The following is a 230,686-nucleotide window of genomic DNA, read 5'->3' on the forward strand; positions in this document are numbered from 1 at the left end:
GAGTCGCTGCAGGACGCGTTGCTCGCCGAGCGTGCCGCCGATCTGCGTGACATCGGCCGTCGAGTGCTGGCGCAATTGTGTGGCGTGCAAACCGCGAGCGAACCTGAGCAACCGTACATTCTGGTGATGGACGAAGTCGGCCCGTCCGATGTCGCGCGCCTGGATCCTGCGCGGGTTGCGGGGATTCTCACCGCGCGCGGCGGCGCTACCGCGCACAGCGCCATCGTTGCCCGTGCCCTCGGGATTCCAGCGTTGGTCGGTGCGGGGGCGGCAGTGCTGTTGCTCGAGCCGGGCACGCCGCTGTTGCTCGACGGTCAGCGTGGCCGTCTGCATGTCGACGCCGATGCCGCAACCCTCAAGCGTGCCGCCGAAGAACGAGACACCCGCGAGCAACGCCTGAAGATCGCCGCCGAACAGCGCCATCAACCAGCGCACACCACTGACGGCCACGCCGTTGAAGTGTTCGCTAACATCGGCGAAAGCGCTGGGGTGACCAGCGCGGTGGAGCAGGGCGCCGAAGGCATTGGCCTGCTGCGCACCGAACTGATTTTCATGGCCCACCCGCAGGCACCGGACGAGGCAACCCAGGAAGCCGAATACCGTCGCGTCCTCGATGGTCTGGCCGGGCGGCCGCTGGTGGTGCGCACGCTCGACGTCGGCGGCGACAAACCGCTGCCGTATTGGCCGATCGCCAAGGAAGAAAACCCGTTCCTCGGCGTGCGCGGCATTCGCCTGACCCTGCAGCGGCCGCAGATCATGGAAGCGCAACTGCGCGCCTTGCTGCGTTCGGCCGACAACCGTCCGCTGCGGATCATGTTCCCGATGGTTGGCAGCGTCGAAGAGTGGCGCCAGGCCCGCGACATGACCGAACGCTTGCGTTTGGAAATTCCAGTCGCCGACCTGCAACTGGGGATCATGATCGAGGTGCCGTCCGCCGCATTGCTTGCGCCAGTGCTGGCCAAGGAAGTGGATTTCTTCAGCGTCGGCACCAACGACCTGACCCAATACACCCTGGCCATCGACCGTGGTCACCCGACCCTGTCTGCACAAGCGGATGGCTTGCACCCGGCGGTCCTGCAACTGATCGACATCACCGTGCGTGCCGCCCATGCCCATGGCAAATGGGTGGGTGTCTGCGGCGAGCTGGCGGCGGATCCGCTGGCGGTGCCGGTGCTGGTTGGCCTCGGTGTCGACGAGCTCAGCGTGTCCGGGCGCAGCATTGCCGAAGTCAAGGCGCGCATCCGTGAACTCAGCCTGCCCCAGGCGCAAACCCTCGCTCAACAGGCCCTGGCCGTGGGCAGCGCGAATGAAGTACGCGCATTAGTGGAGGCCCTGTAATGGCCAAAATTCTCACCCTGACACTCAATCCGGCACTCGACCTCACCGTCGAGCTGTCACGGCTGGATGCCGGTCAGGTCAATCGCAGTGAGGAGATGCACACCCACGCTGCGGGCAAAGGCGTCAACGTCGCCCAGGTGCTGGCGGATCTCGGCCATCAGGTCACCGTCAGCGGCTTTCTCGGCGAAGACAATCAGCAAGCGTTCGAAACCCTGTTCGCCAAACGCGGTTTTGTCGATACGTTCATCCGCGTGCCGGGCGAGACGCGCAGCAACATCAAGGTTGCCGAACAGGATGGGCGCATCACCGACATCAACGGTCCGGGGCCAATGGTCGACGCAACGGCGCAGCAAGCCTTGCTTGATCGCTTGCTGCAGATCGCACCGGGGCACGATGCGGTGGTGGTCGCCGGCAGTCTGCCGCGTGGCGTCACTGCGCAATGGTTGCGCGAGCTGATTGAACGGCTGAACGCGCTCGGCTTGAAAGTCGCCCTCGATTCCAGTGGTGAAGCCTTGCGCGTCGCGTTGCAGGCCAGCCCCTGGCTGATCAAACCGAACACCGAAGAATTGGCCCACGCACTCGGCTGCGAAGTGGTCTCGCCGATCGCCGAAGCACAAGCCGCCGCACGTTTGCATGCGCAAGGCATCGAGCACGTGGTGATCTCTCACGGCGCTGACGGGGTCAACTGGTTCAGTGTCGGCTCGGCCCTGCATGCCTCGCCGCCGAAAGTCAGCGTGGCCAGCACGGTCGGTGCCGGCGATTCATTGCTGGCTGGCATGCTCCACGGTCTGCTCAGTGCTGATACGCCGGAGCAAACCCTGCGCACCGCCACCGCGATTGCGGCAATGGCGGTGACCCAGATCGGTTTTGGCATCAACGACGCTGCGCAACTGGCGCAGCTCGAACAGGGCGTGCGCGTGCGCCCCCTGACAGAACAATAAGAGGGTTTGTGATGAAGTTAGCCATTGTTACGGCTTGCCCGAACGGCATGGTCACCAGTGTGCTGTGCGCGCGCCTGCTCGATGCAGCGGCGCAGCGCCAGGGCTGGAGCACCAGCGTTGAAGTGGTCGATCCGGCACACCCGGAACGCGAATTGTCGGCGGCGACCATCGAAGCCGCCGAGTGGGTGTTGCTGGTCACCACTGGTGCGGTGGACATGAGCCGGTTTGTCGGCAAGCGCGTGTTCCAGATCGCTCCGGCGCAGGCCTTGCAGGATGTCGAAGCGGTGCTGCGTCGCGGTGCTGAAGAAGCCGAAGTCTACGTGGCCAGCGCAGTCGAACCGGCGATTGATGCGCCACGTGCGCCGCGCATCGTCGCCATCACGGCCTGCCCGACCGGCGTCGCCCACACCTTCATGGCCGCCGAAGCGTTGCAGCAGACCGCCAAGCGTCTGGGCTATGAATTGCAGGTCGAAACCCAAGGCTCGGTCGGCGCGAAAACCCCGCTCAGCGCAACGGCCATCGCCGAGGCTGACGTGGTGCTGCTGGCGGCGGATATCGAGGTCGCCACCGAGCGTTTCGCCGGCAAGAAAATCTATCGCTGCGGCACGGGCGTTGCGCTGAAGCAGTCTGAAGCGACTTTGAAAAAAGCCTTGGCCGAAGGCGCTGTCGAAAGTGCGGCAAGCGACGGCAAGGCCCCGGCCAAGTCCGAGAAAACCGGCGTCTACAAGCACCTGCTCACGGGTGTGTCGTACATGCTGCCGATGGTGGTGGCGGGTGGTTTGCTGATCGCATTGTCGTTCGTGTTTGGCATCACCGCTTACAAGGAAGAAGGCACGCTGGCGGCGGCGTTGATGCAGATCGGCGGCGAAACCGCGTTCAAGCTGATGGTGCCGCTGTTGGCCGGTTACATCGCCTACTCGATTGCCGACCGCCCGGGCCTTGCGCCGGGGATGATCGGCGGTTTGCTGGCGGGCACTCTGGGCGCCGGATTCATCGGCGGGATCATTGCTGGTTTCATTGCCGGTTACGCCGCCAAAGCCATCGCCCGCTATGTGAAATTGCCGCAGAGTCTGGAAGCGCTGAAGCCGATTCTGATCATTCCGTTGCTGGCCAGTCTGGTCACCGGTCTGGTGATGATTTACGTGGTCGGCAAACCGGTCGCCGGCATGCTCGCCGCGCTCACCCAGTTCCTCGACAGCATGGGCACCACCAACGCGATTCTGCTCGGCGTATTGCTCGGCGGCATGATGTGCGTCGACCTCGGCGGGCCGATCAACAAGGCTGCCTATGCGTTTTCGGTGGGGCTGCTGGCCTCGCAGAGTTACGCACCGATGGCCGCGACCATGGCCGCCGGCATGGTGCCGCCGATTGGCTTGGGCATCGCCACCTTCATTGCCCGGCGCAAGTTCGCCCAGACCGAGCGCGAGGCCGGCAAAGCAGCGTTCGTGCTCGGTTTGTGCTTCATCTCCGAAGGGGCTATTCCGTTCGCTGCGAAAGATCCGCTGCGGGTGATCCCGGCGAGCATCGCTGGCGGTGCGCTGACCGGCGCCTTGTCGATGTACTTCGGCTGCAAACTGATGGCGCCGCACGGCGGCTTGTTCGTGCTGGCGATCCCCAATGCGATCAACCATGCGCTGCTGTATCTGCTGGCGATTGTCGCGGGGAGCCTGGTCACGGCGGTGGTGTATGCGCTGCTCAAACGGCCGGAGGCTGTCGAACTGGCAGTCGAACCCGTCAACGCCTGACCGACAACACCAAATCCCTGTGGGAGCGAGCAGGCTCGCTCCCACAGGAGTCTGCATTGTCATAGCCGGTTCATACACCCGTGCTTAAGTTTTCCCTTTTGCAGGGAGAACACCATGAGCGATTTCAATCTCGGTCGGCGTCGCGTCATGCAAGCGGTTGGCGCCGGGCTGTTGCTGCCGGGGCTGGCGCCGGCGGTGATTGCCTCGGTCAAGGATCGTCCGCAGCTCACCGACGGCGTGCAGTCCGGCGACCTGCTCGGCGACCGCGCGATGATCTGGAGTCGCAGCGATCGGCCGGCGCGCATGGTGGTCGAGTGGGACACCGGCAGCCTGTTCGGCAACCCGCGCAAATTCGTCTCGCCACTGGCCGATGCGCGCAGCGATTTCACCGCCCGCGTCGAACTCACCGGCCTGCCGGCCAACCAGGCGATCTTTTATCGCGTGCACTTCGAAGATGCCCAGAGCGGGGTCGCCAGCGAGCCGTGGTTCGGCCATCTGCGCAGCGTGCCGACGGCCAGGCGCGACATCCGTTTTGTCTGGAGCGGTGACACCGTCGGCCAGGGCTTCGGGATCAACCCGGACATCGGCGGCATGCGCATTTACGAAGCCATGCGCCTGCGCCTGCCGGACTTCTTTATTCACAGCGGCGACACCATCTACGCCGACGGCCCGGTGCCCGCGCAACTGACCACGGAAAGCGGGCGCATCTGGCGCAATGTCACCACCGAAGCTAAAAGCAAAGTCGCGCAGACCCTCGACGATTATCGCGGCAACTATCGCTACAACCTGGTGGACGAAAACATCCGCCGCTTCAACGCCGAAGTGCCGCAGATCTGGCAGTGGGACGACCACGAAGTGGTCAACAACTGGTCGCCGGGCAAGCAACTGGATGAGCGTTATCAGGAGAAAGATATCCACAAGCTGGTCGGCCGTGCGCGGCAGGCTTGGCTCGAATATGCGCCGATGCGTTTGCAAGCGGCGGACGGCGGCGGGCGCATTTATCGCAAGCTCAGTTACGGGCCGATGCTCGACGTATTCGTGCTGGATATGCGCAGCTATCGCGAAGCCAACGACGACAACCTGGGCGCGGCAAAACCGTTTCTCGGCCGCGAGCAGCTGGACTGGCTCAAGCGTGAACTGCAGGCATCGAAGGCACAGTGGAAAGTCATCGCCGCCGACATGCCCATCGGCCTTGGCGTGCCGGACGGCGAGGTCAGTCCGGGCGTTGCGCGTTGGGAAGCCGTGGCCAACGGCGACCCCGGCCCGGCGCAGGGGCGAGAGCTGGAAATCGCCGAGCTGCTCGGATTCCTGCGCGCGCAGCAGGTGCGCAATTTCGTGTTTCTGACGGCGGACGTGCACTACTGCGCGGCGCATCACTATCATCCGGACCGCGCGGCGTTTCAGGATTTCGAACCGTTCTGGGAATTTGTCGCCGGACCGTTGAACGCCGGCAGTTTCGGGCCGAATCCACTGGACAAGACGTTTGGCCCGGAGGTGGTTTTCGAAAAGGCGCCGCCCGCACAGAACACCTCGCCGTTCGCCGGGTTTCAGTTTTTTGGCGAGGTGAATATCGAAGGGCAGAGCGGCGAGATGAGCGTGGTGTTGCGGGATCTGGATGGGGTAGCAGTGTTTGAGCAGAAATTGCAGCCGATTTGATCTCTGTAGGAGCTGCCGAAGGCCGCGATCTTTTGACTTTGATTTTTTGAAAACAAGATCAACAGATCGCAGCCTTCGGCAGCTCCTACAAAGCAACGGGTTTTTCAGTAAACATCCCGGCGATAGCGGCCCTGTTCGATCAGACGTTCGACTTCGGCGCTGCCGAGGATATCGTTGAGCGCCTGGTCTACGCCTGAGGCCATCCCTTGAAGGCTGCCGCAGATATAAATGACGGCACCATCAGCCAACCACTTCTTCAGTTCATCCGCCGACTCACGCAAGCGATCCTGCACATAAACCTTCTCAGCCTGATCCCGCGAAAACGCCAGATCCAGCCGCGCCAGATCACCATTGACCACCCATTCCTCGAGCTCGGCGCGGCAGAGGAAGTCGTGCTCGCGGTTGCGCTCGCCGAACAGCAGCCACTGCCGTTGCTGACCATCGGCAATGCGTGCCTTGAGCAGGCTGCGCAGGCCGGCGAGACCTGTGCCGTTGCCCAGCAGGATCATCGGCACGGGTTCGTTCGGCAGGTGGAAACCGCTGTTGCGCCGCACGCGCAGGCTGATGCTGCCGCCCACAGGCGCATGCTCGGTGAGCCAGCCGGAGCCTATGCCGAGGCTGCCGTCGTTGTGCTGTTCCTGACGCACGATCAGCTCCAGCACGCCGTCAGCGGCAATCGAGGCGATGGAGTATTCGCGCATGGCCAGCGGCACCATCGCGTCGACCAGCGACTGCGCATGCAGGCCGACCAGATGCGCGCGGTGTTCGGGCAGTTGGCGTGAGGCGAGGGCCACTTCCAGTGGTTCGTCGATGCCGTTGACCTTCACCGGTGTTTCGCCACGGATGCCGAGGCCGTCGAGGAAATGCTCGATGGCCCACGGGCAATTGCGTGGCAACACTTCGACCAGGTCACCAGCCAGCCAGCTGCGGGTGTCCGGGGCTTTGAGGCCGAGCAGAAAGACCGGCGCGCCGCTGCTGTCGGGGTTCATCAGTTCGCGCCGCACCAGCGTCCAGTTGTCGTAGCTGGGTGCTTGCCAGGTTTCGCTCGGCGCCTGTCCGGTGAGCTGGCCGAGTTGCGTTTGCCAGTGACGCAGCGCGTAGGGATCGGCGCTGTCGACCTCCACCGGGGCGAACAGCGTCTTGCCGCCGTGCTCGCCGAGCCATTGATGCAAGCGTTTGGCGAAGCCACAGAAGTGCGCGTACTGCCGATCGCCGAGGCCGAGCACGGCGTAGTTGAGCCCATCGAGTGTCGAGGCTTTGGCCAGCACTTTGCGTTCGAAACCACGGGCGCTGTCCGGCGCTTCGCCGTCGCCGAAGGTGCTGACCACGAACAACGCGTTATTGGAATCCCGCAGATCCTGTTCGCTGAGATTGGCCAGCGGCTGCACGTTGACCGGCAGCCCGGCGGCCTGCAATTGCCCGGCGGTCTGCCACGCCAATTGTTCGGCGAAACCACTTTGACTGGCGAAACCGATCAGCCAGGCCGAAGCCTCGGCGGACGGTTGCGCGAGGCCTTGGCGGGCATCCTTGATCTGCTTTTTCTTGCGCCGACGGTCCACATACAGCAGCCAGCCAGTGATGAAAAACAGCGGCATGCACACCGCCGCAATCGTCACGATGATGCGCCCGACGAGGCCAAAATAGCTGCCCACGTGCAGCGCATAAATGCTCGTCAGCAGTTGGGCCTTGAAGCTTTTGTCGGCATAGCGGTCGACGCGTTTGACCACTCCGGTGGCCGGATCGAGGGTGATCTGATTCAGCGCGCGGTCATGGGGCGAGCTGTCGAGCAGGTAGAACACCGTCGCCGGCTGGCCGGCCACCGCCGGCATGCGAATGTTGTACGCGGCCAGACCCGGGCCGGCAGCGCTGTAGATGCTGCTCCACATCGCTGCGTAGTCGGCGGTCGGTGCCGGGCCTTCCGGCGCCGGGCCGCGACCGCCGCGCACGCGTTCGTTTTGCGGCGCGTCGGAAAGCAGTCGGGTCAGGCCCTTGTTGTACCACTCGTACGACCATGACAAGCCGGTCAACGCCAGCAGCAGATAGACCAAAAGGCACCAGGTACCGGCCACCGAGTGCAGATCCCAATTGAACGCGCGGCCTTTCTTTTTCCAGTCCAGGGTCAACCACACGCGCCAGCTGTTCCACTGGCGTGGCCAGCGCAGATAAAGGCCGGAGAGGCAGAAGAACAGCAGCATCAAGGTACAGGCGCCTGTAATGTTGCGCCCGGTGTCGCCCATGGCGAGGAAGCGGTGCAGTTGCAGCATCAGGCCGAAGAAGTCCTGACCGGTGGCGTCGCCCTTGAACTCGGCGGTGTACGGGTCGAAGTAGCGCATTTCGCCACGTCGTTCGCCCTTGGGCGGGGTGAAGAACACCCGTGCGGCGTGACCGCTGTCGGTCTCGACCCAGAGCATCGCGACTTTCTTGCCGGACGCAGCTTCGATGCGCTCCACCAGTTCCACTGGCGGCAGCACGCCGGCGACCTGTTTTTCCACCTGCAGAACGGACGGATTGAGCGCGCGCAGGATCTCGTCCTGAAACGAATAGGCCGCGCCGGTGATGCCCATCAGGGCCAGCACCAGCCCTGCGGTGATGCCAAAAAACCAGTGCAACTGGAACAGGGTTTTCTTCAACACTTCACTCGCCGTCCGTTCGGAAATTGTCATCACGGCGCGCATTATGCCGTGGGTTATCAAGAAGCGTTTTGCGTAACACACGAAAGCCCCGTTCAACTGAATGAACGGGGCCGAGCCTCGCGGCGCATTCCCTGTGGGAGCGAGCCTGCTCGCGAAAGCGGTGTGTCAGTCAGCATCGATGTTGCTGAAAGATTGCCTTCGCGAGCAGGCTCGCTCCCACAGGTATTCACATCGGTCAGAAGTGGAAATTGGTGCTCAACAGCGCCGTGCGTCCCGCCGCCTGATTGGCGAAGTGGGTCGAGAAGGCTTTGTCGTAATAGGTTTCGTCGGTCAGGTTCTGCACGTTGAGTTGCAGGTCGACGTTCTTGGTCAGCTTGTAGGCCGCCATCGCGTCGTAACGCACGTACGAATCGACCATCGTCGTGTTGGCGACACTGCCGTAGACGTCGTCGACGTAGAACGCGCCACCACCGATCGTCAGCTTTGGCGTGACCTGGTACGTGGTCCACAGGCTGGCGCTGTTTTTCGGTGTGTTCGGCAGATCGTTGCCGTCGTTGGCACGACCCAGCGGGCCGCCATCAACCTGTTCGCTGTCCATGAAGGCGTAACCGGCGAACACCTGCCACTTGTCGGTGATCTTGCCGCTGGCCGACAGTTCGAAGCCTTGTACGCGGGTCTTGCCGGCGTTCTCGTAGGAGCTGGTATCGACTTGCACGCGAGCGTTTTCCTTCTCGGTGCGGAAGATGTCGGCGGTCAGCGACAGGCGATCATTGAGCAGATCCCACTTGGTGCCGATCTCGTAGTTCTTGGTGGTTTCCGGCTCCATGTCGCTGCTCAGCAGGTTGCCGCTGCGATCCGGTGTGCCGCCCAGCGGGTTGCCTTCCTGACCTTCGCCCAAGGTGTTGCCCGGCGGTGTCGCCGAGGTCGCATAAGAGGCGTAGATGCTGCCGTTTTCCGCCGGCTTGTAGACCACGCCGAACTGACCGGTGACGAATTCGCTGGTGTCATCGCCCTTGGAGGTGGTGCGGCCAGCGGCGTTGTAAGTTTTGTAATCGGTGTCGAAGTGGTCATAGCGCAGGCCCATGTTCACCAGCCATTGCTCGGACAATTCCAGCGTGTCGAACACGTACAGCGCGTAGGTGTCGGCCTGGGTGTCGGTACCGGCGTAGTTACGCGAGATCGCGCCGTTCCACGGATCGTTCGGGTTCGGGTTCGACAGCGAGGTGCAGTTGTAACCGCTGGCGGCGCCGATCAGGCCCGGGTTGCAATTGGTGGTGACGGCGCTGGTGCGCGGGGTGGTGTCGGTGTTGACGTTGTACGAGGATTTCTCGCTCTGCTCACGGGTGTATTCGACGCCGGTGGAGAAGCTGTTCTTGAAACCGCCCACGTAGAAGGTGCCGAACAGATCGGTCTGGTTGGTGGTGGTTTCGGTGTTGCTCACCCGCGTGTTGGCCCGACGCCAGACGCTGCCGTTGTTGACGTTGCCCTTGCTGTCGTCCGGCTGGGTGAGGATGTAATCCTGCATGCTGCTGCCGTGGCGCAGGGTGTTCTTGATGGTCAGCGCATCATTGAGGTCGTGCTCGATGGCGAAGGTCGCGGTGTCGGTGCGGCCCTTGCGGAAGTCACGATCCAGACCGTAGAAATTGTCGTGATCGCCACCGGCGTACGGCTTGTCCGGGTTGGACTTGGTGCGTGCGGCCGAACCACCGGTGGGAATGGTGTACGGGATGCCCGAGTCCGGGGTGTCGTTGCTTTCCAGATGGTAGTAGTCGAGGTTGACGCGGGTGTCAGTGCCCAGGCCGAAGGCCAGCGACGGCGCGATACCCCAGCGGTCGTAATCGACCTTGTCGCGACCGGCGACGTTGCTTTCGTGGCTCATCAGGTTGAGACGGCCGGCAGCGCTGTCGCTGAACTGGTAGTTGCCGTCGAGGGTGTAGCGCTGGGTCTGGTCGGAGCCGTAGGTGAAGCCTCCGTCGAACGAGTTGCCCAGATGCGCTTTCTTGCTCACCAGGTTGATGCTGCCGCCGGCGGCGCCACGACCGCCAATCGCCGAGTTCGGGCCTTTGCTGACTTCGATGTTTTCAACAGCGAAGATTTCGCGGCTCTGCGAACCGGTGTCGCGCACGCCGTCCAGGTAAGTGTCACCCTGAGCATCGAAGCCGCGAATGAATGGACGGTCGCCCTGCGGGTTGCCGCCTTCACCAGCACCGAAGGTAATGCCCGGCACGGTACGCAAGGCGTCCTGCATATTCAGCGCACCGGTGTCCTTGAGCACTTGTTGCGGGATGACGGTGACCGAGCGCGGCGTGTCGACCAGCGGTGCGGTGTACTTGGGCGAGGAGGCTTTTTCGACCTGGTAGGAGGTCGAGTCCTGGGCTTCGCCGGTGATGGCGGTGGCGTCCAGGGCAATGGCGTTGCCGGAAGTTTTGCTCTCGGTTTTTTCCGCCGCGAAGACCATCTGCCCAGCGGAGCCGGCGGTGATTGCGACACCGATTGCCGAGGCGAGCAGACGTGGTGAACTGACCGGTAATTGTGCGTGTTGACGTGCCATTTTTATTCCCCTCCCCAAGGATTTGAGGCGGCGGAATATAGGGTAAACAGGTATTCGTATCAATTGCGAAACATTGTTATTCGCATTGAATTTACATTCTTTACAATTTGCCCTTACGGTTTCTGCCTGTTCGTTCGTCTCGGGGGTTTTACACAGTCAATAAGAATCAATACCATTGCCGCCTTCTTGCCATCAGGTGACATCGCCATGCTGCTGCACATTCCCGGGCTGTTCGCAAAAGACGAAGTGCAGCGCATCCGGCAGGCGCTGGAGCAGGCGGATTGGGCCGACGGCAAGATCACCGCCGGCTTCCAGTCGGCCAAGGCCAAGCACAATCTGCAACTGCCCGAAGGCCACCCGCTGGCCAAGGAAATCGGCGCGGCGATGCTCGAGCGGCTGTGGAAGAATCCGCTGTTCATGTCTGCCGCACTGCCGCACAAAGTCTTCCCACCGCTAGTGAACTGCTACACGGCCGGCGGCAGTTTCGATTTTCACATCGACAACGCCGTGCGCCAGCCCAAGGGCAGCATCGAGCGGGTGCGCACCGATTTGTCGGCGACGCTGTTCTTCAGCGAGCCGGAAGATTACGACGGCGGCGAACTGGAGATTCAGGACACCTACGGCACCCAGCGCGTGAAGCTGCCGGCCGGCGACATGGTGTTGTATCCGGGCACCAGTTTGCACAAGGTCAATGCGGTCACACGTGGTGCGCGCTATGCGTCGTTTTTCTGGACGCAAAGCCTGGTGCGCGAAGACAGCCAGCGCGCATTGCTGTTTGAAATGGACGGGGCGATTCAGCAGCTGACCCAGGACGTTCCCGATCACCCTTCGCTGATCCGCCTCACCGGCACTTATCACAACTTGCTGCGGCGCTGGGTCGAGGTATGAGTTTCCAGTTGCGCCGCGAGGAAGTCCTCGATGCGGCCGGGTTGGCGGCGATGCTTGAAGAAAGCCCGGCCCGCGCTGCGCAGGCAATTTTGCTGGCGGCGGGCGAGGGCGAGGTTGAAGCGCAGGCGCTGCTTGGGCAGATCCTGCTGGACGGTCAGGGCATCGCGCAGGATCAACCGCTTGCATTGCGCTGGTTCGGCATCGCCGCCGGGCGCGGGCATCTGATGGCGCGCAACATGCTCGGGCGTTGTCATGAGCATGGTTGGGGTTGTGCGGCGGATGCCTCGGTCGCGGCGCAGCATTATCGGATCGCTGCCGAGGCGGGGCTGGACTGGGCGATGTACAACCTGGCCAATCTACTGGCCACCGGGCGCGGGGTGACGGTTGATCATCAGCAGGCGCTGGCGTTGTACCGGCGTGCAGCTGAGTTGGGCCATGCGAAATCGATGAACCTGCTGGGGCGCTATCTGGAGGAAGGGCAGGTGTGTCAGGCGGATCCAATTGCTGCACGCGAGTGGTATCGGCGTTCGGCCGAGGGTGGGGATTTTCGTGGGCAGTTCAGTTATGCAGCGGTGTTGGCGGCTGAGGGGCAGGTTGATGAAGCGGTCGATTGGCTTGAGAAAGCCTTGGCCGCCGGCAATCTGAATTTCCTGCGGGTGGCGAGCCAGACGCTGGCGGGCGCTACGGATCCCAGAATCCAGGCCATGGCCAATCAATATTCCCAACGCTACGCGCAATCCCTGTAGGAGCTGCCGCAGGCTGCGATCTTTTGCCTTTGATTTTTTGAAAGCCAGATCAAAAGATCGCAGCCTGCGGCAGCTCCTACATGAGATTTGCGGACACAAAAAAGCCCATGACACGTCATGGGCTTTTCTCTTGCAGCTTGCAGCTTGCAGCTTGCAGCTCAAAACTTGCAGCTGCTCCTTAAACGTAAAACGACTTCAGCGGCGGAAAGCCATTGAACTCGACCGCGCTGTAGCTGGTGGTGTACGCACCGGTCGACAACCAGTACAAACGATCACCAATCGCCAGGTTCAGCGGCAGGCCATACTTGTAGTTCTCATACATGATGTCGGCGCTGTCGCAGGTCGGGCCGGCGATGACGACTTCTTCCATCTCGCCTTTCTTCTCGGTCCAGATCGGGAACTTGATCGCTTCGTCCATGGTTTCGATCAGGCCGGAGAACTTGCCCACATCGGTATACACCCAACGCTCGACAGCGGTGCGCGATTTGCGCGCAACCAGCACCACTTCGCTGACCAGAATACCGGCGTTGGCGATCAGCGAACGGCCCGGCTCGAGGATGATTTCCGGCAGGTCGTCACCGAAATCTTCCTTGAGGAAGCGAATAATCTCTTCGGCGTAGGTTTCCAGGCTGTTGGTGCGGGTGATGTAGTTGGCCGGGAAGCCGCCGCCCATGTTGATCAGCTTCAGGTGAATGCCGTCTTCTTCTTTCAGACGCTCGAAAATTACTTTGACCTTGGCGATCGCCGCGTCCCAGACGCTGATGTCGCGCTGTTGCGAACCGACGTGGAACGAGATGCCGTACGGCACCAGACCGAGGTCGCGGGCGAGGATCAGCAAGTCCATGGCCATGTCGGTCTGGCAGCCGAACTTGCGCGACAGCGGCCAGTCAGCAGTGGTCGAGCCTTCAGTGAGGATGCGCACATAGACTTTCGAACCCGGTGCAGCCTTGGCGATGTTGCGCAGGTCGGCTTCCGAGTCGGTGGAGAACAGACGCACGCCCTTCTCGTAGAAGTAGCGGATGTCCTTGGATTTCTTGATGGTGTTGCCGTAGCTGATACGGTCCGGGCTGACGCCGCGATCCATGACTTTGTCCAGCTCGTAGATCGAGGCGATGTCGAAGCTCGAGCCCTTGTCTTTGAGCAGGTCGATGATCTCGACGGCCGGGTTGGCCTTGACCGCGTAGTAGACCTTGGCGAATTCGAAACCGGCGCGCAGGTCATCGTAGGCCTGGGCGATCATCGCGGTGTCGATCACCACGAACGGGGTTTCCTGTTTGTCGGCGAACGCCTTCATTTTGTCGAATGTAGCGCGCGCGAAATAGTCTTCGACCTGGATCGACATGCTGGGGACTCCTGCTGGCAAACTAAGTTAATCAATGGGTGCATGAACGCCCTCCGTATCCCCACTTTGGTTCGCCTACTTCCCAAGGCATGTCGCCGAAAGCAAAAAGGCCTGGGGATGTGCAGCTGTCCCTTGGCCTCGCTGTCTCGTCGTCAGTACTTGAGCCGGATGGATCGTTTCCAGCATGGACGTTCGGCGCGAACTTTAGGGCGTGAGGGGCGCGAGATCAACTAAAAATGTCGCGTTTTTGCACGCTTCTGACGTGCGTCGCGTTCATCACTCCTTCTACCCGACCGAGATGACGGGCAGATGTTCCCGGCGAATTTTCGAGTGTTAAAAATACCTGCACGTTCGTGGCTTTTGTCGGCTAGATCACAGGTAAGTGTGATAGCGGCAACATCGGCGACGTTGGCGTCGAGAGAGAGTGTCGAAGGGGGATTTGGACCTTGAAGAAGCTGAATTGACGACGCTCTTGCAGGAGAGGCTGTTGAGATTCTTTGTCACCCAGTGAAGATCAACAAAATTAAGTAGATCCTGTGGGAGCGAGCCTGCTCGCGAAGGCATTTTCACAGCCGCCATCAGCGTCGACTGATATTGCGCTTTCGCGAGCAGGCTCGCTCCCACAGGGATCGGGTTTCAACCACGCAGACGGATTATGCGACCACGGTCTCAGCCGGCGAGACGATACTGGTCTTCATCCCCCGCGAACGCCCCGAACTCAGATAAGCCGCAATCGACTCCTGCGTCACCTCACCGAGGAATACCCGTTCGGCGTCCATTACCGGCAGCCAGGCGCGGTTGAACTCGTACATGCGCGACAACAGGATGCGCAGGTGCTCGTCGTACGCTGCGGTGGCGTTGAACTCGCGCAGGAATTGCGCGCAGGTGCCGGTCTGGCGATGCAGGTCGCGACGGCGCACGTACCCCAGCGCCTTGTTCTCGGCGCAGGTGACCACCACGTAGCGACGGTCGTGCTCGTCCATCAATTCCAGCGCATCGGCCACTGGCGTCTCCGGACTTACCGACGGCGCGTTGTCCGCCGCGTCTTCGGCTTTCACCAACAGCAGGCGTTTGAGCGTGCTGTCCTGACCGACGAAATTGCTGACGAAATCATCCGCCGGATGCGCGAGCAGGGTGTCCGGGTGGTCGATCTGCAGCAGTTTGCCGGCGCGGAAAATGGCGATCTTGTCGCCCAGCTTGATCGCTTCGTCGATGTCGTGGCTGACCATGATCACGGTCTTGTTCAGCGCGCGCTGCATTTCGAAGAATTCGTTCTGGATCATCTCGCGGTTGATCGGGTCGACCGCGCCAAACGGCTCGTCCATCAACAGCAGCGGCGCATCAGCGGCCAAGGCGCGGATCACGCCGATACGCTGTTGCTGACCACCGGACAGTTCACGCGGGTAGCGATGCAGATACTGCTTGGGCTCAAGCTTGATCATGCTCATCAGTTCGCGGGCGCGGTCGTGGCATTTCTGTTTGTCCCAGCCGAGCAGTTTCGGCACCACGACGATGTTCTCTTCGATGGTCATGTTCGGGAACAAGCCGATCTGCTGGATCACGTAACCGATGTTACGGCGCAGGGTCACCTCGTCGAGATCGGTGGTGTCTTCGCCGTTGATGAGGATCTTGCCCGAAGTCGGTTTGATCAGGCGGTTGATCATTTTCAGCGTGGTGCTTTTGCCGCAACCCGATGGCCCGAGGAACACACAGATTTCGCCTTCATTGACGGTCAGGCTCACCGAGTCCACGGCTTTGACATCTTTGCCGTTGCTTTGGAAAGTTTTGCTGAGGTTTTGAAGTTCGATCATTTGAGTAATCCTTTTGGAGTCAAAGAGCGTTGCAGCCACTGCAAAAACAGGTCGGCGAAGATCGCCAGAAGACTGACCAGCAGCGCGCCGACGATAAGCATCGACATGTCACTGCGGCTGATGGAAGCGAGGATCAACACACCGAGGCCGCCGGCGCCGATGGTGGCTGCGATGGTCATCACGCCGATGTTCATCACCACGGCGGTGCGCACGCCAGCGAGGATCACTGGCACCGCAATCGGCAGTTCGACCATGCGCAGGCGCTGGCCGAAGGTCATGCCGATGCCGCGCGCAGCTTCGCGGATGCCCGGTTCAACGCCGGTCAGGGCGAGGTAGGTGTTGCGCATGATCGGCAGCAGCGAATAAAGGAACACGGCGGTGATCGCCGGCAGCGGCCCCAGGCCCTGGCCGAACTTGGAATAGAACGGCAGCAGCAGACCGAACAGGGCGATCGACGGCACGGTCAGCAGCACCGTGGCGCTGGCTTGCAGCGGGCCGGCGAGGGTGGGGAAGCGTGTCATCAGGATGCCCAGCGGCACGCCGATGACGATCGCCAGGGTCACGGCGATGCCGACCAGAGTGATGTGCTGCCAGGTCAGGTGCATTACCTGCTGCCAGTCGAGATGGGAAAAGGCGTTCAGAAATTCCATGACTTCTCCTCTCTTAATTCAGTGGATGCTGGCGCAGGAAATCGGCGGCAACGGACGATGGGCTTTCATGATCGACATCGACCCGCGCGTTGAGTTGGCGCATGGTTTCGTCGTCGAACAGTTCGGCCAGCGGCTTGAGTTGTTCGGCCAGTTTCGGGTTGGCGTCCAGCGTGGCCTGACGCACCACGGGAGCGGCGGTGTAGTCGGGGAAGTAATGCTTTTCGTCTTCCAGCAATTTCAGGCCGAAGGCATTGAGCCGGCCATCGGTGGTATAGACCAGACCGGCAAACACCTGACCGTTACGCAGCGCGGTGTAGACCAGGCCGGCGTCCATCTGGCGGATGTTCTTGCGGGTCAGGTTCATGTCGTAGAGCTTGACCATGCCGTCGAGACCGTCGGAGCGGTTGGCGAACTCGGTATCCAGCGCCACCAGGTGGTTGGTCTTGGCCTCGGCGCGCAGCACTTTGTTGAGCTGGCTGATGTTGCCGATCTGCGGATATTGCTCGGCGATTTTTTTCGGCAGAGCGAGGGCGTAGGTGTTGCTGAATTTCGACGGCGTCAGCCAGATCAGGCCTTTTTTCGCGTCGAGCTCTTTGACCCGGGCGTAGGACTGCGCGCTGTCGAGTTTTTCCGTGACATGGTTGTAGGCCACCAGCGACACGCCGGTGTATTCCCAGAGCAGGTCCAATTGGCCGCTTTCGTGGGCGCTGCGCGCGAGGTTGCTGCCCAGACCGCCGGTGATCTGCGCGTCATAGCCTTTGCTGCGCAGGTATTGCGCGGTGATTTCGGCGAGCAGGGTCTGCTCGGTGAAGACCCGGGCGCCGAGGCGGATGACCGGTTTTTCAGCGGCTTGCGTGATTCCTGCGAACAGCAGGACGCAGCCTAAGATCAAGCTAAGTCGTTTCATAAATATTCCTTCGCAAAGCCTTAAGACGGGCGCAAACCGCGTTCCAGCCAGAGACGGCTGGCGAGGGTGACCACGCCATCGAGCAACAGCGCCAACAGCGCGGTGCACGCGGCGCCGAGCAGCAGTTGCGGCTGGTTGTTCAGGGCGATGCCAGGGAAGATCAGGCTGCCGAGGCTGTTGGCGCCGATCAGGAACGCCAGCGGCGCAGTGCCGACATTGATCGCCAGTGCGACACGCACGCCACCGACGATGATCGGCACGGCGTTGGGCAATTCGACTTTCCACAGCACTTGGCGCGGCGTCATGCCGATGCCGACAGCGGCTTCTTTCAGCGAGCCCTGCACATTTTTCAGGCCTTCATAGGTGTTGCGCACAATCGGCAACAGCGAGGCGAGGAACAGGGCGAAGATCGCCGGGCCACTGCCGATGCCGAGGATGCCCAGCGCAATCGCGAGCACGGCCAGCGGTGGCACGGTATTGCCAATATTGAAGATCTGCATGAAGCGTTCGGCGCGGCCGACCATGGTCGGGCGGCTGAGGAAGATACCGGCGGGAATGCCCACAACAAGGGCGGCCAGCATGGAAGCGAGGACGAGAATCAGATGAGCTTGCAGGTAAAACAACAAATCGTCGCGGTAGTGTTCGATCGTGTTGATGCCGATCCAGTGGACCAGCAGGGCCAGGAGCGCGATCACCACCGCACCTCCCATCAGCCCTTTGCCATAGCGGATAGCCACAGGCGGACTCCTTTTTTTGTAGTCGGCGAGCGCAGTCCCGTGTGGCATGCCAAGCCTTGGCTGCCGGGAGCGTCGTTCGCGAAAAGTAGCCGTTTTTCAGAGCCGGCAAAGCGGTCTGAAAGCGAGCCATGAGCGCAGCCTCGTCAGGCTAACTTGCTGATTTTTCAGCCCCTGACGAAAGTTCGTAACAGGGGATGGACGTCTCCGTGCTTTAAAAGGTTCCCACGTTAGACACTATTTGGCCACCCTGTTGGAGCTGCCGAAGGCTGCGATCTTTTGACTTTGCTGCTGAAAACAAGATCAAAAGATCGCAGCCTTCGGCAGCTCCTACGGGGTTTTGCGCGGCCGAGGGACGGTGGTTTGGCGATCACTTTTTAAGCTATACTCGCCGCCCTTTTTTGAATCACCGCCAGGCGATTTCCCATGACCCAACAGGCCGCCGAAGTCGCGAAACGCCGCACTTTCGCCATTATTTCCCACCCCGATGCCGGTAAAACCACAATCACCGAAAAGCTCCTGTTGATGGGCAAGGCGATTGCAGTGGCCGGTACGGTGAAATCCCGTAAATCCGATCGCCATGCGACATCCGACTGGATGGAGATGGAGAAGCAACGGGGTATTTCCATTACCACGTCGGTCATGCAGTTCCCGTATCGCGAACACATGATCAACCTGCTCGACACCCCGGGCCACGAAGACTTCTCCGAAGACACCTACCGCACCCTGACAGCGGTGGACTCGGCCTTGATGGTGCTCGACGGCGGTAAGGGCGTAGAGCCACGGACCATTGCGCTGATGGACGTCTGCCGTCTGCGTGACACGCCGATCGTCAGCTTCATCAACAAACTCGACCGTGACATTCGCGACCCGATCGAACTGCTCGACGAGATCGAAGCCGTTCTGAAGATCAAGGCTGCGCCGATCACCTGGCCGATCGGTTGCTACCGCGATTTCAAGGGCGTGTATCACCTGGCCGACGACTACATCATCGTTTACACCGCCGGTCATGGTCACGAGCGCACCGAAACCAAGATCATCGAAAAACTCGACTCCGACGAGGCGCGCGCGCACTTGGGCGACGAGTACGATCGTTTCATCGAGCAGCTGGAACTGGTGCAGGGCGCCTGTCACGAATTCAACCAGCAGGAATTCCTCGACGGCCAACTGACCCCGGTGTTCTTCGGTACGGCGCTGGGCAACTTCGGTGTCGACCACGTGCTCGATGCTGTCGTCGATTGGGCGCCGCGTCCGCTGGCCCGTGTGGCCAACGAGCGTACGGTCGAGCCGGTGGAAGAGAAGTTCTCGGGCTTCATCTTCAAGATCCAGGCGAACATGGACCCGAAACACCGCGACCGCATCGCCTTCATGCGTATCTGCTCCGGCAAGTACGAAAAAGGCATGAAGATGCGCCACGTGCGCACCGGCAAGGACGTGCGCATCGGCGACGCCCTGACGTTCTTCTCCTCCGAGCGTGAACAGCTCGAAGAAGCCTACGCTGGCGACATCATCGGTCTGCACAACCACGGTACGATCCAGATTGGCGACACCTTCAGCGAAGGCGAAGTCCTCGGTTTCACCGGTATTCCGCACTTCGCCCCGGAACTGTTCCGTCGCGTGCGTCTGCGCGATCCGCTGAAATCCAAGCAGTTGCGTCAGGGGCTGCAGCAGTTGGCGGAAGAGGGCGCGACGCAGGTGTTCTTCCCCGAGCGCAGCAACGACATCATTCTCGGCGCCGTCGGTGTGCTGCAGTTCGATGTGGTCGCCAGCCGTTTGAAAGAGGAATACAAGGTCGAGTGCTCGTATGAGCCGATCACTGTGTATTCGGCGCGCTGGATCGAGTGCGACGACAAGAAGAAGCTTGAGGAGTTTTCCAACAAGGCGGTGGAGAACCTCGCGCTGGATGGCGGTGGTCACCTGACTTACCTGGCGCCGACGCGGGTGAATCTGGCGTTGATGGAAGAGCGCTGGCCGGATGTGAAATTCCGCGCGACGCGGGAGCATCATTAAGGTTTGAGGTGTTTTTCTGAAAGCCCCTGAGGTGTAGGCCTTGGGGGCTTTTTTATGGGCTGCCGGTTTTGGTCTTGGCTTTTGGGCCGAGCATGGTCTTTCTTCATAACGTGCGCTGGGTTGGAGAACAATACGACGCTTGAAATCCATTTTGAAGACACGACATGCGCACATGTCGTCGTCAGCGACATGAGATCATGACGTGTCGTCAAAATCTCAAAAAAGCGACACGTAGAGCGCACATGTTTACACTGACGCCATAAGGGGGCGCATACAGGTGTCCTTACCTTAATGTTTATCCCAAGGATCAGGCCCGATTCACCCGTTTACCGATGGCAACGGCCGTACCGGACGAGTGCTCAATACTCTGTACCTCATTCAAGAAGGTTTGCTGAACCTGCCGATCCTTTACCTCAGCCGTTACATCATCGCGCACCGCGCCGAGTACTATCGATTGCTGCTCGATGTCACTCGCGAGCAAGCATGGGAACCCTGGCTGCTTTACATGCTCAGCGCTGTGGAGGAAACCGCCCGCTGGACCAGCGCCAAAATCGCCGCCATCCGCAGCCTGTCCGAGCACACCACCCAGTTTGTTCGAGAGCAACTACCAAAAACATATTCCCGCGAGCTGGTGGACGTCATTTTCGAGCAACCCTACTGCCGCATCAGCAACGTCGTTGATAAACAGATTGCCCAGCGTCAAGCCGCCTCCCGCTACCTCAAAGAGCTGGTCGCCATTGGCGTTCTGCAAGAAGTGCAGGTCGGTAAGGAAAAGCTGTTCATCCATCCCAGGCTGATGCAATTACTGATTCGCGACAGCAACGACTTCAGGGCCTATGCCTTGTAACATCGTTGCGTCTCCAGGCAGTTGCGTCAGGGTCTGCAGCAGTTGGCGGAAGAGGGCGCGACGCAGGGGTTCTTCCCGGAGCGCAGCAACGACATCATGCTCAGCGCCGCGTCTGTGCTGCAGTTCGATGTGGTCGCCAGCCGTTTGAAAGAGGAATACAAGGTCGAGTGCTCATATGAGCCGATCACTGTTTATTCCGCGCGACGTGTGAGCATCATTGAAAGCCCCTGAGGTGTAGGCCTTGGGGGCTTTTTTATGGGCTGCCGGTTTTGGTCTTGGCGGCCTTTGGGCCGACCAGGCTGTTGGGGTTTTGGGTGAATATCCGTTTTTTGCTTTGCTGCGGCTGGCGGTTTCGCCCTTACGGCGAGTCACCTTTTTCAAACGCCAAAAAGGTAACCGAAAAGGCTTGCTCCTGCGTTCGGCCCTCGCAGGCTCGGGTTCCTTCGCTCCGGGATCGATCCGGGCGCAGCGGCTCCGGTTTGCTTCGCTGCACCTCCTTCCGCTGTGTTCGACTTCGTCGAACGGTCGCTGCGCTCCCACGCCCGGATCAATCCCTCCACTCAGCCTTCCGACGTCGCCGGTGGATCAACAGCAAGATCAAAAGCACTCGAGCTTGCGCTCATTGTTGAGTGGGGCGGCTTTGCCGCGGGCAGCTGCGCTGCTTTGCTTTTGCTTTTGTGGGAGCGAGCCTGCTCGCGATGGCGGCCTGACAGTCGGCCCGTTTCTTGAGGTCGTCCCCAATCCAATTGTGGGAGCGAGCCTGCTCGCGAAGGCGATCTGCGAGCCGACGATTTTCTGTTTGATGCACTCAATCCAACTCTGCTGGTGGTGAGTGCGAGCTTGAAAAGCAAGGTCAAAAGTTCTCAGCCTGCGGCATGTCCTACAGCAGTTGTAGGGCGAATCCTTTTTTTCCTGGTATTGGTGTGCAGGTGTGCGACAACCGCCGTGTTGATCGTTAGTGTTTCAATCCCTGCAAGTCGTTCGAAGAGGTCAATGGAGTGACAAGTCGGCTGAATCCCCTGTTGCTTCTTGAAGGCTATTTCACCCCCATGGCCTGGGTCCTCGCGGCTCTGTTGTTCATCAACCGCCTCAGCGCCATGGTCAAGTTGTTCATGGCGCTGTACCTGCGTCAGGAATTGGGGCTGGCGATTGAAACCGTCGGCTGGTTGCTGTCGGCCTATGGCGCTGGGTTGCTGGTCGGTTCGATGCTCGGTGGCTGGCTCAGTGATCACGTGCGCACGGCGCGGCTGACGGCGGCGCTGTTTTTCGTTTCGGTGTGGGTGCTGATGCTGTTGGGGCTGGTGACGCAGGTGCCTTGGCTCGCCGGTTTGCTATTGCTTAGCGGTGTCATCGATGGGGCGATTCGGACGTTGCATCAGCGGCTGATCATGGAGTATTGCGAAGTCGCGCAACGCTCGCGTGCGCAGGCCCTGAGTCGGGTCGCGCGTAATCTGGGCATGGCCGCTGCCGGGGTGGCGGGTGGGGTGTTGGCGCAGGCGGATTTTCGTTGGGTGTTTTTTGCCAGTGCAGCGATGACGATGCTGGCGTTGCTGTGGTTCGTGCGCACAACGTGGCGGCGGCCGGTGCTGGTGGTTGGAGACGAATCCACCGATGGCTCGAGCGTGCCGCTTCGCGACAAGCCGTTCCTCTGGCTGCTGGCGGCGACGGCCGTGCTCGGCATTGCATTCGACACGGTCTACAGCACGCTGGGCAATTATCTGCGTGATTACTACCACCTGAGCACAGAGGCGATCGGCTGGCAGTTCGGGCTCAATGCGCTGTTGGTGATCGCGCTGCAGATCCCGCTGTCGCATTCGGTCGAACGCTGGGGCTCGCGTTGGCAGATGCTCGTTGGCAGTGTGCTGTTGGCCTGTGGATTGGGGATGTTGCCGTTTGGTTCCGGGTTGGCCTTTGTCTGTCTGTCGACGCTGATCTGGACGCTGGGCGAGGCGCTGTTCATGCCGCCATTGAATGTACTGGCGATGCAGTTTGCCCAGAGCGGCAAGAGCGGTCAGTACTTCGGGCTGTTCTTCATGAGCTGGAGCGCCAGCGCGTTGTTGTCGCCGGTGCTCAGCGGTCAACTCTACGGCCAGTTTGGCGGGCACAGTGTGTGGCTGATGAGTGCGCTGCTGGTGCTGCTCTCTATTCCGTTGACCTGGCAGGCCACGCGCGGCGCTTAGCTGTTTCGGTTATCGGGGTTATTCGAAAGCAATCTGTGTATCGATGGCATTTCTCCCCGCACCGCCGCGTCCTAAGTGGTGAGCCGGGCGGATCGCGACTAGATTTCACACGGAGCCAGTCCGGCAAGCATATCTTAGCGCAACAGGATGGAGTCGGCCATGAAAAGCAGATTGCTACGGGTTTTGATGTTGTTGAAAGTGATGGTGATGCTGTCCCTCGGCACGGCAACGGCCTGGGCCGAATGCGAGGATCACGAATCTCAGGCGTTTAACGGGCAGGCCGGGCATAGCGGGCTGATGCTGGCCAAATCCGAGTCGGAGCCGGGGGATATGAATCAGGGCGGCAGCGCCGAAGATGATGACTCGACGACCGACGAGCCGGACACCGATGATCCGGATGACGAAGGCGATAGCCAGACATAGATCGCCGGCCAAAGAAAAACCCCTTCTGCCTCGACTGATGCGCAATCGAGGTGGTGGGGGTTTGGTTAACTCTGGTTCAACGCCAATTCCCGGTAGGAGCTGCGGAACGCTGCGATCTTTTGATCTTGCTTCTGAAAATCAAAAGATCGCAGCCTCGTTGCACTCGTCAGCTCCTACGGGTTTTGCCGTGGCTTACGCCGCGCCGTCGAGAAACTGCTCGGCGTAGTGGCAAGCCACCTGCCGATTATCCAGCTCACGCAACAGCGGCTCTTCGGTGCTGCAGCGTTCGGTCGCGTACGGGCAGCGCTTGTGGAAAGCACAGCCCGGTGGCGGGTTCAGCGGGTTGGGCAGTTCGCCGACGATCTTGATTTTCGGCTTGTTCGGGTCCGGGTGGATGGTCGGGGTCGCCGACAGCAGCGCCTGGGTGTACGGGTGCAGCGGGCGTTCGTAGATGTCGTTTTTCGGACCCAATTCCACCGGGCGGCCGAGGTACATCACCATCACGTCATCGGCCACGTGCTGCACCACCGCGAGGTTGTGCGAGATGAACACGTAGGCGGTGTTGAACTCCTGCTGCAAATCCATGAACAGGTTCAGCACTTGGGCCTGAATCGATACGTCCAGCGCCGAAGTCGGTTCGTCCGCGACCAGCACTTTCGGTTGCAGCATCATTGCGCGCGCCAGAGCGATACGCTGGCGCTGACCGCCGGAGAACATGTGCGGATAGCGCTGGTAATGCTCGGGCCGCAAGCCGACCTGCTTCATCATCGCCTGGACTTTCTCGCGACGTTCGCTGGCCGACAGCTTGGTGTTGATCAGCAGCGGCTCGGCCAGTTGATCACCGATTTTCTGCCGTGGGTTCAACGACGCGTACGGGCTCTGGAACACCATCTGCACGTCTTTGCGCAGTTGCTTGCGCTCGGCCTTGTCGGCGCCGGCGACTTCCTGGCCGGCGATCTGCAGCGAACCCGACGACGGCTCTTCGATCAGCGTCAGCGCGCGGGCGAGGGTGGATTTGCCGCAGCCCGACTCACCCACTACGGCGAGGGTCTTGCCGGCTTCCAGTTCGAACGACACGCCGTTGAGCGCGCGCACGGTGGCGTGGCCCTTGAACAGGCCACGGGAGACTTCGTAGTGACGGGTCAGGTCGCGGGCGGTAAGTACGACGGCCATTACGCCACCTCCTGGTTCAGCGGGTAGAAGCAGCGGGCGAGGCTGTTGGCTTTCGGATCAAGGCCCGGACGCTGGGTGCGGCAGTTGTCCTGCACGTACGGGCAGCGCGGCGACAGCAGGCACCCCTGCGGACGGTCGTAGCGGCCCGGAACGATGCCCGGCAGGGTCGACAGGCGCGAGGCGCCGAGGCTGTGCTCGGGAATCGCCTTGAGCAGCGCTTCGCTGTACGGGTGCGCCGGGATGTCGAACAGTTGCGGCACCTGACCGACTTCCACGGCCTGGCCGGCATACATCACGCAGACGCGCTGGGCAGTTTCCGCCACGACGGCGAGGTCGTGGGTGATCAGCACCAGGCCCATGTTCTGCTCTTTCTGCAACGCCAGCAGCAGATCCATGATCTGCGCCTGAATCGTTACGTCCAGCGCCGTGGTCGGTTCGTCGGCGATCAACAGTTTCGGCTCGCCGGCAATCGCCATGGCGATCGCGACACGCTGGCTCATACCGCCAGACAGTTGATGCGGATAGGCGTCCATGCGGCTGGCGGCGCCCGGTATCTCGACTTTTTCCAGCAGTTCGATGGCACGCTTGCGCGCTTGCTTGCCGGACATTTTCAGGTGCAGGCGCAGCACTTCCTCGATCTGGAAACCGACGGTGTAGCTCGGGTTCAGTGCGGTCATCGGGTCCTGGAAGACCATCGACAGGTCTTTGCCGACGATCTGCCGACGCTGACGGTTGCTCAGTTTGAGCATGTCCTTGCCGTCGAAGCTGAGCGAGTCGGCGGTGACGATGCCGGGGTGCTCGATCAGGCCCATCAGCGCCATCATGGTCACGGATTTACCCGAACCCGACTCGCCAACGATGGCCAGCACTTCGCCTTTGTCGACTTTCAGGTCGAGGCCGTCGACCACCGGGGTCGCGGTCTTGTCGCCGAAGCGGACGTTGAGATTCTTGATTTCTAGCAGTGACATTTGAATCTCCTCAGGCGGCGTTCTTGAGTTTCGGATCCAGCGCATCGCGCAGGCCGTCGCCCATCAAGTTGATTGCCAGCACGCTGAGCAAAATGGTCAGACCAGGCAGGCTCACCACCCACCAGGCGCGTTCGATGTAGTCGCGGGCCGAGGCCAGCATGGTGCCCCACTCAGGGGTTGGCGGTTGTACGCCGAGGCCGAGGAAGCCCAGTGCGGCGGCATCGAGAATCGCCGAAGAGAAGCTCAGGGTTGCCTGCACGATCAGCGGCGCCATGCAGTTGGGCAGCACGGTGATGAACATCAGGCGCGGCAGACCGGCACCGGCCAGACGCGCGGCGGTGACGTAGTCGCGGTTCAGTTCGCCCATGACGGCGGCACGGGTCAGACGCACGTAGGACGGCAGGGAAACCACGGCAATCGCGATCACGGTGTTGATCAGGCCAGGGCCGAGGATGGCGACAATCGCCACGGCCAGCAGCAGCGACGGCAGGGCGAGCATGATGTCCATCAGACGCATGATGGTCGGGCCGACCACTTTCGGGAAGAAACCGGCAAACAGACCCAGCAGGATCCCCGGAATCAGCGACATCACCACCGACGACAAGCCGATCAGCAGCGACAGGCGCGAACCCTGGATCAGACGCGACAGCAGGTCACGGCCGAGTTCGTCGGTGCCGAGCAGGAACTGCATCTGCCCGCCTTCGAGCCACGCCGGCGGCGTCAGCAGGAAGTCACGGTATTGCTCGCTCGGGTTATGCGGCGCGACCCACGGCGCGAAGATCGCGCAGAAGATGATCAGCAGCATGAACAGCAGGCCGGCAACGGCGCCCTTGTTCTTCGAGAACGCTTGCCAGAATTCTTTGTACGGCGACGGGTACAGCAGGCTTTGATCCACGGCGGACGTGGCGGTGGCTACTGAGGATGTTGGAGTGCTCATGGGTATTGACCTCAGCGCTGATGACGGATGCGTGGGTTGGCAAAGCCGTAGAGGATGTCCACCACGAAGTTGACCAGAATCACCAGGCAGGCGATTAACAGGATGCCGTTTTGCACCACCGGATAGTCCCGGGCGCCGATGGCTTCGATCAGCCATTTACCGATGCCGGGCCAAGAGAAGATGGTTTCGGTCAGGACCGCACCGGCCAGCAAAGTACCGACTTGCAGACCTACAACCGTCAGCACCGGAATCAGTGCGTTGCGCAGACCATGCACGAACACCACGCGCGACGGCGACAGGCCTTTGGCCTTGGCGGTGCGGATGTAGTCTTCGCGCAGCACTTCGAGCATCGACGAACGGGTCATCCGCGCGATTACCGCCAGTGGAATGGTGCCGAGCACGATGGCCGGCAGGATCAGGTGATGGAGGGCGTCGAAGAACGCGCCGACGTCATCGGCCAGCAGCGTGTCGATCAGCATGAAGCCGGTCTTCGGCTCGATGTCATACAGCAGGTCGATGCGCCCGGACACCGGGGTCCAGCCCAGGCTCACCGAGAAGAACATGATCAGGATCAGGCCCCACCAGAAGATCGGCATCGAATAGCCCGCGAGGGAGATGCCCATCACCCCGTGGTCGAACAGCGATCCTCGTTTGAGTGCCGCGATCACCCCGGCCAGAAGCCCGAGGATGCCAGCGAACAGCAGGGCGGCCATGGACAGTTCCAGGGTCGCCGGGAAAAGAGAGGTGAACTCGGTCCACACACTTTCACGGGTACGCAACGACTCACCGAGATCGCCCTGGGCCAGTTTGCCGATGTAGTCCAGATACTGGGCATACAGCGGCTTGTTCAGCCCCAGGCGTTCCATTGCCTGAGCGTGCATTTCGGGGTCGACCCGACGTTCGCCCATCATCACTTCCACGGGGTCGCCCGGAATCATGCGAATCAACGCGAAAGTCAGCAAGGTGATGCCGAAAAACGTGGGGATCAACAACCCCAGTCGGCGGGCAATAAAACTAAACATCTTGTGTGGTACCTCATCAGCCGGTTAGGCGTGCCCGGTGTTCCATAGGTCAGGAGCACCGGGCGTTTCTTATCTACTTCACCTGGGTGGTGGCGAAGTTATTAGTGGTGAGAGGGCTGATGTGGTAGCCCTCTACATTGTTGCGCATTGCAGTGAACATCCGAGTATGGGCCATGCTGATCCATGGCTGGTCCTGATTAAACAGCACTTGGGCCTGTTCGTAGAGCGCGGCGCGTTCGGCCGGATCTACTTTAGCCCGCGCTTCATCCAGCAGTGCCTGGAATTTCTCGTTGCACCAGCGTGCGTAGTTTTCGCCGTTCTTGGCGGCCTCGCAACTGAGCATAGGCGTCAGGAAGTTATCCGGGTCGCCGTTGTCGCCCGCCCATCCGGCCGAGACCATGTCGTGCTCGCCGGCCTTGGCGCGCTTGAGCATCTCGCCCCATTCCATCACGCGGATGTCGATCTTGATCCCGACTTTCGCCAGGTCAGCCTGCATCATCTGCGCACCGAGCATCGGGTTGGGGTTGGTCGGACCGCCGCCGTTGCGGGTGAACAGGGTGAAGGTGGTGCCTTCCGGAACCCCGGCTTCCTTGAGCAGGGCGCGTGCCTTGTCGAGGTCGCGTGGCGGGTTCTTCAGGTCATGGTTGTAGCCGAGCAGGGTCGGCGGGTACGGGTTGACCGCCACCGACGCGTTACCCTTGCCGAACAGCGCGTTGACGTAGGCTTCCTTGTCGAACGCGATGTCGATGGCTTTGCGCACGCGTACGTCGCTCATGTACTTGTGCTGGGTGTTCATGGCGATGTACGAAACGGTCATCGCGTCCAGCTCGTCGACTTTCAGCTTGCTGTCTTTCTTGATGCTCGGAATGTCATCCGGTTTCGGATACAGCGCAACCTGGCACTCGTTGGCCTTGAGCTTTTGCAGGCGCACGTTGTTGTCGGTGGCGATCGCCAGGATCAACGCGTCGGCCGGCGGCTTGCCACGGAAGTAATCCGGGTTGGCCTTGAAGCGCACCTGCGCATCCTTGGCGTAACGCTGGAAGATGAACGGGCCGGTGCCGATCGGCTTGTTGTTCAGATCGCCAGTCTTGTTGGCCTTGAGCAACTGGTCGGCGTATTCGGCCGGGTAGATCGACGAGAAGGCCATGGCGATGTCGGCCAGGAACGGCGCTTCGCGGCGGGTCAGGGTGAACTTGACCGTGTTGTCGTCGACTTTCTCGACGCTTTTCAGCAGTTCCTTGAAGCCCATGCTTTCAAAGTACGGGAAGCCCACGCTCGACAGTTTGTGCCACGGGTGATTCGGGTCCAGCTGACGCTGGAAGCTCCAGACCACGTCGTCGGCGTTCATGTCGCGGGTCGGCTTGAAGTATTCGGTGGTGTGAAACTTGACGCCTTTGCGCAGGTGGAACGTGTAGGTCAGGCCGTCTTCGCTGATGTCCCAGGACTCGGCGAGTGCCGGGATCACCTCGGTGGTGCCGGGCTTGAAATCGGCCAGGCGATTGAAGATGGTTTCGGCCACAGCGTCCGCCGTGACTGCAGTTGTGTACTGGACCATATCGAAGCCTTCCGGGCTGGCTTCGGTGCAGACCACCAAGGGTTTGGCCGAGGCGCCGACAGCGACACTCAGCAACGCAGCCGCGATGGCCGCACGTAGGGGAAGCATTTTCATCGATAACCCTCTGCAATCGGTTGAAGACAGAAAACCGAACGGCCGACTCATCATGAGTCAGCCGTCGGTTGGCGTTTTTACAGAATGTTGAACGGGATGGTGGTCACGAGACGGAACTCGTTGATGCTGCCATCCAGCTGATTATCACTGGCACGGTGCGCAGTGTAGGTGGCGCGGATGGCCGTGGCTTTGAGCGGACCACTTTGAACCGCGTAAGCAGCACCGATTCCGTATTCGTAGTGGTGTTCGCCGTCCATCGCCAGCACGCTGTCATAAGCGCCGCCTTTATAGTGGGTACCGTCGATGCCCCAACCACGAGCGCTGTAGACGTTGAACTTCAAGCCAGGCACGCCATATTCAGCCATGTTCAGACCGTAAGCGACTTGGAAGGATTTCTCGTTCGGGCCGTTGAAGTCCGAGAGCAGGGAGTTGGCCAGGTAGATACCGTTGGTTTCGTGCAGGTAGTCGAAGTACTCGTTGCCGTTAATTTCCTGGTACGAGAACGTCAGGCTATGGGCCTGGTGAGTCAGACCCAGGGACAGCGAGTACGTATCGTTGTCGATGTCACCCAGCTTGGCTTTACCTTCATCCACGGTCTTGTAGTAGTTCAGGCCGGTGGTCAGGCTCAGAATCTGGCTGTCGCCCAGTTCGTGGGTGGCGCCGAAGTAGTACTGTTTCCACATGTCTTCAGCTTGGGTGGCCCACAAGCTGGTTTTCAGGCTGGCAAACGGCTGATAGGAAATACCAGCGGTGTTGACGTGATCAATTTCAATGATCGAATCAGCGTATTCGGAACGGAACTTGCGCTGGCTTTCTTCTGTACGCGGCGAGTTCTGATCGAACGTCGCGATGTCGAAGGTCAGGTTTTCCAGCTCTTCACTGTGCAGGCTGACGCCTTGAAAGCTCGAAGGCAGGGGACGGTTGCCGATCACGTCAACCATCGGGCTGCTGAAGTTCTGGCGGCCAGCGGTCAGGGTGGTATTGGAAACCCGAGCTTTGACGTTAGCCAAGCCCAGTTTGCTCCATTGGCCTTCAGCGTCACCGCCGTTACGGGTCAGAGTACGGTTGTTGCCTGGGCGCTCGAGACCGGCTTCCGGAGCGCCGCCGTTGCCGGATGCAAGGTTTTTGCGATCACGCTCCAGCGCAATGGCGTTGTACAGCGCAACTTCGGTGCTGATACCGACAGTACCTTCGGTGAACCCGGAGTTGTACTTGATGATGGTCCCCTGTACCCAGTTGATGCGGCGATCAGTGGTTTGCAGCGTGTCGTTATGTTTATAGCGGAATTTGGCGCCACGCTTGAGTTCTTCGTTGGCGTACCAGTTACGCGTCGATCCAGTAATCGACTGACCTTCCAGAAAGCCGGTGGCCTCAGCTTGGGCGCTTTTGGTGTTGACGGTCACCGGGGTGAACGCCTGGCTCTGGGTTTCCGCATAAGCCGTGGCGGTGATGCTGCTGATGGCCAGGGCCAGTATCGCGGTGCTGCTCAGTTTCATGGGTGAAGCTCCTTTACTTTCTTTTTATCCCGGCTTTTTTTGGTATGCCGGTTATTGGTTTAGAACTCGTTCACACATCGCAAACGTTTGCAAAAAGCCGGATTGGCGAATTTAGGCAAAGCGCTTGCGTGAGGGGAGTAGACGGCTCCCCTCAGCATTGCGGCTAATCGGTTGGTTCAATCGATACTGACACCCGAGAACACGTTGCGGCCGAACGGGCTGACTTTGAATCCTTCGACCCGGGTGCTTAACGGCTGGTTGACCGTCGAGTGGGCGACAGGCGTGATCGGCACTTGCTGTTTAAGCAATTGCTGGGCCTGTTTATAAAGCACGGTGCGCTGGTCGCGGTCGGTGACGACCTTGGCCTGTTTGATCAGCTTGTCGTAAGCCGGATCGCACCACATGGAGTAGTTGTTGCCGCCGATGGCGTCACAGCTGTACAGCGTGCCCAGCCAGTTGTCCGGATCCCCATTGTCACCGGTCCAGCCGATCAGGCTGACGTCGTGCTCGCCGTTCTTGGTGCGCTTGATGTACTCGCCCCATTCGTAACTGACGATCTTCACTTTCAGACCGATCTTGGCCCAGTCAGACTGGAGCATTTCGGCCATCAGTTTGGCGTTCGGGTTGTACGGACGCTGCACCGGCATCGCCCACAGGGTGATCTCGGTGCCTTCTTTCACGCCGGCAGCCTTGAGCAGTTCCTTGGCTTTTTCCGGGTTGTAGGCGGCGTCCTTGATGGTGTCGTCGTAGGACCACTGGGTTGGTGGCATGGCGTTGACGGCCAGTTGGCCGGCGCCTTGATAAACAGCGTTGAGAATTCCCTGTTTATTCACCGCCATGTCCAGCGCCTGACGCACTTCCAGTTGATCGAACGGCTTGTGGCGGACGTTGTAGGCGATGTAGCCGAGGTTGAAGCCCGGCTTGGAAATCAGTTGCAGTTTCGGGTCGGCCTTCAGCGCTTCAACATCGGCAGGACGCGGGTGCAGGGTGATCTGGCACTCGTTGGCCTTGAGCTTCTGCACGCGTACCGAGGCGTCGGTGTTGATCGCGAAAATCAGGTTCTTCAGCTTGACCCGGCTCGGATCCCAGTACTGCGGGTTGCCGGTATAGCGGATGTTCGAGTCTTTCTGGTAGCTCTTGAATACGAACGGCCCGGTGCCGATCGGCTTCTGGTTGATGTCGCTCGGCTTGCCGTCGGCCAGCAGCTTGTCGGCGTATTCGGCAGACAGAATGGCGGCGAAGCTCATGGCGATGTTCTGGATGAACGCGGCGTCAACACTGTTGAGCGTGAACTCCACGGTCAGCGGTCCGGTCTTCTCGACCTTGGCGATGTTCTTGTTCAGGCTCATCCCGTTGAAGTACGGAAACTCGGTGGGATAGGCCTTGCGGAACGGCTGTTGCGCATCGAGCATGCGATTGAACGTGAACAGCACGTCGTCGGCGTTGAAATCGCGGCTCGGCTTGAAGTAAGGGGTTGTGTGAAATTTCACGCCTTCACGCAGGTGAAAGGTGTATTTCAGGCCATCTTCGGAAATGTCCCACTTGGTTGCCAGACCGGGTACGACATTGGTCGCGCCTTTTTCGAACTCCACCAGGCGGTTGTACAGCGGCTCGGCGGCGTCGTTGTCGGTGGCCGTCGTGTATTGCGCGGTATCGAAACCCGCCGGACTGCCTTCCGAGCAGAACACCAGGCTGTCGCTGGCGGCGTAGCTTGCAGACGTGGCGGCCAACAGGCCGGCGCCCAACAGTGCGGAAAAAACCAAGGTATGGCGCATGACGCTCCCTCTTTTTTTAGTGTTATGCAATGCACCTGGATCCCGATCCCGGGACTTTCTGGTCGCATTGAGCTCAATCCAAATACGTACGGCAAAACCGGTGGCCCACGCAGACACTGGTCAGTACGCGACGGTAGGCACCGTGCCTCTGGCAGTAAATACGTAATTGCCTTAATGCTCGTAGGAAAAGTCGACGCGCCTATACCGAAGCAATCATCTGCGGCGGATTTGGGTGTAGGCCTTTTCCTTTTTTCCCGGTAGATAAAGCAACGGCGACGTCAGAAACGCCGCCGTTGCAATGTCTTACTTGCTGACGCTGACGCCGTAGAAGGAATTCAGGCCAAATGGGCTGATCTTGAAATCCTGCACGTTGGCGCGCATGGGTTGATACACCGTCGAGTGAGCGATAGGTGTCATTGGAACTGCATCTTTGAGGACGTGTTGCGCCTGTTTGTACAGTTCAGTGCGCTTGCCCTGGTCGGTAGTGCGTTTGGCTTCTTTCACCAGGCCGTCGAACTTCTTGTCGCACCACTTGGAGAAGTTGTTGCCGCTCAGCGAGTCGCAGCCGAACAGAACGTTGAGCCAGTTGTCCGGATCACCATTGTCACCGCTCCAGCCAATGATCATGGCCTGGTTCTCGCCACCTTTGGAGCGCTTGATGTACTCGCCCCATTCGTAGCTGGTGATCTTCACTTTCAAGCCGATCTTGGCCCAGTCGGACTGGAGCATTTCAGCCATCAGTTTGGCGTTCGGGTTGTACGGACGCTGCACCGGCATCGCCCACAGGACGATCTCGGTACCTTCCTTGACGCCGGCTTCCTTGAGCAGCTGTTTGGCTTTCTCAGGGTCGTACTTGGCATCCTTGATGGTGGTGTCGTAGGACCACTGGGTCGGCGGCATGGCGTTGACGGCCAGTTGGCCCGCGCCCTGGTAAACCGAATCGATGATCTGCGGCTTGTTCACGGCCATGTCCAGCGCCTGACGCACGCGCAGGTCAGCCAGCGGGTTGGCCTCGTTGCTGCCCTTGACCTTGTCCATCACGTTGTAGGCGATGTAGCCCAGGTTGAAGCCAGCCTGATCCGGCATTTTCAGCGACTTGTCTTCCTTCAGCGCTTTCAGATCGGCCGGACGCGGGAACAGGGTGACCTGGCACTCGTTCTTTTTCAGCTTCTGGATACGCACTGACGGGTCGGTGGTGATGGCGAAGATCAGGTTGTCGATCTTCACGTCTTCAGGTTTCCAGTAGTCCTTGTTGCCGGTGTAACGGATGTTCGAGTCTTTCTGGTAGCTCTTGAATACGAACGGGCCAGTGCCGATCGGCTTCTGGTTGATGTCGGCGGGTTTGCCTTCTTTCAACAGTTGCGCTGCGTATTCGGCGGACTGCACGGAAGCGAAGCTCATGGCCATGTTCTGGATGAACGCAGCGTCGACTTCTTTCAGAGTGAACTTGACGGTGTGGTCGTCGACTTTATCGATCTTGGTGATGTTGGTGTCCATCCCCATGTCGGTGAAGTACGGGAATTCGGTCGGGTACGCCTTACGGAACGGGTCGTCCTTGTTGATCATGCGGTTGAAGGTAAACAGCACGTCGTCGGCGTTGAATTCACGAGTCGGCTTGAAATACGGGGTGGTGTGGAACTTGACGCCTTCACGCAGGTGGAAGGTGTAGGTCAGGCCATCGTCGGAAATGTCCCACTTGGTCGCCAGGCCAGGAATCACGGCGGTGCCGCCGCGCTCGAACTGGGTCAGGCGGTTGAACATGGTTTCGGCTGAGGCGTCGAAGTCGGTTCCGGTGGTGTACTGGCCTGGATCAAAACCGGCCGGGCTCCCTTCGGAGCAGAACACCAGGTTAGTCGCAGCGGTGGCGAAAGGTGCGGAGGCTAACAAGCCTGCGCCGACTAGAAACGGAATGACCGCGTGTTTAAGCATGTTGGCCTCATGATTTGTTGTCATTTTTTAGTTGTGAGGTACGACCTCGTGAGTCGTGCCTGCGGATACTTATGCAGGCCCCATACCCAATGCAAAATCCAGAGCGGTCGGCGGCGTTAAACGGTGGCACGAACGTACCTTAATGTCGCATCCGTATAACTTTTGACGCATTTGACCGTTTGCGGGTGGTTTTTGCGGTGCATTCTGGGCACTGAAATGGTGCGCTGGAGGTGTCGGGTGCGCTTGGGTGGGGCTTGGTGTTACTTATTTATACCCTTGGGGATGGGCGGGGTTGAGGGGTTTTCGCGGTGGGCTTTGGTGGGGTGGATTGGGGCAGGGATTGGGGAGTTTTACTTGGTGCAACTGGGTGTTTCGATTGGTGGCACCTTGGCGGCCTTTGGGCCGACCAGGCGTTGGTTGGTTTGGGTGAATATCCGTTTTTTGCGGTGTGACGGCTGGCGGTTTCGCCCTTACGGCGAGTCACCTTTTTCAAACGCCAAAAAGGTAACCCAAAACGCTAGCTCCTGCGTTCGGCCCTCGCAGGCTCGGGGTCCCTTCGCTCCGGGACTGATCCGGGCGCAGCGGCTCCGGTTTGCTTCGCTGCACCTACACTCGCTGTGTACGACTGCGTCGTACGGTCGCTGCGCTCCCACACCCGGATCAATCCCTCCACTCAGCCTTCCGACGTCGCCGGTGGATCAAGATCAAAAGCGGTACTCGAGCTTGCGCTCATTGTTGAGTGGGGCGGCTTTGCCGCGGGCAGCTGCGCTGCTTTGCTTTTGCTTTTGTGGGAGCGAGCCTGCTCGCGAAGGCGGCCTGACAGCCGACCTGTTTCTTGAGGTTGTGCTCGATCCAATTGTAGGAGTGAGCCTGCTCGCGATGAGGCACCTCCTGGCTCCCGAGGGCGTGAGTTTGTTTAATTCCGATGCCAAATAACCCGAACCTTCCCAAAAGGTTTTCAGGTTGTCCGTCGGACGTGCGCTCTCTAGGCTTGGGTCGTCGCTGGTTGTTCAGCGATCGGGTGTGAGAACCCGACATTCATAGTCATTCAGTGCCCAGATCCCGCATAATTGCCGCCAGCAAGTTTGCTGCCTGCAAGTGCGTTATGGCGGCTCTGTGCGGGCGGGCTTATGTCCGGCCGGGTGCCTATGACCGGTTTTCTCACCCCGCACAAAGCTGCCACCTCTTCGTCGTGTGAGAAACGGCATCGAGATGGCTCAACCTCATAGGTGAAGCGCATGAGCAAACCAGTCCCGGACCCACCCGAAGAAACCTCAACCCCCTCGAAGCCGCGCTGCGTGCCGACGATCTCGCGAAGAACCGCGAAGCCATCAAGCGTGCCCTCGATTTCTATCTCTGCCCGCCACCCGGCAAACCCCATCCACCCAGCACGATGTTTCTGATCCGGCCCGACATCGACACCGAAAGCCTGCTGGCTCACGCCTGTGAGTCCCTTGCTTCAGCCAATACGCTGGCCAGCGATTTCGCCGATCAGCTTGGTAGGCCGCAGCGCAATACGGCGCTGGCGATTCAGCAGATCATCATGCTGGCGGAGCTGGCGGTGAATCGGGCGCTGGATCGGGTTGATCCGCACGCTTGAGATCGCGTCATCGTTCTTCGCGAGCAGGCTCGCTCCCACATGGAAATGCGTTCAACCTGTGGGAGCGAGCCTGCTCGCGATAGCGGTGGATCATTCACTACAAAACCCGGACACAAAAAAACCGGCAACCATTTGCTGATTGCCGGTCCTTCATTCAGCCAAGCTCAAATCACTGCATCAACACTTCAATCGAGCCATCAGCGGTCATGCTGACCTGGCTGGTGCCGGCTTCGACTTCCGGCGTGACTGGCGCGGAATCCATGGCTGCGGCTTTCATCATCATCGGCGCGCGCAGGTACGGTTGTGGGTAACCGTTGCTGTTGAGGTTCAGGTTGACGATTTTGTAGCCCTTGCCGCCCAGTGCATCGGTGGCCAGTTGGGCGCGGGTCTTGAAGGCGGTGACGGCTTCTTTGAGTAACTGGTCTTCGCTGGTCTTGCGTGTCGGGTCGGCGATGGCGAAGTCCATGCCGCCCATTTTCAGGTCGGTCAGCAACTCGCCGGTGAGTTTGGACAGAGCGGCGAAGTCGGTGCTTTCCAGGCGCAGTTCGGCGCGCTCGCGCCAGACGGTGATCTTCTGGCCTTTGGTGTCGTAGATCGGATAGCTGTTGCGGCTGCCCGTGCGCAGGGTGATGTCTTTGACTTGTTTGGCCTGGGCGGTGGCCTTGTTCATGGTGGTGCTGATGGCGGCGGCGAGTTTGGCCGGGTCGGTGTTCTGCTCTTCGGTGTAGAGCGTCACGATCATCTGGTCGCGGGCCACTTCCTGGCTGACTTCGGCGCGCAGGGAAATCTGGTTGTAGTGCAGCTCTTCGGCGGCCAGCGCCGGGAGGCTGGCGGCGCTGCCGACGGTCAGGGCGAGGAGGGCGGCGCTGCGGCGAAATGTGTGCATGAAGGCTCCTTGAATGAGGCGCAGGTGATGGGTCGCGGCCTGCGTGAATCATCAGACTCTAACTTCTATGATCCGGTTCGCCCAGTTACAACTTCTATACAGATACCTGCGCGAGCATTCGATGGCAACACGTCTAGACCTGTAATTTCTGACAGTGGACAAGTTGCTGGGCGTGATCAAGCATCAGTCGGGCAGGTGCCACAGTACCTGCTGTTTAAAATGATTGATCAAAAACCAATTATCGATAAAGGAATAACGACATGGCTAGTGAACAGGAAAAGCAAGATGCTAGAGCTGGTGGATACACGGTTTCGCTTGTTGGTAAAGGGACCTATGACACCTATGTTGTTTACCATCACGGAAGTGAAAAGGGAGAATTCGCGTTGCTGGAGGACGCCTGGAATCACGCGGTCTCCATGCGACAGGCGGAACTGTACAACCATTAATCAGGTTTTTTTATAACCATAGATCGCTCCTTCATCGCAAGTAGCGTGACCGATCCGAAACCGACCAATGCGTGAACGGTCGGTTTTCTTCAGTGAACAACTCTCCGATTTGTAACAGCCTGGTACATGTGGTCGTTTGCCGCACTTTCGCCTCTGAACCCCGCGGCTTGGTTATACTCCGTGCGATCCGCCTGGAGCGCTCATCAGGAGAGCTCATGCTCGCCCCCGTACAACTGACTTCCGCCACTCGCCAGAACCTCTGGCGGCTGACTTTCATCCGCACCCTGGTGCTCGCCGCGCAGGCCGGTTCCGTGGGCCTTGCCTACTGGCTGCAATTGTTGCCTTTGCCGTGGGTACAATTGGCGATGACCCTGGGCTGTTCGATTCTGCTCTGCGTGTTCACTGCCGTGCGCCTGCGCACGTCGTGGCCGGTGACCGAGCTTGAATACGCGCTGCAACTGGCCTGCGATCTGGTGATTCACAGTGCGCTGCTGTATTTCTCCGGCGGTTCGACCAACCCCTTCGTTTCCTATTATCTGGTGCCGTTGACCATAGCGGCCGTGACCTTGCCGTGGCGTTATTCGGTGATTCTGTCCGGTATCGCGCTGGCGCTGTACACGCTGATGCTGACGCGTTTCTATCCGCTGGAAACCCTGCCGGTCGCCCGTGAGAATCTGCAGATCTACGGCATGTGGCTGAGCTTTGCCCTGGCTGCTGCGGTCATCACGTTCTTCGCCGCGCGTATGGCTGAAGAGCTGCGCCGGCAGGAAGAGCTGCGGGCGATCCGCCGGGAGGAAGGGCTGCGTGATCAGCAGCTGCTCGCCGTTGCGACCCAGGCCGCCGGGGCCGCGCATGAGTTGGGTACGCCGCTGGCGACCATGAGCGTGTTGCTCAAGGAAATGCAGCAGGATCACCCCGATGCGTTGCTGCAGGACGATCTGAAAGTGCTGCAGGATCAGGTCAAGCTGTGCAAGGAAACCTTGCAGCAACTGGTTCGCGCCGCCGAGGCCAATCGGCGTCTGGCGGTCGAGATGCAGGACGTTACCGACTGGCTCGACGAAGCGCTGAACCGCTGGCACCTGATGCGCCCGGAAGCCAGTTATCGCTTCCAGCGTCTCGGTCAGGGGGCGGTGCCGCGCATGGCGCCGCCGCCGGATCTGACCCAGGCCTTGCTGAATTTGCTCAACAATGCAGCCGACGCCTGCCCGGAAAATCTCCAGGTGACCCTCGACTGGGACGCAGAGACTTTGACCATCAGCATTCGCGACCACGGCGCCGGTGTGCCGCTGGCCATCGCCGAGCAGATCGGCAAGCCGTTTTTTACCACCAAGGGCAAAGGTTTCGGCCTGGGCCTGTTTTTGAGCAAGGCCAGCGTGACACGCGCCGGCGGCTCAGTGAAACTCTATAGTCATGAGGAAGGCGGCACGCTCACCGAGCTGCGCCTGCCCCACGGCGCCCGAGGAGACCAACATGAGTGACGAAATCCAAGTCGAAGGCGAAGAACTGCCGCATCTGCTGCTGGTCGACGACGACGCGACCTTCACCCGCGTCATGGCCCGCGCCATGGCCCGTCGTGGCTTTCGCGTCAGCACTGCCGGTTCCGCTGAAGAAGGCCTGACCATCGCCCAGGCCGATCTGCCTGATTACGCTGCGCTGGACCTGAAAATGGACGGCGACTCCGGTCTGGTCCTGCTGCCCAAGCTGCTGGAACTCGATCCGGAAATGCGCGTGGTGATCCTCACCGGTTATTCGAGCATTGCCACCGCAGTGGAGGCGATCAAGCGTGGCGCCTGCAACTACCTGTGCAAGCCCGCCGATGCCGACGACGTGCTGGCCGCGCTGCTGTCCGAGCACGCCGATCTCGACAGTCTGGTGCCGGAAAACCCGATGTCGGTCGATCGTCTGCAATGGGAGCACATCCAGCGCGTGCTCACCGAGCACGAAGGCAATATTTCCGCCACGGCCCGCGCGCTGGGCATGCACCGCCGCACCTTGCAGCGCAAACTGCAGAAGCGCCCGGTGCGTCGCTGAACCTGCGCTGAACGACTATCGCCAGCCCTCGCGATAAAACGCGCCGATCATCTATGATCGGCGCGTGTCCGTTCTTTTTACTATCGAGCCTTATCCATGAATCAGAACGCTGAATATTCCGCGGTCAACGATGCTGTGCGCGGGCAGTTTTTTCGCAAAGTCTGGGCGATGACCACGCCTTACTGGCGCAGCGAAGAGAAGGGCAAGGCCTGGACGTTGCTGATTGCCGTAATAGCGCTGACGCTGTTCAGCGTGGCGATTTCGGTGTGGATCAACAGTTGGTACAAGGATTTCTACAACGCTTTGCAGAGAAAGGATGAAGCCGCGTTCTGGCAGTTGATCCTGTATTTCTGCGGCATCGCGACCGTGGCGATTCTCGGCGCGGTGTATCGGTTGTATCTGACGCAGATGCTGACGATCCGCTGGCGGGCGTGGCTGACCGAAAAACACTTCAAGCGCTGGCTGGACCACAAGAATTACTACCAGCTGGAGCAGGGCGGTTATACCGATAACCCCGACCAGCGGATTTCCGAAGACCTAAACACTTACACCGCCAATACCCTGAGCCTGGGCCTCGGACTGCTGCGCACGATTGTCAGTCTGGTGTCGTTCTCGATCATTTTGTGGGGCGTGTCGGGCAGTATCGAAGTGTTCGGCATCGAGATTCCCGGCTACATGTTCTGGTGCGCACTGTTGTACGCGGCGGTGGGCAGTTGGCTGACGCATTTGATCGGTCGCCGTCTGATCGGTCTGAACAACAAGCAACAACGCTTCGAAGCAGACCTGCGTTTTTCCATGGTCCGCGTGCGTGAGAACGCTGAAAGCATCGCTTTGTACAACGGCGAACCCAATGAAAACCGCCGCTTGAGTAATCGCTTCGGACTGGTCTGGCACAATTTCTGGGACATCATGCGCGTGTCCAAGCGCCTGACGTTCTTCACCTCCGGCTACGGTCAGATCGCAATCATTTTCCCGTTTGTCGTCGCCGCACCGCGCTATCTGTCCGGCAAGATCGAACTGGGCGAGCTGATGCAAATCAACTCGGCGTTTGGCAACGTGCAGGAGAATTTCAGCTGGTTCATCACCGCCTACTCGGATCTCGCCGCGTGGCGCGCCACCTGTGATCGTTTGCTGAGTTTCCGTCAGGCCATGAGCGACAACGAACAACGCACCCCGGCCATTGACGTGCAGAACCAGGGCAGTGAGTTGCAGGTGCACAACCTCGGCCTGGATCTGGCCGATGGTCGTCACCTGCTGACCGACGCTGACATGACCGTTGAACCGGGTGAGCGCGTGATGCTCAGCGGGCGGTCCGGCAGCGGCAAGTCGACACTGCTGCGAGCGATGGGGCATTTGTGGCCGGCGGGGCACGGCAATATTCGTTTGCCGGCGGCGCGTTATCTGTTCCTGCCGCAGAAGCCTTATCTGCCGATCGGCACATTGCGTGAAGCGTTGAGTTATCCACAACCGGGCGACACCTACGCGCCGGAACGTTATGCACAGGTGCTGGAAACCTGCCGTCTGCCACACCTGGTCGGGCGGCTGGATGAAGCCAATCACTGGCAGCGCATGCTTTCACCGGGCGAGCAACAACGCCTGGCCTTCGCCCGCGCGCTTCTCTACGCACCGCAATGGCTGTACATGGACGAGGCTACATCGGCGATGGATGAAGAGGACGAGGCGACCTTGTATCAGGCGTTGATCGATGAGATTCCGGGGCTGAGCATTGTCAGCGTCGGTCACCGAAGCAGTTTGAAACGATTCCATCCACGGCACGTGCGGATCGATAGCGGGCATTTGGTGGAGCAACCCGTGACTGCCTGACCCCACGGATCCCTTGTAGGAGCTGCCGAAGGCTGCGATCTTTTGATTTTTAAGATCTAGATCAAAAGATCGCAGCCTTCGGCAGCTCCTACATGGAGGTCGTGTTGACGGTGATCGTACAACCCGCTTGAGCTATGATGGCGCCAAGCCGAACTTTCGAGACAAGATGCAGACCATGGAAAAGCTGATCGACACCCCGCGCCTCCCCCGCAAGCGCCGCAGCCTCGCCCAGGAATTGGTGACGGTGTTGAGCGAGCAGATCCGCGATGGCCTGCTCAAGCGTGGCGACAAGTTGCCCACTGAGTCGGCGATCATGGAAGCCCATGGCGTCAGCCGCACCGTGGTCCGCGAGGCAATTTCCCGTCTGCAGGCCGCCGGCCAGGTAGAAACCCGCCATGGCATCGGCACCTTTGTTCTCGATACGCCGAGCCCGAGCGGTTTCCGCATTGATCCGGCCACCGTTGTCACCCTGCGTGACGTGCTGGCGATTCTCGAATTGCGCATCAGCCTCGAAGTCGAATCCGCCGGCCTTGCCGCGCAACGCCGCAGCCCCGAACAACTGGCAACCATGCGCGCCGCCCTCGACGCCTTGAACGAAAGCGCCTCCCATGCCAGCGATGCGGTGTCGTCGGACTTCGCTTTCCACCTGGAAATTGCCCTGTCCACCGGCAACCGCTACTTCACCGACATCATGACGCACCTGGGCACCAGCATCATTCCGCGTACCCGGCTGAACTCGGCGCGGCTGGCCCACGATGATCAACAGCACTACATGAGCCGCCTGAGCCGCGAGCACGAGGAAATCTACGACGCGATTGCCCGTCAGGACTCCGATGCCGCGCGTGCGGCGATGCGTCTGCACCTGACCAATAGCCGTGAAAGACTGCGCCAGGCTCATGAAGAGGCGCAGGCGCAGCGAAGCTGAGTCTTACGCCTCTATGCGCATTCGCAGCGGCAGCGAATACGGCTCCATGCTCGACTCATCGCGAAACTTGTAACGCAGATCCACCTCACGGTTCAGGTAAGGTTGCAGCGCCTCTTTGGGCAGCTGCACCTCGATGTCGAGCAGCTTTTCCATTTCATCCTCGGCGTCGTCCCAGGCGCCAGTGTCCACTTCATCACCTTCCCATTCGGGTTCTTCTCCATCGCTGCCGAGAATCGCGTAGACGCTCCAGTTCGCGGCGAAATCGCTGGAATCCGGGACCTGCACGGTGATGATGTCCGGCAATTGCGAGAGCTGAAGCGTCACGCAATCGTCTTGCGCAGGGGCGACGTGGGTGAGGGTGGGGGCGGCAAAATGCATCGACATAGCGGCTTCCTTTGAGTGGTCCGCCACGATCCTTCGTGGCAGTCGACGTACTTTACGAGCCGCAGGTCGCTACAGAATTAAACGAATCCAGACCAGATATTTCAGCCCTCGAACGCGTCAAGCACGAGCCTTGTAGCCATTTCATAAAGCGCAAAAGCCAATCTTGTCCGACAAAAAAGCTCTGCCAACGATGAAATGCAGTTGACGGTTATTTTTTAAGTTGTACGATGACCTACAACTTCGGCGAAGGCTGAACGGTCCACTCACAATAAAACGTTGCTACCAGGGTGTTCGAATAATGAATCCACAAGAACTGAAGTCCATCCTCTCTGCCGGCCTGCTGTCTTTCCCGGTAACCGATTTCAACGCGCAGGGCGATTTCAACCGCGCGGGCTACATCAAACGCCTGGAATGGCTGGCTCCGTATGGCGCTTCGGCTCTGTTCGCCGCCGGTGGCACCGGTGAGTTCTTCTCCCTGGCCGCCAGCGAATACTCGGAAATCATCAAGACTGCCGTCGACACCTGCGCAACCAGCGTGCCAATCCTCGCCGGCGTTGGTGGTTCGACCCGCCAGGCCATCGAATACGCTCAGGAGGCCGAGCGTCTGGGCGCCAAAGGTCTGCTGCTGCTGCCGCACTACCTGACCGAAGCGAGCCAGGACGGTGTTGCCGCCCACGTTGAAGCCGTGTGCAAATCGGTGAAGATCGGCGTGGTCGTCTACAACCGCAACGTTTGCCGTCTCACCGCGCCGCTGCTGGAACGTCTGGCCGAGCGCTGCCCGAACCTGATCGGCTACAAGGATGGCCTGGGCGATATCGAGTTGATGGTTTCGATCCGTCGCCGCCTCGGTGATCGCTTCAGCTACCTGGGTGGTCTGCCGACCGCTGAAGTCTACGCCGCTGCCTACAAGGCGTTGGGCGTGCCGGTGTACTCCTCGGCGGTGTTCAACTTCATCCCGAAAACCGCGATGGACTTCTACCACGCGATCGCTCGCGAAGATCACGCCACCGTCGGCAAGATCATCGACGACTTCTTCCTGCCGTACCTCGACATCCGCAACCGCAAGGCCGGTTACGCGGTGAGTATCGTCAAGGCAGGTGCAAAAATCGCCGGCTATGACGCAGGTCCGGTGCGTGCGCCGCTGACCGACCTGACCGGCGAAGAGTACGAAATGCTCGCCGCGCTGATCGACAAGCAAGGCGCGCAATAAGCGAGAGAAGCGAGGCCGCTGAGCAATCAGCGGCTTTTTGCGTGAAGGCTTTTAGAGTTGAGGGCTGCCCTGTGACAACTGCAAAACGCTACGACAACTACATCAATGGCGAATGGGTCGCCGGTGCCGATTACTCGGCCAACATCAACCCGTCCGAACTCAGCGACACCATCGGCGACTATGCCAAGGCTGACCTGACCCAGGTCAACGCCGCTATCGACGCAGCCCGCGCAGCGTTCCCGGCGTACTCCACTTCGGGCATCCAGGCTCGTCACGATTCGCTGGATAAAGTCGGCACGGAAATTCTCGCCCGTCGCGAGAGCTTGGCACCCTGCTGGCCCGTGAAGAAGGCAAGACCCTGCCGGAGGCGATCGGTGAAGTGACCCGCGCCGGCAACATTTTCAAGTTCTTCGCCGGTGAATGCCTGCGTCTGTCCGGTGACTACGTGCCGTCGGTACGCCCGGGCGTCAACGTCGAAGTCACTCGCGAAGCGCTGGGCGTGGTCGGTCTGATCACTCCGTGGAACTTCCCGATCGCCATCCCGGCGTGGAAAATTGCTCCGGCCCTGGCCTACGGCAACTGCGTCGTGCTCAAACCTGCCGATCTGGTGCCGGGCTGCGCCTGGGCGCTGGCCGAAATCATCTCCCGCGCGGGCTTCCCGGCCGGTGTGTTCAACCTGGTAATGGGCAGCGGTCGCGTGGTTGGCGAGGCGTTGGTCAACAGCCCGAAAGTCGACGGCATCAGCTTCACCGGTTCGGTGGGCGTTGGCCGCCAGATCGCCGTCAACTGCGTTTCGCGCCAGGCCAAGGTGCAGCTGGAAATGGGCGGCAAGAACCCGCAGATCATTCTCGACGACGCCGACCTCAAGCAAGCGGTCGAGCTGTCGGTGCAGAGCGCGTTCTACTCCACCGGCCAGCGCTGCACAGCGTCGAGCCGTCTGATCGTCACCGCCGGCATTCACGACAAGTTCGTTGAAGCGATGGCCGAGCGCATGAAGTCGATCAAGGTCGGCCACGCGCTGAAGGCCGGCACCGACATCGGTCCGGTGGTTTCCCAGGCGCAGCTTGAACAGGACATGAAGTACATCGACATCGGCCAGTCCGAAGGTGCACGTCTGGTCAGCGGCGGTGGTGTGGTGACCTGCGATACCGAAGGCTACTTCCTCGCACCAACCTTGTTTGCCGACAGTGAAGCGTCGATGCGCATCAGCCGCGAAGAAATTTTCGGCCCGGTGGCCAACATTGTTCGCGTGGCCGATTACGAAGCTGCGCTGGCAATGGCCAACGACACCGAATTCGGCTTGTCGGCCGGCATCGCCACCACCTCGCTGAAGTACGCCAACCACTTCAAGCGCCACTCCCAGGCCGGGATGGTGATGGTCAACCTGCCGACCGCCGGTGTGGATTACCACGTACCGTTCGGTGGCCGTAAAGGCTCGTCCTACGGCTCCCGTGAGCAGGGCCGCTATGCACAAGAGTTCTACACCGTGGTGAAAACCGCCTATGTAGGCTCCTGACACACGCAATACCCCTGTAGGAGCTGCCGAAGGCTGCGATCTTTTGATCTTTTTTTTCAAGATCAAGATCAAAAGATCGCAGCCTTCGGCAGCTCCTACAGGGAATAAATGCAAGACCAAAGAAGCTTCACCCCGCATAAAAATAATCAGTGGGAGTACATCTGCATGCAATCCTCCAAGCCGACTCACGTCCGCTATTTGATCCTGCTCATGCTGTTTCTGGTGACCACGATCAACTACGCCGACCGTGCCACGATCGCCATTGCCGGTTCCAGCCTGCAAAAGGACCTTGGCATTGACGCCGTCACCCTCGGCTACATCTTCTCCGCATTCGGTTGGGCTTACGTGGCCGGGCAAATTCCCGGTGGCTGGCTGCTCGATCGCTTCGGCTCGAAAAAAGTCTATGCCCTGAGCATTTTCACCTGGTCGCTGTTCACCGTGCTGCAAGGCTTTGTCGGTGAATTCGGCATGTCCACGGCAGTGGTTGCGCTGTTCATGCTGCGTTTCCTCGTGGGCCTGGCCGAAGCGCCATCGTTCCCTGGCAACGCGCGCATCGTGGCGGCGTGGTTCCCGACCGCTGAACGCGGCACCGCTTCGGCGATCTTCAACTCGGCGCAATACTTTGCCACCGTGCTGTTCGCGCCGTTGATGGGCTGGATCGTCTACAGCTTCGGCTGGGAGCACGTGTTCATCGTCATGGGTATCCTCGGTATCGTGTTCTCGCTGGTGTGGCTGAAAGTCATCTACAGCCCGCGCGAACACCCACGCGTCAATGAGGCCGAGTTCAAGCACATCGCTGACAACGGCGGCATGGTCGACATGGATCAGAAGGGCAAGAAGTCCGACGGTCCGAAGTGGGATTACATCCGTCAGTTGCTGACCAACCGCATGATGCTCGGCGTGTATCTGGGCCAGTACTGCATCAACGGCATCACCTATTTCTTCCTGACCTGGTTCCCGGTGTATCTGGTGCAAGAGCGTGGCATGACCATTCTCAAGGCCGGTTTCATCGCTTCGTTGCCGGCCATTTGCGGCTTTATCGGCGGCGTGCTCGGCGGGGTGATTTCCGACTACCTGCTGCGCAAGGGCCATTCGCTGACTTTCGCTCGCAAGGCGCCGATCATCGCCGGCCTGCTGGTGTCGAGCAGCATCGTCGCGTGCAACTATGTTGACGTGGAATGGATGGTGGTGGGCTTCATGGCGCTGGCATTCTTCGGCAAAGGCGTTGGCGCACTGGGTTGGGCGGTGGTTTCCGACACTTCGCCGAAACAGATCGCCGGTCTGAGCGGTGGCTTGTTCAACACCTTCGGCAACATCGCTTCGATCACCACGCCGATCGTCATCGGCTACATCATCAGCTCCACCGGCTCGTTCAAGTGGGCGCTGGTGTTTGTCGGTGCCAACGCACTGGTCGCGGTGTTCAGCTATCTGGTAATCGTCGGCCCGATCAAGCGTGTGGTCTTGAAAGAGCCGCCAGCCAAGGGCGGCAATGAAGCCACCGGCAATTTGTCTCAAGCGCATTCCTGAGGAGCGGCGTCATGCAGTTGATTGAACATTCCGACTCGCCGCGCTACATCCGCCTGCACGAGCGGGACAACGTTGTAGTGGTGGTCAACGATCAGGGCGTACCGGCCGGTACCGAGTTTGCCGATGGCCTGGTCACCTTGGATTTCGTACCGCAGAGCCACAAGGTCACCCTGGAGGATATTCCTGAAGGCGGCGCAGTGATTCGTTACGGGCAGATTATCGGCTATGCCTTGCAGCCGATCCGTCGCGGCAGTTGGGTCAAGGAGGATCAACTGCGCATGCCGACCGCGCCGCCGCTGGACAGCTTGCCGCTGTCCACCGATGTGCCGGACGCGCAGGCACCGCTGGAAGGCTTCACGTTCGAGGGTTATCGCAACGCCGACGGCACTGTCGGCACGCGCAACATTCTCGGCATCACCACCACCGTGCAGTGTGTCACCGGCGTGCTCGATCATGCGGTCAAGCGCATCAAGGAAGAGCTGCTGCCGAAGTACCCGCACGTCGATGACGTGGTGGCGCTGACCCACAGTTATGGCTGCGGTGTGGCGATTACCGCGACCGACGCCTACATCCCGATTCGTACCGTGCGCAATCTGGCGCGCAACCCGAACCTAGGGGGCGAGGCGCTGGTGATCGGTCTGGGCTGCGAGAAATTGCAGGCCGGGCAGGTGATGCACGAGGACGATGCCTCGGTGGATCTCAGCGATCCGTGGCTGTACCGCTTGCAGGATTCCAGTCACGGTTTTACCGAAATGATCGAGCAGATCATGGACCTGGCCGAAGTGCGTTTGAAGAAACTCGACCAGCGCCGCCGCGAAACCGTGCCGGCCTCCGAGCTGATTCTCGGTATGCAGTGCGGCGGCAGCGACGCGTTCTCCGGCATCACCGCCAACCCGGCGCTGGGTTATGCCTCGGACTTGCTGTTGCGTGCGGGGGCGACGGTGATGTTTTCCGAAGTCACCGAAGTGCGCGATGCGATCTACCTGCTCACCTCCCGCGCGCAAACGCAAACCGTCGCCGAAGAGCTGGTGCGCGAGATGGACTGGTACGACCGTTACCTGGCCAAGGGCGAGGCCGATCGCAGTGCCAACACCACGCCGGGCAACAAGAAGGGCGGGTTGTCGAACATTGTCGAGAAGTCGCTGGGCTCGATCGTCAAGTCCGGCAGCAGCGCGATCAATGGCGTGCTCGGCCCGGGCGAGCGCTTCAAGCACAAGGGCCTGATTTTCTGCGCGACGCCGGCCAGCGATTTTGTCTGCGGTACGTTGCAACTGGCAGCAGGGATGAACCTGCACGTGTTCACCACCGGTCGCGGCACGCCTTACGGGCTGGCCATGGCGCCGGTGGTCAAGGTTTCGACGCGGACTGAACTGGCGCAGCGCTGGCCGGACCTGATCGACATCGACGCCGGACGCATTGCCACCGGGCGCGCGACCATCGAAGAACTGGGCTGGGAGTTGTTTCACTATTACCTGGACGTTGCCAGTGGCAAGCAACAGACCTGGGCGGAGAAGCACAAGCTGCATAACGACATCACTTTGTTCAACCCGGCGCCGATTACCTGAGACCGCGTCATCGTTCTTCGCGAGAAGGCTCGCTCCCACAGGGAAATGCATTGCAAATGTGGGAGCGAGCCTGCTCGCGAAAGCGATCTGCCAGACGCCGAAGGACTTGCGGTGCCTGTGATCGTTCCCACGCAGAGCGTGGGAACGATCAGGGTGAAAGTGGCTTATCATTAGCCCCCTATCGACGCTCACCCAAGGCTCCCCGGCATGCTGGCAATCTTTCTTGAAACCCTGAACATCACCGCGCCGGTGTTTGCCATGCTGTTTCTCGGTGTGCTGCTCAAGCGCATCGACTGGATCAACGACAACTTCATCCACACCGCCTCGTCGCTGGTGTTCAACGTGACCATGCCGGCGCTGCTGTTTCTCGGCATCCTCCACGCTGACCTGCACGCCGCACTGCAACCCTCGCTACTCATCTACTTTTCCCTCGCCACCCTGGTGAGTTTCGCCGTGGCCTGGGGCTGGGCGATTTTCAAGTGTCCGCGGGAAGATCGCGGCATCTATACCCAGGGTGCGTTTCGCGGCAACAACGGCGTGATCGGTCTTGCACTCGCCGCGAGCATGTACGGCGATTACGGCATTTCCCTCGGGGCGATTCTGGCGGCGCTGGTGATCCTGTTCTACAACACCCTGTCGACCATCGTGCTGGCGGTGTACAGCCCGGTGATCAAGTCCGATCCGTGGAGCATCTGCAAAAGCGTGTTCAGCAACCCGCTGATCATCAGCGTGATTTCGGCAGCGCCGTTTGCCTATTTCAAGATCGGACTGCCGGGCTGGCTGGAGACCTCCGGCCAGTATCTGGCGCAGACTACTTTGCCACTGGCGCTGATTTGTATCGGCGGCACGCTGTCGCTGGCGGCGCTGCGCAAGAGCGGCAACATGGCGCTCAGTTCCAGCCTGGTGAAGATGATCGGTCTGCCGGTGCTGGCGACACTGGGGGCATGGCTGTGGGGCTTTCGCGGGGCGGAATTGGGGATTCTGTTTCTCTACTTCGGTAGCCCGACGGCGGCGGCAAGTTTCGTCATGGCCCGGGCGGCGCAGGGCAATCATGAGCTGGCAGCGGCGATTATCGTGATGACCACGTTGATGGCGGCTATTACCACCAATGTCGGGATCTTTGTGTTGCAGTGGGGTGGGTGGATCTGAAGGCAAGATCAAAAGATCGCAGCCTGCGGCAGCTCCTGCATGGAAATGCGGTCTCCTGTAGGAGCTGCCGAAGGCTGCGATCTTTTAGCTTTTCTGGTAGCTATCAATCACTTCCTGCGCCGCGCGAAACGCATCGATCGCCGCCGGTACGCCGGCATACACCGCGCAATGCAGCAGCGCTTCGCGAATCTCTTCCACCGTGCAGCCGTTGTTCAGGGCACCGCGCACGTGGCCCTTCAACTCCTGCGGACACTTCAACGCGGTCAGCGCGGCGAGGGTAATCAGGCTGCGGGTTTTCAGCGACAAACCTTCGCGATTCCACACGCCACCCCAGGCGTGTTCATTGACGAAATCCTGCAACGGCTGGGTGAACTCGGTGGCGTTGCCCAAGGCGCGATCAACGAACGCATCGCCCATGACCTGACGACGGATTTCAACCCCGGACTGCTTCGACTCGCTCATGGCACATCTCTCTTGTGGTGTTGGCGACGCCAGGCGCGGATCGACGTGAACAGCAGAAACGTCAGCAGCGCCGGCAGGACATAAAACAGCATCAAGCGCTCGAGTTTGCCGGCCAGCGGCATACCAGTGGTGAACGACACCACGTGCAGCCCGTAGACCAGATACAAGCCGAGCAGCAACAAGCCTTCAGCCCGGGTCACGCGGTAGCCCGAGTAAAACACTGGCAGACACAGCGCAGCGACGCCGAGCATCACTGGCAAGTCAAAATCCAGCGCGTTGGGGGAGACGGAGAGCGGCGTCGGTGCGAGCAGCGCGGTCAGCCCGAGTACCCCGAGCAGGTTGAACAGATTGGCGCCGATCACGTTGCCCACGGCAATGTCACGCTGCCCGCGCAACGCAGCGATCAGCGAGGTCGCCAGTTCCGGCAGCGAGGTGCCGACCGCGACCACGGTCAGGCCGATGACCCGTTCCGACAGGCCCAGGTCGGTGGCCACGACCACGGCGGCGCCGAGCAGCAAACGCCCGGCGAACACCAGCATGGCCAGGCCAGCGAGAATCATCAGCACACTGATCAACCAGGATTGCTGCGTCTCGGTTGGTCGCTCTGTATGAGGGCGCGTCGAATGTCGCGACTGACGCAACAGCAAGCCGAGGTACAGCGCCAGAGCGCCGAGCAGCAGGACGCCGTCGAAACGCCCGAGGTCTTTATTCCAGGCGAGGATGAATACCAGCAGGCTGGCACCGATCATCAACGGGATATCCAGACGCACCAGTTGCCGCGATACGCGCAGCGGGATGATCAGTGCCGAGAGGCCAAGGGTTACGAGGATATTGAAGATGCCGCTGCCGACCACGCTGCCGACGGCGATGTCCGGGTTGTCGGTCAACGCCGCTTGCAGGCTCACGGTCATCTGCGGCGCGCTGCTGCCGAGGGCGACGATGGTCAGGCCGATGATCAACGGACGCACATGCAGGCGCTCGGCCAGACGCACGGCGGCGCGCACCATCAGCTCGGCGCCGATGAGCAAAAGACACAGGCCGCTGAGCAGTTCGATGACGTTGATCAGCGGCAGATCGGCTAGTCCGAAAATGGTCGGCGCTCCATCAGTCGAGGGCCTGCACGCGAACCCGTGCGGTGCCGCTGCGCAGCATGCCGATCTCATCGGCGGCCTCGCGTGACAGATCGATCAGCCGGCCACGGGTGTGCGGGCCACGGTCATTGATGCGGACCACGACTGATTCATCGTTTTTCAGGTTGGTGACCTTCACCCGCGTGCCGAACGGCAACTGGCGGTGGGCGGCGGTCAGGGAATGCTGGTTGAACGCTTCGCCGCTGGCGGTGCGCTTACCGTGATGTTTGGCTCCGTAATAGGAGGCGACGCCGGTCTGGTCATAACCGTGCGGGTCGATGGTGTCGGTACTGGCGCAACCGGCCAGCAGAGAGAGCAGGGCGCTGCTCAGCAACAGACGCTTCATTCAAAGGTATCCCGGATCAAATGTAGGAGTGACCTGTGGCGAGGGGATTTATCCCCGTTGGACTGCGCAGCAGTCCCAAAACTGAGAACTCGGTTTATCTGGTGCAAATCAAGCTCAGCAATTGGGGCCGCTTCGCGGCCCAACGGGGATAAATCCCCTCGCCACAGGTCCCTTCCACAGGGGATGGAGCCAGGCTTTGGATCTGGCTCCATTGGTGGTCAGCCTTCGAGCTTGCTTTTCAGCAGTTCGTTCACCTGCTGCGGGTTGGCCTTGCCTTTCGAGGCTTTCATGGCCTGGCCGACGAAGAAGCCGAACATCTTGCCGCGTTTGGCTTCGTCTGCCGCGCGGTACTGTTCGACCTGTTCGGCGTTGGCCGCGAGCATTTCGTCGAGCACGGCCGAGATCGCGCCGGTGTCGGTGACTTGCTTGAGGCCGCGCTTCTCGATGATCTCGTCAGCACTGCCTTCACCATTGGCCATCGCTTCGAACACCACCTTGGCGATCTTGCCGGAGATGGTGTTGTCCTTGATGCGCTGCAGCATGCCGCCCAGTTGCTCGGCGGAGACTGGCGAATCCTCGATGTCCAGGCCCTGCTTGTTGAGCAGGCTGCCCAACTCGACCATCACCCAGTTCGCCGCCAGTTTCGCGTCGCCACCGATGGCTGCGACTTTCTCGAAGTAATCCGCCTGTTCACGGCTGGTGGCCAGCACGTTGGCGTCGTAGGCCGACAGACCGAACTGGCTCTGGAAGCGTTCGCGCTTTTGCGGTGGCAGTTCCGGCAGAGTGGCACGCACTTCACCGAGGAACGACTCTTCGATGACCACCGGCAGCAGGTCCGGATCAGGGAAGTAACGGTAGTCGTTGGCTTCCTCTTTCGAACGCATCGGACGGGTCTCGTCCTTGTTCGGATCGTACAGGCGGGTCTGCTGGATCACTTTGCCGCCGTCCTCGATCAGTTCGATCTGACGCTGGATCTCGGAGTTGATTGCCTTCTCGATGAAGCGGAACGAGTTGACGTTCTTGATCTCGCAGCGAGTGCCGAACTCGACCTGGCCTTTCGGGCGCACCGAGACGTTGCAGTCGCAACGCAGCGAGCCTTCGGCCATGTTGCCGTCGCAGATACCCAGGTAGCGCACCAGCGCGTGGATCGCCTTGACGTAAGCCACGGCTTCCTTGGCGCTGCGCATGTCCGGCTCGGAAACGATTTCCAGCAGCGGCGTGCCGGCACGGTTCAGGTCGATGCCGGTGGCACCGTTGAATTCTTCGTGCAGGCTCTTGCCGGCGTCTTCTTCAAGGTGCGCGCGGGTGATGCCGACGCGTTTGACCGTGCCATCCTCAAGGGCGATGTCCAGGTGGCCTTTGCCAACGATCGGCAATTCCATCTGGCTGATCTGGTAGCCCTTGGGCAGATCCGGGTAGAAATAGTTTTTCCGGGCGAACACGTTGTGCTGGCCGATCTCGGCGTCAATCGCCAGACCGAACATCACCGCCATGCGCACCGCTTCCTGGTTGAGCACCGGCAGCACGCCGGGCATGCCCAGGTCGATCAGGCTGGCCTGGGTGTTCGGCTCGGAACCGAATGTGGTGGAACTACCGGAAAAGATTTTCGACCGGGTGGTGAGCTGAGTGTGAATCTCCAGCCCGATCACGACTTCCCATTGCATGTGTGTCTCCTCAGAAGCCGGTTGGGGTGCGGGTGTGCCAGTCAGTGTTGAGCTGATACTGGTGGGCAACGTTCAACAGGCGGCCTTCCTGGAAGTACGGCGCGAGCAACTGCACGCCCACCGGCAGACCGTCGACAAAACCGGCCGGCATCGACAGGCCCGGCAGGCCGGCGAGGTTGGCGGTGATGGTGTAGACGTCTTCCAGATAGGCTGCGACCGGGTCGCTGTTCTTCGCGCCAAGCTTCCAGGCCGGGTTCGGCGTGGTCGGGCCGAGGATGATGTCGACTTCATTGAACGCAGCCATGAAATCGTTCTTCACCAGACGACGGATCTTCTGCGCTTTCAGGTAGTAGGCGTCGTAGTAACCGGCGGACAGCGCGTAGGCACCGACCATGATCCGGCGCTGTACTTCCGCGCCGAAGCCTTCGCCACGGGAGCGCTTGTACAGGTCGATGAGGTTTTCCGGGTTTTCGCAGCGGTGGCCGAAACGCACGCCGTCGAAACGCGACAGGTTGGAAGACGCTTCTGCCGGGGCGATCACGTAGTACGCAGGAATGGCGTGCTGCATGTTCGGCAGGCTGATTTCCTTGATCACCGCACCGAGCTTCTGCAACTGCTGGATGCTGTTCTGGATCAGCTCGGCAATGCGCGGGTCTAGACCGGCGCTGAAGTATTCCTTCGGCACGCCGATGCGCAGGCCTTGCAGCGAATCGCCCAGGCTGGCGGAGTAATCCGGAACCGGCTCATCGATGCTGGTGGAGTCGTTCGGGTCGAAGCCGGCCATGCCTTGCAGCAGAATCGCGCAGTCTTCGGCCGTGCGTGCCAACGGGCCGCCCTGATCGAGGCTGGAAGCGTAGGCAATCATGCCCCAGCGCGAAACGCGACCGTAGGTCGGCTTCAGGCCGGTGAGGTTGGTGAACGCCGCCGGCTGACGGATCGAGCCGCCGGTGTCAGTGGCCGTGGCCGCTGGCAACAGACGAGCAGCTACTGCCGCAGCCGAGCCACCGGACGAACCGCCCGGCACATGTTCCAGGTTCCACGGGTTTTTCACCGCGCCGTACCAGCTCGACTCGTTGGCCGAACCCATGGCGAATTCGTCCATGTTGGTCTTGCCCAGGGTCACGGCGCCGGCAGCTGCCAGTTTCGCGACTACGGTGGCGTCATACGGAGCTTTGAAGTTGTCGAGCATCTTCGAGCCGCAGCTGGTGCGGATGCCCAGGGTGCAGAACAGGTCCTTGTGGGCGATCGGCGCGCCGAGCAGGGCGCCGCTCTCACCGTTGGCCCGGCGTGCATCGGCGGCTTTCGCCTGCTCGATGGCCAGATCCTCGGTGAGGCTGATGAAACTGTTGAGCTGTGGGTCGAGCTGGGTAATACGCGCCAGCAGGACTTTGGTCAGCTCTTCGGAAGAAAACTTTTTATCGGCGAGACCGCGGGCGATCTCGGCCAGAGTCATTTGATGCATTGCAGGCTCTTTCCCTTTAGTCGATGACTTTCGGAACCAGATACAGGCCGTTTTCGACCGCTGGTGCGATGGACTGGTAGGCCTCGCGATTATTCGTCTCGGTCACCACGTCGGCGCGCAGGCGCTGACTGGCTTCCAGGGGGTGGGCCAGCGGCTCGATACCGTCGGTATCAACGGCCTGCATTTCGTCGACCAGCCCGAGAATGCTGTTGAGGGCGGAAGTAATGTGCGGAAGATCGGCATCGTTGAGGCCAAGGCAGGCCAGATGCGCGATTTTTTCCACGTCGGAGCGTTCTAGCGCCATCGGGATTCTCCAGTGGAAAACAGAACGGACGGCGTCCGTGTGTTAGATTGTCGGAACACTACCGCACTTCTACGGTCATAAGGCCGCGATTGTGGGGCTTGGTGCACAGAAAAGCGGCCAATTTAACATATTGGCGCCTTGCCCAAAATCCCTGTCGTTGTTAGAGTTTGCCGCACTTTTTTACCCACGCGTTGCCTAGGGTCCCTTTCCCATGTTCAAGAAACTGCGTGGCATGTTTTCCAGCGATCTTTCCATTGACCTGGGCACTGCCAACACCCTTATTTACGTGCGCGAGCGCGGTATCGTCCTGAATGAGCCATCGGTTGTGGCCATTCGGACACACGGTAACCAGAAAAGTGTCGTTGCTGTCGGCACCGAGGCCAAGCGCATGCTCGGCCGTACGCCGGGCAACATTGCTGCCATTCGTCCGATGAAGGATGGCGTGATCGCCGACTTCAGCGTCTGCGAAAAGATGCTGCAGTACTTTATCAACAAGGTTCACGAAAACAGTTTCCTGCAGCCCAGCCCTCGTGTGCTGATCTGCGTTCCATGCAAGTCCACCCAGGTCGAGCGTCGCGCCATCCGTGAATCGGCCCTTGGCGCCGGTGCCCGTGAAGTGTTCCTGATCGAAGAGCCGATGGCTGCTGCGATCGGTGCCGGTCTGCCGGTTGAAGAAGCGCGCGGTTCGATGGTCGTGGATATCGGTGGTGGTACCACCGAGATCGCCCTGATCTCCCTGAACGGTGTGGTTTACGCCGAATCCGTACGTGTCGGCGGCGACCGTTTCGACGAAGCGATCATCACCTACGTGCGCCGCAACTACGGCAGCCTGATCGGTGAATCCACCGCTGAGCGCATCAAGCAGGAAATCGGTACGGCCTACCCGGGCGGCGAAGTACGCGAAGTCGATGTTCGCGGTCGCAACCTGGCCGAAGGCGTTCCACGCGCATTCACCCTGAACTCCAACGAAGTGCTCGAGGCTCTGCAAGAGTCGCTGGCCACCATCGTTCAGGCGGTGAAAAGCGCGCTGGAGCAATCGCCGCCGGAACTGGCTTCCGACATCGCCGAGCGTGGCCTGGTGCTGACCGGTGGTGGCGCGCTGCTGCGTGACCTCGACAAGTTGCTGGCCCAGGAAACCGGTCTGCCGGTGATCGTTGCCGAAGATCCGCTGACTTGCGTTGCTCGCGGCGGTGGCCGTGCGCTGGAAATGATGGATAAGCACACCATGGATCTGCTTTCGAGCGAATAAGCTTCGAATGCAATACGTGGGTGAACGCACAGGCAGCACTTTGCAGTGCTGCCTGTTGGCGTTTATCTTCTGTCAGTCTTCATCCAGGCCGGTTTGATGCCGTATGAATAAACAGAACATTTGCCTGGGAGGAGCGGCTTATTAAACCGCTTTTCACCAAAGGCCCTTCGTTGGGCGTGCGCCTGTTGGTGCTGGCCGTGCTCGCGGTCGCGCTGATGGTGGTCGATGCACGTTTCGACCTGCTCAAGCCCGCGCGCAAGCAAGCGTCGCTGGTGCTCATGGATGCCTACTGGATCACTGACCTGCCCGGCCGCTTGTGGGAAGGGGTCGCCAGTCAGTTCGGCAGCCGCACCGAGCTCGTCGCCGAAAACGAAAAACTCAAGACCGAAAATCTGCTGTTGCAGGGGCGCATGCAAAAGCTCGCGGCCCTGACCGAGCAGAACGTTCGGCTGCGCGAGTTGCTCAACTCCTCCGCGCTGGTAAATGAAAAGGTCGAAGTGGCCGAGCTGATCGGCATGGATCCCAACCCCTTCACCCATCGCATCATCATCAACAAAGGTGAGCGCGACGGCGTGGTGCTCGGCCAACCGGTGCTCGATGCACGCGGGCTGATGGGCCAGGTGGTCGAATTGATGCCGTACACCTCGCGCGTTCTGCTGCTGACCGACACCACCCATAGCATTCCGGTGCAGGTGAATCGTAACGGTCTGCGCGCGATTGCCAGTGGCACCGGCAACCCTGAGCGCCTGGAATTGCGTCATGTCGCCGACACGGCGGACATCAAGGAAGGCGATCTGCTGGTCAGCTCCGGCCTCGGCCAGCGATTCCCCGCTGGTTATCCGGTGGCCACGGTCAAGGAAGTCATCCACGATTCCGGCCAGCCGTTTGCCATTGTCCGCGCCGTGCCGACTGCCGCCCTGAACCGCAGCCGCTACCTGCTGCTGGTGTTCAGCGACAGCCGCACTGCCGAGGAACGCGCCAATGACGCGGCCCAGGCGCAGGAACAGCTCGATGCCCACGGCGGCGGCCCGATGTTGCCGGCCAGCGTGCCGAAACCGTTGATCATGCCTGCCACGCCGTCGACCGCTACCGCAGCGCCGGCCGCTGAAGCAGCGGCGCCTGCCACCACGCCTGCCAAGCCTGCCGCGAGCAAACCGCCCGCTGCCGCTCCGGCCGCTGCCAAACCGCCCGCCGCGAGCAAACCACCGGCGAAACCGCCAGCGACTACCGGGGGACGAGAATAATGGTCGGCGCGAAAAAATCCGGAAACGGCTGGATGATCTGGCTGACGTTCTTCGTCGGTATCCTGCTCAGCGTTTCACCGTTGCCGATCTTCATGGAAATCCTTCGCCCGCTGTGGCTGGCCTTGCTCGTGACCTTCTGGGCGCTGTACATGCCGCACACGGTCGGCATGGTCACCGCCTTCTGTCTGGGACTGGCCGAAGATGTCCTGCAGGGCGACCTGCTCGGGCAGAACGCGCTGATCCTGACCCTGATTACTTTCCTCGTGTTGTCGTTGCAGCAGCGTCTGCGCATGTTCCCGATGTGGCAGCAGTGCCTGGTGATCCTGGTGATCTTCGGCCTCGCACAATTGGCGCAACTGTGGCTCAGCGCTCTGACTGGCAACCGTCAGCCAACCCTGGCCTTGGTCTTGCCGGCGCTGGTCAGTGCCTTGCTCTGGCCGTGGGTCAGCTTCGCCCTTCGCGGGATGTGCCGACGCTACAGAATCTATTGAGCCGGTGAAGCAGGGCACTGAACAGGGAGATGTTTTGATGAAACTGCTTTACCTCGCCTCCGGCTCACCGCGTCGCCGTGAATTGCTCACGCAGATCGGCGTGCAGTTCTCCGCCATCAGCGCGGACATCGACGAAACCCCGCTTCCTGAAGAATCCCCTTCGGCCTATGTCGAACGCCTTGCGCGTGGCAAGGCTGAGGCCGGTCGCCGTTCGGTCGTCTCTGATCAGCCGTTCTGCGTGCTTGGCGCCGACACCGCTGTGGTGCTCGACGGCAAAATTCTTGGCAAACCGGTGGACGAAGCCGATGCATGCGCCATGCTGATGATGTTGTCCGGCAACGAACACGAAGTGCTGACCGCCATCGCCGTGCTTGAAGGTGAGCGCTGCGAGTCGCGGGTGGTGCGCAGTCGGGTACGTTTCCGCAGCATCAGCCGCAATGAGGCCGCCGCCTACTGGGTCAGTGGCGAACCGCGCGACAAGGCCGGCGGCTATGGCATTCAGGGCCTGGGTGCGGTGTTTGTCGCCGGGCTCGAAGGCAGCTACTCGGCGGTGGTCGGCTTGCCGTTGTGCGAAACCTGCGAGGTGTTGGGCCATTTCGGCATACCCTGTTGGCAAAACCTGAACACGCCCTGAGCGTCGTACGAATCCAGATGCGGCCACTATCGTGAACATGCCTGAACGAGATCCTGCCATGAGTGAAGAGATTCTGATCAACATCACGCCGATGGAGTCGCGCGTGGCGGTGGTCGAAAACGGTGTGCTGCAAGAAGTCCACGTCGAGCGCACGCAGAAACGCGGGATCGTCGGCAACATCTATAAAGGCAAGATCGTTCGCGTCCTGCCGGGCATGCAGGCGGCATTTGTCGACATCGGCCTCGATCGTGCGGCTTTCATTCACGCCGCCGAAATCTCCCTGCGTGAAGGCCCGGCGGTGGAAAGCATCAGTTCGCTGGTGCACGAAGGCCAAAGTCTGGTGGTGCAAGTCACCAAAGACCCGATCGGCTCCAAAGGCGCACGCCTGACCACACAACTGTCGATTCCTTCGCGCTATCTGGTGTACATGCCGCGTACCGCTCATGTCGGCATTTCCCTGAAGATCGAAGACGAAGCCGAACGCGAGCGCCTCAAGCAGGTGGTCAGTGATTGCGTGGCCAAAGAAGGCATCAAGGAGGCCGGCGGTTTCATTCTGCGCACGGCCGCGGAAGGCGCGGGCGCTGATGAAATCCTCATGGACATCCGCTACCTGCGGCGCCTCTGGGACCAGATCAACGAGCAGATCAAGACCATCGCCTCGCCGAGCGTGATTTACGAAGACCTCGGCCTGGCCCTGCGCACCCTGCGTGACCTGGTCAATCCGAAAATCGAGAAGATCCGCATCGATTCCCGGGAAACCTTCCAGAAAACCACGCAGTTTGTCGCCGAACTGATGCCGGAAATCGCCGATCGTCTGGAACACTATCCGGGTGAACGACCGATCTTCGATCTGTACGGTGTCGAAGACGAAATCCAGCGCGCGCTGGAGCGCAAGGTGCCGCTGAAGTCTGGCGGCTATCTGGTGATCGATCCGGCGGAAGCCATGACCACCATCGACGTCAACACCGGGGCGTTCGTCGGTCATCGCAACCTCGAAGAAACCATTTTCAAGACCAATCTCGAAGCGGCCACGGCGATTGCCCGGCAGATGCGCCTGCGCAATCTCGGCGGGATCATCATCATCGACTTCATCGACATGGAAGATGAAGAGCACCAGCGTCAGGTCCTGCGCACTCTGGAGAAACAGCTGGAGCGCGATCACGCCAAGACCAACATCATCGGCATCACCGAGTTGGGCCTGGTGCAGATGACCCGCAAGCGCACCCGCGAAAGCCTTGAGCAGGTGCTGTGCGAACCGTGCAGCAGTTGTCAGGGACGCGGCAAACTGAAGACCGCCGAAACCATCTGTTACGAGATCTTCCGCGAGATTCTGCGCGAGGCGCGGGCCTATCAGGCCGAGGGTTACCGGGTGCTGGCCAACCAGAAGGTGGTCGATCGTCTGCTCGACGAAGAGTCCGGTAACGTCGCCGAACTTGAAGGTTTTATCGGTCGCACCATACGCTTCCAGGTGGAAACCATGTATTCCCAGGAACAATATGACGTGGTGCTGCTCTGAAACCCTGCATCACCCTTCATTCAACGCGGCTGGCCTCAGCTTTTCGCAGTTTTTTTGCCATGGGAGCCAACTGACATGGAGCGTCTGACACGCATTCTGGCCGCACTCACCCGCTGGGGGCTGGGCCTGTGCGCGTTGGTTCTGGTGTTGATGGCTTTGTACGTCAGCCTCGGCCGCGAGCTGACCCCTCTGGTGGCGGAATACCGCGCCGACATCGAAGACAAGGCCAGCGCCGCCCTCGGCATGCCTTTGCAAATCGGTGAGCTGGAAGGCAACTGGAGCGGTTTCGCACCGATCCTGCTGGCCCATGACGTGATGGTCGGCGACGGCGCCAACGCGCTGCGCCTCGACCGCGTGCGGGTAGTGCCGGATATGTGGGGCAGCTTGCTCGCCCGCGAAGTCCGTCTCGCGCATATCGAACTCAACGGTTTGAAGATCAGCCTCAAGGAAGCCGAAGACGGTACCTGGGCGCTGGAAGGCCTGCCGGTGCAGAAGGATCAACCGTTCGATGCGGTGCAAATGTTCCAGCGCTCGCAGATGATCAGGCAATTTTCAGTGCTCGACAGCCAGGTGACCCTGCAACCGCTCGATCACCCTCCCATGACGCTCACCTATGTCGGCCTCAATCTGCGTACCGGCGCCAGCCGCCAGCGTCTCGACGCGCGTCTGACCTTGCCCGATGGCCAGCCTGTCGCGCTGAGTCTGCGCAGCCAGCTTCGTCCCGATCAGTGGCAGAACAGCGCCATCGAGGGTTATGCCAGCCTGCCGCAGAGCGACTGGTCGAAATGGCTTCCCGAGCGCCTGACCCAGCAATGGAATTTTTCCGAGATCAAGGCCGGCGGCGAACTCTGGGTCGATTGGTCCGAAGGCGCTTTGCAAAGCGCCGCGTTGCGCCTGAATGCGCCGCAAGTGACCGGTGCCTACGCCGAGCGCAAGCCGATCCAGATCAACAATCTGGCGCTCAACGCCTATTACCGCAACACCGCCGAAGGGGTGAAAGTCACTCTTGATTCACTGGCGATGAGCTTCGGCGAAACCCGCTGGGAATCCCATGTGCAGGTGCAGCAGACCCGCGCCAGCGCCAAGGCTGAAGAGCTCTGGCATCTGCAGGCCGATCGCCTCGATCTGACCCCGATCACGCCGCTGCTCAATGCGCTGGGGCCGTTGCCACAAAGCTTCGCCACAGTGGTCGAGCGTTTGAAGGTAACCGGCGGCCTGCGTAATGTGCTGCTGGACTTCCGCCCGACCGCCACCGATGGCAACAAATTCGGCTTTGCCGCCAACCTCGACAACGTCGGTTTCGATGCCTACCACGGCGCTCCGGCGGCGCGCAATGTCAGTGGCAGCCTGAGTGTCAACCTCGACGGCGGCGAGTTGCGCCTCGACAGCAAGGATTTCGTCCTGCACCTCGATCCGATTTTCGCCAAGCCATGGCAATACCTGCAGGCCAATGCGCGGTTGACCTGGAAGCTCGACAAGGATGGCTTCACCCTGATTGCGCCATACCTCAAGGTATTGGGCGAGGAGGGCAAGATTGCCGGCGATTTCCTCATTCGCCTGCACTTCGACCATAGCCAGGAAGACTACATGGACCTGCGCGTCGGCCTGGTTGATGGCGACGGTCGCTACACCGCGAAATACCTGCCGGCGGTGTTGAGCCCGGCGCTTGATGAGTGGCTGCGCACAGCGATCCTCAAAGGCGCAGTGGACCAGGGTTTCTTCCAGTATCAGGGCTCGCTGAGCAAGAACGCCGGCGAGGCTGATCGCAGCATCAGCCTGTTCTTCAAGGTCCATGACGCCGAACTGGCCTTTCAGCCTGGCTGGCCCCATGTGAGCAAGGTCAGCGGCGATGTGTTCATCGAAGACAGCGGCGTGCGCATCTGGGCCAGCAAAGGCCAGTTGCTCGATACGCAAGTCAGCGATGTCTTCGTCAATATTCCTCATGTACCGGCCGGGCAGAACTCGCATTTGTTCCTGGATGGCGCATTTGCCGGTGGCCTCGGCGACGGCTTGAAGATTCTTCAGGATGCGCCGATCGGCACTGGCGAGACCTTTGCTGGTTGGGAGGGTGCGGGTGATCTGAATGGCAAGCTCAAGCTCGATATTCCGCTGGCCAAGGGCGAGGAACCTAAAATCCTCGTCGATTTCAAAACGGCCAACGCGCGGCTGAAACTGGCCGAACCGAAGCTCGAACTGAGCCAGCTCAAGGGCGATTTCCGCTTCGACAGCAATAAAGGCCTCAGCGGCCAGAACATCTCTGCACGGGCCTTCGACAAACCGGTCACTGCGCAGATCTTCGCTGATGGCAGCCCCAACCAGATCAAGACCCGGGTTGCGGCGTCGGGGCAGGTTGAAGTGAAAAAGCTCACCGATTGGCTGGGCGTGACCCAGCCGTTGCCGGTGTCCGGGACGATTCCTTATCAGTTGCAGCTGAATCTTTCCGGGGCCGACAGCCAGTTGCTGGTCAGCTCCAGCCTCAAAGGCGTGGCGGTGGATCTGCCGGCGCCGTTCGGCATGACCGCCGATGTCGGACGCGACACGGTATTCCGCATGACCTTGCAAGGGCAGGAGCGGCGGTACTGGTTCAATTATGATCAACTGGCCAATTTCACTTTTGCTGCGCCGCCGAGCAATTTCGCCGATGGCCGTGGCGAACTGTTTCTCGGTGCTGGCGAAGCGGTGTTGCCGGGCGCCAAGGGCCTGCGCATTCGCGGGGTGCTGTCGGAACTGGACGTCGCGCCGTGGCAGGATCTGGCCAGCAAGTACGCTGGCGGGGATCCGGGCGGCAGCGCCAAGCAACTGCTGAGCAGCGCTGACATCAAGGTCGGCAAATTGACCGCGTTCGGCACCACGCTGGATCAGGCTGCGGTGCAGATCAATCGCAAGCCAGGCGCGTGGAACCTGGCGCTGGATAGCCAACAGGCCAAGGGCAGCGCCAGCCTGCCGGATGCCAACGGCGTGCCGATTGCGGTGAATCTGCAATACGTGAAACTGCCGGCGCCGGACCCGGCGGTGCAGGCTGACGAGAACGCGCCTGATCCATTGGCGTCGGTCGACCCGACGAAAATCCCGGCGCTGGATATCACCCTCAATCAGTTGTTCCTCGGCCCCGATCTGGTCGGTGGCTGGTCGCTGAAAGTGCGGCCGACGGCCAAGGGCATCGCACTGAACAACCTCGACATGGGCCTCAAGGGTATCCTGCTGCAAGGCAACGGCGGCTGGGAAGGCGCGCCGGGGGCGACCAGCAGTTGGTACAAGGGCCGCATTGGCGGCAAGAATCTGGCCGACGTGCTCAAAGGCTGGGGCTTCGCGCCAAGCGTGACCAGCGAAGAATTCCATATGGATGTCGACGGCCGTTGGCCGGGCTCGCCGGCGTGGCTGGCGACCAAGCGCTTCTCCGGCACCCTCGATGCCTCGCTGAACAAAGGCCAGTTCGTTGAAGTGGAAGGCGGTGCTCAGGCGCTGCGGGTGTTCGGCCTGCTCAACTTCAACTCGATCGGCCGGCGCCTGCGTCTGGACTTCTCCGACCTGTTCGGCAAAGGCCTGAGCTACGATCGGGTCAAAGGCCTGCTGGTGGCGAACAATGGTGTCTACGTGACACGTGAGCCGATTCGCCTGACCGGGCCTTCGAGCAACCTGGAATTGGACGGCACGCTGGATCTGGTCGGTGACAAGGTCGATGCGAGATTGCTGGTGACCTTGCCAGTGACCAACAACCTGCCGATCGCCGCGTTGCTCGTCGGCGCACCGGCGGTCGGCGGCGCGCTGTTCCTCATCGACAAGCTGATCGGCGACCGCGTCGCGCGCTTCGCCAGCGTCAAGTACACCGTCAAAGGCCCATGGAAAGAGCCGAAAATCACCTTCGACAAGCCTTTTTAACTAGCAGACACTACCCCTGTAGGAGCTGCCGAAGGCTGCGATCTTTTGATCTGGCTCTTAAAAAAAATCAACAGATCGCAGCCTTCGGCAGCTCCTACACAGTCATATGCAAATCCCGAGGAGCGGCCATGTCTTTAGCGGTGATTCAAATGGTCAGCCAGAGCGACGTGCCGGTCAATCTGGCCCAGGCCCGACGCTTGCTCGAACAGGCCGCCGCCGGCGGGGCGAAACTCGCGGTGCTGCCGGAAAACTTCGCCGCCATGGGCCGTCGCGACGTCGCCGATATCGGCCGCGCCGAGGCCTTGGGCGAAGGGCCGATCCTGCCATGGTTGAAACAGACCGCCCGCGACCTCACCTTATGGATAGTCGCCGGCACGTTGCCGTTGCCACCGTTGGGTCAACCCACGGCCAAAGCCAATGCCTGCTCATTGCTGATCAACGAGCACGGCGAGGTGGTCGCGCGCTATGACAAGCTGCATCTGTTCGATGTCGATGTCGCCGACAATCGCGGCCGGTACCGTGAATCCGATGACTATGCTTATGGCGGTAATGTAGTGGTGGCGGATACGCCGGTGGGGCGAGTCGGTCTGAGCGTGTGTTACGACTTGCGTTTCCCGGAGCTGTACAGTGAATTGCGTGCCGCCGGTGCCGAATTGATTACCGCACCGTCGGCGTTTACGGCCGTAACCGGCGACGCGCACTGGGATGTACTGATCCGCGCGCGGGCCATCGAAACACAGTGTTATATCCTCGCGGCCGCGCAGGGCGGCAGCCATCCCGGACCGCGTGAAACCTTCGGGCATGCGGCGATTGTCGACCCGTGGGGGCGCGTGCTGGCCCAACAGGATCAAGGCGAGGCGGTGTTGCTGGCCGCCCGCGACAGCGATGAACAAGCGTCCATCCGGGCGCGCATGCCGGTGACGCGTCATCGGCGGTTTTTCTCGCAGGGCGCCCAGCGGCCTGCTTCAGAACACGAATTTAAGGCGTAAACCTATGAGCGAGTTGTTGTCCTCAGTCAGTGATCACCTGTTGGCACCCGGCGGTGTCACGATCGAGAGCCTGCAAGGCGTGCTCGGCGATCTGGCCGGGCCGGGCATCGATGCCGCCGACCTGTATTTCCAGGGCCAGATTTCCGAGTCATGGGCGCTGGAAGACGGCATCGTCAAGGAAGGCAGCTTCAACCTCGATCAGGGTGTCGGCGTGCGTGCACAGTCCGGTGAGAAAACCGGTTTTGCCTACAGCAACGCGATCACCCTTGAAGCTCTCGGCGCAGCGGCCCGCGCCGCGCGTTCGATCTCCCGCGCCGGACAGAACGGCACCGTGCAGGCGTTCACCAGCCAGGACGTCGCGCAGTTGTACGCGCCCGATAACCCGCTGGAAGTGCTCAGCCGCGCGGAAAAAGTCGAGTTGCTCAAACGCATCGACGTCGCCACCCGCGCACTCGACCCACGCATTCAGCAGGTCAGCGTGAGCATGGCCGGGGTCTGGGAGCGAATCCTTGTTGCGTCTACCGATGGCGGTCTCGCCGCCGACGTGCGCCCACTGGTGCGTTTCAACGTAAGCGTCATCGTCGAACAGAACGGCCGGCGCGAACGCGGCGGGCATGGCGGCGGCGGGCGTACCGATTACCGCTACTTCCTCGCCGAAGACCGCGCCATGGGTTATGCCCGCGAGGCGCTGCGCCAGGCACTGGTCAACCTTGAAGCAATTCCAGCGCCGGCCGGTACCTTGCCGGTGGTGCTGGGTTCCGGCTGGTCCGGGGTGCTGTTGCACGAAGCGGTCGGTCACGGTCTGGAAGGCGATTTCAACCGCAAGGGCAGCTCGGCCTATAGCGGGCGCATGGGTGAAATGGTTGCCTCCAAGCTATGCACCATCGTCGATGACGGCACCTTGAGCGGCCGTCGCGGTTCGCTGAGCGTCGATGACGAAGGCACGCCCACCGAGTGCACTACGCTGATCGAAAACGGCGTACTCAAGGGCTACATGCAAGACAAGCTCAATGCGCGCCTGATGGGCGTGGCGCGGACCGGTAACGGTCGTCGCGAATCCTATGCGCATCTGCCGATGCCACGGATGACCAACACCTACATGCTCGGTGGCGAAAGTGATCCGGCGGAAATCATCGCCTCGGTGAAGAAGGGCATCTACTGCGCCAACCTCGGCGGCGGTCAGGTCGATATCACCAGCGGCAAGTTCGTGTTCTCGACCAGCGAGGCTTATCTGATCGAGGACGGCAAAATCACCGCACCGGTCAAAGGCGCGACATTGATCGGCAACGGCCCCGAGGCGATGAGCCGGGTGTCGATGGTCGGTAACGATCTGGCGCTGGACAGCGGTGTGGGTACGTGCGGCAAGGATGGGCAGTCGGTGCCGGTGGGTGTCGGCCAGCCAACGCTGAAAATCGATGCGATTACCGTGGGTGGCACGGGCGCATAAGAGAGGCGGGGCTTTCGGGTGGCGCGCAGGGCGGCCACCCGGTGACGATTTTCAACGCAGGCCGCGTTGAGTCTCGTCCAGCTCCCGAATGTATTTGAAGATCTTGCGGCTCGAAGCAGGTGGTTTGTTTTGCGCAACCTCATGCTGGGCCTGACGGATCAGGGAACGCAATTGCTGGCGATCGGCGTCCGGGTACTCGATGACGAATTTCTCCAGCACGGCGTCATCGCCCGCGATCAGGCGGTCACGCCAGCGTTCCAGATTATGGAAACGCTCGTTGTACTGGCGAGTGGAGGCATCGAGTTGATCGAGCAGAGTCAGAATCGCGTCAGTGTCCTGGTCGCGCATCAGTTTGCCGATGAACTGCAAATGCCGTTTACGCGCGATATTCGCGGTGTGCTTGGGCGCATCGGCCAATGCCCGGCGCAAAGCGTCGGTCAACGGCAGTTTGGCGACCAGATCAGGCTTGAGTGTGGTCAGGCGCTCGCCGAGGTCAACCAGCGCATGCAACTCGCGTTTGACCTGAGATTTGCTTTTTTCTCCCGTATCGAGGGAGTCGTCGTAAGAATCAACCATGGGGGCAGTCCGCAAAGAAACGCCGCCATGATAACCAGTCGGGGGCCGCTTGTCCGGCCCGGTCGCTCGATGACCCCAGCCGAAAGCAGAATTTGAGTGGAGATGAGCATGAGTGCAGTTCAAAGCGTCGGCCCGCAGGCATTGCCGGCACTGCAAGAACAGGTCGAGCAGATCATCGCCGAAGCCAAGCGCCAGGGCGCCAGCGCCTGTGAAGTTGCGGTGTCGCTGGAGCAGGGGCTGTCGACCTCGGTGCGTCAGCGCGAGGTCGAAACCGTTGAATTCAACCGTGATCAGGGTTTTGGCATCACCCTGTACGTCGGCCAGCGCAAAGGCTCGGCCAGCACCTCCGCCACCGGGCCGGAGGCGATTCGTGAAACCGTAGCGGCGGCACTGGCCATCGCCAAACACACGTCCGAGGACGAAGCCTCGGGTCTGGCCGACGCTGCACTGATGGCCAGGGATGTGCAGGATTTCGACCTGTTCCACGAATGGGACATCACCCCGGAGCAGGCCATCGAGAAGGCTTTGCTCTGTGAGGCCGCGGCGTTCGATGCCGATGCGCGAATCAAGAACGCCGACGGCACCACCCTCAGCACCCATCAGGGCTGCCGGGTTTATGGCAACAGCCACGGTTTCATCGGCGGTTATGCGTCGACCCGGCACAGCCTGAGTTGCGTGATGATCGCTGAAGCCGATGGCCAGATGCAGCGTGATTACTGGTATGACGTCAATCGCCAGGGCAGTCTGCTCGCCGATCCGGTGAGCATCGGCCAGCGTGCCGCGCAACGGGCGGCGAGCCGTCTGGGCGCGCGGCCGGTGCCGACATGCGAGGTGCCGGTACTGTTTTCCGCCGAACTGGCGGGCGGTCTGTTCGGCAGTTTCCTCTCGGCCGTGTCGGGCGGCAGCCTGTATCGCAAATCGTCGTTTCTCGAAGGCACACTCGGGCAAAAGCTGTTCCCGGAATGGCTGACCATTGATGAGCGTCCGCATCTGATGCGTGCCATGGGCAGTGCTTCCTACGACGGTGATGGCCTGGCGACTTACGCGAAACCGTTCGTCGAAAAGGGCGAGTTGGTCTCCTACATCCTCGGCACCTATTCCGGGCGCAAACTGGGCATGCCGAGCACCGCCAACGCGGGCGGGGTGCACAACCTGTTCGTCACCCACGGTGATGAGGATCAGGCAGCACTGCTCAAGCGCATGGGCCGAGGACTGCTGGTCACCGAGTTGATGGGCCACGGCCTGAACATGGTCACCGGCGACTATTCGCGCGGCGCGGCGGGCTTCTGGGTGGAAAACGGCGAAATACAGTTCGCCGTGCAGGAAGTGACCATCGCCGGCAATATGCGCGACATGTTCAAGCAGATTGTTGCGGTGGGTAATGATCTGGAACTGCGCAGCAACATCCGCACCGGGTCAGTATTGATCGAGCGGATGACTGTCGCCGGCAGCTAAGCCGCGAATCCGCCAAGCCAAAAAGGCGCGCCATCCGTTGTGGATGGCGCGCCTTTTTTATTCGCTTCGCTACAAATCCCTTGTGGGAGCGAGCCTGCTCGCGAAAGCGGTGGATCAGTTGCAAATGTGCTGGCTGACACGGCGCATTCGCGAGCAGGCTCGCTCCCACAAATGAACAGCGCAAACTCGAACACTTGTTTTGGTTCTCATTATCATCTAATAATAAATCTCATTTCCGAATGAGTCACGGATCATGAGTTCTGCCTTGCACGAGCAGCCCTACCTCGAAAGCTGGCGCTGGATGAGTCGCCAGATCCGTTGCGCGCTAAAGCCTGCAAGGAAGGCCGCGCGGTGATCGACGTCGCCCTCGAACACACTGACCTGTCGCGCAGCCAGCTGGAAGAGTTGCTCAACTCCGAGCAGCTCACCGCCGGTGGCGTGTAAACCCCGCAACCGCTTTGGAGGCTCATCATGGAGCACTGGAAACGCACGATCGAACGGGCCAATCGCTGCTTCATGCTGGGCGAACTGATCGACGCCCGCGAGGCTTACCTGCAAGCCCTGGCCCTGGCGCAAGTGTTGTTCGAACGCTGGGCGGATGCCGACGAAGCGGTGGCGGCCTGCGTCGTCTCACATCACAACCTGGCTGACCTGCATCTGCGCCTGAACCAACCGGAGGAGAGCGCCGAATATCTCTGTGCCATCCATCAACGTTTGTTGAAGACCATGCAGGACGAGCGCTTGCGTCCGGCCCTGCGTGAGGCGGCGCTGCGCCAGAGCAGCAAGACCTATGTCGAACTGTTGAACTTCATTAGCGAGCACGGCGAATACCCACGCAACCAGCGCCTGCTGCATCCGGACACCGGCAATGCCCGCCGCGCCTCAAATCCCCATCAGTATGGAGTCCATTGAAATGGCTTTTACCTTGCCTGCCTTGCCTTACGCCTACGATGCCCTCGAGCCGCACATCGATGCGCAGACCATGGAAATCCATTACACCAAGCATCACCAGACCTACATCAACAACCTCAACGCCGCCGTGGAAGGCACCGAGTTTGCCGAGTGGCCGGTGGAGAAACTCGTCGCCAGCGTGCAGCAACTGCCGGAAAAACTTCGCGCGGCGGTGATCAATCAGGGCGGCGGCCACGCCAACCATTCGCTGTTCTGGGAAGTGATGGTGCCCAACGGTGGCGGCAAGCCCAGCGGCGCGCTGGCCAAGGCCATCGACGAGCAACTGGGCGGACTCGACAGTTTCAAGGAAGCGTTCACCAAAGCCGCGCTGACCCGTTTTGGCAGCGGCTGGGCGTGGCTGAGCGTGACAGCGGAGAAAAAACTGGTCGTGGAAAGCAGCGGCAACCAGGACAGCCCGTTGATGAACGGCAACACCCCGATCCTTGGCCTCGATGTCTGGGAGCACGCTTACTACCTGCGTTACCAGAACCGTCGCCCGGAATACATCAACGCGTTCTACAACGTGATCAACTGGCCGGAAGTTGCTGCGCGCTATCAGGCCGCACTGGTTTAAGCCTTCAATAAAAACAATCAGGGCTGACTATGGGCACGGAAACACTGGCAATTGGCAGCGGGCGCATGTTTCGTTACGCGGTGGGTTCGCTGTTGCTGTTGGCGGGTATGACTTTACTGGTCGCCCACGCTTTGCAATGGCTGAATCTGGAACCGAGGCTGTTACGTGCCTTGCAGGGCGGTGCCATCTGCGCCTTGGGCACGGCGCTTGGCGCGGTGCCGGTGCTGGTGATCCGGCGCATGCCGCAGGCACTCAGCGACACCTTGCTGGGATTTGGTGCGGGGGTGATGCTGGCGGCGACGGCGTTTTCGTTGATCGTGCCGGGCATAGCTGCAGCTGAGAGCCTTGGCCTGACGCCGTGGGCCGCCAGTGGCCTGATCTGCTTTGGCATCCTGCTCGGTGCGTTCGGTCTGTATCTGGTGGATCGGCGCATTTGCGGTGCCTCGCCGGAGATGCTCGTCGGCACGCTGGAGCATCCGGTGATTCCACCGCGAATCTGGCTGTTCGTGTTCGCCATCATCGCGCACAACATTCCGGAAGGCATGGCGGTTGGCGTATCTGCCGGAGGCGGGATGGCGGACGCCGACAGTCTGGCGATGGGCATTGCGTTGCAGGATGTGCCGGAAGGACTGGTGATTGCTCTGGTGCTCGCCGGGGCGGGAATGTCGCGGGTCAGAGCGTTTCTGATCGGCGCGGCGTCGGGGCTGGTCGAACCGATATTTGCGCTGCTGTGTGCGTGGCTCGTGAGTCTGGCTCAGGTGCTGTTGCCGTTGGGGCTGGCACTGGCGGCGGGGGCGATGTTGCTGGTGGTGACCCACGAAGTAATCCCGGAATCGCGCCGTCATGGGCATGACAAGCTGGCGAGTCTGGGTCTGTTGATCGGGTTTTGTCTGATGATGGTGATGGATACGGCGTTGGGGTGAATGGAGGCGAGGAACAGTGTCCCCGCCTCAAGGATTATTCACCTTCGTCGAAATACCTTTCGATCAGATCGACCAATGCGTCCATGGCTTCCTGAGCCTGTTCGCCTTCGGTGCTCAAATGGATCTTGGTGCCTTTACCCGCCGCGAGCATCATCATAGCCATGATGCTCTTGCCGTCCACAGTCGTTTCAGGTGTGCGTCCCACTCGGATCGTGCAGTCTGGATACTGACCCGCCACGCCGACAAATTTGGCCGATGCCCGGGCATGCAGGCCCAGCTTATTGATGATTTCGATTTCACGAGCAGGCATCGCGGTGTAAATCCTTTAGGTGAGGTCGCGGTGGCGAACCTGGACGTTCTTCAGGGTTTTCTGCAGGGCCTGACCCAGTCGTTCGGTCAGGTAGACGGAGCGGTGATGCCCGCCGGTGCAGCCAATGGCAATGGTGACGTAGGCGCGGTTGCTGGCGGCGAAGCGTGGTAGCCACTTGTTCAGGTAGGCGTAGATGTCCTGATACATTTCTTCGACATCCGGCTGCTGCGCCAGGTACTCGGCCACAGGGGCATCGAGGCCGGATTGCGCGCGCAGCTCCGGTTTCCAGTACGGATTGGGCAGGCAGCGCACGTCGAACACCAGGTCGGCGTCGACCGGCATGCCGCGCTTGAAGCCGAACGACTCGACCAGAAACGCCGTACCGGGCTCCGGTTGATTCAACAGGCGCAACTTGATGGTGTCGCGCAGTTGATACAGATTCAGACTGGTGGTGTTGATCTTCAGGTCGGCCAGATCGGCGATCGGACCAAGCAGGGCGGTTTCGTCGTGAATCGCCTCGGCCAGTGAGCGATTGGCGTTGCTCAGCGGGTGACGACGACGGGTCTCGGAAAAACGCTTGAGCAGGGTTTCTTCATCGGCGTCCAGGTACAGCACATCGCACTTGATATGCTTGGCACGCACGTCTTCGAGCAACTCAGGGAAACGTGACAGATGGCTGGGCAGGTTGCGCGCGTCGATCGACACGGCGACCAGCGGCTGCGCCAGTTCTGTGTGAATCAGCGCTCGCTCGGCCAGTTCCGGCAGCAAACCGGCCGGCAGATTGTCGATGCAGTAGTAGCCGTTGTCCTCAAGGACATTCAGGGCGGTACTTTTACCCGAGCCCGAACGGCCACTGACAATGATCAAACGCATGATTAGTGCCCGTTCTGCTCGTCCAGTACAACCTGGTACAAGGCTTCATTGCTCGGAGCGCTGCGCAATTTGTCGCGCACTTCCTTGCGGTCGAGCATGCTGGCGATCTGGCGCAACAACTCCAGATGCGCGTCGGTTGCGGCTTCCGGGACCAGCAGCACGAACAACAGGTCCACCGGAGCGCCGTCGATGGCGTCGAAATCGATCGGGGCTTCGAGGTGCAGCAGGGCGCTCACTGGCCCCGCGCAGCCCTTGAGGCGGCAGTGGGGAATGGCGATGCCGTTGCCAAAACCGGTGGAGCCGAGTTTTTCACGGGCGATCAGCGCCTCGAAGACATCCTGCATCGCCAGATCCGGCACTTCGCGGTGGATCAGGTTGGCAATCTGTTCGAGGGCTTTTTTCTTGCTGCCGCCCGGCGCGTTCACTTGGGAACGGCCGGGGGTCAGGATGGTTTCAAGTCGGATCATGGATAGGGGTGTTAACGACCGGTCGCGCCCTGGAGGAGGCTCTGGGTCTTTTCCTTATGCTTTTTGAGTTGGCGATCCAGCTTGTCGGTAAGTGAGTCGATCGCAGCGTACATGTCGGTATCTTCTGCGTTTGCGACCACTTCACTGCCGGGGATATGCAAGGTGGCTTCGATCTTCTGTTTCAGCTTTTCGACGCACATCGTGACCTGCACGTTGGTGATCTTGTCGAAATGTCGCTCCAGTCGCTGGAGTTTTTCCTCGATGTAGGAACGCAGAGGTTGGGTCACTTCCAGTTGGTGTCCACTGATGTTGACTTGCATACAGCTTCTCCTTCGTTGCCAGTGCATAAAGCGGCAGGCCGAAAAGCCTGCCACTGGAACGCTGTAACGTGGCTTACATCAACCGCTTGCGTTCGCTCGAAGGCGCGATTCCGAGGGATTCGCGGTACTTGGCGACGGTGCGGCGAGCCACCTGAATGCCTTGTGCCTCCAGTAAACCAGCGATCTTGCTGTCACTCAACGGCTTTTTCTGATTTTCCGCAGCGACCAGTTTCTTGATGATCGCGCGGATCGCCGTGGACGAGCATTCGCCGCCTTCGGAGGTGCTGACGTGGCTGGAGAAAAAGTATTTCAGCTCATAAATACCGCGTGGGGTATGCATGAATTTTTGTGTGGTCACCCGGGAAATCGTCGATTCGTGCATGCCGACCGCTTCGGCGATGTCATGCAATACCAACGGCTTCATTGCTTCGTCGCCGTATTCGAGGAAGCCGCGCTGATGTTCGACGATCTGCGTGGCCACTTTCATCAGGGTTTCGTTGCGGCTCTGCAGGCTCTTGATGAACCAGCGGGCCTCCTGCAACTGGTTGCGCATGAAAGTGTTGTCGGCGCTGGTGTCGGCACGCTTCACGAAACCGGCGTACTGGGCGTTGACGCGCAGGCGAGGCACCGATTCCTGGTTCAGCTCGACCAGCCAGCGCTCGTTGTCCTTGCGCACGATCACGTCGGGAATGACGTATTCGGCTTCGGTCGACTCGATCTGTGAGCCGGGACGCGGATTGAGGCTCTGCACCAGTTCGATGACCTGGCGCAGCTCGTCTTCCTTGAGCTTCATGCGCCGCATCAACTGGCTGTAATCGCGGCTGCCGAGCAGGTCGATGTAATCGGCGACCAGACGCTTGGCCTCGGTCAGCCACGGCGTCTTCGCGGGCAGCTGGCGCAATTGCAGCAGCAGGCATTCGCTGAGGTTGCGTGCGCCGATACCGGCGGGCTCGAATTGCTGTATGCGATGCAGGACGGCTTCGATCTCATCGAGCTCGATGTCCAGTTCAGGGTCGAACGCTTCAAGAATTTCTTCGAGTGTTTCGTCCAGATAGCCCTGATTGTTGATGCAGTCGATCAGGGTCACGGCGATCAGGCGATCGGTGTCGGACATCGGTGCCAGGTTCAGTTGCCAGAGCAGATGGCTTTGCAGGCTCTCGCCGGCCGACGTGCGGGTGGTGAAATCCCACTCATCGTCATCGCTGCTGGGCAGGCTGCTGGCGCTGGTCTGGTAGACGTCTTCCCAGGCAGTATCCACCGGCAGTTCGTTGGGGATGCGCTCGTTCCAATCGCCATCCTCGAGGTTATCCACCGTCGGGGCGGTTTCCTGGTAGGAGGGTTCCTGGATTTCGGCGGGCTTCTGTTCGGCGTTGTCGGCCAGCGGATCGGCGTTGTCGAAGTCGTCGCCTTCTTCCTGGCGCTCGAGCATCGGATTGGATTCCAGAGCCTCCTGGATCTCCTGTTGCAGGTCCAGGGTCGACAATTGGAGCAGGCGGATGGCCTGTTGCAGCTGCGGTGTCATCGTCAGCTGCTGGCCCATTCTCAAGACTAGCGATGGTTTCATGGCAGGGGCTTAACACCTTATTCGCCGGCGCTTTGCGCCATCCACTACAGGGCGCCGAAGCGCCAAACTTAAGCAAATTATATGCCTGAAACTGAAGTGTTTGCCTAGAGCGCTGTAACAATTAAAGCGGATAAATGCGCCTTGAATCGATACAGCGCTGTCGCGCTTACAGGCGGAACTCGTGACCCAGATACACTTCCTTGACCAGATCGTTGGCCAGGATGGTCTCGGCATCGCCTTCAGCGATCAGTTGACCGTCGTTGACGATGTAAGCGGTTTCGCAGATATCCAGCGTCTCACGCACGTTGTGGTCGGTGATCAGCACACCGATGCCCTTGGCCTTGAGGTGATGGATGATCTGCTTGATGTCGCCGACCGAGATCGGGTCGACACCGGCGAACGGTTCGTCGAGCAGGATGAACTTGGGTGCAGTGGCCAGGGCGCGAGCGATTTCCACCCGGCGACGCTCACCGCCGGACAGGCTCATGCCGAGGTTGTCGCGGATGTGGCTGATGTGGAATTCCTGCAGCAGGCTTTCCAGCTCCTTGCGCCGACCGGCCTTGTCCAGCTCCGGGCGGGTCTCGAGGATCGCCATGATGTTGTCGGCGACCGACAGTTTGCGGAAGATCGACGCTTCTTGCGGCAGATAGCCGATACCGGCCTTGGCGCGGCCGTGCATCGGCTGGTGGCTGACGTCCAGATCGTCGATCAGTACGCGGCCCTGATCTGCCTGCACCAGGCCAACGATCATGTAGAAGCACGTAGTCTTGCCGGCGCCGTTCGGACCGAGCAAGCCGACGATCTGCCCGCTGTCGATCGACAGGCTGACGTCACGCACGACCTGGCGGCTTTTATAGGCCTTGGCCAGGTGCTGAGCTTTCAGAGTTGCCATTACTGGGATTTCTCTTCGGTTTTCTTCTTCGGCTGGATCACCATGTCGATGCGCGGACGCGATTCGGTGACCTTGCTGCCCGTGGCGCGACCGGCGCTGGCCAGCTTCTTCACGGTGTCGTAGACGATTTTTTCGCCCTGGGTGACGTTGTTATCCTTGTCGATAACCTTGGCCTTGTCGATCAGCACCACCCGGTTCTGCTGGGCGTGGTATTGAATCGTCACGCCGTAGCCCTTGACCGGGTTGGCGTCGCCCTGTGTCTGCAACTGCTCGAAGTAAGCCAGGTTGCCCACCGAGGTCACCACGTCGATGTCGCCATTGGGCGCGCGAGTCATGGTCACGGTGTTGCCTTTAACGATCATCGAGCCCTGGGTAATGATCACGTCACCTTTATAGGTGGCGATGCCATTCTTGTCGTCCAGTTGGGCGTCGTCGGCCTGAATGCGGATAGGCTGCTGCTGATCGTTCGGCAGGGACCAGGCGCTCGCGCTTCCCAGTGCTGCGCCCAGACTGAGCAAAATAGGGAGGGTTTTAACGAGCCTCATACTGTCCTCTTACGTTCGATTGCAGGTGTATCCTGCTGTCCTTCAGGTACGCTTTCATTCCGACGCCAGTCGATACGCCGCCAGCGCCCTCGATTCTAACGGGTTGCGCGGTCTGCGCATATTCTTGCTGCGGGAACACGGTCATGCGAGTGCTGGTGATCAGGGTGCCGCGCTGTTTCTCGTCGGTGCGCTGTACGCGGACCGAATCGATCAATTCCACTTCGGTGCCGCCCGAATTCACTTCGCCGCGCTCGCTGGTCACGTGCCACGGGAAGTCGGTGCCGCGGTACATGTTCAAATCAGGCTTGGTTACCAGCGTGATATCAGTGGCCTTGACGTGCTCGGCCTTGTCGGAGGTCATCTCATACTGCACCTTGCCGTCGGGCAGGTATTGAATGGTGTGCGTGTTGGTCGCGTACCAGTCGATCGGATTCTCGGCGGCCGAGACCGGCGGCTTGTCGAGGAAGCGCTCGGGGCTTATGTTCCAGTAGCCCACCGCAGCGAAAATCGCCGCGATGCAGCCGAACAGCAGGAAATTGCGAAACTTTTTGCTAAACATGGTCAGGCTCACAGGTACGCGGCGTTGGCCGCTTCGAGGCGGCCCTGGGCGCGCAGGATCAATTCGCAGAATTCGCGGGCGGCACCTTCGCCGCCACGGGCGCGGGTAACACCGTGGGCATGTTCGCGGACGAAATCGGCAGCGTTGGCCACCGCCATGCCCAGCCCTACACGGCGGATCACCGGCAAGTCTGGCAGATCGTCGCCCAGATAGGCGACTTCCTCATAGCTTAGGCCCAGTTGCGCGAGCAGGCCGTCGAGCACCACCAGTTTGTCCTCGCGTCCCTGAAACAGGTGCGGGATGCCGAGGTTCTTAGCGCGTCGCTCGACCACCGGGGTCTTGCGACCACTGATGATCGCGGTTTGTACGCCGGCATTCATCAACATCTTGATGCCCTGGCCGTCGAGCGTGTTGAAGGTCTTGAACTCGCTGCCGTCTTCGAGGAAGTACAGGCGCCCGTCGGTGAGCACCCCGTCGACGTCGAACACTGCCAGTTTGATCGCTTTGCCGCGTTGCAGCAGATCGTTGCTCATTACATGACTCCTGCGCGCAGCAGATCGGAGAGGTTGAATGCGCCGATCGGGCGATCCTCCTCGTCGACGACTACCAGGGCGTTGATTCGATGGTCTTCCATGATTTTCAGGGCTTCGGCGGCGAGCATGTCGGGCCGGGCGGTCTTGCCGTGTGCAGTCATCACCTGGTCGATGGTGGCGCTGCGGATGTCGATGGCGCGATCCAGCGTGCGGCGCAAATCACCGTCGGTGAAGATCCCGGCGAGCTTGCCATCGGCCTCAATAATAGCGGTCATGCCCAGACCCTTGCGGGTCATTTCCATCAGCGCGTCCTTGAGCAGGGTGCCGCGTTGTACCTGCGGCAGCTCCTGTCCGGCGTGCATGACGTTTTCGACTTTCAGCAGCAGGCGACGGCCAAGGGCACCGCCAGGATGCGAGAACGCGAAATCTTCAGCGGTGAAACCACGAGCTTCCAGCAGCGCCACGGCCAGGGCATCGCCCATGACCAGTGCGGCCGTGGTCGAAGAGGTCGGTGCCAGATTCAGCGGGCAGGCTTCGTGCTCTACATGCACATTGAGATTGACCTCGGCAGCCTTCGCCAATGGCGACTGTGGATTGCCGGTGACGCTGATCAGCTGGATACCCAGGCGTTTGATCAATGGCAGCAGCGTTACGATTTCGTTGGTCGAGCCGGAGTTCGACAGGGCCAGAATCACATCGTCGCGGGTGATCATGCCCATGTCGCCGTGGCTGGCTTCGGCCGGATGCACGAAAAACGCAGGAGTACCGGTGCTGGCCAGGGTGGCGGCGATCTTGTTGCCGACGTGCCCGGATTTGCCCATGCCGACTACGACCACGCGGCCCTTGCTGGCCAGAATCATCTCGCAAGCGCGTACGAAATCGGCGTCGATATGGGCCATCAAGCCTTGGACGGCTTCCACTTCGAGGCGGATGGTGCGTTGTGCCGATTGAATCAGGTCGCGGGTTTTGCTCATGTCAGAATCGTATGGGCCGATGAAAAGGCGGCGATTATAGCGGGTATGTGGCAAAGCCTCACGCAAGTTCGACGTGCTTTGTCATTACTGGTTACCAAAACCCTCTGAAACTCGCTCAGGCCCTCTTCAGTCGGCGATCTTGGCCGGGTTCTCGCTTGGGCGCTCAGCCTTTGCAGTGATATAGTTCGCCGCCAGTTCGGCCTGCCCGGGATGCAGGTGTTTCCGAGGAAAGTCTGGCATCCCAGTGAGAGGCTGCATCGCAAGGAGTTTAGATGAGTGCCGATAACGCCTACGCGGTCGAGCTGAAGGGAGTCTCCTTCAAGCGCGGTGCGCGGAGCATTTTCAATAACGTCGATATCCGCATCCCGCGCGGCAAGGTCACCGGCATCATGGGGCCTTCCGGCTGCGGCAAGACCACGCTGCTGCGCCTGATGGGCGCGCAGTTGCGGCCGTCCGGCGGCGAAGTCTGGGTCAACGGGCAGAACCTGCCGACGCTGTCGCGCAGTGATCTGTTCGATGCGCGCAAGCACATGGGCGTGCTGTTTCAGAGCGGTGCGCTGTTTACCGACCTCGATGTGTTCGAGAACGTGGCCTTTCCGCTGCGGGTGCACACGCAACTGCCGGAAGACATGATTCGCGACATCGTCCTGCTGAAATTGCAGGCCGTGGGGCTGCGTGGCGCCATCGACCTGATGCCGGACGAACTGTCCGGCGGCATGAAACGCCGCGTGGCGCTGGCCCGGGCGATTGCCCTCGATCCGCAGATTCTCATGTACGACGAGCCCTTCGTGGGCCAGGACCCGATCGCCATGGGCGTGCTGGTGCGCCTGATCCGCCTGCTCAACGATGCACTGGGAATCACCAGCATCGTGGTCTCGCACGACCTGGCGGAAACGGCGAGCATTGCCGACTACATCTATGTCGTGGGCGATGGTCAGGTGCTGGGGCAGGGCACGCCGGATGAGCTGATGAATTCGGATGAACCGCGTATCCGTCAGTTCATGACCGGTGATCCCGATGGCCCGGTGCCGTATCACTTTCCAGCGACGGATTACCGCGCAGATCTTCTGGGGAAGCGTTGATGCGCAGAATTTCATTGATGGAACGCGTGCGTCGGTTCGGCGAATCGGCGATCGACGCGGTCGCGGTGTTTGGTCGGGCGACCCTGTTCCTGTTTCACGCCCTGCTGGGCCGTGGCGGTATCAGCGGTGGTTTCGGCCTGTTGGTCAAGCAGCTGCATTCGGTCGGCGTCATGTCGCTGGTGATCATCGTGGTCTCCGGCATTTTCATCGGCATGGTCCTGGCGCTGCAGGGCTTCAGCATTCTTTCCAGCTATGGTTCAGAGCAGGCTGTAGGGCAGATGGTCGCCCTGACGCTGCTGCGTGAACTGGGGCCGGTGGTCACGGCGTTGCTGTTTGCCGGGCGGGCCGGTTCGGCGTTGACCGCCGAAATCGGCAACATGAAATCCACCGAGCAGTTGTCCAGCCTGGAAATGATCGGTGTCGATCCGCTCAAGTACATCATTGCCCCGCGCCTGTGGGCTGGCTTCATTTCCCTGCCGGTGCTGGCGATGATTTTCAGCGTCGTCGGCATCTGGGGCGGTTCGTGGGTGGCGGTCGACTGGCTGGGCGTCTACGAAGGCTCGTACTGGGCGAACATGCAGAACAGCGTGAACTTCACCAGTGATGTGCTAAATGGCGTGATCAAGAGTGTCGTTTTCGCCTTTGTCGTGACCTGGATCGCCGTATTCCAAGGCTATGACTGTGAACCCACTTCCGAGGGAATCAGTCGTGCCACCACCAAGACCGTGGTGTTTGCCTCGCTGGCAGTGCTCGGCCTGGACTTTATTCTGACCGCTTTGATGTTTGGAGATTTCTGATGCAAAACCGCACCCTGGAAATCGGTGTCGGCCTGTTCCTGCTGGCAGGGATCCTGGCTTTGCTGCTGCTCGCCTTGCGCGTCAGCGGCCTGTCTCCGACTTCGTCCACCGACACTTACAAGCTGTATGCGTATTTCGACAATATCGCCGGTCTGACGGTCAGAGCCAAAGTGACCATGGCCGGTGTGACCATCGGCAAGGTCACCGCTATCGATCTGGATCGCGACAGCTTCACCGGTCGGGTCACGCTGCAAGTGGATAAAAAGGTCGACAACCTGCCGGTCGATTCGACTGCATCTATCCTCACCGCAGGTCTGCTGGGCGAGAAATACATCGGTATCAGCGTCGGCGGTGAAGACACCCAGTTGAAAGACGGTGGAACCATCCACGACACGCAGTCGTCACTGGTACTGGAAGACCTGATCGGTAAATTCCTGCTCAATACCGTTAGCAAAGACGCCAAATGAGGAGCTTTTGAATGATCTCTATCTTGCGACGTGGCCTGTTGGTGTTGCTCGCGGCCCTGCCGTTGATGGCTAACGCTGCACCGGGGCAATCGGCTCATGACCTGATTCAGGACACCACGAACCGGATGCTTGCCGACTTGCAGGCAAACAAAGAGAAGTACAAGCAGGATCCGCAGGATTTCTATGCGGCGCTCAACAACATTGTGGGGCCGGTGGTGGATGCCGAGGGCATCTCCAAAAGCATCATGACCGTGAAGTATTCGCGCAAGGCCACGCCTGAGCAGATGCAGCGCTTTCAGGAAAACTTCAAGCGCGGTCTGTTCCAGTTCTATGGCAACGCTCTGCTGGAATACAACAACCAGGGCATCACGGTTGACCCGGCCAAAGACGAATCTGGCGACCGCACCAGCGTCAACATGACCGTCAAGGGCAGCAATGGCGCGATCTATCCGGTGCAGTACACGCTTGAGAAGATCAGCGGCGAGTGGAAACTGCGCAACGTGATCATCAACGGCATCAACATCGGCAAGCTGTTCCGTGACCAGTTCGCCGACGCCATGCAACGCAATGGCAACAATCTGGACAAGACCATCGATGGCTGGGCCGGTGAAGTGGCCAAGGCCAAGCAGGAAACCGACAAAGCCGCCGCGAAGCCAGCGCAATGAGTGAGGCGGCAGTTCGTATGAGTGATGTCGACGAGCTGGTGCTCAGCGGCGTGCTGGATTACCGCACCGGGCCTGAGCTGCGCAAGGAAGGGCAGGCGCTGATCAAGTCGAGCAAGGCGTCCGCGCTGGTCATCGATTGTTCGGCGGTGCAGAAGTCCAGCAGCGTCGGCCTGTCGTTGCTGCTGTGCTTCATGCGCGATGCGCAGGCGGCCGGCAAGGCCGTCAGCATCCGTGCGATGCCTGAAGACATGCGCCAAATCGCTCAGGTCAGTGAACTGACCGAGCTGTTGGCGCAACCCTGAACCATCATCTATAAAGAAGCCCCCCGTCAGAGTCCTGCGTTGCGGGGTTCGCAGGCGCGGGGCTTTTTTGTATGATGTCCGACCCGTGCGCACAGGGCGCCGATTGAGGTTGAGCATGCAGGCCGTAGAAGTGAAGAGCTTCCTTGAAGGAAAGCTGCCAGGAACGCTGGTAGAAGTTGAAGGCGAAGGCTGCAACTTCAAGCTGAACGTGATTAGCGAAGAACTGGCGGCGTTGAGCCCGGTGAAGCGTCAGCAGCAGGTCTATGCCCATTTGAGCCCATGGATCACCGATGGCAGCATCCATGCGGTCACTATGAAATTTTTCAGCCGCGCGGCCTGGGCCGAGCGCACCTGAGCCCTAGGGCGTCGAGATACTAATGGATAAATTGATTATTACCGGTGGCGCTCGTCTTGATGGCGAGATCCGCATTTCCGGCGCGAAGAACTCCGCCCTGCCGATTCTGGCCGCGACCTTGCTGTGCGATGGCCCGGTCACCGTTGGCAACCTGCCGCACCTGCACGACATCACCACCATGATCGAGCTGTTCGGGCGCATGGGCATTGAGCCGGTAATCGACGAGAAGCTCAGCGTCGAAATCGACCCGCGCACCATCAAGACCCTGATCGCGCCGTACGAACTGGTGAAAACCATGCGTGCGTCGATCCTTGTGCTCGGCCCGATGGTCGCGCGTTTCGGTGAAGCCGAAGTCGCACTGCCTGGCGGTTGCGCCATCGGTTCGCGTCCGGTCGATCTGCACATCCGCGGTCTGGAAGCCATGGGCGCGGTCATCGACGTCGAAGGCGGCTACATCAAGGCCAAGGCGCCTGAAGGCGGCCTGCGCGGCGCGCACTTCTTCTTCGACACCGTCAGCGTGACCGGTACCGAGAACATCATGATGGCCGCTGCTCTGGCCAAAGGCCGCAGCGTGTTGCAGAACGCCGCGCGCGAACCTGAAGTGGTCGACCTGGCGAACTTCCTCAATGCCATGGGCGCCAAGGTTTCCGGCGCTGGCACCGACACCATCACAATTGATGGCGTCGAGCGTCTGGGTTCGGCGTTCTACAAGGTCATGCCTGACCGTATCGAAACCGGCACCTATCTGGTCGCTGCTGCCGTGACCGGTGGCCGCGTCAAGGTCAAGGACACCGATCCGACCATTCTCGAAGCGGTACTGGAAAAGCTGCGTGAAGCCGGTGCGGAAATCACCTGCGGTGAAGACTGGATCGAGCTGAACATGCACGGCAAGCGCCCGAAGGCGGTCAACGTGCGCACCGCGCCGTACCCGGCGTTCCCGACCGACATGCAGGCCCAGTTCATCTCGCTCAACGCCATTGCCGAAGGTACTGGTGCGGTGATCGAGACAATCTTCGAAAACCGTTTCATGCACGTGTACGAGCTGCACCGCATGGGCGCGCATATCCAGGTTGAAGGCAACACTGCCATCGTCACCGGTATCGAGAAGCTCAAGGGCGCGCCAGTCATGGCCACCGACCTGCGCGCATCGGCCAGTCTGGTGATCTCGGCGCTGGTTGCCGAAGGCGACACGCTGATCGACCGCATCTACCACATAGACCGTGGTTACGAGTGCATCGAAGAAAAACTGCAAATGCTGGGTGCCAAGATCCGTCGCGTTCCGGGCTGATCGCTGCATCGGGACACAGGGACGTGTCCACTGAATTCGTTTCGAGTCGAGGGTGTACGCACCCTCGATGTGTGTCCGGCGCCGATTGCGACCGGGCATGAGTACCTTGATAAGGACTGACGTTTCCCATGTTGACCATCGCACTGTCCAAGGGCCGCATCCTTGACGACACTCTGCCGCTTCTCGCTGAAGCGGGCATCGTGCCGACCGAGAATCCGGACAAGAGCCGCAAGCTGATCATTCCCACGACCCAGGACGACGTGCGTCTGCTGATCGTGCGTGCCACCGACGTGCCGACCTATGTCGAGCATGGCGCGGCCGACCTCGGCGTCGCCGGTAAGGACGTGCTGATGGAATACAGCGGCCAGGGCCTGTACGAGCCGCTGGACCTGCAGATCGCCCAGTGCAAGCTGATGACCGCCGGCAAGATCGGCGCGGCCGAGCCCAAAGGCCGTTTGCGCGTGGCGACCAAGTTCGTCAACGTTGCCAAGCGTTATTACGCCGAGCAGGGCCGTCAGGTCGACATCATCAAGCTGTACGGCTCGATGGAACTGGCGCCGCTGATCGGGCTGGCCGACAAGATCATCGACGTGGTCGACACCGGCAACACCCTGCGCGCCAACGGCCTGGAGCCACAGGAACTGATCGCCACGATCAGCTCGCGTCTGGTGGTCAACAAGGCTTCAATGAAAATGCAGCACGCCCGAATCCAGGCGTTGATCGACACCCTGCGCAACGCAGTGGAATCGCGACACCGCGGCTGATCTACCAGCGCGGCCCGAGGCCGCGCCGTCTATCCGCCTCATAGCCAGAATTCTCAGGTGCCCAAGCGGATCGAATGCTAGTTTCGGGCGCCTGAGTTTTTTGCCAATTCCTATGAGGCTCTCGCTATGACCGCACCGACTGCAATTCGCCGACTCAACGCTGCTGACCCGGATTTCGCGCATCATCTGGATCATCTGCTGAGCTGGGAAAGTGTGTCTGACGACTCGGTCAATCAGCGCGTGCTGGACATCATCAAGGCTGTGCGCGAGCGCGGTGACGCGGCGCTGGTCGAGTTCACCCAGAAGTTCGACGGCCTCGAAGTCGCCTCGATGGCCGACCTGATCCTGCCGCGCGAGCGTCTCGAACTGGCCCTGACCCGCATCACCGTGCCGCAACGCGAGGCCTTGGAAAAAGCCGCCGCTCGCGTGCGCAGTTATCACGAAAAACAGAAGCAGGATTCCTGGAGCTACACCGAGGCTGACGGCACGGTGCTCGGCCAGAAAGTCACGCCACTGGATCGCGCAGGCCTTTACGTGCCGGGCGGCAAGGCCTCGTATCCGTCGTCGGTATTGATGAACGCGATTCCGGCCAAGGTCGCCGGCGTGACCGAAGTGGTCATGGTCGTGCCGACCCCGCGCGGTGAAATCAACGAGCTGGTGCTGGCCGCTGCCTGCATCGCCGGTGTCGACCGCGTGTTCACCATCGGCGGCGCGCAAGCGGTTGCCGCACTGGCTTATGGCACCGAAAGCGTGCCGCGTGTCGACAAGGTTGTCGGCCCGGGCAATATCTATGTGGCCACGGCCAAGCGCCATGTGTTCGGCCAGGTGGGCATCGACATGATCGCCGGCCCTTCGGAAATCCTCGTGGTCTGCGATGGCCAGACCGATCCGGACTGGATCGCCATGGACCTGTTCTCCCAGGCCGAGCACGACGAAGACGCGCAAGCGATTCTGGTCAGCCCGGACGCCGAGTTCCTCGACAAGGTAGCCGCAAGCATCGACAAACTGCTGCCGACCATGGACCGCGCGACCATCATCGAAACTTCGATCAATGGCCGTGGTGCGCTGATCCAGGTCACTGACATGGCCCAGGCCATCGAAGTCGCCAATCGTATCGCCCCGGAACACCTGGAGTTGTCGGTCGCCGATCCACAAGCCTGGTTGCCGCAGATTCGTCACGCCGGTGCGATCTTCATGGGCCGCCACACTTCCGAAGCGTTGGGCGATTACTGCGCCGGTCCGAACCACGTGTTGCCGACTTCCGGCACCGCGCGGTTCTCCTCGCCGCTGGGCGTCTACGACTTCCAGAAGCGCTCGTCGATCATCTTCTGCTCCGAGGCCGGCGCTTCCGAGCTGGGCAAAACAGCATCGGTACTGGCCCGTGGTGAATCGCTGAGCGCCCACGCACGCAGCGCCGAATACCGCATCAAAGACCAAGACTTTCTGAAAGGGCAGGGGAACTGAGCGATGAGTAAATTCTGGAGCCCGTTCGTCAAGGATCTGGTGCCCTACGTGCCGGGCGAACAGCCGAAGCTGACCAAACTGGTCAAGCTCAATACCAACGAAAATCCGTATGGCCCGTCGCCAAAGGCACTGGCGGCGATGCAAGCCGAGCTCAACGACAACCTGCGCCTGTACCCGGACCCGAACAGTGACCTGCTGAAAAACGCCGTGGCTGATTACTACGGCGTGCAAACCAGTCAGGTGTTCCTTGGCAACGGTTCGGACGAAGTGCTCGCGCACATCTTCCACGGTCTGCTGCAACACGATCAGCCGCTGCTGTTCCCGGACATCAGCTACAGCTTCTATCCGGTCTACTGCGGTCTGTACGGCATTGAATTCGATGCGGTGCCACTGGATGCGCAATTCCAGATCAACCCGGCCGACTACGCCAAACCGAATGGCGGGATCATTTTCCCCAACCCGAACGCCCCGACCGGATGCCTGCTGGCGCTGGACGCGGTGGAGCAAATCCTCAAGGCCAGTCCTGATTCGGTCGTAGTCGTCGACGAGGCGTACATTGACTTCGGTGGCGAGACGGCGATCAGTCTGGTGGACCGCTATCCGAACCTGCTGGTGACGCAGACGCTGTCCAAGTCACGCTCGCTGGCCGGCCTGCGTGTCGGTCTGGCGGTAGGGCATCCGGACCTGATCGAAGCGCTGGAGCGGATCAAGAACAGCTTCAACTCCTATCCACTGGATCGTCTGGCGATTGTCGGCGCGGCGGCGGCGTTTGCCGATCGCGAGTATTTCGACAAGACCTGTCGTCAGGTGATCGAGAGCCGCGAGTGGGTGGTGGCGCAGTTGCAGGCTAAAGGCTTTGAAGTGCTGCCGTCGGCGGCCAACTTCATCTTCGCTCGCCACCCGCAGCATGACGCGGCGGGCCTGGCGGCCAAGCTGCGCGAGCAGGGCGTGATCGTGCGGCACTTCAAGCAGGAACGGATTGCGCAGTTCTTGCGGATATCGGTGGGTACGCCGGAGCAGAATCAGGCGTTGATTGACGGCCTTGGCGACCTCTAAGCGACACTGAACTTGTGGGAGCGAGCCTGCTCGCGAAAGCGGTCTTTCATTCAATGCAGTGCTGAATGTTGTACCCATTCGCGAGCAGGCTCGCTCCCACATTTGCTCATTGTGTTTAGTCGTGATGTGGTTCCCCAAGGAATGTCAGCGACGTGAACAACCCACGACTGTCCACATCCGCGTTGTTCTTCACCGGCACTTCAACCTGCGCCGCAATCACATTCAACCCTTCATTACGCACCAGCACCTGCGCACGCCCATCCTTGTCGGTCTCGGTGCTCAGGGTGTTGGGCGCGCTGCGATAGTCGCCAATCAACTTCACCCCTGCCGCCGGTTTGCCATCGAGCAGCACCCGCACCGGTAACGATTTGCCCGGCCCGACCGTCAGCGGATCGACCTCCGGCAGGATCAGCAGTTTGATCTGGTCCAGTTTCGGCAACCTTGCCCCCGGCTGATAGATCGCCAGGCTGTACTTGAAGGTCTGCGTGGCCTCGGTGGCGCCGGGCACTTTGCTGCGTCCTTCGTTGATCCACTTCTTGTCCGCCGTCTGCGACCACATGCCATTATTCAGCGCCACGGCCATCACCGCCGGCGGCTTCAATGGTTTCAAACGGGCATGATCGGCCAGGCGCTCGACGCTGACCGGGATCATTTTGCCGCTTGCGTCATAAGCCCAGGCACCGCTGACTTTTTGTGCCTTGAAGGCGTTGTCTTCGGCGCCGTGGCCGTAGATCACTTCGATGTTGCCGCGTCGTTCCTCTGTCCACAGGCCGTGGGCCGACACTTCCCCGGTGAAGAGCGCAGCGATGAGCAGAAGGGATTTGCCGTATTGCATGGTGACGTCCTTTTACAGGTTGAGTGTCAGGCTGACGGTGAAATTGCGTGGCTCGCCGGGGTTGACCCAGTAGTTGCTGTAGGAGCGCTCGTAATATTTCTCGTCGAAGACGTTGTTCAGGTTCAGGCCGACCGTTACGTTGTCGCTGGCCTTGTAATGTGCGAGCAAATCCACGGTCTGGTAGGCCGGCAATTCGAAGTCGCTGCCGGATTCGCCCGAGCGATCGCCGACGTAAGTGAACGCTGCGCCGACGTCTGAACCGCGCAGACGGCCATCCTGAAATGCATACACACCCAGCAGACTGCCGCTGCGTTTGGCCACGCCGAGGATGCGGCTGCCGGTAGGAATGGTCGCGTCGCCCTTGGTCACCTCGGCGTCGATGTAGGCGAAGGCGCCGATGACCCGTATCGCGTCGGTCACCTGGCCGCTCACTTGCCAATCGAAACCCTGACTGCGCGCCTTGCCCATCGCGCGGCTGGTGTCAGTGCCCGGATCAAGGGCGAGGACGTTTTCCTTGTCGATGTGGAAGAAGGCGAGGGTGCTGCTCACCCGCTCATCGAACAGCTCGTTCTTGATCCCCACTTCGTAACCGACACCTTCTTCCGGATCGAAGGATTTGCCGGAAGCATCCAGGCCGTTGTTCGGTTTGAACGAGGTGGAGGCGTTGGCGAACAGGCCGGTGTTCGGCGTGAGCTGATAGAGCAGGCCGGCGCGTTGAGTCAGCGCGTCGTGGCGCTGCTGGCTTTTGGCGTTGCGGCTGTGATCGTCGATGCGCTGATCGAAGTGCTCGAAGCGCGCGCCGACCATGCCGCGCAGCTTGTCGGTGAAGATGATCTGGTCCTGCAGATTCAGCGCATGACTTTCAACGTGTTCGAAGAAGTCGGTGCCCGAGCGTGCGCCGTTGGGTTTCGGCTGGCCGTAAACCGGCTTATAGATGTCGATGGCGTAGGGGCCGCCGGCGACGGTGGTGACGCGTTCGTCCTTGCGGTAATTCTCGTACTCGGTGCCGATCAGCAATTCATGCTGCCACGGGCCGAGGTCGAAGAGACCGCGCAGTTCCAGTTGGGTGATGCTGTCGTGCCAATTCGTATCGCGTTCGCGCAAGCGGCGGTTGACCGTGTGGCCGTCGGCGTTCAGCGCGCGTTGTTCCGTGGCGTCGCCCCAGAGCTTGCCTTCCTTGTAGTGGCTGGCCAGACGCAGTTTCCAGCTGTCGTTCAGATGGTGTTCAAGAGTGGCCTGGAGCAGGTTGTTGTGATTGTCGATGTTGCCGTCGTTGGGCTCGCCCAAGAACGTCGAGCGCGATACGCCGCTCCATTTGTTGTTCGGCGCCACGACGCCACGATCGAACGTCGAGTTGTGACGGACGATTTCGCTCTCCACCAGCAGCGAGGTGTCCGGGTTCAACTGCCAACTGATCGAAGGCGCGACGAACACCCGCTGGCTGTCGACGTGGTCGCGAAAGCTTTTGTTGTCTTCTACGGCGAAGTTGATGCGCGAGAGCACATTGCCCTGATCATCGAGGGGCGTGTTGACGTCCAGCGCGGTGCGATAGCGGTCCCAACTGCCGGCGCTGGTCTGCAGAGTGGTGAACGCTTCTGGCTGCGGTTTCTTGGTGACGATGTTTACCGTGCCGCCAGGATCGCCCCGACCGTAAAGGCTGGCGGCCGGGCCTTTGAGCACTTCGATGCGCTCGATATTGGCCGCATCCGGCGTGCTCGGGTAACCGCGATTGGCGCTGAAACCGTCCTTGTAGAACTCGGACGTGGTGAAGCCGCGCACGCTGTATTCGTACAAGGTCAGGCCGCCGAAATTGTTCTGCTTCGACACGCCGCCGGCAAAATCCAGCGCACGTTCGACGCTGCTGCTGCCCAAATCCGAGAGCACACTGGCCGGGACCACGCTGATGGCTTGCGGGATATCGCGAATCGCCGTGTCGGTTTTGGTCGCACTGGCCGAGCGGGTCGCGCGATAACCGCTGACCGGGCCGGAGGGTGATTCGTAGTCGGAGGTAACGCTGATGGCTTCCAGCTCAACGGGCTGCGGCTCATCGGCGAAGGCGGGATCGCAGAGCAAACCCAGAGTCAGGCCCAACAGCGAGGCCTTTTTGCGAGACGACATGTTATGTTGTTCCAATTGTTAGAATTGAAACAATATAACATGCCTGTTGAGAATGTCTGTTATTCGCGCCGCTGGCGCGAAAACATTTTTATTCTTCTTTTTCTTTGACTGGCGCCGGCGGTGGGCGCAGGCCGATTTCAGCCGTCAGCTTCAGCTCCTTGCCGTTACGCATGACCTGAATCGTCACCTTGTCGGTCGGCTTGATCCGCGCCACCTGGTTCATCGAGCGGCGGCCATCGCCGGCCGGTTCGCCGTCGATACTCAGGATCACATCGCCCAGTTGCAGGCCGGCTTTCTGCGCCGGGCCGTCACGGAAGATCCCCGCGACGACAATCCCCGGACGCCCGGACAAGCCAAACGACTCCGCCAGTTCCTGAGTCAGCGGTTGTACTTCGATGCCCAGCCAGCCACGAATCACTTGGCCGTGCTCGATGATCGACTTCATCACTTCCATCGCCAGTTTCACCGGAATGGCAAATCCGATCCCTTGCGAGCCGCCGGACTTGGAAAAAATCGCCGTGTTGATTCCGGTGAGGTTGCCGTTGGCATCGACCAGCGCACCGCCGGAGTTGCCCGGGTTGATCGCCGCATCGGTCTGGATGAAGTCTTCGTAGTTGTTCAGGCCCAGCTGATTGCGGCCGGTGGCGCTGATGATGCCCATGGTCACGGTCTGACCGACGCCGAACGGGTTGCCGATGGCGAGCGCGACGTCACCGATGCGAATGCTGTCGGAGCGGCCGACGGTGATTGCCGGGAGGTTTTTCAGGTCGATTTTCAGGACAGCCAGGTCAGTCTCAGGATCGCTGCCAATCACCCGTGCGAGTGTTTCGCGACCGTCCTTCAATGCCACGACAATCTGGTCGGCGCCGCTGGTGACGTGGTTGTTGGTGAGGATGTAGCCTTCCGGGCTCATGATCACCCCGGAACCGAGGCTCGATTCCATGCGCTTCTGTTTCGGCGAGTTGTCACCGAAGAAACGGCGGAACTGCGGATCCTCGAACAAGGGATGCGCCGGTTTGTTGATGACCTTGGTGGTGTACAGGTTGACCACCGACGGCGCGGCGATGCCCACCGCATCCGCATAGGACACCGGCCCCTGTTGCACGATGGTGGTCTGTGGCGCCTGTTGCAGATTGACGTCGAGGCTCGGCAGCCCGACCCACTCGGGGTAACGCTGAATAATCAACAGAGCGATAAGCACACCGGCCAACAGCGGCCAGCCAAAAAAACGCAGCGCCTTGAGCATTAAGCACGTTCCTGGAAAGGTTGCAGGCGAGGTCAGACCGCCCATAATGTCGCGCATTATACGAGGCCGCGCGCGCCTCTGAACGGGATATTTAGGAGTCTTTCATGGCCGTTGCCCTCAGCACCCTCGTCGAAGAAGCCGACCGTTACCTGGGCAGTGCGAAAATTGCCGATTATTGCCCTAACGGATTACAGGTCGAAGGCCGCCCGCAGGTGATGCGCATCGTCAGTGGCGTCACCGCCAGCCAGGCGTTGCTCGATGCCGCCGTCGAGGCCGAGGCCGACCTGATCCTGGTCCACCACGGGTATTTCTGGAAAGGCGAAAACCCCTGCGTCACCGGCATGAAACAGCGCCGCTTGAAAACCTTGCTCAAGCACGACATCAGTCTGCTCGCTTATCACCTGCCGCTGGATCTGCACCCGGACGTTGGCAACAACGTGCAACTGGCGCGTCAGCTCGACATCACTGTTGAAGGGCCGTTGGACCCGAGCAACCCGAAAGTCGTCGGGCTGGTCGGTTCGCTGAATGAGCCCATGACCGCACGGGATTTCGCGCGCAAGGTTCAGGAAGGCATGGGCCGCGAGCCGCTGCTGATCGAAGGCAGCGGCATGATCCGCCGCGTCGGTTGGTGCACCGGCGGTGGCCAGGGTTATATCGATCAGGGCGTGGCGGCGGGGGTCGATCTGTTCATCAGTGGCGAGGCCTCCGAGCAGACTTTCCACAGCGCCAGGGAAAACGACATCAGCTTCATCGCCGCCGGCCATCACGCCACCGAACGCTATGGCGTGCAGGCGTTGGGCGAGTATCTGGCGAAGCGCTTTGCCCTTGAGCATATCTTCATCGATTGCCCAAACCCTATCTGACACATCGTTCGCTGTGTAGGAGCTGCCGAAGGCTGCGATCTTTTGATCTTGATCTTTAAAAACAAAATCAAAAGATCGCAGCCTTCGGCAGCTCCTACATGGGCCGGCGCGCCCAAACGAGTGGGCATATTCATATACCCTTTCGATCTAGTTGGCGTCCTGATTAGAAGAGGTCGCTGTGCTAGGATTCCTCGCTCGAACACGGCCCGCTGGCCGTTCATAAGAAAGCTTTCGTGAGTAGCCATGGTCGACAAACTGACGCATCTGAAACAGCTGGAGGCGGAAAGCATCCACATCATCCGCGAGGTGGCCGCCGAGTTCGATAACCCGGTGATGCTGTACTCCATCGGTAAAGACTCCGCCGTGATGCTGCACCTGGCACGCAAGGCGTTCTTCCCGGGCAAACTGCCGTTTCCGGTGATGCACGTCGACACCCGCTGGAAATTCCAGGAAATGTACAAGTTCCGCGACAAGATGGTCGAAGACTTGGGCCTGGACCTGATTACCCACATCAACCCCGATGGCGTGGCGCAGAACATCAACCCGTTCACCCACGGCAGCGCCAAGCACACCGACATCATGAAAACCGAAGGCCTGAAACAGGCACTCGACAAGCATGGTTTCGACGCAGCGTTCGGCGGCGCCCGTCGCGATGAAGAGAAATCCCGCGCCAAAGAGCGCGTGTACTCGTTCCGTGACAGCAAGCACCGCTGGGACCCGAAAAACCAGCGTCCGGAGCTGTGGAACGTCTACAACGGCAAGGTCAACAAGGGCGAATCCATCCGTGTGTTCCCGTTGTCGAACTGGACCGAACTGGATATCTGGCAGTACATCTACCTCGAAGGCATCCCGATTGTGCCGCTGTACTTCGCCGCCGAACGCGAAGTGATCGAGAAGAACGGCACGCTGATCATGATCGACGACGAGCGCATTCTCGAGCACCTGTCCGATGAAGACAAAGCGCGCATCGTGAAAAAGAAAGTGCGGTTCCGCACCCTTGGCTGCTACCCGTTGACGGGCGCGGTGGAGTCCGAGGCCGAAAGCCTTACGGACATCATTCAGGAAATGCTCCTGACGCGAACTTCCGAGCGCCAGGGCCGGGTCATCGACCACGATGGCGCAGGCTCGATGGAAGACAAAAAACGTCAAGGTTACTTTTAAGCTTCGAGTTACAAGCGGCAAGCTGCAAGTTAAAGGCGGTATGAGTAGCTTTGCAGTTTGGCGCTTGCAGCCGGTTGCTGCGGGCCGGAATCGGATGACTCGTAATGGATTTCGAGAGACTGGTTGTATGGCAGCGAAGCAAATGTCTGGCGGTGAGGATTTTCAAAGAGTTTGCGCGGTGCGGGGATTTTGGATTCAAGGATCAGATCACCCGTTCTGCACTTTCAGTGCCTTCCAATATCGCTGAAGGCATGGAGCGTCGGAGTTGCAAAGAAAAGGTTCATTTTCTTTGGATTGCGAAAGCTTCTTGTGGAGAGCTGCGCACCCAGATCCTGATAGGCCGAGATATCGCTTACATCGCAGAACCACTGGCTGAAAATTGGATTATGGAGACCCGAGAGCTTTCTAGGATGCTGGTTGGGTTGATCAACAAAATTTCTGACTAGCTGTACGCCGACAAGCTTGCCGCTTGAAGCTTACAGCTTGGAGCTTGAATGCAATGAGCCATGCTTCTGATTTGATCAGCGAGGACATCCTCGCCTACCTGGGCCAGCACGAACGTAAAGAGCTGCTGCGCTTTTTGACCTGCGGTAACGTCGATGACGGCAAGAGCACCCTGATCGGGCGCCTGCTGCACGACTCGAAGATGATCTACGAAGATCACCTCGAAGCGATCACCCGCGATTCGAAGAAAGTCGGCACCACCGGTGACGACATCGACCTGGCATTGCTGGTCGACGGCCTGCAGGCCGAGCGTGAGCAGGGCATCACCATTGATGTCGCTTACCGCTATTTCTCCACCGCCAAGCGCAAATTCATCATCGCCGACACCCCCGGCCATGAGCAGTACACCCGCAACATGGCCACCGGTGCGTCCACCTGCGACCTGGCGATCATTCTGGTCGACGCCCGTTACGGCGTGCAGACCCAGACCCGTCGCCACAGCTTCATCGCTTCGTTGCTGGGCATCAAACACATCGTCGTTGCCATCAACAAGATGGACTTGAAGGATTTCGACGAAGGCGTATTCGAGTCGATCAAGGCCGACTACCTGAAGTTCGCCGAAGGCTTGAAGATGAAGCCGACCAGCATGCACTTCGTGCCGATGTCTGCCCTCAAGGGCGACAACGTGGTGAACAAGTCCGAGCGCTCGCCGTGGTACACCGGCCAGTCGCTGATGGAAATTCTCGAGACAGTGGAAGTGGCGGGCGATCGCAACTTCACCGATCTGCGTTTCCCGGTGCAGTACGTCAACCGTCCGAACCTGAATTTCCGTGGTTTCGCCGGCACCCTGGCCAGCGGCATCGTGCACAAGGGCGACGAAGTCGTGGTGCTGCCGTCGGGCAAGAGCAGCCGGGTGAAATCCATCGTCACCTTCGAAGGTGAACTGGAGCACGCAGGTCCCGGTCAGGCGGTAACCCTGACCATGGAAGACGAAATCGATATCTCCCGTGGCGACCTGTTGGTGCATGCCGACAACGTGCCGCCGGTCACCGACAGCTTCGAAGCGATGCTGGTGTGGATGGCTGAAGAGCCGATGCTGCCGGGCAAGAAATACGACATCAAACGCGCCACCAGTTACGTGCCGGGCTCGATCGCCAGCATCGTCAACAAGGTCGACGTGAACACATTGGAAGAAGGCCCGGCGAGCGCGTTGCAGCTCAACGAAATCGGCAAGGTGAAGATCGCGCTCGACGCGCCGATCGCCCTCGACGGTTACGAAAGCAACCGCACCACCGGCGCGTTCATCGTCATCGACCGCCTGACCAACGGCACTGTTGGCGCCGGCATGATCGTCGCTCAGCCAGTGGCCCATGGCACCGCCACCCACCACGGCAAACTGGCGCACGTGGCGACCGAAGAACGTGCCCAGCGCTTCGGCCAGCAACCGGCCACCGTGCTGTTCAGCGGCCTGTCCGGCGCGGGTAAAAGCACCCTGGCGTATGCGGTCGAGCGCAAGCTGTTCGACATGGGCCGCGCGGTGTTTGTACTCGATGGCCAGAACCTGCGTCATGACTTGAACAAAGGTCTGCCACAGGATCGCGCCGGGCGTACCGAGAACTGGCGTCGTGCCGCCCACGTGGCGCGTCAGTTCAACGAAGCGGGGCTGCTGACCCTGGCCGCGTTCGTCGCGCCAAGTGCCGAAGGTCGCGAGCAGGCCAAGGAACTGATCGGCAAGGATCGCTTGCTGACGGTCTACGTGCAGGCCTCGCCGACCGTGTGCGCCGAGCGTGATCCGCAAGGGCTGTACGCCGCTGGCGGCGACAACATCCCGGGCGAATCCTTCCCGTACGACGTGCCGCTCAATGCCGATCTGGTGATCGACACGCAGTCGCTGAGTCTGGAAGAAAGCGTCAAGCAAGTGCTGGAGCTGTTGCGGCAGCGTGGTGCGATCTAAGGTGGAAGCAGCGACAAGCTTCTAGCTGCAAGCGGCAAGAAAAAGCCCGCCGGTGAGTGATCATCGGCGGGCTTTTTTTGTGCCGGGTGATCGTTCCCACGCTCCGCGTGGGAATGCCTCATTGGACGCTCCGCGTCCGCTTCGGCAGGGACGCGGAGCGTCCCGGGCTGCATTCCCACGCGGAGCGTGGGAACGATCAAACGATCAACTGTGGGAGCGAGCAGGCTCGCTCCCACAGGGGTCAGTGTTTGGCTGGATATTCGCGGTGCATCTGCTCCAGCAACGCGTCCTTGTCCAGCCACAGCTGATTGATCCAGCCCTGAAACTGCAATCGATACTCGCCGTCCTGGTCGTAGTTCTTGCCGATGAAGGCCGGCGGGATTTTGATCTCCTCAAAATGCACCACCACATCGCGCACATTGCCGCAGAGCAAATCCCAGAACCCTGGACGCCCCGCTGGATAATGAATCGTCACGTTGACGATCGACTCCAGCTGTTCGCCCATCGCATCCAGCACAAAGGCGATCCCGCCGGCCTTGGGCTTGAGCAGGTACTTGAACGGTGACTGCTGCTGCGCATGCTTGCCTTCGGTGAAGCGTGTGCCTTCGACGAAGTTGAAAATCCCCACCGGGTTATGGCGGAATTTCGCGCAGGTCTTGCGCGTGGTTTCCAGGTCCTTGCCTTTCTTTTCCGGGTGTTTTTCCAGATACGCTTTGGAGTAGCGCTTCATGAACGGAAAGCCCAGCGCCCACCAGGCCAGGCCAATCACCGGCACCCAGATCAGCTCCTGCTTGAGGAAAAACTTCAGCGGTTGAATCTTGCGGTTGAGCACGTATTGCAGCACCAGAATATCCACCCAGCTCTGGTGGTTGCTGGTGATCAGGTACGAGTGCTGATAGTCGAGGCCTTGCAGGCCGCTGACGTGCCAGCGGGTGCGCCGTACCAGATTCATCCAGCCTTTGTTATTGCTGATCCACGCCTCGTGAGTGTGGCTCATCAGCCAACCGGCAATGCGCTGGGTAAAAGCAAACGGCAGGGCCTTGACCAGCGCCACACAGAACAGGAACGAGCAGAGCAGAATCGTGTTGAGCGCCAACAGCAGCGAGGCGATCACGCCACGCACGGGGGCGGGTAGAAAATCCAGCATTTACACATCCATAGGTCGGTTGGCGGCTTGAATCGCGGTGAGCGCGATGGTGTAGACGATGTCATCGACTTGCGCGCCGCGCGGCAGGTCGTTCACCGGTTTGCGCAGGCCTTGCAGCATCGGCCCGAGGCTGACGCAATCGGCGCTGCGCTGCACGGCTTTGTGCGTAGTGTTGCCGGTGTTCAGATCGGGGAACACAAACACCGTGGCGCGCCCGGCGACCTGACTGTTCGGCGCCAGTTGCCGCGCGACGTCGGCGTTGGCGGCGGCGTCGTACTGCAACGGGCCGTCGATCAGCAGCGAGTTTTGTTGCTCATGAGCCAGCAGAGTCGCCTCGCGGACTTTCTCGACTTCTTCACCGCGGGCCGATTCGCCGCTGGAATAGCTGATCATCGCCACCCGTGGAGTGATACCGAATGCGGCCGCCGAGTCAGCGCTTTGCAGGGCGATCTCGGCCAGTTCTGCGGCGCTCGGGTGCGGGTTCATCACGCAGTCGCCGTAGACCAGCACTTCTTCGGGGAACAGCATGAAGAACACCGACGACACCAGCGTGCAGCCCGGTGCGGTCTTGATCAGTTGCAGGGCGGGGCGGATGGTGTTGGCGGTGGTGTTGATCACACCCGAAACCAGGCCGTCGACCTCATCCAGCGCAAGCATCATGGTGCCGATCACCACGGTGTCTTCCAGTTGTTGCTCGGCCATCGGTGCGTTGAGGCTTTTGCTCTTGCGCAGGGCGACCATCGGCTCGACGTAACGCTCGCGGATGTGGTCCGGGTCAAGGATTTCCAGACCCGGCGGCAGCACGATACCTTGCGCGCGGGCGACCGCTTCGACGTCTTCGGGCTTGGCCAACAGCACGCAGCGGGCGATCCCGCGTTCCTGACAGATCGCCGCCGCTTGCACGGTGAACGGCTCGCTGCCTTCGGGCAAGACGATGCGCTTGTTCGCCGCTTGCGCGCGCTGGATCAATTGATAGCGGAACACTGCCGGCGACAGGCGCATCTCCCGAGGCGTACCGCAGCGCTGATGCAGCCAGTTGGCGTCGAGGTGGCTGGCGACGAAATCGGTGATGATCTCCGCGCGCTCGCGGTCATCGATCGGGATTTCCTTGTTCAGGCCATTGAGCAGATTGGCGGTGTCGTAAGAGCCGGTGCTCACCGACAACACCGGCAGACCGGCCTGCAACGCGCCCCGGCACAGGTCCATGATGCGCGGGTCGGGCAGCGTGTCGCTGGTCAGCAGCAGGCCGGCCAGCGGCACGCCGTTGATCGCCGCAAGACTGACGGCGAGGATGATGTCGTCGCGATCGCCCGGTGTCACCACCAGCACGCCGGGTTTGAGCAGCTCGACGGTGTTGCGCATGGTTCGTGCGCAAATGATGATTTTGCTCATGCGCCGGGTTTCGTAGTCGCCCGCGTTGAGCACTTGCGCGCCCATCAGGTCGGCGACGTCGCGGGTGCGTGGCGCATTGAGTTCCGGCTGAAACGGGATGCAGCCAAGCAAGCGGAAATCACCGCTGCGCAGCAACGGTGAATGCTCCTTCAGACGCGTGGCGAAGGCGTCCATGCTCTCGTCGGTCTTGACCTTGTTGAGGATCACCCCGAGGACTTTCGGATCTTTCGGGCCACCGAACAATTGCGCTTGAAGCTCGACACGGCCAGAAAGCTCGGCGAGCACTTCGTTTTCCGGCGCCGAGACCAGAATCACCTCGGCGTCCAGACTTTTCGCCAGATGCAAATTGACCCGTGCGGCGTAACTGGCGCTGCGGGTCGGCACCATGCCTTCTACCACCAGCACGTCTTTGCCGACCGCCGCTTGCTGATACAGGGCGATGATTTCTTCGAGCAGTTCGTCGAGCTGACCGTCGCCGAGCATGCGTTCGACGTGCGCCAGCCCCAACGGTTGTGGCGGTTTCAGGCCATGGGTGCGCGCCACCAGTTCGGTGGATCGCTCAGGGCCGGTGTCGCCGGGGTGCGGCTGGGCGATCGGTTTGAAGAAGCCGACTTTCAGCCCGGCGCGTTCAAGCGTGCGCACCAGCCCGAGGCTGATGGAGGTCAGACCCACGCCAAAATCGGTGGGGGCGATAAAAAAAGTTTGCATGGGAATTCTCTATGCAAGGGTGTCAGCCTATGTCTGGCCGACTACCGAAATTCAGTCGCCAAGGTTAGCGCTAACCGAGCCTTGTGCACACCAACCGCAGGCAAAGGGTTGACCTGTTTTTTCAATACGTTGCGCCGGATCCAGGACCCAGGCGCGGGTTTGCCACGGCGGCTCGTGGCGCAGGTGCTGGGTGTGGCCACAGGAAAGCTCGACCACCCAATGGCCATCTTCGTCCTGATGAAAGCCGGTGACGGTCGAAACCCGTTTGTCCGGGTTGTGGTCGCTTTCACGCGATTGCTTCGCTAAACTTGGCCTTTCTATATTCTTATGCAAAAGGTCTCGCCCCATGCTGATCGCCGCCAATAAGGCTGTCTCCATCGACTATACCCTGACCAACGACGCTGGTGAGGTCATCGACAGCTCCGCCGGCGGCGCTCCGCTGGTTTACCTGCAAGGTGCAGGCAACATCATCCCGGGCCTGGAAAAAGCCCTTGAAGGCAAAGCTGTCGGCGACGAGCTGAAAGTAGCCGTTGAGCCTGAAGACGCTTACGGCGAATACGCCGCCGAGCTGGTCAGCACCCTGAGCCGCAGCATGTTCGAAGGCGTTGACGAGCTGGAAGTCGGCATGCAGTTCCACGCTTCGGCGCCGGACGGCCAGATGCAGATCGTCACCATTCGTGACCTGGACGGCGACGACGTCACCGTTGATGGCAACCACCCTCTGGCCGGTCAGCGCCTGAACTTCGAAGTGAAGATCGTTGATATCCGTGACGCCAGCCAGGAAGAAATCGCTCATGGTCACGTCCATGGCGAAGGTGGCCATCACCACTGATTTTCTGCGCTAAGCTTCGAGTACTGGAGAGGCGCCTGTGGGCGCCTTTTTAGTCCGCGGCTGTCCTTGGTGGCCTCGCCAAGTGGCTGTTTCGAGTAGAACACGAGAATCCTGGAGTTCGGCATGAGTGCTTTTCACGACCTTAAGTTGACCGCCCTGGATGGTCAGGAGCTACCGCTGGCGCCGTTCAAGGGCCAAGTCGTGCTGGTGGTCAACGTGGCCTCCAAATGCGGCTTGACCCCCCAGTACGCGGCACTGGAAAACCTCTACCAGCAATACAAGGCCAAAGGCTTCACTGTGCTGGGCCTGCCGTGCAACCAGTTTGCCGGTCAAGAGCCAGGCTCGGAAAAGGAAATCCAGGAATTCTGCAGCCTCAACTATGGCGTGACGTTCCCGTTGGCGAGCAAGCTCGAAGTCAACGGCCACGAACGGCATCAGTTGTATCGCCTGCTGGCGGGCGAGGGCGCCGAGTTTCCCGGCGACATCACCTGGAATTTCGAGAAGTTTCTGCTCGGCAAGGACGGCCGGGTGCTGGCGCGGTTCTCGCCGCGCACGGCGCCGGATGATCCGACCATCGTGCATGCGATTGAAAAAGCGCTGGGCTGAAAAGCAGCATCAAAAGATCGCAGCCTTCGGCAGCTCCTACAGGGGGACCACAAATCCCGTGTAGGAGCTGCCGAAGGCTGCGATCTTTTGCTTTTCAATCTTTTGATCCTTAATCACCAAAATCAATAATGCTGTTCAGAGCTCTCGAGTCTCAATATTATCGCCGTCATATCGATTCATGCCTGTCGCCAACGTTTTCGTGGAGCCTCTCGATGCCTGTTCAAGCCCTGTTCAAACCGTTCCATCTCGGTGCCCTCGAACTGCCGACCCGCGTCGTCATGGCGCCAATGACCCGCTCGTTCTCCCCGGGCGGCGTGCCGAATTCCAAAGTCATCGAGTACTACCGTCGTCGTGCGGCCGCTGGGGTTGGCTTGATCATCACCGAAGGCACCACGGTCGGCCACATCGCGTCCAATGGCTATCCAAACGTGCCGCAGTTTTTCGATGAAGCGCCGCTGGCCGGCTGGAAAAAAGTTGTCGACGCCGTGCACGCCGAGGGCGGCAAGATCGTCCCGCAACTGTGGCATGTCGGCAGCGTACGCCGCCTCGGCACCGAGCCGGATGCCAGCGTGCCGGGCTACGGTCCGTCGGAAAAACTCAAGGACGGTCAGGTCGTGGTTCACGGCATGACCAAACAGGACATCCAGGACGTGATCGCCGCGTTTGCCCAGGCGGCCAAAGATGCGCAAAGCATCGGCATGGACGGTGTGGAAATCCATGGCGCTCACGGTTATCTGATCGACCAGTTCTTCTGGGAAGGCAGCAATCAGCGCAGCGATGAATACGGTGGCAGCCTGGCCAACCGTTCGCGTTTTGCCATCGAATTGATTCAAGCAGTACGCGAGGCTGTCGGTGAGGGTTTCCCGATCATCTTCCGCTTCTCGCAATGGAAGCAGCAGGATTACACCGCGCGTCTGGTGCAAAGCCCCGAAGCGCTGGGTGAGTTTCTCAAGCCGCTGTCTGACGCTGGCGTGGACATTTTCCACTGCTCGACCCGACGCTTCTGGGAGCCGGAGTTCGACGGCTCGGATCTGAACCTCGCTGGCTGGACCCGCAAGCTGACCGGCAAACCGACCATCACCGTGGGCAGCGTCGGCCTGGACGGCGAGTTCCTGCAGTTCATGGTCAACACCGACAAGGTCGCGCAACCGGCCAGCCTGGAAAATCTGCTGGAGCGTCTGAACAAAGAAGAGTTCGACCTGGTAGCAGTGGGCCGCGCGCTGCTGGTTGATCCGGACTGGGCGCAGAAAGTCCGTGAAGGACGTGAGCAGGATATTCTGCCGTTCAGTCGTGAGGCGTTGATGACCCTGGTTTAAGCAGCGCCAGTTCGACCTTTTCGCGAGCAGGCTCGCTCCCACCCTCTACTGCATTTCATATGACGGAATGCGGTGCCCATGTGGGAGCGAGCCTGCTCGCGAACGCTGTTTCTATGTCGACGCAAATCTATGGTTGTGTCTGCGCCCCAGGCACCACCAGCTCCCCCGCACAAGCCCCCCGCAAATACCCCTCGAACTGCTCGATAATCGCCGCCCAGCCCTGGCGACTGCCATGCTGCCGCGCATTCAGCCGCACACAACGCAACCGTTCATCTTCCTCCAGCAACCACGCCGCCGCTTCGCAAAACGCCTGCTCATCGCCGGGCATTGCCGAAACGCCGTTGTAGCCATGGCGAATATGCTGCGCCGCCGCTGCCTGGTCATATGCCACCACGCCAAGTCCAGAAGCCAGGGCTTCCAGCACCACATTGCCGAAGGTTTCGGTGAGGCTGGGAAATACAAACAGATCCCCTGAGGCATAGTGCGCCGCCAGTACTTCACCCCGCTGCGCGCCGCAGAAGATCGCTTCCGGCAATTCTTTTTCCAGCGCCGAACGCTGCGGGCCGTCACCGACCACGATCAGCTTCAGATGGCGCTGTGGATAAGTCGCAGACAGGGTTTCAAAGCAGCGTTTGAGCAGGCCCAGATTTTTCTCCGGGGCGAGCCTTCCTACGTGGATGACCGCGATATCCGTGTCAGAGAGCCCCCATTGCTCACGCAACGCGCTCTGACGTTTGCTCGGATGAAACAACTGGCTGTCCACACCCCGCGACAACAACGCCAGCCGCTCGAAATGCCGCCGCTCCAACTCCAGGCGCTGACTGGCGCTCGGCACCAAAGTCATTGCCGAACGATTGTGAAACCAGCGCAGGTAGTGGGTAAGCATCCGCGTCAGCAGACCGAGGCCGTACTGGCTGGTGTACTGCTGGAAGTTGGTGTGAAAGCCGCTCACCACCGCAATCCCCAGGCGCCGTGCGGCGCGCAGTGCTGACAATCCCAGCGGGCCTTCCGTGGCGATGTACAGCACATCGGGGCGCTGGCGTTTCCAGCGCCGCAGCAGTTTATGCATCGACGACTGGCCCCATTGCAGCCCCGGATAGCCCGGCAGCGGCCATCCGCGACACAGCAACAGTGCATCGTCTTCGCTGCGTTGTGGATCACCGGCCTGGCGCGGGCGCACCAGCTCCACCTGATGCCCTCGTGCGCGCAAACCCTCGCACAAGCGGCCAAGGGTATTGGCCACGCCGTTGATTTCCGGTGGGAAGGTTTCGCTGATGAGGGTGATATGTAGAGCTGTCGTCATGACCTCAGTGTCGGCTGAGGCCATGTCGAGCTTGTTACGGTCGGATGATGGATTTGTGACGCGGTCAGTGCTGTATCACCAGGTTTTCGGCGCCACGTTCGCGCACCCAGAACAATGTCGCCCCGGCTACCGCCGCCGGCATCATCAGGATGTTGACCACCGGAATCAGCAACACCAGATAGACGATCCCGCCAAAACTCATGCTCTGCCAGCGCTTCTGCCGCAGCCAGGCGAGCATCTCGTTCCAGCCGAGTTTGTGGTTATCCGCCGGGTAGTCGATGTACTGGATGGCCATCATCCACACGCCGAACAGCAGCCATAACGGCGCGGCGACGATATTTACCACCGGGATGAACGAAAGGATGAACAGGCCAATGGCGCGCGGCAGGAAGTAGCCGAGCTTGCGCATTTCCCGGGAGAGGGTGCGCGGGATCATCGCGATCAGTTCGCCCCAACTGAACGCCGGGAAATCATCGGTGCCGCGCACCACCACTTCAACTTTTTCCGCGAGGAAACCGTTGAACGGTGCGGCAATGATGTTGGCGAGCATGGTGAAGGTGAAAAACACCATCAAGGCCACGAGGACCACGAACAGCGGCCACAGGATATAGCTGAGGAAACTCAGCCATTCAGGCAACGAGGGCATCAGCGTGTCGACCCACAGGCTGAACTGGTGGCCGGCCAGATAGATCAATCCGACGAACAGCACCAGGTTGATAGCCAGCGGCAACAACACGAACAGGCGCAGGCCAGGGCTCAGGACCAGTTTGAGGCCTTCGCGCAGGTATTGCGGGCCTGACAGAACAGGGGCGGGCATAAGGTGCTCCGAAGCAAGGGAAAACGCGCCGACGTTACCGGCTTTGCCACAGCGGCGAAAGCGCGGCAGAGCAATCGACATTCACTGTAACAAAGAGGTCTATCTCGTCAGCGTCTCGGCATAGAGACCACCTATGAGCTGGATTGTTAAACCGTATTTCCTTAATCTTGCCCCCCTCGATACGCTGCACCCAACTTTTTACAGGACTGTCGAGTTCAAGCCTTCCCCAAGGTGTCCACGGTCCTTTTTTATTCCGCCGGCCGTCCGGCGTCCGCGCCAGATTTTTTCATGGCCGGCCAACAGGAGCAGATTCATGTCTGAAGTCCGTCATTCGCGAGTGATCATTCTCGGTTCCGGCCCCGCCGGTTACAGCGCTGCGGTCTACGCGGCCCGCGCCAACCTCAAGCCACTGCTGATTACCGGCATGCAGGCCGGCGGTCAACTGACCACCACCACCGAAGTCGACAACTGGCCGGGCGATGTCCACGGCCTGACCGGTCCGGTGCTGATGGAGCGCATGCGCGAGCACGCCGAGCGTTTTGAAACCGAGATCGTGTTCGATCACATCAACGCCGTGGACTTCGCTGCCAAGCCGTACACCCTGACCGGCGACAGCGCGGTTTACACCTGTGATGCGCTGATCATCGCCACTGGCGCCAGCGCCCGTTACCTGGGCCTGCCGTCGGAAGAAGCGTTCATGGGCAAAGGCGTGTCGGCCTGCGCGACCTGCGACGGTTTCTTCTACCGCAACAAGCCGGTCGCCGTGGTTGGCGGTGGCAACACCGCTGTCGAAGAAGCGCTGTACCTGGCCAACATCGCCAGCACCGTGACTTTGATCCACCGTCGCGAAACCTTCCGCGCCGAGAAGATCCTGATCGACAAGCTCAACGCTCGTGTGGCTGAAGGCAAGATCATTCTCAAGTTGAACGCCAACCTGGACGAAGTCCTCGGCGACAACATGGGCGTGACCGGTGCGCGTCTGCGCAACAACGATGGCAGCTTCGACGAAATCAAAGTCGACGGCGTGTTCATCGCCATTGGCCACACTCCGAACACTTCGCTGTTCGAAGGCCAGTTGACGCTGAAAGACGGTTACCTGGTTGTGCAGGGCGGCCGTGAAGGCAATGCGACGGCCACTAGCGTCGAAGGCATCTTCGCTGCCGGTGACGTGGCTGACCACGTTTACCGTCAGGCCATCACCTCGGCCGGCGCCGGTTGCATGGCGGCACTGGACACCGAGCGTTACCTGGACGGCTTGCAGAACGCCACGTTCTAAGACCGCAGGGCATAAAAAAACCGGCCAGATTGGCCGGTTTTTTTGTGCCCGAGATTCGCAGTCGCCACGCATCCAGTGTGGGAGCGAGCCTGCTCGCGAAAGCGGTGTATCAGTCGACATCAACGATGAATGTCAGTCCGTCTTCGCGAGCAGGCTCGCTCCCACAGGGGGTATGTGTGGCTGTTGGGATCAGCGGCGGGTCAGTGGTTCTGCGCTGAACTTGACCCCGGCCAGGCCGTGTTTGATCAACGCGCGAATGTTGCCGTGATCGCTGCCCTCGGGCGTCGCCAGGACCGAACGGTAATGCTCGCCGAACGCCAGCAGCGCTTCTTCATCGCTCAAACCTTCCAGCAGTGCCAGACCCAGGGTCTTGCAGGAGCCTTCGTTCTGCCCGGCAGCATTTTCCACGCCGCCGTTGTTGAATGCTTGCGGCTGGTAGTCGTAACCGGCGGCGATGAACGCCAGGGTGTCGGCGAAAGCATGCTCGCCACTCTTGAGGCTGGCGCGCAGGGTATTCAGATCAGTCATTGAGTTTTCCTTTGGCAAACGCTGCTTGCTGCTCGGCGCTGGCTTCTTGCTGGTATTGGGCTTTCCACTCGGCGTAGGGCATGCCGTACACCACTTCGCGGGCGTCATCGAGGCTGACCTCGATCTGACGTTGGTCGGCTTCGGCCTTGTACCATTTCGACAGGCAGTTGCGGCAGAACCCGGCGAGGTTCATCAGGTCGATGTTCTGCACGTCCTTGCGGCTGTCGAGGTGAGCGACCAGTCGGCGAAAGGCGGCGGCTTCGAGTTCCAGGCGTTGTTGATCAGTCATGGGGGGTCTCTTCGAGACAGCTTTGAGCGGCAAGCTTCAAGCTGCAAGATGGGTGTCTGTGAGCAAAGTTTACAGCTTGCGGCTTGAGGCTAGCGACTCGCCGCGAGCGTAATCGATACCGATTCGGCGAAGCGCAGCGCGTGGGGCTTGTCGACTTCGACTTCGGCATACAGCACCGATGCATTGGTCATCACCAGATCGAGCAATTCCTGGGTCAGGCGTTCGAGCAGCGCGAAGCGGTTGCCTTCGACGTGGGCGATGATTGCCTTGGTGATGGTGCGGTAATTCAGCGCATGGTCGATATCGTTGTCGCGCACCGCTTCCTGAGCCGCGTACAGAATGGTCAGGTTGATCAGCACATCCTGCTTGTTGAGGATTTCGTCCTCGTTGATGCCGATAAAGGTGCGCAGGCGCAGATCCTTGACCCGGATGCGCGCCATTCCCGGTTGAAGTTGTGGCATTGATTTGCTCCGTCCAGTCTATTGCAGGCGTTCTGGTGGATCTTACTCGACTCGCGGCCGAAGCGGGACGGCCTATTTGACGTGCCGTCCGCCGTTGACGGTGAGGGTCGTGCCGGTGACATAGGGATTGTCGAGCAGATAGCGCAGGCTCTGATAGATCACCTCGCTGCCCGGCTCGATACCCAGCGCGGACTTGGCCAACGCCTTGCTGCGGTAGGCGGCGTCATCGTCGGGGTTGAACAATAGCAGCGCCGGGGCGATGCCGTTAACCTTGATGGCCGGCGCAAAGCGCGCGGCAAACGACAGGGTCAGACTGTCGAGCCCGGCCTTGCTGGCGCAATAACCGATGTGCTTGCTGCTGCCTTTGCGGGTGACATCGTCGCTGATGTGGATGATGTCGGCAGGCGTCGAGCGCTGCAGCAACTCGGCGCAGTGCAGGTTGATCAGGTAAGGCGCGAGCATGTGAATGTTGAACATGCGATTGAAGGCTTGTGCTTCGCTGCCCTGGGTTTCTGCCAGCCATTCGGAGGCGTTATGCACGACGGCGCGCAAGCTGTCGGTGTGGGCTTTCAGCGCATCGATGAAGGCAAGAATCCCGGCCTCGCTGGAAAAGTCCGCGAACAACGCTGTCGCGCCAAGATCGCGAAGGGCCTGCACGCCCGGTCGCTCGGTGCGGTAAGTGAAAATCAGCGGGTGGCCATCCTCGATCAAGCGCTGCGCGCAGTGCAAGCCGACACGCTGGCCGGCGCCGGTGATGAGGATCGGGGCTGCGGAATCTGGCATGGGCGGCTCGCATCGCGGTTGAAGCGAAAACTATAACAGGCTCGCCGCCCGCTGCAGATCAGCGATTCTGCGCCGACGGTGCGCCAGCCAATGGCCTCGTCGGCGTGCTGTTCAACCAGTTCGCCAGCAGACGCGTCGACAACGGGATGAAGAAATACACCATCAGCGGCGTCAGGCACGCCGTGCCGATCAAGATGCGCGGCAACAGGCTCAGCTCAGCGAGCAGCGGGCCGAGGGCAAAGTTGAATATCAGCGACACCGGAAAAAACGCCAGCCAGATCGCCACGGCCTGTTTCCAGCGCGGCGGGCGTTGGCCGGCAGCACCAAACCAGCCTTCAATGCCGCTGACCCGGTGCTCTTTAGGATGTTCGAACAAATCGCTGCCGCGGTTAAGCCAGGCGGTACGCGACGCCGAGTATTCCCACGCGTGCAGGGTCTGCTCATCGACAAAGCGGAAGATAATCTGGAATTCGTTGTCACCGGGCGGTGGCGCGAGGACGCCGGAGCCGAGGTAGCCGGGGAAGTCGGTGGCCAGTTGCTCGCCTTCGCGCAACCAGGCGATAAGATCGTGATAACGGCCATCAGCGACGCGACGCGCTACCATTAGCGTGACGGGGGAAGTAGACATTTTGTATCTCCGTATTTCGAGTGCGTCGCTCCGGGTAAGAGCTTCGCCTGACGCAGGCCGGGGTAGAGACCTGCGCTTTGCAGCAAGCAAGGATTATTCCTGATTTTGTCGATTAAACCAGCCACATTCGTCGTAGATCACTACTTGAAGGTTTCCAGTCCATCATGTTTAAAATGGGATCCAATGAACCGACATGGAAGTTGACCGCCAGATGCCTGTAATCACGGACCCTCGCCCGGCTTCGACAGCACTCGGCACGATCGAGCGCGAAGAGCTGTTTCCCATCCGCGAAGTGGCGCGCCTGACTGGCGTCAACCCGGTGACCCTGCGGGCCTGGGAGCGCCGTTACGGACTCATCCAGCCGACCCGCACCGAAAGCGGGCATCGTTTGTATTCCATGAACGATATCGAGCGCGTGCGCAGCATTGTCGACTGGATCGATCGCGGCGTGGCCGTGAGCAAAGTCGGCAAGATCCTGGCGAAAACAGAGCCTCTGAAGGTGCTGGCAAACTTCATCCCCGATGACCATGTGCAGGCCGATTACAAGCAATGGCAGGAGCAGGTTCAGCAGGCGGTCAGTGCGTTCGACGATCAGCAGCTGGATCGCGTCTACGGGCAGATTTTCTCGTCGTACGCGCTGCCGGTGGTGTTCGAAGCCATTCTGATGCCGTTGTGGCGTCAACTGCTGCAGCGCCAGGACGCTTTCGGGCAAACCAGCGAATGGTTGTTTCTCGACGGATTTCTCAGGGTGCGTGTGTTGCAGCGCATTGTCATGTTGCGTGGTGCGCAACCGCGTCGGGTGATTGTCAGCGCGCTCGCGGGGCAGTGCAGAGAGCTTGAGTTGCTGGTCGCGGCGCTGTTTCTCAGCGGCAACGATTCTGGCGTGCGGGTGCTGACCACGGGCCAGCCTTTCGATGAATTGACGCTGGTCTGCGAAAAGGTCAAGCCTGACGCACTTGTGTTGTTTTCCAATCATGCCCCCGCCCCAGAGCTGCCCCGGCGCCTGAATCGGCTGGCAATGAGCCTCGATTGCCAATTGATGCTGGCTGGCGATGCCTCGGAACTGGCCGAAGACAGTCTCGCCGGTTCATCGGTGGCATGTCTGGGGAATGAGGGCGCAACAATGCGTCAACGCATGAAGCAATTCATGGCAGGCAAGCTGGATACCTGAGACTCAGGCGTGCAGGGCGGGATGGGTCAGGCGATGCTGTTGAAGGATGAACTGGCGCAGGCGCTCGGTTTCGTCGGCATCGGTCTGGCTCAGTTCGTAAGCGAAGAAACCTTGCTCGGTTTCACGCTCGAAATGGCCGCGCAACGAGATGCGCTCATAACCGGAAGGGCTGAACCACAGGGCGAAATGTTTCGGTGGTTTGGTCTTGTTGCGCACTTCCAGCAACACACCTTTGTGCGACACCTCGTGCACCCACAGCGTGCCGGGCTGGCCTTTGGCGTTTTCCAATGCCACCGGCTCCTCGAGTACGAGACGCCATGGGCGCACCATCGGCCCGTCTTCGTAGATGCTCGGCACCCCGAGACGCAGATGCAGCGCGTGGAACTCGTCTTCCACCAGATGCAGCGGGAAAGTCATCTGTTGATTTTCGAAGTTGGCCTGGATCGTCACCTGCTCGTGAGCAGCCAGACGTGTCAGCAGGTCACGGATCTGCGAACCACCATTAACCAGCAGACTCGACGTCGCATCCCGCACGTTCAGTTGCGGGTTGTGCTGCATTGTCTGGATGAAATCCAGCTCGTCCTGGGTGAGGAGGGCGTCGCGCTGCATGGCTAACTCGAAGTGAATAGTTACAAAGTCATTGGTGATTGTAGTTAATGACCGTCAGTTCGCGGTTTTGTTTGCGCCGTTCGTCGCTTTGAGTGCCGCCAGCTCGCTTTGCAGCGCCGCCACTTGAGCTTCCAGCTGTGCAACCCGCTGCTGCGCCTTGACCTGAACCGTCACATCCTTCTGCACGCCGATGAAATAAGTCTGCCCGTCCTCGGCATTCTTTACCGTCGACAATGACAATTCGTTCCAGAACGGCGTGCCATCCTTGCGGTAGTTGCGCAGAACCTCACGACACGAGCCGCCTTCGCGCAATGTGTCGCGAATCGGTTGCAGACTGAGTTGATCACGGTCCCCAGCCTGGAGGAAACGACAGTCCTGATAAAGGATCTCTTCGCTGGTATAACCGGTCATGCGCTCAAAGGCGGGGTTGACGTAGATAAGAATATTATCTCGATCACCTTCCTTTTCGGCGACGACGATTCCTTCGTTTGAAGCATTGATCACCATTTGCAGCAGACGGGCGTTGATCATCCGAGAATCCCTTCCGTTGTGTCAGTGGCAGGCATTCTAGAAGAAAGCCGCGGACTGTCTATAGGCCATCAGCTTCCATTGAGAGCCAATCGCAACTTCGCAGCATGGGCTGTTACTATCGCGGCTCTTTTTTTTCAGTTCCAGGATCAGATTGATGAAAGTCGCCATCCTCTCAGGTTCAGTCTACGGCACCGCCGAAGAAGTCGCCCGCCACGCCCAGAACCTGCTGAAAGCCGCCGGCTTTGAAACCTTCTACAACTCGCGCGCCGCGCTGGCCGATATTCAGGCGTTCGCTCCTGAGGCTCTTTTGGCCGTCACTTCGACCACTGGCATGGGCGAGCTGCCGGACAACCTGCAACCGTTGTATTCGATGCTGCGCGATCAGTTGCCTGCTTCGTTGCGGGGCCTGCCCGGCGCGGTGATCGCCCTCGGTGATGCCAGCTATGGCGACACCTTCTGCGGCGGTGGCGAGCAGATGCGCGAACTGTTTGCCGAACTGGGCGTAAACGAGGTTCAGGAAATGTTGCGCATCGACGCCAGCGAAAGCGTCACGCCGGAAACCGATGCCGAGCCGTGGCTGGCGCAGTTGATCGAAGCGCTCAAGGGCTGATTGCGGGCAATAATCGCTGCACCTTATAAGCGTTGTTGCATTGCAATGGATCCAGGCTGTTTGCCCGGCTGACTCGTTCAGTCATCAAGCTGGCTGCCAATGCAACTACGCGATGCCCTGCGCCTGACTAGACTGCTGACACGAGCAGAACAAGAAGAACGCAGAGGTGCATACAGTGAGCGTAGCCCCCGTCCAATCGTCGCCGAATGTCAAAGATCAGGTCAGCGCTGCCGAGTGGCAGACCCGCGTTGATCTTGCCGCCTGTTACCGTCTGGTGGCGCTGCACGGCTGGGACGATCTGATCTTCACGCATATCTCGGCCAAGGTGCCCGGCACCGAAGATTTCCTGATCAATCCGTTTGGCCTGATGTTCCACGAGATTACCGCCTCAAGCCTGGTGAAGGTTGATCAGGCCGGCAACAAACTCATGGACAGCCCCTACGAAATCAACCCCGCCGGCTACACCATTCACAGCGCCGTCCACGAGGTGCGCCACGATGTGGTTTGTGTGCTGCATACGCACACCGCGTCAGGCGTTGCGGTGTCGGCGCAAAGGCAGGGGGTGTTGCCGATCAGTCAACAGTCGTTGTTCGTGTTGTCGAGCCTGGCCTATCACGCTTACGAGGGCGTGGCCCTGAATCATGAAGAAAAGGCGCGCCTGCAAGCCGATCTTGGTGACAACAGTTTCCTCATGCTGCACAACCACGGTCTGCTCACCTGCGGCGGGACTATCGCCGACACTTTTCTGATGATGTTCACCTTCCAGCGTGCCTGCGACATTCAGGTCATGGCGCAGACTGGAGGGACCGAACTGATCGCCATCGAGCCGCAGATTCTCGCCGGCGCCAAAGCGATGATTGCCGGCGTTACCAAGAGCGCGCAGGGCATGGGCGGCGCGCTGGCGTGGCCGGCGCTGCTGCGCAAACTCGACCTGCAGGATCCGGGGTATAAATTCTAATGCCACTTGCCGAGATTCCTTTGTGTGTCTGGCGCAAGCGCAGCCGGACCTTTGTTTTTCGTGGCCAGTCGATCCGCTACTGGACAGTCGGGCAGGGTGAACCGTTGCTGTTGATTCACGGTTTCCCCACCGCCAGTTGGGATTGGCATTACTTGTGGCAGCCACTGGCCCAGCGTTATCAGGTGATCGCCTGCGATATGCTCGGTTTCGGCGATTCTGCGAAACCGCGCAATCACACCTATAGCCTGCTGGAACAGGCCGATCTGCAACAGGCGCTGCTCGCCCATCTGCAGGTTGAACAAGCGGTGCATATTCTTGCCCACGACTATGGCGACAGCGTCGCTCAGGAACTGCTCGCGCGGCACTACGAAAAGCGCATCGAAGTCGCCAGTTGCGTGTTCCTCAACGGCGGGCTGTTTCCGGAAACCCATCGTCCGCTGCTGATGCAGAAACTGCTGCTCAGCCCGATTGGCTGGCTGCTTGGTCGCGCATTCAGTCGTGAGGCGTTGGTCAAAGGTTTCCGGCAGATCTTCGGCCCGCAGACCCAGCCGACTGAAAGCGAACTGGATGATTACTGGAGTCTGGTCGACAGCAACCATGGCCCGCGCATCCTGCATAAATTGATCACTTATATCCCCGAGCGCCGGATGCAACGTGAGCGCTGGGTGACGGCCATGCAGCAGGGTGACATTCCCTTGCGGGTGATCGATGGCGCATTTGACCCGATCTCCGGCGTGCACATGGTCGAGCGATATCGCGAACTGATCCCTGATGCAGACACCGTGCTCTTACCCGGCATCGGCCACTATCCGCAAACCGAGGCGCCGGTGCTGGTACTCAAGCACTATCTGGCGTTCCGCGATCGTCTGGTATTGCCTCCGCGCAAAGTGGCGTACTCCTGATTCTCGCCGAGAGCACGGGCTCTCGGCGTCCTGACACTCGATCATCCCTCAGCCTTATCGCGCACCATTCAGCCGCAGCCGTGTTCGTTGTGACCCAAAGCGCCGTGCCTGACACTCGGGGCAATATCCCTTGGCCTGCTGGAGTTGCCGCGATGAATGAACCTGTGCGTTTCGAAGATAAAGTCGTGATTGTCACCGGCGCCGGTGGCGGCCTCGGTCGTGCGCATGCTCTGCTGTTCGCCAGACAGGGCGCCAAAGTGCTGGTCAACGATCTCGGTGGCTCGACGCAGGGCGAGGGCGCCAACGCTTCGGCTGCCGACCGCGTAGTGGCGCAAATCCGCGAGGCCGGCGGTATTGCCGAAGCCAACCACGACTCGGTGACTGACGGCGACAAACTGGTACAGAACGCCCTTGATGCCTTCGGCCGCGTCGACGTCGTAGTCAACAATGCCGGGATCCTGCGCGACAAGTCATTTCACAAGATGGACGACGCCGACTGGGATCTGGTCTATCGCGTCCACGTCGAAGGCGCCTACAAGGTTACCCGTGCCGCCTGGCCGCATCTGCGCGAGCAAAACTACGGTCGCGTGATTTTCACTGCATCGACTTCAGGCATCTATGGCAATTTCGGCCAGTCCAACTACGGCATGGCCAAACTCGGGCTGTACGGGTTGACCCGAACGCTGGCGATCGAAGGGCGCAAGAACAACATTCTGGTCAACGCCATCGCCCCGACCGGCGGCACGCGCATGACCGAGGGCCTGATCCCGCCGCAAGTATTCGAGCAACTGAAGCCGGAACTGGTCAGCCCGCTGGTGGTGTATCTGGCCAGCGAGCAATGCCAGGAAACGTCCGGCCTGTTCGAAGTCGGCGGCGGCTGGATGGGCAAGGTGCGCTGGGAACGCAGCCTCGGTGCCGGCTTCGATCCGCGCGAGGGGTTCTCGCCGGAAGACGTCGCGGCGCACTGGCAGCAGATTTGTGATTTCGAAGGGGCGGCGCATCCGAAGGACAATATTGAAGCGTTGAAGGAAATGATGGCGAATTTGCAGAAGTATTCGATTTAGGCCCTCCCTCCAGGCGACAGGGCTGCAATTGGGCCCTGATTCCCACCTCCAAGTGCATCGCGCGCAAGCCGCCCATAAAAAAGGCCGCTGCAAACGCAGCGGCCAAGGTAAGACGTTGGATCAAGGAGCTACAAATCAACGTCAGTGAACACCGGGGCGGTAAACCGAAAACATCGATTTATCCAGAATCTGTAGCCAGTCGCTCGCGATTCAGCGTGGCGAGCTTGGCGCTTTGCGGCGTGTGCCGAGGAAAGCGCGCTCAGAATAAAGTCTCAAGCCTGTAGGAAAAATACCGATTCCAGACATGCACTGTTACGGGGCGCGCAACAGTGGCGTGCGCATGGATGGCGCTGATGACGCGCTATCCAGCCAGTCCATGAACCGCCCCAGGCCCCGCCGTACATGGCCATTCATCCTTTCGAGCGACAACGCAAATACCTCCTTGGTGCGCTTATCGACCGCTTCACCCGGCAGTAGGGTGGGGCCTTCTGTCACTCACCGGGGAAGACGCATGACAAAAACAACAATGCGCGCCATCTTCACACCGCAGGCGCTGGCCGCTGCGGTGGCTCTGGGTTGCTGCGCCCAGGCGCACGCGGTCGCCTTCAACATCGGCGAAATCGAAGGCACCTTCGACTCGTCACTTTCGGTCGGCGCGAGCTGGGGCCTGCGCGATGCCGACAACTCGCTGGTCGGCACGGTCAATGGCGGCAGCGGACAATCGTCCACCGGTGATGACGGGCGCCTGAATTTCAAGAAGGGCGAAACCTTTTCGAAGATCTTCAAGGGCATCCATGACCTCGAACTGAAGTACGGCGATACCGGCGTGTTCGTGCGGGGCAAATACTGGTACGACTTCGAACTCAAGGACGAAGACCGCGAGTTCAAACAGATCAGCGACAGCGGCCGCAAGGAAGGCGCCAAGTCTTCCGGCGCGCAGATCCTCGATGCCTTCGTCTATCACAACTACGCCATCGCCGATTTGCCGGGCACCGTGCGGGCCGGCAAGCAGGTGGTGAGCTGGGGTGAAAGTACCTTCATCGGCAACTCGATCAACAGCATCAACCCGGTCGACGTCTCGGCGTTCCGCCGTCCCGGTGCCGAGATCAAGGAAGGCCTGATTCCGGTGAACATGCTGTTTGGCTCGCAGAGCCTGACCGACAAACTCTCGGTCGAAGGCTTCTACCAACTGGAGTGGGACCAGACCGTTCTCGACAACTGCGGCACGTTCTTCGGCGTCGACGTGGCGGCGGACGGTTGCAACAACGGCTACACCGTCGGCAGCCCAGCGGTGGCGCCACTGGTGCCGCTGACCACCGCGTTCGGCCAAGGCATCCAGGTCACCCGCGAGGGCGTGGTGATCCCCCGTGGCGGCGATCGTGATGCGCGCGATTCCGGGCAGTGGGGCACGGCGCTGCGCTGGCTCGGCGACGACACCGAGTACGGCCTCTACTTCATGAACTACCACAGCCGTACGCCGACGGTCGGCACCACCACGGCAGGGCTGTCGACACTGGCGGCGTTGCCAGGCATGGTCGGCATTGCCAACGGACTCGCGCCCGGCAGTGGTGCGGGGCTGGCGCAAAGCGTGATGCTCGGGCGCGGGCAGTATTACCTCGAATACCCGGAAGACATTCGTCTGTACGGCGCCAGCTTCTCCACCACTCTTCCGACGGGCACCGCATGGACCGGCGAGATCAGCTACCGGCCGAACGCGCCGGTGCAGGTCAACACCAACGACCTGACCCTGGCACTGGTCAACCCGATTGCCGGCGGCACCGCATCGCCACTCGCCACTTCGCCGGGTGCCGACAACAAAGGCTACCGGCGCAAGGAAGTCACGCAAATCCAGAGCACCCTCACGCACTTCTTCGATCAGGTGCTCGGCGCCGAACGCCTGACCGTGGTCGGCGAAGCAGCGGTGGTGCATGTCGGTGGTCTGGAGTCACGCAGTGAGCTGCGTTATGGCCGTGATTCGGTCTACGGCCAGTACGGTTTCGGCGGCGACACCGACGGTTTCGTCACCTCGACCTCGTGGGGCTATCGCGCCCGGGCGATTCTCGATTACGCCAACGTCATCGGCGGGATCAACCTCAAGCCCAACCTGTCGTGGTCGCACGACGTCGCCGGTTACGGCCCCAACGGACTGTTCAACGAAGGTGCGAAAGCCATCAGCTTCGGCGTCGATGCCGACTACCGCAACACCTACACCGCGAGCCTGAGTTACACCGACTTTTTCGGTGGCGACTACAACGTCCTCGAAGACCGTGACTTCGTGGCCCTGAGCTTCGGCGTGAACTTCTGATCTGCCCGAGAAGGATGACCGCAATGCGCAAAACGATTCTGCAATGTGGCGTGCTGGCCTTGAGTCTGCTGGCGGCCAACGTGATGGCGGCGGTGTCGCCGGATGAAGCGAACAAGCTCGGCACCAGCCTGACCCCGCTCGGCGCCGAGAAGGCCGGCAATGCGGACGGATCGATTCCGGCCTGGACCGGCGGCATCCCGAAAAACGCCGGTGCGGTGGACAGCAAGGGCTTCCTCGCCGACCCGTTTGCCAACGAAAAACCGCTGTTCACCATCACCGCCGCGAACGTCGAGCAGTACAAAAGCAAGCTCTCCGATGGCCAGGTGGCGATGTTCAAACGCTACCCGGAAACCTACAAGATTCCGGTCTACCCCACCCACCGCACTGTGGGCGCGCCGGCGGAAATCTATGAGTCGGCCAAGCGCAGCGCGCTGAACGTCAACGCAATCAACGACGGCAACGGCCTGGCCAATTTCACCGGCAACCGCTACTACGCCTTTCCGATTCCGAAGAATGGCGTCGAAGTGCTGTGGAACCACATCACCCGCTACCACGGTGGCAATCTGCGGCGCATCATCACCCAGGTCACACCGCAGACCAACGGCAGTTACACGCCGATCCGCTTCGAAGAAGAGATCGCCGTGCCGCAACTGATGAAAGACATCGACCCGGATAAAGCCGCCAACGTGCTGACGTTCTTCAAGCAATCGGTGACCGCTCCGGCGCGGCTGGCCGGTAACGTGCTGCTGGTGCACGAAACTCTCGATCAGGTGAAGGAACCGCGTCTGGCGTGGATCTACAACGCCGGTCAGCGCCGCGTACGTCGCGCGCCGCAAGTGGCCTATGACGGCCCGGGTACAGCGGCCGATGGCCTGAGGACTTCCGACAACTTCGACATGTTCTCCGGTGCTCCGGATCGCTATGACTGGAAACTGGTCGGCAAGAAGGAAATGTACATTCCCTACAACAGCTACAAGCTTGACTCGCCGAAGCTCAAGTACGACGACATCGTCAAGGCCGGGCACATCAATCAGGACCTGACCCGTTACGAACTGCACCGCGTCTGGGAAGTGATCGGCACGGTGAAACCGAACGAGCGGCACATCTACGCCAAGCGCCACATGTACATCGACGAGGACAGCTGGCAAGTGGCACTGGCCGATCACTACGACGGTCGCGGGCAACTGTGGCGCGTTGCCGAAGGTCACGCCCAGTACTACTACGATCATCAGGCTCAGGCTTACACGCTGGAAGCGCTCTACGACATCATTGCCGGCCGCTACATTGCGTTGGCATGAAGAACGAAGAGAAGCACAGCTTCGAATTCGGTTTTGAAGCCAAGGCTGCCGATTACACACCTTCGGCCCTGCGCGCCGAGGGCGTGCGCTAACGGCTCTGCTGTACCGCTGGACAAAAGGCGACCGCACGGTCGCCTTTTTTATGGCCATCAATCAGCGTGCTGAATACTCGTCAACAAGGGCGCGGGAGAGGGCTAGGGTGAGCGCACAACGATAAGAAGGCTCACCCGATGACCGCCATGACCCCGTGCCTGGATCGACCCGGATTTTTGCCGAGGCTGTCTTCACATCATCAGCCTCGCAGTCGCTTGACTGCGCCTTTGCTGACATCGAACGCACGGGTCAGGCTGTTGTGCGCGCCGGCAGGCAGCGGCAAAACCGCACTGCTCACCGAATGTCTTCTTCAGGTGCGCGCGGAGTGCGAGGCAATCTGGCTGCCGCTGGCGGGAGCGGCGCTCAGCAGCGAAGAATTTTGCCTGCGTCTGACGCGGGCGCTCGGGCTGGTCGAAGGCCTTGATGATACGCAGCTGATGGCGGAACTGGCCCATTGGTCGAGGCCGACGTCGCTGTTTATCGACGATTACAGTCGGCTGCCGGATCCGGCTGTGGATGCTCTGCTGGATCGCTTGCTGGCGGTCAGCAGCCCGGCGCTCACCTGGTGGATCAGCACTCGCCGCCGGCCGCAGTGCAACTGGCCGCGCCTGTTGCTCGATGACGAACTCTACGAATTCGAGAGTGCCAGCCTGGCGCTGACTCACGATGAAGTTGTATCGGTGTTGCACCATTTGCCGCCTGACCAGGCGGACCGCGTCGCCACCCGTATCATCCAGCGTACTGGCGGTTGGTGCGCGGGGTCGCGCATGGCGCTCCTGCAGAAATGCGACTGGTCGCAAAACCTGCAACCGCAGCAGCGTGTCGACACTCTGCTCGATTATCTGCAGCACGAACTGTTCAGCAACCTGACGCCGGAGCAGGACGAGGCATGGCGTGTGCTGGCTCACCTGCCACGGTTCAATGCGCCGTTATGCGAGCATTTGTTCGGCGCCGGCGAAGGCGCGCGGCTGCTGCACGATCTGCAGGTGTTGGGCTGCTTTATCGAGCCATGGCAGCAATCCGCTGACTGGCTCCAGGTGTTCCGCCCGCTGTCGCGAATCATCCAGGAGTCGCACTGGCCGTGTGCGCGTTCCTGGCACCGGCGCGCCTGTCAGTGGTTCAGCGCGACGCAGGATTGGCGAGCGGCGTTCGAGCAAGCGTTGTTGGCCGAGGAATACGAAACTGCCGTCAGCCTGTTGCAGCATTTCGGCTTCGAAGACTTGTTCGAAGACCAGACCGTCGTCCTGCTGTTGCGCTTGCACGAGCAGCAAAGCCAGCAGCTGACCCTGATGACACCACAGCTGATCGTGCTGGTCACGGGCGCCTTATTGTTTGCCGGCCGGTTCGAACAGGCCGGGCAATGCCTGGCTCATCTCGGCCGCTTCATGCCGCAGCCGACAGCGCAACTGGAGCAGCAACTGCTGGCCCGCTGGCAGGCGCAACAGGGATGGCTGTTTCACCTGCAAGGGCAAATGGAGCCGGCACGCGCCTGCTTTCAGGAGGCTTTGTCTGCGCTGGCTGACGAGGCCTGGCAGGCTCGTCTGATGTGCCTGTCGGGACTGACCCAGCAGGCGTTACTGTGCGGCGAGCTGGATCAGGCACATGCCCTCAACCGCGAGGCGCTATGCCTGGCGCGTGCTCACGGCTCCTTGCTGTTCGAAGGCTTGCTTGAGCTTGACCATGCGCAATGGCTCGAGCAGCGGGGCGCGCCTTTGCGTGCCGAAAGCCTGCTGGTGGAGATCGAGCACTTGCTGCGCCAGCGCGCCACGCTACCCGTGCCACTGCTCGGCCGGATTGCCCTGCGGCGCGGACGACTGGCGCTGTGCATGGGCCTTGAAGAGCAGGCTGCGCAGTTGTTCAGCGAAGGCCTTGAAGATTGCTTGCGCAGCCACGACAAGCGGGTCTTGTATGGTTATCTGGGGCAGGCGCAACTGGCCGGCAATCGCGGCGATTATGCCTGCGCTTTCGAACGCCTGCGCGAGGCCGAAAGGGTCATGCAGCAACGGCAGATTCCCGATACGGTCTATCGCGGTGTTGTGTTGCAGGTGAGCAGCCAGTTCTGGTTGCAACAGGGCCGACCGCATCTTGCGCAAGAAGCGTTGAGCCGACTGTTACGGCATTACCGGGGACCTTCGGCGTTGCAGGCGCCACCCGCGACGTTCGAACTGATTATTCGCATCGAATACCTGCTGGCCTGCGCGAATGCGCAATCGGAGCCGGACGAAAGCGCTCTGCCAACCATTGAGCGATTGTTGAAGCGCGCTCAGGCCAAAGGCATGTTGGCGGCGGAAACGGAATTGTTGCTGGCCTTCGCCCAGTTGGCCGAAGCGCACGGTGACACGGTGGCGGCGCAGCAAGCGTTCCAGCGAGCCGCAACGCTGGCGGAGCGTTGCCGATTGCAGCAAGCCGTGCGTGAGTGGGAATTACGCCGAGGTAGCCTCACTGGGTCTGGCAAGGAGGTTTCTGCCTGGCCACGGGATAACGATGAACAGGCGCCTGGCCTCAGTCGGCGCGAACGCGAAGTGCTGATGTTGATTGCTCAAGGGGCTTCTAATCAGCAAGTTGCCGAGCAACTGTTTATTTCATTACATACAGTAAAAACCCATGCGAGGAGGATTAACGGTAAGTTGGGTGTAGAACGCAGAACTCAGGCTGTGGCGAAAGCCAAGTTGATGGGGATACTGGTTTAGTTTTGTAAATTCAGTAGCACAACATGGTGCTCGTTGTTGGGTGGCATGTTTTGTAATTTGTTCGAGCTTCATGTCGGCTGAAAAAGAAACTACCTTGCAATTATCGGCGGTGGCTGCACTTGCAGCTCTGGATAATCAAGTAAGGAAAGTTTGTGGCCAAGTTATATAAAAGTTTGATGCGTGGTTCTTTCGGTGAGCAGGTTACCTGGCCGGAAGAGTGGGAAAAGGCAACACAGGCTAAAACAGATCTGTTCAAGATCATCGACGCCATGCCGAGCGTGCTGGATATTCTGCGCAGCATGCTTGAGGGTGAACTGAAGCGTCTGGGCAAAACAGTTGATATCGACAAGGTCTATATCAATACGGATCCTGCTTTCCCTGCCGATGAAAATCGGCCATCAGGCACTCTTTGGGAGGTAACGGTTCATTGTCTGAATAACCATATAAGTCCTGCCTATATTATGGGTGGCGATGGGGTTTTTGTTCTGCCGGATACGTTCAGTGAGCAATTCAAAGTCAACGTGCTCAATACCATTGTTGTTGAAGATCTGATCGCTGCTGTAACTGCCGGACTGGAAAAAACATTGCGAGCCGAGATCGCAAAGTTCTGGGCTGCGCCAGCGAAACCCGTCCATGCCGACAATGCACCGCTGTCGAACAAACAGGCTTTCATCAAGGCCTATGCCGTGGTCACCGGTGCAGAGCTGTCGCTGTCGGTCATGGCCAACAATTTCGATGCCCGATTGGGCGAGCGATTCGCTCATCTGCTGGAAGCAGATGCCGGTCGCGCAGCGTTTGAAGTCAACCTGCAACCGGCACAGGATTATCTTCTGGTGCGCCAGCCCTGTTTCGTTCTGGACAACGCCGAGCGTGCGGTCGCAGAGATGCAACTGGTCAACGAGTCGACTTCCTATTTGCTGCACACGCCGGAAAACGGCTTTGAGTTCTTTGAAAAAAATACCGATTTGCACAGCAAACTTCAGCAGAGACTTTCCCTGCGTAGCGAGCAGATCAGTTATCCGAAAGCCACGCAAAATCCTCATGCGTTTTGTGCAGAGGCTCACCTCAAAGGTCAGCTTGAAAGCGTGGCAACCTTGATCAGTGGCCGGGCACAACTGGAAAAACCGCTGACCTCCATGCTTCAGGAGAATCAACGCCTGCATGTGCTGCGTTACGGCATCGACACCCGCTTTTATCTGCTTTGGGCAGCACTGAAGCGCACCGACTGGCCGCTTTGGCTGCATGCCGCTGGTAGCGATGTTCAACAACGTTATAGCGAGCTTGAAGAATCCAAAGACCAGTATGAGGCTGCATATTCGAGCGCGTTCGATACGTGTTTTTCTTTCAAGGACTATGTGGTGCGCACGTTCGCCGCATGGGCGCAGAGGGCCTTTGACGAACGTCTGGATCCAGAAGCGATCAGTGTCCATAGCTCGTACACTTTGCAGATTGCCGGACGGACCATCGAGCAAGAAGAAACCCGGACGCTGACGGAGTTTCTTGTTTTCGGTCTGCACGACAATGGTTACAAAGCGACTCTGACCATCATCGGCGCTCCCGACGGAAGTCGGCTGACGGCAGTAGCGCTCGAGCAGTGGCTGGAAAATCGTAACCTGCGCCTGGAGTTTACCGGCAGTCTTGCATACTCGACGTCGGTTGCTTGGCAGGAGGCCTATCGCAACTATCTCTTCAGCCAGATGGAGTTTGCAGTTTTTGTAGCTCGCCAGTCCGGGAAGCTGGATTCCACCGATGCGAACATCATCGCGCGAGCCATGGCCAACGACCCTGCGGTGACTATTCAGGGCTTGAAAATAAGGCTGCAAGTCCCAGCATTGAAAGATGTTCTGATGATTTCGGCCAAAGAATACGCACCGTCGCTGATGTTGGTCAAAACAGCTGACGGGCAATTCGAACTGCAGAAATTTTCCGATATCTACGCGGCGAACCGCTGGCTGGAGTCGGCATTGTCGGCGGATCGTGAATACGCCGCATTGATGATTCATCCCGACTACCTGCACGAGGCGGGTGAGTTGCTTGGCAGCGCTGGTACTCAACTGAGCTACCGCTACACGCTTGATAGCCGGCCGGTCGATCTTTATCTGAACGCCAAGGCACCTTTGGCGGACTACGTAAATGTCGCCTACCGAGCCGAAGTTGCGCTGCACAAGGCCATTGCACCGGCAGCTTATCGGGCGCTTGGCATTGAGGGGCGCAAGCGCTATTCGCGTCTGACAACCGAACTCAAGGCGCTGTCCACGGTTGATGCACGAGACAATGGTTTTCCGACATTCGAGCAGTTCACCTATGACGCGGTGAAGGCCCAGATAGAAGACCTATTGCGTTCGCGCGGCAGCAACATTTCGGTCAATCCCGACCAGATCATTATTCAGACCGAAGAGTTTCGTAAGAGCGTTACCGACGTCTTGCTTGAGGGACTCGCTTTCGAAGCGGTGCATCCGGCCTATGAAACCAAGTACAGCCCCAAATATTACTTGGTGAATGGACATCCCCTCGTTGAAAAACTGGATATCCGGGATTTGTCTTCGCTATCGAAAACCTTCCGCCCTGGTGACCGATACAGCGCGATGCTGGAAGAGCAATATCTGAACAAGGCTCATCCTGATTACGCTTTCAAGCGCGCGGTACATGCCCGGAAAATCCGCTGTGAGATGTATCGCAATGCGTTTGCCGATTTCACCAACGGCAGATTATCGACAGAGTCTTTCTCTGCTGTCCAAGGGGTTATCGATAACCTCAAAGAGAGTGGCGGTTATCAGTCGGTAGGGACCAGCACCGCCGAAGGTGATATCGGGCTGTACAAATTCAATATTGGCGCGCTGGGTCTGACGACTCCTGGGGACCGCGCGGTTGGCGGCGTTTATATTTTTCGACTGAAGTTGTCGTCAGGTTTCTTCGACTTGCTCTATACGCCTGACGCACCGGATCAAGTCAACTTCCGGCCGATCGCTGAGTTCGTTCCTTCGATTCGTTTTCGAAAAGGCCCGTTCAGGAACTATTACAGCGAGCGGATACTGCTGGTTGACCAGAAAGTGACCAATGACTACTTCGATAATCTGGTCGCAACGGTTGATACCCGACCGGTCATTCGCACACAGCAGCGTTCGTTACTGCCCGATCTGTTCACTTTCCATGACGAGCGAGTGCGCCGTGTATTGAGTGACATCGACGAACGGACCACCAGTCTCAACGAAATAATCGCCGGTGTGGTTTATGAAAATCTGTTGAAGGCCGCAAACATTGTCAGCCTGCTGGTGCCACCCGTAGGCACTGTGGTGGTGGCTGTGCAGGTGATGAAAAGCATCTACGACGCGTCGCAGTCGCACCGACGTGGTGATTATTCCGCCGCGCTGGGGCATGTGCAGGATGTATTGAGCGGACTGCTGACATTGGGTCAGGCTGCAGCGGCGGGGGCGCCGGCTAAAGAACTTACCCGTGCGCAACGCTCGTTTCTGAGTTTGTTTGAAGACGCCCGCACGGTCGCGGAGCTGGTTACGTATTACACCGGCCATGAAGACCCCGCCGATGAACTGATCGGGTTCTTCAAGGCACTGATGCAAGAGGCTGAGTCTGCATTAAGCAAGACCACGGTTCGCTGAGCCGTTTCGAGCGCTCATAGTCTGATTTATCTTTCGTAACCCATGCGCCAACTCACGGCCCGGGTCGCAGCCAACAAACGCTGCGCCGCCGGGCCGTTTTCGTCGGCGTGGAACAGTGAGGTCGGGCCGACGATGGTCAGCACCGCAGCGATCTGCCCGACCGCGTTGAACACTGGCGCAGAAAGCGCATCCACACCCGGCATCAACAAACCATGCACGTGATGCAGACCGCGTTCGCGGATCTGTTCACACAGCGCTGCATAGGCTGTTTCATCCTTGAGCGGATGCTCCGCGACAGCGATCTCCTGCTCGCGCAATTCATCGGTTTCCCGGTGCGGCAGGTAAGCGCTGAACACCAGCCCGGTGGACGAGCTGAGCAGCGGCAGCACCGAACCCAATTGCGTCACCACCGTCACCGCGCGCACCGCCGGTTCGATATGCACCACGGTTGCGCCCTGATTGCCCCACACCGCGAGAAAGCAGGTTTCGTTGAGTTCATCGCGCAGCTCGGACAGCGGCAGGGCGGAAACTTTCAGCACGTCCATGCTGTTGAGCGCGGCCAGGCCCACGCGCAGTGCTTCGCGACCGAGGCCGTAATGGTTGGTGGCGGTGTTCTGTTCGGCAAATCCAGAAGCTATCAACGCCTGCAAATAGCGATGCACCTTGCTTGCCGGCATCTGCACATGTTCGGCCAGACGCGACAGCGAAGTCGACGGTGACAACTCGGCCAAAGCCTTGAGGATGTCGGTGCCGACTTCGGCGGAGCGGACTTTCTGTTTGCCGTTGCTGTCGCTGGTTTTTTCCATGGGGCTGGCGGTTCCGGTTCGAATGGGCGTCTTTATAGCTTGACGCTGGATAGCGAGCAAATTACGTTATGCGTAATCAGATTACGATAATAACAACCCCGGCGTGCCGAGACCTCTGAGCCAGAGCGATGGGCCACTGCCGACTCCCTGTTCAGGAGGCTCCATGAACCCCGATTCAACCGCGCAGGACCTGGTTTACCAGTCCGGTTTCGGCAACGAATTCAGCACTGAAGCGTTGCCCGGCGCGCTGCCCGTTGGCCAGAACTCTCCGCAGAAAGCCCCGTACGGCCTGTATACCGAGCTGTTCTCCGGCACCGCCTTCACCATGCCGCGCAGCGAAGCGCGGCGTACCTGGATGTACCGGATCCAGCCATCAGCCAATCACCCGGCGTTCGTCAAACTGGAACGGCAACTGGCCGGCGGACCGTTGGGTGAAGTAACCCCCAATCGTCTGCGCTGGAATCCACTGGAGCTGCCGACCGAGCCAACGGATTTCATCGATGGTCTGGTCAGCATGGCGGCCAACGCCGGTGCCGAGAAACCGTCTGGCATCAGCATTTATAACTACGCCACCAATCGTTCGATGGAGCGGGTGTTCTTCAACGCCGATGGGGAAATGCTGCTGGTGCCGCAACTCGGTCGCCTGCGTATCGCCACCGAACTGGGCGTACTCGAAGTGGCACCGCTGGAAATCGTCGTTCTGCCGCGTGGCCTGAAATTTCGCGTCGAACTGCTCGATCCACAGGCACGCGGCTACCTCGCCGAGAACCACGGCGCGCCGCTGCGCCTGCCGGATCTGGGGCCGATCGGCAGCAACGGTCTGGCCAATCCACGGGATTTCCTGACCCCGGTCGCTGCCTACGAAAACTTGCAGCAACCGACTACTCTGGTACAGAAATTCCTTGGCCAGTTGTGGGCCACCGAACTCAATCACTCACCGCTCAATGTGGTCGCCTGGCACGGCAACAACGTGCCGTACAAATACGACCTGCGCCGTTTCAACACCATTGGCACGGTGAGTTTCGATCATCCCGATCCTTCGATCTTCACCGTATTGACCTCGCCGACCAGCGTGCACGGTCTGGCCAACCTCGATTTCGTGATCTTCCCGCCGCGCTGGATGGTCGCCGAAAAGACCTTCCGGCCACCGTGGTTCCACCGCAACCTGATGAACGAATTCATGGGCCTGATCCAGGGCGAATACGACGCCAAGGCCGAAGGCTTCGTGCCCGGTGGCGCTTCGCTGCACAGCTGCATGAGCGCCCACGGCCCGGACGGCGAAACCTGCACCAGGGCGATCAACGCCGAGCTTGCACCTGCAAAAATCGATAACACCATGGCCTTCATGTTCGAGACCAGCCAAGTGCTTCGTCCAAGTCGTTTCGCCCTCGAATGCCCACAGTTGCAACCCAGTTACGACGCTTGCTGGGCGACGCTGCCCGCCACGTTCGACCCGACCCGGAGATAACCCATGACACAGAATTCCATCCCCCGCAGCTGGGTCGCTTCGGCCAACGGTCACAGCGATTTCCCCTTGCAGAATCTGCCGCTGGGCGTGTTCAGCCTGGACGGTTCGGCGCCTCGCGCGGGCGTAGCGATCGGCGAGCACATTTTCGATTTGCAGGTGGCGCTTGAGGCCGGTCTGTTCGACGGTGTCGCACGCAGTGCGGTGGAAGCCATGCACGGCGGGCAGTTGAACGCGTTCTTTGAACTTGGCCGTGAGGCGCGGGTGGCCCTGCGCGAACGCCTGATCGAACTGTTCAGTGAAGGCAGTACCCTGCGCGGCAACATCGAAGCGCAAGGCGCGAAACTCTTGCCGTTGGCTGCCGATTGCCAGATGCACCTGCCGGCACGGATCAGCGATTACACCGACTTCTACGTCGGCATCGAGCACGCGCAGAACGTCGGCAAACTGTTCCGCCCGGATAACCCGCTGCTGCCGAACTACAAGCACGTGCCGATCGGTTACCACGGTCGCGCTTCGACGGTGCGAGCGTCCGGCACCGACGTGCGCCGGCCGAAAGGCCAGACGCTGCCGGCCGGGCAGACCGAACCGGTATTCGGTCCATGCGCGCGTCTGGATTACGAACTGGAACTGGGCATCTGGATCGGTCAGGGCAATGAGATGGGCGAGCCGATTGCCATCGGTGACGCCGCCGAGCACATCGCCGGGTTCTGCCTGCTCAACGACTGGTCGGCGCGGGATATCCAGGCTTGGGAATACCAGCCACTCGGCCCATTCCTGTCGAAGAGTTTCATCACCAGCGTCTCGCCCTGGGTGGTAACGGCCGAAGCGCTGGAGCCTTTCCGTACTGCACAACCGGCGCGCCCTGAAGGTGATCCGCAGCCGCTGCCGTATCTGCTCGACAAGCGCGATCAGGATGGCGGCGCCTTCGACATCGAGCTGGAAGTGCTGTTGCGTACCGAAACCATGCGCGAGCAGAACCTGCCCGCCCATCGTTTGACCCTGAGCAACACTCGTTACATGTACTGGACCGTGGCGCAAATGGTCGCGCACCACAGCGTCAACGGCTGCCAGTTGCAGGCCGGTGACCTGTTCGGTTCGGGCACTTTGTCCGGCCCGGAAAACGGCCAGTTCGGCAGCCTGCTGGAGATTACCGAGGGCGGTAAGAAACCGATCGAACTGGCTTCCGGCGAAGTGCGCAAATTCCTTGAGGACGGTGACGAAATCATCCTGCGTGCCCGCTGCGCCCGCGACGGTTTTGCCTCGATCGGCTTCGGCGAATGTCGCGGCACCGTGATCGCTGCGCGCTGACGGGAGCGGCTTATGGATCTCTATGGCTATTACCGTTCCACTTCGTCGTATCGGGTGCGCATTGCGCTGGCGTTGAAGGGCCTCGATTACCAGGCGTTGCCGGTCAACCTGATCGCACCGTCGGGCGGTGAGCATCGGCAACCGGCGTATCTGGCGCTCAATCCGCAGGGCCGGGTGCCAACCTTGCGCACCGATGATGGTGCGCTGCTGATTCAGTCGCCAGCGATCATCGAGTATCTGGAAGAGCGTTACCCGCAGGTGCCGTTGCTGCCGGATGATCTGCTGGCGCGCGCGCAGGTGCGCGGTGTGGCGGCGGTGATCGGCTGCGACGTGCACCCGCTGCACAACGTCAGCGTGCTCAATCGCCTGCGCCAGGCGGGGCAGAATGAGGCGCAAGTGGTGGAGTGGATCAGCCATTGGATCAGCCAAGGGCTGGCGACGGTGGAGCAGTTGATCGGCGACAGCGGTTTCTGTTTTGGCGAATGGCCGTGCGTGGCAGATGTGTATCTGATTCCGCAGTTGTATGCGGCTGAGCGGTTCAACGTCAGCCTGGAGGCATATCCGAAGATTTGCCGTGTGGCTGCCTTGGCGGCTGATCATCCGGCGTTTATCAAGGCGCATCCTGCCAATCAACCAGACACGCCTGACTGATCGTTCCCACGCGGAGCGTGGGAACGATCAAAAACAATTTCGCCTGATACACCGCAATCGCGAGCAGGCTCACTCCTACAAAATCTGGTCAATGCACGACGGAGTTGGGCGACAGATGGCCGAGGCGTTCGGTCAGGCGCAGGCGCTGGATCGGGTCTTCGCTGAGCAATAATGCATGCTCCAGATCGAAGCGTTCAGCGTTCGGGCAATCCAGCCGTTGATACAGACTGGCCCGGGCCATGTAATCGGAGGCCTTCGCATCGCCCAGTTCGAGCACTCGTTCTGCGTCGATCAGCGCGGCGATGTGATCGTCGTGGGTCAGGTGCAATTGGCGCAGGTTGCGTGACAGACGTTGCAGCATCTGCACCGGCGTTGCGCTCAGCAAATGTTCGGCGCTGAGCTGCATGTTCGGCCCGTATTGGCGTTGCAACAGTTCTCGGCAGTCATTGGGATACAGTCGCCGCCCGCCGCAAGGGTCGAGCAAGTGGTCGGCGCCGGGTACCCGCAGCAGAAAATGTCCGGGGAAGTTGACCCCGACCAGAGGAATCTCCAGCCCACGCGCCAGTTCCAGTGCGATCAACGCCAATGCCAACGGCTGACCGCGTTGGGTGTGCAACACGCGATGCAACAGCGCCGCCTGTGGGCGCAGCGGCAGGAAATCATCCTGCGCGAAACCGAGATCGACCATGCGCCGCAACAGCGGTTGCGCCAGTTCGCTGACCGGCAGCATCGGCAGCCCATAGCTGACGCGTAGTTGCAGATCCTTGAAGGTGCGCAACCATGCCTCGGGCTCGAGGGTTTTGTCGTGCTCGGCACTTATCCACAGCGCAGCTTCCAGCAGGGCTGGCGGTGAACGATGCAGGCATTCGAAAAAGCGTTGGCGCGCACTCATCTGAATCTCCCTCCAATGCCTCGTTTTAGCCCCGTCCGGATGGTTCGTCCAGTGCTGGGCTCATTGAGCGCGAGTTATAGCGGCGCAGCATTGTCCGCTCGGCGGCTCATGCCAGTGCGCGCCAGCAATTTTCAGGGGCAAGCCTATACTGGCGTTCTACAAGAAGTGATTCGGGAGCCTGTCGATGTTCGCTCTCATGCAAAGCACTCGCCTGGAATCGCTGCACCTGAGCGTGGACCCGGCCACCGGGTTGAAGGCGGTCATTGCCATTCATAACAGCCATCTGGGGCCAGCCCTGGGCGGGTGCCGTTACCTTGCCTATCCCAACGACGAATCTGCGGTCGAGGACGCCATTCGCCTGGCGCAAAACATGAGCTACAAAGCGGCGCTCGCCGGCCTCGCGCAAGGTGGCGGGGTGGCGGTGATCGTGCGCCCGGCCCATGTCGAGAATCGCGCTGCGTTGTTCGAGGCTTTCGGACGTTGCATCGAGCAACTCGACGGCCGCTATATCACCGCCATCGACAGCGGTACGTCAGTGGCGGACATGGACTGCATTGCCCAGCAGACCCGCCACGTTACCAGCACCACTTCGGCAGGCGACCCGGCGCCGCATGCGGCCATGGGCGTGTTCGCCGGCATTCGCGCCACGGCGATGGCGCGCCTGGGCAGCGACAACCTCGAAGGTCTGCGCGTTGCCATCCAGGGGCTTGGCAATGTCGGTTTTGCGCTGGCCGAGCAACTGCACGCTGCCGGCGCCGAGTTGCTGGTCAGTGACATCGACCACGGCAAGGTGCAACTGGCAATGGAACAGCTCAATGCCCACCCGATCGCCAACGACGCATTGCTCAGCACGCCGTGCGACATTCTCGCGCCGTGCGGGTTGGGCGGGGTGCTTAATAGTCACAGCGTTTCACAGCTGCGCTGCTCGGCGGTGGCCGGTTCGGCGAACAATCAACTTTCCCATCTGGATGTGGCGGATCAACTGGAACGGCGCGGGATTCTTTATGCGCCGGATTATGTGATCAATGCCGGCGGGCTGATTTACGTTTCACTGAAACATCGCGGTGAGGAGCTGCCGACGATTACGGCGCATCTGTCGAAAATCAGTTCGCGGCTGACCGAAGTCTTCGCCCATGCTCAGGCGGAAAAACGTTCGCCGGCGCGGGTGGCGGATGAGTTGGCCGAAAAGGTTTTGTATCGCTGAAAGCAAAAGATCGCAGCCTTCGGCAGCTCCTACATTCCGAGTGTAGGAGCTGCCGAAGGCTGCGATCTTTCTAATTACTTCGGCGCTTTCGCTGCTTTGGCTGGCTTCGCCGGCGCCTCATCAGGTTCTGCCGCTTCAGCTTTTTCGACAGGCTCGGCCGGCGCATTGATCAGCTCCGACAGCGCATCGGGCTGGCTCTTGAACGCCCGGGCGAACACATCACGATTCTTCGCCATGTAGATCCCGGCTTCTTCCACTTGCTGTTCGGTCAGAGACGGAACGGCTTTTTGCAGCACATCGGCCAGATATTCGGCCAGTTCGAGCATTTTGTCATGACGATCAGCTTCGGCTTTATCCATGAACAAGCGCTCCAGATCTCGGCTGCTGCGGTATACCACTTCGACGGCCATTCACCACCTCACATGCCTTCACATTAAGTTGTCTTGACGACTACTGTATCCATATACAGCGAAAAGGATAAGCGAATCCCTGCGCCATGGGTAGTGGCTTTTCAATGTAGACCGGATTTGGCGTTTGTCAGGGGTACGGTGTGGCTGCTATTCGCGAGCAGGCTCGCTCCCACGGGGATTGTGCAAAGCCGCGAGCCTGCGACCAAACGCCACGGCGCGGGATTTGCGGCGGATCGCCATGATGCGTGGCCCTGAACCTGCATGAAAACCGTTGCTACAAGGCGCGCGCGCAAAACCGTCACGTGCGATACGCATCATCCGCCCGAAACGGGCTAAGGAAACTCATCGTGAAAATAAATTGGGCCGAGAAACTGCGGCGTAACGTGCATCAACTGGCCGAGTCCCTGGGCAACCTGTTCGTCGAAACCTTTCACTATCTGGCGCTGTTCGCCATCGGTGCGGTGACAGCGTGGGCGGCGGTGATGGAGTTTCTCGGGATGCTCGAAGTCGGGCACATCAAGATCGATGACATTCTGTTGCTGTTCATCTATCTGGAACTGGGCGCGATGGTCGGGATTTATTTCAAGACCAACCACATGCCGGTGCGCTTCCTGATCTACGTGGCGATCACTGCACTGACGCGCCTGCTGATCTCCAACGTCTCGCACCACAACCCGCCGGACATGGGCATTATCTACCTGTGCGGCGGCATTCTGCTGCTGGCGTTTGCGATCCTGGTGGTGCGTTACGCTTCGTCGCAATTCCCCTCAGTGAAGATCGAGAACCCGCAGCGCAAGCTCGGCACGGGCTCCAGCGAACATCCTGAAGTGGAGAAGGGCGAGCTTTAAAGGCCCGCCGCCTGACCCGGCTGGCCTTTGACCCGTGGCGGTGGCGGGGTCAGCCCGGCGCCGCTGGTCATGGCTTCGAGGATCGACATGGCGCTGTGGCCCTGTTCGATGGCGATGCCGAACCGGATGCTTTGCACCAGCCTCTTCAAACGCTCGGGATCGTTGCGCTGTTCGGCGCTGATCATGCGCTTGGCCACAATGCGGCCGGCGTTGGACAGGGTCAGCATGATGCTGCCGTCCAGGCCCTGAATGCTCAGATTGATCTGATAGTCCGGCGCGAATGCATCGGTAATGATTTGAAATGGGTTGTCCATGATGCGTCACCGCCTGATTGAACGTGCAGTTGTTGACCGGCCATGATCTGATTTGGTTCGCAACACCAGACCACTGGCATCTCGTTCGCTGAGGTTTGCAATGTCCGTTTGCCTCAAGGGTGATGTAGCAAGGGGCATGCCGGAAAAATTGTCGAACAATAAACACGGCGAAAAAAACGGCGAGCCTCGGGGCTCGCCGTTTTTTGTGGCGCATTTTCAGGGCAGGAATGAGCGGATGATCGCTGACAGTGCAGTCAGGCCGATCAGCACTCCACCCAGTTCACCGCCAGCCCGCCCCGCGAGGTTTCCTTGTACTTGTCGTGCATGTCGGCGCCGGTGTCGCGCATGGTGCGAATCACCCGGTCGAGGGAAATAAAGTGATTGCCGTCGCCGCGCAGGGCCATTTGCGTGGCGTTGATCGCCTTCACCGCCGCGATGGCATTGCGCTCGATGCACGGCACTTGCACCAGGCCACCGACCGGATCGCAGGTCAGGCCGAGGTTGTGTTCCAGGCCGATTTCGGCAGCGTTTTCCAATTGCTCCGGTGTCGCGCCGAGGACGTCGGCGAGGCCGGCGGCGGCCATTGCGCAAGCCGAACCGACTTCGCCCTGACAGCCGACCTCGGCACCGGAGATGGAGGCGTTTTTCTTGCACAAAATGCCCACGGCGGCTGCACCGAGAAAGAACGCGACGACGTCATCGTCAGACGCATCCGGATTGAATTTCATGTAGTAGTGCAGAACGGCCGGAATGATCCCGGCGGCGCCATTGGTCGGCGCGGTGACCATGCGCCCGCCGGCGGCATTTTCTTCGTTGACGGCAAGGGCGAACAGGTTGACCCATTCCATTGCCGACAGGGTCGAGCTGATCACATTCGGTTTGCCGATTTCCAACAGGCTGCGATGCAGTTTCGCCGCGCGGCGCGGTACTTTCAGACCGCCGGGCAGGATGCCTTCGTGGCGCAAACCTTGTTCGACGCACTCGCGCATCACTGACCAGATGTGCAGCAGGCCTTTGCGAATCTCGGCATCGCTGCGCCAGGCGCGCTCGTTGGCCATCATCAGTTCGGACACGCGCAGATTGTGCTTTTTGCACAGGGCGAGCAGTTCGGCGGCGCTGGAAAAATCATAGGGCAACACCACGTCGCTGGTTGGCGCCACGCCAGATTCGACTTCAGCCGCTTCGACGATGAAGCCGCCGCCGACCGAGTAATAGGTTTGCGTGAACAGCTCGGCGCTTTCGCCAAAGGCGCTCAGCGACATGGCGTTGGGGTGGTAGGGCAGGCTCTCGTCGAGCAGCAGCAGGTCGCTCTGCCAGTCGAACGCAATTGAGCGCTGACCGGCGAGGGACAGTTGTCCGGTTTCGCGCAGTTGCTGGATGCGTGGATCGATGGTCGAAGGATCGATGCTGTCCGGCCACTCGCCCATCAGGCCCATGACCGTCGCGCGATCGGTGGCATGGCCAACGCCGGTGGCCGAGAGCGAACCGTACAGGCGGACCTGCACACGTCGCACATCATTGAGCAGATGCTGATCGACCAGAGCCTGGGCAAAGGTCGCCGCTGCGCGCATCGGGCCGACGGTATGGGAACTGGACGGGCCGATGCCCACTTTGAATAGATCGAAAACACTGATAGCCATGCTAAACCCTTACAAGCAATGGAGTAGGAATCGCTGCCATTTTTTGTCGGACAAGCGCAATGTCGGCGATACTGCCTGCCTCGCTTCGAGGTGACCAACGAAACCTCCTAAGACAGCCTTTAGCAGGACTAAACAATGAGTCGTCAATTGCATGCCCAGACCTACGTCTGGCTGCAGGTGTTTGCCTGTGCCGCGCGGCACCTGTCGTTCACCCGTTGTGCCGAAGAGCTGCACATCACCCCGGGCGCGGTCAGCCAGCAGATCCGCCAATTGGAAGAGCGCCTGGGCTTTCGCCTGTTTCATCGGCGCGCGCGGGGCGTTGAGTTGAGCGCGCAGGGGCAGCGGCTGGCGATTACTGTCAATGAAGCCTATGGCAGCATCGATGCGGAACTGCGCCGGCTGGACGCCGGGATGATCAGCGGGACTCTGCGGTTGCGTTCGATCCCGTCGTTTCTCGGCAAGTGGCTGACTCCGCGCCTGCCGCGCTTGCAGCAACGCTTTCCGGACATCCAGTTGCGCCTGGTGGCCGAGGACAGCAGCGTGCCGTTGCACGAAGGCGATTTCGATCTGGCGATCGACCTCAACGATGGCAGCTACCCCGGATTGTTATCCACAGCCTTGCTCGACGAGCAGATATTTCCGGTGTGCGCGCCGAGCCTGCTGCGCGGGCGACCGCCGTTGCACGGGCCGGCGGATCTGGTGCATTTCCCGCTGCTGCACGACATTACCGCCTGGCGTGGCAGTTACGAGTATGCGGAATGGGAGTTCTACTTGAACGCGATCGGCTTCGAAGGCGCCGATGTGCGGCGCGGGCACACGTTCAATCGCAATCACCTGACCATTGAAGCGGCGATTGCCGGTATGGGCGTGGCGATTGCCCGGCGCACGTTGCTCAATGATGAGCTGGAGCGCGGCACTTTGATCGTGCCGTTCGGCTTGTCGGTGCCCAACCATAAACGCTACGTGCTGCTATATGCGCCGGGGGCGTTGAGCCATCCGGGCGTGCGCGCTGTGCATGACTGGCTGGTGGAAGAGGCGGGGATTTTTCGCAGCCTGCACCCGCTGAATGAGCAACAGATGTGAGCAGATTTTTCTGCGGAGCGGGTCGACCCAACTCCCGACATTAACAGCGCCTCGCTCGGTTGTCCGGCTTTTTTTGCGAATGAATATTTTTCTTTTTTCAGGGGTTGAAATGTTCGTCGCTCGGGCCGATTGTTGTAACCAGGAGGTCAGGAAATTCAACTCAAGGCCTCCAGCGAGCTAGCTGAAATAAGGGATGAACTATGCAAATCCAAGTCAACAGCGATAACCATATTCAAAGCAGTAAGCGACTGGAGGAGTGGGTACGTACAACTATTGAGAGCACGCTCGACCGTTATGAAGAAGACCTGACCCGTGTCGAAGTCCATCTGAGCGACGAGAACGGCGAAAAACCAGGTCCCCATGACTTGCGCTGCCAACTGGAAGCGCGGCCAAAAGGCCACCAACCGATTTCCGTGACCCATAAAGCCGATTCGCTGGAACAGGCGATCGACGGTGCTGCCGAGAAACTCGAGCACAAACTGGATCATCTGTTCGGCAAACTGCGAGGTAAACCACGCGCCGCTGTAGTGCCATTTACCGGCAAAGCCAACGACAAGCTCTTGGCGGAAGAATTTGACGAGAACGAACAGGCAGCGATCAACAGTTGATGCGCTGATTTCACAAGTCACACAAGGAGAACGGGCCTGCTGATGCAGGCCCGTTTTTTTTCGCATGGCGGCAAGGCTTCAGAGTGTGTTCAGAACGCCACCGACGTCTGCACATAAACCGTCCGCGGCTCTCCCACGTACTTGCCCTTGTTGTTGTCATCGAACGAGCGTGTGAAGTACTGCGTGTTGAAGATGTTCTTCACGCCCACCGCCACATTCAAATCCGACAGTTGCGGTCCGAAGTCATACCCGGCGCGGCTGCTGAACAGCATGTAACCGGGGATCTTGCCGGTGCTGCCATCGGCGCTTTCTTTCGAGGTGTTGGCGTTGTCGGCAAACTGGTCGCTCTGGAAGCTGCTGTCCAGATTCAGCTTCCATGGCCCTTCGGTATAACCGACGCCAATCGTGCCTTTGTGCTTGGAGGAAAAAGGCACGCGGTTGCCTCTGTTCGGCCCGTCTTCGCGAATGGTCGCATCGACATAGGCATAACTGGCGTAGACATCGAAACCGGCCAGCGCCGGGCTCAAGTCGTCGAGCGCGTAATTGACGCTGGTCTCGATGCCCTGATGGCGGGTTTCGCCGCGAGCGATCACCGAGTCGTTGGTCTGGTTGCTTTCGTACTGGTTGTCGAAGTTGATCAGGAATGCGCCGATTTCCGCGCGCAGAGCACCGTTGTCATAGCGCGTGCCGAGTTCCCAGGTGCGGGCCTTTTCCGGTTTCACCTCGCCGCTGCTCACGCGATTGGGCATCTGGCTGTATTGCACGCTGCCGAACGAGCCTTCGGTGTTGGCGTACAGATTCCAGCTGTCGGTGAGGTGATAGAGCACGTTCAGCGCCGGCAGCGCGGTGTTGTAGTCGCCCTTGTATTTGACGTTGGTCAGGTTGTTGGTCTGCTGCGACTCGATCATCTCGTAGCGCACGCCCGGGGTGATGGTCCATTTGCCGATGTCGATGCGGTCATCGACGAAGAACGCATTGGCCTCGGTGCCACCGCGAGTGTCACGGTCGTTGCGGCTGCTGGTGGTCGGGTATTCGTTGGCGCTGATCGGCGTGCGATAGCGCAGTTCGTGGCCGGCCTCATTGATGTAGCGGTAGCCGACGCCGACTTCGTGGCTGCTCGGACCCAGGTCGAAGCCTTGGGCGAAACGGGTTTCCAGACCACGCACCCAATACTCGCGAGGCGACAGCGAAAGAAACGTGCCCTGATCCAGATAACCGCTGCGCAGGGTTTTGGTGAAGAAGGTGTTGGCGGTGAATTCGCGGCGATCTTGCTGATAGCGATAGCCGAAGTTGAACATCGTGCGGCGCCCCCAGAACTGGTCTTTCGGTCGCGTCGACTGATACGGATCGGCATCGTAATCGGCGACATTGAGACCGCCGGGCATGTCGGCCTTGCCCTCGTAATACTGGGCCATGGCGTTGAAGCTGTTGGCGTCGTCGAGCTGGTACTTGCCCTTGAGGATCAGGTCGTCGATCTCGGTATCGCTGTGTTCACGCCAGTCACCACCACGGGTGCCGGAGTACAGCAAGGCGCCACCGAGGCCGTTGGCGTTGGTGCCGCCGGCCAGCAGATTGGCGCTGGTCTTGAAACCGTCGTGGCTCGACGATGGGCTGGTTTCAGTCTGGAACCCACCCTTGACCGTTGGCTCGTCAGGAATCGCCCGGGTCACGAAGTTGACCACGCCGCCGACGTTCTGCGGGCCGTAACGCACCGCGCCGCCGCCACGCACCACGTCCACGGCATCCATGTTGCCCATGCTGATCGGCGCGAACGAAAGCTGCGGCTGGCCATACGGCGCGAACGGCACCGGGATGCCATCCATCAATACTGTCGAGCGTGCGGCCAGGCGTGGATTCAAACCGCGAATGCCGAAATTCAGTGCCATGTCGTGGCTGCCCGTGCCGTTGTTCTCCGGCGCATTCACACCGGGGATGCGATTGAGTACATCGCGGGCCTGGGTCGCGCCCTGGCGTTCGAATTCTTCGCGGCGGATCACATCACGCGCCCCGGGGTGTTCGAAGACGTTGATCTGCGCTGCATCGCCGAGCCAGTCGCCGACCACGGTCGAAGTGCCCAGCTCCAGCGCCGCGTCAGCCAGCGGTTGCAGGCTGAAGGCATTGTCGCCTTCGGCGCGGGCTTGCAGGCCGGTGCCTTCGAGTAAGGCGTCAAGGCCTTGTTGCGCGGTGTAGTTGCCTTCCAGACCACGGCTCTGCACACCGCTGGTGACTTGCGAACCGAAGGAAATCAGCACGCCTGCTTCACGGCCAAACTGGTTCAGCGCGGTTTCCAGCGACGCCGGGGCGATGTGATAAACCTTGGTCTCGGCGCCCAGCGCAGCGGGCAGGGCGGTGAAACTCAGGCTGGCGCCGAGCAGAAGATTGCGCAGGCTGCGGGCCAGTGGCGTAAGGCGGGTGGGCTGCATGTGGACGATCCTGAGAAGGTGGAATCAAGGGGGCTTTCCTTCTCTGTCACGCCAGATCTGAAAAACGGCTCATTTATTTTTTCAGAATCAAAAGATCGCAGCCTTCGGCAGCTCCTACAGAAAAAATGCATTCCAAATGTAGGAGCTGCCGAAGGCTGCGATCTTTTGATCTTGCTTTCTAAACCCGCGCTTCGACGCTCACCCAATAACGGGTAAAGCGCTTCACTCTGACCGGCAGACTGATCTGCAACAGGTCGAGAATCCGCTCGCTGTCATCCAGTGGATACGTCCCGGAAATCAGCAGATCGGCAACCTGACTGTCGCACCGCAGCTGCCCGCGCCGGTAGCGGCCAAGCTCTTCGAGGAAATCGCCGAGGCGCATATGGGCGGCGACCAGCATGCCGTCGGTCCATGCACCGCTGTTGGCGTCCAGCGGTTTGGGGGCGCTGACCGAGCTGGCAGTAAAACTCAACTGCTGCGCGATCGGCAGCAGCAGGGGCGCGCGCTGGTTGGCGACGAGTTCGACTCGTCCTTCGAACAGGGCGATCTGCGTGCGATCAACAAACTGCCGCACATTGAGGCGCGCACCTTGGGTTTTCAGCACGCCGTGTGCCGTGCGGACTTCAAACGAGTGTGCGGCGCTCAACAGCATTTCGCCCTCAAGCAGACGAATCAACCGCTGCGCACCATCAACATCAACCGAGCTGGCGGTATTGAGCTGTAACGAATCGGCACCGCCCAGGCCGATCTTGCGCCGCTGGCCGATCGGTGTGCGGTAATCGGCGAGCAGCGACGGCAACGGCGTGTGCTCGCGCATGCCCCAGGTCGCCGCTGAGCCGGCACCGAGAATCAGCAACATTTTCAGCGCCTGACGGCGGCTGCCGGACTTCGGTCCGTTCAACGCGGCGTGGGCCAACGGCGACGACACGCCGCGCAAGCGCTGGTTGACCCGTTGCATGTGTTCCCACGCTCGGCGATGTTCGCTGTGCGCATCCAGCCAGTGTTGCCAAGCCTGCTGCTGGCGCGGGGTCAGGGTGCCCTGCTGCATTTCCAGCAACCAGTGCACCGCCTGTTCGGCGACTTGCGCGGAGAAATCCGGCGTGCGATTCACAGGGCGAAATAGCAGCGCATGGCCGCTTTGTTCAAATGGCGTTTGACCGTGGCCACCGAGATGCCCAGTTCTGCGGCGATCTGTGGATAAGTCAGACCATCGACCTGCGCGAGCAGGAAGGCGCGTTTGACCTGGCGCGGCAAACCGTCGAGCAGCTCATCGAGTTCGACCAGTGTCTGCAGGATGATCGCTTTGTGCTCTTCCGACGGCGCGACCATTTCCGGCATCTGCGCCAGTGTCTCGAGGTAGGCGCGTTCCACATCCTGCCGCCGGTAATGGTTGAACAGTACGCGCTTGGCCAGCGTAGTGAGAAAGGCGCGCGGCTCGATGATCACTGGTGGCTCGCGGGCGGTCAGCACTTTGATGAACGTGTCCTGGGCCAGATCCGCCGCACTGTCCGGGCAGCCGAGCTTGCGCCGCAACCAGCCGGTGAGCCAACTGTGATGGGCATGGTAGAGCGATTCGACGGGATGGGCGGGCGGCAACGAAATGACTCCGGACGCAAAACTTGCGTAGAGAACGTGCATTAGAGAACAAGAACGGTTCGCATTGTAGAGGCTGGCGACAGTGTCCGGCAATCAGATGCTTTTGCGTATGAGAATATTTATCATTAATATTGCTCGCCTGTAGATTCGGCTTGTCGGCCGAACGTTTCCGTTTCAGGGTCGAAACATGAAAGGCAAACTCGCCACCCTTCCCATGTCCTATCGTCTGGCCGTCACTTCGCGGGTATTGGCGGCGATTTTCGGCGGCTATCTGGTCGCGGCGCTGGCCAGCGTCACCCTGACGTTGTGGCTGCCGCTGAACCGCGCCGAAGCCGTGGTCACCGGCATGACCGTGTCCTTTCTGGTCTATCTGGTTGCCGTGCTCTGGTGTTTTGCCTGCCGCAGCGCGTGGTCGGCGTGGGTCGGCCTGTTGGTGCCGAGCGTGATTCTCGCCACCGTTTCCGGTGCCGCGCGCGGTCTGGGGCTGGCATGAAGGAAGGGTTCCGGCAGGCGATGGCCTGGCTGCACACCTGGGCCGGGCTGGTGTTCGGCTGGCTGCTGTTCGCGATTTTCCTCACGGGAACGCTTGCTTACTTCAAAGACGAAATCAGCCACTGGATGCAGCCGGAAATTGCTGCGCATTCGCTCGATAGCGAAGCGAGCCTGACGCAGGCGCAAAACTATCTGCAACAACACGCCGCCGGTGCCTCGCGCTGGCTGATCGATCTGCCCGATGCCCGCGATCCCGGTCTGACCGTGCGCTGGCAACAGGCGCCGGGCAAACCCGGCGAGCGCGGCCGCTTCGAATCCCGAACCCTCGACGCCCGGACCGGGGTCGAAGTACAGGGCCGCGAAAGCATGGGCGGCGAGTTCTTTTACCGCTTTCACTTCCAGTTGCAGATGCCTTACCCGTGGGGGCGCTGGCTGGCGACCCTCGCCGCGATGGTGATGTTCGTTGCGTTGATCAGCGGCATCATCACCCACAAGAAAATCTTCAAGGACCTCTTCACTTTCCGCCCGCGCAAGGGCCAGCGTTCCTGGCTCGACGGGCATAACGCCGTGGGTGTGCTGGTGCTGCCGTTTCATTTGATGATCACTTACAGCAGCCTGGTGATTTTCATGTCGATGGTCATGCCGGCGAGCATCGTCGCCTCTTACGGCAGCGACGTGCGCAAGTTCTACGACGAAGTCTTTCCCGCCTCGAAGACGCCCGAGCGCGCTGATATCGCCGCACCGCTGACCGCCATGGCGCCGTTGCTGGCTAAAGCCAGCGAGCAGTGGGCGGGCGGCCACACCGCGCGTCTGTCGGTGAGCAATCCGGGCGATGCCAGCGCTACGGTGGTGCTGTCCCGCGCGGGCGATCGGGTGGTGCATGATTTCGGCCGGGCGGTGACGTTCAATGGCGTCACCGGGCAGCTTCTGAGCAGTACCCCCGATCAACCCATGGCGATGGCGGTGGGTGGCGCGTTCTACGGTTTGCACATGGGCCATTTCGCCGGGCCGCTGTTGCGCTGGCTGTATTTCATCTGCGGGCTGGCCGGCACGGCAATGATCGGCACCGGGCTGGTGATCTGGCTCGGCAAGCGTCAGCTCAAGCACCTAAAAAGCGCGGCGATGCCGTTCGAATTGCGTTTGGTCGAGGTGCTGAATATCGCCAGCATGGCCGGCCTGGTATCGGCGGTGGCGGTGTTCTTTCTGGCCAATCGACTGCTGCCGGTGAGTCTGGCAGGGCGGGCCGATTGGGAAGTGAACGCGTTCTTCATAGTCTGGGGCCTGAGCGTGGTGCACGCGGTGTTGCGTCCGGGGCGCAAGGCCTGGATCGAACAGCTGACGCTCGGCGCCGCGCTGTTTATCGCGGTGCCGCTGATCAATGCGCTGACCACACCGTGGAATCTTGGCGCGACCCTGATGCAGCGCGACTGGGCACTGGCCGGATTTGATCTGACTTGTCTGGCGACGGGGCTTTTTCTCGGCTGGGCTGCGCGCAAGATGCAGCGTACGGGCGAGCGCGTCAGCGTTCGCAAAGCAAGTTCTTCGGCTCGCTCGATCACAGTCGAACAGGGGGCCAACTGATGCTGCTGGCCCTGATGCTCACCTATGCCGGCTTCACCGCGTTGTGCCTGTCGATGCCACGCCATCATGCCGAATTGCTCGGCGCCAAACCGTCGACGCGCCGCCGTCAGGGTCTGGCGTTGGCGGGATGGTTGTTGCTGGCGCTTTCGCTGTGGGCGGCGGTGGCGGCCGGTGGCTGGAGTTTCGGTCTGGTCGACTGGTTTGCAGTGCTGATGCTCAGCGCTTTGGCATTGGTGCTGTTGCTGCCGTATCGCCCGCGTCTGGCCATGGCACTGGCCGGGTTGAGCCTGCTGGCGAGCCCGGTCGCCGCCTGGGCGCAGTGCTGAAGTGCTGATCGGTCTGCCGCCAGAATCGCGTGACGATGAAGCGCGTGGCGCGCGTGCGCATTTTCTTCAGGTGTTTCTGTCACAGCGTGCGCAAATGGAAGCACTGGTGAACCGCCGCGTCGGTTGTCGGGCGACGGCGGCGGATCTGGTCCAGGATCTGTTTTTGCGCTTCTGGCGGCGGCCGCTGGTGCAGGTCGAAGAACTCAGCACCTATCTGCTGCGCTGCGCCGGCAACATCGCCATCGATCATTTACGCAGCGAAGGCACGCGCACGCGGGTCAACGAAGGCTGGCAGCCGGACGAATCCGACAGCTACGGCAGCGAACCCCAGGCTGCCCTCGAAGCCGGCAACGATCTGCGCCATGTCGAAGCCGCGTTGCGCGCCTTGCCCGAACGCACGCGGCAGATCTTTCTGCTCAATCGCATTCACGGGCGCAAGTACGCCGAGATCGCCAAGGCCATGGGCCTGTCCCAAAGTGCCGTGGAAAAACATATGATGCGCGCCCTCGAGGCCTGCAAGGCCAGCCTGCGCGACCCCGCGCCACGCCTGCCAGGGAAAGCACCGTGAAGCCATCAAACCCGATCACGCCGACACCGGCCCAGGAACAGGCCGCGCTGGCCTGGCTGAGCCTGTTGCACGATCGTCCGAGCACTGCCGATCAACTGACCTTCAGCCAATGGCTGCGCGCCGATCCGGCCCATGCCGAAGCGTACGCGCAGGCGCAGGTGATCTGGGAACTCAGCGAAAGCCCCGCGCGCACGCTGGCCGAGGAAGATACGCTTGCGCTGCAAGGTTATCTGCAGGCGATGGACGCCCCGCGTCGTTCGCCGATGTTGCGTTGGTCTGGAGCGCTGGCGCTGGCCGCGTGTCTGCTGTTGATGGTCAGCCTCGGCACGGGGTGGCAGGCGCAGCGCTGGCTCGACGATCTGCGCGCTGATCATGTCTCGGCACCGGGGGAAATTCGCACGGTGACACTGGCCGATCAGTCGCAAGTGACACTGGATGCCGACAGTGCGATTGCTGTGGATTTCAGTCATGGCCAGCGCCGCGTGAAATTGATCAGAGGTGCTGCTTTCTTCAGCGTCACCCACACCGGCGACCCTTTTGTGGTGGCGGCGGAGCAGGGCGAAGCGCGGGTGCTCGGCACCCAGTTCGAAGTACGTCGGCAACCTCACGGCGCACAAGTGACGGTGTTGTCCGGGCGTGTCGCGGTGACGGCAGACGAGCATGGCCAACAGCAGATTCTTACGGCCGGTCAGCAAGTTGCCTACGCCGACGGCACTGCGGAAAAACTGCATGGTGTGGACAGTGAAGCGCAACTGGCCTGGCGTCAGGGTTGGCTGACTTACTACAAGACCACGCTGGCCGATGTCGTCGAGGATCTGCGCCGCTATTACCCGGGGCGGATTGTGCTGCTCAACGATGAGCTGGCGGCGCGCAAGGTCAGCGGCAGTTTCCCGAGCAAGGATCCGCAAGCGGTGCTCAATTCGCTGCAAGGGGTACTGGGATTTGAGCAGCATCGGGTGATGGGACAGTTGATCATTCTGCGTTGAGGCAGCAAAAGATCGCAGCCTTCGGCAGCTCCACATTGGAATGCGTTCCCCTGTAGGAGCTGCCGAAGGCTGCGATCTTTTGATCTTCAAAATTATTTTCGATTTGTGGTGAGGTAACCCCGAGCCCCATCCGTGTAGTGACTGAAACTGCGAGCCATTCGCATCCGTTGCGGTTCTACACAGGTCATTGAGCAATGAAGTCCAGGGCAAAATCCGGTTCGGTCAAACAGTGGTTAAGCGTGTCGGCGTTGAGTTTTTCATCATTGGCATTGCTGCCGATGAGTATGGCGCTGGCGGCAGAAGCGGTGAGCAATCAGGCGCAACAGCAATTCAATTTTGCCCTCGCCGCGAAACCGTTGCCGCAAGCCCTGAGCGACTTCAGCCGCGTGACTGGGCAGAGCGTGGTCTACACCGACGAAGCGCCGTACGGCCTCAATGCTCCGGCGGTCAACGGCCAGATGAGCGCCGAACAGGCACTGCAACGTCTGCTCGGCAATTCCGGCCTGAGCTTTCGCCGCACCGACAGTCATACCCTGGCGCTGGAGCCGATGCCGACCGAAGGGGCGCTCAATCTCGGCGCCACCACCATCACGTCCACGCGCGACGAATCGATGAGCTATCAGCCGCCGGAAACCAGTTCGGTGATGCGCTCATCGGCGTCGCTGCAAGAAATTCCACAGACGGTCAATGTCATCCCGGCGCAGGTCATTCGCGATCAGGCGCCGCGCAATCTCGATGACGCGCTGGCCAATGTCAGCGGCATCACCCAGGGCAACACCTTGGGCAGTACGCAGGATTCGGTGATGACTCGCGGTTTCGGCGACAACCGCAACGGCTCGATCATGCGCGACGGCATGCCGCTGGTGCAGGGCCGTGGCATGAACGCGACCGTGGATCGCGTCGAAGTGCTCAAAGGCCCGGCCTCGTTGCTCTATGGGATTCAGGACCCGGGTGGCGTGGTCAATCTGGTCAGCAAGAAGCCGGAACTGACCCAGTACAATGCCGTGACCGTGCGCGGTTCAAGCTACGGTGACGGCAAGAATGGCAGCGGTGGCGCCTTTGACAGCACCGGTGCGCTGGGCGACTCCGGCTTCGCCTATCGCATGGTCGTCGATCATGAAGACGAAGATTACTGGCGCAACTTCGGCACCCACCGCGAGACGCTGATCGCACCGTCGCTGGCCTGGTACGGCGAGCGCACCAAGCTGTTGTTCGCCTACGAGCACCGCGAGTTTCTCACCCCCTTCGACCGTGGCACGCTGATCGATCCGCGCACCAACCATCCGCTGGATATCTCGCGCAAGCAGCGTCTCGATGAGCCGTTCAACGACATGGAAGGGCGCTCGGATCTGTACCATTTCGAAGCCGACCACGAACTCAACGACGACTGGAAAGCCCACTTCGGCTACAGCTGGAACCGCGAAACCTACGACGCCAGCCAAGTGCGCGTGACGGCGATCGACACCAACAAAGGCACACTGACCCGCAGCATGGACGGCACCCAGAATGCGATCAGCACCGATCGTTTCACCACCGCCAGCCTCGAAGGCAAAGTGAATGTGCTGGGCATGCAGCATGATCTGGTGTTCGGCGTCGACGACGAGTACCGCAAGATCTACCGCGAAGATCTGATCCGGCAGAAAAGCCTGACCACCTTCAGCTATCTCAACCCGGTGTATGGTCGCGAAGTGATGGGCACTACGGTGAGTGCGCCCGACAGTGCGCAGACCGATAAGCTGCGCAGCGATTCGCTGTTCCTGCAGGATTCGATTCACCTCAACGAGCAGTGGATTCTGGTCGCCGGCGGCCGTTTTCAGGAGTACGACCAGTACGCCGGCAAAGGCGTGCAGTTCAAGGCCAATACCGACAGCAATGGGCAGAAGTGGGTACCGCGCGCAGGGCTGGTGTATCGCTACACCGACGCGCTGTCGTTCTACGGCAGCTACACCGAATCGTTCAAACCCAACTCGACCATCGCCCCGCTGAGCGGCAGCAGCACCGTGCTCGACGGCAGCATCGCGCCGGAAGAAGCCAAGTCGTGGGAGCTGGGTGCGCGGCTGGATATGCCGGGCAGCATCACCGGCAATATCGCGTTGTTCGACATCAAGAAACGCAACGTGCTGGTGGCCAACTCCGAAGGTCCGACGACGATCTACAGCGCCGCTGGCGAGGTGCGTTCCCGTGGGTTGGAAATCGACCTGAGCGGGCAACTCAGCGAGCGCTGGAACCTGATCGGCAGCTATGCCTACACCGATGCCGAAGTCACCGAAGACCCGGAATACAAAGGCAAGCGCCTGCAAAACGTAGCGAAGAATTCCGGCTCGCTGTCGGCGGTGTATGACTTCGGAAATGTGTTTGGCGGCGACCAACTGCGTGTCGGGGCGGGGGCGCGATATGTCGGCGAGCGTGCCGGCAACGCGGTGAATGATTTTGACCTGCCGAGCTATACCGTGGCGGATGCGTTTGCCACTTACGACACCACGGTTGAGGGGCAGAAGGTCAAGTTTCAGTTGAACGTGAAGAATCTGTTTGATCGCACTTATTACACCTCTTCGGCGAGCCGCTTCTTTGTGTCGATGGGGGATTCGCGGCAGGTTTCCTTGTCGAGCACTCTGGAATTTTGAGTCAACGTCAAAAGATCGCAGCCTTCGGCAGCTTCTACAGGGGTAACGCATTCCAAATGTAGGAGCTGCCGAAGGCTGCGATCTTTTGACCTTCTACCGCAAAAACGCCTGCCGATACTCGCCCGGCGTCCCACCCAAAACCTGCCTGAACCGATTAGTAAAATGGCTCGCACTGGCAAACCCGCACGCCAGCGCAATCTCCCCCAATGGCAGCGCCGTGCCGCGCAACAATTCCCGCGCCCGGCTCAAGCGCCGCGCCAGCACATATTGATGCGGCGGCAGGCCGAAGCTCAGGCGAAACATCCGCGCGAAGTGATATTCCGACAGCGCACACAACCCGGCCAGTTGCCCGAGGCTGATCGGCTCAGCCAATTGGTTGTCGATGAACTCCACCAGTTGTCGGCGCTGATGCGGTGCCAGCCCGCCCTTCAAGCGCAAGCCCTGTCGCGCACCCACCTGGCTGAGCAGCGTGTGGCTGATCAATTCATGGGCGAGGCTGCTGGTCAGCAAGCGCTCGGCCGGCTCTTGCCAGTTCAGGTTCAGCAACTGCCGAAAGCGCTGCGCCTGCTGCGGATCTTCAAGAAAAGTCTGTTCGCGTAACTGCATCTCGCGCGGTTCGCGATCGAGCAAAGTGACGCAACCGAGGGCGAATTGTTCGGCGCTGAAATACAGGTGCGCCAGACGAATATCGCCATTGATCACCCAGCCCGATTCATGCTCGGCCGGCAGGATGCACAGCTTGTCCGGCCCGCCCTTGCGGCCCGGCTGGCCACGACGGAATGTGCCGGTGCCGCCGGCGACGTAGCACGAAAGCGTGTGATGACTTGGCGCTTCGTATTCCTGGGCATCGTGGTGGTTGGTCCACAAAGCCGCAGACATGCCGTCACCGAGCTCGGCGCTGTGCACAAGGCGTGCATTCGGCGAGCGGTTGAGGGCTTGAAAGACTTGCAGGGTGTCGATTGCGGCCATGTTCGGTTCTCTCCAACGCTTTGCATCCTACTCCGTAGACGCCGCGCTGCCAGCCTGCCGCCAGACAAAAGCGCAAGAATGTGCAAGCGCCGAAGGCTGCCCGAGGCAGACACTCAAGGCCTGTTTAAGGAGTGTTGGCCATGAACCTGTCGTTGTACCTGCTGACCGTACTGATCTGGGGCACCACCTGGATTGCCTTGAAATGGCAATTGGGCGTGGTCGAAATTCCGTTGTCGATTGTCTATCGCTTCGGCCTGGCTGCGCTGGTGTTGTTTGCCCTCTTGCTGCTCAGCCGGCGTCTGCAACCGATGAACCGCCGTGGGCATTTGATTTGTGTGGCTCAAGGGTTATGTCTGTTCTGCGTGAACTTCATGTGTTTTCTGACCGCCAGTCAGTGGATTCCCAGCGGTCTGGTGGCTGTGGTGTTTTCTACGGCGACGTTGTGGAACGCGCTGAATGCGCGGGTGTTTTTCGGCCAGCGCATTGCGCGCAATGTGTTGATGGGCGGTGCGCTGGGGCTGTTCGGTCTGGGGCTGTTGTTCTGGCCGGAACTGGCCGGGCATCAGGCCAGTCCGCAAACCATGCTCGGCCTTGGATTGGCGTTATGCGGCACCTTGTGTTTTTCCGCCGGCAATATGCTCTCGAGTCTGCAACAGAAAGCGGGATTGCGACCGCTGACCACCAACGCCTGGGGCATGGCCTACGGCGCGGCGATGCTGACGGTGTGGTGTCTGTTCAACGGCATCCCCTTCACCATGGACTGGTCGCCGCGATATGTCGGTGCGCTGTTGTATCTAGTGATTCCCGGCTCGGTGATCGGCTTCACCGCGTACCTGACGCTGGTCGGGCGCATGGGCCCGGAGCGGGCGGCTTACTGCACGGTGCTGTTCCCGGTGGTGGCGTTGAACGTGTCGGCGTTTGCCGAAGGTTATCAATGGACCGCGCCAGCGCTGGTCGGGCTGGTGTTGGTAATGTTGGGCAACGTGCTGGTGTTTCGTAAACCGAAAGTGCTGTTGTCTGCAGGTCAAGGGAAGTTGGCTTGATAAAGCGAGCGCTGATACTCAGCGCTCAACTTTCAAAGTGATGTAGATCATTACCGGGAAGATGAAGTCGACAATATGTCGCGCCCAGTCCTTGGCATTCCAGGATTGCGAAGTGTCCATGTCGAACCATTCGACACCTACAGTTTGCAGACACACGTAATAAATGAAGATGGCAACCAATATGCCCATGATCGAAAATTTCTTGGCTTCATGAAATGCCGCTGGCGAGGCATCGATGTAGCGATACAACTGGTAAGTACCGATCAGGCAGAGCACGGTATAGGTGACTTCCATAGTGATGATGAACCAGTAGATCCGGTGATGGATCATCGGCGAATCGATCGCGCGGTACATGATGTTTTCGCTGGCGTTGGTGGTGTCCATGCTCAGGATATGTGCAACGTAAGTGTAGTTGGACTCATAGTCAGTGAAGTTATGGATCATCACCAGCAGGCCAAAGAAACTTATATAAGCCATCAAGATGACTTTGCTGAAACGAATGAGTTTGTCGGTGGTCAGGGTGTTCACGGGGTTGGCTCTCCATGGCAATTAATCAATAAGTTGATAAGTTGCGAGAGCTTATATTGCTGTTACTTGGTCTGGCGTTTTTGTTCGGTTGCAAGTTATGTAAGGTGAAGGCCGGCGTAATATTGCGCCGGCCCTTTTTTTCAGCCGCGCCAGACTTGCGGGTTGACCAGATCCTGCGGCCGTTCGCCGAGCAGGGCGCTGCGCAGGTTGGCCAGGGCGCGGTTGGCCATGGCTTCGCGGGTCTCGGTGGTGGCCGAGCCGATGTGCGGCAGGGTCACGGCGTTTTTCAACTGGAACAGCGGCGATTCGGCCAGCGGTTCTTTCTCGTAGACGTCCAGGCCGGCGCCACGGATGCGGTTGTTTTGCAGGGCTTCTATCAGTGCCGGCTCGTCGACCACGGGGCCGCGCGAGATGTTGACCAGGATAGCGCTCGGCTTCATCAGCGCCAGTTCGCGATGGCTGATCAGGTGGCGGGTCTTGTCGCTCAACGGCACTACCAGGCAGACGAAATCGGCTTCGGCCAGCAGTTCATCCAAGCTGCGGAACTGCGCGCCGAGTTCCTCTTCCAGTTCGGTCTTGCGGCTGTTGCCGCTGTAGATGATCGGCATGTTGAAGCCGAAGCGCCCGCGCCGGGCGACAGCGGCGCCGATGTTGCCCATGCCGACGATACCGAGGGTCTTGCCGTGCACATCAGTGCCGAACAGCGGGGCGCCGACGCTGGCCTGCCATAGCCCGGCCTTGGTCCAGGCGTCGAGTTCGGCGACGCGGCGGGCGCTGCTCATGATCAGGGCGAAGGCGAGGTCGGCGGTGCTTTCGGTGAGCACGTCGGGGGTGTTGGTGAGCATGATCCCGCGTTCGTTGAAGTAGTCGAGGTCGTAGTTGTCGTAGCCGACCGAGACGCTCGAGACCACTTCGAGTTTTGTTGCGCTTTGGAGTTGTGCGCGGCCGAGTTTGCGGCCGACGCCGATGAGGCCGTGGGCGTGGGGCAGGGCTTCGTTGAACTGGGCGTTGATGTCACCGGTCTTGGGGTTGGGGACGATGACGTCGAATTCTTCTTGCAGGCGTTCGATCATGGGCGGGGTGATGCGGCTGAAGGCCAGGACTGTTTTTTTCATTGGGCTTGGGCTCGTCGGGGCTTGATTGCAAGCACGCTAACATTTTCTCGCTCGGGTTGTCTTGGCGGCCTCTGGGCCGACCAGGTTCTTGGGGTTTTGGGTGAATATCCGTTTCTTCGGGTGTTGCTGATTACGGTTCCGCCCTTACGGCGGGTCACCTTTTTCAAACGCCAAAAAGGTAACCCAAAAGGCTTGCTCCTGCGTTCGGCCCTCGCAGGCTCGGGTTCCTTCGCTGCGGGATCGATCCGGGCGCAGCGGCTCCGGTTTGCTTCGCTGCACCTACACTCGCTGTGTACGACTGCGTCGTACGGTCGCTGCGCTCCCACGCCCGGATCAATCCCTCCGCTCAGCCTTCCGACGTCGCCGGTGGATCAAGATCAAAAGCACTCGAGCTTGCGCTCATTGTTGAGTGGGGCGGCTTCGCCGCGGGCAGCTGCGCTGCTTTGCTTTTGCTTTTGTAGGAGTGAGCCTGCTCGCGATGGCGGCCTGACAGCCGACCTGTTTCTCGCTGATGTACTCGATTCAAACTGTGGGAGCTGGCTTGCCAGCGAAGGCGGCCTGACAGCCGACTCATATCTCGCTGATGTACACGATCCAGAATTGTGGGAGCGAGCCTGCTCGCGAAGGCGTCTCCACTGCCAACCCATCTCTGCCAGGTTCACCCCGTCCCTGTGGGAGCTGGCTTGCCAGCGAAGGCGGCCTGACAGCCGACTCATATCTTGCTGATGTATACGATCCAGAATTGTGGGAGCGAGCCTGCTCGCGAAGGCGTCTCCACTGCCAACCCATCTCTGCCAGATTCACCCCGTCCCTGTGGGAGCTGGCTTGCCAGCGAAGGCGGCCTGACAGCCGACTCATATCTTGCTGATGTATAAGATCCAGAATTGTGGGAGCGAGCCTGCTCGCGAAGGCGTCTCCACTGCCAACCCATCTCTGCCAGATTCACCCCGTCCCTGTGGGAGCTGGCTTGCCAGCGAAGGCGGCCTGACAGCCGACTCATATCTTGCTGACGTATACGATCCAGAATTGTGGGAGCGAGCCTGCTCGCGAAAGCGTCTCCACTGCCAACCCATCTCTGCCAGATTCACCCCGTCCCTGTGGGAGCTGGCTTGCCAGCGAAGGCGGCCTGACAGCCGACTCATATCTCGCTGATGTACACGATCCAGAATGTGGGAGCGAGCCTGCTCGCGAAAGCGTCTCCACTGCCAACCCATCTCTGCCAGATTCACCCCGTCCCTGTGGGAGCTGGCTTGCCAGCGAAGGCGGCCTGACAGCCGACTCATATCTCGCTGATGTACACGATCCAGAATGTGGGAGCGAGCCTGCTCGCGAAAGCGTCTCCACAGCCAACCTCTCTCTGCCAGATTCACCCTGTCCCTGTGGGAGCTGGCTTGCCAGCGAAGGCGGCCTGACAGCCGACTCATATCTTGCTGACGTATACGATCCAGAATTGTGGGAGCGAGCCTGCTCGCGAAGGCGTCTCCACTGTCAACCCATCTCTGCCAGATTCACTCCGTCCCTGTGGGAGCTGGCTTGCCAGCGAAGGCGGCCTGACAGCCGACTCATATCTCGCTGATGTACACGATTCAAACTTTGGGAGCGAGCCTGCTCGCGAAAGCGGTTTAACTGACACCTCGAATGTTGAATGTGCCGAAGCCCTCGCGGTCGGGCTCGCTCCCCGGAGGTCAGCTGCGTGACGGGAGCTGATGGATTTCGTAGTTATCCAGCACCCGGTTCACCGCCAGTTCCGCCAGCATGATCACCTGCTGGATGGCCAGTATGGTGTGCCGTTGTGGGCTGTCGACGTGGGCGGCGATGTCGCTGCTCATGATGCTGGCCGAGGCGAGGGATTCGCAGGCGTGGGCCAGCAGGCTTTCGTTGTCCTGGTCCGGGGCGACCTGGAACATGGTGCTGGGTTTGTGGTTTTGCTGCGCGCTGGCGGACGGTTTGAGGGAGTGATCCAGCGCACGCTCGGCGGCGTCGTGGAGTTTCGTTGAGTCGGGGGATTGGTAGGGTGAGGTGCTTGCGGATTCGGGGGGATTGGGTGTGGGTTTGAACATGGCAAAGATCCTTTTGGATTTATGGAGCTGCCATTTTTCGTTTTCCAGGCGAAAGGGGTGGCAGCTGTACGCGGACTGGAAAAACCGGCAAAGGATCAAACCCGGCAGACCCGAAGGTCTCCCACGTACAGCCGCCATAACTGAATACCGGCGCTGAAAGAGCGCGGCATTATGTCATGCGCTGTGATCCTGCGGGTTTTCCAGACCCGGTCGCTGATTCGTCAGCAACCGCCAAATCCTAGCCAGCGCTCTTCCGACGGACAACCTGCAAAACCTGTCGGAAACTTCCTTGAAAACACCGCGATGTAGGAGCTGCCGTAGGCTGCGATCCGTTGATTTTTAAACAGCAAGATCAAAAGATCGCAGCCTCGTTGCACTCGTCACTCCTACAAGAAGTCAGCGGTGTTTAAAGTCAGGTGGCGACGCGCGCGCCAGCCAGACTCCCGCTCAACTCATACGCGACCAATTCCGCCTGATGCGCCGCCAAAATCTCCGGCAACGACCCACGCAAGTACTCCACCCAGGTTTTGATCTTGGCATCCAGGTACTGCCGCGACGGGTAGATCGCGTAGAGGTTGAGTTCCTGCGAGCGGTAGTTCGGCATCACGCGCACCAGGGTGCCGTTGCGCAAGCCTTCGATGGCGGCGTAGACCGGCAGCACGCCGACGCCCATGCCGCTGGTGATGGCGGTTTTCATGGCGTCGGCGGAGTTCACCAGGAATGGTGAGCTGTTGATGGTGACCGTTTCCTGGCCGTCCGGGCCGTCGAAGGCCCATTTCTCCAGGGGGATCACCGGGCTGACCAGGCGCAGGCAGGCATGGTTGAGCAGGTCGCTGGGTTTCTGTGCGGCGCCGTTGGCTTTCACGTACGCCGGCGAGGCGCAGACGATGCTGTAGGTGATGCCCAGGCGCTGCGAAACGAAGCCCGAGTCGGGCAGTTCGCTGGCCAGCACGATGGACACGTCGTAGCCCTCGTCGAGCAGGTCCGGCACGCGGTTGGCCAGGGTCAGGTCGAAGGTCACGTCGGGGTGGGTCTTGCGGTAGCGGGCGATGGCGTCGATGACGAAGTGCTGACCGATGCCGGTCATGGTGTGCACTTTCAGTTGGCCGGCCGGGCGCGCGTGGGCGTCGCTGGCTTCCGCTTCGGCTTCTTCGACGTAGGCGAGGATCTGTTCGCAGCGCAGCAGGTAGCGCTTGCCGGCCTCGGTCAGGGCGATGCGCCGGGTTGTGCGATTGAGCAGACGGGTTTGCAGATGGGCTTCGAGGTTGGAGACCGCGCGCGAGACGTTGGCGGTGGTGGTGTCCAGTTGCACGGCGGCGGCGGTGAAGCTGCCCGCTTCGGCAACACAACTGAAGGCGCGCATGTTTTGCAAAGTGTCCATGGGGTGCTCTCAAGGGAGATGGCAAATTGTGACACGAAGTTTCAGGGGCTGAGACCCCCGACCAAGGGATTATCTCGTTAACCGTAACAAAGATTCACAGAAATCCCAGCTTATCGCCGCAGAGGCAGCTCCATAGAATTGCGCCGATCCCTGTAGGAGCTGCCGAAGGCTGCGATCTTTTGATTTTGTTTTAAGGGAATCAAGATCAAAAGATCTCAGCCTGCGGCAGCTCCTACACGGTCCTCGATCTATCCCTCTCTCAGGAATTCGCAGCTGTGCCGCGTCGCATCAACAGAGCGCTTTTGCCGCTCAGTGTTCTGGCTTTAACCCTGGCTCTCGGCGGCTGCATCTCTACCCAAGGCATTGCCCCTCACGGCGAGGCACTCGCGGCCGATTCACTGGCCACCGACGCGGCCATTGCCGAGGCCGCCAAAGACGCCCACTGGCCCAGCGCCCAATGGTGGCAGGCGTTTGGTGATGCGCAACTTAATCGCTGGATCGACCTCGCCGTGCAAGGCAGCCCGAGCATGGCCATGGCCGCGGCGCGTGTGCGTCAGGCCAAGGCGATGGCCGGTGTTGCCGAAGCGGCCGAGGCGTTGCAGATCAATGGCGAGTCGACCCTCAAGCGCCACAACTGGCCGACCGATCAGTTCTACGGCCCCGGCGAACTGGCCAATACCACCACATGGGACAACAACGCCGCGCTCGGCTTCAGCTACGCCCTCGACCTCTGGGGCCGCGAGCGCAATGCCAGTGAACGCGCGGTGGATCTGGCCCATGTGAGCGTGGCCGAGGCGCGCCTGGCGCAGCTGGAACTGCAGAGCAACATCGTGCGCGCCTACATCGAGCTGTCGCTGCATTACGCCCAGCGCGACATCGTTGCCGCAATGCTCAAACAGCAACAGCAGATTCTCGACCTGGCGCAGAAACGCCTCAGCGGCGGTATCGGCACGCATTTCGAAGTCAGCCAGGCCGAAGCGCCGCTGCCCGAAACCCATCGCCAACTCGATGCGCTGGACGAGGAAATCGCCCTGAGCCGCAACCAGATTGCTGCGCTGGCCGGCAAAGGACCGGGCGCTGCGGCGCAACTGCAACGGCCGACGCTGTCCCTCGCGGCGCCGTTGAAGTTGCCCTCGGCATTGCCCGCCGAACTGCTCGGCCAGCGTCCGGACGTGGTCGCCAGTCGCTGGCAAGTGGCGGCGCAGGCGCGTGGCATTGATGTTGCCCACGGCGGTTTCTACCCCAACGTCGATCTGGTCGGCAGCCTCGGCTACATGGCCACGGGCGGCGGCGCGCTGGAGTTTCTGACCGGCAAGAAACTCAACTACAACGTCGGCCCGGCGATCTCGTTGCCGATCTTCGACGGCGGCCGACTGCGTGGTGAATTGGGCGAAGCGGCGGCCGGTTATGACATCGCCGTGGCGCACTACAACCAGACTCTGATCAACGCGCTGAAGAACATATCCGATCAGTTGATCCGCCGCGAGTCGATGGACAAGCAGCAGAACTTCGCTGCCGAATCCGTGGCCGCAGCGCAGAAGACCTACGACATTGCGATGATCGCCTATCAACGCGGCCTCACCGATTACCTCAATGTGCTCAATGCGCAGACCTTGCTGTTCAAGCAACAGCAGGTTCAGCAGCAAGTGCAGGCCGCGCGATTGAGTGCGCATGCCGAGCTGGTGACTGCCTTGGGTGGCGGCCTCGGTGCGGGTAATGACGTGCCGACAGCCGAGCAGACCCAAGCCCCGAAAACCCCGGCGCTGCTGCGTTGAACACAGCATCCATTGTGGGAGCGAGCCTGCTCGCGAAGGGGGCGTATCAGTCAATGAACATGTTGCCTGGGACTGCGCTTTCGCGAGCAGGCTCGCTCCCACAGGTTTCGAGTCCGCATTGCATGCCTGAGTATTTTCAATGACCTCCTTGCCCGCCCCCCTGCGCTGGCTCCATTCCCTGGAATGGCGTCGCGGTTTTTTCGACTGGGCACGCAGCGATGGCGTGACCTGGGTGTATATCTTCAAGGTGTTGCTCGCCGCGTTTCTCACGCTATGGCTGGCGATGCGTCTGGAATTGCCGCAACCGCGCACGGCGATGATCACGGTTTTTATCGTCATGCAGCCGCAGAGCGGCCAGGTGTTCGCCAAGAGTTTCTATCGCTTGCTCGGCACGCTGGCCGGGTCGGCGATGATGGTCACGCTGATCGCTTTGTTCGCGCAGAACACGGAGCTGTTTCTCGGCTCGCTGGCGATCTGGGTCGGCATCTGCTCGGCCGGTGCCGCGCGTTGCCGCAATTTTCGCGCGTATGGTTTTGTTCTCGCCGGTTACACCGCAGCGATGGTCGGTCTGCCGGCGCTGGCGCACCCGGACGGCGCCTTTATGGCGGCAGTGTGGCGGGTCTTGGAGATCTCGCTGGGGATTCTCTGTTCGACGCTGATCAGCGCGGCGATTCTGCCGCAGACCGCCAGCGCGGCGATGCGCAACGCCCTGTATCAGCGCTTCGGTGTGTTCGCGCTGTTCGTCACCGACGGCTTGCGCGGGCGCAGCAAAGCCGAGGCGTTCGAAGCCAGCAACGTGCGCTTCATTGCTGAAGCCGTCGGCCTGGAAGGGCTGCGCAGCGTGACCGTGTTCGAAGACCCGCACATGCGCCGGCGCAACGGTCGTCTGAGTCGTTTGAACAGCGAGTTCATGGGCATCACCACGCGCTTCAACGCCTTGCATCAATTGCTTGAACGCCTGCGCGGCAATGGCGAAGAACATGTTGTTGCGGCGATCAAACCGGGCTTGCAGGACCTCGCCGAAGTGCTCGACGGCTTCAGCGGTCGCGCGCTGACCAGCCCGGATGCGGCACGTTTGGCGACCGCGTTGGCCACCTACAAGGAAGGTCTGCCGGCACGTGTCCGAACCCTGCGCGGGATCTTTCAGGACACTGCTCCGAGCGAGGCCGAACAACTGGATTTTCACACCGCCTACGAATTGCTCTACCGCTTCGTCGATGACCTGCACAGCTATGCGCAGACCCACGCGTCGCTGGGCGAGCATCGTCACGAACGCGAACGCTGGGACGAGCCGTTCACCCCGCAAACCAACTGGTGGGCGGCGGCCGCTTCGGGGATCCGCGCCTCGTTCATTCTGATTGTGCTGGGCAGTTATTGGGTCGCCACCGCGTGGCCGAGCGGGGCGACCATGACCCTGATCGCCGCCGCCACCGTCGGTTTGTCTGCGGCTACACCGAATCCGAAACGCATGGCCTTTCAAATGGCCTGCGGGACTTTTCTCGGCGCACTGATCGGCTTCGTCGAGATGTTTTTCATCTTCCCGTGGATCGACGGTTTCCCCTTGCTCTGCGTGATGCTCGCGCCGGTGATCGTGCTCGGCTCGTTCCTCGCCTCGCGGCCGCAATACGCCGGGGTCGGACTGGGCCTGCTGATTTTTTTCAGCACCGGTTCAGTGCCGGACAATCTCACGATCTACAACCCCTACACCTTCATCAACGACTACATCGCCATGGTCATGGGCATGCTCGTGTGTGCTGCGGCGGGGGCGATTATTCTGCCGCCGAACAGTCGCTGGCTGTGGCAGCGCCTGGAGCAGGATCTGCGCGGGCAAGTGGTCTATGCGATCAGTGGAAAACTCAAAGGCCTGGCCTCGCGTTTCGAGAGCCGCACCCGCGATCTGCTGCATCAGGCCTATGGCCTCGCGGCGGGGCAACCGAAGGTGCAGAAGAGTCTGCTGCGCTGGATGTTCGTGGTGCTGGAAGTCGGCCACGCGATCATCGAATTGCGCAAGGAGCAGGCGATCCTGCCGGTGCACCCGGCGTATGCCGAATCGCAGCCGTGGCGTCAGGCAATCCGCGTGATGGGGCGTGCGTTGGTGCGGCTGTTCTTGCAGCCGAACGCGAGCAATCTTGAGCGCGCACTGGTGGCGGTCGATCACGCGATCAGCCGCGTCGCCGCCACCGATGAGCCGTTCGCGCCGCACTTCGATACCTCCGCGTTGCGGCGGGTGAAGAGCTATCTGCACTTCATCCGCACCTCGTTGCTCGACCCGCAATCACCCCTGGCCGAATTCGCTCCCGCCAGGCCCGAAGGACTTGCCCATGCCTCGTGAAATCGCCTTCCACGGCGTGTACATGCCGACCATGACCCTGATGTTTTTTGTCGCTGCGGGGTTGGCCTGGGCGCTGGACCGCTTCCTCTCGGGGTTCGACCTGTACCGTTTTTTCTGGCACCCGGCGCTGCTGCGCCTGAGCCTGTTTACCTGTCTGTTCGGCGCCATGGCGCTGACTGTCTACCGTTGAGAACATCTTGATGAAAAAGTTTTTCAGCCTGCTCGCGACCCTGCTGGTGCTGGCCCTGGCGCTGTGGATCGGCCGCACGTTGTGGGAGCACTACATGAACACGCCGTGGACCCGCGATGGTCGCGTGCGTGCCGACATCATCAACGTTGCCGCCGACGTCACCGGCGAAGTGGTCGAAGTGCCGGTGCGTGACAACCAACTGGTGAAAAAGGGCGATCTGCTGATGCGCATCGACCCCGAGCACTACCGCATTGCGGTCAAGCAGGCGCAGTCGCTGGTGGCTTCGCGCAAGTCGACCTGGGAAATGCGCAAGGTCAACGCCCATCGCCGCGCCGACCTCGACAATCTGGTGATCTCCAAGGAAAACCGCGACGACGCCAGCAACATCGCCGACGCCGCGCTGGCCGATTACCAACATGCCCAGGCGCAACTGGAAGCCGCCGAACTCAACCTCAAACGCACCGAAGTGCGTGCGGCGGTGGACGGTTACGTGACCAACCTCAATGTGCATCGCGGCGACTACGCGCGCATCGGCGAGGCGAAGATGGCCGTGGTCGACATGAATTCATTTTGGATTTACGGCTTTTTCGAAGAAACCAAGTTGCCGCACGTCAAAGTCGGTGACCAAGCCGACATGCAATTGATGAGCGGCGAAGTGCTCAAGGGCCATGTCGAGAGCATTTCGCGCGGGATCTACGACCGCGACAACCCGGAAAGCCGCGAACTGATTGCCGACGTGAACCCGACGTTCAACTGGGTCCGCCTGGCGCAGCGTGTGCCGGTGCGGATTCACATTGATGAGGTGCCAGAGGGCGTGTTGCTGGCGGCGGGGATTACTTGCACGGTAGTGGTGAAGCAGGACCTGGCAGACAAGTGATCGACGGCGTCGCCCCTGAACCGGGCGACGCGGTGATGCTTCCAGCTACTGGGAAATGTTGTAGCGATACAGACAACCCAGAGGGTTTTCTGGATTGATGTTGAGGGCAACAATCAATTTGCCTGGGGCCTGCTGATAATGAAGCCTGGAGAGCGAGTCGGTGGTCTCGTCGCGATGGATGACGCCACCCGCGTCTGAAAAATCGGAGTTGTAGCCGCCGCTCCGGGTTTTCACACAGGCAATATAATTGCCCTTCTCGTCTCCACCAGAAACTACGATGTTATCAGCGAAAGGAACATGGTCCGCCCAGTTGACTCGCCTGTCGCTGCCGAGAGCTGGTGGGAGTGGCATGGCATTCGGACTGCCGAAAACGTCAAAATCGGGCTTACCTTTTTCATCGAAGGCGAACAACATGCCGTATCGCTCACTGACACCGCTGCCCATGTTGGTGTAGCCAGATGCCGTAAATCTATCAGGGGCTCGCTGTCTCACAGTATTGAGTTCGGCACCCATGGAGTTGTACCGGACTACCACAACCCCGGGTCTTTCCGGGAGGCCGAAATTCTCATGGGGCGCGCCACTGTCTGAATTCAACATCACGAGGAGACCGTCCGTGTTCACGTCCGGCTCGTATTTTTCGTAGCCTGCAAATAACAAGAGTCCATTGTCGAGCACGCAACCGTCGCTGAGTGAAGTCGATGCATGCGGCATCCCGTGATTAATTTCAACTCGGCCATCTGTGCCGAATGCCTTCACGGGTGCGCCTTGCGCATCGAATTTGTAAAGGTGCGCCTTGAGCACGTCAGGCGTGTGGTAATCAACGCCGACAATAACGCTGCCATCGGGTAGCGCGAAGACGAATGCCGGGCCTTTTTTCGTAAGCCGTTGTGTGTTTGGGGGATCGATGATGACTTGGCCATTCTCGCCAAAGCTGCTCACTCGATTGCCTTTGCTGTCAAGGCAGAGAATCGCAGCGCTAACCTCGTTCGATTGCTCATTGGCTGTGCTGCCTGCCATGAACAGCCGCCCGTCGGCACCTTCTGCAATCGGCCCGCCAGAGGCTTGCTCATTGGCCAGGAACGAACCCGTGACACGCCCTGCGGCCCCAAACGCCAGGTCTACGGCACCCAAGTGGTTCAGCTTGGAAATGAAGAAGACGCCGTTGTCGAAGGTACTGGTGACCAGCAACGATTTATCGCGCAGCAGCGTCGACCCCGTGAGGGGCCGGGACTTCGTCGGGTCGTCTTGGAATATATCGTCAAGTTGAAGTTTGCCTTGGCCGCTTCCCCATGTGGCGTCGATTGTCGCCCTGATGTTCGCGGCCTTCTTTGCAATTGCCATATACGTCCCTGCGCGGTTGTCGTGAGGTCGGTTTACTCGCCGGGCGCTAACGCTGTCTTAACACTATTCACCTGGCTTGAACTCACGATAGGCCTTCGCTTAGAGGGCGCCTACTGTCAACTCTGACAGGTCTGGCTACCGCTGGTCGCAACGACTGGGGATCAGAGCCTGGCGCGCAACCCGAACCGCTTCATCAACGTCGATTCGAGTAACCCTTGCGGCAACAACGCCGCCAATAACGGCAACGCCCGGCTGCCGTTGCCGATGCGAACCAGCCGTGGCGGCTTGCTCTGCCGCACCGCTTTCAACAGCTCAGCCGCAAACTCACTGGCCGGCGTTGGCTTGTCCTGCGATGCCTTGGCCCGTGCCCGAATGCCTTCACGCAGGGGAAACCACGGCGATTGCTCGTTGATCAACTGCTCGGCTTCATGTCCGGCATTCTTCGCAAAACTCGATTCAATCGCACCAGGCTGGACTTCCATCACACGGATGCCAAACGGTGCCAGCTCCATGCGCAACGCGTCGCTAAGCGCATGCACCGCCGCTTTCGACGCGCAGTAGGCGCCGGCAAACGGTGTGACCAGCACACCCGACACACTGCCGATATTCACCACCAACCCCTTGGCCGGACGCAGCAGCGGAAACAACGCGCGGGTGACGCCAACAATCGAAAACACGTTGGTCTCGAACTGGCGCTGCATCGCCTGCACGCCGCCGTCGAGCAGCGGCCCCATCGCGCCGTAACCGGCGTTGTTGATCAGTACATCAAGGCCGCCATGTTGCTGGCTCAGACGCTCGGCGAGTTGTTCCAGCGCGGCGCCATCGTTGACGTCCAGCTCGACAGCGGTGAAACCGGCAGCGCTCAGCGCGCTGACATCTTCAGCCTTGCGCGCACTGGCCCAGACTTCGTAGCCGGCGGCTTTGAACGCGTCGGCAAGGGCGCGGCCGATGCCGCTGGAACAACCGGTAATCAACGCAACGGGCATGGCGCATTCCTTGTGCAAACAGTCGGGGGAGGGGATCAGTCGGAGAAACTACCTTGCAAATGCTCGGCGCGAAACTCCAGGGTTTGCGGACGATAGCCGGGGCGCAGCGGCGGCAGTGGCAAGCAGTCTTCCCAGGTTGCACCGGCCTGCAACTCGCCGGGGCCACGATAGCGTGGGGCAGTGTATTGATTGTCGGCCAGGTTGACCGTATCGCCCGGCGCATAAGCGGCGATGCGCCAGCGCAGCTCGGTCAGCGGCACATTGTTGCCATTGTTCATTTTCAATTGCAGCGGACGGTCGGCCGGGCATTGCTCGGGAGCGTAGGCAATGCGCAGTTCCAGGCGCGCCAGTTGCTTGATCTCGCGGTTGTCCAGCCACACCACCCACATGGCCACGAAACCCAAGCCAATCGCAGCGGATACCGAAACCGGCAAGGCCTTGGCCGGGTAGCGCAGCAGCAGGATCAACCAGGTAATGACCAGCAGGATGCCGATGAACATGCGTGAGCGCTCCGTGGGTGAGTGAGCCCCATCCTACCGAAGGCTTGGCGCAATGGGTATTCGGGACGAGTTTGTGCGCACCGTTGGTCGGGACTGTAATTTCTGACAGTAGGAATGCGGTTCCGCGCTTGCTCTCATGAGCCAAGGGCACACTGGGACGTTGACGCACTATGGGCATCCACAGCAATACGCCAACGCTTGCCGTGAACGATCCGCGCGGGTTGGCCATCCTCAGCGTCAACTACTGGCGCGCCGATGCGGCGTTGGCAAGCGAGCCCCGGATCGAGCGGACGTTGCGCGACAACGCCGGCCGTGCAGTCAAACAATGGGATGCGCGATTGTGGGCGTTGCAGGCGAATGATCCACAAGCGCCCGCCAGCCTCACCACTGTCCATGCCTTGAACGATATCGCGCTGCGCTCGGACAGTACCGATGCGGGAGTCCAGGTCCAGTTGCCCGGTTTGGCCGGCCAGACGTTGTGCAACTGGGACAGCCGTGGCACATGCCGCGAAATTGCATACGATGACTTGTTGCGACCTGTCGCGGTGTTCGAGGAAGGCACCGGCGTACCTCGCCGTTGTTCCGAGCGCCTTGCCTATGGCCGCCCCGGCGCGGGCGATCCGCTGCGCAATCAGCTCGGTCAAGTGATTCGTCATGACGATCCCGGTGGCAGTGTTCTGTTCTCGCAGTTTGCGATCACCGGGCAGTGCAGTGAAAACATCCGTCACTTCACGCTTGAGCCGGTTGCCGCGGATTGGCCAGAGGCTATCGCCGATCGACAGAAGTTGCTCGAACCTCAAGGGGCAACCACACAATGGCGCTATGCCCCGCTGGGACCTGTGCTCGAACAGTTCGATGCCGGTGGCAATCGGCAGGCCTTCGCACTGACTCTCCACGGCCAGTTACGCGCAGTTGAAATACGGCTCAAACTTCAGACTCAGAACCATTCGGTCGTCAGTGATATTCGCTACGACGCTTACGGACAAGTCACTCATGAACTGGCAGGCAACGGCGTGCTGACTACGCTGAGCTACCGTCCCGAAGACGGCCGCCTGCTCACGCGCCATGCTCAGGACAATCTAGGCAATGTGCTGCAGCATCTGATCTACGCCTACGACCCGATGGGCAATGTAACGAGTATCGAAGACCAGGCATTGCCCGTGCGCTGGTTCGCCAACCAGCGTATCGAGCCGGTCAGTCGTTACCGCTATGACAGTCTTTATCAGTTGTCCCATGCCACTGGCTGGGAGGCCGGCGTTGGCGGTGGCGGGCCGACCGCTGTCGCCAACTACAGCCAGCGTTATCATTACGACGTCGGCGGCAATTTGCGCGGGCTGACTCACGTCGGCCAACAAAGTCCAGGTCATCAACTGCAGGCCGCACGCTTTAGCAATCGGTGTTTGCCGTGGCATGACGGTAAGCCGCCCTCTGAAGCAGAGATCGCTGCAGCTTTCGATTCGCGGGGTAATTTGCTGTTGCTGGATCAGGGACGCCGGTTGCAGTGGAATCTGCGTTGCCAGCTGGACTCGGTCGTGGTCGTCTCACGCCGAACAGATGCCGATGATCGTGAAAGCTATCTCTATGACGGCGCCGGTCAGCGGGTATGCAAGACGCGTTCGTCACGGGCCTCTGCACGCAGTCTTCTTGCACAGGTGCGTTATCTGCCAGCGCTGGAATTACGCACCGATACCGGCACCGGTGAGAGCCTGCAGGTGATCATCGTGCGGACCGGACTCAATATCGTACGAGTCCTGCATTGGCAGAGCCCATCGCCGACCGGCGTCAATTATCTCTACCGATACAGTTTCAATGATCATCTGGGCTCAATCAGTCTTGAGCTGGACGCGGATGCGCAGTTGATCAGCCGCGAGCATTTTTATCCATTCGGTGCAACGGCGTGGGCCGAAGAACCCGACGTCAGCTACAAGACCGCGCGGTATTCGGCAAAGGAACGTGACGCCACGGGACTTTACTATTACGGGTTTCGCTATTACGTGCCGTGGCTGCAACGCTGGCTGAACAGCGATCCTGGTGGAGCGATCGACGGCCATAATCGCTATCGCGCGCTGCGCAACAACCCAATGACTTACAGGGACAGCGACGGGCGCAAGCCCGACAAGCCCGACAAGCGTGCTGGCGACCGGGTGTATCACGATCTTGCCGACAAGAAACTGGTCAATCCCGTGCAAGCCGCCGGCATGCAGCCCGTGCGCCGTTACTTCGAGAATGACCCAAATCCCGACGTCCAGGCCTACCGCCGCGAAATACCGGTAGCGCTGGCAGAGCTGGGAGCCCGGGACAACTCCGTGCTCAACACACATCAGGCGCATGTCATTGCCGCCGTCCGGACGCACACCGCGCCACCTTCGGGGGCCGTGCTGTACCACTCCGGTGAATTCGTTTCTTCGACAATGAATCGGGTGTTGGGGGAGGAGACCACCAGCCGGATCATGGGACCCATGTCCGTTGCGTTCAACAGCCCTGTCGAAGAACCGCAAGTGCTTGCAGCCAGGCGCGGTGCCGTGGCCAAAGGCTTCCAGATCGGCGGAAATCTGCTGATGCACGCCGCTAACCCCGCAGCTCAGTTGGTGGGCTCACTGAGTGTGGCAATGGGCAATGCCATGCAGGTTTCCGAGGCTCAGACGCGGATCCAGTACAAACTGCTCAGCACACCCGTTGCCGTGCCTCTTGCCATCTCCTCGAACAGTCCGGCGGTCGACTTGCAGTCCTTCAATCGATCGACCCGGCGGCAGCCGTTGTTCGCAGAACCGGAATCAACGTCCACACCGTTGGCGCAGCAACTGTTTGCAGCCGCGTTTACACAAGGTCCCGCGGGGTTGGCGCAGGCGACGGAAGGCGAGTCGGTCGATGAAGATTCACCACTGGCGAGACGCCGCAATTCAGTCTTCGGCTAGACAAAAAAAGCCCCCGCCCAGCCCGCTGCGGATAGGGAACGCAACGGGCTGGACGAGGGCTTCTTGTTTCAGCAGGCGATTACTGCGCGATGGTTTTCACCGACACGCCGCGTTCGATCGGGGTGGAGCGGCCGTAGATATCTTCGAAACGCTCGATATCGTCTTCACCCAGGTACGAACCCGACTGCACTTCGATGATTTCCAGCGGGATCTTGCCCGGGTTGCGCAGGCGGTGCACCGAGGCGATCGGGATGTAGGTCGACTGGTTTTCGGTGAGCAGGAACACGTTTTCGTCGCAGGTCACTTCGGCGGTGCCGCTGACCACGATCCAGTGTTCGGCGCGGTGGTGGTGCATCTGCAGCGACAGGCACGCGCCCGGCTTGACCGAGATGTGCTTGACCTGGAAACGCCCGCCCATGTCCACCGAGTCGTACGAGCCCCACGGACGATAGACTTCGCAGTGGTTCTGGGTTTCGCTGCGGCCCTGGGCGTTGAGGGTGTTGACCATCTGCTTGACGCCCTGGACCTTGTCCTTGTGGGCAATCATCATCGCGTCCTTGGTTTCGACCACGACGATGTTTTCCAGACCGATCACCGAGACCAGTTTGCCGTTGCCGTGGATCATGCAGTTCTTGCTGTCCTGGATGACCACATCGCCTTTGCTGACGTTGCCGTTGGCGTCTTTCTCGTTGACTTCCCACAGCGACGACCAGCAGCCGACATCGCTCCAGCCGGCGGTCAGCGGCACCACGCAGGCGCGCTGGGTTTTTTCCATCACCGAGTAGTCGATGGAGTTGTCCGGGCAGCAGGCGAAGGTGGCTTCGTCGAAGGTGATGGTGTCAGCGTCCTGCTGGCTGCGCTCAAGGGTCAGCAGGCAGGTGTCGTAGATGTCCGGATCGTGCTTTTTCAGTTCTTCGAGGAAGCGGCTGGCGCGGAACAGGAACATGCCGCTGTTCCAATAGTAACCGCCGGATTCGACGTACTCGGTGGCGCGCTTCACATCCGGTTTTTCGACGAAGTGCGAGACGCGGCTGACGCCTTCGGGCAGCAGCGAATCAGCAGTGGATTTGATGTAGCCGTAGCCGGTTTCCGGTTTGGTTGCCGGTACGCCGAACAGGACCATCTCGCCGTTCTCGGCAGCGACGGTGGCCAGGGCCAGCGCACGTTGCAGGGCTTTCTGGTCTTCCAGCACGTGGTCGGCCGGCAGCACCAGCATCAGTTCGTCACGACCTTCATTGACCAGCATCATCGCGGTCAGGGCCACGGCCGGCGACGTGTTGCGGCCGAACGGTTCCATCAGGATGCGCTGACATTCCAGATTGCGCGCGGCCAGTTGCTCGTTGACGATGAAACGGTGCTCTTTGTTGCAGACCACGATTGGCGTGTCCATGCCTTCGAACACCAGACGCTCGAGGGTTTGCTGGAACAGTGTGTGTTCGCCGGTCAGGGCGAGGAATTGCTTGGGGAATTGCTTGCGCGAAAGAGGCCACAGACGCGAACCGCTACCACCTGACAAGATCACCGGAATCATAATGTTTACTCCATAAAATCAATTTGGTTAGAGCAACGAACGTTGTGTCGTTTCACTCTTGTTTTTGTCTCGTGTCCGAAGACGCCGCATCCCTTGTAGGAGCTGCCGAAGGCTGCGATCTGTTGATCTTGATCTTCAAAATCAAAAGATCGCAGCCTCGTTTTACTCGACAGCTCCTACAGGGATCAGCGTCTCTGCGGGAAATTGGTTAGCGAGTCGACACCGGGCGTTTCACCCAGACTGGCGACAGGTTGCTGCCGTTGCCGGTGACGTACAGCACCGCTGCCTCACCGCGCTCCAGGGCGACCGGTTTCACGTCGCCGACTTTCTTGTCGCCTTCGTACAGTGCCAGGCTGACTTTCACCGGGTTGATTTCACGTTCGCCACGGCCCTTGGCTGCCACGTTCGGCACCACTTCGGTCTTGCCGTCGGCGGTTTTCAGGGTCAGCGATTTGTCGCTGAGGTTCTGTACACGCACCAGGGATTTCTGCTTGTTCTTGAATGGCGGCTCTTCGATCAGTTGTGGCGCGCCGGAAGCGTTGTTGACCAGGGTGTAGTAGTGGTCACCGGCGAGTTTCACCGGCAGGGTCTGGCTACCGACCTTGGCGCTGTAATCGCCGCCCGGCATGAAGCTGAAGTCGCTGCTGGCCAGTGGCGCGATATCGCTCAGGTTGGTGCTGCCGACAGTCGCGCTGACTTCGGCGTTGCTGGCGTTGTAGACACGCACGAAGCTCGAGCCTTTCGGAGCGGTCGGGCCGTACAGCGCGGCGTCGCCACCGGCGAAGGCTGGGACGGAAAGTACGCTGAGGCCAGCAACCAGTGCGAAGCTTTTAGCGAGACGACGAGGAGTAGTAGTGAAAGTCATGGTGTACCTCTCTTTCAGTTTTGCGCCCGATCGGGCGTCTCGGATTTAGTGTTGATGGCTACGTTTTGTTGGCGGGCGCCGGCTTGTTTGAGCTCTGCGACCCACTGCGGGTCGGCGTCGCCGATTTCGTTGTTCACAGGCAGATATCGTTCAGGAAACTCCCAGATCAGCACTTGTGGCGGGCTGTTCTTGAAGTCATCGCTTTTCAGGTAGCTGAGCATTGGCAGAATCGGGCCGTGGCCGTCTTCGGCGTAGTTGACGACGTCGCTGTGTAGCGCTTGTTTGAGCGCACCGACGAAGTTCCAGTTGGGGTTGGCGCTGTAGCTGGTGCCGATCAGCGCGACCGGAACTTCGCTGTTGGCGAACAGGGCGTCGTCACCGGCAGGCTGTTCGGCGGCAACGGTGTTGCGTTTGAGCAGTGGCTCAGGCGCCGGCATCATGTTTTCGAACAGCGGATCGAGTGGCAGGAACAGACGCAGATCGCCCTTGTGCGTGACCTTCTCCGCTGGCGTGGTGACGAAGCGCTGTGGCTCGCCGCTCAGCGGGAATTTCTCGGCAATGGTTTTCGCCAGCGTGTTGGCGGCGATCTCGGCGCCTTCCGGCGTCCAGTGGGTGTCGGTGCGCAGGAACACTTGCTCACCGTTCTGCTTGGCCTGTTGCAGGGGGCCGAGCAGGTCAGGGGCGAGGATCTTGTCGGCCGCGACACGGGCGTGGAAATCCTGATACAGGTTCTGGTGAATGCTCGAAGGCTTCACTTCACCCAGATGCTCCGGGTACAGACGCACCTTGGCTGGAACGATCGCCATCACCAGTTTCACGCCTTTCTCTTTCAGGGTCTGACGCACGCCTTCGACCAGCGCGTAGTTGCCTTGCAGGTTCTGCTGTTCGTTGACGATCGGGTTGAATTCCTCATCGCTGTACAACCACTGGTCGCGGCCGAGCACGACGCCCGGACGACCTTCGTTGAACAGCTTGAAATCCAGCGCGGCCCAGAGGTTGGTGCCCAGACGCTTGATTGGGAATTCATCGTCGTAGTGGGTTTCCACCGCCTTCGTCCAGCGGCCGTTGAGCACCGTCGCATCGGCGTTGGTGCTGAAGCCGAAGAAGCTGCGAACCGACCACAGACCGAGGACCAACAGCGTCACCAGGAACAGGGCGATGTAGAAGATGCGTAATGAGCGGGTCATGTCAGATCCCTCAGAACTGGAAGTAAAGGAACGGCGAGAAGCTTTGCGCCGAGAGTTTGAGAATCGAGGCGATGAACAGCAGCAGGATCAGCCCGCGCATCACGTAGCGCGACCAGTCAGCGGTCCAGTAAGCCGGTTGCACCTGGGCTTCGACGCCAACGGTGTAGCCAGGTTCGTGGATGCTCGCCGGATTTTCCCCAGGCGCTGCCTTGATCATTCCCGGCGTCGCCGTGGCAGGGCCATTGGCCTCGACGTTGACTTCCGGTTTGGTCTTGGCTGGCGGCTGATTGGTGTACAGATCACGCAGGCCGAAGAACGCCAGGGTTACGTAAGCCACCACCAGAGTCGCTACTTGCAGACCGGTGAGGCTGGCCTGATTGAGTTCCGACAGCGACCAGTCGCCGAAGCTGAACATTGCACCGTACATGCGACCGGCAACGTGCAGATTCTCGGCACGGAAGATCACCCAGCCCATCACCACCAGCAGGAAGGTCAGTGCCCAGCGGATCGGGTTGAGGCTGCGCGGCGAAGTGTTCAGGCCGAGCATTTTTTCGATCGCCAGCCACATGCCGTGCCAGGCGCCCCAGATGATGTAAGTGATGTTCGCGCCGTGCCACAGACCACCCAGGAGCATGGTCAGGAACAGGTTGCGATAGGTCATCAGCGTGCCTTTACGGTTACCGCCGAGGGTGATGTACAGGTAGTCACGCAGCCAGGTGGAGAGGCTGATGTGCCAGCGGCGCCAGAACTCGGTGATCGACTGGCTGATATACGGCTGCTTGAAGTTTTCCATGAAGCGGAAACCCATCATCAAGCCCAGACCGATGGCCATATCGCTGTAACCGGAGAAATCGAAATACAGCTGCGCGGTGTACGCCAGCGCACCGAGCCAGGCGTCACCCGTGGTCGGGTTCTGCAAGGCGAAGCAATGGTCGGCGACCACGGCGAGGGTGTCGGCGATGAAGACCTTCTTGATGAAACCCTGCATGAACCGCGTGCAGCCCTCGGAGAACTTGTCGAGGGTGTGCGTGCGGTTGTTGAACTGATCGGCGAGGTCGCGGAAACGCAGAACCGGGCCGGCAATCAGGTGCGGGAAGATCGCCACGAATGCTGCGAAGTCGATCAGGTTGCGCGTCGCCGGAGTGTCGCCACGGTACACGTCGATGATGTAGCTGATCGATTCGAAGATGTAGAACGAAATACCGATCGGCAGCAGCACGTGGGTCAGGATGAACGGCTCGAGACCGAACGAAGTCATGATCTCGTTGATGCTGTCGACACCGAAGTTGGCGTACTTGAAGTAGCCAAGAATGCACAGGTCGACGGCCACGCCGAGCAGCAGCCAGCGCTGCGCCGGTTTGGTTCTGACGCCAGCGGCACCGACTTTCAGGCCGATCCAGTAGTTCCACAGCGTGACCGCTGCGAACAGCGCGAGGAAGTCCACCCGCCACCAGGCGTAGAACACGTAGCTGGCGATCAGCAGCAGCAGGTTGCGATAGCGTTGCCCGCTCAGGTAGTACAAGCCGAGAAAGATCGGCAAGAACAGAAACAGGAACACGTTGGATGAAAATACCATCCCGATCTCTCCATGTTTGAACCAACAGTCAAGGGCCAAAGCCCCCCCAAACCCCCCACGTAAAACGGGCGGTTGTATGATCGTTCCCACGCTCTGCGTGGGAATGCTTCTTGTGACGCTCTGCGTCACGCTTTGGGACGCAGAGCGTCCCGTGCTGCATTCCCACGCAGAGCGTGGGAACGATCAGCGACTAACTGCCTTTGTTGCCCTTTTCATGCGACGGGTCGTAGACCTTGGTCAGGTCGCCGCCAAGACGGAAAGTCTTGAACGGTTGCATGTCGCGCTTCTTCTCGATCACATCCGGCGCACAGGTGTAGAGCGTGCAGAACGGTTCGAGCCAGGCGAATTTCATGTCCTCTTTCAGGTCGGTCATGTCCTGCTTTTTGCCGTTCTTTTCTTCGAACTCGTCAGGGTCCTTGACGCCGGCCAACACACGGTCACCCAGACGCTTCAGTGCGCCATTGTTTTCCTGACGCAGATCGACACCGTTGACCTGGGCGAAACTGGCGATCATTGCCAGCGGCGGCAGGGCGTAATTGTGATAGGCGAGGGCGCGTTGCTGGCGCTTGAGTTCGTTGGGCAGGAAGCCGTCGGCGTCGACCTGGTTGACGCCGACCTTGTATTCCTTCACCGCCCAGTCGAACAGGTCGCGGCGGTTGGTGGCGACGGCGGTGGCCATCACCGACCAGGCGGCCCAGTACGAGTGGTTGTTGGTTTTTTCCAGCGGCAGGTTGTCCCAGTCGCTGACCACCTGATCGGCCATTTTGCTGAACCAGGCTTCGATCAACTGCGCTTCCTGCTGGTGCTGGGCCAGTGGGTGCGAGTCGGAGAACTTCAGGCGAATGTACGACGAGGCCATGCTGCCCAGCGCCCATTTGCGCATCGACTTGCCGGTGTGGTTGAAGTCTTTGGACATCAACGCGTCAGCCTTGGCCCATGCGGTCAGCCAGTCGAGCGTGCATTCGAGCTGCTCCGGGCGACCGTCGCGCATGAACTGCATGACGCGCTTGGCGGTGCCGCGCTCCAGCGTGGTGATGTCTTTGGTGGTGTCGCGAAAGGCTTTTTCCGACTGCACGTTCAGCGTCGCGCGGGCCTTGTCCGAACCTTCGTATTTGCTGCGAAATTGCAGCGGACCGGTGTATGGCGCCGGCATCGCGTCGCAGCCGTCGCTCTTGTCGCCGGTCTTGAATTTATCCACCGGGGCGAAGTAGCCCTGCGGTGGACGCAATGGCGCGGCGGCCTGAGTCGCCCCGGCGAACATCGCCAGGCTCAGGAGTGTCGGTGCCAACAGATTTTTCAGTTTCGGATTTCGCATAGCAGACCTCATTGCCCGAGCTGCGCGGTCTGTTGACCGACGCCCGGGAATACGTTGCGTTTGCAGATTTTCGCTTCGACTTTTTGTGGCGCGGCGCCAGGTCCGGCTTCAGGACCCTGGACTTCGACTGCCAGCAGGTTTTGCGAGGCCCAGTCTTCGTCCGTGCGCAGCTCAAAGGCGAAACGACCGTCGGTGTCGGAGGTTTCCGGTTTCTCGATCTTGATGTCCTCGTGGCGACCGTTCATGTACCAGAGGGTGGCTTGCAGGGTTTTCACCGAGGTGTCGGCGAAGCGGATGTCGACCTGATGGTTGGCATTCTGCAGGTTCAGGTTCTTGCTGTTGACCAGCAGTTCTTGCTTGCTGCCCGGCTTCAGCGTGGCGCTGGCGGACATCTGCGCGTCCTTGCCTTCGCAACCGTTGTCGAGCAGCGCCATCATCTGGCGATAGATGGTTTCCTGGTCGAGGCGATACAGCGGCGAGAATTCCCAGATGAGAATCTTCGGCGGGGTCTTCTGGAATTCTTCGCTGCCCAGGTACTGCAGCATCGAACCTTCGAAACCGCCGCCGGGGAAGGCCACGTTAAGGATGTCGGCGCCGATGGCTTCTTCGAGGAAACCGGCGAAGTTGTAGTTCTTGCCGCTGTGCGACGTACCGACCAGGGTGATCTGCGGATTGCCGGAATCGCCGAACAGATCGCCGTCGCCTGCCTCGCCTTTCGGCTCGGTGGTGAACTGGTCCATGTACTGGATCGCATAGCTGGTGCCGCACAGTTGCCCGGCCATGTTGTGCAGAGTGCCGGTCTTGCCCATGCGCCCGGAGCGCTTGGTCTCGAATTCACGCTTGGGAATGTCGGCGAAGGCCGGGATCTGCTTGACCTTTTCGGCGACGATTTTTGCCGTGCGCTGGGCACCGTAAGGTGTCCAGTGCTGGTCGCCACGGAAGTAGAAATCGTGGGCGGGCAGGGTGTCCGGCAGCGATTCGTTGGTCAGTGGCGACAGGTCCGGCACCACGTAGCCCATCTTGGCGAAACGGCCGAGCATGGTTTTGTAGTTGCCCAGCGCTTTCTCGTAATCGAACGCGGCTTTTTCCTGCGGGTTGAGCTTGTTGCGGTTCACCAGGCCACGGGTCGGCTGGTAAACGATCACCAGCTCGACGCCTTTGCTCTTGAACGCATCGTGCAACTGCTGCAGGCGCTTGTAGCCGGCCGGCGTGGTGTTGAACTCGGTGCGCAGGTCTTCCTGGGTACGGAACAGCCAGTCGCCCTGAGCCTGTACCAGGGTGGTGAAGTTCTGCTGATAACGCGTGGTGTAGTTCTTCGCGTCATGGGCCGCCGGGCACAGGTTGCAGCACGGCTCGGCGGTGAACTTCGGTGGCGTCACGCTTGCGCCGTCAGCGTCGGCGCGGGTGTTGCCGGCAGCGAGAATGCCGAGGGTCAGGGCCGAGAGGCTGAGCAGTTTGATCATGTGTGGGTGCATAAAATTATCCTCAGTCCTGCAATTCGGTCTGGCGTTCGACAGGGTCGATCAGCACGGCTTTCTGCTGGCGCACCAACAGATCGAGAATCTCATCCTGGCGCTCGCCGAGGATGCCGTTGAAGCTGATCCCGCTGGACTTGGTCGGCGCCAGCATCGACACGCGATACAGCTCGACACTCAGCGGCGAGTCGATCGACAGCGGGCCGCTGCCATTGGCCGCCAGCTCGCCGCCGACGACGATCAGCGAGACCTGCGCGTCGAACGGGTCGAGCTTGATGTCACGGTCGGTGTCGGTCAGGTCCTTGATGTGGCCGTAGATACCGGTCAGGCCGTTGGTCATGGCGACGTTTTCGTAGAGGCGGATGTTCACGCTGTTACGAATACGAATGCCGTGACGGGTATTGCTGATGACCTTGTTGCCCCACAGCAGGTTGTCGGCGGACTCGTAGAGCGTGATGCCGTCGGTGTGGTTCTTGTAGATCTCGTTGTAGGCAATGATGTTGTTGACGCTGTTACGGTCGATCACCAGGCCCGACAACTTGTTGTCGAAACTCTTGTTGTTGAAGATGAAGCTGTCGTTGACCTCACGGGAAATGATGATCCCGTGCTTCTTCTTCGTGCCGTGAACGGTGTTCTCGGCAATGATCAGACGGTGCGAGCGGTCATGCGGGTCGATGCCGTAGACGATGTTGTCTTTGTAGGTGTTGCCCTTGACCACAAAGTCGCTGGTTTCGTAGCAGTAGAAGCCGTACCACATGTCCGAGAACTCGGAGCCGACGATCCAGCCGGTCGGTTCCGGGCGCTTGAGGACTTTGGCCATGTTCGGCGTGTACTGGGAAATACTCACCCCGTACGACTTACTGTTGGCGTAACCGAAACTGGCCATCTTGCTGTTGACGATGTAGGTCTCGGTGCCGCCCCAGGAGAGCAGGAACGGACGGAATTCCTTCGGCGAACGGAAGGTCGCCGGGCCGTTGTCCTTCTCGCGCCAGCCGGTGACTTTGGTGTCACGCACGAACAGTTTGCCGTCGTTGACCAGGAACGAACCGGCCTCTTGGGACAGGCGCAGTTCCTGGGTCTGACCGTCGATTTCGAGGATGCCTTTCTCGCCGACGACGATCGGCAATTTGGCCAGGTACACGCCCGGGGACGTCTCGCTGAAATACTGCTTGGGCAGTTTTTTCGCCAGATCCTTGAGGTTCATGTAGCCGTCGTCGATGAAGATCGCCTGCGGAATGCCGTGCTGACGCACGACCCATTCGGCCATCTTGTTATCGCCGCCGATGAAGTCCTTCAGGGCGTTTTCCTGCATCATCCGGCGCACGCTGATCTTGCCCGGTTTGCTGCGCACGATCTTCGCGGCAGCGGCTTCGGCGGTGAAGCCGGACAGGTCGGGCAGTGTCGGCTTGGCCAGTTTCAGCGCGTCGGTAGGCGCGCTGCTGACGGTGTAGGTCTTGGCCTGTTGCAGTTCTTTGGCCACGGTCGCAGGTTTCGCCGGTTCAACATTGGCGAAGGCGCTGGCGCTGGCCAGCAGCATCGCGCCGGCCAGCAGGCTGAGTGAGCCTGTTCTGGTGCTGATCATGTCGGGCACTCCCTTGGCGGTTTGCATCAGAAGCGCCAGATCACGTCAATGAATGCGCGGTGCATGTAGGAATCAACCTGGCTGCCATAGGCGTCGCCCGGTTTGAACACACCGCCACGGAAACGCACCAGTGCCGAAGGCTCGTCGATCGACTGGCTCAACGCCGCCGGCAACAGGCCTTGCTTGAAGTACTTGGTGACGACCAGGTCCATTTCCTGACCCAGGTCCTTGTTGCCATCTTCAAGCGGCAAGGATGTGCTGGAGAGGATCGCGCCGGTGACGTCGTCGGTGTTGTTTTCCACCGCATTGATGCCGTTGCTGCCGACCGGCTTGTTGCCGTCGACACGCCAGAACTTGTGGTAGATCAGGCTGGCGTCGTACTCGTCGTTGACCATCCACGAACCGAACAGGGTGGCGGTCTGCATGTTGTTCATTTCGCCACGGAACGCTTCGCCGAAACGGTGCACGCGCGAGCGGGTACCGGTGTAGTTGGAGCGGTTGCTCTCCAGACCGTTCTGTTCGTAATCAGCGCTGGCGCGGGCGTATGCACCGCCGACTTGCCACTGCGGATCGAGGCGCAGACGTACGCCGACGTCGGCTGCCCAGCCGCTGATGTCATCGCTGCGCTTGGCTTGTGTCGGGCGCGTGCCGTCGGCGTTCAGCGCGTTGACCGTGTCGCGGTCGCCGCTCATGCCGGTGATGCTGCCCCAGTAGTTGACGGTGTTGGTGTTGCGCCAGTTGTAGGCGTCGCTGTCAGCGGTCAGGCCGATCCAGCTGATGTCGCCGTTCTCGGTCTTGTCCAGCGAGTCGCGCGGGACGCCCGGCTCGGCGTAATCGAGTTTGCCGTCATCGTGAGTGTGGTGGCCGCGAATGCCGACCCACTGGCCCGGTGTCCACTGGTAAGCGGCATCGGCGTAGGCGTGCAGGCGATCCTTGTCTTTCGGCGCCAGCTCTTTCAAGTCGGTGCGGTATTCGCTGAAACGCTCGGCAACACCGGCATTGGCCCGCAGCAGGGTGGTGTCGAAGGTCCAGTTCAGCGCTTCGATGTTGGTGTCACGCCATTGGCCGTCGTCATTGCGCAGACGCTGGCGACCGAACTTGAGCATCTCGCCCGGGTACGGGGTGAGGCCGCTGTAGCCGACCCAGAACTCGCGCATCGCCAGGTAGTTCTTCTTGGTTTTGCGATCACTGTTGTCGGTGGCTTGTTCACCGTCGGATTGTTGCAGGGTGTCGGTCTCGATGATGTCGGTCGAGGTCACCGCCTGACCCATCGCGTAGGCGCTCCACGCGCCGCTTTCGCCGTAGATCCACGGACGCAGGTCGAGGCCCACGCCATTGACGTCACCGCCGCCGGCAGTGCCGAGGTCACGGTCGTCTTCGGACTGGCCGGTGAGTTTCACTTCCAGACCGAAATTCTTGGTTTCAGTCATCGCAGCCAGTGTCGGGCAAGACCAGATCAGCGCGAAGGTGAGGCCAATACCGGCCTTCACGAATGGGTTCAGCTTCATAGTTTTTCCTCGCCGTCTTCTTCTTGCAGGGCGTGCAGTTGCAGCGTGTTCGAGTTCAGGGCGCCACGGCTGGCCTGTTCCTGTTGCAACAGGCGGCGGGCTTCGGGCAAGCGCTCGGGCGGCAATTGCGCCTCGAGGGTCGCTGCCAGTTCATCGGCTTGCGGGGTGTTCTGGGCCTTGGCCAGTTGGCTGAACACGTAAGCGTTCAGCGGGTCGGGCTTGGTGCCCTTGCCTTGGGAAAACAACTGGGCGATGGCGAAGTCGGCACTGTTCTGGCCGTTGCGCGCAGCGGTCAGCAGGTGGTCCAGAGCCTTCTGCGGATAGACCTTGCCCAAGTAGCCTCGACGGTAGATCTGGCCGAGGTAGTAATCGGCGGCCACTTCGCGGCCAACGGCTTTCTGGAAGTGTTCCTCGGCGACTTTCGCGTCGGCCGGGACCATTTTGCCTTCGTAGTAGACCTTGCCCAGCAGCAGTTCGGCGCGCGGCTGGTCGGCAGCGCGACCGTTGTCCAGGTACTTCATCATCTGGTCGACGTCGCCCAGTTCGGGGAAGTCGTAAAGCAGTTGGGCGAGGGTGACCCACGATGCCGGGTAGCCCGGAGCGATCGGCTCGAGCAGCGCCTGCGCGGTTTTTTCGTCAGTCTTGCCCAGGGTCGAATCGGCCAGCACGCGGGCTACGGAGTCGACACGCTGCGCGGTGACGGTGCCACGGCTGTAACCGGCCTGCATCTGCTTGATCAGCTCGGCCTGTTGCTCCGGCTGGCCGCGTTTCTGGTAAACGGTGGCCAGTTCGACGTAGCAGATGTCGGTGGTGTTGAGCGCGGCCTTGCAGATCTTTTCCACGTCATCCAGATGCTGGTCGTAAGTGCCCTGGGTGCGATACAGCAGCACCTGCGCCAGACCCGCTTCCGGGTAGCCCGACTTGCGCCACTGATCGATCTGCTGCTGCGCGTTGATGTTGGGGAAGCTGTGCGGGTATTGCAGGTATAGCATCGCCAGCGGGATCAACGTGTTGCCTTCGCCATTGGCGGCGGCTTTTTTCAGCAGGGTTTCGGCTTCGTGGTGCTCGGCTTCGGTGGAGCCCGGCTTGGCCACCAGCAAACGACCGAGACGTGCCTGGGCACGCGGCGACACGCTGGCCGCTGCGCGGTAAGTCGCCTCGGCCTGTTTCATCTGCGCCGGGTCGCGGCTGTCGACCTGGATATCGGCCAGGCCGACTTGCGCCTCGCTGTAACCCAGATCGGCCAGTTGCTGGTAATTCTGCGCAGCGGTGGCGGTGTCGCCACGCTTGAGCGCTTCGTTGGCCAGACGCTGATCGGGCAGCCCGGCGCAACCGGCCATAGAAACTGCCAGTGCCAGCGAGCACACCATCAATCCCATGTGGGAGCGAGCCTGCTCGCGAAGCAGTCGACTCGGTACTTCAGACAAACCGCGCTGGCCCTTTCGCGAGCAGGCTCGCTCCCACAGGGTCGGCGGTGTGTTCAAGTTATGCGTAGTCACAGGCATGTCCTCGACTTAAAGACCGGCAGCCATGGCTTTGTCGATCAGCCAGTTCAGGTTCGGGCCACGGTCGCTGTTCACTTCAACCGGGCGGCCGGCCAGGCTGCTGTCGAGCGGCTCGTCAGGCTGGATCTGCACGCGGATGTCGGAGGACAGGTCGGCGCTCTTCAGGCTCGTGCTGCTGACGATCTTGCCGGTGCGGGTCTTGTCTTCGCCGGCGATCTGGAAGCTCACCGGGGTGCCCGGGCGCACGTCGCCGAACTGGCGATAGGAGAAGCGTGCTTCAACGTTGGCCTGGGTGTTGCGCGGCACCAACTGGAAGATCACGTCGCCCTTGCTCGCGTACTGCCCGTCAGCCACCAGTTGCTGGGCCACGGTGCAGTCGCACGGCGAAGTCAGGGTGCCGGTCATTTGCTTGCCGAACAGTTCTTCAACCTTGGCCGGGGCCAGTTGGTCTTCGGCCAGATGGCCCTTGAGCACGTCGAGCATGCTGGTGCTGAAGGTCGCCAGCGGTGCGCCTTTGGCGGCAACGCCGTCGGACTTGACCAGGCTCTGTACGGTGCCGTCACGCGGCATGGTGATGTTCATCCCCGGCACGCTGACCAGACCGGCCTGGGCGTGGCTGACGAAGTACATGCCGTACACCGACTTGAAGATGAAACCGGCGGCGACCAGACCAACAGCGAAAATACCGGCGCTGAAGGTCACGGCTTTCAGGCGGCCGAACGGGGTCATGCCGGTGTCGTTGGTCTTGTTCTTGCGCGCCTTGGTGAAATTGTCGCGCTGCAGGGTTGCCAGCACTTCGCCGATGCTGACGATGTCGCCGGCCAGGTGCGAAGTGATCAGGTGGCGCAGGGTGGAAATGTCCTGCGGCTCGAGGTTCTGGAACTGGCAGCCGGCGCGGCCGGTGGCGCGGTCAAAGGAACGCACCTGCAGTTCAACGTCCATGGCCAGGCCGAGGTTGTCGATGACAAATTGCAGACGCGCCTTGTACACCTCGCCGATGGTCAGTGGCATCTGCCCGGCGTTGAACGCCAGACCGCCAGCCGACAGATCGAGGACCCGCGCTTCGAGCGGAGTCCGGTCAGGGCCGAAGAAACGCAGCTTGGCCGGGATTTTCACGCGAGCGTGCTGGCGCTGGGCTTCGGATTCATGCACTACGTTGACGTTGACGGCGGTATTCATAGGGGCGATTTCCTTGTTAATTCAATAGGAGCGGGTCAGACCATCATCAGCAGCACGGCGACAAAAATGCTGCCGGCGGAGAAGGTCATGGTCCGAGACGACCAGGTGTTGAACCAACGTTGAAAGCTGGCGAGATCACGGGTCAGGGATGTGGGCTGGCGAGTCCAGGATTGTTGGTCGAGGCGGAAGAACACGTAGATCTTCACCAGGGCGCCAACGATCTGGTTGTAATACAGAATCGCCGGGTAAGCAGGGCCGATGCGGTGACCGGAACACGACAGCAACAGCGTCAGGATCAGGCGGGTGATACCGATCCACAGCAGGTACACGAGGATGAACGCGGTGCCGTACTTGAAGCTGGCGATCAGTGCGACGGTCAGGCCGAGCAGCGAGGTCCACATCGACACGCGCTGGTCGAACAGCACCACCGAGGTGAACGCGCCGAGGCGGCGGATACCCAGGCCCAGTGCACGCGAGTTCTGGCGCAGGTTGTTGCCGTACCAGCGGAACATCAGCTTGCGGCTGGCCTTGATGAAGCTCTTTTCCGGCGGATGTTCAACGGTGTTGATCGCGGCATCCGGCACGTAGAAGGTGTCGTAACCCAGGCGCATCAGGCTGAACCAGCTCGACTTGTCGTCGCCGGTCAGGAACTTGAAGCGGCCCAGACGCCAGTGTTGCAGCGAGTCGCTTTCAACGTCGGCGATGAACTCCGGATTGGTCACCACGGAGGCTTTGAACACCGACATCCGACCGGTCATGGTCAGTACGCGCTTGGACAGGGCCATCGAGCACATGTTGATGTGGCGCTGGGCGAAACGCAGCTTGTGCCATTCGCTCATGATGTAGCCGCCGCGCACTTCGCAGAACTCGTTGGTGGTCAGGCCGCCGACATTGCCGAACAACTGGAACCACGGCACGGTCTTGCGCACGACGCCTTCGCCGAGCACGGTGTCGCCGTCGATCACGGCCACCACGGCACGGTCGTCCGGCAGGTGACGGGAGATCGCACGGAAACCGAAGGCCAGACCATCGCGCTTGCCGGTGCCGGGAATGCGCACGAAGTCGAGCTTGACCCGCTCCGGCGGATTCATCCGTGCCCACAGCGCCTTGACCAGCAGCTCGTCGGACATTTCCACGATCGAGCAGACAATGGTGGTCGGCAGTTCGCAGTCGATGGCTTCGCGGATCACCGAGCTGTAGACCTGCGCGGTTGTCAGCGCGTCAATACGAAAGCTGGTGACCATCAGAAACACATGCGACGGATCGGCCGCTTTACCCAGCTTGCGTACTTTGCGACGCAGGTGCGGGTAAACGATGTAGAGAAAAATCATGCCGCGCACAAAGTGCGTTGCACCCATCGAGTAGCGCCAGATACCCACGGCGCCAATCAGGAAAATGAAGTCCTTCGACTCGGAGTCGAATGTGGACGTGGGCAGCATCAAGGCCAGGCCCATCAACAAACTTAGGTAAAACAGCCAACCGGCGGCCTGAAGTAGGCCGTGTTTTAGCCTGTGCATAATCTGCATCCGTCTCTATCTCGGGCTGGGCCCGAATGGGGTTAAGGCAGGCTTACGAAAATTGCGATGTCATGCGCAATTCGGGCGATCCCTGTAGGAGCTGCCGAAGGCTGCGATCTTTTGATCTTCCGAGTGTTCACTCGGGACTCAAGTGAGCCGGTAAAGATCGCAGCCTCGTTTCACTCGTCAGCTCCTACCAAGGGTTCACACAGTCAGTGCGCGGCGACGCGGTATGCGGTGCCGCGCAATGTCTGCTTACCAGCAGATCCCTTCGGTGCGGCTACCGGCGCTGGTGGCCTTGGACATGAAGCCCACCAGGTCGATGACTTGCTTGCCCTGCGGCGCTTCCTGGGCCAGCGAACGGAATTTCTCGTCGCGGTTGCCGAGGATGATCACGTCGGAGTTATCGATCACCGAGTCGAAGTCGGAGTTGAGCAGGGACGATACGTGCGGAATCTTCGATTCGATGTAGTCCTTGTTCGCACCGTGGACACGGGCGTATTCGACGTTGCTGTCGTAGATGCTCAGGTCGTAACCCTTGCCGATCAGCATTTCCGCCAGTTCGACCAGCGGGCTTTCGCGCAGGTCGTCGGTGCCGGCCTTGAAGCTCAGACCGAGCAGGGCGACTTTGCGTTTTTCATGGCTTTCAACGATGTCGAAAGCGTTCTGCACTTGCGATTCGTTACTGCGCATCAGCGAGTTGAGCAGCGGTGCTTCGACGTCCAGGGAACCGGCGCGGTAGGTCAGCGCACGTACGTCTTTCGGCAAGCACGAACCGCCGAAGGCGAAGCCCGGACGCATGTAGTACTGGGACAGGTTCAGAGTCTTGTCCTGGCAAACCACTTCCATCACTTCACGACCATCGACGCCGACGGCTTTGGCGATGTTGCCGATCTCGTTGGCGAAGGTCACTTTGGTCGCGTGCCAGACGTTGCAGGTGTACTTGATCATCTCGGCAACGGCGATGTCCTTGCGGATGATCGGGGCGTCGAGTTCTTCGTACAGCGATTGCAGAACGTCGCCCGAGGCGGTATCGAACTCGCCGATAACGGTCATCGGTGGCTGATCGTAGTCAGCGATGGCGGTGGATTCGCGGAGGAATTCCGGGTTGACCGCAACGCCGAAATCGACGCCGGCTTTCTTGCCCGAGCAGTCTTCCAGAATCGGGATGACCACGTTGGCCACGGTGCCTGGCAACACGGTGCTGCGCACGACGATGGTGTGGCGGGTGGTTTTTTCACGCAGGACAAAACCGATCTCGCGGCACACGGCCTCGATGTAGTTCAGTTCCAGGTCGCCGTTCTTTTTGCTTGGCGTGCCGACGCAGATCATCGACAGGTCGGTATCACGAATCGCCTCGGCGAAGTTGGTCGTGCCGCGCAGACGACCGGTCTGGATACCCTGCTGCAGCAGTTCGCCCAGGCCTGGTTCTACAATTGGCGATTTGCCGGCGTTAATCATGTCGATCTTGTCTTTGGCAACATCGACGCCAACTACGTCATGGCCCCGTGCAGACAGGCAACCGGCACATACTGCGCCAACGTAACCCAAACCAAATATGCTGATGCGCATCGCAATTACCTCTGTATATATCAGGCCTTAGAAGGCCGGAGTTAATGGTGTTCAGCGGTCACTAGTGCACTCGGAAGTGCGGCTTACAGGCGCCACAATGCCGTGTGCAGGCATACAAAGTTCCGAGTGTCTAATAAGTGCACTCAAGATGTGCGCAACTAGGCCTTGTTGTTATGACTTGCCCTGTTATGCAGCCGATCTTCCGTGCGGGAAGACTCTAGTGCAGTCGTGTAGCCTGCTCGACGTCCGGTAGGGAGCCGGTAAATCAAGCAGTTAGGTGCTCAGGCGAGCACGTTTATAGGGGCGCGGCCTTGGCCTTTGTAGGGGATATTAATGGTGCGTATCTCCTGTCCTTCGATTGTTTTGAGACTAGTTAGTCACTTAGGCAAGTTGCTGTGACAACTTGGTTACATGGCTATCAGCTCTGCGTAAGTTATCTCGTACAAACTCGGCGAGAATCGTTACCGGTGGTATGAGCAACGCATTTGGACATAGTTCCAGCCCGCTCATCGTGCCAGCCGAAATTTTTTGAAATATTGATGAAGATGGCACTGGGTGCAAACTGATAGCACTAACGATTTCGCCCTTTAGTTATCGGGCCGAAACCGGGGTCGATAGTTTTGTGCCACTACGGGTAAAAAATTTAAGTGCCACTACTGAAAAAAAACTTCAGTGTCGAGTGAAACTAAAATTAGAAAAGAGTGTGTGGTTTTATTGGCGCCATGAATTTGGCGATATGCGGCGGGGGAATTTTGACTTCGGGCGGACTGCACGACTCTGGAGGAAAAGAGTCGTGCAAAGGGCATGCTTTATTCCGGGGCGTGGTCGCGCAAAAACACCAGATTGTCAGGTTTCGATTGTTCGGCGCTGTAGCGATAACCCTGCACATCGAATTGCTTGAGCTGAGCCGGGTCGTTGATGCGTTCCTGGATCACAAAACGGCTCATCAGGCCGCGCGCTTTCTTCGCGTAGAAACTGATGATCTTGTACTGGCCGTTCTTCTGATCCTTGAACTCGGTACTGATGATCCGCGCCTTCAACGCGCTGCGCTTGACCGCAGAAAAGTATTCGTTGGATGCAAGGTTGAGCAGTACGTCATCGCCCTGATCGGCCAGCGCTTCATTCAGCCACTCGCTGATGCGCGTACCCCAGAACGCATACAGATCCTTGCCACGGCCGTTGGCCAGTTTGGTGCCCATTTCCAAGCGATAGGGTTGCATCAGGTCCAGCGGGCGCAGCAGGCCATAAAGGCCGGAGAGCATGCGCAAGTGCTTTTGCGCGTAATCGAATTGCGCTTCGCTGAAGGACTGCGCATCCAGGCCGGTGTACACGTCACCCTTGAAGGCGAGCAGGGCCTGCTTGGCGTTTTCCGGGGTGAAGGCGGGTGTCCAACTGCCGAAACGCGCGGCGTTGAGGCCACCGATCTTGTCGGACACGTGCATCAACTCGCTGATCTGCGCCGGACTCAGCTCGCGCAATTGCTGGATCAGTTCCTGGGAATGGTCGAGGTACTGCGGCTGGGTGAAGCGCTGGGTCGCCGGCGGTGTTTCGTAGTCGAGGGTCTTGGCGGGGGAAATCACCATCAGCATGAAGTCGTCTCCTTTAATCGTGGGGGCGATTCTAGGGGGTTGTCCTTGTTGACTCCAGCTATCAAGCCCATAGGTGATCGACGGCTTAACTCAAACCCCTTGTGGGAGCGAGCCTGCTCGCGAAAGCGGATTCACATGATCGTTCCCACGCTCCACGTGGGAATGCAGCCCGTGACGCTCTGCGTCACAGTCGTCGGACGCGGAGCGTCCGGGGAGGCGTTACCACGCAGAGCGTGGGAACGATCATCCGTGGCTGAGGGGAATAGGACGGGATCAGCTATAGTGCCGCGCGGGTTTTGTTATGGAGACATCCCTTTGCGCATTGTTCTTTTATTCACCGCGTGGCTGCTGAGCTTCGGCGCCATGGCGGCGCCCGGTGATGCGGCGACGCTGGATCGCACGACCTGGCCGGAGCAGCTCAGCAATCCGACCCTGTTCGACGTCGCGTCGCGGGCGGAAATCCTCATGTTCGCTCGTGGCCTGCTCGGCACCGAGTCCATCGACGAGGCGGCACTGGCCCAGCGCCTGGGCCTGCGCACGGTCAATATCGATGCGGTCAATCAGCTGCGCCAGCGCCTCTGGCAGCGCTTGCTCGCCAACTACAACCACGCCCAGCAAAGCTGCGATCAGGACGCCTCGTTCTGCTTCCTCGTTGAGGACCTGCCGACCCTGCGCGAGCAGGCGGCCAAGTTCGTCGTCAGCGACGACAGCTATTACACCAAGTGGGCCGAGCCGAGCCGGATCTTCCATTTGCAGTACCTCGACGAGCTGATGCGCAAGGCCGCGCTGTCGCCACAAACCAGTAGCGAATTCGATCGTTTCGGCGACTACGAGCGCAACGGCGACGACATGCACGACCGGCTGTTTCTGCTGACGTTCGACAGCGCCGCCAACGTGCAACCGGACAACACCGACTGGCTGACCGAATACCTGCGCAAGTCCAATCTGAGCGGGACATTCTTTGTCTTGGGCAAGGATATTCAGGCGCGACTCACCGGCAGCTCGGTCAGCAGCCTGCAGGCGAGTTTCTCCCGGCAGTGCGTTGGCGTGCAGGGCTGGGAGTTCCGCTCCCACAGCCATTGGCAGGACTGGCAGGATTCGGTGCGGCGCAGCGCCGATCTGGTGAAGAACAAACTGCCGGAAAACTACGTGCCGCTGTTCCGTCCGCCGGATGGCCAGCGCCGCAGTGACGCACAAGGTTTCTTCAATAGTCAGGGCCTGCAAGTGGCGCTGTGGGACATCGATGCCCAGGACGGTGCCGGCAAACTCAAAGGCCCGGCGAGCGCGCAGCGGGTGCTGACCCTGATGCTGCTGTGGCGCCACGGGGTGATCAATTTCAACATTAAACAGGATGCGGTGAAGACGTCCCTGCCGTGGCTGATCACCCAGACTGCGCAGAGCGGCATCGGCTGGGAAGACTGTCAGGACGCGTTTCGTTGAGAAATGAGAAAAAGCCCGTAAACATTGGACTTGGGGTGATTTTCAGGAGGAATTCGATGCAGGCGGACTTCCGACTTTAGCGGGGTACGGGGAGTCCGCCAAGGGCTTTTCGTCACTCTGCAAAATAAACTTAAAAAAACCGTCAAAGAGCTTTTTTATGTCATCGGTTTTGGAGTATTACGAAGACAGACCGCCGAAACCTGCAACACAGGTGGCGTCTTCCCAGACTCCTATTGTGTGCAGTTCATCCAGGCCTTCGTGGATGAATTCGGCAGTCACCTCGAGGCGCAGCACTGTCACGGTATTGCGTCGAATGGCTCCCACAAAGGTGACCGAGTATGGATGATCACGGACGCAGCCCTTCCTCCAACCAGCCAATCCTGTATGTACTCGATACCAACGTATTGATTCACGATCCAAATGCCCTGCTGAATTTCGAAGAACACCACGTCGCCATCCCGATGACCGTGCTGGAAGAGCTGGACAAGCTCAAGAGCGGCCATCACAGCGTGGCCGCCGAATGCCGCCAGGCGATCCGCCTGATCGACAAGACCCTGGGCGATGCGTCCCCTGAAGACGTTGAGCTGGGCGTGCCGATCCAGCGCGGCAAGGGCGGGCCGAAGGGCTTGCTGTCAATTCTGATGAGCAAGCAGGCCGAGTCGAACCTGATTCTGCCCGAGCATCTGAACGACAACAAAATCATCAACCAACTGATTGATCTGCATACCCGCGATCCGCAAAAACCGGTGGTGCTGGTCACCAAAGACATCAACATGCGCCTCAAGGCGCGCGCCTGTGGGATCGACGCCGAGGACTACAGCACCGACCAATTGGTCGATGACGTGTCCCTGCTGCCCAACGGCTACCACAACATGACCGGCTCCTTCTGGGACCGCGTGAGCAAGGTCGAAACCCGTCAGGACCACGGCCGCACCTGGCATCAGGTACAACTGATCGACAACCTGCCGGCCGTGCACATCAACGAGTTCATCATCGACGAACAGGGCTTTGTCGGCTGGATCAAGGAAATCCAGGAAGACCGCCTGCTGATCCTCGACCTGCACCAGGAACCGCTGTTGCATCAGGAGGCGTGGGGCCTGAAACCGCGCGACATCTATCAGAGTCTGGCGCTGTACGCGTTGCTCGATCCGGACATTCATCTGGTCAACCTGTCCGGCGCCGCCGGGTCCGGTAAAACCATTCTGGCGCTGGCCGCTGCGATCGAGCAGACCATGGTCAGCAAACGTTATCGCCGCATCATCGCCACCCGCAGCGTGCAGGGTCTGGACCAGGAAATCGGCTTCCTGCCTGGCACCGAAGCGGAAAAAATGGAGCCTTGGCTGGGCGCCATCACCGATAACCTCGAAGCCTTGCACATGGATGACGAAAACACCCATGGCAGCGTCGACTACATCCTCAGCAAAGTGCCTTTGCAGTTCAAATCGCTCAACTATATTCGTGGTCGCAGCTTCCAGCAGAGCCTGATCCTGATCGACGAATGCCAGAACCTCACGCCGCATCAGATGAAAACCATCATCACCCGTGCCGGCGCCGGTTCCAAAGTGGTGTGCCTGGGCAACCTGGCGCAGATCGACACCCCATACCTGTCCGCGACCAGCTCCGGGCTGACCTACCTGACCGAACGCTTCAAGGATTTCCCCAACGGTGTGCACATCACCCTGCAAGGGGTGCCTCGCTCGATCCTGGCCGAATACGCCGAATCGCATCTCTAAGAGGAGCAGCTACAAGCTTCAAGCCGCAAGCTACAAGTGGTCCGAGTGAAATTCACTTGGCGCTTGAAGCTTGCGGCTTTCGGCTGTTTAAATGCGAGCTTTCCTGACGCCTGCCTACCGCGCTTTAACTTGCCGCTTGTAGCTTGCCGCTCGCAGCTGCCTCAAGGAGGCCCTCGTGCTGACTCATCTCGATTCCCAAGGTCGCGCCAACATGGTCGACGTCACTGAAAAAGCCGTGACGTTCCGTGAAGCGACCGCTCAAGCGCTGGTGCGCATGCTCCCCGCAACCTTGCAGATGATCGTCAGCGGCGGTCATCCCAAGGGTGATGTGTTCGCCGTGGCGCGCATTGCCGGGATTCAGGCGGCGAAGAAGACCAGTGATCTGATTCCCCTGTGCCACCCGCTGATGCTCACCGGCGTCAAAGTCGAACTCAGCGCCGAAGGTGATGACAGCGTGCGTATCGTCGCCCGCTGCAAGTTGTCCGGGCAGACCGGTGTCGAGATGGAAGCGCTGACCGCCGCCAGCGTCGCCGCCCTGACCATTTACGACATGTGCAAAGCCGTCGACCGTGGCATGACCATCGAAAGCGTGCGTCTGCTGGAGAAAGTCGGCGGCAAGAGCGGCCACTTCCAGGCGGAGCAGCCATGAAACTGACCGTGAAGTTTTTTGCCCGTTACCGTGAAGCGCTGGGCGTGGATTCGGTTGCGGTTGAAGGCGATTTCGCCACCGTCGATGACGTTCGGGCGCATGTGCTTGAAATGCAGGCGCAACGTGATGGCGCCGAAGTATTGAGCGAGCAGAACCTGATGTGCGCACGCAACGAAGATCTCTGCCAGCTCGACGAGCCGGTGGTCGATGGCGACGAAGTGGCGTTTTTTCCCACCGTCACCGGAGGTTGAACATGGCGATTCGCGTGCAGGCCAAGCCGTTTGATCCGGGCGCTGAAGTCAATGCGATGCACGCGGCCAATATCGGCGTTGGCGCAGTGGTGAGTTTTGTCGGTTATGTGCGCGACTTCAACGACGGTCTCGACGTGGCCGGGATGTTCCTCGAACACTATCCGGGCATGACCGAAAAGGCTCTGGGCAAGATCGCTGTCGAAGCCGAGCAGCGCTGGCCGCTGTTGAAACTGGAAGTGCTGCACCGCATCGGCGCGCTGGAGCCGGGCGAGCCGATCGTCTTCGTCGGCGCCGCCAGCGCCCACCGCCAGGCCGCGTTCGATGCCTGCGCCTTCGTCATGGACTACCTGAAAACCCGCGCGCCGTTCTGGAAAAAAGAGAACACCAGTAACGGCCCGCGGTGGGTCGAAGGGCGCGACAGTGATCATGCCGCCGCCGATCGCTGGAATAAATAACTCCTGTAGCGCCCTCCAATCCGCCATCGCTGGCAAGCCAGCTCCCACAGGGTTTTGCGTCGTGCACATATTTTTTGTGCACCACTGAAACTGTGGGAGCTGGCTTGCCAGCGATGAGGCCATCTGCAACACCCAAAAACCTCGCAGACACTCTCTTCTCCCTGATTGACGGCTTGTACCTATGAGTCCAGTATGGATTTATAAGTACAAAAAAGCTTCTGTCTTGCCGCTATCAGGTTGCCGCTTGTAGCTGCTCTTCTTCGCCAAACCAACAACAACCCGCGAGAGAACGAACATGAAGAAACTTCCCCTCATCACCGGTCTGGCTCTCAGTCTGCTGGCCTGCTCCAGCGTCTTCGCCGCCGAGAAAACCCTGCGTATCGGCATCGAAGCGGCCTATCCGCCATTCGCGTCGAAAACCGACAAAGGTGAAATCGTCGGTTTCGACTACGATATCGGCAATGCCCTTTGTGCGCAGATGAAGGTCAAGTGCGTGTGGGTCGAAGGTGAGTTCGACGGGCTGATTCCTTCGCTGAAAGTGAAGAAGATCGACATGGCGCTGTCGTCGATGACCATCAACGAAGATCGCAAGAAGTCGGTGGATTTCAGCCACAAGTACTATTTCACTTCTTCGCGTCTGGTCATGAAGGAAGGCGCTACGGTCGATGATCAGTACGCCAGCCTCAAAGGCAAGAACGTCGGCGTGCAGCGCGCGACCACCACCGATCGTTATGCCACCGAGGTGTTCGAACCCAAGGGCATCAACGTCAAGCGCTACAGCAACAACGAAGAAATCTACATGGACCTGGCGGCGGGGCGCCTCGACGCGATTTTCGCCGACACCATCCCGCTCAATGACTTTCTGTCGATGCCGCGTGGCAAGGGTTATGCGTTTGTCGGGCCGGAGCTGAAGGATCCGAAGTACGTCGGCGAGGGTGCCGGGATTGCCGTGCGCAAGGGCAACGGTGAACTGGTCAGCCAGTTGAATCGCGCCATCGACGGGATTCGCGCGAATGGCGAGTATCAGAAGATTTCCGAGAAGTATTTCAAGTCCGATATCTACGGCGATTGATCAAGCGCTTTCGCGAGCAGGCTCGCTCCCACAGGGGTAACGCATTCCAAATGTGGGAGCGAGCCTGCTCGCGAAGAGGCCAGCGCTAGCGATGCAAATCTTCAGCCCTTCAATTCCTTCAAATGTTTGTACACCGTCGCCCGGCCCATGTTCAGCACATTGGCCACGTAGTTCGAGGCGCTCTTGCCCTTGAACGCGCCCTCGGCGTGCAGCGCCAGCACCAGTTCGCGTTTGTGATCGCGGGTCAGCAGGTTCAGGCTCAACTGCCGCTCGCGCAACCAGGCGTGGAGGAAGGTGTTGATGCGTTCCTGCCAGTCATCACGGAACAGTGAGTCCGGCTGCGGAATCAGTTTGCTCGGCGAGAGAAACAGGTCCAGCGCCGCTTTGGCGTTCTCGAACAGGGAAATATTCAGATTGATGCACAGCACCGCCAGCGGCCGACTTTCGCTGTCACGCAGCACGGTGCTCAGGCTGCGAATTTTCTGACCGTCCCAGTTGAGCTTTTCGTACGGGCCGATGTTCCTGTCGCTGACATCCTCGCTGAGCATGTCTTCCAGTGACGAGTCGTCGCCGATCTCGCGCTTGGACAGGTTGTTGGCGATGTAGTCGACCTTCTGCGTGCGCAGGTCGTGCAGCACCACCTCGGCATGTGGAAAGAACAGCGTGGCGATGGCGTCGGCGATGGCGCGGAAGTTATCCAGCGCCGGGTCGAATTCAGGGGCAGTCATGACAGTGGAGCTCCAGGCAGCGTCAGCGCCCCTTGTGCCGGGGCGCTGCGAGTGTGCCGCAATCTTTTGGACGAGTCGATGCGATCAAGCCAGTCGGGCCGGGGAGAGCATGGCGCTGTCCAGACCGAATTCATGCAGGTGCTCGGGAAGCGGCTCGTCGCGCACCAGCGCCGCACTGGCCTGCCCCATAGCCGGCGACGTCTGAATGCCGTAACCGCCCTGCGCGGCGACCCAGAACAGCCCTGGCACCTGCGGATCAAAGCCGCTGAGCAAATCACCGTCGGCAACGAAACTGCGCAGACCGGCCCAGGTGCGGGTCGGACGGCGGATGGTCAGCGTGGTGGCCTCTTCGATCTCATAAATGCCCATGGCGATGTCGAGTTCTTCCGGCTGCACATCGTGCGGTTCGACCGGATCGGCGTTGGCGGGCGAGCCGAGGAACATGCCGGCGTCGGGCTTCATGTAGAAGGATTCGTCGAGGCTGACCAGCATTGGCCAGTGATGAATATCCACGCCTTCCGGGCCGGCAAAGATAAACGCAGCGCGGCGTTTCGGTTGCAGACCCAGCGGCTGCGCACCGGCCAGGGCAGCGATCTTGTCGGCCCATGCACCGGCGGCGTTGATGATCACCGGTGCGCTGAACGTCTCGCCATTGGTCTGCACGATCCACAGGCCATCGGCATCGCGGCTCAAGCCGAGCACTTCGCAATCGGTGCGCACTTCGCCGTGGTTGCGCCGGATGCCACGCAGGTAGCCTTGATGTAGCGCGTCGGTGTCGATGTCGCAGGCCGATGGATCGTAGATCGCGCCGTGGACTTTTTCCCGGCGCAGGATCGGCAGGCGTGCGCAGGCTTCGTCGGCGCTGAGCAGTTGCATCTGCGGCACGGTGGCTTTGGCGCTGAGGTATTGATTGTTCAGTTCGGCGGGATCACCGATGAAGTCGACGGTCATTTCGCCGCGCGGAGTCAGCAGCGGGTGCTCGCAAAAGCCGCTCGGAGGACTGTCGAAAAACGCGCGGCTCGCCTGAGTCAGTGCGCGGACCTGTGCGGTGCCGTAGGCGGCGGTGTACAGCGCGGCGGAGCGTCCGGTGGAGTGATAGCCGGGATGGGTTTCACGCTCGAGCACGATCACTTTGCCGTGCGGCGCCAGCCAGAACCCGGTGGAAGCGCCGGCAATCCCGCCGCCGATGATGATGAAATCTGCGTGGTTCATGAAAACTCCCAAGTTATCGAGAACCCTGTAGGAGCTGCCGAGTGAAACGAGGCTGCGATCTTTTGATCTTGATCTTGTCCTTGAAAAACAGGATCAAAAGATCGCAGCCTTCGGCAGCTCCGACAGGAGATGTGTGGTGTCAGCGGCGAAGGTGATAAACCGCATTGGCGAGGGCAATGTCTTCCAGGCCCAAGCCGATTGAACGGAAGAACACGTGACGGTCGTAACCCGGGCGCTGCACTTTTTCGCTGAGCAAGTCGGCGAGGTCGCCGACAATCGAATCCTTGTTCCAGCCATGCTGTTCGGCGGCAATCAGCATCTCACCTGCCGAACCCGGCGTGGTCAGACGATAGTCGCAGAACACCTGCATGTCGTTGAGGCTTTGCGGCGGTACTTCATGGGCGCGCGGGGCGTTGGTGCTGATCGAGGTGATCAGCGCCGGTTTGCTTAACCCGGCAGGATCGATTACCGGCCCGGCCGACGAGGTGCAGAGCATGATCACATCCGCATCGGCAATGGCGGTCTCGCGGCTGTCGGCAATCTTCAGTGACGGCGCGATGGACTTCAACACAGCCTGTGTTTGCGCATCTTCCAGCAGCGATGGCGAATACAGGCTGATGCTCTGCCAGTCGCGCAGCGCTTTGGCGTAATGCAGATGCGCTTGAGCAACCTTGCCGCTGCCGATGATCGCCAGTCGCTGGGCATTCAACGGGGCGAGGGCGTCGACCGCCACGGCCGTGGTCGCGGCGGTGCGCGCGGTGGTCAGTTCGCCGGCATCACAGAGCAGCAGCGGCTGACCGGTTTTCGTCGACATCAGCAGGGTCCACGCCGTCACCAGCGCACCCTGCTCACGGACGATGTACGGCGAAGTCTTCACTCCGTACACGCCGTCCTCGGCCAGCACGCCCAGATAATTGATGAAGTCGCCGGCACCCTGCGGAAACTCGACCCATTGCTGCGCCGGCTGCACGGCGTTCCCGGCCGCCAGATCGCGGAACAGCTTGCGCAGGATTTGCGGAACATCGATACGCGCCAATAGCTCATGGGCCTGGGCCTGATCGATCACATAGGGCGTACTGGACATTTCGCGCTCCGAAACTAAACTTATTTTTCCATTATGGACTTTTAGTTCTGGCGAGCAACCATCGGGCATAAAAAAAGCGCAGTCCGTATCCGGCTGCGCTTTTTCATATGGCGGGACTTACTGCGGACGCTTGCGCTCAACCGCACGCAGCAGATGCGTCGGCGGGGTTTCACAGCTGATCTTGCGACCTAGCTTTTCTTCGATCGACGGCAACTGGTAAGAGTCGTCCTCGCCGGCAAAGCTGATCGACACGCCATCGGCGCCAGCACGACCGGTACGGCCAATGCGGTGCACGTAATCGTCCGGGACTTCCGGCAGGGTGAAGTTGATCACGTGGCTGATGCCGTCGATGTGGATGCCGCGACCGGCGACATCGGTGGCCACCAGCACGCGGATCTTGCCTTCGCGGAAGCCTTCCAGAGTCTTGATGCGCTTGTGCTGCGGCACATCACCGGAGAGTTGCGCGGCGTTGATGCCGTCACGCACCAGACGCTCTTCGATGCGGCGTACTTCGTCCTTGCGGTTGGCAAACACGATGACTCGCTCCCAACCGTTATCGTTGACCAGGTTGTAGAGCAGCTTGTATTTGTCGGCAGCGGCCACGGCGTAGATGTGCTGCTCGACGTTCTCGTTGGCGACGTTGGTGATTTCGATTTCGACAATCGCCGGGTCTGTGGTCCATTGCTTGGCCAGATTCATCACGTCTTCGGTGAAGGTCGCGGAGAACAGCAAAGTCTGGCGCTCGGACTTCGGCGGGGTCTGGCGAATGATCTGCCGTACCTGCGGGATGAAACCCATGTCGAGCATGCGGTCGGCTTCGTCCAGAACCATCACTTCGACCATGTCCAGGTGCACATCGCCGCGCTGGTTGAAGTCGAGCAAGCGGCCCGGCGTGGCGACGAGGATGTCGCAATGCCGCGCTTCGAGGTGCTTGAGCTGTTTGTCGAAATCCATACCACCGACGAACGTCATGACGTTGAGGCCGGTGTACTTGGTCAGGTCAGCGGCGTCCTTGGCGATCTGCACCACCAGCTCGCGGGTCGGCGCGATGATCAGCGCGCGCGGTTCGCCCATGTAGCGCTCTTTCGGCGGCGGCGTCTGCAGCAACTGGGTGATGATCGAGATCAGGAACGCGGCGGTCTTGCCGGTGCCGGTCTGCGCGCGGCCGATGGCGTCTTTGCCGGCGAGGGTGAAGCCCAGCACCTGCGCCTGGATCGGCGTGCAGTAAGGAAAGCCCAGGTCCTGGATGGCGTGCATCAGTTCCGGAGCAAGCTTGAAATCGTGAAAGCGGGTTTTGCCTTCCTGGGGTTCGACGACGAAGTCTTCGAGCTTCCATGGGATGACCGGTGCCTTGGGCTTCGGTTCTCGACGCGGTCTGGCCGGTTTCGGCGCTTCGCCGGGTGCAGGCTCTACGGCCATTGGCGCGGCCGCAGCGGGTTTTTCTTCGGGCTTCGGTGCGGCTGCGGGAGCGGGGCGGTCGGCCTGCGGGGCATCGGTGCGATGACCGAGGGCGTGCGACGGCGCACTGGGAACTGGCGCGAGCTGCTCAGCCTCGCTTTTACCGAACATTTTCTTGAGTGCTTTGAGCACGGTCATCTCATCAATTGGTTAAGGAATGTACGCCGGCCAGTGTAATGCAAGAATCGGGCGCGGCGTAGTAGGAGGGATCAATGGGCAGGGATTGGTCGACAATCAGCGCAGTCGTTCGCTCAACCAGACACCAATGTCGCGAATCTCTTCAGGTAACACTTCGTGCTCCATTGGGTATTCCTGCCATGTCACGGTGACACCATGCTTCTTCAAATGCTCGTAAGCACTGCGGCCCATCGAGTTCTGCACCACGTTATCGAACTGGCCGTGCAGCGAGAGCACCGGAATACGCTGCTGACTGGCGGATAACTCCAGTTCGTCGCTGAACGTCGGCGCGTAAGTCGACAACGCCAGCACCCCACCCAATGGTCCCTGCCATTTCAGAAATGCGGTGTGCAGTACCACTGCGCCGCCCTGGGAAAAACCGGCGAGAAAAATCCGCGAGGCGTCTATTCCGCTGGCGCGCTCGTTTTCGATCAGTTCGATGATCCGCTCTGCCGAGGCTTCCAGCTGGTCACGGTCGATCGCTCTGGCCGGGCTCATGGCCTTGATGTCGTACCAGCTGGGCATGGCATATCCGCCATTTATCGTCACTGGACACGTCGGCGCCTGCGGCAGCACAAAGCGCGTGCTCAGCAGGCTTTCCTGCAACGCCTCGGCCACCGGCAGGAAGTCGTAACGGTCGGCGCCGAGGCCGTGCAGCCAGATCACGCAGGCGTCTGCGGGCTTAACAGGCTGAAGAATCAAGGGCTCGGTCATGTCTGCTCCAAAAATGTGCGGGCGCTCTCATTGAGTGCGTGATTGAAGTGCGCGCCCGGTTGATCCGTTAACAAGATGTCGCAAGGTTACAAGTTTAGCTATTGACGTGTCGCGCAATCACTTTCGCAAGCGGTGTGGTACGGCGTTTGCTATGAAGCTTTGCGTACGAAGCATCCGTTGCGCGGCGGTAACACTATCAGTGTCAGTCGCGCGATGGGATAGCAACGAATCCGGTGATGGATGTTCGCCAATGGCCGCTACGGGCTTAGCGAACGTGAAAGGGCTACAGCCCGTTCGGCCGATTGGTGAGAAGTGAGTGATCCATGATGTGGATTTTCTCCTACTAGACTCATAGCGAAGGTCTTACGTCGGTTGACCCTAAAAAAAGCCAACACGGGTCAACAACGCCTCAAAAGGGTGCGACTGGACTCAAGCTCCGACACAACAAGAGCAAAACTGGAGGTTTGAATGAAGATGTTGAAATCCACTCTGGCGGTCGTGACTGCTGCAGCAGTACTCGGCGTCAGCGGGTTCGCTCAGGCGGGTGCAACCCTGGATGCGGTACAGAAAAAAGGTTTCGTGCAGTGTGGCGTGAGCGACGGTCTGCCGGGCTTCTCGGTACCGGATGCGACCGGCAAGATCCTCGGCATCGACGCCGACGTCTGCCGCGCTGTGGCCGCAGCCGTTTTCGGCGACGCCAACAAGGTCAAGTTCAGCCAGTTGAACGCCAAGGAGCGCTTCACCGCGCTGCAGTCCGGCGAGATCGACATCCTGTCGCGCAACACCACCATGACCAGTTCCCGTGACGCGGGCATGGGCCTGAAATTCCCGGGCTTCATCACCTACTACGACGGCATCGGCTTTTTGGTGAACAACAAGCTGGGCGTGAAAAGTGCCAAAGAGCTCGACGGCGCGACCATCTGCATCCAGGCCGGTACCACCACCGAGCTGAACGTTTCCGACTACTTCCGTGGCAACGGTCTGAAATACACCCCGATCACCTTCGACACCTCCGATGAAAGCGCCAAGTCGCTGGAATCCGGTCGTTGCGACGTGCTGACCTCCGACAAGTCCCAGCTGTTCGCCCAGCGCAGCAAGCTGGCCTCGCCGAAGGACTACGTGGTTCTGCCGGAAACCATTTCCAAAGAACCATTGGGCCCGGTCGTACGTAACGGCGACGACGAGTGGCTGGCCATCGTGCGTTGGGTCGGCTACGCGCTGCTCAATGCCGAAGAAGCCGGCATCACTTCGAAGAACGTCGAAGCTGAAGCCAAGTCCACCAAGAACCCGGACGTGGCCCGTATGCTCGGTGCTGACGGCGAATACGGCAAAGACCTGAAGCTGCCCAAAGACTGGGTTGTGCAGATCGTCAAGCAGGTCGGCAACTACGGCGAAATCTTCGAGAAAAACCTCGGCAAGAGCACTCCGCTGGAAATCGACCGTGGCCTGAACGCCCTGTGGAACAACGGCGGCATTCAGTACGCACCACCAGTGCGCTAATGGTTCTATCGCCCGGCGGGCCAACCGCCGGGTGATGTTCTTGTTCCATTTCTTCCGGGGCACTTCATGCAAAATTCTATCGGCGCACCAAAGCAGAGGCTCAGCCTCAGCGATCCACGAGTGCGTGCGTGGCTATTCCAGATCATCACCGTTGTGGCGGTGATCTCGCTTGGCTGGTACCTGTTCGACAATACGCAAACCAACCTTCAGCACCGGGGTATCACTTCCGGTTTCAGCTTTCTGGAGCGCAGTGCCGGGTTCGGCATCGCTCAAACCCTGATCGACTACACCGAAGCGGACAGTTACGCGCGGGTGTTTGTCATCGGCCTGCTCAACACCCTGTTGGTGACCTTTATCGGCGTGATCCTGGCGACGATCCTCGGTTTCATCGTCGGCGTGGCGCGGCTGTCGCAGAACTGGATCATCGCCAAACTGGCGACGGTGTATGTGGAAGTGTTCCGCAACATTCCGCCACTGCTGCAGATCCTGTTCTGGTACTTCGCGGTGTTCCTGACCATGCCAGGGCCGCGCAACAGCCACAACTTCGGCGACACCTTCTTCGTCAGCAGCCGTGGCCTGAACATGCCGGCCGCACTCGCCGCTGACGGCTTCTGGGCGTTCGTGATCAGCATCGTGCTGGCCATCGTCGGCATCGTGCTGATGTGCCGCTGGGCCAACAAGCGTTTCGAAGAAACCGGCGTACCGTTCCACAAGTTCTGGACCGGCCTGGCAATTGCGCTGGTGATCCCGACCTTGTGCGCGCTGATCTTCGGCGCTCCGCTGCACTGGGAAATGCCCGAGCTCAAGGGCTTCAACTTTGTCGGTGGCTGGGTGCTGATCCCGGAACTGCTGGCGTTGACCCTGGCGCTCACTGTGTACACCGCAGCGTTCATCGCCGAGATCGTGCGTTCCGGGATCAAGTCGGTCAGCCACGGTCAGACCGAAGCGGCGCGTTCGCTTGGCCTGCGCAACGGCCCGACCCTGCGCAAGGTGATCATCCCGCAAGCCCTGCGCGTGATCATTCCGCCGCTGACCAGCCAATACCTCAACCTGGCGAAAAACTCTTCGCTGGCAGCCGGTATCGGTTATCCGGAAATGGTTTCGCTGTTCGCTGGCACCGTGCTCAACCAGACCGGGCAGGCCATCGAAGTGATTGCCATCACCATGAGCGTGTACCTGGCGATCAGTATCAGCATTTCCCTGCTGATGAACTGGTACAACAAGCGCATTGCGCTGATCGAGCGGTAAGGAAAAGCGCATGAGTACTCATACTTTCAAACCCGACATGCCTCCACCGAACAGCAGTATCGGCGTGGTGGCGTGGATGCGCGCAAACATGTTCTCCAGCTGGCTCAACACCCTGCTGACGCTGTTTGCGTTCTACCTGATCTACCTGGTCGTGCCACCGATCCTCAGCTGGGCGATCGTTGACGCCAACTGGGTCGGCACCACCCGCGCCGACTGCACCAAGGAAGGCGCCTGCTGGGTGTTCATTCAGCAGCGTTTCGGCCAGTTCATGTACGGCTACTACCCGACCGAGCTGCGCTGGCGCGTCGACCTGACCGTGTGGCTGGCGGTCATTGGCGCAGCACCGCTGTTCATCTCGCGCGTGCCGCGTAAAGCGGTGTACGGCCTGAGCTTCCTGGTGCTGTACCCGATCATCGCCTTCATCTTGTTGCACGGCGGTTTCGGTCTGACCACCGTGCCGACCAGCCAGTGGGGCGGCCTGATGCTGACCCTGGTGATCGCCACCGTCGGCATCGCCGGAGCATTGCCGCTGGGTATCGTGCTGGCGCTGGGACGACGTTCGAACATGCCGGCGATTCGTGTGGTCTGCGTGACCTTCATCGAGTTCTGGCGCGGCGTGCCGTTGATCACGGTGCTGTTCATGTCCTCGGTAATGCTGCCGCTGTTCCTGCCTGAAGGCATGAACTTCGACAAGCTGCTGCGGGCGCTGATCGGCGTGATCCTGTTCCAGTCAGCCTACGTCGCCGAAGTGGTGCGCGGTGGTCTGCAAGCGATTCCCAAAGGGCAGTACGAAGCGGCTGCAGCGATGGGCCTCGGTTACTGGCGTTCGATGGGCCTGGTGATTCTGCCGCAAGCCCTGAAGCTGGTGATCCCGGGCATCGTCAACACGTTCATTGCGCTGTTCAAGGACACCAGCCTGGTGATCATCATCGGCCTGTTCGACCTGCTCAACAGCGTCAAGCAAGCCGCTGCCGACCCGAAATGGCTGGGCATGGCCACCGAAGGCTACGTGTTCGCCGCCCTGGTGTTCTGGATTTTCTGTTTTGGTATGTCGCGCTATTCCATGCATCTGGAACGCAAGCTCGACACTGGCCACAAGCGTTAGGAGTTCTCTGTAAATGAGCGAAGCAATCAAAAAGCCTGTGGGTCCGGAAGGCATCATCCAGATGCAGGGCGTGAACAAGTGGTACGGCCAGTTTCACGTACTCAAAGACATCAACCTCAACGTCAAACAGGGCGAGCGCATCGTCCTGTGTGGTCCGTCGGGCTCCGGTAAATCCACGACGATCCGTTGCCTCAATCGTCTGGAAGAACACCAGCAGGGCCGCATCGTCGTCGATGGCGTGGAACTGACCAACGACCTCAAGCAGATCGAAGCGATCCGCCGCGAAGTCGGCATGGTGTTCCAGCACTTCAACCTGTTCCCGCACCTGACCATCCTGCAGAACTGCACCCTGGCGCCGATGTGGGTACGCAAGATGCCCAAGCGCAAGGCCGAAGAAATCGCCATGCATTACCTGGAGCGCGTACGCATTCCGGAGCAGGCGCACAAATATCCGGGGCAACTGTCCGGCGGTCAGCAGCAGCGTGTGGCGATCGCCCGCGCCCTGTGCATGAAGCCGAAAATCATGCTGTTCGACGAACCGACTTCAGCGCTCGATCCGGAAATGGTGAAAGAGGTTCTCGACACTATGATCGGTCTGGCCGAAGACGGCATGACCATGCTCTGCGTGACCCACGAAATGGGCTTCGCCCGCACCGTGGCCAACCGCGTGATCTTCATGGACAAGGGCGAAATCGTTGAGCAGGCCGCGCCGAACGACTTCTTCGACAATCCGCAGAATGATCGGACCAAGTTGTTCTTGAGTCAGATTTTGCATTGATGGTGGGTGAGTAAAAAACAACCCGGCGATTTGCCGGGTTGTTTTTTTTGGGCGGTCAGGAAGCAGTGAGAGATTGGCGCTTTACGTGCTCGATGAACGTAAATGCTCCTCTCAAGTCAGCGCCTTCTGCCAAGACTCGGGCATCCGCCAGCAAGTGTGGGTAGCGATCCAGCAAACGCATGAGCAGAATTAACGCCTTCGGCGGCAGTACCTCGCCGCGTTCGTAGCGTGAAAAGGCATTGTGTCCACCGCCGGACAGCAATTGCACCGTTTCCTTTTGTGTCAGATGCAATTTCCGGCGAATTTTTTTCATTTCGTTGCCGATCATTCTTCTGCTGGCGATAACGAGCTCATCGCATGCGTCCGAGTAGCGCTGCCCGCACACTTCATCGAGTTCGACTTCTCCGCACTTCTGGCACTCCCAACCCGACAGGTCCTCAACTCGGCGCTCCATTCCCTTTACGCTCACCGTTTCGCCTCGACCTTCGAAATGCACCATTCCTTCAGATGCACCGCAACTGAAGCACTGTTGCGTATTCATGATTTGTTCTCCTTGAAGGAGATCACGGGCGGGCGTCTGTCACTGTGATATGACACCTTTATGTAAATCTCCATACCATGTGAATTGATGTGATAGACGTCCTGCCAGATACGGTGGTTGTCATAGGTCTTCATCGATTTGTACAGCATGTTGCGCTGCAGCATGCATACCACTTCCTGCATGTCTGCAAGCGTCAACTCCATGTCGGAACCGGTTCTTCTTGCTGTGTGCGTAAATGCTCTCCAGCCTAATCTTCTGACATCCGCCTTGATCACCGCCAAGTCGTAATGGGGTGTGTTCTTTTCCATAAGAAGCCAAAACCCTGTCCCTGAAATTACCCTTAAAGGGTAATTTTGACCAATCGAAAATGCCGCTCCATGTGTCTCCGATTGACCCTAGGTGGTTGCCGTCCTACATGGGTCTGACTAACATGTCGGAAAATTCATCCTATGATTGGATGAAAAGGTGAGGTTCATGTCCGACATTTCCCCTTTGATCAAGCGATCCCTGGTCGATCAGGCTTTGGATCAACTGCGTCAGCGCATCAACAGCGGTGCGTGGCAGGTCGGCGAGCGTCTGCCGACCGAACCTGAGCTGTGCGCCGAGCTGGGCATCAGCCGCAACACGGTGCGTGAGGCGATGCGTGTTCTGGCGTTCTCGGGATTGATCGAAATTCGCCAAGGCGACGGCAGTTATCTGCGCGCCGTGGTCGATCCGCTGGATACGCTGAAGGCGTTGTCCCGCTGTTCCCTGCAGCAGGCTCGGGAGACCCGACACATCCTTGAAGTCGAGGCCATCGGCCTGGCGGCGTTGCGTCGTACCGATGAGGATCTGGCGGCTTTGCGCGAAGCGCTCGGCACCAGCGGCAGCCACTACCACGGCGATCTCGACACCTATATCGCCTGCGATCTGGTGTTCCATCGCCGCCTGGTCGATGCCGCACACAACCCGACTCTCAGCGAGCTGTATCGCTATTTCTCCAGCATCGTCGGCGCGCAATTGCGTCAGACCTTGAATATTTCCCCGCGCCGTCAGGAAGTGTTCGATCTGCACATCGACTTGCTCGATGCGGTCGAGCAACGCGACCCGGAACGGGCCAAAGCCTTGTCGAGGCAGTTGATCAATGAACCTTGAAACCGAGAAATCCATGCCCCGCAGTGAGTTATCCACAGCGTCGAAACGCACCCCCGAACTTGAAGAGCTGCTGATCGATGCCGAGGCTGATGACGAGCAGGTCCAGCAAAGCCACCCATTGGTAAAACGCCCGTGGCTGTTGCTGCTCGGCTTGATTCTGGTGGCGCTGAACCTGCGCCCGGCGTTGTCGAGCATGGCGCCGTTGCTCAGCGAAGTCTCCAGCAGTCTCGGACTGTCTGCGGCGCAGGCGGGATTGCTGACCACGTTGCCAGTGCTGTGCCTGGGCTTGTTCGCACCGCTAGCGCCGATTCTGGCGCGGCGTTTCGGTGCTGAGCGGGTGGTGTTGGGGATTCTGCTGACGCTGGCCGGCGGGATTATCCTGCGCAGTAATTTCGGCGAGATCGGCCTGTTCGCCGGCAGCGTGCTTGGGGGCGCCAGCATCGGCATCGTCGGCGTGCTGCTGCCGGGCATTGTCAAACGCGATTTCGCCAAACATGCCGGGACCATGACCGGCGTCTACACCATGGCGCTGTGCCTGGGTGCGGCGATGGCGGCGGGTTCGACCGTGCCGCTGAGTGAACACTTCGGCAACAGCTGGGCGATGGGCCTGGGCTTCTGGGTGATTCCGGCATTGGTGGCGGCGGTTTTCTGGTTGCCGCAAGTTGGCTCGAAGCATGGCGCGCACAACGTCGCTTATCGCGTGCGCGGGTTGCTGCGTGATCCGCTGGCCTGGCAGGTGACCTTGTACATGGGCCTGCAATCGTCGCTGGCCTACATCGTGTTTGGCTGGTTGCCGTCGATCCTCATCGGGCGCGGGCTGACACCGACTCAGGCCGGATTGGTGCTGTCCGGTTCGGTGATCATTCAGCTGGCCAGTTCGCTGGCCGCGCCGTGGCTGGCGACCCGGGGCAAGGATCAGCGCCTGGCGATCGTCGTGGTCATGGCGCTGACCCTGGCCGGCCTGTTCGGCTGCCTGTACGCACCGATCGAAGGTCTGTGGGGCTGGGCGATTCTGCTCGGACTGGGGCAGGGCGGCACGTTCAGTCTGGCCCTGACCCTGATCGTGCTGCGCTCGCGCGATTCCCATGTCGCGGCGAACCTGTCGAGCATGTCCCAGGGTTTTGGCTACACGCTGGCGTCCATGGGGCCGTTTGCCGTGGGCGTGGTGCATGACTGGACCGGCGGCTGGAATGCCCTGGGCTGGATCTTCGGCGTTATCGGCGCTGGTGCGATCCTGGCCGGGCTGGGTGCCGGGCGGGCGCTGTATGTGCAGGTGCAAAGCGAAAAGATCTGAATGCACTGGGTGCAAATGTGGGAGCGAGCCTGCTCGCGAAAGCGGTGTTTCGGTCAACATGGATGTTGAATGTTGAATTGCCTTCGCGAGCAGGCCCGCTCCCACAAGGGTTTTGCGTATTGCCGATAGTGTTTCTGCGCGCGGCAGATTATGGTGCTGGCAATCTGTACCTATTTCTTTGGAGACTGCCTTGAGCGAAGCCCATAGCGCCCTGATCACCCGCTTCTACCAAGCCTTTCAGCGCCTTGACGCAGAAGCCATGGCCGCCTGCTACACCGATGATGTGGTCTTCAGCGATCCGGCCTTCGGCGAGTTGCGCGGGCGCGATGCCGGCGACATGTGGCGCATGCTGACTACCCGCGCCAAGGATTTTTCCCTGACTTTTGACAATGTCCGCGCCGATGAGCGCACCGGCGGCGCGCATTGGGTGGCGACTTACCTGTTCAGTCAGACCGGCAACGTCGTGGTCAACGACATCCAGGCGCGCTTCGTCTTCCGGGACGGCAAGATCTGTGAGCACCACGACCACTTCGATCTGTGGCGCTGGTCGCGGCAGGCGCTCGGTTTCAAAGGCCTGCTGCTGGGCTGGACGCCGCTGGTGCGCAACGCGGTACGTGCCCAGGCGCGCAAGGGACTGAAGGCATTTCAGGCCGGGCGCTGATAAGATCGCCGCCTGTTTTCCTACATGTTCAGATCCCGAAGTGACCAGCCTTAGCGAACAATCCGTCGATGCTGCCGAGCCAGTGAGCAAATCCTGGTTCGTCTACCTCGTGCGTGCCGCTAATGGCTCGTTGTATTGCGGAATCAGCGACGACCCTGTGCGGCGTTTCGCCAAGCACCAGAGCGGCAAGGGCGCGCGGTTCTTTCTTTCCAGCCCGGCGATGGCCCTGGTCTACACCGAACTGTGCCGCGACAAAAGCGATGCCCTGCGACAGGAACGGCTGATCAAGAAACTCAAGAAGAGCGCCAAGGAATGCCTGGTCGCGTCTTATCAATCTGACTGATTGGTTCCCATCAGGCAGATCGGTAGGCCTGTCAGGCAATGCGCGCTAAGCTGCGGATTCACTTTTCCAGCGGCGGAGCCGAGCATGTCCGAGTTGATTCTGCACCATTACCCGACCTCTCCATTTGCCGAGAAGGCGCGCCTGCTGCTGGGCTTCAAAGGCCTGTCCTGGCGTTCGGTGCATATTTCCCCGGTGATGCCCAAGCCGGATCTGACGGCGTTGACCGGTGGCTACCGCAAGACCCCAGTGTTGCAGATCGGTGCCGACATCTATTGCGACACCGCACTGATCGCTCGACGCCTGGAGCAGGAAAAAGCCCTGCCGGCGTTCTTTCCCGAAGGCCAGGAAATGACCAGCGCCAGTTTCGCGGCGTGGGCCGATTCGGTGGTGTTCCAGCACGCGGTGAGCCTGGTGTTCCAGCCAGAATCGGTAGCCGTGCGTTTTGGCAAATTGCCGCCGGAAGCGGTCAAGGCCTTCCTGGCCGACCGCGCCGGGTTGTTCAGCGGTGGCAGCGCCACGCGTCTGTCCGCCGAGCAGGCCAAACATCAGTGGCCGACGATCATGGCGCGGCTGGAGCAACAGTTGCAGCGCGAGCAGGGCGACTTCCTCTTCGGCGAGCCATCGATTGCCGACTTCGCCCTGGCGCATCCGCTGTGGTTCCTCAAGGCGACCCACGTCACGGCGCCGCTGGTGGATGAATATCCGGCGGTTGCGGCGTGGCTGGGTCGGGTGCTGGGGTTCGGCCATGGCGCAGCGAGCGAGATGTCCTCTGCCGAGGCATTGGAGGTCGCGCGTAACGCGACGCCAGCGGCATTGCCGGATGAGCGGTTCGTTGATCCGAACGGCTTCAAGACGGGACAGCAAGTGGCAATTGCCGCTGTCGATTACGGCGTTGATCCGGTGGTGGGCGAGCTGCTGTTTGCTGGCAGTGAAGAGCTGATCATTCGCCGTGAAGACGAACGTGGCGGCGTGGTGCATGTGCACTTTCCGCGTTTTGGTTTCCGTATCGAAGCGCGCTGATTTATCAAGCAGCTGCAAAACCTGTGGGAGCGAGCCTGCTCGCGAAGACGATGGATCATTCAACATGGTTGTTGGCTGATGCAGCGCTTTCGCGAGCAGGCTCGCTCCCACATTGGTTATTTCAGGGCTGCGAGGATTTCGTCCGGATCGAACCCGCGAATCAAGGTGCCGTTCACATCGATCAGCGGAATCCCGCGTCCACCCAATGCTTCATACGCCTTGCGCGCATCAGCATCTTTCTCGATATCGAACTCCTTGAACGGTATGCCCTTGCTGTCGAGAAAGCGTTTGGTCTGTTTGCAGTAGCCGCACCAGTCGGTGGCATAGAGCACGACATTGGCTTGCGCCCGGGTCTGCTGCGAGACCATTTGCGCGGGATTGAATACCCGCTCGATCTTGCCCCAGTTCTGATAGACCACGACCACCAGCAGCACCAGGGCGACCTTTTTCAGCACATTGCCGAGCATCAGTTACGCCGCTTCAACTGATCGGTCAGCGAAGTCGGCAGGCCTTTGATGATCAGGGTGCCGTTCTCTTCGTCGTACTCGATTTTCGAGCCCAGCAGGTGCGCTTCGAAGCTGATCGACAGGCCTTCGGCGCGGCCGGTGAAACGACGGAATTGATTGAGGGTGCGCTTGTCTGCCGGAATCTCTGGCGACAGGCCATAGTCCTTGTTGCGGATGTGATCGTAGAAGGCTTTCGGGCGTTCTTCGTCGATCAGCTCCGACAGCTCCTCAAGGCCCATCGGTTCGCCGAGCTTGGCCTGGCTGCTGGCATAGTCGACCAGGGTCTTGGTTTTCTCGCGGGCCGAGTCTTCCGGCAGGTCTTCGCTCTCGACAAAGTCGCTGAAGGCCTTAAGCAGCGTGCGCGTCTCGCCGGGGCCGTCGACACCTTCCTGGCAGCCGATGAAGTCGCGGAAATACTCCGAGACCTTCTTGCCATTCTTGCCCTTGATGAACGAGATGTACTGTTTCGACTGCTTGTTGTTCTGCCACTCCGAGACATTGATCCGCGCTGCCAGATGCAACTGGCCAAGGTCGAGATGGCGCGAGGGCGTCACGTCGAGCTCGTCGGTCACCGCTACACCTTCGCTGTGATGCAGCAGGGCGATCGCCAGATAGTCGGTCATGCCTTGCTGATAGTGGGCGAACAGCACGTGGCCACCCACCGACAGGTTGGATTCTTCCATCAGCTTCTGCAGATGCTCGACCGCCACTTTACTGAACGCGGTGAAGTCACGGCCGCCTTCCATATACTCCTTCAGCCAGCCGCTGAAGGGGAATGCGCCGGATTCCGGATGGAACAGGCCCCAGGCTTTGCCCTGTTTGGCGTTGTAGCTTTCGTTGAGGTCGGCGAGCATGTTTTCGATGGCTGCGGACTCGGCCAGTTCAGAGTCACGGGCGTGCAGAACTGCGGGCGTGCCGTCGGGTTTTTTGTCGATCAGGTGGACGATGCAATGACGGATCGGCATGGGCTTCTCGGCTGTTGGAAGGGAGGAGGGCAGGCTCCCCCGAAAAAGCGCTCAGTGTAACCGAATCTCCGGCCGAGGCTCTGCGTAGGAGCTGCCGAAGGCTGCGATCTTTTGATCTTGTTTTTGAAAAAGCAAAGTCCAAAGATCGCAGCCTTCGGCAGCTCCTACAGGGGGTCCAAGGCTTAAATCGGCGCAAGCGGCCGGCCTTAAGCGGTTTTTTACCGATTTAGCGCAATAAAGCTGACCAAATGGGTAGCTAGAGGCGGATATTTCCTTGTCGCTGTGCTAGTTTTGCCCGGTCTTACGCGAAGTCACTGCGTTAAGCGTGCATTCAGCATTTGTCAGGTCGAACCAAACCCTGATTTCGGCATCTATAACCCGACTCGTCGTGGTTATCGCCGAGGGTGCCAGATCCAGAAGATCGGGCTCGATGGCTGACACTGCACTCTGCAATCCATATGAATTTGATAGGGAAGGAACACTACATGGCTCTTACTAAAGACCAACTGATCGCCGACATCGCTGAAGCTATCGACGCGCCGAAAACCACCGCGCGTAACGCTCTGGACCAACTGGGCCAAATCGTTGCCGATCAGCTGGAAAACGGCGGCGAAATCACCTTGCCAGGTATCGGCAAGCTGAAAGTGACCGAGCGTCCTGCCCGCACCGGCCGTAACCCTTCGACTGGCGCTGCCATCGAAATCCCTGCAAAAGAAAGTGATCAAGCTGGTTGTGGCCAAAGGCCTGACCGACGCTGTGAACAAGTAAGACGCAGCGATAAAAAAACCGTGCTTCGGAGTGATCCGGGGCACGGTTTTTTTGTGTCTGTGATTTAGCGACTGAATCGCAGTGCCAATGTGGGAGCGAGCCTGCTCGCGAAAGCGGTAGGTCAGTCGATATTGAAGCTGACTGACACGCCGCCTTCGCGAGCAGGCTCGCTCCCACAGGGGATCTGCTGTGTGTTAGCGAACCCAGCGCTCGCGTCGCCAGATCTGCTGCTCGGACTTGGTCTGGAAGGTCCAGGCGACAAAGCGGCTCTGCTTCTGGCCCTGCGACATCTCCACGACCTGGCTCTCCAGCACGCCAGCCTTCTTCAGTGCGGTCTCGATGGCCGGCAGGTTCGAGGCCTTCGACACCAGGGTGCTGAACCACAACACTTTGTGCTGGAAGTTCGCGCTCTCGGCAATCAACTGCGTCACGAAGCGCGCTTCACCGCCTTCACACCACAGCTCCGCCGATTGCCCACCGAAGTTCAGCACCGGCAGCTTGCGTTTCGGGTCGGCCTTGCCCAAGGCGCGCCATTTGCGCTCGCTGCCCTTGGTCGCTTCTTCCATCGAAGCGTGGAACGGCGGGTTGCACATGGTCAGGTCGAAGCGCTCGCCCGGCTCCAGCAAGCCGATGAGGATGTGTTTGCGGTTTTCCTGCTGGCGCAGCTGGATCACCTTGCTCAGATCGTTGGACTGCACGATGGCTCGCGCCGCCGCCACGGCTGTCGGGTCGATCTCCGAGCCGAGGAAGTGCCAACGGTATTCGCTGTTGCCGATCAGCGGATAAACGCAGTTGGCGCCCATACCGATATCCAGCACATTGACGATCGCGCCGCGCGGGACCTTGCCGTCGTTCATGCTCGCCAGCAGGTCGGCGAGAAAGTGCACATAGTCGGCACGCCCCGGAACCGGAGGGCAAAGATAGTCCGCCGGGATGTCCCAGTGCTGGATGCCGTAGAACGCCTTGAGCAGCGCCCGATTGAACACACGCACCGCGTCGGGGCTGGCGAAGTCGATGCTTTCCTTGCCGTACGGGTTGGTGATCACGTACTTGGCCAGTTCCGGCGTGGTCTTGATCAGCGCCGGAAAGTCGTAACGACCCTGATGGCGATTGCGCGGATGCAGGCTGGCCTTCTCGCGCGGCTCGACGGCTTTGCTCGGGGACGCGGCGTCAGGCTTCTTGCGCGCAGGTTTGGGTGTGCGGGGGGCAGTCATGGGCGTGGTCGATTCGGGTATGGCTGAAAGTGGCGGGCATTGTCCCACATTGATGGGCCATGCGCCGAACCCATGTAGGAGCTGCCGAAGGCTGCGATCTTTTGATGTTGATTTTAGAAGCAAGATCAAAAGATCGCAGCCTTCGGCAGCTCCTACAGGGGAGTGTGGTGGGCATAAAAAAGGGAGGCCACTTGGGCCTCCCTTTTTCAGTGCGATTTGCCGTTACAGACTGGCAATCCGCGCGTGCTGCTCGGCCAGTTTGCCCAGGGCCTGTTCGGCCTCGGCCAGTTTGGCGCGTTCCTTCTCGATGACTTCGGCCGGGGCCTTGTCGACGAAACCGGCGTTGGACAGCTTGCCGCCAACCCGCTGGACTTCGCCCTGCAAACGCAGGATTTCCTTGTCCAGACGCGCCAGTTCGGCGCCCTTGTCGATCAGACCGGCCATCGGCACCAGCACTTCCATTTCGCCGACCAGTGCGGTAGCGGACAGCGGTGCTTCTTCGCCAGCGGCGAGTACGGTGATCGATTCCAGGCGCGCCAGCTTCTTCAGCAGCGCTTCGTTCTCGGTCAGGCGGCGCTGGTCGTCAGCGCTGACGTTCTTCAGGAAGATCGGCAGTGGCTTGCCCGGGCCGATGTTCATCTCGCCACGAATGTTGCGCGTGCCGAGCATCAGTTCCTTGAGCCATTCGATGTCGTTTTCTGCCGCCGGATCGATGCGCTCCTCGTTGGCCACCGGCCAAGGCTGCAGCATGATCGTCTTGCCCTGAATACCGGCCAGCGGCGCGATGCGCTGCCAGATTTCTTCAGTGATGAACGGCATGAACGGATGCGCCAGACGCAGCGCCACTTCCAGCACGCGCACCAGCGTCCGGCGAGTGCCGCGCTGGCGTTCGACCGGCGCGTTCTCGTCCCACAGCACAGGCTTGGACAGCTCCAGATACCAGTCGCAGTATTGGTTCCAGATGAACTCGTACAGCGCTTGCGCGGCGAGGTCGAAACGGAACTGATCCAGTTGGCGGGTCACTTCGGCTTCGGTGCGTTGCAGCTGCGAGATGATCCAGCGATCAGCCAGCGACAGCTCGTAGGCTTCGCCGTTCTGGCCGCAGTCTTCGCCCTTGTCCAGAACGTAACGCGCGGCGTTCCAGATCTTGTTGCAGAAGTTGCGATAGCCTTCGACGCGACCCATGTCGAACTTGATGTCGCGACCGGTCGAGGCCAGCGAGCAGAAGGTGAAGCGCAGGGCGTCGGTGCCGTAGCTTTCGATGCCATTGGCGAATTCTTCGCGGGTGGCTTTCTCGATCTTCTTCGCCAGTTTCGGTTGCATCAGGCCCGAAGTGCGCTTCTGCACCAGGGTTTCCAGGTCGATGCCGTCGATGATGTCCAGCGGGTCAAGGACGTTGCCCTTGGACTTGGACATCTTCTGGCCTTGGCCGTCGCGTACCAGACCGTGTACGTACACAGTCTTGAACGGAACCTGCGGCGTGCCGTCTTCGTTCTTCATCAGGTGCATGGTCATCATGATCATCCGGGCAACCCAGAAGAAAATGATGTCGAAACCGGTGACCAGCACGTCGGTGGAGTGGAATTTCTTCAGGAACTCGGTCTGCTCAGGCCAGCCCAGCGTGGAGAAGGTCCACAGGCCGGAACTGAACCAGGTGTCGAGTACGTCATTGTCCTGTTGCAGCGCAACGTCCGGGCCGAGGTTGTGCTTGGCACGCACTTCGGCTTCGTCGCGACCGACGTAGACCTTGCCCGACTCGTCGTACCAGGCCGGAATCCGGTGGCCCCACCACAGCTGACGGCTGATGCACCAGTCCTGGATGTCGCGCATCCACGAGAAGTACATGTTTTCGTACTGCTTGGGCACGAACTGGATGCGACCGTCTTCAACGGCAGCAATCGCCGGCTCGGCCAGCGGCTTGGTCGATACGTACCACTGGTCGGTCAGCCACGGCTCGATGACCGTGCCGGAGCGATCGCCTTTCGGCGTTTTCAGGTTGTGATCGTTGACACTCACCAGCAGGCCGGCGGCGTCGAACGCGGCGACGATCTGCTTGCGCGCTTCGAAACGCTCAAGGCCAGCGAACTCGGCCGGAATCTTGCCGTCGATGCTCTCGTTCAGCGTGCCGTCGAGGTTGAACACCTGAGCGGCAGGCAGCACGTTGGCGTTCTTGTCGAAGATGTTCAGCAGCGGCAGGTTGTGGCGCTTGCCGACTTCGTAGTCGTTGAAATCGTGGGCCGGGGTGATTTTCACGCAGCCGGTGCCGAATTCAGGATCGCAGTAATCGTCGGCGATGATCGGGATGCGGCGGCCAACCAGTGGCAGCTCGACGAATTTGCCGATCAGCGCTTTGTAGCGCTCGTCGTTGGGGTTAACCGCGACGGCGGAGTCGCCGAGCATGGTTTCCGGACGGGTGGTGGCGACGATCAGGAAGTCATCGCCCTCGGCGGTTTTTACACCGTCGGCCAATGGGTATTTCAGGTTCCACAGGAAACCTTTCTCTTCGTGGTTTTCCACTTCGAGGTCGGAAATCGCCGTGTGCAGTTTGGTGTCCCAGTTGACCAGACGCTTGCCGCGATAGATCAGGCCGTCTTCATGCAGACGCACGAAGGCTTCCTTGACCGCTTCCGAGAGGCCATCGTCCATGGTGAAGCGCTCGCGGCTCCAGTCGACGGACGAGCCGAGGCGACGGATCTGCCGGCTGATGTTGCCGCCGGACTGATCTTTCCATTCCCAGACTTTTTCGAGGAATTTTTCCCGGCCCAGATCGTGACGATTCTGGCCCTGGGCTTCGAGTTGGCGCTCCACCAGCATCTGCGTGGCGATACCGGCGTGGTCGGTGCCCGGCTGCCACAGGGTGTCGCGACCCTGCATGCGGCGGAAACGGATCAAGGCGTCCATGATCGCGTTGTTGAAGCCGTGACCCATGTGCAGGCTGCCGGTGACGTTCGGCGGCGGGATCATGATGGTGTAGGACTCGCCCGCGCCTTGCGGGGCGAAGTAGTTCTCGGACTCCCAGGTCTTGTACCAGGAAGTTTCAATGGCGTGCGGCTGGTAGGTCTTATCCATGCGCGGCGGGACCCTATTGGCATTTATTCAGGAAAAGCCGGGAAGTATAGCCGTGGGGGCAGCCACAAGCCACAAGCTGCAAGCTTCAAGAGGAGCGCGGCGGATTTGCTTTGGCTTTGGCTTGCAGCTTAAAGCTTGCCGCTTGCAGCTGCGGCGAGCAGCCGCTCCATCCGCGCATCCAGGCGACGTTTGATTTCGGTTTCGATGTGCGGGGCGAAGTCGTCGATCACGTCTTGCATGATCAATTGCGCGGCGGCGCGCAGTTCGCTGTCCAGGTGCAGCAAGGCATCCGGGCCTTTATCGACCGGTGCGGCAGCCGGGGCAGCCGGCGGCGCTGGTGGCGGCTCGACGGCCGCCGGCTGATTGCCGACGGAATCGAACAGCATCGGAATCTGTTCCTGTTCGCCGTCATCGACCGTATCGGTCAAGAGCGGCGGTTGCAGGTTGTCATCGCCGAGCAACTGGCGGATCGATTCAAGATCGTCCAGCAGGTGAGCGGACTTCTGTTGCGGTTTCGGAGTGTCCATTGGAATGCTCAGAGTCGCTGTAAACGGTGGTCTTGCAGAGAATAGCCCTGTTCGCGGTAGAAACGGAAACTCTCCCGCGCCGCCGCTCGGATGGTCGGATCTTCCACCACCACTTCCGCCACGCGGGCAAATTTGCTGGCGAAGGCCGGGACTTTCAGGTCGAGATTGACCAGCAGATCCTGATGTTCCCCGCAGTCTTCGCCCAGTCCCAGCACGATCAAACCGTCCGGTTCGCTGTCGGCAGGGCCGTGAGGCACGAAACTTTCGCCCTTGAATGCCCACAGCCGCGCATCGAGATCCTCACGTTGGGCCGCATCGCTGCAATGCAGGTAGATGCGATGGCCCATGCGCCAGGCTTTCTCGGTGAGCTTGCAGGCGAAATCCAGGCGCGCCGAAGGATCGGCGCTGGGCAGGATATAGAAGTCGACTTTGGTCATTGCGGTTCCAGAGCGGCAAGTGGCGTCACCCGAGAGTGACGCCACCTTTCAGCGGTTTCAGGCCTTGGCGCGATCCAGCAGGTACTGGGTCAGCAGTGGAACCGGACGGCCAGTGGCGCCTTTGTCCTTGCCGCCGCTGGTCCATGCCGTGCCGGCGATGTCCAGGTGCGCCCAGTTGAGGTTCTTGGTGAAGCGCGACAGGAAGCAGGCTGCAGTGATGGTGCCGGCCTTCGGCCCGCCGATGTTGGCGATGTCGGCGAACGGGCTGTCCAGCTGCTCTTGATACTCGTCGAACAGCGGCAGTTGCCAGGCGCGGTCGTCGGCAGCCTTGCCGGCGCTGAGCAATTGCTCGATCAGTTCGTCGTTGTTGCCCAGCAGGCCGGACGTGTGTGCGCCCAGGGCCACTACGCAAGCACCGGTCAGGGTGGCGATGTCGATCACCGCTTGTGGCTTGAAGCGCTCGGCGTAGGTCAGCGCATCGCACAGCACCAGACGGCCTTCGGCGTCGGTGTTGAGGATTTCCACGGTCTGGCCGCTCATGGTGGTGACGATGTCGCCCGGACGGGTCGCGTTGCCGCTCGGCATGTTTTCGGCGCAGGCGAGGATGCACACCAGATTGATCGGCAGTTTCAGCTCAAGCACTGCACGCAAGGTCCCGAACACGGAGGCAGCGCCGCCCATGTCGTACTTCATCTCGTCCATGCCGGCGCCCGGCTTCAGGCTGATGCCGCCGGTGTCGAAGGTGATGCCCTTGCCGACCAGCGCGTATGGCTTCTCGGATTTCTTGCCGCCGTTGTATTGCATGACGATCAGGCGCGGTGGCTGGGCGCTGCCCTGGCCCACAGCGTAGAACGAGCCCATGCCGAGGGATTTGATCTTCTTCTCGTCGAGCACTTCGACTTTCAGATCCTTGAACTCTTTGCCCAGGTTCTTGGCCTGTTCGCCCATGAAGGTCGGGTGGCAGATGTTCGGTGGCAGGTTGCCCAGATCGCGGGTGAAGGCCATGCCGTTGGCGATGGCGGTGGCGTGGTTCACGGCGCGCTGCACTTCAGCTTGCGCAGCCTTGATGGTCAGCAGGGTGATTTTCTTCAGCGCGCGCGGTTCGGCTTTCTGGCTCTTGAACTGGTCGAAGCTGTAGCCGCCATCGACCAGGGTTTCTGCGAGCAGACGGGTCTTGCCGTAGCTGTCGCGACCTTTGACGATGACTTCATCCAGCGCCAGCACGGCATCGCCGCCGCCCAGACCTTTGAGGGTGTTGAGGATGCCGGCAACGATTTTGCGGAACGGACGGTCGCCCAGTTCCTCGTCCTTGCCCACGCCGACCAGCAACACGCGCTCGGCTTTCAGGTTCGGCAGGCTGTGCAGCAGCAGGCTTTGACCGACCTTGCCGGCCAGGTCGCCACGCTTGAGCACGGCGCTGATCGCGCCACCGCTCGACTCGTCGACCAGTCTGGCGGCGACACCGAGTTTGCGGCCTTCGCCGACGGCAACCACCAGGGTGGCGGTTTTCAACGTTTCTGGGCTAACGCTTTTTACAACCAGTTCCATGTCCGGATCCCTGAATGAATGGTCAACACGCAGGCGTTCGACGCTGTTCGCAGTCGCCTGCTTATAGATAGAAGAGGCGCAGGCCAAAGCCTGCGACAAGGGCCGCAGTTTGAACCTCGCTCCCCGCGCCTGACAACCCTCAGCAAAGGATTACAGCGATGGATGAGTGTGCGCAGTGACAGGCGCACCCAATCACAGGATAATGCCGCATCTTTTTTCGACCGCTCTGCATGGCGGGCCGGTCGATGTGTTTGCTTGTTTGGCCGCCTTAGCCTGACAACCCTGGAGTGTCTGGTTTGATCGTCTTCCGTTATCTGTCCCGCGAAGTCCTGTTGACCCTTAGCGCCGTAAGTGCCGTGCTGCTGGTCATCATCATGAGCGGTCGCTTCATCAAATACCTGGCGCAGGCTGCGGCCGGTCAGCTCGATCCGGGCTCGCTGTTCCTGATCATGGGCTTTCGTCTGCCGGGCTTCCTGCAACTGATTCTGCCGCTGGGCCTGTTCCTCGGGATCCTGCTGGCCTACGGTCGCCTGTACCTGGAAAGCGAAATGACCGTGCTCTCGGCTACCGGCATGAGCCAGCAGAAGCTGTTTCGCATGACCCTGTTTCCGGCGACGCTGGTGGCACTGGTGGTGGCGTGGCTGAGCCTCGGTCTGGCTCCGCAGGGCGCCAACCAGTTTCAGCTGCTGCTGAACAAGCAGGACGCGCTGACCGAGTTCGATACCCTCGAGCCGGGCCGCTTCCAGGCCCTGCGTGATGGCACTCGGGTGACCTACACCGAAACCCTGAGCGACGATCGCGTCAATCTCGGCAGCGTGTTCATCTCGCAGAAGAACCTCGGCGCCGATAAAAAGGACCGCGGGATTTCCGTGCTGGTGGCCGAGTCGGGCCGTCAGGAAATCCGCCCCGACGGCAATCGCTACCTGATTCTCGACAACGGCTATCGTTATGACGGCAGCCCCGGACAGGCCGATTACCGCGCCATTCATTACGAAACCTACGGCGTGCTGCTGCCCAAGCCGGACGTCAGCGAAGAAGTCACCGACCGTGACGCGATGCCGACCTCGTCCCTGTGGGGCAGCGACGACATTCGTTCGAAAACCGAGCTGCAATGGCGTATGTCGCTGCCGTTGCTGGTGTTCATCGTGACCCTGATGGCGGTGCCGCTGTCGCGGGTGAATCCGCGCCAAGGGCGTTTTCTCAAGCTGCTGCCGGCGATTCTTCTTTATATGGCTTACCTGACCATCCTGATTGCCGCTCGCGGCGCCCTTGAAAAAGGCAAGATCCCGCCGGCCCTCGGCTTGTGGTGGGTGCACGCGATCTTCCTGGTGATCGGCCTTGGCCTGCTGTATTGGGAGCCGCTGCGCCTGAAACTGGCCAGCCGTCGCAGCGCCGCGCTGGAGGTGGCCCGTGGTTAAACTCGACCGCTACATCGGCAGCAGCGTGTTCATGGCGATCATCGCCGTGCTGGCGATCATCCTCGGCCTGGCGACGCTGTTTGCCTTCATCGATGAAATGGGCGACGTCAGCGACACCTACACCCTGGTCGACGTGCTCGGTTTTGTATTGCTGACCGCACCGCGCCGGCTGTATGAAATGTTGCCGATGGCCGCATTGATCGGCTGCCTGATCGGTCTCGGCAGTCTGGCCAGCAGCAGTGAGCTGACGGTCATGCGCGCTGCTGGCGTGTCGGTCGGCCGTATCGTCTGGGCTGTCATGAAGCCGATGCTGGTGCTGATGCTCGCCGGCGTGCTGATCGGCGAATACGTCGCCCCGGCCACCGAAAGCATGGCCCAGGCCAATCGCTCGCTGGCCCAGGGCAGCGGCGATGCGCAAAGCGCCAAGCACGGTATGTGGCACCGTCAGGGTGAAGAATTCATCCACATCAACGCGGTTCAACCGAACGGTCTGTTGTACGGCGTGACGCGTTATCACTTCGACAAGGAGCGCCATCTGCTCAGCTCCAGCTTCGCCAAGAAGGCCGAGTTTGACGGCAGCAAGTGGCAGCTCACTGACGTTGCCACCACGCTCTTCCACGAGCGCAGCACTGAGGTCGTCAATGCCCCGAGCGAGGAGTGGGACGTGGCGTTGAGCCCGCAACTGCTCAGCACCGTAGTCATGGCGCCGGAATCGCTGTCGATCAGCGGTCTGTGGGGCTACATCCACTATCTGGCCGAGCAGGGCCTGAGCAACGGCCGTTACTGGCTGGCATTTTGGGTCAAGGTGTTGCAGCCGCTGGTGACTGCCGCGCTGGTGCTGATGGCGATCTCGTTCATCTTCGGCCCGCTGCGTTCGGTGACCCTTGGTCAGCGGGTCTTCACCGGTGTGCTGGTGGGCTTCACCTTCCGCATCGTCCAGGATCTGCTGGGGCCATCGAGTCTGGTGTTCGGTTTCTCGCCGCTATTTGCGGTGCTGGTGCCGGCCGGCGTGTGTGCGCTGGCGGGTGTCTGGCTGCTTAGACGCGCGGGCTGATGAACAAGCTTTCATTCAGCGCTTGACCCCTGAAAACGCCTCGGTCGCCAGACCGGGGCGTTTTTGCATGCGATCCGGGTGACAGGCGAACGTGACGCTTGCGCCGTGTATCAGGTACAATTCCCGGCTATTTTTCGGCGGGCCAAGCCTGCAGCCTTTTTGAGTGTTGATCCGTGAGTGATTTGAGTCATATCCGCAATTTCTCCATCATCGCCCACATTGACCATGGCAAGTCGACGCTGGCTGACCGTTTCATCCAGATGTGCGGCGGCCTGGCCGAGCGTGAAATGGAAGCCCAGGTACTGGATTCCATGGATCTTGAGCGTGAACGCGGGATCACCATCAAGGCCCACAGCGTTACCCTCTATTACAAAGCCAAAGACGGCATCACCTACCAGCTGAACTTCATTGACACCCCGGGCCACGTCGACTTCACCTACGAAGTCAGCCGTTCCCTGGCCGCGTGCGAAGGTGCCTTGCTGGTGGTCGATGCGGGGCAGGGCGTAGAAGCCCAGTCCGTGGCCAACTGCTACACCGCCATCGAGCAGGGCCTGGAGGTCATGCCGGTACTGAACAAGATCGACCTGCCACAGGCCGAGCCGGATCGCGTCAAGGACGAGATCGAGAAAATCATCGGCATCGACGCTACCGACGCTGTCACCTGCAGCGCCAAGACCGGCCTGGGTGTCGACGAAGTGCTCGAGCGTCTGGTGCACACCATCCCTGCGCCGACCGGCAACATCGAAGATCCGCTGCAAGCGTTGATCATCGACTCCTGGTTCGACAACTACCTGGGCGTTGTTTCCCTGGTACGCGTGCGCCACGGCCGTGTGAAGAAGGGCGACAAGATTCTGGTCAAGTCCACCGGCAAGGTGCACCTGGTCGACAGCGTCGGCGTGTTCAACCCGAAACACACCGCCACCGTTGATCTGAAGGCCGGCGAAGTGGGCTTCATCATCGCCAGCATCAAGGACATTCACGGTGCGCCGGTCGGTGACACCCTGACCCTGAGCTCCACCCCTGATGTGCCGGTGCTGCCGGGCTTCAAACGCATTCAGCCACAGGTTTACGCCGGTCTGTTCCCGGTCAGTTCCGACGACTTCGAGGATTTCCGCGAAGCGCTGCAGAAGCTGACCCTGAACGACTCGTCGCTGCAGTACACCCCGGAAAGCTCCGACGCCCTCGGCTTTGGCTTCCGTTGCGGCTTCCTCGGCATGCTGCACATGGAAATCATCCAGGAGCGCCTCGAGCGCGAATACGACCTGGACCTGATCACCACCGCGCCGACAGTAATTTTCGAGCTGGTGCTGAAAACCGGTGAAACGATTTACGTCGACAACCCGTCGAAGCTTCCGGATGTGTCGGCGATCGAGGACATGCGCGAGCCAATCGTGCGCGCCAATATCCTCGTGCCGCAGGAACACCTGGGCAACGTCATCACCCTGTGCATCGAGAAACGCGGCGTTCAGGTCGACATGCTGTTCCTCGGCAATCAGGTGCAAGTGACCTACGACCTGCCGATGAACGAAGTGGTCCTGGACTTCTTCGACCGTCTCAAATCCACCAGCCGCGGCTATGCTTCGCTGGACTACCATTTCGATCGTTACCAATCGGCTAATCTGGTGAAACTGGACGTGCTGATCAACGGCGACAAGGTCGATGCCCTGGCATTGATCGTGCACCGTGACAATTCGCACTTCAAAGGTCGCCAGTTGACCGAGAAGATGAAAGAACTGATTCCTCGTCAGATGTTCGACGTGGCGATTCAGGCCGCCATCGGTGGTCAGATCGTGGCCCGGACAACCGTCAAGGCGCTCAGAAAGAACGTATTGGCCAAATGCTACGGCGGTGACGTCAGTCGTAAGAAGAAGCTGCTCGAGAAGCAGAAGGCCGGTAAGAAACGCATGAAACAGGTCGGCAACGTGGAAATTCCACAGGAAGCCTTCCTCGCCGTGCTCAGGTTGGAATAATCAGGTCCTATGTCGCTAAATTTCCCGCTGTTGCTGGTCATCGCCGTGTTCGTCTGCGGCCTGTTGGCGTTGATTGATCTGCTGTTCCTGGCACCGCGTCGGCGGGCTGCCATTGCCTCTTATCAAGGCAGTGTCAGCCAACCCGAGCCTGTGGTGGTCGAGAAGCTGAACAAAGAGCCGCTGCTGGTTGAATACGGCAAGTCGTTCTTTCCGGTGCTGTTCATCGTGCTGGTGCTGCGTTCGTTCCTGGTGGAGCCGTTCCAGATTCCGTCCGGCTCGATGAAACCGACCCTGGATGTCGGCGACTTCATTCTGGTGAACAAGTTTTCCTACGGCATCCGTCTGCCGGTGATCGACAAGAAGATCATCGAAGTCGGTGACCCGCAGCGCGGCGATGTGATGGTGTTCCGCTACCCGAGCGACCCGAACGTCAACTACATCAAGCGTGTGGTGGGCCTGCCGGGTGACACGGTGCGTTACACCGCCGACAAGCGTCTGTTCGTCAACGGTGAGTCGATCGCCGAGAAGATGGCCGGCGCCGAAGCAGGTTCGCTGGGCAGCGCGGAGCTCTATCAGGAAAAACTCGGCGCAGCCGAGCACCTGATCCGCAAGGAAATGAGCCGTTACCGCGCCACTCTGGATCGTTCGTGGACGGTGCCTGCCGGGCACTACTTCATGATGGGCGACAACCGCGACAATTCGAACGACAGCCGCTACTGGGATGATCCGAACATTCCCAAGGATCTGCTGGGCATGGTTCCCGACAAGAATATTGTCGGCAAGGCCTTCGCGGTCTGGATGAGCTGGCCAGAGCCGAAACTCAGCCACCTGCCGAATTTCTCGCGGGTCGGCCTGATCAAGTAATCAAACACGGCGCTGTTGACCACAGCGCCGAATGCATTTCTGGAGCCGGCACAATCGGCTTCGCAATCGCCAGGATCTAATTTTTGAACACAGCGTTAATTGTCCCAGGCCTGCGCCGTACCCCGGCGATGGCAGTGGAAACCAGCCACGAACTCAGCGTGGGTAAACCGTGAGCGTTTCTCTAAGCCGTCTCGAGCGCCAGCTCGGTTACACCTTCAAGGATCAGGAGCTGATGCTGCTGGCCCTCACGCACCGCAGTTTTGCCGGGCGCAACAACGAGCGTCTGGAATTCCTCGGTGATGCCATCCTCAACTTCGTCGCTGGCGAGGCGCTGTTCGATCGCTTCCCGCTGGCCCGCGAAGGTCAGTTGTCGCGTTTGCGCGCACGGCTGGTAAAAGGTGAGACGCTGGCCGTACTGGCTCGCGGTTTCGACCTCGGTGATTATCTGCGCCTGGGTTCAGGTGAACTGAAGAGCGGTGGTTTCCGCCGTGAATCGATTCTCGCCGATGCCCTCGAAGCTCTGATCGGTGCGATCTACCTCGATGCCGGCATGGACGTCGCCCGCGAGCGCGTACTGGCGTGGCTGGCCGGCGAATTCGAAGGCCTGACGCTGGTCGACACCAATAAGGATCCGAAAACCCGCTTGCAGGAACACCTGCAATCGCGCGGTTGCGAACTGCCACGCTACGAAGTGGTGGATATTCAGGGCGAACCGCACTGCCGTACCTTCTTCGTCGAGTGCGAAGTGGTCTTATTGAATGAAAAAAGCCGAGGTCAGGGTGTGAGCCGTCGTATTGCCGAACAGGTAGCGGCCGCCGCAGCACTGATTGCCCTGGGCGTGGAGAATGGCAATGACTGATACAAACGCAACTCGCTGTGGCTACGTTGCCATCGTCGGCCGTCCCAACGTCGGCAAGTCGACGCTGCTCAACCACATCCTCGGGCAGAAGCTCGCGATCACCTCGCGCAAGCCGCAGACTACTCGCCACAACATGCTCGGCATCAAGACCGAGGGCGACGTGCAGGCGATCTACGTCGACACCCCGGGCATGCACAAGGGTGGCGAAAAGGCCCTGAACCGTTACATGAACAAAACCGCTTCGGCGGCGTTGAAAGACGTCGACGTGGTGATCTTCGTCGTCGACCGCACCAAGTGGACCGACGAAGACCAGATGGTGCTCGAACGTGTGCAATACGTGACGGGCCCGCTGATCGTCGCGCTGAACAAGACCGATCGCATCGAAGACAAAGCCGAGCTGATGCCGCACCTGAGCTGGTTGCAGGAACAGCTGCCAAACGCCCAGATCATCCCGATTTCCGCGCAGCACGGGCACAACCTCGAAGCGCTGGAAAAGGTCATCGCCGATCACTTGCCGGAGAATGATCACTTCTTCCCGGAAGACCAGATCACCGACCGCAGCAGCCGTTTCCTTGCCGCCGAACTGGTGCGCGAGAAAATCATGCGCCAGATGGGTGCCGAGCTGCCGTACCAGATCACCGTCGAAATCGAAGAATTCAAGCAGCAGGGCAAGACCCTGCACATCCACGCGCTGATTCTCGTCGAGCGTGACGGCCAGAAGAAAATCATCATTGGCGACAAGGGCGAGCGCATCAAGCGCATTGGCACCGAAGCGCGCAAGGACATGGAGCTGCTGTTCGACTCCAAGATCATGCTCAACCTGTGGGTCAAGGTGAAGGGCGGCTGGTCCGATGACGAGCGCGCGCTGCGTTCGCTGGGTTATGGCGATCTGTAAGTAGCGATCTCGAAAACACCGCTACTCACTGTGGGAGCGAGCCTGCTCGCGAAGAGGATGTAACACTCAGCATTGATGTTGACTGTCACTCCGCTTTCGCGAGCAGGCTCGCTCCCACAGTGGTTTTGGGTTGTATGTAAAACCGCGTTTCTTCATCGAGAACTCAATGTCGCAAAACCCGCCTCCCGCCCAACCCGCCTATGTCCTGCATTCGCGCGCCTATCGCGAAACCAGCGCACTGGTCGATTTCCTCACGCCGCAAGGTCGGCTGCGGGCGGTGTTGCGCAGTGCGCGGGGCAAGGCCGGGACGCTGGCGCGGCCGTTCGTGGCGCTGGAGGTCGAGTTTCGTGGCAAGGGCGAGCTGAAGAATGTCGGGCGCATGGAGAGTTCTGGCACCTCTGCGTGGCTCAACGGCGAGGCGCTGTTCAGCGGCCTCTATCTCAACGAGCTGTTGATTCGGCTGTTGCCTGCCGAAGATCCGCATCCGGCGGTGTTCGATCATTACGCCGCGACCTTGCTGGCGCTGGCCGAAGGTCGACCACTGGAACCGTTGCTGCGCTCCTTCGAATGGCGATTGCTGGATGATCTCGGCTACGGCTTCTCGATGAACACTGACATCCACGGTGAGCCCGTCGCTGCTGACGGTCTCTATCGCCTGCAAGTCGATGCCGGGCTCGAAAGGGTGTATCTGCTGCAGCCAGGCCTGTTCAACGGCACTGAACTGCTGGCCATGGCCGAAGCCGACTGGTCGGCGCCCGGTGCGCTGTCGGCGGCCAAGCGTCTGATGCGCCAGGCGCTGGCGGTGCATTTGGGCGGGCGCCCGCTTGTCAGTCGCGAGCTGTTTCGCAAGCCCTGATATGCTGTGCGCCGAATCTCTCAATTCAGGAGCGCATCCGTGACCAGCAGCAATCGCATTCTTCTCGGCGTGAACATCGACCACGTCGCCACCCTGCGTCAGGCCCGTGGCACGCGCTACCCGGATCCGGTCAAAGCGGCGCTGGATGCAGAAGAGGCGGGCGCCGATGGCATCACCGTGCACCTGCGCGAAGATCGCCGTCACATCCAGGAGCGCGACGTGTTGCTGCTCAAGGATGTGCTGCAAACCCGCATGAACTTCGAAATGGGTGTCACCGAAGAAATGATGGCGTTCGCCGAGCGCATTCGCCCGGCGCATATCTGCCTGGTCCCGGAAACCCGTCAGGAGCTGACCACCGAAGGCGGTCTGGATGTAGCGGGGCAGGAGGAGCGCATCAGGGCTGCGGTCGAGCGCTTGTCGAAGATCGGCAGCGAAGTGTCGCTGTTCATCGACGCCGACGAGCGCCAGATCGCCGCCTCCAAGCGCGTCGGTGCGCCGGCTATCGAGCTGCACACCGGGCGTTACGCCGATGCCGAAACCCCGACTGAAGTGGCAGAAGAGCTCAAGCGCGTCGCTGATGGCGTGGCGTTTGGACTGGCGCAGGGCCTGATCGTCAATGCCGGGCATGGCCTGCATTACCACAACGTCGAGGCCGTGGCGGCGATCAAAGGCATCAACGAACTGAACATCGGCCACGCGCTGGTGGCGCATGCGTTGTTCGTGGGCTTCAAATCTGCTGTGTCGGAAATGAAAACGCTGATCCTGGCTGCTGCTCTAAAGGGCTAAGAGCAAAAGATCGCAGCCTTCGGCAGCTCCTACAGGTGTACACATAGCCCTGTAGCAGCTGCCGGAGGTTGCGATCTTTTGCTTTAAAGAGGGCGGGCTCTTGCGCCGGTTTCGACTTGTCGATCGCCGGCACATGCAGGTTGCCCTCGGCCACCTGATCGCCTTCAAGCTGCGGCTGGGTCACCCAGGTCAGGATGTCGTAGTAGCGACGGATGTTCGCCACGAAATGCACCGGCTCGCCACCGCGGGCGTAACCGTAGCGGGTCTTGCTGTACCACTGCTTCTGCGAGAGGCGCGGCAGGATCTTTTTCACGTCCAGCCATTTGTCCGGATTCAAGCCTTCCTTCGCCGCCAGTTTGCGCGCGTCATCCAGATGGCCGCTGCCGACGTTGTACGCCGCCAGGGCGAACCAGGTGCGATCCGGTTCCTGGATCGAATCGTCGAGCTGATCTTTCATATAAGCCAGGTACTTGGCACCGCCCATAATGCTCTGCTTGGGATCGAGGCGGTTCGACACGCCCATCGCCTGCGCGGTGTTCTGGGTCAGCATCATCAGACCGCGCACGCCGGTTTTCGAGGTCACCGTCGGCTGCCACAGGGATTCCTGATAGCCGATGGCGGCCAGCAGGCGCCAGTCGACTTTCTCTTTCTTCGCGTAATTCTTGAAGTGCTGTTCGTATTTCGGCAGGCGCTGCTGCAAGTGCTGGGCGAAGGTGGTGGCGCCCATGTAGCCGAGGACATCAACGTGGCCGTAGTAGCGGTCCTTCAGGCGTTGCAGGGTGCCGTTTTTCTGCACCTTGTCCAGATACGCATTGATTTCATTGAGCAGGCTGTTGTCTTCGCCCGGGCCCACCGCCCAGCTCTGGCTGCGCGCGTCGCCGAGGTCGAAGGCCACGCGGATGTTGGTGAAGTACACCTGATTCATCGCAACTTCGTTGGAGTCGACCAGGGTCAGGTCAATCTGGCCTTCATCGACCATGCGCAGCAGATCGACCACTTCAACCGCGTCGGATTCTTCGTATTCGATGCCGGGATATTTCTGTTTCAGCGCGGCCAGTTGTTCGGCGTGGGTGCTGCCCTTGAGCACGGTGATCTTCTTGCCGACCAGATCCGCCGGATCGGTGGGGCGCGACTGGCCGTTGCGGTAGATGATCTGCGGGGTGACTTCGAGGTAGGAGTGGGAGAACCGCACCTGCTTCTTGCGTTCATCGCTGCTGACCAGACCGGCGGCCGCGAGTACCGGGCCGTTCGGCTTGCCGACCTGGTTGAACAGGTCATCGAGATTGTCGGCAGTCTCGATCTTCAGCTCGACGCCCAAATCGTCGGCGAAGCGCTTCACCAGCTCGTATTCGAAGCCGGTTTCACCGCTGCGATCCTGAAAGTAGGTGGCGGGGCTGTTGCGGGTAACCACGCGCAGCACACCGTCCTCCTTTACGCGCTCGAGTGTGTTGGGTTTATCAACACAGCCACCGAGCATCAGGAAGAGTCCGGTTGCGATCAGCCATTTGGCGTATCGCGGACGCAAAGCCGTTGGGAAAAACATCTGCGCAGTATACGCAAACGGCCACGGGCGCCATATCTCGACAGCGTAGGACTAGTCTGCTAGCGATCACAAATCCGAGCGAAATCCCTTGAATACGGGCCTTCAGGGCATTTTGTTACAGTAAAAATAAGCCATGCTGAAACGCTCGATTTACCTGACCCCGAAGGCAGAAACACAGATTGCTACCCGAGTGCAACCGTGCGTAGCGTTTCGGGTGATGTTGAGGTCGGTTTAGGCTAGAATGCACGGCCTCAAAGCACACCCCTTCCCGAGGCTGTCCCGAAGATGTTGATCCTGCGCGGCGCTCCTGCCCTTTCTGCCTTTCGCCACAGCAAACTCCTTGAGCAACTGAACCAGAAGGTTCCAGCTGTCAGTGGCCTGTATGCTGAATTCGCTCACTTCGCCGAAGTCACCGGCGTCCTGACCGGCGACGAACAGCAGGTGCTAGCGCGCCTTCTGAAGTACGGCCCAAGTGTTCCGGTTCAAGAGCCGACCGGCCGTCTGTTTCTGGTGTTGCCGCGTTTCGGCACCATTTCGCCGTGGTCGAGCAAGGCCAGTGACATCGCCCGCAACTGCGGCCTGAGCAAGATCCAGCGCCTGGAACGCGGTATCGCCTTCTATGTTGCAGGGCAGTTCAGCGAAGCCGAAGCCCAGCTGATTTCGGACGCGCTGCATGACCGCATGACCCAGATCGTGCTGGCCAACCTTGAGCAGGCCGCCGGTCTTTTCAGCCACGCCGAGCCGAAGCCGCTGACCGCCATCGACATCCTCGGTGGCGGCCGCGCCGCGCTGGAAAAGGCCAACACCGAGCTGGGCCTGGCCCTGGCCGAAGACGAGATCGACTATCTGGTCAACGCCTTCAACGGTCTGAAGCGCAACCCGCACGACATCGAACTGATGATGTTTGCCCAGGCCAACTCCGAGCACTGCCGCCACAAGATCTTCAACGCCAGTTGGGACATTGACGGCCAGAGCCAGGAAAAAAGCCTGTTCGGCATGATCAAGAACACCTATCAGATGCACAGCGAAGGCGTGCTGTCCGCTTACAAGGACAACGCTTCGGTGATTGTCGGCAACGTTGCCGGCCGCTTCTTCCCGAACCCTGAAACCCGCCAGTACGGCGCGGTGCAGGAGCCGGTGCACATCCTGATGAAGGTTGAAACCCATAACCACCCGACCGCGATTGCTCCGTTCCCGGGCGCATCCACCGGCTCCGGTGGCGAGATCCGTGACGAAGGTGCAACCGGTCGTGGCGCCAAGCCCAAGGCCGGCCTCACCGGTTTCACCGTATCGAACCTGCAGATCCCGGGCTTCGAACAGCCGTGGGAAGTGCCGTACGGCAAGCCTGAGCGCATCGTCACCGCGCTGGACATCATGATCGAAGGCCCGCTCGGCGGCGCTGCGTTCAACAACGAATTCGGCCGTCCGGCGCTGACCGGCTACTTCCGTACCTTCGAGCAGTCGATCACCACCCCGCACGGCGACGAAGTGCGCGGTTACCACAAGCCGATCATGCTCGCTGGCGGCATGGGCAACATCCGTGAAGAGCACGTCAAGAAAGGCGAGATCGTCGTCGGCTCCAAGCTGATCGTGCTCGGCGGCCCGGCGATGTTGATCGGTCTCGGTGGCGGCGCGGCTTCGTCGATGGCCACCGGCACCAGCTCGGCGGATCTGGATTTTGCTTCCGTGCAGCGTGAAAACCCTGAAATGGAACGTCGCTGCCAGGAAGTCATCGACCGTTGCTGGCAGCTCGGCGACAAGAACCCGATCAGCTTCATTCACGACGTCGGCGCGGGCGGTCTGTCCAACGCCTTCCCGGAACTGGTCAACGACGGCGACCGTGGTGGCCGTTTCGAACTGCGCAACATCCCGAATGACGAGCCGGGTATGGCCCCGCACGAAATCTGGTCGAACGAATCCCAGGAACGTTACGTGCTGGCAGTCGGCCCGGAAGACTTCGAGCGCTTCCAGGCGATCTGCGAACGCGAGCGTTGCCCGTTTGCCGTGGTCGGGGAAGCCACTGCCGAACCGCAATTGACCGTCACCGACAGCCACTTCGGCAACAACCCGGTGGACATGCCGCTGGAAGTGTTGTTGGGCAAGGCGCCGCGCATGCACCGTTCGGTGGTTCGCGAAGCCGAGCTGGGCGATGACTTCGATCCGTCGAACCTCGACATCAGCGAGTCCATCGAACGCGTTCTGCATCACCCGGCCGTAGCCAGCAAAAGCTTTTTGATCACCATCGGCGACCGCACCATCACCGGCCTCGTCGCCCGTGACCAGATGGTCGGCCCATGGCAGGTGCCGGTGGCTGACGTTGCCGTCACCGCCACCAGTTTCGACGTCTACACCGGTGAAGCGATGGCGATGGGCGAGCGTACTCCGCTGGCTCTGCTGGACGCGCCGGCCTCGGGCCGCATGGCCATCGGCGAAACCATCACCAACATTGCCGCCTCGCGCATCAACAAACTTTCCGACATCAAACTGTCGGCGAACTGGATGTCGGCGGCCGGTCACCCGGGCGAAGACGCGCGTTTGTATGACACCGTGAAAGCGGTCGGCATGGAGCTGTGCCCTGAGCTGGGCATCACCATTCCGGTGGGCAAGGACTCGATGTCCATGGCCACGCGCTGGAACGACAATGGCGAAGACAAGACCGTCACTTCGCCGATGTCGCTGATCGTCACCGGTTTCGCGCCAGTGGCTGACATCCGTCAGACCCTGACCCCGGAACTGCGCATGGACAAGGGCACCACCGACCTGATCCTGATCGACCTCGGTCGCGGCCAGAACCGCATGGGTGCATCGATCCTCGCGCAGGTCCACGGCAAACTCGGCAAGCATGCGCCGGACGTCGATGACGCTGAAGACCTGAAAGCCTTCTTCGCAGTGATCCAGGGCCTCAACGCCGACGGTCATCTGCTGGCCTACCACGACCGTTCCGACGGTGGTCTGCTGACCTCCGTGGTGGAAATGGCCTTTGCCGGCCACTGCGGTCTGAGCCTGAACCTCGACAGCGTTGCCGAGTCCTCGGCAGAGATCGCCGCGATCCTGTTCAACGAAGAGCTCGGCGCAGTGATCCAGGTTCGCCAGGACGCCACCCCGGACATCCTCGCGCAGTTCAGCGCCGCCGGTCTGGGCGACTGCGTGTCGGTGATCGGTCAGCCGATCAACAATGGCCAGATCAACATCACCTTCAACGGTGACACCGTGTTCGAAGGCCAGCGTCGTCTGCTGCAGCGTCAGTGGGCCGAGACCAGCTACCAGATCCAGCGTCTGCGCGACAACGCCGACTGCGCCGAGCAGGAATTCGACGCGCTGCTGGAAGAAGACAACCCGGGCCTGAGCGTCAAGCTCAGCTACGACGTCAATCAGGACATCGCCGCGCCTTACATCAAGAAAGGCATCCGCCCACAGGTTGCCGTGCTGCGTGAGCAGGGCGTCAACGGTCAGGTGGAAATGGCCGCCGCATTCGACCGCGCCGGTTTCAGCGCGATTGACGTGCACATGAGCGATATCCTCGCCGGTCGTGTCGACCTCAACGAGTTCAAAGGCCTGGTGGCCTGCGGCGGTTTCTCCTACGGCGACGTGCTCGGCGCCGGTGAAGGCTGGGCCAAGTCGGCGCTGTTCAACAGCCGCGCCCGCGATGCGTTCCAGGGCTTCTTCGAACGTAACGACAGCTTCACGCTGGGCGTGTGCAACGGTTGCCAGATGATGTCCAACCTGCACGAGCTGATCCCGGGCAGCGAGTTCTGGCCGCACTTCGTGCGCAACCGCTCCGAGCAGTTCGAAGCGCGGGTGGCGATGGTGCAGATCCAGGAGTCGAACTCGATCTTCCTGCAGGGCATGGCCGGTTCGCGCATGCCGATCGCTATCGCCCACGGTGAAGGTCATGCCGAGTTCGCCAGCGAAGAAGCACTGCTGGAAGCCGATCTGTCCGGTTGCGTGGCGATGCGTTTTGTCGACAACCACGGCAAGGTCACCGAAGCCTACCCGGCCAACCCGAACGGCTCGCCGCGCGGGATCACCGGTCTGACCAGCCGTGACGGTCGCGTGACGATCATGATGCCGCACCCGGAGCGTGTGTTCCGCGCGGTGCAGAACTCGTGGCGTTCGGAAGACTGGACCGAAGATGCTCCTTGGATGCGCATGTTCCGAAATGCGCGCGTCTGGGTTAACTAAGGCCTGTGTACAAGCTGGCGTTTTTTGTTCCTGACAGTCATGTCGAGGTGGTCAAAGGGGCTGTGTTCGCTGCCGGTGGTGGGCGGATCGGTGACTATGACCACTGTGCGTGGCAGGTGCTTGGCTCTGGTCAGTTTCGACCGTTGGACGGCAGTCAGCCGTTTGTCGGTCAGGCGGGGCAGGTTGAGCGGGTTGAGGAATGGAAGGTTGAGCTTGTCGTTGCGGATGAGTTGATTGTGGCTGTTGTGGCGGCGTTGAAGCTCAGTCATCCGTATGAGACGCCGGCTTATGAGGTGTGGCGGCTGGAGGATTTCTGATCTTCTTTGCTGCTGGAACGGGAAACCCGCAGATGAGGGATTGTCTGCGGGTTTTTTGTTGCCTGCGATTTGCTTTTCTGTGGGAGTGAGCCTGCTCGCGATGGCGCCTTTATAGGCGACCATGTTCTGGCTGATTGGGTGAATATCCGTTGCTTCGGGTGTGGCGGCTGGCGGTTTAGCCCTTACGGCGACTCACTTTTTTTACAAACGCCTAAAAAAAGTAAGCAAAAAAACGCTTGCTCCTGCGTTCGGCCCTCGCAGGCTCGGGTTCCTTCGCTCCGGGACTGATCCGGGCGCAGCGGCTCCGGTTTGCTTCGCTGCACCTCCTTCCGCTGTGTCTGGCTGCGCCAGACGGTCGCTGCGCTCCCACGCCCGGATCAATCCCTCCACTCAGCCTTCCGACGTCGCCGGTGGATCAAGATCAAGAGCACTCGAGCTTGCGCTCATTGTTGAGTGGGGCGGCTTCGCCGCGGGCAGCTGCGCTGCTTTGCTTTTGCTTTTGTGGGAGCGAGCCTGCTCGCGAAGGCGGCCTGACAGCCGACCTGTTTCTTGAGGTTGTGCTCGATCCAATTGTAGGAGTGAGCCTGCTCGCGATGAGGCCCATCCAGGCGCCCGAGAACTTGAGATTGTTTAAATCCGGTACCCGATGACCAGAACCTTCCCACAAGGTTTTCAGGTTGTCCGTCGGACGCGCGATCTCTAGTCTTTTGGTGTCGCCGAAACTTCGGCGATCGGGTGTGAGAACCCTTAGGAACTGTTAATCCACAATCAGTACCACCATAATCGCCGCCGGCATTCCTGCTGTCTGCATTGTTATGGCGGCTGTGTGCGGGCGGACTTCGGTCCGGCCGGGCTTGTTCCTACCGGTTTCTCACCCCGCACACTGCTGCCACCACTCCGCCGCGTGAGAAACGGCAAGTGATTGGCTATTGATTAGGAACGTATCAATGTCAAAACCTGTGCCCGATCCACCATACGAACCCACCCCCCTCGAACAAACCATCCGCGCCGACGACCTCGCGAAAAACCGCGAAGCGATCAAGCGGGCTCTGGATTTTTACCTGTGCCCGCAACCTGGCAAGGCGCACCCGCCCAGCACCATGTTCCTCATCCAGCCGGAAATCGACACCGAAACCCTGCTCGCCCATGCCTGTGAATCGCTCGCTTCAGCCAACACTCTGGCCAGTGATTTCGCTGATCAGTTGGGGCGACCGCAGCGCAATACGGCGCTGGCGATTCAGCAGATCATCATGCTCGCTGAGCTGGCGGTGAACCGTGCGCTGGATCGGGTGGATCCTCAGGCATGAAAAAACCACTGGGCCGTCAAGCCCAGTGGTTTTCCACAACGTTCAATTGCCCGGGCGTCACGTCACCTGTGTCAGCTTCACGTCTGTGACGAGCATGTCGATCAACGTGCGCAGGTAGGTGAAGGTCTGATCTTTTTTCTCCCAGCGATCAACGAAGAACAGACCCTTGTCATTGATCTGAATCGGCGTCTCAACGATCTCGCCGGACCTGGATTTATGCACCACGCTGGCGTTGCGGGTGTCTGCATTTTCTATAAGGAAGTTTCCGGGTTCGGTCAGTTTGCTGCGACTGACAGAAGGCGTCGCAGCAGGCTTTTTCGTTCCGGGGACGGCCACCTCCATCACAAAATCGCTGCTCAAAGCCCTGACGTTGGCCTCGTGCTTGCCGCTGACAAATTCCCACGACCCACGGTGAATATCCCGGGCCAGTTCAGGGGCGGTATCGCGCACGTGCAGGCTGACGGCGGACAGTGTATCGGCCAGACCTGGCACACCGAGGTTGTAATTGGTATGCGCACTGCCGATGAAGGCCACCCATTTATGCGGCCCGTTGGCCAATTGATCAGCCTCGATCACTTGGGTTGCAAAATAGCTGAACATCTCGTTTCGCGAGACGTGTTCGTCATACACGCCCTTGAGGTGATAGGACGCCGTGCAATCGAGGGCTCTGATGCGAATGTTGTATTTGGCCGCCGCCTGACAGACCGCCGTGTACGTATCGTTCCCTGTGTAATTCGGCATCTGCCCTTGATCCTGACGATGCAGATAAGCCTTGAGCCTGTCCGGCATGCGCTGGGTACGCAGAAAAGTGTCGAGATCGGCCTGGTGCAGGTCGGTGAACAGGTGCTCGACATACAACGTGTCATAGCCTGCTTCCTTGAGGGCTTTCATGTGCTTTTTCAGCAGCGCTTTGCTCGCTGCATCGACGTGGGCTTCGCCGATCAGCAGATTCAGATGTCCGTCGGTCAATTGCCGTAAAAAAGCTTCGAATGTGCAGTCGGCGGTGAGCACCGGCAGGATCGGCGCATCGGGTGGGACGTAGTCGGTAAAAGCGTCCCTGGCGGTTTTTTCCAGACGTTTGCGTTGGGCAAGGAAAGCCTCGTAGGCCGTTCTTTCACTGGGTACTGTCGGGGTGTAATGGGAATCCATGGAGTAGGGCTTATGCAACATTTCAGCAATATCGTCGCGCAGTGGCAAAGCAATATCGAACTCGCTGAAATGTTCAAGGGCGCTAGCTGCGGCGGGCGGCTTGGAGACAGGTAGAGGTGCCTTGTAGGCACTCGGCATCTGTAGGAGGTAATCACCTTGCGCTGTCGCGTCTCCCGCGATGGCACCGGGCGCGTCCCTGCTTATGCGTGCGGGTTGGTACAAGTCGATGTCTTCAATACGCACGGCAACGGCCTCGTGGAGGTCGGCCAGGCCCGGGGTGTTGTCGAACGTGGTCATGCGCGACTGCTCGGTCAGGGCAATCCAGCGCTCTTCGCCGATCTCGGCCATGTCGGTGGCAAGCGCCTTGTGCGAATAGAAGTTTCTGATGCGATTGTTTCGCGGGGTCAAAGGCGAGACCTCGGACATCACCATGATCCCTTCGAGTTGATAACTGGTCGAGCCGTCCAGCGCATGAATGCTCATGCCTTTTTCCCGCGCCTTGCGCACCAGCGCCAGGTAAGAGAAAGGCGCGTCAGGCTCATGGCCCATGGCTTTATCGAGCGCCTTCAGATGTTTCTTGATGTGGTACCAGGATTCGCCCTTGTTGAACTTTTCCAGTTTGAGATGAAACACGTCTCCCGGCAGGTATTCGAGGAAAAGGTGCTTGTAGCCGTTCTCCAAGAGTACGTCGAGATTTTCGATCAGTGCCTGTTTGCTGGCGAGGGAGCCGGGCTGTGCACCGATGACCAGATTCTTTGCGGCGAATGCATCACTGGCGATCAACTGTGCGAATGAGGTATTGGCGGCAACCGCCGGCACTTCGGCGCGAGCGGGCAGCGGTGCGAGTTGGGCAAAATGGCGCGTGGCGTCCGTGGTGAGTTTTTCCACCTGTTGCAGATAGGCTTGGCGCATGTTGGCCATTTTGTCGACCACGTTGACCAGGATGACCTGTGGTGAGACGCCCATGTAGTGCTCGCCCAGCTGGAGCATTCGTCTTCGCGACTGCGGATCCAGCAATGTTTCGACGCGCTCCCGGTACTTGATCGCGACTCCATAGTCTTTATGCGGGCCGGGTGTTTCGGGCACGGCTTCGTATTTTGGTGCACCGCCGGACAGGCCGCTGCGCACCATCACTCCGTCGGAGTTGCGCACGGTCAGAATGCCGGTCGAAAGCAGTCCGGAGCCATTCGGATCCGGGCGGTAGAGCAAATAACGGCCGAGTGCGTCCGGGGTCGTGCTGGCGTAATACGACTGCCCTCTGAAAACGACGGCATGCATATCGTCGCGGACCGGTTCGGTCGCCATTTGATCGATCAATGGCAGAAGATCCTCTTGCTCGTCGCCAACGGTGGTGACAGCCCGACGCAACGGGCGCCGGACGGGCTTGAGTGAACGCAGCGCCGGACGCAGATCCGTCAGCACCGCGCCAGCACTGTTGAACAGATAACCGAGCAAGTGCCGGAACGCTTCGTTGTTATTACCCTGACGATAGGCATGCAGGGCGAGCATCGCGTCCTTGAAGGCCAGCAACAGGCCGGTGCTCAGGCTCAACAGCGGGAACGGCGCGGTGGCGATGGCAGCGACCCATTCGACGCTCGTCCAGATCAGGCCGGCAATCATTTCGGCGCGACTGGTGGTCGTGGCATGGACGTTGTCGATCCGCCGTTGCAACTTCATGTCGTAGAGCGCGGTACTCAGGTCGCTGACGGCGTCGGCCGGGCGCATCGAGTCATAACGGGCGGGGCTGGGGCTGGTTCTGTTGAGGTCTTTGGGCAGTTTATTGCGGATGTTTTCCAGGTACGTACGAACCCGGGTCTGGGCACTGACACCCACCCGCTGGGTCAGGTACTCGATCATGCCGGACTGCAGCAGCAGGTAATTGAACAGGCGCGCTTCGCGAAAACGCACGCCGTCCGGTGCGTCCGGCGTATACAGCAGGACCGGATCGCCGCCATGGCTGAACAACCAGGCATCGATCACCCATTCGCCGTCGATCATCAACCGGTGGATCGGGTATTTCGTCCGGGTCTGCCCCGACGTTTGATCCATGCTGCTGATGCTTTGCTGCAGCCATTGCAGGTCGCTGCTGGCGATATGTCCTTGCAGCTGGCATTCCAGCGCGGCGCTCTGCATCTGGCGCTGAGTGATGGCCAGTGTCGCGTTGCGTCGGAACGCGTAGCCTTCGCTTTTCGAATCCTGCAGCTCGTTTTTGACTTTGTCGGTATAGCGTTTGCCAATCCAGACCCCCGTGACCGAGCGGGCTACGTTCTGCGCGGTCAGGCTACTGATATCGACGCCTTGCGGACCTTTGAAGCGCGCCGAGCGTGAGAATTTCTGGTCGAGAAAACCGACGCCGTCGGCATAGCCGTCTCGATACAGCCGGGTATAGGTCAGCGGTTTCGGCGTCCATGAGGGCACGATCGACTTTGGCGAATAGGCCCAGACGGTGTCGGGATCGACGTCATTGGCAGGGCGCTTGAGCAAGCGGTTCAGGCTGATCTTCGCTTGCGCATGCACGTAATCGTCAAACGCCTGAAAACGTCCGCCCGACAGCGGATGCTGATTGAACGCGCGCAAAGCCCCCTCGGCGTCGTCGCTCAGGGTCGAGAGTTTTCGGCGATTGGCCGCAGTGGTCGAGCGATACCACACCGGGGTGCTGAAATCGTAGTCGTCGATGCGTGTGGCGAGCATGTGTTCAGCCATCGCTTTGAGGCAATCGAGATGGTTGCCCAGGTGGTCGAACGTGACTTTCTGGTGCTCTGCTGCTTCCGGCTTGAGGCTCAGCCCCGACAATACCTTGCGCAGGGTCGAACGAAAGCGCATCGGTGCGCGGCTGATCAGATAGCCGGCCATGCTTTCGGCGGCGTCATTCTGCTTGGCCCAACCCAAGAGATGGGTCTGCAATTGGCGCTCGCTGTCGAACGCCTCGAACTGGCGTTCACGGGGCGCCTGCGGTGTGCAGAGCAGCAGGCGGCGGATCGCACCGGATTCGTCGGTCTGACGCAGCACCCACAGATCCTGCAGTTGGGCACCGTGCAAAGACAGGGTGGCG

194 protein-coding genes and 10 pseudogenes (2 of these 204 cut by a window edge) are annotated in these 230,686 nt (G+C 60.3%); 109 read left to right on the forward strand and 95 right to left on the reverse strand.

Features of this window, described 5'->3' with window-relative positions; all coding sequences use genetic code 11:
- The 4 genes from ptsP to FEE99_RS08540 form a co-directional block, all read left to right on the forward strand.
- Window positions 1–1,338 carry the 3' portion of a phosphoenolpyruvate--protein phosphotransferase gene (ptsP, locus tag FEE99_RS08525; RefSeq protein WP_041477943.1) on the forward strand. Its footprint begins 1,524 nt before the window's first position, so 1,338 of the gene's 2,862 nt are visible here — the last part of the coding sequence; the start codon falls outside the window, past its left edge; its stop codon occupies window positions 1,336–1,338.
- Window positions 1,338–2,279, forward strand: coding sequence for a 1-phosphofructokinase (gene pfkB / locus FEE99_RS08530; protein WP_041477944.1), 942 nt, complete (start codon window positions 1,338–1,340; stop codon window positions 2,277–2,279). The genes ptsP and pfkB overlap by 1 nt, the downstream gene beginning before the upstream one ends.
- A gap of 11 nt (window positions 2,280–2,290) precedes the next feature.
- Complete coding sequence (locus FEE99_RS08535) at window positions 2,291–4,024, forward strand: PTS fructose-like transporter subunit IIB (protein ID WP_041477945.1); 1,734 nt, start codon at window positions 2,291–2,293, stop codon at window positions 4,022–4,024.
- Window positions 4,025–4,138: 114 nt separating this feature from the next.
- Entirely contained in the window at window positions 4,139–5,680 is a 1,542-nt protein-coding gene (locus FEE99_RS08540; RefSeq protein WP_041477946.1) for an alkaline phosphatase D family protein, read from the forward strand.
- Window positions 5,681–5,784: 104 nt separating this feature from the next.
- Here FEE99_RS08540 and FEE99_RS08545 read toward each other — a convergent pair whose 3' ends face one another.
- Window positions 5,785–8,313 carry a PepSY domain-containing protein gene (locus tag FEE99_RS08545; protein ID WP_041478013.1) on the reverse strand — a complete coding sequence of 843 codons (2,529 nt, stop codon included), beginning with the start codon at window positions 8,311–8,313 and terminating at the stop codon, window positions 5,785–5,787.
- Between the two features lie 235 nt (window positions 8,314–8,548).
- The gene (locus FEE99_RS08550; RefSeq protein WP_041477947.1) at window positions 8,549–10,864 is read right to left on the reverse strand and encodes a TonB-dependent receptor; all 2,316 of its coding nucleotides are present in this window, start codon (window positions 10,862–10,864) and stop codon (window positions 8,549–8,551) included.
- 207 nt (window positions 10,865–11,071) lie between these two features.
- Here FEE99_RS08550 and FEE99_RS08555 point away from each other — a divergent pair, with 207 nt between their 5' ends.
- Together FEE99_RS08555 and FEE99_RS08560 are read left to right on the forward strand one after the other, a co-directional pair.
- Window positions 11,072–11,752 carry a Fe2+-dependent dioxygenase gene (locus tag FEE99_RS08555; protein WP_024011586.1) on the forward strand — a complete coding sequence of 227 codons (681 nt, stop codon included), beginning with the start codon at window positions 11,072–11,074 and terminating at the stop codon, window positions 11,750–11,752.
- Complete coding sequence (locus FEE99_RS08560) at window positions 11,749–12,498, forward strand: tetratricopeptide repeat protein (protein WP_041477948.1); 750 nt, start codon at window positions 11,749–11,751, stop codon at window positions 12,496–12,498. Before FEE99_RS08555 ends, FEE99_RS08560 begins: the two co-directional genes overlap by 4 nt.
- 178 nt (window positions 12,499–12,676) lie before the next feature.
- Here the strand turns inward: FEE99_RS08560 and FEE99_RS08565 are convergent, their stop codons facing one another.
- The 5 genes from FEE99_RS08565 to FEE99_RS08585 all read right to left on the reverse strand — a co-directional run bounded on the left by FEE99_RS08565 (window position 12,677) and on the right by FEE99_RS08585 (window position 17,918).
- Window positions 12,677–13,840, reverse strand: a complete 1,164-nt coding sequence (locus tag FEE99_RS08565) for a type III PLP-dependent enzyme (RefSeq protein WP_016771733.1) — start codon at window positions 13,838–13,840, stop codon at window positions 12,677–12,679.
- Between the two features lie 653 nt (window positions 13,841–14,493).
- Window positions 14,494–15,651: an osmoprotectant ABC transporter ATP-binding protein OsmV gene (locus FEE99_RS08570; protein WP_016771732.1), complete on the reverse strand. Its 1,158-nt coding sequence runs from the start codon at window positions 15,649–15,651 to the stop codon at window positions 14,494–14,496.
- On the reverse strand, window positions 15,648–16,301 hold the full coding sequence (locus tag FEE99_RS08575) for an ABC transporter permease (protein WP_039759484.1): 654 nt from the start codon (window positions 16,299–16,301) through the stop codon (window positions 15,648–15,650). Before FEE99_RS08575 ends, FEE99_RS08570 begins: the two co-directional genes overlap by 4 nt.
- 13 nt (window positions 16,302–16,314) lie before the next feature.
- Window positions 16,315–17,208, reverse strand: coding sequence for a glycine betaine ABC transporter substrate-binding protein (locus FEE99_RS08580; RefSeq protein ID WP_041477949.1), 894 nt, complete (start codon window positions 17,206–17,208; stop codon window positions 16,315–16,317).
- Window positions 17,209–17,228: 20 nt separating this feature from the next.
- Window positions 17,229–17,918: an ABC transporter permease gene (locus tag FEE99_RS08585; protein WP_172667905.1), complete on the reverse strand. Its 690-nt coding sequence runs from the start codon at window positions 17,916–17,918 to the stop codon at window positions 17,229–17,231.
- A 450-nt stretch (window positions 17,919–18,368) separates the two neighbouring features.
- Here FEE99_RS08585 and FEE99_RS08590 point away from each other — a divergent pair, with 450 nt between their 5' ends.
- The 5 genes and pseudogenes from FEE99_RS08590 (at window position 18,369) to FEE99_RS08610 (ending at window position 23,402) form a co-directional block, all read left to right on the forward strand.
- Window positions 18,369–19,952: a peptide chain release factor 3 gene (locus tag FEE99_RS08590; RefSeq protein ID WP_039759481.1), complete on the forward strand. Its 1,584-nt coding sequence runs from the start codon at window positions 18,369–18,371 to the stop codon at window positions 19,950–19,952.
- Between the two features lie 316 nt (window positions 19,953–20,268).
- Window positions 20,269–20,799 (forward strand): annotated as a pseudogene (locus FEE99_RS08595) (Fic family protein); the annotation flags it as partial.
- Between the two features lie 12 nt (window positions 20,800–20,811).
- A pseudogene (gene prfC, locus FEE99_RS08600) lies at window positions 20,812–21,003 on the forward strand (peptide chain release factor 3); the annotation flags it as partial.
- 845 nt (window positions 21,004–21,848) lie between these two features.
- On the forward strand, window positions 21,849–22,979 hold the full coding sequence (locus FEE99_RS08605) for an MFS transporter (RefSeq protein ID WP_221264964.1): 1,131 nt from the start codon (window positions 21,849–21,851) through the stop codon (window positions 22,977–22,979).
- Window positions 22,980–23,138: 159 nt separating this feature from the next.
- The gene (locus tag FEE99_RS08610; protein WP_041477952.1) at window positions 23,139–23,402 is read left to right on the forward strand and encodes a hypothetical protein; all 264 of its coding nucleotides are present in this window, start codon (window positions 23,139–23,141) and stop codon (window positions 23,400–23,402) included.
- A 192-nt stretch (window positions 23,403–23,594) separates the two neighbouring features.
- Here FEE99_RS08610 and FEE99_RS08615 read toward each other — a convergent pair whose 3' ends face one another.
- The 8 genes from FEE99_RS08615 to FEE99_RS08650 all read right to left on the reverse strand — a co-directional run bounded on the left by FEE99_RS08615 (window position 23,595) and on the right by FEE99_RS08650 (window position 34,371).
- Entirely contained in the window at window positions 23,595–24,575 is a 981-nt protein-coding gene (locus FEE99_RS08615) for a peptide ABC transporter ATP-binding protein (RefSeq protein ID WP_041477953.1), read from the reverse strand.
- Window positions 24,575–25,543 (reverse strand): ABC transporter ATP-binding protein, encoded by a 969-nt coding sequence (locus FEE99_RS08620; RefSeq protein ID WP_016771722.1) that lies wholly within the window; start codon window positions 25,541–25,543, stop codon window positions 24,575–24,577. The genes FEE99_RS08615 and FEE99_RS08620 overlap by 1 nt, the downstream gene beginning before the upstream one ends.
- A gap of 10 nt (window positions 25,544–25,553) precedes the next feature.
- Window positions 25,554–26,480 (reverse strand): ABC transporter permease subunit, encoded by a 927-nt coding sequence (locus FEE99_RS08625; RefSeq protein ID WP_016771721.1) that lies wholly within the window; start codon window positions 26,478–26,480, stop codon window positions 25,554–25,556.
- A gap of 11 nt (window positions 26,481–26,491) precedes the next feature.
- A complete protein-coding gene (locus FEE99_RS08630; protein WP_016771720.1) occupies window positions 26,492–27,502 on the reverse strand; it encodes an ABC transporter permease subunit in 1,011 nt (336 codons plus the stop codon).
- A gap of 73 nt (window positions 27,503–27,575) precedes the next feature.
- The gene (locus FEE99_RS08635) at window positions 27,576–29,171 is read right to left on the reverse strand and encodes an ABC transporter substrate-binding protein (protein WP_024011590.1); all 1,596 of its coding nucleotides are present in this window, start codon (window positions 29,169–29,171) and stop codon (window positions 27,576–27,578) included.
- Window positions 29,172–29,248: 77 nt separating this feature from the next.
- Entirely contained in the window at window positions 29,249–30,667 is a 1,419-nt protein-coding gene (locus FEE99_RS08640; RefSeq protein ID WP_041477955.1) for an OprD family porin, read from the reverse strand.
- Window positions 30,668–30,843: 176 nt separating this feature from the next.
- A complete protein-coding gene (locus tag FEE99_RS08645) occupies window positions 30,844–32,442 on the reverse strand; it encodes an ABC transporter substrate-binding protein (protein ID WP_041477956.1) in 1,599 nt (532 codons plus the stop codon).
- Between the two features lie 303 nt (window positions 32,443–32,745).
- Window positions 32,746–34,371, reverse strand: coding sequence for an ABC transporter substrate-binding protein (locus FEE99_RS08650; protein WP_041477957.1), 1,626 nt, complete (start codon window positions 34,369–34,371; stop codon window positions 32,746–32,748).
- 1,238 nt (window positions 34,372–35,609) lie between these two features.
- Between FEE99_RS08650 and FEE99_RS08655 the strand changes: the two are divergent.
- A pseudogene (locus FEE99_RS08655) lies at window positions 35,610–35,971 on the forward strand (DUF6124 family protein).
- Between the two features lie 169 nt (window positions 35,972–36,140).
- On the opposite strand, the gene FEE99_RS08660 reads toward FEE99_RS08655, so the two are convergent.
- Entirely contained in the window at window positions 36,141–36,857 is a 717-nt protein-coding gene (locus tag FEE99_RS08660; protein WP_041477959.1) for an SIMPL domain-containing protein, read from the reverse strand.
- A 260-nt stretch (window positions 36,858–37,117) separates the two neighbouring features.
- Here FEE99_RS08660 and FEE99_RS08665 point away from each other — a divergent pair, with 260 nt between their 5' ends.
- The 5 genes from FEE99_RS08665 to FEE99_RS08685 all read left to right on the forward strand — a co-directional run bounded on the left by FEE99_RS08665 (window position 37,118) and on the right by FEE99_RS08685 (window position 42,083).
- Window positions 37,118–37,303 (forward strand): hypothetical protein, encoded by a 186-nt coding sequence (locus FEE99_RS08665; RefSeq protein WP_041477960.1) that lies wholly within the window; start codon window positions 37,118–37,120, stop codon window positions 37,301–37,303.
- A 215-nt stretch (window positions 37,304–37,518) separates the two neighbouring features.
- The gene (locus tag FEE99_RS08670) at window positions 37,519–38,781 is read left to right on the forward strand and encodes an ATP-binding protein (RefSeq protein WP_016771713.1); all 1,263 of its coding nucleotides are present in this window, start codon (window positions 37,519–37,521) and stop codon (window positions 38,779–38,781) included.
- Complete coding sequence (locus FEE99_RS08675) at window positions 38,774–39,334, forward strand: response regulator transcription factor (protein ID WP_003221630.1); 561 nt, start codon at window positions 38,774–38,776, stop codon at window positions 39,332–39,334. The genes FEE99_RS08670 and FEE99_RS08675 overlap by 8 nt, the downstream gene beginning before the upstream one ends.
- A 96-nt stretch (window positions 39,335–39,430) precedes the next feature.
- Entirely contained in the window at window positions 39,431–41,158 is a 1,728-nt protein-coding gene (locus FEE99_RS08680) for an ABC transporter ATP-binding protein/permease (protein WP_041477961.1), read from the forward strand.
- A 175-nt stretch (window positions 41,159–41,333) separates the two neighbouring features.
- A complete protein-coding gene (locus FEE99_RS08685; RefSeq protein WP_177327011.1) occupies window positions 41,334–42,083 on the forward strand; it encodes a FadR/GntR family transcriptional regulator in 750 nt (249 codons plus the stop codon).
- Between the two features lie 3 nt (window positions 42,084–42,086).
- Here the strand turns inward: FEE99_RS08685 and FEE99_RS08690 are convergent, their stop codons facing one another.
- Entirely contained in the window at window positions 42,087–42,467 is a 381-nt protein-coding gene (locus FEE99_RS08690) for a hypothetical protein (protein ID WP_041477962.1), read from the reverse strand.
- A gap of 298 nt (window positions 42,468–42,765) precedes the next feature.
- On the opposite strand from FEE99_RS08690, the gene kdgD reads away from it, so the two are divergent.
- The 5 genes and pseudogenes from kdgD to FEE99_RS08715 all read left to right on the forward strand — a co-directional run bounded on the left by kdgD (window position 42,766) and on the right by FEE99_RS08715 (window position 49,434).
- The gene (gene kdgD / locus FEE99_RS08695) at window positions 42,766–43,677 is read left to right on the forward strand and encodes a 5-dehydro-4-deoxyglucarate dehydratase (protein WP_039759443.1); all 912 of its coding nucleotides are present in this window, start codon (window positions 42,766–42,768) and stop codon (window positions 43,675–43,677) included.
- Window positions 43,678–43,748: 71 nt separating this feature from the next.
- Window positions 43,749–45,193: pseudogene (locus FEE99_RS08700) on the forward strand (aldehyde dehydrogenase family protein).
- Window positions 45,194–45,358: 165 nt separating this feature from the next.
- Window positions 45,359–46,720: an MFS transporter gene (locus tag FEE99_RS08705; protein ID WP_041477964.1), complete on the forward strand. Its 1,362-nt coding sequence runs from the start codon at window positions 45,359–45,361 to the stop codon at window positions 46,718–46,720.
- A gap of 11 nt (window positions 46,721–46,731) precedes the next feature.
- On the forward strand, window positions 46,732–48,285 hold the full coding sequence (gene garD / locus FEE99_RS08710) for a galactarate dehydratase (protein ID WP_041477965.1): 1,554 nt from the start codon (window positions 46,732–46,734) through the stop codon (window positions 48,283–48,285).
- 207 nt (window positions 48,286–48,492) lie between these two features.
- Complete coding sequence (locus tag FEE99_RS08715; RefSeq protein ID WP_041477966.1) at window positions 48,493–49,434, forward strand: AEC family transporter; 942 nt, start codon at window positions 48,493–48,495, stop codon at window positions 49,432–49,434.
- A gap of 84 nt (window positions 49,435–49,518) precedes the next feature.
- Here FEE99_RS08715 and FEE99_RS08720 read toward each other — a convergent pair whose 3' ends face one another.
- From FEE99_RS08720 to gatC, 6 genes are all read right to left on the reverse strand, one after another.
- Complete coding sequence (locus FEE99_RS08720; protein WP_041477967.1) at window positions 49,519–49,896, reverse strand: carboxymuconolactone decarboxylase family protein; 378 nt, start codon at window positions 49,894–49,896, stop codon at window positions 49,519–49,521.
- Window positions 49,893–50,903: a calcium/sodium antiporter gene (locus FEE99_RS08725; RefSeq protein WP_052392150.1), complete on the reverse strand. Its 1,011-nt coding sequence runs from the start codon at window positions 50,901–50,903 to the stop codon at window positions 49,893–49,895. The genes FEE99_RS08720 and FEE99_RS08725 overlap by 4 nt, the downstream gene beginning before the upstream one ends.
- Window positions 50,904–51,000: 97 nt before the next feature.
- Window positions 51,001–51,372: a septal ring lytic transglycosylase RlpA family protein gene (locus FEE99_RS08730; protein WP_024011604.1), complete on the reverse strand. Its 372-nt coding sequence runs from the start codon at window positions 51,370–51,372 to the stop codon at window positions 51,001–51,003.
- Between the two features lie 218 nt (window positions 51,373–51,590).
- The gene (gatB, locus tag FEE99_RS08735) at window positions 51,591–53,036 is read right to left on the reverse strand and encodes an Asp-tRNA(Asn)/Glu-tRNA(Gln) amidotransferase subunit GatB (RefSeq protein WP_016771702.1); all 1,446 of its coding nucleotides are present in this window, start codon (window positions 53,034–53,036) and stop codon (window positions 51,591–51,593) included.
- A gap of 10 nt (window positions 53,037–53,046) precedes the next feature.
- Window positions 53,047–54,498 (reverse strand): Asp-tRNA(Asn)/Glu-tRNA(Gln) amidotransferase subunit GatA, encoded by a 1,452-nt coding sequence (gene gatA, locus FEE99_RS08740; RefSeq protein ID WP_041477968.1) that lies wholly within the window; start codon window positions 54,496–54,498, stop codon window positions 53,047–53,049.
- Between the two features lie 16 nt (window positions 54,499–54,514).
- Window positions 54,515–54,802, reverse strand: coding sequence for an Asp-tRNA(Asn)/Glu-tRNA(Gln) amidotransferase subunit GatC (gatC, locus tag FEE99_RS08745; RefSeq protein WP_024011606.1), 288 nt, complete (start codon window positions 54,800–54,802; stop codon window positions 54,515–54,517).
- A gap of 211 nt (window positions 54,803–55,013) precedes the next feature.
- Here gatC and mreB point away from each other — a divergent pair, with 211 nt between their 5' ends.
- The 8 genes from mreB to tldD all read left to right on the forward strand — a co-directional run bounded on the left by mreB (window position 55,014) and on the right by tldD (window position 66,251).
- The gene (gene mreB, locus FEE99_RS08750; RefSeq protein WP_002555108.1) at window positions 55,014–56,051 is read left to right on the forward strand and encodes a rod shape-determining protein MreB; all 1,038 of its coding nucleotides are present in this window, start codon (window positions 55,014–55,016) and stop codon (window positions 56,049–56,051) included.
- A gap of 176 nt (window positions 56,052–56,227) precedes the next feature.
- Window positions 56,228–57,295: a rod shape-determining protein MreC gene (mreC, locus tag FEE99_RS08755; RefSeq protein ID WP_231507578.1), complete on the forward strand. Its 1,068-nt coding sequence runs from the start codon at window positions 56,228–56,230 to the stop codon at window positions 57,293–57,295.
- Window positions 57,295–57,786: a rod shape-determining protein MreD gene (mreD, locus tag FEE99_RS08760; protein ID WP_024011608.1), complete on the forward strand. Its 492-nt coding sequence runs from the start codon at window positions 57,295–57,297 to the stop codon at window positions 57,784–57,786. Before mreC ends, mreD begins: the two co-directional genes overlap by 1 nt.
- Before the next feature lie 37 nt (window positions 57,787–57,823).
- Window positions 57,824–58,420: a Maf family protein gene (locus FEE99_RS08765; RefSeq protein WP_041477970.1), complete on the forward strand. Its 597-nt coding sequence runs from the start codon at window positions 57,824–57,826 to the stop codon at window positions 58,418–58,420.
- Window positions 58,421–58,478: 58 nt separating this feature from the next.
- Complete coding sequence (gene rng / locus FEE99_RS08770) at window positions 58,479–59,936, forward strand: ribonuclease G (RefSeq protein ID WP_041477971.1); 1,458 nt, start codon at window positions 58,479–58,481, stop codon at window positions 59,934–59,936.
- A 75-nt stretch (window positions 59,937–60,011) separates the two neighbouring features.
- Window positions 60,012–63,815: a YhdP family protein gene (locus tag FEE99_RS08775; protein WP_041477972.1), complete on the forward strand. Its 3,804-nt coding sequence runs from the start codon at window positions 60,012–60,014 to the stop codon at window positions 63,813–63,815.
- 128 nt (window positions 63,816–63,943) lie between these two features.
- Complete coding sequence (locus FEE99_RS08780) at window positions 63,944–64,804, forward strand: carbon-nitrogen hydrolase family protein (RefSeq protein ID WP_041477973.1); 861 nt, start codon at window positions 63,944–63,946, stop codon at window positions 64,802–64,804.
- Window positions 64,805–64,808: 4 nt separating this feature from the next.
- Window positions 64,809–66,251, forward strand: a complete 1,443-nt coding sequence (tldD, locus tag FEE99_RS08785) for a metalloprotease TldD (RefSeq protein WP_016771693.1) — start codon at window positions 64,809–64,811, stop codon at window positions 66,249–66,251.
- A 51-nt stretch (window positions 66,252–66,302) separates the two neighbouring features.
- Here the strand turns inward: tldD and yjgA are convergent, their stop codons facing one another.
- Window positions 66,303–66,827, reverse strand: coding sequence for a ribosome biogenesis factor YjgA (yjgA, locus tag FEE99_RS08790; protein ID WP_016771692.1), 525 nt, complete (start codon window positions 66,825–66,827; stop codon window positions 66,303–66,305).
- A 108-nt stretch (window positions 66,828–66,935) separates the two neighbouring features.
- On the opposite strand from yjgA, the gene pmbA reads away from it, so the two are divergent.
- The 6 genes and pseudogenes from pmbA to FEE99_RS08820 all read left to right on the forward strand — a co-directional run bounded on the left by pmbA (window position 66,936) and on the right by FEE99_RS08820 (window position 70,730).
- Window positions 66,936–68,282, forward strand: a complete 1,347-nt coding sequence (gene pmbA, locus FEE99_RS08795; RefSeq protein WP_024011613.1) for a metalloprotease PmbA — start codon at window positions 66,936–66,938, stop codon at window positions 68,280–68,282.
- A 253-nt stretch (window positions 68,283–68,535) separates the two neighbouring features.
- Window positions 68,536–68,616 (forward strand): annotated as a pseudogene (locus FEE99_RS08800) (FagA protein); the annotation flags it as partial.
- A pseudogene (locus FEE99_RS08805) lies at window positions 68,610–68,726 on the forward strand (hypothetical protein); the annotation flags it as partial. The pseudogenes FEE99_RS08800 and FEE99_RS08805, both read left to right, overlap by 7 nt.
- 27 nt (window positions 68,727–68,753) lie before the next feature.
- Window positions 68,754–69,194 carry a hypothetical protein gene (locus FEE99_RS08810; protein WP_041477974.1) on the forward strand — a complete coding sequence of 147 codons (441 nt, stop codon included), beginning with the start codon at window positions 68,754–68,756 and terminating at the stop codon, window positions 69,192–69,194.
- 1 nt (window position 69,195) lies between these two features.
- Window positions 69,196–69,807, forward strand: coding sequence for a superoxide dismutase (locus FEE99_RS08815; protein ID WP_041477975.1), 612 nt, complete (start codon window positions 69,196–69,198; stop codon window positions 69,805–69,807).
- A gap of 29 nt (window positions 69,808–69,836) precedes the next feature.
- Window positions 69,837–70,730 carry a ZIP family metal transporter gene (locus FEE99_RS08820; protein ID WP_041477976.1) on the forward strand — a complete coding sequence of 298 codons (894 nt, stop codon included), beginning with the start codon at window positions 69,837–69,839 and terminating at the stop codon, window positions 70,728–70,730.
- A gap of 34 nt (window positions 70,731–70,764) precedes the next feature.
- Here FEE99_RS08820 and FEE99_RS08825 read toward each other — a convergent pair whose 3' ends face one another.
- From FEE99_RS08825 to FEE99_RS08870, 10 genes are all read right to left on the reverse strand, one after another.
- Window positions 70,765–71,040, reverse strand: coding sequence for an HPr family phosphocarrier protein (locus FEE99_RS08825; RefSeq protein WP_016771685.1), 276 nt, complete (start codon window positions 71,038–71,040; stop codon window positions 70,765–70,767).
- Window positions 71,041–71,055: 15 nt separating this feature from the next.
- The gene (gene rapZ, locus FEE99_RS08830) at window positions 71,056–71,913 is read right to left on the reverse strand and encodes an RNase adapter RapZ (protein ID WP_041477977.1); all 858 of its coding nucleotides are present in this window, start codon (window positions 71,911–71,913) and stop codon (window positions 71,056–71,058) included.
- 2 nt (window positions 71,914–71,915) lie between these two features.
- The gene (gene ptsN, locus FEE99_RS08835; RefSeq protein ID WP_041477978.1) at window positions 71,916–72,380 is read right to left on the reverse strand and encodes a PTS IIA-like nitrogen regulatory protein PtsN; all 465 of its coding nucleotides are present in this window, start codon (window positions 72,378–72,380) and stop codon (window positions 71,916–71,918) included.
- 11 nt (window positions 72,381–72,391) lie between these two features.
- On the reverse strand, window positions 72,392–72,700 hold the full coding sequence (hpf, locus tag FEE99_RS08840; protein WP_007912419.1) for a ribosome hibernation-promoting factor, HPF/YfiA family: 309 nt from the start codon (window positions 72,698–72,700) through the stop codon (window positions 72,392–72,394).
- Between the two features lie 73 nt (window positions 72,701–72,773).
- Window positions 72,774–74,264 (reverse strand): RNA polymerase factor sigma-54, encoded by a 1,491-nt coding sequence (locus FEE99_RS08845; protein WP_041477979.1) that lies wholly within the window; start codon window positions 74,262–74,264, stop codon window positions 72,774–72,776.
- Window positions 74,265–74,430: 166 nt separating this feature from the next.
- A complete protein-coding gene (gene lptB / locus FEE99_RS08850; RefSeq protein ID WP_024011621.1) occupies window positions 74,431–75,156 on the reverse strand; it encodes an LPS export ABC transporter ATP-binding protein in 726 nt (241 codons plus the stop codon).
- A complete protein-coding gene (gene lptA, locus FEE99_RS08855; protein ID WP_016771679.1) occupies window positions 75,156–75,701 on the reverse strand; it encodes a lipopolysaccharide transport periplasmic protein LptA in 546 nt (181 codons plus the stop codon). The genes lptB and lptA overlap by 1 nt, the downstream gene beginning before the upstream one ends.
- A complete protein-coding gene (gene lptC, locus FEE99_RS08860; protein ID WP_041477980.1) occupies window positions 75,688–76,260 on the reverse strand; it encodes an LPS export ABC transporter periplasmic protein LptC in 573 nt (190 codons plus the stop codon). The genes lptA and lptC overlap by 14 nt, the downstream gene beginning before the upstream one ends.
- 8 nt (window positions 76,261–76,268) lie before the next feature.
- Window positions 76,269–76,793, reverse strand: a complete 525-nt coding sequence (locus FEE99_RS08865) for a KdsC family phosphatase (protein ID WP_016771677.1) — start codon at window positions 76,791–76,793, stop codon at window positions 76,269–76,271.
- Window positions 76,793–77,767 carry a KpsF/GutQ family sugar-phosphate isomerase gene (locus FEE99_RS08870; RefSeq protein ID WP_041477981.1) on the reverse strand — a complete coding sequence of 325 codons (975 nt, stop codon included), beginning with the start codon at window positions 77,765–77,767 and terminating at the stop codon, window positions 76,793–76,795. Before FEE99_RS08870 ends, FEE99_RS08865 begins: the two co-directional genes overlap by 1 nt.
- A 272-nt stretch (window positions 77,768–78,039) precedes the next feature.
- Here FEE99_RS08870 and FEE99_RS08875 point away from each other — a divergent pair, with 272 nt between their 5' ends.
- The 10 genes from FEE99_RS08875 (at window position 78,040) to hisC (ending at window position 86,007) form a co-directional block, all read left to right on the forward strand.
- Window positions 78,040–78,849 carry an ATP-binding cassette domain-containing protein gene (locus tag FEE99_RS08875; protein ID WP_041477982.1) on the forward strand — a complete coding sequence of 270 codons (810 nt, stop codon included), beginning with the start codon at window positions 78,040–78,042 and terminating at the stop codon, window positions 78,847–78,849.
- Window positions 78,849–79,646 carry a lipid asymmetry maintenance ABC transporter permease subunit MlaE gene (gene mlaE, locus FEE99_RS08880; RefSeq protein ID WP_016771674.1) on the forward strand — a complete coding sequence of 266 codons (798 nt, stop codon included), beginning with the start codon at window positions 78,849–78,851 and terminating at the stop codon, window positions 79,644–79,646. Before FEE99_RS08875 ends, mlaE begins: the two co-directional genes overlap by 1 nt.
- Window positions 79,646–80,113, forward strand: coding sequence for an outer membrane lipid asymmetry maintenance protein MlaD (gene mlaD / locus FEE99_RS08885; RefSeq protein WP_016771673.1), 468 nt, complete (start codon window positions 79,646–79,648; stop codon window positions 80,111–80,113). Before mlaE ends, mlaD begins: the two co-directional genes overlap by 1 nt.
- An 11-nt stretch (window positions 80,114–80,124) precedes the next feature.
- Window positions 80,125–80,778 (forward strand): MlaC/ttg2D family ABC transporter substrate-binding protein, encoded by a 654-nt coding sequence (locus tag FEE99_RS08890; RefSeq protein WP_041477983.1) that lies wholly within the window; start codon window positions 80,125–80,127, stop codon window positions 80,776–80,778.
- Entirely contained in the window at window positions 80,775–81,080 is a 306-nt protein-coding gene (locus tag FEE99_RS08895; RefSeq protein ID WP_041477984.1) for an STAS domain-containing protein, read from the forward strand. Before FEE99_RS08890 ends, FEE99_RS08895 begins: the two co-directional genes overlap by 4 nt.
- A 115-nt stretch (window positions 81,081–81,195) precedes the next feature.
- The gene (locus FEE99_RS08900) at window positions 81,196–81,435 is read left to right on the forward strand and encodes a BolA family protein (protein ID WP_041477985.1); all 240 of its coding nucleotides are present in this window, start codon (window positions 81,196–81,198) and stop codon (window positions 81,433–81,435) included.
- Window positions 81,436–81,457: 22 nt separating this feature from the next.
- Complete coding sequence (gene murA, locus FEE99_RS08905; RefSeq protein ID WP_016771669.1) at window positions 81,458–82,723, forward strand: UDP-N-acetylglucosamine 1-carboxyvinyltransferase; 1,266 nt, start codon at window positions 81,458–81,460, stop codon at window positions 82,721–82,723.
- A gap of 128 nt (window positions 82,724–82,851) precedes the next feature.
- The gene (gene hisG, locus FEE99_RS08910) at window positions 82,852–83,487 is read left to right on the forward strand and encodes an ATP phosphoribosyltransferase (protein WP_016771668.1); all 636 of its coding nucleotides are present in this window, start codon (window positions 82,852–82,854) and stop codon (window positions 83,485–83,487) included.
- Window positions 83,488–83,613: 126 nt separating this feature from the next.
- Window positions 83,614–84,951 (forward strand): histidinol dehydrogenase, encoded by a 1,338-nt coding sequence (gene hisD, locus FEE99_RS08915; RefSeq protein WP_041477986.1) that lies wholly within the window; start codon window positions 83,614–83,616, stop codon window positions 84,949–84,951.
- 3 nt (window positions 84,952–84,954) lie between these two features.
- On the forward strand, window positions 84,955–86,007 hold the full coding sequence (hisC, locus tag FEE99_RS08920) for a histidinol-phosphate transaminase (RefSeq protein WP_041477987.1): 1,053 nt from the start codon (window positions 84,955–84,957) through the stop codon (window positions 86,005–86,007).
- A 115-nt stretch (window positions 86,008–86,122) separates the two neighbouring features.
- Here hisC and FEE99_RS08925 read toward each other — a convergent pair whose 3' ends face one another.
- The 3 genes from FEE99_RS08925 to algW form a co-directional block, all read right to left on the reverse strand.
- Window positions 86,123–86,842 (reverse strand): DUF4198 domain-containing protein, encoded by a 720-nt coding sequence (locus FEE99_RS08925; RefSeq protein WP_041477988.1) that lies wholly within the window; start codon window positions 86,840–86,842, stop codon window positions 86,123–86,125.
- 12 nt (window positions 86,843–86,854) lie between these two features.
- On the reverse strand, window positions 86,855–88,960 hold the full coding sequence (locus FEE99_RS08930) for a TonB-dependent siderophore receptor (protein WP_041477989.1): 2,106 nt from the start codon (window positions 88,958–88,960) through the stop codon (window positions 86,855–86,857).
- 88 nt (window positions 88,961–89,048) lie between these two features.
- A complete protein-coding gene (algW, locus tag FEE99_RS08935; protein WP_016770590.1) occupies window positions 89,049–90,206 on the reverse strand; it encodes a Do family serine endopeptidase AlgW in 1,158 nt (385 codons plus the stop codon).
- A gap of 104 nt (window positions 90,207–90,310) precedes the next feature.
- Between algW and FEE99_RS08940 the strand changes: the two genes are divergently transcribed.
- The 4 genes from FEE99_RS08940 (at window position 90,311) to cysN (ending at window position 94,628) form a co-directional block, all read left to right on the forward strand.
- Window positions 90,311–91,069 (forward strand): Nif3-like dinuclear metal center hexameric protein, encoded by a 759-nt coding sequence (locus FEE99_RS08940; protein ID WP_041477990.1) that lies wholly within the window; start codon window positions 90,311–90,313, stop codon window positions 91,067–91,069.
- 243 nt (window positions 91,070–91,312) lie between these two features.
- Window positions 91,313–92,230, forward strand: a complete 918-nt coding sequence (gene cysD, locus FEE99_RS08945; protein WP_016771664.1) for a sulfate adenylyltransferase subunit CysD — start codon at window positions 91,313–91,315, stop codon at window positions 92,228–92,230.
- A gap of 104 nt (window positions 92,231–92,334) precedes the next feature.
- Window positions 92,335–92,676, forward strand: a complete 342-nt coding sequence (locus FEE99_RS08950) for a four helix bundle protein (protein ID WP_039759341.1) — start codon at window positions 92,335–92,337, stop codon at window positions 92,674–92,676.
- Between the two features lie 53 nt (window positions 92,677–92,729).
- Window positions 92,730–94,628, forward strand: a complete 1,899-nt coding sequence (gene cysN, locus FEE99_RS08955; protein WP_024011630.1) for a sulfate adenylyltransferase subunit CysN — start codon at window positions 92,730–92,732, stop codon at window positions 94,626–94,628.
- Between the two features lie 241 nt (window positions 94,629–94,869).
- Here cysN and FEE99_RS08960 read toward each other — a convergent pair whose 3' ends face one another.
- From FEE99_RS08960 to FEE99_RS08970, 3 genes are read right to left on the reverse strand one after another with little or no spacing between them, the layout of a single operon-like run.
- Window positions 94,870–95,775 carry an acyltransferase gene (locus FEE99_RS08960; protein ID WP_041477991.1) on the reverse strand — a complete coding sequence of 302 codons (906 nt, stop codon included), beginning with the start codon at window positions 95,773–95,775 and terminating at the stop codon, window positions 94,870–94,872.
- A complete protein-coding gene (gene pta / locus FEE99_RS08965) occupies window positions 95,776–97,875 on the reverse strand; it encodes a phosphate acetyltransferase (RefSeq protein ID WP_024011632.1) in 2,100 nt (699 codons plus the stop codon).
- A gap of 51 nt (window positions 97,876–97,926) precedes the next feature.
- Window positions 97,927–98,253, reverse strand: coding sequence for a DUF3565 domain-containing protein (locus FEE99_RS08970; protein WP_081932433.1), 327 nt, complete (start codon window positions 98,251–98,253; stop codon window positions 97,927–97,929).
- On the opposite strand from FEE99_RS08970, the gene FEE99_RS08975 reads away from it, so the two are divergent.
- The 3 genes from FEE99_RS08975 to FEE99_RS08985 all read left to right on the forward strand — a co-directional run bounded on the left by FEE99_RS08975 (window position 98,222) and on the right by FEE99_RS08985 (window position 100,629).
- On the forward strand, window positions 98,222–98,707 hold the full coding sequence (locus FEE99_RS08975) for an FKBP-type peptidyl-prolyl cis-trans isomerase (RefSeq protein WP_016771661.1): 486 nt from the start codon (window positions 98,222–98,224) through the stop codon (window positions 98,705–98,707). The two genes, FEE99_RS08970 and FEE99_RS08975, sit on opposite strands and share 32 nt — an antisense overlap.
- 123 nt (window positions 98,708–98,830) lie before the next feature.
- Entirely contained in the window at window positions 98,831–99,313 is a 483-nt protein-coding gene (locus FEE99_RS08980) for a glutathione peroxidase (RefSeq protein WP_041477992.1), read from the forward strand.
- Between the two features lie 212 nt (window positions 99,314–99,525).
- Entirely contained in the window at window positions 99,526–100,629 is a 1,104-nt protein-coding gene (locus tag FEE99_RS08985) for an NADH:flavin oxidoreductase (protein WP_041477993.1), read from the forward strand.
- A 127-nt stretch (window positions 100,630–100,756) separates the two neighbouring features.
- Here FEE99_RS08985 and FEE99_RS08990 read toward each other — a convergent pair whose 3' ends face one another.
- Together FEE99_RS08990 and cysZ are read right to left on the reverse strand one after the other, a co-directional pair.
- Window positions 100,757–101,956 (reverse strand): glycosyltransferase family 4 protein, encoded by a 1,200-nt coding sequence (locus FEE99_RS08990; protein ID WP_041477994.1) that lies wholly within the window; start codon window positions 101,954–101,956, stop codon window positions 100,757–100,759.
- Between the two features lie 40 nt (window positions 101,957–101,996).
- A complete protein-coding gene (gene cysZ / locus FEE99_RS08995; protein ID WP_038861129.1) occupies window positions 101,997–102,749 on the reverse strand; it encodes a sulfate transporter CysZ in 753 nt (250 codons plus the stop codon).
- A gap of 313 nt (window positions 102,750–103,062) precedes the next feature.
- Here cysZ and trxB point away from each other — a divergent pair, with 313 nt between their 5' ends.
- The gene (gene trxB, locus FEE99_RS09000; RefSeq protein WP_016771656.1) at window positions 103,063–104,025 is read left to right on the forward strand and encodes a thioredoxin-disulfide reductase; all 963 of its coding nucleotides are present in this window, start codon (window positions 103,063–103,065) and stop codon (window positions 104,023–104,025) included.
- A 189-nt stretch (window positions 104,026–104,214) separates the two neighbouring features.
- Here the strand turns inward: trxB and FEE99_RS09005 are convergent, their stop codons facing one another.
- From FEE99_RS09005 to FEE99_RS09025, 5 genes are all read right to left on the reverse strand, one after another.
- Complete coding sequence (locus FEE99_RS09005) at window positions 104,215–104,553, reverse strand: HopJ type III effector protein (RefSeq protein WP_041477995.1); 339 nt, start codon at window positions 104,551–104,553, stop codon at window positions 104,215–104,217.
- Window positions 104,546–104,842 (reverse strand): DUF1244 domain-containing protein, encoded by a 297-nt coding sequence (locus tag FEE99_RS09010; protein ID WP_041477997.1) that lies wholly within the window; start codon window positions 104,840–104,842, stop codon window positions 104,546–104,548. Before FEE99_RS09010 ends, FEE99_RS09005 begins: the two co-directional genes overlap by 8 nt.
- Before the next feature lie 89 nt (window positions 104,843–104,931).
- Window positions 104,932–105,303, reverse strand: a complete 372-nt coding sequence (gene folX, locus FEE99_RS09015; protein ID WP_016771653.1) for a dihydroneopterin triphosphate 2'-epimerase — start codon at window positions 105,301–105,303, stop codon at window positions 104,932–104,934.
- 72 nt (window positions 105,304–105,375) lie between these two features.
- On the reverse strand, window positions 105,376–106,086 hold the full coding sequence (folM, locus tag FEE99_RS09020) for a dihydromonapterin reductase (protein WP_041477998.1): 711 nt from the start codon (window positions 106,084–106,086) through the stop codon (window positions 105,376–105,378).
- Window positions 106,087–106,144: 58 nt separating this feature from the next.
- Window positions 106,145–106,714 (reverse strand): antibiotic biosynthesis monooxygenase, encoded by a 570-nt coding sequence (locus FEE99_RS09025; protein ID WP_041477999.1) that lies wholly within the window; start codon window positions 106,712–106,714, stop codon window positions 106,145–106,147.
- Window positions 106,715–106,925: 211 nt separating this feature from the next.
- Here FEE99_RS09025 and FEE99_RS09030 point away from each other — a divergent pair, with 211 nt between their 5' ends.
- On the forward strand, window positions 106,926–107,885 hold the full coding sequence (locus FEE99_RS09030; RefSeq protein WP_041478018.1) for a MerR family transcriptional regulator: 960 nt from the start codon (window positions 106,926–106,928) through the stop codon (window positions 107,883–107,885).
- A gap of 3 nt (window positions 107,886–107,888) precedes the next feature.
- On the opposite strand, the gene FEE99_RS09035 is transcribed toward FEE99_RS09030, so the two are convergent.
- Together FEE99_RS09035 and FEE99_RS09040 are read right to left on the reverse strand one after the other, a co-directional pair.
- Window positions 107,889–108,494, reverse strand: a complete 606-nt coding sequence (locus tag FEE99_RS09035) for a hypothetical protein (protein ID WP_024011639.1) — start codon at window positions 108,492–108,494, stop codon at window positions 107,889–107,891.
- Between the two features lie 54 nt (window positions 108,495–108,548).
- Complete coding sequence (locus FEE99_RS09040; protein ID WP_041478000.1) at window positions 108,549–109,025, reverse strand: PAS domain-containing protein; 477 nt, start codon at window positions 109,023–109,025, stop codon at window positions 108,549–108,551.
- 154 nt (window positions 109,026–109,179) lie between these two features.
- Between FEE99_RS09040 and FEE99_RS09045 the strand changes: the two genes are divergently transcribed.
- The 8 genes and pseudogenes from FEE99_RS09045 to FEE99_RS09080 all read left to right on the forward strand — a co-directional run bounded on the left by FEE99_RS09045 (window position 109,180) and on the right by FEE99_RS09080 (window position 122,562).
- Entirely contained in the window at window positions 109,180–109,635 is a 456-nt protein-coding gene (locus FEE99_RS09045; protein WP_041478001.1) for a flavodoxin, read from the forward strand.
- Window positions 109,636–109,810: 175 nt separating this feature from the next.
- A complete protein-coding gene (locus FEE99_RS09050; RefSeq protein WP_041478002.1) occupies window positions 109,811–110,593 on the forward strand; it encodes a class II aldolase/adducin family protein in 783 nt (260 codons plus the stop codon).
- Window positions 110,593–111,495, forward strand: a complete 903-nt coding sequence (locus FEE99_RS09055) for an alpha/beta fold hydrolase (protein ID WP_041478003.1) — start codon at window positions 110,593–110,595, stop codon at window positions 111,493–111,495. Before FEE99_RS09050 ends, FEE99_RS09055 begins: the two co-directional genes overlap by 1 nt.
- A gap of 152 nt (window positions 111,496–111,647) precedes the next feature.
- Window positions 111,648–112,559, forward strand: coding sequence for an SDR family oxidoreductase (locus tag FEE99_RS09060; RefSeq protein WP_041478004.1), 912 nt, complete (start codon window positions 111,648–111,650; stop codon window positions 112,557–112,559).
- Window positions 112,560–113,070: 511 nt separating this feature from the next.
- Complete coding sequence (locus tag FEE99_RS09065) at window positions 113,071–114,864, forward strand: DUF1302 domain-containing protein (protein ID WP_041478005.1); 1,794 nt, start codon at window positions 113,071–113,073, stop codon at window positions 114,862–114,864.
- A gap of 23 nt (window positions 114,865–114,887) precedes the next feature.
- Window positions 114,888–116,254, forward strand: a pseudogene (locus FEE99_RS09070) (DUF1329 domain-containing protein).
- A 138-nt stretch (window positions 116,255–116,392) separates the two neighbouring features.
- Window positions 116,393–118,945, forward strand: coding sequence for a LuxR C-terminal-related transcriptional regulator (locus FEE99_RS09075; protein WP_064361059.1), 2,553 nt, complete (start codon window positions 116,393–116,395; stop codon window positions 118,943–118,945).
- Window positions 118,946–119,097: 152 nt separating this feature from the next.
- Window positions 119,098–122,562 carry a dermonecrotic toxin domain-containing protein gene (locus FEE99_RS09080; protein ID WP_041479659.1) on the forward strand — a complete coding sequence of 1,155 codons (3,465 nt, stop codon included), beginning with the start codon at window positions 119,098–119,100 and terminating at the stop codon, window positions 122,560–122,562.
- Window positions 122,563–122,588: 26 nt separating this feature from the next.
- Here FEE99_RS09080 and FEE99_RS09085 read toward each other — a convergent pair whose 3' ends face one another.
- Window positions 122,589–123,368 (reverse strand): IclR family transcriptional regulator, encoded by a 780-nt coding sequence (locus FEE99_RS09085; RefSeq protein ID WP_041479660.1) that lies wholly within the window; start codon window positions 123,366–123,368, stop codon window positions 122,589–122,591.
- Window positions 123,369–123,531: 163 nt separating this feature from the next.
- On the opposite strand from FEE99_RS09085, the gene hmgA reads away from it, so the two are divergent.
- Genes hmgA through maiA form a run of 3 tightly spaced genes read left to right on the forward strand, consistent with a single transcriptional unit; the run spans window position 123,532 to window position 126,795 of the window.
- Complete coding sequence (hmgA, locus tag FEE99_RS09090) at window positions 123,532–124,836, forward strand: homogentisate 1,2-dioxygenase (RefSeq protein ID WP_041479661.1); 1,305 nt, start codon at window positions 123,532–123,534, stop codon at window positions 124,834–124,836.
- 3 nt (window positions 124,837–124,839) lie between these two features.
- Window positions 124,840–126,144 carry a fumarylacetoacetase gene (fahA, locus tag FEE99_RS09095; protein ID WP_041479662.1) on the forward strand — a complete coding sequence of 435 codons (1,305 nt, stop codon included), beginning with the start codon at window positions 124,840–124,842 and terminating at the stop codon, window positions 126,142–126,144.
- 12 nt (window positions 126,145–126,156) lie between these two features.
- Window positions 126,157–126,795, forward strand: a complete 639-nt coding sequence (gene maiA / locus FEE99_RS09100) for a maleylacetoacetate isomerase (RefSeq protein ID WP_041479663.1) — start codon at window positions 126,157–126,159, stop codon at window positions 126,793–126,795.
- An 88-nt stretch (window positions 126,796–126,883) separates the two neighbouring features.
- On the opposite strand, the gene FEE99_RS09105 is transcribed toward maiA, so the two are convergent.
- Complete coding sequence (locus FEE99_RS09105) at window positions 126,884–127,687, reverse strand: SirB1 family protein (RefSeq protein WP_041479664.1); 804 nt, start codon at window positions 127,685–127,687, stop codon at window positions 126,884–126,886.
- 184 nt (window positions 127,688–127,871) lie between these two features.
- On the opposite strand from FEE99_RS09105, the gene FEE99_RS09110 reads away from it, so the two are divergent.
- Window positions 127,872–128,891 carry a Glu/Leu/Phe/Val dehydrogenase family protein gene (locus FEE99_RS09110; RefSeq protein WP_041479665.1) on the forward strand — a complete coding sequence of 340 codons (1,020 nt, stop codon included), beginning with the start codon at window positions 127,872–127,874 and terminating at the stop codon, window positions 128,889–128,891.
- Between the two features lie 155 nt (window positions 128,892–129,046).
- Here the strand turns inward: FEE99_RS09110 and FEE99_RS09115 are convergent.
- Window positions 129,047–129,301, reverse strand: a pseudogene (locus FEE99_RS09115) (YebG family protein); the annotation flags it as partial.
- Window positions 129,302–129,648: 347 nt separating this feature from the next.
- Between FEE99_RS09115 and FEE99_RS09120 the strand changes: the two are divergent.
- The gene (locus FEE99_RS09120) at window positions 129,649–130,149 is read left to right on the forward strand and encodes a phosphate-starvation-inducible protein PsiE (RefSeq protein WP_039759287.1); all 501 of its coding nucleotides are present in this window, start codon (window positions 129,649–129,651) and stop codon (window positions 130,147–130,149) included.
- On the opposite strand, the gene FEE99_RS09125 is transcribed toward FEE99_RS09120, so the two are convergent.
- Both FEE99_RS09125 and FEE99_RS09130 read right to left on the reverse strand, forming a co-directional pair.
- A complete protein-coding gene (locus tag FEE99_RS09125; RefSeq protein ID WP_041479666.1) occupies window positions 130,146–130,463 on the reverse strand; it encodes a DUF3509 domain-containing protein in 318 nt (105 codons plus the stop codon). The genes FEE99_RS09120 and FEE99_RS09125 overlap by 4 nt on opposite strands.
- Before the next feature lie 263 nt (window positions 130,464–130,726).
- Complete coding sequence (locus FEE99_RS09130) at window positions 130,727–132,103, reverse strand: L-serine ammonia-lyase (RefSeq protein ID WP_041479667.1); 1,377 nt, start codon at window positions 132,101–132,103, stop codon at window positions 130,727–130,729.
- A 135-nt stretch (window positions 132,104–132,238) separates the two neighbouring features.
- On the opposite strand from FEE99_RS09130, the gene FEE99_RS09135 reads away from it, so the two are divergent.
- Both FEE99_RS09135 and FEE99_RS09140 read left to right on the forward strand, forming a co-directional pair.
- Window positions 132,239–133,186: a LysR substrate-binding domain-containing protein gene (locus FEE99_RS09135; protein WP_016771630.1), complete on the forward strand. Its 948-nt coding sequence runs from the start codon at window positions 132,239–132,241 to the stop codon at window positions 133,184–133,186.
- 200 nt (window positions 133,187–133,386) lie between these two features.
- Complete coding sequence (locus FEE99_RS09140) at window positions 133,387–133,794, forward strand: HPF/RaiA family ribosome-associated protein (protein ID WP_016771629.1); 408 nt, start codon at window positions 133,387–133,389, stop codon at window positions 133,792–133,794.
- Window positions 133,795–133,883: 89 nt separating this feature from the next.
- Here the strand turns inward: FEE99_RS09140 and fecA are convergent, their stop codons facing one another.
- The 3 genes from fecA to FEE99_RS09155 all read right to left on the reverse strand — a co-directional run bounded on the left by fecA (window position 133,884) and on the right by FEE99_RS09155 (window position 137,855).
- On the reverse strand, window positions 133,884–136,217 hold the full coding sequence (fecA, locus tag FEE99_RS09145; RefSeq protein WP_041479668.1) for a TonB-dependent Fe(3+) dicitrate receptor FecA: 2,334 nt from the start codon (window positions 136,215–136,217) through the stop codon (window positions 133,884–133,886).
- Between the two features lie 178 nt (window positions 136,218–136,395).
- The gene (locus tag FEE99_RS09150) at window positions 136,396–137,328 is read right to left on the reverse strand and encodes a DUF4880 domain-containing protein (protein WP_041479669.1); all 933 of its coding nucleotides are present in this window, start codon (window positions 137,326–137,328) and stop codon (window positions 136,396–136,398) included.
- On the reverse strand, window positions 137,325–137,855 hold the full coding sequence (locus FEE99_RS09155) for a sigma-70 family RNA polymerase sigma factor (RefSeq protein WP_052392194.1): 531 nt from the start codon (window positions 137,853–137,855) through the stop codon (window positions 137,325–137,327). Before FEE99_RS09155 ends, FEE99_RS09150 begins: the two co-directional genes overlap by 4 nt.
- A 145-nt stretch (window positions 137,856–138,000) precedes the next feature.
- Here FEE99_RS09155 and FEE99_RS09160 point away from each other — a divergent pair, with 145 nt between their 5' ends.
- The 6 genes from FEE99_RS09160 (at window position 138,001) to FEE99_RS09185 (ending at window position 144,390) form a co-directional block, all read left to right on the forward strand.
- On the forward strand, window positions 138,001–138,306 hold the full coding sequence (locus FEE99_RS09160; RefSeq protein WP_041479671.1) for a DUF3649 domain-containing protein: 306 nt from the start codon (window positions 138,001–138,003) through the stop codon (window positions 138,304–138,306).
- Window positions 138,303–139,886, forward strand: coding sequence for a PepSY-associated TM helix domain-containing protein (locus FEE99_RS09165; protein WP_041479672.1), 1,584 nt, complete (start codon window positions 138,303–138,305; stop codon window positions 139,884–139,886). The genes FEE99_RS09160 and FEE99_RS09165 overlap by 4 nt, the downstream gene beginning before the upstream one ends.
- A complete protein-coding gene (locus FEE99_RS09170; protein WP_041479673.1) occupies window positions 139,886–140,212 on the forward strand; it encodes a DUF3325 domain-containing protein in 327 nt (108 codons plus the stop codon). The genes FEE99_RS09165 and FEE99_RS09170 overlap by 1 nt, the downstream gene beginning before the upstream one ends.
- A 1-nt stretch (window position 140,213) precedes the next feature.
- Window positions 140,214–140,780: an RNA polymerase sigma factor gene (locus FEE99_RS09175; RefSeq protein WP_041479674.1), complete on the forward strand. Its 567-nt coding sequence runs from the start codon at window positions 140,214–140,216 to the stop codon at window positions 140,778–140,780.
- Window positions 140,777–141,766, forward strand: coding sequence for a FecR family protein (locus FEE99_RS09180; RefSeq protein WP_041479675.1), 990 nt, complete (start codon window positions 140,777–140,779; stop codon window positions 141,764–141,766). Before FEE99_RS09175 ends, FEE99_RS09180 begins: the two co-directional genes overlap by 4 nt.
- Window positions 141,767–141,960: 194 nt before the next feature.
- On the forward strand, window positions 141,961–144,390 hold the full coding sequence (locus FEE99_RS09185; protein ID WP_041479676.1) for a TonB-dependent siderophore receptor: 2,430 nt from the start codon (window positions 141,961–141,963) through the stop codon (window positions 144,388–144,390).
- Window positions 144,391–144,483: 93 nt separating this feature from the next.
- Here the strand turns inward: FEE99_RS09185 and FEE99_RS09190 are convergent, their stop codons facing one another.
- Entirely contained in the window at window positions 144,484–145,359 is an 876-nt protein-coding gene (locus FEE99_RS09190; protein ID WP_041479677.1) for a helix-turn-helix domain-containing protein, read from the reverse strand.
- 140 nt (window positions 145,360–145,499) lie between these two features.
- Between FEE99_RS09190 and FEE99_RS09195 the strand changes: the two genes are divergently transcribed.
- Window positions 145,500–146,402, forward strand: a complete 903-nt coding sequence (locus tag FEE99_RS09195) for a DMT family transporter (RefSeq protein WP_041479678.1) — start codon at window positions 145,500–145,502, stop codon at window positions 146,400–146,402.
- Between the two features lie 18 nt (window positions 146,403–146,420).
- Here FEE99_RS09195 and FEE99_RS09200 read toward each other — a convergent pair whose 3' ends face one another.
- From FEE99_RS09200 to FEE99_RS09215, 4 genes are all read right to left on the reverse strand, one after another.
- Window positions 146,421–146,930, reverse strand: coding sequence for a DUF2165 domain-containing protein (locus FEE99_RS09200; RefSeq protein ID WP_041479679.1), 510 nt, complete (start codon window positions 146,928–146,930; stop codon window positions 146,421–146,423).
- A gap of 140 nt (window positions 146,931–147,070) precedes the next feature.
- Window positions 147,071–148,045, reverse strand: a complete 975-nt coding sequence (locus FEE99_RS09205) for a 2-hydroxyacid dehydrogenase (protein ID WP_041479680.1) — start codon at window positions 148,043–148,045, stop codon at window positions 147,071–147,073.
- A 1,685-nt stretch (window positions 148,046–149,730) separates the two neighbouring features.
- Window positions 149,731–150,105, reverse strand: coding sequence for a DUF6124 family protein (locus FEE99_RS09210; RefSeq protein WP_041479475.1), 375 nt, complete (start codon window positions 150,103–150,105; stop codon window positions 149,731–149,733).
- A gap of 412 nt (window positions 150,106–150,517) precedes the next feature.
- Window positions 150,518–151,486 (reverse strand): LysR family transcriptional regulator, encoded by a 969-nt coding sequence (locus FEE99_RS09215; protein ID WP_024011667.1) that lies wholly within the window; start codon window positions 151,484–151,486, stop codon window positions 150,518–150,520.
- A gap of 275 nt (window positions 151,487–151,761) precedes the next feature.
- Here FEE99_RS09215 and FEE99_RS09220 point away from each other — a divergent pair, with 275 nt between their 5' ends.
- The 4 genes from FEE99_RS09220 to FEE99_RS09235 all read left to right on the forward strand — a co-directional run bounded on the left by FEE99_RS09220 (window position 151,762) and on the right by FEE99_RS09235 (window position 156,660).
- Window positions 151,762–153,261 (forward strand): efflux transporter outer membrane subunit, encoded by a 1,500-nt coding sequence (locus tag FEE99_RS09220; protein WP_041479476.1) that lies wholly within the window; start codon window positions 151,762–151,764, stop codon window positions 153,259–153,261.
- A 139-nt stretch (window positions 153,262–153,400) separates the two neighbouring features.
- On the forward strand, window positions 153,401–155,593 hold the full coding sequence (locus FEE99_RS09225; protein ID WP_041479477.1) for an FUSC family protein: 2,193 nt from the start codon (window positions 153,401–153,403) through the stop codon (window positions 155,591–155,593).
- On the forward strand, window positions 155,583–155,783 hold the full coding sequence (locus FEE99_RS09230) for a DUF1656 domain-containing protein (RefSeq protein WP_041479478.1): 201 nt from the start codon (window positions 155,583–155,585) through the stop codon (window positions 155,781–155,783). Before FEE99_RS09225 ends, FEE99_RS09230 begins: the two co-directional genes overlap by 11 nt.
- 10 nt (window positions 155,784–155,793) lie before the next feature.
- On the forward strand, window positions 155,794–156,660 hold the full coding sequence (locus tag FEE99_RS09235) for an efflux RND transporter periplasmic adaptor subunit (protein WP_041479479.1): 867 nt from the start codon (window positions 155,794–155,796) through the stop codon (window positions 156,658–156,660).
- Window positions 156,661–156,705: 45 nt separating this feature from the next.
- Here FEE99_RS09235 and FEE99_RS09240 read toward each other — a convergent pair whose 3' ends face one another.
- The 3 genes from FEE99_RS09240 to FEE99_RS09250 all read right to left on the reverse strand — a co-directional run bounded on the left by FEE99_RS09240 (window position 156,706) and on the right by FEE99_RS09250 (window position 159,487).
- Window positions 156,706–158,001 (reverse strand): hypothetical protein, encoded by a 1,296-nt coding sequence (locus FEE99_RS09240; protein ID WP_041479480.1) that lies wholly within the window; start codon window positions 157,999–158,001, stop codon window positions 156,706–156,708.
- A 161-nt stretch (window positions 158,002–158,162) separates the two neighbouring features.
- Window positions 158,163–158,987, reverse strand: coding sequence for an SDR family oxidoreductase (locus FEE99_RS09245; protein WP_041479481.1), 825 nt, complete (start codon window positions 158,985–158,987; stop codon window positions 158,163–158,165).
- A gap of 35 nt (window positions 158,988–159,022) precedes the next feature.
- Window positions 159,023–159,487, reverse strand: a complete 465-nt coding sequence (locus tag FEE99_RS09250; protein WP_041479482.1) for a hypothetical protein — start codon at window positions 159,485–159,487, stop codon at window positions 159,023–159,025.
- 170 nt (window positions 159,488–159,657) lie between these two features.
- Between FEE99_RS09250 and FEE99_RS09255 the strand changes: the two genes are divergently transcribed.
- On the forward strand, window positions 159,658–162,402 hold the full coding sequence (locus FEE99_RS09255; RefSeq protein ID WP_052392191.1) for an RHS repeat domain-containing protein: 2,745 nt from the start codon (window positions 159,658–159,660) through the stop codon (window positions 162,400–162,402).
- Between the two features lie 79 nt (window positions 162,403–162,481).
- Here the strand turns inward: FEE99_RS09255 and FEE99_RS09260 are convergent, their stop codons facing one another.
- From FEE99_RS09260 to yaaA, 13 genes are all read right to left on the reverse strand, one after another.
- The gene (locus FEE99_RS09260; protein WP_024011673.1) at window positions 162,482–163,933 is read right to left on the reverse strand and encodes a mannose-1-phosphate guanylyltransferase/mannose-6-phosphate isomerase; all 1,452 of its coding nucleotides are present in this window, start codon (window positions 163,931–163,933) and stop codon (window positions 162,482–162,484) included.
- 208 nt (window positions 163,934–164,141) lie between these two features.
- A complete protein-coding gene (locus FEE99_RS09265; RefSeq protein ID WP_041479483.1) occupies window positions 164,142–164,798 on the reverse strand; it encodes an alginate O-acetyltransferase AlgF in 657 nt (218 codons plus the stop codon).
- 14 nt (window positions 164,799–164,812) lie between these two features.
- Window positions 164,813–165,985: an alginate O-acetyltransferase gene (locus FEE99_RS09270; RefSeq protein WP_041479484.1), complete on the reverse strand. Its 1,173-nt coding sequence runs from the start codon at window positions 165,983–165,985 to the stop codon at window positions 164,813–164,815.
- 10 nt (window positions 165,986–165,995) lie between these two features.
- On the reverse strand, window positions 165,996–167,561 hold the full coding sequence (locus FEE99_RS09275) for an MBOAT family O-acyltransferase (RefSeq protein WP_041479485.1): 1,566 nt from the start codon (window positions 167,559–167,561) through the stop codon (window positions 165,996–165,998).
- A 190-nt stretch (window positions 167,562–167,751) separates the two neighbouring features.
- Window positions 167,752–168,876: a mannuronate-specific alginate lyase gene (locus FEE99_RS09280; protein ID WP_016771602.1), complete on the reverse strand. Its 1,125-nt coding sequence runs from the start codon at window positions 168,874–168,876 to the stop codon at window positions 167,752–167,754.
- A gap of 8 nt (window positions 168,877–168,884) precedes the next feature.
- Window positions 168,885–170,351, reverse strand: a complete 1,467-nt coding sequence (locus FEE99_RS09285) for an alginate O-acetyltransferase (protein WP_041479486.1) — start codon at window positions 170,349–170,351, stop codon at window positions 168,885–168,887.
- Between the two features lie 10 nt (window positions 170,352–170,361).
- Window positions 170,362–171,933: a mannuronan 5-epimerase AlgG gene (algG, locus tag FEE99_RS09290; protein WP_041479519.1), complete on the reverse strand. Its 1,572-nt coding sequence runs from the start codon at window positions 171,931–171,933 to the stop codon at window positions 170,362–170,364.
- Window positions 171,934–171,959: 26 nt separating this feature from the next.
- Window positions 171,960–173,441 (reverse strand): alginate export family protein, encoded by a 1,482-nt coding sequence (locus FEE99_RS09295; protein ID WP_041479487.1) that lies wholly within the window; start codon window positions 173,439–173,441, stop codon window positions 171,960–171,962.
- Window positions 173,438–174,946, reverse strand: a complete 1,509-nt coding sequence (gene algK, locus FEE99_RS09300; protein WP_177327021.1) for an alginate biosynthesis TPR repeat lipoprotein AlgK — start codon at window positions 174,944–174,946, stop codon at window positions 173,438–173,440. The genes FEE99_RS09295 and algK overlap by 4 nt, the downstream gene beginning before the upstream one ends.
- A gap of 9 nt (window positions 174,947–174,955) precedes the next feature.
- Window positions 174,956–176,125 carry an alginate biosynthesis protein Alg44 gene (locus tag FEE99_RS09305; RefSeq protein WP_024011680.1) on the reverse strand — a complete coding sequence of 390 codons (1,170 nt, stop codon included), beginning with the start codon at window positions 176,123–176,125 and terminating at the stop codon, window positions 174,956–174,958.
- A 35-nt stretch (window positions 176,126–176,160) separates the two neighbouring features.
- Window positions 176,161–177,642 carry a mannuronan synthase gene (alg8, locus tag FEE99_RS09310; RefSeq protein ID WP_371924006.1) on the reverse strand — a complete coding sequence of 494 codons (1,482 nt, stop codon included), beginning with the start codon at window positions 177,640–177,642 and terminating at the stop codon, window positions 176,161–176,163.
- Window positions 177,643–177,897: 255 nt separating this feature from the next.
- The gene (locus tag FEE99_RS09315) at window positions 177,898–179,214 is read right to left on the reverse strand and encodes a nucleotide sugar dehydrogenase (protein WP_016771595.1); all 1,317 of its coding nucleotides are present in this window, start codon (window positions 179,212–179,214) and stop codon (window positions 177,898–177,900) included.
- Between the two features lie 809 nt (window positions 179,215–180,023).
- Window positions 180,024–180,803, reverse strand: coding sequence for a peroxide stress protein YaaA (gene yaaA / locus FEE99_RS09320; protein WP_041479490.1), 780 nt, complete (start codon window positions 180,801–180,803; stop codon window positions 180,024–180,026).
- Between the two features lie 363 nt (window positions 180,804–181,166).
- On the opposite strand from yaaA, the gene FEE99_RS09325 reads away from it, so the two are divergent.
- On the forward strand, window positions 181,167–182,243 hold the full coding sequence (locus tag FEE99_RS09325) for a polysaccharide deacetylase family protein (RefSeq protein ID WP_371924009.1): 1,077 nt from the start codon (window positions 181,167–181,169) through the stop codon (window positions 182,241–182,243).
- A 177-nt stretch (window positions 182,244–182,420) separates the two neighbouring features.
- Here FEE99_RS09325 and FEE99_RS09330 read toward each other — a convergent pair whose 3' ends face one another.
- On the reverse strand, window positions 182,421–182,567 hold the full coding sequence (locus tag FEE99_RS09330; protein ID WP_167351297.1) for a hypothetical protein: 147 nt from the start codon (window positions 182,565–182,567) through the stop codon (window positions 182,421–182,423).
- A gap of 14 nt (window positions 182,568–182,581) precedes the next feature.
- Here FEE99_RS09330 and FEE99_RS09335 point away from each other — a divergent pair, with 14 nt between their 5' ends.
- The 5 genes from FEE99_RS09335 to FEE99_RS09355 all read left to right on the forward strand — a co-directional run bounded on the left by FEE99_RS09335 (window position 182,582) and on the right by FEE99_RS09355 (window position 186,403).
- Window positions 182,582–183,976: a PhoH family protein gene (locus FEE99_RS09335; protein WP_024011685.1), complete on the forward strand. Its 1,395-nt coding sequence runs from the start codon at window positions 182,582–182,584 to the stop codon at window positions 183,974–183,976.
- A gap of 175 nt (window positions 183,977–184,151) precedes the next feature.
- Window positions 184,152–184,625, forward strand: coding sequence for a cyclic pyranopterin monophosphate synthase MoaC (gene moaC / locus FEE99_RS09340; protein ID WP_041479492.1), 474 nt, complete (start codon window positions 184,152–184,154; stop codon window positions 184,623–184,625).
- A complete protein-coding gene (locus tag FEE99_RS09345; RefSeq protein ID WP_041479493.1) occupies window positions 184,622–184,876 on the forward strand; it encodes a MoaD/ThiS family protein in 255 nt (84 codons plus the stop codon). Before moaC ends, FEE99_RS09345 begins: the two co-directional genes overlap by 4 nt.
- Window positions 184,877–184,878: 2 nt before the next feature.
- Window positions 184,879–185,331: a molybdopterin synthase catalytic subunit MoaE gene (moaE, locus tag FEE99_RS09350; RefSeq protein WP_041479494.1), complete on the forward strand. Its 453-nt coding sequence runs from the start codon at window positions 184,879–184,881 to the stop codon at window positions 185,329–185,331.
- Window positions 185,332–185,626: 295 nt separating this feature from the next.
- Window positions 185,627–186,403 (forward strand): ABC transporter substrate-binding protein, encoded by a 777-nt coding sequence (locus tag FEE99_RS09355; protein WP_041479495.1) that lies wholly within the window; start codon window positions 185,627–185,629, stop codon window positions 186,401–186,403.
- Between the two features lie 101 nt (window positions 186,404–186,504).
- On the opposite strand, the gene FEE99_RS09360 is transcribed toward FEE99_RS09355, so the two are convergent.
- The 5 genes from FEE99_RS09360 to FEE99_RS09380 all read right to left on the reverse strand — a co-directional run bounded on the left by FEE99_RS09360 (window position 186,505) and on the right by FEE99_RS09380 (window position 191,776).
- Window positions 186,505–187,131 (reverse strand): helix-turn-helix transcriptional regulator, encoded by a 627-nt coding sequence (locus tag FEE99_RS09360; RefSeq protein ID WP_016771588.1) that lies wholly within the window; start codon window positions 187,129–187,131, stop codon window positions 186,505–186,507.
- A gap of 84 nt (window positions 187,132–187,215) precedes the next feature.
- Complete coding sequence (locus FEE99_RS09365; RefSeq protein ID WP_041479496.1) at window positions 187,216–188,343, reverse strand: NAD(P)/FAD-dependent oxidoreductase; 1,128 nt, start codon at window positions 188,341–188,343, stop codon at window positions 187,216–187,218.
- Between the two features lie 139 nt (window positions 188,344–188,482).
- Complete coding sequence (locus FEE99_RS09370) at window positions 188,483–189,427, reverse strand: ornithine cyclodeaminase family protein (RefSeq protein ID WP_041479497.1); 945 nt, start codon at window positions 189,425–189,427, stop codon at window positions 188,483–188,485.
- A 117-nt stretch (window positions 189,428–189,544) separates the two neighbouring features.
- On the reverse strand, window positions 189,545–191,023 hold the full coding sequence (rhlB, locus tag FEE99_RS09375) for an ATP-dependent RNA helicase RhlB (protein WP_064361060.1): 1,479 nt from the start codon (window positions 191,021–191,023) through the stop codon (window positions 189,545–189,547).
- A gap of 96 nt (window positions 191,024–191,119) precedes the next feature.
- Window positions 191,120–191,776 carry an alpha/beta hydrolase gene (locus tag FEE99_RS09380; protein WP_041479499.1) on the reverse strand — a complete coding sequence of 219 codons (657 nt, stop codon included), beginning with the start codon at window positions 191,774–191,776 and terminating at the stop codon, window positions 191,120–191,122.
- Window positions 191,777–192,244: 468 nt separating this feature from the next.
- On the opposite strand from FEE99_RS09380, the gene FEE99_RS09385 reads away from it, so the two are divergent.
- The 4 genes from FEE99_RS09385 (at window position 192,245) to FEE99_RS09400 (ending at window position 196,407) form a co-directional block, all read left to right on the forward strand.
- Entirely contained in the window at window positions 192,245–193,276 is a 1,032-nt protein-coding gene (locus FEE99_RS09385) for an amino acid ABC transporter substrate-binding protein (protein ID WP_016771583.1), read from the forward strand.
- A 66-nt stretch (window positions 193,277–193,342) separates the two neighbouring features.
- Window positions 193,343–194,524 carry an amino acid ABC transporter permease gene (locus FEE99_RS09390; protein ID WP_041479500.1) on the forward strand — a complete coding sequence of 394 codons (1,182 nt, stop codon included), beginning with the start codon at window positions 193,343–193,345 and terminating at the stop codon, window positions 194,522–194,524.
- Window positions 194,525–194,534: 10 nt separating this feature from the next.
- Window positions 194,535–195,629 (forward strand): amino acid ABC transporter permease, encoded by a 1,095-nt coding sequence (locus FEE99_RS09395; protein WP_024011693.1) that lies wholly within the window; start codon window positions 194,535–194,537, stop codon window positions 195,627–195,629.
- 13 nt (window positions 195,630–195,642) lie between these two features.
- Window positions 195,643–196,407, forward strand: coding sequence for an amino acid ABC transporter ATP-binding protein (locus FEE99_RS09400; protein ID WP_016771581.1), 765 nt, complete (start codon window positions 195,643–195,645; stop codon window positions 196,405–196,407).
- A 55-nt stretch (window positions 196,408–196,462) separates the two neighbouring features.
- On the opposite strand, the gene FEE99_RS09405 is transcribed toward FEE99_RS09400, so the two are convergent.
- Window positions 196,463–196,948, reverse strand: coding sequence for a type II toxin-antitoxin system MqsA family antitoxin (locus tag FEE99_RS09405; RefSeq protein ID WP_041479501.1), 486 nt, complete (start codon window positions 196,946–196,948; stop codon window positions 196,463–196,465).
- Window positions 196,945–197,256, reverse strand: coding sequence for a type II toxin-antitoxin system MqsR family toxin (locus FEE99_RS09410; RefSeq protein ID WP_041479502.1), 312 nt, complete (start codon window positions 197,254–197,256; stop codon window positions 196,945–196,947). Before FEE99_RS09410 ends, FEE99_RS09405 begins: the two co-directional genes overlap by 4 nt.
- Window positions 197,257–197,422: 166 nt before the next feature.
- Between FEE99_RS09410 and FEE99_RS09415 the strand changes: the two genes are divergently transcribed.
- The 5 genes from FEE99_RS09415 (at window position 197,423) to FEE99_RS09435 (ending at window position 201,400) form a co-directional block, all read left to right on the forward strand.
- The gene (locus tag FEE99_RS09415) at window positions 197,423–198,082 is read left to right on the forward strand and encodes a FadR/GntR family transcriptional regulator (protein WP_041479503.1); all 660 of its coding nucleotides are present in this window, start codon (window positions 197,423–197,425) and stop codon (window positions 198,080–198,082) included.
- On the forward strand, window positions 198,072–199,376 hold the full coding sequence (locus FEE99_RS09420; protein ID WP_041479504.1) for a CynX/NimT family MFS transporter: 1,305 nt from the start codon (window positions 198,072–198,074) through the stop codon (window positions 199,374–199,376). Before FEE99_RS09415 ends, FEE99_RS09420 begins: the two co-directional genes overlap by 11 nt.
- 190 nt (window positions 199,377–199,566) lie before the next feature.
- On the forward strand, window positions 199,567–200,037 hold the full coding sequence (locus FEE99_RS09425; protein ID WP_041479505.1) for a nuclear transport factor 2 family protein: 471 nt from the start codon (window positions 199,567–199,569) through the stop codon (window positions 200,035–200,037).
- A gap of 40 nt (window positions 200,038–200,077) precedes the next feature.
- Window positions 200,078–200,380, forward strand: coding sequence for a GIY-YIG nuclease family protein (locus FEE99_RS09430; RefSeq protein ID WP_039759190.1), 303 nt, complete (start codon window positions 200,078–200,080; stop codon window positions 200,378–200,380).
- A gap of 84 nt (window positions 200,381–200,464) precedes the next feature.
- Window positions 200,465–201,400, forward strand: a complete 936-nt coding sequence (locus FEE99_RS09435) for a glutathione S-transferase family protein (protein ID WP_041479506.1) — start codon at window positions 200,465–200,467, stop codon at window positions 201,398–201,400.
- Window positions 201,401–201,516: 116 nt separating this feature from the next.
- Here FEE99_RS09435 and FEE99_RS09440 read toward each other — a convergent pair whose 3' ends face one another.
- Both FEE99_RS09440 and yejK read right to left on the reverse strand, forming a co-directional pair.
- The gene (locus tag FEE99_RS09440) at window positions 201,517–201,867 is read right to left on the reverse strand and encodes a glutaredoxin family protein (protein WP_041479507.1); all 351 of its coding nucleotides are present in this window, start codon (window positions 201,865–201,867) and stop codon (window positions 201,517–201,519) included.
- On the reverse strand, window positions 201,867–202,871 hold the full coding sequence (gene yejK, locus FEE99_RS09445) for a nucleoid-associated protein YejK (protein ID WP_039759184.1): 1,005 nt from the start codon (window positions 202,869–202,871) through the stop codon (window positions 201,867–201,869). The genes FEE99_RS09440 and yejK overlap by 1 nt, the downstream gene beginning before the upstream one ends.
- Before the next feature lie 485 nt (window positions 202,872–203,356).
- On the opposite strand from yejK, the pseudogene FEE99_RS09450 reads away from it, so the two are divergent.
- A pseudogene (locus FEE99_RS09450) lies at window positions 203,357–203,639 on the forward strand (HU family DNA-binding protein).
- Between the two features lie 194 nt (window positions 203,640–203,833).
- On the opposite strand, the gene rlmF reads toward FEE99_RS09450, so the two are convergent.
- The 5 genes from rlmF to FEE99_RS09475 form a co-directional block, all read right to left on the reverse strand.
- The gene (rlmF, locus tag FEE99_RS09455) at window positions 203,834–204,853 is read right to left on the reverse strand and encodes a 23S rRNA (adenine(1618)-N(6))-methyltransferase RlmF (protein ID WP_016771571.1); all 1,020 of its coding nucleotides are present in this window, start codon (window positions 204,851–204,853) and stop codon (window positions 203,834–203,836) included.
- A gap of 222 nt (window positions 204,854–205,075) precedes the next feature.
- Entirely contained in the window at window positions 205,076–207,922 is a 2,847-nt protein-coding gene (locus FEE99_RS09460) for a valine--tRNA ligase (protein ID WP_041479508.1), read from the reverse strand.
- Window positions 207,923–208,050: 128 nt separating this feature from the next.
- On the reverse strand, window positions 208,051–208,449 hold the full coding sequence (locus tag FEE99_RS09465) for a hypothetical protein (protein ID WP_041479509.1): 399 nt from the start codon (window positions 208,447–208,449) through the stop codon (window positions 208,051–208,053).
- A gap of 8 nt (window positions 208,450–208,457) precedes the next feature.
- Window positions 208,458–208,886, reverse strand: coding sequence for a DNA polymerase III subunit chi (locus FEE99_RS09470; protein WP_041479510.1), 429 nt, complete (start codon window positions 208,884–208,886; stop codon window positions 208,458–208,460).
- A 57-nt stretch (window positions 208,887–208,943) separates the two neighbouring features.
- Complete coding sequence (locus FEE99_RS09475) at window positions 208,944–210,434, reverse strand: leucyl aminopeptidase (RefSeq protein WP_041479511.1); 1,491 nt, start codon at window positions 210,432–210,434, stop codon at window positions 208,944–208,946.
- Between the two features lie 296 nt (window positions 210,435–210,730).
- Between FEE99_RS09475 and lptF the strand changes: the two genes are divergently transcribed.
- The 8 genes from lptF to pdxJ all read left to right on the forward strand — a co-directional run bounded on the left by lptF (window position 210,731) and on the right by pdxJ (window position 219,136).
- Window positions 210,731–211,852, forward strand: a complete 1,122-nt coding sequence (gene lptF, locus FEE99_RS09480; protein ID WP_016771566.1) for an LPS export ABC transporter permease LptF — start codon at window positions 210,731–210,733, stop codon at window positions 211,850–211,852.
- Window positions 211,845–212,906 carry an LPS export ABC transporter permease LptG gene (lptG, locus tag FEE99_RS09485; RefSeq protein ID WP_041479512.1) on the forward strand — a complete coding sequence of 354 codons (1,062 nt, stop codon included), beginning with the start codon at window positions 211,845–211,847 and terminating at the stop codon, window positions 212,904–212,906. Before lptF ends, lptG begins: the two co-directional genes overlap by 8 nt.
- A gap of 173 nt (window positions 212,907–213,079) precedes the next feature.
- Window positions 213,080–214,876 (forward strand): translation elongation factor 4, encoded by a 1,797-nt coding sequence (gene lepA / locus FEE99_RS09490; protein WP_016771564.1) that lies wholly within the window; start codon window positions 213,080–213,082, stop codon window positions 214,874–214,876.
- 9 nt (window positions 214,877–214,885) lie between these two features.
- Window positions 214,886–215,740, forward strand: coding sequence for a signal peptidase I (gene lepB, locus FEE99_RS09495; protein ID WP_041479513.1), 855 nt, complete (start codon window positions 214,886–214,888; stop codon window positions 215,738–215,740).
- A 169-nt stretch (window positions 215,741–215,909) separates the two neighbouring features.
- Window positions 215,910–216,599 carry a ribonuclease III gene (rnc, locus tag FEE99_RS09500; protein WP_024011703.1) on the forward strand — a complete coding sequence of 230 codons (690 nt, stop codon included), beginning with the start codon at window positions 215,910–215,912 and terminating at the stop codon, window positions 216,597–216,599.
- On the forward strand, window positions 216,592–217,494 hold the full coding sequence (gene era / locus FEE99_RS09505) for a GTPase Era (protein WP_016771562.1): 903 nt from the start codon (window positions 216,592–216,594) through the stop codon (window positions 217,492–217,494). Before rnc ends, era begins: the two co-directional genes overlap by 8 nt.
- A gap of 166 nt (window positions 217,495–217,660) precedes the next feature.
- On the forward strand, window positions 217,661–218,350 hold the full coding sequence (gene recO, locus FEE99_RS09510; RefSeq protein ID WP_041479514.1) for a DNA repair protein RecO: 690 nt from the start codon (window positions 217,661–217,663) through the stop codon (window positions 218,348–218,350).
- 39 nt (window positions 218,351–218,389) lie between these two features.
- Entirely contained in the window at window positions 218,390–219,136 is a 747-nt protein-coding gene (pdxJ, locus tag FEE99_RS09515; protein ID WP_041479515.1) for a pyridoxine 5'-phosphate synthase, read from the forward strand.
- Window positions 219,137–219,233: 97 nt separating this feature from the next.
- Here pdxJ and mltF read toward each other — a convergent pair.
- Window positions 219,234–220,679: pseudogene (gene mltF, locus FEE99_RS09520) on the reverse strand (membrane-bound lytic murein transglycosylase MltF); the annotation flags it as partial.
- Window positions 220,680–220,964: 285 nt separating this feature from the next.
- Here mltF and purL point away from each other — a divergent pair.
- From purL to FEE99_RS09535, 3 genes are all read left to right on the forward strand, one after another.
- On the forward strand, window positions 220,965–224,861 hold the full coding sequence (gene purL / locus FEE99_RS09525) for a phosphoribosylformylglycinamidine synthase (RefSeq protein WP_041479516.1): 3,897 nt from the start codon (window positions 220,965–220,967) through the stop codon (window positions 224,859–224,861).
- Between the two features lie 5 nt (window positions 224,862–224,866).
- Window positions 224,867–225,178: a Nif3-like dinuclear metal center hexameric protein gene (locus FEE99_RS09530; protein WP_041479517.1), complete on the forward strand. Its 312-nt coding sequence runs from the start codon at window positions 224,867–224,869 to the stop codon at window positions 225,176–225,178.
- Between the two features lie 947 nt (window positions 225,179–226,125).
- On the forward strand, window positions 226,126–226,485 hold the full coding sequence (locus FEE99_RS09535; RefSeq protein ID WP_041478212.1) for a DUF6124 family protein: 360 nt from the start codon (window positions 226,126–226,128) through the stop codon (window positions 226,483–226,485).
- Window positions 226,486–226,542: 57 nt separating this feature from the next.
- On the opposite strand, the gene FEE99_RS09540 is transcribed toward FEE99_RS09535, so the two are convergent.
- Window positions 226,543–230,686, reverse strand: the 3' portion of a protein-coding gene (locus FEE99_RS09540; protein WP_041478211.1) for a membrane-targeted effector domain-containing toxin. Its footprint extends 1,580 nt past the window's final position; 4,144 of the gene's 5,724 nt are visible here — the last part of the coding sequence; its start codon lies off the right edge, out of view; the stop codon is at window positions 226,543–226,545.

The sequence above is a fragment of the Pseudomonas sp. ef1 genome (genome assembly GCF_007293365.2).
GTDB classification, from domain to species: domain Bacteria; phylum Pseudomonadota; class Gammaproteobacteria; order Pseudomonadales; family Pseudomonadaceae; genus Aquipseudomonas; species Aquipseudomonas siliginis.

Coding starts and splice junctions, on each gene's coding strand:
- FEE99_RS09420 (WP_041479504.1), top strand. CDS start 198,072: ATGAACCTTGAAACCGAGAAATCCATGCCCCGCAGTGAGTTATCCACA.
- algG (WP_041479519.1), bottom strand. CDS start 171,933: ATGATCAGCACCAGAACAGGCTCACTCAGCCTGCTGGCCGGCGCGATG.
- fahA (WP_041479662.1), top strand. CDS start 124,840: ATGACACAGAATTCCATCCCCCGCAGCTGGGTCGCTTCGGCCAACGGT.
- pta (WP_024011632.1), bottom strand. CDS start 97,875: ATGCAAACTTTTTTTATCGCCCCCACCGATTTTGGCGTGGGTCTGACC.
- FEE99_RS09345 (WP_041479493.1), top strand. CDS start 184,622: ATGAAACTGACCGTGAAGTTTTTTGCCCGTTACCGTGAAGCGCTGGGC.
- FEE99_RS09135 (WP_016771630.1), top strand. CDS start 132,239: ATGAGTCGTCAATTGCATGCCCAGACCTACGTCTGGCTGCAGGTGTTT.
- FEE99_RS08640 (WP_041477955.1), bottom strand. CDS start 30,667: ATGAAACTGAGCAGCACCGCGATACTGGCCCTGGCCATCAGCAGCATC.
- cysZ (WP_038861129.1), bottom strand. CDS start 102,749: ATGCCCGCCCCTGTTCTGTCAGGCCCGCAATACCTGCGCGAAGGCCTC.
- FEE99_RS09065 (WP_041478005.1), top strand. CDS start 113,071: ATGACAAAAACAACAATGCGCGCCATCTTCACACCGCAGGCGCTGGCC.
- FEE99_RS09230 (WP_041479478.1), top strand. CDS start 155,583: ATGCCTCGTGAAATCGCCTTCCACGGCGTGTACATGCCGACCATGACC.
- yejK (WP_039759184.1), bottom strand. CDS start 202,871: ATGCCGATCCGTCATTGCATCGTCCACCTGATCGACAAAAAACCCGAC.
- FEE99_RS08925 (WP_041477988.1), bottom strand. CDS start 86,842: ATGCAATACGGCAAATCCCTTCTGCTCATCGCTGCGCTCTTCACCGGG.
- FEE99_RS08730 (WP_024011604.1), bottom strand. CDS start 51,372: ATGAAGCGTCTGTTGCTGAGCAGCGCCCTGCTCTCTCTGCTGGCCGGT.
- hisG (WP_016771668.1), top strand. CDS start 82,852: ATGTTGACCATCGCACTGTCCAAGGGCCGCATCCTTGACGACACTCTG.
- FEE99_RS09410 (WP_041479502.1), bottom strand. CDS start 197,256: ATGGAAAAGAACACACCCCATTACGACTTGGCGGTGATCAAGGCGGAT.
- FEE99_RS08775 (WP_041477972.1), top strand. CDS start 60,012: ATGGAGCGTCTGACACGCATTCTGGCCGCACTCACCCGCTGGGGGCTG.
- FEE99_RS09160 (WP_041479671.1), top strand. CDS start 138,001: ATGAAAGGCAAACTCGCCACCCTTCCCATGTCCTATCGTCTGGCCGTC.
- FEE99_RS08680 (WP_041477961.1), top strand. CDS start 39,431: ATGAATCAGAACGCTGAATATTCCGCGGTCAACGATGCTGTGCGCGGG.
- FEE99_RS08825 (WP_016771685.1), bottom strand. CDS start 71,040: ATGCCTGCTCGTGAAATCGAAATCATCAATAAGCTGGGCCTGCATGCC.
- rhlB (WP_064361060.1), bottom strand. CDS start 191,023: ATGACCGTGCTCAAAGCACTCAAGAAAATGTTCGGTAAAAGCGAGGCT.
- mreB (WP_002555108.1), top strand. CDS start 55,014: ATGTTCAAGAAACTGCGTGGCATGTTTTCCAGCGATCTTTCCATTGAC.
- FEE99_RS09110 (WP_041479665.1), top strand. CDS start 127,872: ATGTTCGCTCTCATGCAAAGCACTCGCCTGGAATCGCTGCACCTGAGC.
- FEE99_RS09270 (WP_041479484.1), bottom strand. CDS start 165,985: ATGACCCGCTCATTACGCATCTTCTACATCGCCCTGTTCCTGGTGACG.
- tldD (WP_016771693.1), top strand. CDS start 64,809: ATGAGCGAGTTGTTGTCCTCAGTCAGTGATCACCTGTTGGCACCCGGC.
- gatA (WP_041477968.1), bottom strand. CDS start 54,498: ATGCATCAAATGACTCTGGCCGAGATCGCCCGCGGTCTCGCCGATAAA.
- FEE99_RS09275 (WP_041479485.1), bottom strand. CDS start 167,561: ATGGTATTTTCATCCAACGTGTTCCTGTTTCTGTTCTTGCCGATCTTT.
- cysD (WP_016771664.1), top strand. CDS start 91,313: ATGGTCGACAAACTGACGCATCTGAAACAGCTGGAGGCGGAAAGCATC.
- FEE99_RS09385 (WP_016771583.1), top strand. CDS start 192,245: ATGAAGATGTTGAAATCCACTCTGGCGGTCGTGACTGCTGCAGCAGTA.
- FEE99_RS09205 (WP_041479680.1), bottom strand. CDS start 148,045: ATGAAAAAAACAGTCCTGGCCTTCAGCCGCATCACCCCGCCCATGATC.
- moaE (WP_041479494.1), top strand. CDS start 184,879: ATGGCGATTCGCGTGCAGGCCAAGCCGTTTGATCCGGGCGCTGAAGTC.
- FEE99_RS08670 (WP_016771713.1), top strand. CDS start 37,519: ATGCTCGCCCCCGTACAACTGACTTCCGCCACTCGCCAGAACCTCTGG.
- pmbA (WP_024011613.1), top strand. CDS start 66,936: ATGAGTGCAGTTCAAAGCGTCGGCCCGCAGGCATTGCCGGCACTGCAA.
- FEE99_RS09475 (WP_041479511.1), bottom strand. CDS start 210,434: ATGGAACTGGTTGTAAAAAGCGTTAGCCCAGAAACGTTGAAAACCGCC.
- FEE99_RS08870 (WP_041477981.1), bottom strand. CDS start 77,767: ATGAGCAAAACCCGCGACCTGATTCAATCGGCACAACGCACCATCCGC.
- FEE99_RS08575 (WP_039759484.1), bottom strand. CDS start 16,301: ATGGAATTTCTGAACGCCTTTTCCCATCTCGACTGGCAGCAGGTAATG.
- FEE99_RS09075 (WP_064361059.1), top strand. CDS start 116,393: ATGACCGCCATGACCCCGTGCCTGGATCGACCCGGATTTTTGCCGAGG.
- FEE99_RS09190 (WP_041479677.1), bottom strand. CDS start 145,359: ATGGCCGCAATCGACACCCTGCAAGTCTTTCAAGCCCTCAACCGCTCG.
- alg8 (WP_371924006.1), bottom strand. CDS start 177,642: ATGCACAGGCTAAAACACGGCCTACTTCAGGCCGCCGGTTGGCTGTTT.
- maiA (WP_041479663.1), top strand. CDS start 126,157: ATGGATCTCTATGGCTATTACCGTTCCACTTCGTCGTATCGGGTGCGC.
- FEE99_RS09130 (WP_041479667.1), bottom strand. CDS start 132,103: ATGGCTATCAGTGTTTTCGATCTATTCAAAGTGGGCATCGGCCCGTCC.
- FEE99_RS08620 (WP_016771722.1), bottom strand. CDS start 25,543: ATGTCACTGCTAGAAATCAAGAATCTCAACGTCCGCTTCGGCGACAAG.
- folX (WP_016771653.1), bottom strand. CDS start 105,303: ATGCCACAACTTCAACCGGGAATGGCGCGCATCCGGGTCAAGGATCTG.
- FEE99_RS09400 (WP_016771581.1), top strand. CDS start 195,643: ATGAGCGAAGCAATCAAAAAGCCTGTGGGTCCGGAAGGCATCATCCAG.
- FEE99_RS08580 (WP_041477949.1), bottom strand. CDS start 17,208: ATGAAACGACTTAGCTTGATCTTAGGCTGCGTCCTGCTGTTCGCAGGA.
- FEE99_RS09380 (WP_041479499.1), bottom strand. CDS start 191,776: ATGACCGAGCCCTTGATTCTTCAGCCTGTTAAGCCCGCAGACGCCTGC.
- pfkB (WP_041477944.1), top strand. CDS start 1,338: ATGGCCAAAATTCTCACCCTGACACTCAATCCGGCACTCGACCTCACC.
- FEE99_RS09240 (WP_041479480.1), bottom strand. CDS start 158,001: ATGGCAATTGCAAAGAAGGCCGCGAACATCAGGGCGACAATCGACGCC.
- FEE99_RS08590 (WP_039759481.1), top strand. CDS start 18,369: ATGACCCAACAGGCCGCCGAAGTCGCGAAACGCCGCACTTTCGCCATT.
- FEE99_RS09125 (WP_041479666.1), bottom strand. CDS start 130,463: ATGGACAACCCATTTCAAATCATTACCGATGCATTCGCGCCGGACTAT.
- FEE99_RS09225 (WP_041479477.1), top strand. CDS start 153,401: ATGACCTCCTTGCCCGCCCCCCTGCGCTGGCTCCATTCCCTGGAATGG.
- FEE99_RS08780 (WP_041477973.1), top strand. CDS start 63,944: ATGTCTTTAGCGGTGATTCAAATGGTCAGCCAGAGCGACGTGCCGGTC.
- yaaA (WP_041479490.1), bottom strand. CDS start 180,803: ATGCTGATGGTGATTTCCCCCGCCAAGACCCTCGACTACGAAACACCG.
- FEE99_RS08650 (WP_041477957.1), bottom strand. CDS start 34,371: ATGCTTAAACACGCGGTCATTCCGTTTCTAGTCGGCGCAGGCTTGTTA.
- trxB (WP_016771656.1), top strand. CDS start 103,063: ATGTCTGAAGTCCGTCATTCGCGAGTGATCATTCTCGGTTCCGGCCCC.
- rapZ (WP_041477977.1), bottom strand. CDS start 71,913: ATGCGTTTGATCATTGTCAGTGGCCGTTCGGGCTCGGGTAAAAGTACC.
- FEE99_RS08950 (WP_039759341.1), top strand. CDS start 92,335: ATGGATTTCGAGAGACTGGTTGTATGGCAGCGAAGCAAATGTCTGGCG.
- FEE99_RS08540 (WP_041477946.1), top strand. CDS start 4,139: ATGAGCGATTTCAATCTCGGTCGGCGTCGCGTCATGCAAGCGGTTGGC.
- FEE99_RS08705 (WP_041477964.1), top strand. CDS start 45,359: ATGCAATCCTCCAAGCCGACTCACGTCCGCTATTTGATCCTGCTCATG.
- lptB (WP_024011621.1), bottom strand. CDS start 75,156: ATGGCAACTCTGAAAGCTCAGCACCTGGCCAAGGCCTATAAAAGCCGC.
- FEE99_RS09010 (WP_041477997.1), bottom strand. CDS start 104,842: ATGACTGATCAACAACGCCTGGAACTCGAAGCCGCCGCCTTTCGCCGA.
- FEE99_RS08550 (WP_041477947.1), bottom strand. CDS start 10,864: ATGGCACGTCAACACGCACAATTACCGGTCAGTTCACCACGTCTGCTC.
- FEE99_RS08975 (WP_016771661.1), top strand. CDS start 98,222: ATGCTGATCGCCGCCAATAAGGCTGTCTCCATCGACTATACCCTGACC.
- FEE99_RS08610 (WP_041477952.1), top strand. CDS start 23,139: ATGAAAAGCAGATTGCTACGGGTTTTGATGTTGTTGAAAGTGATGGTG.
- FEE99_RS09360 (WP_016771588.1), bottom strand. CDS start 187,131: ATGACTGCCCCTGAATTCGACCCGGCGCTGGATAACTTCCGCGCCATC.
- FEE99_RS09185 (WP_041479676.1), top strand. CDS start 141,961: ATGAAGTCCAGGGCAAAATCCGGTTCGGTCAAACAGTGGTTAAGCGTG.
- FEE99_RS09390 (WP_041479500.1), top strand. CDS start 193,343: ATGCAAAATTCTATCGGCGCACCAAAGCAGAGGCTCAGCCTCAGCGAT.
- FEE99_RS08725 (WP_052392150.1), bottom strand. CDS start 50,903: ATGGTGCGCGCCGCCGTGCGTCTGGCCGAGCGCCTGCATGTGCGTCCG.
- FEE99_RS08815 (WP_041477975.1), top strand. CDS start 69,196: ATGGCTTTTACCTTGCCTGCCTTGCCTTACGCCTACGATGCCCTCGAG.
- FEE99_RS09355 (WP_041479495.1), top strand. CDS start 185,627: ATGAAGAAACTTCCCCTCATCACCGGTCTGGCTCTCAGTCTGCTGGCC.
- recO (WP_041479514.1), top strand. CDS start 217,661: ATGTCGCAAAACCCGCCTCCCGCCCAACCCGCCTATGTCCTGCATTCG.
- FEE99_RS09535 (WP_041478212.1), top strand. CDS start 226,126: ATGTCAAAACCTGTGCCCGATCCACCATACGAACCCACCCCCCTCGAA.
- rlmF (WP_016771571.1), bottom strand. CDS start 204,853: ATGACTGCCCCCCGCACACCCAAACCTGCGCGCAAGAAGCCTGACGCC.
- FEE99_RS08865 (WP_016771677.1), bottom strand. CDS start 76,793: ATGAGCAACGATCTGCTGCAACGCGGCAAAGCGATCAAACTGGCAGTG.
- FEE99_RS09305 (WP_024011680.1), bottom strand. CDS start 176,125: ATGAATACCGCCGTCAACGTCAACGTAGTGCATGAATCCGAAGCCCAG.
- FEE99_RS08960 (WP_041477991.1), bottom strand. CDS start 95,775: ATGCTGGATTTTCTACCCGCCCCCGTGCGTGGCGTGATCGCCTCGCTG.
- FEE99_RS09260 (WP_024011673.1), bottom strand. CDS start 163,933: ATGATTCCGGTGATCTTGTCAGGTGGTAGCGGTTCGCGTCTGTGGCCT.
- FEE99_RS09140 (WP_016771629.1), top strand. CDS start 133,387: ATGCAAATCCAAGTCAACAGCGATAACCATATTCAAAGCAGTAAGCGA.
- FEE99_RS08615 (WP_041477953.1), bottom strand. CDS start 24,575: ATGGCCGTCGTACTTACCGCCCGCGACCTGACCCGTCACTACGAAGTC.
- FEE99_RS09470 (WP_041479510.1), bottom strand. CDS start 208,886: ATGACCAAAGTCGACTTCTATATCCTGCCCAGCGCCGATCCTTCGGCG.
- murA (WP_016771669.1), top strand. CDS start 81,458: ATGGATAAATTGATTATTACCGGTGGCGCTCGTCTTGATGGCGAGATC.
- FEE99_RS09395 (WP_024011693.1), top strand. CDS start 194,535: ATGAGTACTCATACTTTCAAACCCGACATGCCTCCACCGAACAGCAGT.
- mlaD (WP_016771673.1), top strand. CDS start 79,646: ATGCAAAACCGCACCCTGGAAATCGGTGTCGGCCTGTTCCTGCTGGCA.
- FEE99_RS09295 (WP_041479487.1), bottom strand. CDS start 173,441: ATGAAGCTGAACCCATTCGTGAAGGCCGGTATTGGCCTCACCTTCGCG.
- purL (WP_041479516.1), top strand. CDS start 220,965: ATGTTGATCCTGCGCGGCGCTCCTGCCCTTTCTGCCTTTCGCCACAGC.
- FEE99_RS08535 (WP_041477945.1), top strand. CDS start 2,291: ATGAAGTTAGCCATTGTTACGGCTTGCCCGAACGGCATGGTCACCAGT.
- hisD (WP_041477986.1), top strand. CDS start 83,614: ATGACCGCACCGACTGCAATTCGCCGACTCAACGCTGCTGACCCGGAT.
- algW (WP_016770590.1), bottom strand. CDS start 90,206: ATGCTCAAGGCGCTGCGTTTTTTTGGCTGGCCGCTGTTGGCCGGTGTG.
- mreD (WP_024011608.1), top strand. CDS start 57,295: ATGGTCGGCGCGAAAAAATCCGGAAACGGCTGGATGATCTGGCTGACG.
- FEE99_RS08605 (WP_221264964.1), top strand. CDS start 21,849: ATGGCCTGGGTCCTCGCGGCTCTGTTGTTCATCAACCGCCTCAGCGCC.
- cysN (WP_024011630.1), top strand. CDS start 92,730: ATGAGCCATGCTTCTGATTTGATCAGCGAGGACATCCTCGCCTACCTG.
- FEE99_RS08690 (WP_041477962.1), bottom strand. CDS start 42,467: ATGTCGATGCATTTTGCCGCCCCCACCCTCACCCACGTCGCCCCTGCG.
- FEE99_RS09370 (WP_041479497.1), bottom strand. CDS start 189,427: ATGTCCAGTACGCCCTATGTGATCGATCAGGCCCAGGCCCATGAGCTA.
- FEE99_RS08890 (WP_041477983.1), top strand. CDS start 80,125: ATGATCTCTATCTTGCGACGTGGCCTGTTGGTGTTGCTCGCGGCCCTG.
- FEE99_RS08900 (WP_041477985.1), top strand. CDS start 81,196: ATGCAGGCCGTAGAAGTGAAGAGCTTCCTTGAAGGAAAGCTGCCAGGA.
- FEE99_RS08555 (WP_024011586.1), top strand. CDS start 11,072: ATGCTGCTGCACATTCCCGGGCTGTTCGCAAAAGACGAAGTGCAGCGC.
- mlaE (WP_016771674.1), top strand. CDS start 78,849: ATGCGCAGAATTTCATTGATGGAACGCGTGCGTCGGTTCGGCGAATCG.
- lptA (WP_016771679.1), bottom strand. CDS start 75,701: ATGAGGCTCGTTAAAACCCTCCCTATTTTGCTCAGTCTGGGCGCAGCA.
- fecA (WP_041479668.1), bottom strand. CDS start 136,217: ATGCAGCCCACCCGCCTTACGCCACTGGCCCGCAGCCTGCGCAATCTT.
- FEE99_RS09285 (WP_041479486.1), bottom strand. CDS start 170,351: ATGCACCCACACATGATCAAACTGCTCAGCCTCTCGGCCCTGACCCTC.
- algK (WP_177327021.1), bottom strand. CDS start 174,946: ATGCCTGTGACTACGCATAACTTGAACACACCGCCGACCCTGTGGGAG.
- gatB (WP_016771702.1), bottom strand. CDS start 53,036: ATGCAATGGGAAGTCGTGATCGGGCTGGAGATTCACACTCAGCTCACC.
- FEE99_RS09170 (WP_041479673.1), top strand. CDS start 139,886: ATGCTGCTGGCCCTGATGCTCACCTATGCCGGCTTCACCGCGTTGTGC.
- FEE99_RS09465 (WP_041479509.1), bottom strand. CDS start 208,449: ATGGACACTCCGAAACCGCAACAGAAGTCCGCTCACCTGCTGGACGAT.
- FEE99_RS08625 (WP_016771721.1), bottom strand. CDS start 26,480: ATGAGCACTCCAACATCCTCAGTAGCCACCGCCACGTCCGCCGTGGAT.
- FEE99_RS08810 (WP_041477974.1), top strand. CDS start 68,754: ATGGAGCACTGGAAACGCACGATCGAACGGGCCAATCGCTGCTTCATG.
- ptsN (WP_041477978.1), bottom strand. CDS start 72,380: ATGATCCGACTTGAAACCATCCTGACCCCCGGCCGTTCCCAAGTGAAC.
- garD (WP_041477965.1), top strand. CDS start 46,732: ATGCAGTTGATTGAACATTCCGACTCGCCGCGCTACATCCGCCTGCAC.
- FEE99_RS09335 (WP_024011685.1), top strand. CDS start 182,582: ATGGATGATCACGGACGCAGCCCTTCCTCCAACCAGCCAATCCTGTAT.
- FEE99_RS08985 (WP_041477993.1), top strand. CDS start 99,526: ATGCCTGTTCAAGCCCTGTTCAAACCGTTCCATCTCGGTGCCCTCGAA.
- FEE99_RS08675 (WP_003221630.1), top strand. CDS start 38,774: ATGAGTGACGAAATCCAAGTCGAAGGCGAAGAACTGCCGCATCTGCTG.
- FEE99_RS08560 (WP_041477948.1), top strand. CDS start 11,749: ATGAGTTTCCAGTTGCGCCGCGAGGAAGTCCTCGATGCGGCCGGGTTG.
- FEE99_RS09250 (WP_041479482.1), bottom strand. CDS start 159,487: ATGTTCATCGGCATCCTGCTGGTCATTACCTGGTTGATCCTGCTGCTG.
- FEE99_RS08565 (WP_016771733.1), bottom strand. CDS start 13,840: ATGTCGATCCAGGTCGAAGACTATTTCGCGCGCGCTACATTCGACAAA.
- FEE99_RS09005 (WP_041477995.1), bottom strand. CDS start 104,553: ATGACTGATCTGAATACCCTGCGCGCCAGCCTCAAGAGTGGCGAGCAT.
- hpf (WP_007912419.1), bottom strand. CDS start 72,700: ATGCAAGTCAACATCAGTGGACACCAACTGGAAGTGACCCAACCTCTG.
- gatC (WP_024011606.1), bottom strand. CDS start 54,802: ATGGCGCTAGAACGCTCCGACGTGGAAAAAATCGCGCATCTGGCCTGC.
- FEE99_RS09415 (WP_041479503.1), top strand. CDS start 197,423: ATGTCCGACATTTCCCCTTTGATCAAGCGATCCCTGGTCGATCAGGCT.
- FEE99_RS09435 (WP_041479506.1), top strand. CDS start 200,465: ATGTCCGAGTTGATTCTGCACCATTACCCGACCTCTCCATTTGCCGAG.
- FEE99_RS09085 (WP_041479660.1), bottom strand. CDS start 123,368: ATGGAAAAAACCAGCGACAGCAACGGCAAACAGAAAGTCCGCTCCGCC.
- FEE99_RS09045 (WP_041478001.1), top strand. CDS start 109,180: ATGAAAGTCGCCATCCTCTCAGGTTCAGTCTACGGCACCGCCGAAGAA.
- FEE99_RS09460 (WP_041479508.1), bottom strand. CDS start 207,922: ATGGATAAGACCTACCAGCCGCACGCCATTGAAACTTCCTGGTACAAG.
- FEE99_RS09245 (WP_041479481.1), bottom strand. CDS start 158,987: ATGCCCGTTGCGTTGATTACCGGTTGTTCCAGCGGCATCGGCCGCGCC.
- FEE99_RS08980 (WP_041477992.1), top strand. CDS start 98,831: ATGAGTGCTTTTCACGACCTTAAGTTGACCGCCCTGGATGGTCAGGAG.
- FEE99_RS08990 (WP_041477994.1), bottom strand. CDS start 101,956: ATGGCCTCAGCCGACACTGAGGTCATGACGACAGCTCTACATATCACC.
- lepB (WP_041479513.1), top strand. CDS start 214,886: ATGTCGCTAAATTTCCCGCTGTTGCTGGTCATCGCCGTGTTCGTCTGC.
- FEE99_RS09165 (WP_041479672.1), top strand. CDS start 138,303: ATGAAGGAAGGGTTCCGGCAGGCGATGGCCTGGCTGCACACCTGGGCC.
- FEE99_RS08585 (WP_172667905.1), bottom strand. CDS start 17,918: ATGGGAGGTGCGGTGGTGATCGCGCTCCTGGCCCTGCTGGTCCACTGG.
- FEE99_RS09405 (WP_041479501.1), bottom strand. CDS start 196,948: ATGAATACGCAACAGTGCTTCAGTTGCGGTGCATCTGAAGGAATGGTG.
- FEE99_RS09265 (WP_041479483.1), bottom strand. CDS start 164,798: ATGACTTTCACTACTACTCCTCGTCGTCTCGCTAAAAGCTTCGCACTG.
- FEE99_RS08930 (WP_041477989.1), bottom strand. CDS start 88,960: ATGTCGTCTCGCAAAAAGGCCTCGCTGTTGGGCCTGACTCTGGGTTTG.
- FEE99_RS09060 (WP_041478004.1), top strand. CDS start 111,648: ATGAATGAACCTGTGCGTTTCGAAGATAAAGTCGTGATTGTCACCGGC.
- FEE99_RS09215 (WP_024011667.1), bottom strand. CDS start 151,486: ATGGACACTTTGCAAAACATGCGCGCCTTCAGTTGTGTTGCCGAAGCG.
- FEE99_RS09365 (WP_041479496.1), bottom strand. CDS start 188,343: ATGAACCACGCAGATTTCATCATCATCGGCGGCGGGATTGCCGGCGCT.
- FEE99_RS09255 (WP_052392191.1), top strand. CDS start 159,658: ATGGGCATCCACAGCAATACGCCAACGCTTGCCGTGAACGATCCGCGC.
- FEE99_RS08765 (WP_041477970.1), top strand. CDS start 57,824: ATGAAACTGCTTTACCTCGCCTCCGGCTCACCGCGTCGCCGTGAATTG.
- FEE99_RS08895 (WP_041477984.1), top strand. CDS start 80,775: ATGAGTGAGGCGGCAGTTCGTATGAGTGATGTCGACGAGCTGGTGCTC.
- hisC (WP_041477987.1), top strand. CDS start 84,955: ATGAGTAAATTCTGGAGCCCGTTCGTCAAGGATCTGGTGCCCTACGTG.
- FEE99_RS09440 (WP_041479507.1), bottom strand. CDS start 201,867: ATGCTCGGCAATGTGCTGAAAAAGGTCGCCCTGGTGCTGCTGGTGGTC.
- FEE99_RS08630 (WP_016771720.1), bottom strand. CDS start 27,502: ATGTTTAGTTTTATTGCCCGCCGACTGGGGTTGTTGATCCCCACGTTT.
- FEE99_RS08845 (WP_041477979.1), bottom strand. CDS start 74,264: ATGAAACCATCGCTAGTCTTGAGAATGGGCCAGCAGCTGACGATGACA.
- FEE99_RS09235 (WP_041479479.1), top strand. CDS start 155,794: ATGAAAAAGTTTTTCAGCCTGCTCGCGACCCTGCTGGTGCTGGCCCTG.
- FEE99_RS08635 (WP_024011590.1), bottom strand. CDS start 29,171: ATGAAAATGCTTCCCCTACGTGCGGCCATCGCGGCTGCGTTGCTGAGT.
- lptC (WP_041477980.1), bottom strand. CDS start 76,260: ATGTTTAGCAAAAAGTTTCGCAATTTCCTGCTGTTCGGCTGCATCGCG.
- FEE99_RS08875 (WP_041477982.1), top strand. CDS start 78,040: ATGAGTGCCGATAACGCCTACGCGGTCGAGCTGAAGGGAGTCTCCTTC.
- folM (WP_041477998.1), bottom strand. CDS start 106,086: ATGCCAGATTCCGCAGCCCCGATCCTCATCACCGGCGCCGGCCAGCGT.
- yjgA (WP_016771692.1), bottom strand. CDS start 66,827: ATGGTTGATTCTTACGACGACTCCCTCGATACGGGAGAAAAAAGCAAA.
- FEE99_RS09195 (WP_041479678.1), top strand. CDS start 145,500: ATGAACCTGTCGTTGTACCTGCTGACCGTACTGATCTGGGGCACCACC.
- kdgD (WP_039759443.1), top strand. CDS start 42,766: ATGAATCCACAAGAACTGAAGTCCATCCTCTCTGCCGGCCTGCTGTCT.
- FEE99_RS08570 (WP_016771732.1), bottom strand. CDS start 15,651: ATGATCGAACTTCAAAACCTCAGCAAAACTTTCCAAAGCAACGGCAAA.
- era (WP_016771562.1), top strand. CDS start 216,592: ATGACTGATACAAACGCAACTCGCTGTGGCTACGTTGCCATCGTCGGC.
- FEE99_RS09030 (WP_041478018.1), top strand. CDS start 106,926: ATGCCTGTAATCACGGACCCTCGCCCGGCTTCGACAGCACTCGGCACG.
- FEE99_RS09040 (WP_041478000.1), bottom strand. CDS start 109,025: ATGATCAACGCCCGTCTGCTGCAAATGGTGATCAATGCTTCAAACGAA.
- FEE99_RS09055 (WP_041478003.1), top strand. CDS start 110,593: ATGCCACTTGCCGAGATTCCTTTGTGTGTCTGGCGCAAGCGCAGCCGG.
- FEE99_RS09210 (WP_041479475.1), bottom strand. CDS start 150,105: ATGTTCAAACCCACACCCAATCCCCCCGAATCCGCAAGCACCTCACCC.
- FEE99_RS09325 (WP_371924009.1), top strand. CDS start 181,167: ATGGCGGCGCCCGGTGATGCGGCGACGCTGGATCGCACGACCTGGCCG.
- FEE99_RS08940 (WP_041477990.1), top strand. CDS start 90,311: ATGGCCGTTGCCCTCAGCACCCTCGTCGAAGAAGCCGACCGTTACCTG.
- FEE99_RS08970 (WP_081932433.1), bottom strand. CDS start 98,253: ATGGAGACAGCCTTATTGGCGGCGATCAGCATGGGGCGAGACCTTTTG.
- rng (WP_041477971.1), top strand. CDS start 58,479: ATGAGTGAAGAGATTCTGATCAACATCACGCCGATGGAGTCGCGCGTG.
- FEE99_RS08820 (WP_041477976.1), top strand. CDS start 69,837: ATGGGCACGGAAACACTGGCAATTGGCAGCGGGCGCATGTTTCGTTAC.
- FEE99_RS09280 (WP_016771602.1), bottom strand. CDS start 168,876: ATGCGAAATCCGAAACTGAAAAATCTGTTGGCACCGACACTCCTGAGC.
- FEE99_RS09035 (WP_024011639.1), bottom strand. CDS start 108,494: ATGCAGCGCGACGCCCTCCTCACCCAGGACGAGCTGGATTTCATCCAG.
- FEE99_RS08665 (WP_041477960.1), top strand. CDS start 37,118: ATGGCTAGTGAACAGGAAAAGCAAGATGCTAGAGCTGGTGGATACACG.
- FEE99_RS09025 (WP_041477999.1), bottom strand. CDS start 106,714: ATGTCTACTTCCCCCGTCACGCTAATGGTAGCGCGTCGCGTCGCTGAT.
- FEE99_RS08645 (WP_041477956.1), bottom strand. CDS start 32,442: ATGCGCCATACCTTGGTTTTTTCCGCACTGTTGGGCGCCGGCCTGTTG.
- FEE99_RS08720 (WP_041477967.1), bottom strand. CDS start 49,896: ATGAGCGAGTCGAAGCAGTCCGGGGTTGAAATCCGTCGTCAGGTCATG.
- FEE99_RS08685 (WP_177327011.1), top strand. CDS start 41,334: ATGGAAAAGCTGATCGACACCCCGCGCCTCCCCCGCAAGCGCCGCAGC.
- FEE99_RS08715 (WP_041477966.1), top strand. CDS start 48,493: ATGCTGGCAATCTTTCTTGAAACCCTGAACATCACCGCGCCGGTGTTT.
- hmgA (WP_041479661.1), top strand. CDS start 123,532: ATGAACCCCGATTCAACCGCGCAGGACCTGGTTTACCAGTCCGGTTTC.
- FEE99_RS09315 (WP_016771595.1), bottom strand. CDS start 179,214: ATGCGCATCAGCATATTTGGTTTGGGTTACGTTGGCGCAGTATGTGCC.
- FEE99_RS08660 (WP_041477959.1), bottom strand. CDS start 36,857: ATGCACACATTTCGCCGCAGCGCCGCCCTCCTCGCCCTGACCGTCGGC.
- FEE99_RS09105 (WP_041479664.1), bottom strand. CDS start 127,687: ATGAGTGCGCGCCAACGCTTTTTCGAATGCCTGCATCGTTCACCGCCA.
- FEE99_RS09155 (WP_052392194.1), bottom strand. CDS start 137,855: ATGCACGTTCTCTACGCAAGTTTTGCGTCCGGAGTCATTTCGTTGCCG.